This window comes from Acinetobacter sp. DSM 11652, assembly GCF_900109815.1.
Classification (GTDB): Bacteria; Pseudomonadota; Gammaproteobacteria; order Pseudomonadales; family Moraxellaceae; genus Acinetobacter.
On sequence record NZ_FOBK01000001.1, the window covers coordinates 1 to 230,686 of the forward strand.

A 230,686-nucleotide genomic window follows, 5' to 3' on the forward strand; every position below is an offset into this window, starting at 1 on the left:
GCAGATGGCGAATATGACGTAGTTGCAAAAGCGACAGATCAAGCAGGTAACACAGGTGAATCTCAGCCAGAGAGCTTCGAGGTTGACACAGTAGCGCCTGAATTAACCATCGATGAGCTTAAGCCAACAAACGATACCACTCCTGAAATTACTGGTAAAACAGAACCGGGAGCGATAGTTGATGTTGTGATCAAAGACAAAGACGGTGAAATTGTCTCTGAAGGTAAAGCAGAAGTTGATCCAGAAGGTAACTGGACGTATACACCGACTGAAGAATTACCAGAAGGTCATTACGATATAGAAGTAACTCCGACTGATAAGGCGGGTAACAAAGGTGATACTTCTAAAGAACAGTTAGAAGTTGATACAACACCTCCTTCTGACATTACTATTGATCCAATTGGTGGTGATGATTTCGAATCGAATGATCCTCAACCGGAAATTACAGGAACAGGTGAGAAAGGTTCGCTAGTGGATATCGTGATCACTGGTCCAGATGGCTTCGAAGAGAAGGCAACTGTTGAAGTTGGAGAAGATGGTAAATGGTCGTATAAGCCAGAAGCTGAGTTGGAAGAAGGTGACTACAAAATCGAAGCTACTCCTAAGGATGAAGCTGGAAACGTAGGTAATCCAACTGAACAAGATTTTGTAATCGACTTGACACCACCAGATATCGATATTGATCCGTGGGAAGATGATAATGATCCTTGGTTAGATATCGATCCTTGGGATGATGAAGAAGCAGCATGGGACGTGAGTGAAGCTGCATCTGTACAGGCTGTATCATTAGTTGCTGAGCCTCAAATTGCTGCATTCTCTGCTTTCGCTGCACGCTCACTATTTGTAGCTGAACCAGTAGTAACAGCATCTCAAGTAACGGCGGTTGATCCAAGTATTAATTATACTAATGATCCACAACGTACGATTAGTGGTAATACAGTAAATCCTAAAGAGGTAGCTGTAGAGATAAAAGATGCTAACGGTGCTGTGGTATCTAGTGGTTTAGCAGTGTTGTCTGCAGGCCGTTGGAGTTATAAACCAGCAGAACCTTTAGCAGATGGTATATATACACTTGTAGCCACTGCACGTGATGCTGCTGGTAATACTAGCCGTACAGTTTCTTTAAAATTTGGTGTAGATACACTTTCACCTGATTTGTCAGTTGAAGAGTTATATCCTACAAACGATACTACTCCAGCAATTTCTGGTTCAACTGAACAATATTCTAAAGTTCAAGTCGTGATTAAAGATAAGAATGGAAATACTGTTGTAGATGCACCAGCTTCTGTAGATAGCTCAGGCAATTGGACATTTACACCGCCAAGAGATTTAGCGGATGGAAATTACACAGTTGAAGTAACATCTACTGATTTAGCTAAGAACAAAAAAACTGAAACTCAGCAATTAACAGTTGATACTCAAGCTCCTGATGCTGTGATTATTAATCCAATTACAGATCCAAGTGACTTGAAACCAGTATTAACAGGTAAAGCTGAAGCGAATACTACTGTCGAATTAGTGATTAAGGACTCTACAGGTCGAATTATTGATTCTGCACTTGTTCCTGCTGATCAAAATGGTAATTGGACATATCCAATCAACAATAATTTACCAGAAGGTACAATTATCGTTGAAGCTAAAGCGATTGATGAAGCTGGAAATATCGGTCCTTCATCAAGCATCGGCTTCGATTTGGATGTAACTCCTCCAGATGCTCCAACGGCAACATTTAATGCAGATGGTTCATTAGTAACAGGTACTGCACAAGCTTTATCAACTGTTAAAGTAAAAGATGCAAACAACAACGTGATTGGTACAACCACTGCGGATAGCAATGGAAACTACTCAATTAAGTTGATACCAAGTTTGAATGATGGACAAAATGTATCTGTGACCGCTTCTGATGTAGCGGGTGAATCTGCACCACGTCAAGTGACTGCTCCAAACATTCCGTTGGATGCCATTGATAATGTTGCTAAAGCTGGTATTGAATACGAGTATCCTGTTACAGAGAAATTCATTAAAGATGCAATTTCTTATAATTGGTTGATTGGCTTCGCCGGTTTTGCGATTGGTAAAACAAGTGGTGCTACAGAGTTTACAATTGGTGCAAACAAAACTGCAGATGTGCAGCTTCAAGTAAAATCAGCATCATGGGGAACATTATTAGACTCAGTATCAATTGTTCTTTACCAGCAAAATAGTTCTGGTAAGTGGGTACCAATTGCCAATAATAAATCTGCAGGATTATTTGATTTCATCGGCTTATTTGGAGAAGTTGCTCATATCAATTTAGAAGATTTACCTGCAGGTAAATATTGCATAGAAATGAGTAATGGTAACCTTGCTTCTTTACCAGGTTATGTACAGACTAATTTAGTAATTAAAGAAACTAATACAAGTACAACGCCTGTTGTGAAGTCAATCACTGAAGCGAAGGGTAATGTCATTACTGATCTTGATGCTGTACATGGTAAAGATCTTGTAGTTGCCGGTGCTGTTGTGAAAGCTGTAAATGGTGTTGCGATTAATGGTGCAACAACAATTAAAGGCGAGTTTGGTACATTAACTATTGATGCAAACGGTACATATGCTTATAAGCCAAATGCAAACCTTAACGCGATTGGTAAAACGGATGTATTTAAATACACGATTACTGATCCTGTAACTGGTAAGTCTGATACAGCTCAATTAGTACTTCAAATTGATTCTAAATCAGGTTCACCATTGGCTTGGAGCAAATTCACACCAGAAGCAAACGCGAATGATGCTGATGCATTGGCGAATGAAACAGCAGGTAAGTTTAATTCTACTTACTTGAATGAAACAGTTTCTGCTAAAGGTTTGGATAAGTTGATCTTTAATGTGTTAAATGACAACAGCCATAACGGTGGTAACGGCGTTGACACAATCAATGACTTCCAATTAGGCAGCAATGTGAAGATTGATGTTTCTGAGTTGTTATCTGATAGTGCAACTGCTCAAAACATTGATAAATTCATCTTTGTCGAGAAAGACGGAAACAATACGAAGTTAAGTATTGATCGTGATGGCGCAGGTACAACTTATAACAAGGTTGACCTAATTACTTTCAACAATACTGATGTTTCACTTCAAGACTTGTTGAACAAAAACCACTTGTTGTTCTAATAGACTAATGTGAAAAAGAGGAACTTCGGTTCCTCTTTTTTTATTCAAGAATAAAAAAAATGGGACATTTAAAATGTCCCATTCATTGTCTATAACTTATTTGAGTAGATTAAGAAAATTTAAATAATGTTGTACGAGGATTTGTTCTTGTTCCAATATTGGTGTATGACCTACACCTTTTAAGATGATAGGCTCTTGAGCATTTTTCAGTAATCCTTTCAGTTCAGCTGCAGCTTCTACATTAATAATTTGATCACGATCTCCCCAAATGATGAGTGTTGGTTGATCGATTGAACGAGCAGCTAGCGCAAATGTTTCAGGTGTAAATGATTTGGACATGAGAATAAGTTGCTCAACGAGTTTCGTGTTATTCGTAACATTGGATATCATGAGCTTTTCTTGTTCGACTTTCAGTTCGTTCGGTATAAATGGAGGTTGCTGCGTAGCAATTTTAAATAATCGATCAAAATCTCCAGGTTTAGAAACGATAAAATTTTTGAGTAAGTTTGGGTCTTTTAAGTAAGGCGTATTGGCAGATTTAAATACACCTGCACTGTTAATGAGTAGTAATGATTTAGTATCGATTGGATACTGCGCAGCATAAAGTAATGCTACAGCACCGCCCATGGAGTGACCGGCAACATTTAGATTTTGATCAACATGAATGGCTTCCGCAAAGCGACGTAATTTTTCGGTTAGATTTGGAATTGAATAATCAAAATCTGCAGCTACTTTACTATCACCTTGTCCAGGTAAATCAGGGATAATGACGTGATAATGTGGTGTCAGATAGCGAGCGACTCGGTTCCAATTATCCCGACTGCCTGCAAGACCATGAACAAGCATAAGTACTGGTTTGCCTTTGGTTCCACCTTCACTGTAAGCCCAATCGATGTCGGAGACTTTAATGCGCTTGGTATTCAGTCCAGCCCAAGCACGTTCTTGTTGTAAAATATTTTGTATATTTATACTGCTTGGCGCGGCTTGAGTTGTCGATGTAATAGAGATTGTACCGACTGCAATTGAAGCAGCAAGTAAGTGTGAAAATATCCTTTTCATTGTATTTCTCTGTGTATTGTTATTGTGCAAATTTAGATTAAGTGAGTCTGTTATGAAATGCATTTGCTCAAATCAATCATCCGATAAACTATAGGTCAATTATTGATGAATCGATCAGTATCAGCGGAAATGGCACAGTTGATCTTGGCCACAGTATCACAAATTCCTTATGGGAAAGTAGCCAGTTATGGTCAAATTGCTGCGATGTCAGGACTGCCTAAACATGCCCGTTTGGTTGGTCGTGTTTTGAATCAATTAGATGTGAGTAGCGACTTGCCTTGGCATCGTGTCATTAATGTGCAAGGTAAAATTAGTCATCTGCGTTTGGATGATCAAGGTTTTAATTGCCAGCAAGCTAGATTGCTTAAAGAGGGTATTGTGTTTAACAATGGCAAAATAGATTTTAAAGTTTTTGGATGGTTCGAGTAGCTCCGTATGATGGTATACGGAGCTATCAGTTATTATTGCTTTACGACAAAAACAGGTACATTGACTTCAGTGATGAGGCTTTGTGCGACACTGCCCATAATTAATTTCTTGAATCCTGAGCGACCGTGCGAGCTGATAACAATCAGATCAATATTAAGCTCATCAATTGACTTCATTATTGTGCGGTGAATACTTTCTCCTTCGAGTATTTTAGTCTCTACGTCTACTCCATATTCATTAAACTTTGCTTTAGCTTGAGCTAGGTTATCTTCAATAAATTTTCGTGCTCGTTCTATTAAAAGATTCGACTGCCCATCTGAGAGATATTCTGCTGCGATATAGGGATCGAGTGTCATCACTTGAACAACAGTAATGTTGCTGTTAAATGCTTTAGCCAAATCAACAGCATGCTGAACGACGTTGAGTGCTACTTCTGAACCATCCACTGGAACGAGGATATGTTGATAACTCATGTTGTTCTCCTTTTTTAACCGTTTTAATTAAAAGTGTATAAGTTCATCATAGACCTTAATTGTTCAAAATAAAACCAAGTGTAAAACTATGGTTTTTTATATTAAGTTATTGTTTTTGATTTATTATCTTAAATTTTAGAGATATAAGATAGTAACGAACTATGAAGAATGAAATTTGATTAACTGAATCATAAAAAGATCAATTTGAAAGTATTGTAATGAGTAGAGATGTAATTATGGGTGTTTCAGATCTCTATAAACTCTAGAGTTGATATTTAGAATTAAAAAAAGTATTAGCCTTACTTTAGCGACTATATTTTGAAAACCCACTCCGTTTGAGTGGGTTTTTTTATGTCTTTAAGAGTGATAATGATAAGATATTTGGAAAATAAGCAACTGAATTCTATATTTAATGAATAAGAAGTTTTTTGAATGGATTAAAGTAAATATTGGAAGTTGTTTATCATGGGCGATAACTTTTGGTTGGTTAATTTTTATCTATTTAAAAATTCACAACGGTGTAATACCTAAAGATTTAAATGAATTTGGTGATTTTATTGCGGGAGCTTTTGCTCCATTAGCATTTTTTTGGTTGGTTAGAGGTTTTTATCAACAGGGCAAAGGCCTTAAGCAAAATTCAGAAGCTTTAAAACTTCAAGCAACTGAGTTAGGAAAAACGACTCAAGCATTGGAATTGCAAGTAAAAGAAATGCAGGCTTCTGTAGAGCAGCAGTCACGTTTGACTAAGGTGTACGAAGAAGAACTTCAGCAAAAGCATTTTCAAGTGCAACCTTATTTTGAATATGCTTTTAAAGTGACGAAGAATTATTTAATTGATGAGCCTATATTTGATGTAGATGATAATGTCATTGATATTTATGAGGAAAGAAGAATCGAGTTTACTTTAACAATTAAGAACTTTGGTGATAGGGCAAGAAATTTGATAATTAGATCTCGTAAAGGACAACCCTATATTCAAAGAAAACAGTATAAACTTGAGAATTCAGAAAACTTTATTATAGTTTTTGAAGTTGATGGTAAGTTCGCGCAAGAATTAAGTGAGGGAAAACACAATTTGGTAAGGATGTTCAAAGTTCAATACCAAGATATATATGGTAAATCTTACGATGAATACATTAAGTGTACTGTCAACCCAATTACTTTCCATGATGATGACAATATTTATTTACATGAAGAAATTAATTTGGTTGCAAGAGAAGAAGCACTACAATCTTAATATAATTTTACGTAGATGATGTAATGTACTTCACTAAATTTTCAATATTATCGGTCTGCAACTGTTCACGCATTTTTAAAAACTGCTTTTCGTCTAAATCATAAAGTTTTAGAGAAAGCAGTTTTTTAATATCTTGTTCAGAAAAGCGATATTTAATAATTTTCGCAGGTACACCACCTACGACAGCATAAGGTGGCACGTCTTTGGTGACGACAGCACCAGTTGCCACCACTGCGCCTTCACCAAGTTTTACCCCTTGCATAATCATGGCACGACTACCAATCCAACAACCATCACCAATGACAGTATCGCCAGCAGGCACAAAACTACGCGTATCAAAAGGAAATGCTGAAATCCAGTCGGTACGGTGTAACTGATTTCCACCCATCATGATGACACACTCAGCGCCAAAACAGACAAAATTGCCAATATAAAGCTGATCGATGGGTTTTTCTGGTGTCGAAGGTTTGTCATGTAGATAACGCACTACACAACGCTCAAAACCTTGATCCCAATAGGCTGAGTAATAACTATAATTGCCTTTGATATGGATATTCGGATTTTTTACCGTTTTAGAAATAAATTCGAACTCACACCAATGATTGACAGGCGAGTTGATCAACTTTTCAGACATGATGAAATAAAAGGAGAAGATTTTAGGGCATTATATACCAATTAAAACTTACATCCTGAATGAAAACTTTTATATTCATTGAGCATTAGAAGAACGGAAAAGCTATGTTTGTTGAAACAGAATTTAGAGAAGATAGACCTGAAGAAATATATAGAATAATAAAGGAGTATCCTCTTGCATCTTTGGTCGCACAGACCCAAACAGGGTTAATTGCTGAACATATCCCGCTCATATTAGTTGATGAACAAACATTGAGAGGACATGTTTCATTACAGAATGCACTATTCAATCATTCGATTTTGAATAACCAAATACTATGTATCTTTAAAGCAGAAGATGCTTATATTTCACCGAATTATTATCCTTCAAAATTTGAAGATCACAAAAAAGTACCTACTTGGAATTATCAAGTTGTACACATTAATGGTGAAATTCAGTTTTTTCATGATCAGAAAACTAAACTTGCAGTATTAGGTCAACTCACTCAACAACATGAACGTATCACGAATGGTAAAAATGCTTGGAAAATGGCAGATGCACCTAAAGATTACTTGATGGAAATGCTCAACCATTTGGTTGTATTTGAAATTAAAATTGAAAGAATCATCGCTAAATCAAAACTAAGTCAAAATAGAGAGGAAAAAGATTTTCGTAATGTTATTACGAAGATTCATGAAGCTGGAAAAGTGCATCTAGCAAAAACAATGAATCAATTAAAAAGAGTATAAAAAAACCCCTCATCAGAGGGGTTTATAGCCTAAAATATCAAGAATTAGAGATATTCTACGCTCACAATTTCGTATTCAACTTCACCTTGAGGTGTCGTAATTTTAACTTCATCGCCTTCATTTTTACCCAAAAGACCACGAGCGATAGGAGAATTCACAGATATTTTGTTAATTTTAAAATCTGCTTCGTCGTCACCAACAATTTGATACGTTTTACGTTCTTCAGTATCCAAATTTTCAATTGTGACAGTCACGCCAAAAACAACGCGTCCATTTTGCTCAAGTTCTTTAACGTCAATCACTTGTGCAGCACCTAATTTTCCTTCGATATCTTGGATACGGCCTTCACAGAAACCTTGTTGCTCACGTGCAGCGTGGTATTCCGCGTTTTCTTTGAGATCTCCGTGTTCACGCGCTTCAGCAATCGCTGCTGTAATACGAGGACGATCTACAGTTTTAAGTTGGTGTAATTCTTTCTCAAGCGCTTCTTTGCCTTGAGGTGTCATAGGATAACGTTGCATAGTTGTCCCTCAAAAAAGTAAGTATGAAAAATACTAAGTCTATAAATGAAAAAAAGCCCGCCACCAAGAGGTGGCGGGACTTCTTGGTAGTGTATTAACCTACTGTTTGTAAGTCTTGCAAACGATATACATCCATTGGCAATTTGATTGCTAAAGCTTGGCAAACTGCATCTGCACCATTAAGGGTAGTCGTATGATAGACCTTACCTTGAAGTGCAGAACGGCGGATTGAGAACGAATCCTGCTGAGCTTGTTTACCTTCTGTTGTATTGATAATGAGGTGTATTTCGCCATTTTTCAAGCGGTCCACAATATTTGGACGACCTTCAGTCACTTTATTTACACGTTCACATTCAATACCAGCCGCTTTGATGACATCGTAAGTGCCACCAGTAGCAAGTATTTTGAAGCCAAAGTCAGCAAGTTGTTTTGCAATACCAGCTGCACGCGGTTTATCAGAATCACGTACAGAGATGAACGCATGTTTAACTTCACCTTCCGTTGGAAGACCTGGTAAACGCTCATTTGCACCTAATACAGCTTTATAGAACGCTTCACCAAATGTTTTACCAACACCCATTACTTCACCTGTAGATTTCATCTCAGGCCCAAGGATTGGATCAACACCAGGGAACTTGTTGAATGGGAACACTGCTTCTTTAACAGAGAAGTGCTCAGGGATAATCTCTGTAGTGAATCCTTGAGATTCTAAAGATTGACCCGCCATACAACGTGCAGCGACTTTCGCTAAAGACTCACCGATACACTTAGATACAAATGGAACTGTACGTGATGCACGTGGGTTCACTTCTAAGATGTAAACGTCTTCGCCTTTAACAGCAAACTGTACGTTCATTAAACCAACAACACCAAGCTCTTTCGCCATCGCGATAGTTTGACGGCGCATTTCGTCCTGAATCTCTTTAGAAAGAGAGTAAGGAGGGATCGAACATGCAGAGTCACCTGAGTGGATACCTGCTTGTTCGATGTGCTGCATGATACCGCCGATCACCACGTCTTTACCGTCAGATACGCAGTCTACGTCAACTTCGATCGCGTCGTCTAGGAAGCGGTCAAGAAGAACAGGGGCATCGTTAGAAGCTTGAACAGCATCACGTAAATAGCGACGTAACTCTTCATCGTTGTATACGATTTCCATCGCGCGACCACCAAGTACATATGATGGACGTACTACAAGTGGATAGCCAACTTTCGCTGCTTCAGCCATACCTTCTTCAGCAGATTTTACAATGCTGTTGTTTGGTTGACGAAGTTGCAGGCGTTGAATCATTTGTTGGAAACGTTCACGGTCTTCTGCACGGTCAATCGCATCAGGAGATGTACCAATAATTGGTGCACCAGCTTCTTCTAAAGCACGAGCCAATTTAAGTGGTGTTTGACCACCGTACTGTACGATGATGCCTTTTGGCTTCTCAATACGTACGATTTCTAACACATCTTCAAGCGTAATTGGTTCAAAGTACAAACGATCTGAAGTGTCATAGTCAGTTGAAACTGTTTCAGGGTTACAGTTCACCATGATAGTTTCATAACCGTCTTCACGCATTGCAAGCGCCGCGTGTACACAGCAGTAATCGAATTCGATACCTTGACCAATACGGTTAGGACCACCACCGATCACCATGATCTTGTCTTTGTTAGATGGGTTAGATTCACACTCTTCATCGTAAGTTGAATACATATATGCTGTGTCTGATTCAAACTCAGCAGCACATGTATCTACACGTTTGTAAACTGGAGTTACGCCCAAGTTCCAACGGTGTTTACGGAATTGTTTTTGTGAAATACCCATCAAGTTCGCAATGCGAAGGTCAGATAAACCTTTACGTTTAAATGAACGGATGTTGTCCGCATTTAGATCGCCAAAACCTAAAGTTTTGATTTGGTTTTCTGTTTTGATGATGTCTTCGATTTGGATCAAGAACCATTTGTCGATCTTAGTCGCTTGGAATACATCTTCTAATGTAAAGCCGTGACGGAAAGCATCAGCAACATACCAAATACGCTCAGGACCCGGAACACGAAGTTCTTGTAAGATTTTCTCACGCGCGCCTTCAGCACCCACTTCGATTTTTTCATCAAAGCCAGTTGCACCCACTTCAAGGCCACGAAGTGCTTTGTTCATAGACTCTTGGAAGTTACGACCAATCGCCATCACTTCACCAACAGATTTCATCTGTGTGGTTAAAGTTGCGTCAGCTTGTGGGAATTTCTCAAAGTTGAAACGTGGAACTTTAGTTACAACGTAGTCAATCGCAGGTTCGAAAGATGCTGGAGTTGTACCGCCAGTGATGTCGTTTTTAAGCTCATCAAGGGTATAACCAACCGCTAATTTCGCAGCGATTTTCGCAATAGGGAAACCAGTTGCTTTTGAAGCCAATGCAGAAGAACGAGATACACGTGGGTTCATCTCGATCACAACCATACGGCCAGTATTTGGACAAATACCAAACTGTACGTTAGAACCACCTGTTTCTACACCAATCTCACGTAACACTGCTAAAGATGCATTACGCATTAACTGATATTCTTTATCTGTTAATGTTTGTGCAGGTGCAACAGTGATTGAGTCACCTGTGTGTACGCCCATTGGGTCAAAGTTTTCAATCGAACAGACGATGATACAGTTGTCGTTTTTGTCACGAACAACTTCCATCTCATATTCTTTCCAACCAATTAAAGATTCATCGATCAATAATTGTTTGGTTGGAGAAAGATCGAAACCGCGTTCACAGATTTCAAGGAATTCTTCTTTGTTGTATGCGATACCACCGCCTGAACCACCCATGGTGAATGATGGACGGATAATCACTGGGAAGCCGAAACGTGCTTGAATTTCTAAAGCTTCTTCCATTGATTCAGCGATTGCTGCTTTTGGACATTCAAGACCAATTTTACGCATTGCTTGGTCGAAAAGTTTACGGTCTTCCGCTTTTTCGATCGCTTCTTTCGTTGCACCAATCAATTCAACATTGAATTTTTCTAAAATGCCATGCTCATCAAGGGCAAGGGCACAGTTCAATGCAGTCTGACCCCCCATTGTTGGAAGAACTGCGTCTGGGCGTTCTTTCTCAATGATCGCTGCAACAGTTTGCCAAGTGATTGGCTCGATATACGTTGCATCTGCCATTGCAGGGTCAGTCATGATCGTTGCAGGGTTAGAGTTTACCAGAATTACACGGTAACCTTCTTCACGTAATGCTTTACATGCTTGTGCACCTGAGTAGTCAAACTCACACGCCTGACCGATAACAATTGGACCAGCACCAATAATTAAGATGCTTTTAATATCCGTACGCTTTGGCATTATTTGCTCCTCAATTACTTCTTAGATGCTTCAATAAGTTCGATGAAATGATCGAACAATGGTGCGCAGTCATGTGGACCTGGGCTTGCTTCTGGGTGACCTTGGAAACTAAACGCAGGCTTATCTGTACGATGAATCCCTTGAAGAGTTTGATCGAACAATGATTTGTGCGTCGCTTTAAGGTTTGCAGGTAATGTTTCTGCATCCACTGCGAAGCCATGGTTTTGAGAAGTAATCATCACTGTACCATCTTCGATGTTTTGTACAGGATGGTTCGCACCATGGTGACCATGAGGCATTTTCACCGTTTTAGCGCCAGAAGCGAGAGCAAGAATTTGGTGACCCAAGCAAATACCAAATACAGGTACGTTACGAGCGTCTTCAACAATTGTTTTTACAGCTTCAATTGCATAGTCACATGCTGCAGGATCGCCAGGACCATTCGATAAGAATACGCCATCTGGGTTTAGAGCAAGAACTTTTTCAGCAGGAGTTTGTGCAGGCACAACAGTTAATTTACAACCGCGGTCTGCGAGCATACGTAAGATGTTGGTTTTGACACCGTAATCATATGCGACAACATGGAATTTTGCTTCTGGTTGGGAGAAACCTTGACCTAATTTCCAAGAACCTTCAGTCCATTCGAAACCGTTTGGATCACAGCATTCTTTCGCAAGGTCTAAACCATTCAGACCGCCGAATGCACGAGCTTTTTCTAAAGCTTCTTCTTCTGTAATATTTTCACCAGCTAAGATACAACCGTTTTGTGCACCTTTAGCACGTAAAATACGTGTCAGTTTACGTGTATCAATGTCAGCGATAGCGACAACATTGTGAGATTTTAAGTATTCGCCTAAAGATTGCGTAGATCGGAAGTTGCTGTGCAATAAAGGTAGGTCACGAATGATCAATCCGTTTGCCCATACTTTATGAATTCGACCTGACTCAGCGTCTTCATCATTACAACCTGTGTTACCAATGTGTGGATAGGTAAGCGTAACAAGCTGTTGTGCATAACTTGGGTCAGTCAAAATTTCTTGATAGCCAGTCATGGCAGTGTTGAAAACGACTTCACCAGTCGTACTACCCGATGCACCGATTGACGTTCCTTTAAAGATCGTACCATCGGCAAGGGCTAAAATTGCTGGGGTGCTCAAACCAAAGCTCCTGAAATTTAGGCTGTAAAAAAGCGAGTAGACGAAAAAAAAGGAAGGCTACTTTAAAACCCACCCTCCTTACATCTGCTCGCTTGAACTTAACACGGCATTATACGCAAACACCTTGATAAAGTCCACGTAAATAAACCTGAATTCGTCAGATATATACCTTGTAATTTGTTTAAAAGTCTGCTTTTTAAACTTTGGACAAAAGTCTAAGAATGTAAGAATTATTTAATAATTCAAAAGTTAAGTTTTATCACGATTTATCAAAATTTATGTAGACTTACAATTAATAAGCTAAGTTTCTGAAACAGAATAACAAAGCTTCCAAAAAGCTGATTTGTTAAATAGAACAAATGTTGAAGTTGCTCCAAATGTTTCCTAAAAGTTCGAAAAAAGTACTGATTAGGTCAATTTACCAGTATTTTAGAAAGGACTGATTAAATATGGAAAATAGAGGTAAATATTGAATTGCTTGTTAAAAGCGTTGGTTCAATTATTCAAAGATGAAATTGGTAGTTAGCATGCTGGGTTTTAAAAATTAAACCGAGATCGAATTTAAAGAGATTTGACGCTACTTCGGTGTTTGTGAAGAAATATTTAAGAGCAGATTTGGCTGTTCAAGTGATTAAGGACAATTTTGAAATTAGAAATGAATAACAGGAATTACAAATATAACTAGATATAACACGTTGAGATCAGCTGTATAAAACTTAACTCTAAAAGAGGTCGGGAGAGTCTACAACTATAGAACTTAAATATTGGGGTAAAAAAATAGTGAGATTAAATCTCACTATTTTTTTTAAAACTGATGCAACCAATCGCGCTTGTTATGGAAGTCAGCTTCAGGACTACTATGCTGCATCGCATAATAATGTTTAGCTTGCGATGTGTTTAATACAGCGGATAAGCCAATAAAAATATCCTGCCATTTCAATTTATGTTTTAACATAAACTCGGTTAGATCAAGGCTCACATTTAAACCATAGTGCGTCTTTTTGAGTGAATTCAGTTCTATGTCATAAGCTGCTTGAGGTGGCATATCTTCAGGGTAACGATACTCTTCAAATTGATACGCTTGCCAAGCTTGAGAAGGGGAGAGATTGACTTCACGATAAAAGTCCTGATCTTTCACCCCAATGAAAATTTCAAAGCAGGTTTCTTCCCAAAGAAAATCTCGTCGTGGATGTCCAGCTACAATTTCCGGATAGACTAAGTATTGATTTGGGTCACGTAACCAATAGCCCACATTTAGTGTATATGGACTCACTTGTTCAATTGCACCAACCAGGGAGATATCAAAGTAACGGTCAAAAGAATTTAGTTCGTAACTTGCCATTCAATGCAACTCAAATTAATTAGAAAGATGTGCGTGGCGAACAAGATTCGAAAGTTTAGGATTTTGTTTTGCCGCTTTCTTATATAAAAGTGCAATCTTTCCAATGGTTTGAACAACCTCTGCACCAGTGACTTCGGCGATTTCAGTAATGACTGCTGCACGAGCATCACGATCTTCACCACCAATTTTTACTTTAATTAACTCATGATCATTTAAAGCACGTTGAGTTTCTTCAATGACATTTTCAGTTAAACCTTGACCACCTAACATTACCACTGGGTTAAGTGCATGTCCGATTTGACGCAAACGTTTGCGTTCCTGAATTGATAAAGCCGCCATAAAGATAACCTAATTTTAAAAACGACTTAGTATAGCAAATCAAGAGATCAAACGCTTATGTTTCTCAGAAATAATCGATCAACTTAAATCAAAAAAACATAAACGATAATCTTGAATTAGATACAGATGAATACTGCAAGGGGGATAAAATTCACGTACAATAAAAAGTTAGAAGATTACGTGTATTTAAAGAGTTATGGCAACACGCATTACCAATCAGAAGTTATCCAAAAGTAGTCGTGCGTGGATGAGAGAGCATTTAGATGACCCGTTTGTGAAAAAAGCACAAAAGGAAGGTTATCGTGCGCGTGCTGCATATAAATTGCTTGAAATCCAAGAGAAATACAAAATCATTAAACCTGGTATGACTGTCGTGGACCTTGGTGCTGCACCTGGTAGTTGGTCCCAAATCGCCGGAAAATTAGTGGGTGATAAAGGTTTAGTGATTGCATCAGATATTTTGGAAATGGATGCACTTCCAGATGTGACGTTCCTGCAAGGAGACTTTCGAGAAGAGGAAGTTTTCGAAAAATTGTTAAATATTTTAAATGGACGAACTGTAGACGTTGTAATTTCAGATATGGCCCCCAATACATCAGGTAATAAGGCCGTTGATCAACCTCGACAAATTTATTTGTGTGAACTTGCATTAGACTTTGCCAATAAAGTTTTAGGTCCGAAAGGACAGTTTGTTGTCAAAGTTTTCCAAGGAACTGGTTTTGACGAATTCCGTAAGGAAGTTGTAGACAGTTTTGAAGTATTAAAAACTGCAAAGCCTGCTGCCTCGCGTGCTCGTTCGAAGGAAGTTTTTTTAATTGGACAGGGCCGTAAAAAGAAATCGCAATAAAGTGACTTGCCAAGTCGCTAAAAAATGTGCATTTTGTACCTTTTGAATATTTTATTGCGAAATTGATTTACTCGCTTTTTGTTAAAGGTCACCCAATTTTGGGCATGATCAAATTAGATTGATATGGGAATAAAGCTTTGAGCGATCTCTTTAAGAATGCCGTTTTATGGCTTGTTATACTTGGTGTGCTGATATTAATTTTCAGCAACATTAGTGACCGTGATAAGCCTGCTGCATTGAACTATTCAGAATTTGTTGCAGCGGTTAATGCTGGTCAAATTAAACAAGTTACCATTGACGGTGAACGAATTAGTGGCGAAAAAGTAAATGGTTCTCCATTTGAGAGTATTCGTCCTGCGGTTCAAGATCCTGAGTTAATGCCGAATCTCATCAAAAATAATGTCGTTGTTGAGGGCACTGCTCCGCAACGTCAAGGTTTATTGATGCAGCTTTTGATCGCAAGCTTTCCAGTACTTTTAATCATTTTGTTATTCATGTTCTTTATGCGCAACATGGGTGGCGGTGCTGGTGGTAAAAACGGCCCGATGAGTTTTGGTAAGTCAAAAGCAAAAATGCTTTCAGAAGACCAAATCAAAGTCACTTTCACAGATGTTGCGGGTTGTGACGAAGCGAAACAAGAAGTCGTTGAAATTGTTGATTTCTTGAAAGATCCAACAAAGTTTAAGCGTCTTGGTGCGAGCATTCCTCGCGGTGTCCTGATGGTAGGTCCACCGGGTACAGGTAAAACTTTACTTGCGAAAGCGATTGCTGGAGAGGCTAAGGTTCCATTCTTTAGTATCTCAGGTTCAGACTTCGTAGAAATGTTCGTTGGTGTTGGTGCATCACGTGTACGTGATATGTTTGAGCAAGCGAAACGCCATGCGCCGTGTATCATTTTCATTGATGAGATTGATGCGGTGGGTCGTCATCGTGGTTCAGGTACTGGCGGTGGTCATGATGAGCGTGAACAAACCTTGAACCAGATGTTGGTAGAAATGGATGGTTTCGAAGGTAATGAAGGTATCATCGTTATTGCTGCGACTAACCGTGCTGACGTTCTAGATAAAGCTTTGCTTCGTCCGGGACGTTTCGACCGTCAAGTGATGGTTGGACTTCCAGATATTAAAGGTCGTGAGCAAATCCTGAATGTGCATTTGAAAAAATTACCTTCAGTGACTGGTGTGGATGTCAAAGTATTGGCACGTGGTACTCCAGGGTTCTCTGGTGCGCAATTGGCAAACTTAGTCAATGAAGCTGCGTTATTTGCTGCACGTCGTAATAAAAATACGGTCGATATGCATGACTTTGAAGATGCAAAAGATAAGCTTTATATGGGGCCAGAGCGTAAATCAATGGTTCTTCGTGAAGAAGAGCGTCGCGCAACGGCTTATCATGAAGCAGGTCATGCGATTGTAGCTGAAATGCTTCCAGGCACAGACCCAGTACATAAAGTCACGATCATGCCACGTGGTTGGGCATTAGGTGTAACTTGGCAGCTTCCAGAGTTTGATCAAACCAGTCATTACAAAGACAAAATGTTGAATGAGCTTTCTATTCTGTTTGGTGGTCGTATTGCAGAAGAAATTTTCATTAATCAGATGTCGACTGGGGCTTCTAATGACTTTGAACGTGCAACAAAAATGGCGCGTGCAATGGTGACTAAGTACGGTATGTCTGACAAGATGGGTGTTATGGTTTATGAAGAAGATGCTCAACAGTCATTTATGGGTAGTCTAGGTGGTCGTACTATTTCTGAAACGACTCAACTTGAAGTTGATCGTGAAATTCGCCGTATCCTAGATGAGCAGTACAAAGTTGCACGTGATATCTTAGAAAATAATAAAGATATTGCCCATGCGATGGTAAAAGCTTTGCTTGAGTGGGAAACGATTGATCGTGATCAAATCCGTGACATTATGGAAGGTCGTGAACCTCAACCACCTAAGGTATATGTGGCTGAGAATCCAATTGTAGATGTAACCCCTACAGATGGTCCTTCAACGCCTCCACCTTTACCAGCAAGCTAAAATGAAGGAGCCTCTTATGAGGCTCTTTTTTTTGTGTTGAAATTATCCCTCAAGTTTAAATTTTACTTGATATCATGTGAATAGATTTTCTAGGAACATCAATATGCAACTTATCTCTTTACCTAATCAGATTCTTAAATGTGGTGCATTGGAACTTGATTTGTCAAAGCCTCATGTAATGGGTGTGTTAAATGTAACGCCAGATTCGTTTAGTGATGGTGGTAAACACAATAGTGTAGAGGCGGCACTAGAGAGAGCAAAGCAAATGATTGCTGAAGGGGCGAGTGTTATTGATGTAGGTGGTGAGTCAACTCGCCCTGGCGCATCTGCTGTTGATGTTCAAGATGAAGTAGATCGTGTAGTTCCGGTCGTTGAAGCGTTGTCAAAATTGAATGTAGTGATCTCAATCGACACTTCTCAACCAGAAGTGATTAAAAAGGCGGTTAAAGCTGGAGCGCATATTTGGAATGATGTCAGAGCATTAACAAAGCCACATGCTTTAGAAACAGCTGCGGAATTAGATATTCCAGTCATTATCATGCATATGCGTGGTGAGCCAACCACAATGAACCAGTTGGATCAATATAATGATATTACTTTAGATGTGATTTCAGAATTGCAAACTCGATTAGATGCAGCATTAAATGCAGGAATTAAACCTGAAAATATCATGATTGATCCGGGTTTCGGATTTGCAAAAAATGCACATCAAAACCTGAAATTATTAAAAGAGTTGTATAAATTAAATGAGTTGGGCTATCCAATGCTTTCTGCATTATCTCGTAAGCGATTTATTGGTGAAGCTTTAGGTGGTGTACCTGCCCATGAACGTGCAGTGGGTTCGGTGACGGGGCATCTGTTAAGCATACAGCAAGGAGCATGTATGGTCAGAGCACATGATGTAAAAGAAATGGTGCAAGCTATACAAATTTGGGCAGCAATGAATAGTGTTAGTTAAATTAAAGGCAGATTTAAGACGGTTAAAATCATCAATGAAAATATTAGCTTAGTTATACTTTTATTAAAAGTGAGATTTACTCCTCGTTTTTATTGTTGGTTTAATGTCTAGCTTGTGTTATATAAGCTCGGTTTTTGTTAATGCTATTACTTGAGCTTTAATATGTTGAATGATGTACTTCTCCCGATGTTCGACGATGAATATTATCCTGATATTCTCGTGGCTGAAATTCAGCAACTCATTGAAAAATTCTCAAAGAAGGTATCTAAGGTGAATTCCGATGCTGAGATTTATCAAATCGCCAATGATATTGTGGCGGAAATTAATGAGATGAAACCTCAGTTCGAAGATCTTGATTCTTCTCTTGATGATGCAGCAGCAGACTATATTGCTGAGGCAATGATGATGGTCGTTCAGGAAGAGGGATTCTTAGATATCGAAATGGAAGAACTTGTTTCAAATAGAGAGTGGTAAATCGCTCTCTATTTTTTTGTGTTGTTATTGTTGTGGCTAAACGCTAGGCATAAAAAAACCAGCTTACGCTGGGTTCTTTATTTACACCATTATTCTCTATCAGAAGAATGGTGCCCGAGGCCAGACTCGAACTGGCACGCTTTGAGGGCGGGGGATTTTAAATCCCCTGTGTCTACCGATTTCACCACTCGGGCATGTGCGCAATAATAGAGGACACTTTTAAGCTTGGCAAGAGAAAATCGTATTATTTGCTTTCTTTTCAATCAACTTGCATTTATTAGATTAAAAAATATAAATTTTGGGGAGATGGTTTATGATATTTGTACATTAAATCGTCATCTGATTGCAATTTTAGCTTCATAAATACGGTTTAAGTTCGAAGTTAAAATAACTCGCCAATTCGTAAATAAAATGAAAAATAAAATCTCAAGACGCGCATTAATTAAAAATTCATTGGCTGGATTAGGTGCGATTTCACTGCCTGTTTCGATTACAGCATGTAATGGCGATGGTCAAACCAGCAATGAGCATAAAGTTGAATTTTTGCATGGAGTGGCGAGTGGAGATCCATTACAGGATCGAATAATTCTTTGGTCGAGAATAACACCTACAGATGTGACGGCAACATATGAGTTAGATTGGGAAATTGCACTTGATGAGAATTTTTCAAATATTGTTCAGATGGGGAAAATCAAGACTTCTGCTGCTAAAGACTTTTGCTTGAAAGTCGATGTACTTAATTTGAGTGCCGATACTCGTTATTATTACCGATTTAAATATGGGCAGATACATTCTCCAATTGGTCGTACGAAGACCTTAGCAACCAAGACCAATGCGGTTAACTTTGCCGTATGCTCATGTTCAAATTATCCTGCTGGTTATTTTAATGTGTACCGTGAAATTGCGGAGCAGGACGTGGATGTTGTGCTGCATCTGGGCGACTATATTTACGAATATGGCAAAGATGGGTATGCAACTGAACAAGCCGAAAAGCTTGGTAGAACACTCGATGTGGATAATCAAAACGAGATTTATCGCTTGGAAGATTATCGAAAACGTTATGCAAAATATCGAACAGACCCTGATTTACAAGCGGTTCATCAACGTCATCCATTTATTCTGATTTGGGATGATCATGAGCTGACAAATGATGCATGGCGAGCTGGTGCGCAGAATCATCAACCTGATTTAGAGGGAGATTTCGTAGCACGAAGAACAGCAGCTCTAACCGCTTATTTTGAGTGGATGCCAATCCGCGAAAAAAGCAATAACGATATTCTTCATATTTATCGTCAGTTTAATTTTGGTGATTTAGTTCAACTTAATATGCTAGATACACGTATGTTGGCACGAGATGAGCAACTGGCTTTTGCTTCATTTATGAATGGTGAAAATCTAAATGTTGAGCAATTTAGAGCGGCTTTAATGAATGAGCAGCGACAGCTAATAGGGATAGATCAGTTAAATTGGTTGGCGAATAGTCTTCAGAATTCTCGTGCAATATGGAATGTATTGGGTCAGCAAGTATTGATGGCGAAAATGTTGGTACCTGCTGAGGTATTACAAATATTAAATGTCGCCAAAAGTAGAATGGTAGATGGCAACTTTTTAATAGAAGCTCAAAAACGTCTCATGGAGTTGGTTGCGATTAAGTTGCGTTATAAAAATAATGATCCGAGCTTAACTGACGCTGAATTATCAAGAATACTAACCGTGATTCCTTATAATTTAGATGCTTGGGATGGTTATTATGCTGAGCGTGAGCGTGTTTATGCTTTGTATGAACAGTATCATAAGAAAGTTGTTGTGTTGGCTGGAGATACCCATAATGCGTGGGAGTCTGCATTACATCAACAAAATGGTGAGAAGGTGGGGATTGAATTAGCAACAAGTTCAGTTTCTTCACCAGGTATGGAGAAATATCTCAATTTACCTGAGAACTTAATGCAACAATTTGAACAAGTGTTTATCCAATTGATTGATGAATTAAGCTTTTGTAATTTGAATCAACGAGGCTATTTAAAATTGAGCTTTGATTCTACGCAATTGAGTGCAGATTGGTTGTTTTTAACAGATATTCATTCACAGAAGTATCAAGTTGATCAACTCAGATTGCACTCAACAACGTATGATACCAATTTGAATATAATTAAAGTAATGCAGCAAGCAAGTTGATCGTAGCGCTACATGATGCTATCGATATATTTTTCTATATCGGTATGCTTGTAGCGCATACACAATTTGTTTTCATAGTTCATCAAATGAACATAAAGTTGCGCATTTTTTTGTTTTTGTTCAATCAATAATTGATGCTGCTTTGAGTTTTTTGATGAAAAGATTAGTTTTAAGTAAAGCTTAAAATTTTGTTTATAACTCCAGAAAGCCACTCTACGAATTTCTTGAATGTAGTAATAGTTTTCTTTAGAAGTATTTTCTCGGAATAAATTCTCTTTATAAAATTTAACGAAACCAAAATTCATAGCGAAATAAAACAAAATTCCCTGTAAGAACCAACTTTCCATAAAAGCGATATTTAAACTTTGTAAAAGAATGAGGATGGTCAGTTTGAATGGGGTATTTTTAAGTTGCAGGTAAGTTGAGATGCTACTATGCTTGATCTGTTTGAGGATGATTGGCGTAATCAGCATAAAAAATAACATGATACACAACACAGCACTCCCGCCAGATTGAAAGCCTTCTAAAAAAACAATGTGTTGTTTAAGCAAAAGGGTTAACAAATATGAGCAAGGGAGGAAAATCATTAATGCAAGTGCAAGCGGGATCAGTTCTTTACGCTCATCTAGAATCCCTTTGGTCTTTAACTGACTATAGAGCAAGAAGTTTTTTTTAAACGCTTGAGGATATTGTTGTTTTAGTTCTTGAAGATATTGAGCAACTTGCTGATTTTGATTCATTTGAATATGAAATTCTGAAGATGAGTGATTATAGCAGATGAGTTTAAAGAAAATGCAGACATAAAAAAACCAGCTTACGCTGGGTTCTTTATTTACACCATTATTCTCTATTGGAAGAATGGTGCCCGAGGCCAGACTCGAACTGGCACGCTTTGTGGGCGGGGGATTTTAAATCCCCTGTGTCTACCGATTTCACCACTCGGGCTTAACAAGATGGAGGCGGAGGTCGGAATCGAACCGGCGTACACGGAGTTGCAGTCCGCTGCATGACCACTCTGCCACCCCGCCATGTCTTGTTGATGCGTATATTAACAAGCTCTGAAAAAAAAACAATAGTGCTTTTATTCGTATGTGCAGAAAAACAGCATATAACGGAAATTATTTAAAATATTCATGTAGAATGTGCGAAATTGATTCATATCAACACTTGGGAGATGTGCCGTGGCATTAGTTTTAGATGGTCGTGCATTGGCAAAACAAATTGAGGCTGATTTGTTAACTCGCGTAGAAGCGTTAAAAGCAAAATCAGGACGTACTCCAATTCTTGCGACGATTTTAGTAGGTGACGATGGTGCATCTGCAACTTATGTGCGTATGAAGGGTAATGCATGCCGCCGTGTTGGTATGGATTCACTTAAAGTTGAACTACCAAAAGAAACGACGACAGAACAATTGCTTGCTGAAATTGAAAAACTCAATGCAAACCCTGATGTTCACGGCATTCTTTTACAACATCCAGTACCTGCGCAAATTGATGAGCGAGCGTGTTTTGATGCGATCTCACTTGAAAAAGATGTGGATGGTGTTACTTGCCTTGGTTATGGTCGTATGGCAATGGGTGAAGCTGCTTACGGTTCTGCGACACCTGCTGGTATTATGACGATTCTGAAAGAAAACAACATCGAAATCGCAGGTAAGCATGCGGTTGTTGTAGGTCGATCTGCAATTTTGGGTAAACCAATGGCAGCTATGCTTCTCGAGGCGAATGCTACTGTAACGATTTGTCACTCTCGTACACAAGACCTTGCTAGCTTTGTGAAGCAAGCGGATATCATTGTTGGTGCAGTGGGTAAAGCTGAATTGATTCAAAAAGATTGGATTAAACCTGGTGCAGTAGTTGTTGATGCTGGTTTCCATCCACGTGATGGCGGTGGTGTGGGTGATATTCAACTTGTTGGTATTGAAGACATTGCTTCAGCTTACACACCAGTACCGGGTGGTGTAGGTCCAATGACAATCACAACGTTGATTCGTCAAACAGTTGAAGCAGCTGAAAAAGCTTTAGGTTAATATTATCTCCCTCTCTTGCGCCGTATACGGCTCAGGGAGAGGGTTGGGGTGAGGGTATTGAGTTAGATAAATCCTCTCCCTAACCCTCTCCTTTAAAAGGAGAGGGAATTCTCTTTATTAATTTAGGTTTCGTATTTGAAACTCAAATTTTGTATATTTAAAAATAAAATCCAATGAGCTGTACTTTCCAATTTCCTAAAGCGCCTGAACATTTACTCAAAGCCTTACATGATGTGATTCCAGGTTGTGAACTTCATGCACAGCAACTACCTGATACACCAATTTCACTTTGGCTCATTCCACCCGTTTTTCCAACCGATAAGCTAGATGATGAAGTTATTCGTCGTATTTGGAATGATACGCCATATTGGATTTTCTGTTGGGCATCAGGTTTAGCAATGGCACAATGGTTATTGGCTGAACCGCATCATGTGAAAGACAAAGTGGTTTTAGACTTTGGCGCAGGTTCAGGCGTAGTCGCGATTGCAGCGAAAATGGCAGGGGCAAAGCGTGTCATTTGCTGTGATATCGACCAAGTTAGTTTGGATGCGTGTCGTGCCAATGCTGAATTGAATGATGTTGAGCTTGAATATTTGGATGACATATATAAAGCTGAGCAGGTTGATATCTTGTTGGCGGCTGATGTGTTGTATGACCAGTGCAATCGTTTCTTCTTAGATGAGTTTTTAAAATTTGCACCTGAGGTGTGGGTGGCGGATAGTCGTGTAAAAAACTTTAGTCATCCGAAGTATGTAAAGCTTGATGAACGCAGTGCAACGACATGGCCAGACTTGGATGAATCACCTGAATTTAGAAATGTCAGTTTTTATAAGACACTCAATGAAGTACATTGAGTGTCCTAAGTTTAGAGTGTGCAGTTAAAGCGAACCACTTGTAAGAGGCTAGGCTTAGTTTCTAAAGAAAGACGTGTATTGTAGTCTTCATTGCTGTATAGGCTTTGAGTGTTTGAGAGTCCGAATGATGTTCGTGATTGACCAATTTGAACCTGTTGAGTTTCTTGAGTTTTATAATTGGGATTAGCAATTTCATTTATACTCAAAATGGTGGTTTTATATTGTTGAGTGTGCCCTAGAACTTGTTGGCAAGTACGTTGTAATTTGTGTTCATCAATATTTTGGTTGGCGCGTGCAGAGAGGGTATACGAAATAGTGGCAGAATTCTCTGATTTATTTTCAATTTGATATCCTGTAGCTCCATTGTGCTGTCGCGGAACAGATTGACAGGCTGTAAGCATAAGGGCGATTAAACAAGAGCCAATCATTTCTATTTTTTTCATTATTTGATCCTAATAAGCTGTTTAAATCAGTATGCCATAAGTGTGACAACTTATTGGTACTAATAAACGTTACTAAATACACTTTATTCAGTTTGTTTGAAGTAAAAAAAAGGTCACCGAAGTGACCTTTTTTCTCATCATGCTTAAGCAGATTTAACCGCTTCTAAAAGCTCAGCTTGACGTTTTTTCAACGCTTCTGGTAAACGATCACCAAGCTTGTTAAATAATTCAGTATGGCTTTCAAGTTCTTTGATCCATTGCTCTTTGTCTTGAGAAGTCACAAGGTCAAATTGCTCTTTCGTAAAGTCTGAACCAGTCCAGTTCAACTGTTCGTAAGTTGGAACACGACCAATTGGAGTTTCAACAGCGTCAGCACGACCTTCACAGCGATCGATAATCCACTCAAGAACACGCATGTTTTGACCGAAACCAGGCCATACAAAGTTGCCTTCAGCATCACGACGGAACCAGTTCACGTTGTAAATACCAGGAAGCTTGTTACCAGCAGCTGCAGCTTTCTCGCCAACTTTCTCACCCATTTCTAACCAATGTGTGAAGTAGTCAGCCATGTTGTAGCCAGCAAATGGAAGCATCGCAAATGGATCGCGACGAACAATACCTTGTTGACCAACAGCAGCAGCAGTTGTTTCAGAACCCATCGTTGCAGCTTTATAAACACCGTCAACCCAGTCAAATGCTTCTGAAATTAGAGGCACTGTGTCCGCACGGCGACCACCAAAGATGAACGCAGAGATTGGAACACCTGCTGGATTTTCCCAGTCAGCATCAATAGAGGGGCATTGACCAGCTGAAACTGTGAAACGCGCATTTGGATGAGCTGCTTTTTCTTCACCAGTATGTGGTTGACCTTTCCAGTTCGTTAGGTTGGCAGGTGCTTCTTTAGAAAGACCTTCCCACCATACTTCACCGTTGTCAGTCACGGCAACGTTTGTATAGATCACGTCTTTATGAAGCGTAGCCATACAGTTTGGGTTCGTCTTTGTATTTGTGCCAGGAGCTACACCGAAGAAACCTGCTTCAGGATTGATTGCATATAAGCGACCATCTTCACCTGGTTTGATCCAAGCAATATCGTCACCTACAGTTTCAATCTTCCAACCTTCATAACCTGTTGGTGGAATTAACATTGCAAAGTTTGTTTTACCACAAGCAGATGGGAATGCAGCTGCGATGTAGTGTTTTTCACCTTGTGGATTTGTCACACCAAGGATGAGCATGTGTTCAGCTAACCAGCCTTGCTGACGACCCATGAATGATGCGATACGTAATGCTAAGCATTTTTTACCAAGCAATGCGTTACCACCATAACCAGAACCAAATGACCAAATTTCACGAGTTTCTGGATAATGAACGATGTATTTTTCTTTGTTGCAAGGCCAAGCAACGTCTTTTTGACCTTCTTCCAATGGTGCACCTACAGTGTGTACACATGGAACAAATTCGCCATCAGTGCCTAGAACGTCATAAACAGCTTTACCCATGCGAGCCATTTTAGACATGCTGACTGCAACATAAGGAGAGTCAGTAAGTTCGATACCAATGTGAGCAATATGAGAACCTAAAGGTCCCATAGAGAAAGGTACAACGTACAAAGTACGACCTTTCATAGAACCGTCAAATAAACCGTTTAATTTTTCACGCATAACCGCTGGAGCTTCCCAGTTGTTAGTTGCGCCAGCATCTTCTTTGTTTTCAGAGCAGATAAAAGTACGGTCTTCAACACGAGCAACGTCAGAAGGATCAGAGTTTGCAAGATATGAACCAGGGTGCTTTTCTTGGTTAAGCGCTTGCATTGTGCCGTTAGCGATCATCAAGTCGATATAACGTTGATATTCTTCTGCGCTACCGTCACACCATTCAATTTTTGCTGGTTTTGTTAGTTTAGCAATCTCTTCCACCCAAGCAATAAGCTTAGGGTGACGAACGAATTCTGGTGCGTTCACTTGGGTCATGGTGAGGCCTATATCAAAAGTGTACAATGTGGTGTACAAATAATATCTAGATGCTGGTTTGCAGACTCTAGATTCAGTATGAAAAAAAAGTGGCTGTATTAAAGCATATTTTCTTAAAAAAAATAAGACCAAAGGCTTAAATAGTGCTTAAGACTTGTTTGGTGTTAAGTTTATGTAATTATTTGATATTTTTTTAAAAAATGAGTAATTTCTTATTCATTTTTAAATTTTATGTTTGGTATTTGTAGTTAAAATATTTATTTAAAATAAAAACTTAATTAAATTATGAGATCAATTCTCACCATCGAAAAATTAAATGAACATCATTTAAAAATTACATAAATTGGCTTTTAATTGAGTAGTAAATAGACGAAATTTTAAAGTAATTCAATTTTTAAAGCCATAAAATGAATTCAATGCTTAAGCCTTTGTCTATGATTTTTAATGAAAAATCTGGATTCCATGCCACCAATAATGATCAAATTTATGAGCAACTCATGCATTACTGGACAGATCTAGGTTTTGAAATACAAGTTTTTGATATTGCATCAGAAATGAGTGTTCAAGCACTCATTGAAAAAGTTCATCTTCGACATTTAAATCACGATAATCAGGGGGTGATTGTGGTTGCTGGCGGGGATGGAACGTTAAATTCTGTGGCTAATTATTTATTACATCAAACCATCCCTTTGGCAATTTTACCTTTAGGGACGTTCAATTATGTTGCACGGGTTTTGAATATTCCTTTAGATATTCTCGAAGCTGCAAAACTGGTGGTTGAAGGTAAGCCTAAAGCGGTACATGTGGCAAAAATTAATGATGCCATTTATCTAAATAATGCGAGTTTGGGTCTTTATCCATTGTTTATTAAAAAAAGAGAGTTATATAACCAAAAACTAGGGCGTCTACCATTACATGCCTATACTTCTGGCTTAGACGTGTTGATTCGTGATCGTAAAGAATTAAAGTTAGAAATTGAGGTGGATGGTGTAAATTATGCAGTTAAAACCCCTTTATTATTTTTAGGTAATAACCAACTTCAATTAAAAGAAATGAACCTCAATATCGCTAAAACGGCAGAAGAGGGTCGGGTTGCGGGAGTTGTACTTGCTCACACGGATAAGCTGAGTATTTTTAAAACACTCATCCAACTCGTTCGTGGAAAATTAGATCAGGCAGCAGACGTATATAGTTTTAGTGCGGATCATGTGCGCATACGTTCTCATCAAAAAAAGATGACTGTAGCAATCGATGGAGAAATTATTCAACTGGATTCACCATTAGATATTCATGTTGAAAGAAATGCACTGACCTTAATGGTGCCACAATGATTTTACATTTGTCTGATTTGCATTTTGGGACTGAGCAACAAGATTGCTTAGATGCAATTACTCACTTTGTTGCAGAACATTTGATCGAAGCTGTTGTGGTCAGTGGTGATCTCACTCAAAGGGCAAGATTTTCACAGTTTTATCACTGCAAAAAATTTCTAGAAGAACTTAATGTTCCTTATATTGTGATTCCGGGTAATCACGATATTCCTTTGTTTCATTTATGGCGCAGATTTTTAAGTCCGTTTCATCGGTATAAGTTGTTTTTTGGTGAAATGGAACAGACCTTAGAAACTGAGCATTTTTATATTATAGGAATCAATACAATTCATCCTAAGTACCATACGAAAGGTCGTATTACTGAGTTTCAAATTCAGGAAATTGATCAAAAAATGAAATTGGCTCCTCAAGATAAATTAAAAATTCTGCTTACGCATCAACCTTTCTATAGTGGTGATCACGGTATAAATATGTCTAAAGATCGTCCTAAAAATACTGAAAAAGCCCTAAAGACATGGGCAAGCTCAGGGTTGAATGCAATTCTACATGGTCATTTACATGTATCTGCTGTTTATGATCTGAATAAGATTTTCCAACTTAATGCTCAGCATCCAATATTGGATATTCATGCAGGTACCGCTACGTCACATCGTTTACATCATGACTTTTCTAATAGTTTTAATCTAATTGATGAAAAACTGAAGGTGCGTGAATATCGCTTTGATTCGAGATTCAAGAAATTTTATTTAGTTGCAAATCGGAATAAAGGCTAAATTATCGAAATGTCTAAAAAAAATACAAAAAAATAAATTTTTTTTCATTTTCCCCTTGAAGCAATTTTTTCCATCCCCACAAAAGTGACATCAAATAATTTTGGTGGTGATCTAAGGAAATTAAGATCACGACTATTAATCAAAAGACTTAGTCTGATGGAGTATTTTTATGAGCAACATTCGTCCATTACATGACCGTGTAGTAATTCGTCGTGTTGAAGAAGAAACAAAAACAGCTGGCGGCATTTTATTGCCAGGTTCTGCTGCAGAAAAGCCTGCTCAAGGTGAAATTATTGCAGTTGGTAATGGTCAGATCACTGACAATGGCGTTCGCGCTTTAGATGTAAAAGTAGGTGACAAGGTATTGTTTGGTACTTATGCAGGAACAACTGTGAAAGTAGATGGCGAAGAACTATTAATCATGAAAGAGTCAGATATTTTAGCTGTTTTAGAAGGCTAATTGATTCTTTTTAATACTACTCATTTAATCAATCAGATTTAGTAATTTTAATAATATTCGGAGTCAAATATGTCAGCTAAAGACGTTAAGTTTGGTGATTCAGCTCGCACAAAAATGATCGCAGGTGTGAATATCCTTGCAGATGCGGTTAAGGTTACACTTGGTCCTAAAGGCCGTAACGTAGTTATCGATCGTTCATTCGGTGCGCCACACATCACTAAAGATGGTGTTTCTGTAGCGAAAGAAATCACATTAAAAGACAAGTTTGAAAACATGGGTGCTCAACTTGTTCGTGAAGTTTCTTCTAAAACAAATGACATCGCAGGTGACGGTACTACAACGGCAACCGTTTTAGCTCAAGCAATTTTGAACGAAGGGATCAAGTCAGTAACTGCGGGTATGAACCCAATGGACTTGAAACGCGGTATCGATATTGCAGTTAAAGCTGTTGTTGCAGATATTAAAGCAACTGCTAAACCAGCATCTGATTCTAAAGCGATTGAACAAGTTGGTTCGATTTCTGCGAACTCTGATACGACTGTTGGTTCACTGATCGCTCAAGCGATGGAAAAAGTGGGTAAAGAAGGTGTAATCACTGTTGAAGAAGGTTCAGGCTTTGAAGATTCTCTAGATGTTGTAGAGGGTATGCAGTTTGACCGTGGTTATATTTCTCCATACTTCGCAAACAAACAAGATACATTAACTGCTGAATTGGAAAACCCATTTATCCTTCTTGTTGATAAGAAAGTAAGCAATATCCGTGAGTTGATTACTGTTCTTGAGGCAGTTGCGAAAACAGGTAAACCACTTCTTATCATCGCTGAAGATGTTGAAGGTGAAGCACTTGCAACGCTTGTTGTAAACAACATGCGTGGCATCATCAAAGTATGTGCTGTTAAAGCACCAGGCTTCGGTGATCGTCGTAAAGCAATGCTTCAAGATATCGCGATCTTAACTGGTGGTACTGTGATTTCTGAAGAAATCGGTATGCAGTTAGATCAAACAACACTTGAACATTTAGGTACTGCACACAAAGTAACTGTATCTAAAGAAAACACAGTGATTGTTGATGGTGCAGGCGATGCGAATCAAATTGCTGAGCGTGTTCAACAAATTCGTGCGCAAATTGAGGAATCAACTTCAGAATACGACAAAGAAAAACTTCAAGAGCGTGTTGCTAAATTAGCAGGCGGTGTAGCAGTGATCAAAATCGGTGCTGCAACTGAAGTTGAAATGAAAGAGAAGAAAGATCGTGTAGACGATGCTCTTCATGCAACTCGTGCTGCTGTTGAAGAAGGTGTTGTTGCGGGTGGTGGTGTTGCATTAGTACGTGCAGCTAAAGCACTTGACGGTGTAACGGGTATTAACGATGATCAAAACGTAGGTATCAACATCCTTCGTCGTGCGATTGAAGCGCCACTTCGTCAAATCGTATCTAACGCAGGTGATGAACCATCTGTAGTGATTAATGCAGTTAAAAATGGCGAAGGCAACTTCGGTTATAACGCTGCGACTGGTGAATACGGCGATATGCTAGAGATGGGTATCCTTGATCCAGCGAAAGTTACTCGTTCTGCACTTGAGCATGCTGCGTCTGTTGCGGGCTTAATGTTAACAACTGAGTGCATGATTACAGAGATCCCAGAAGATAAACCAGCTATGCCTGACATGGGCGGTATGGGTGGTATGGGCGGTATGATGTAATTCATCCCACAGCCTAAAAAATCCCCGCTTTAAGCGGGGATTTTTTTGTCATCTGTCTGATAAATATTTGAATACTATTGTAAATATTGAATAAAAGCCTAGTAGAGCGCTAATCTAATGGAACATTAACACCATGATTGGGGGTGATGATGTTAACTGTTCAAGAAAATCAAATCATAGAAGAAATTTATGAGGCTGCCTTAAAGCCACATCACTGGGAAAATGTTTTAAAACAGGTCGTGGAATTTACACAGAGTTCAACGGCGATCTTTACTTACTTTGATCAGCTTCGGCCCGAACAAAATTTTATTTACACCATTAATATCCCGATTGATGGAATTCAAAATTATCAAACGTATAACTTAGATGTCGTAGACATGCGTATTCACGGTCAGTTAATGAATACCTATGGATTAGAGCATGCCTATCAAATTGATTGTCGATCATATGCTGAAACAGATAATGAGGATTTGAAGAACTTTTATGAATATTGTTTAGTTCCTTCAAACATCTGTTATCTCAGTGGGGTATTGTTAGAGTATGGAAAATATAAATGGGGTGTGCTTGCGGTACATCGACCATCAGATGAAGCTGCTTATGATACTGCTGAATTACAAAGTTTAGAAAGACTCGCAAAACACTTTAGAAGAGCGATTCAAATTCATCGACAAATTAAGCTTCTTCAAAATGATAGAAGTAATTACACCGAAATTTTAGATAAGTTGAATGTGGGTGTGCTCATCGTTCAATCTAATCTAGAAGTGAGATTTGTGAATCAGTATGCGAAGGATTGTTTGAATGATACGAGTATGATTGAAATAGATTTGCAGAACAGATTAAAAATAATCGAGCCTTATAATGCTCAATTAAAAAAATTGGTGCAGAGCACATTCAAAAAGAATGAGCGTTATTCATTAGAGAGGCATGATCAAGAAGAAGTTGGGGGTGCAATGCAGTTATATAGCGATCGACATCAATCAGCTTACTTAATCACAGTCTCACCACTTAAGGTGCTGTCAGATTCAATGATCTTAGACAATAATCAAGTTGCATTATTCTTATCAAAAATGCAGGATCGAAAACGCTTGTCTAAAATATTACTGAAGTCAACATTCCAACTGACAGCTCGAGAAATTGAAATTTGTCAGCATTTTATGGACGATCAGCATCTTGAAAATATTGCTTTGAAATGTGGGATTACGCTGAGTTCACTGCGGACATATCTGAAAACGATTTATCAGAAGTTAGGATGCTCCTCACAAGCTGAAATGATGCGGATTTTGATCGAATTTATTGATGCTTTTCAGCATATTGAATAATCCCCCTTTAACGAAGATGTTGAAGGGGGATAAAATTAATTCATTCTGGTCAGTGTAAATGTGCCTTCATCTGCTACGGTAAAGCTTAAACTTTGAGTAGAAATTTGTAATGGTAAGCCTAAATGCGCGTCTGTATTGGATAATCCAGCACAACCATTTGTATCAATGCTGAGGGGCGTGGTAACAAAGAGCTTGTTGTCGCGTAATTGATAACGACCATACTCAATACCAGGGCCACCACAAGGTCCGTCATATGGATCTGGTTGATCATCGCCAACAGCATCAACCATAATAAAAGTGTTATTAGAATTAAATACGAAAATTTGTTTACCACTTGAGGACTGCCATGCGCCTACAATTCCACTATTATTTCGAGGAACTCGCGTAAACTCTGCACTTTCATCAGGATTTTCAGCTTCAGAAATCTTAAGTATAGAACCATCAAAAGATAGTTTCATTGAACGCGATTCCCCATGATCGAGAAGTCCCCAATCTTCATTGGTATCAATCACAGGCGTAGTAATATTTATTGAAGAAGCGTATAAACTTCCACTTAGGGCATCTAGATTTATTTTGGCGTATTCCATGCCATTTGAAGAACTATTAGGCTCGTTCGGGATTGGTTCGCCGAGCATATATTCGCCATTCTCTCCAATAAATAACACAATTTCAGACTCATCATTTTTTGCATACCATACGCCTTGAATATCTTTGAGCAGTGAGCTGCTAAAATGTTCTTTAGCTTGCTCTTCACTGACTACTATATTGGAGGCAATTTCAGGAATATTGATAATTTGACCTTGAAGTCGCTCTCTAAAATCACTTGTCGTGTTGCTGAAATCAATCGCTGAAGGCGAGAGAGTTGAAACATCATCTGGGATTTGTATGGTCTCTTTATCCTCATCGATATCCAATGATTGTAAAAAAATCAGTAGATTGATAATTCTCTTGTTACGTTCATCTGCATTTAAATCTTCATCCACGAGTTCATTCGGTGTCACACGAGCTAAGCCTTGTACAGTACCAATTTCGATATCACCAATTTTAAATGTAATGACATCTCCATCTTGATATTCAAATTCCCCATTTGCATTGGTTTTCTTCGTATTGTCATTATTGCCATTCACGATATACGTCGCACCTGCTACTGGGCTGTCAGTCAGTATTCCTATTTTAATCTGATCATCATTTTTTGCGGATTTATCCGAACCACCACAAGCTGCTAAACAGGTACTGAGCGCCAGTGTTAGAAGAGCTTTTTTCATCATTTCCCCCAAATCATTCGTATTTTTGTACCTCGAATATAGTTTTAAAAAATTGAATATGACTATCCTCAAATTGGGAGGGGGTGATGGCATTAATGCTGCGTAATTTTAGAAGTTTTTTACTTTTGAGAAATTGCGCATATTTTTTTTGAAGGATCAGATAAGCGGTTCATAGGTGAGGGCTTCATATTCTCTTCTTAATTCAATCAATGTTGATCGTTTCTGTTATTAGTTCTTGTTTTTTTATTCATAGTCACTGAATATCAATTAAATTTTTATATATTTTAATGAAAACACTTTCTAGAATTCTTTTGACGGCTTAACGACTATGTTATCTAAGTTCTTTATTGAACGACCTATTTTTGCTGGCGTACTTGCGATTATTGTCATGGCAATTGGTATATTTGCGGTGATGAGCTTACCGGTAGAACGCTATCCTGATATTGCTCCGCCAAGAATTACTGTATCAGCAACTTACACAGGAGCTGATGCCGAAACAGTTGAGGAAAGTGTCACACAGGTCATAGAACAACAAATTAAAGGAATTGATAACTTACTTTATTTTAGCTCTACCAGTAATGCATCTGGGAATAGTAGAATTAGTTTAAGTTTTGAAAACGGAACTGATCCAGACACAGCACAAGTCCAAGTTCAAAATAGCATTAATGGGGTGATCAATCGTTTGCCTGAAGACGTGCAGCGTCAAGGGGTCAATGTCTATAAATCCTTAGGTGACACCTTTATGGTGGTGGGGTTATATGACACTACTAACCAAAGTAATAATATTGCGTTGTCAGATTATTTGGCTGATCACATTGAACCAGAAATTGCGCGTGTAGAAGGTGTTGGTGAGGTTGATGTCTTTGGTTCTCAATATGCCATGCGTATTTGGCTAGATCCGAACTTATTGAAACAATATCAGTTGATGCCTAGTGATATTCGTGCCGCAATTGAAGCACAAAATACACAAGTTGCTGCAGGTGGAATCGGAGATTTACCGACAGTAGCAGACCAGTATCTTAATGCAAAAGTTACCGCTGGATCACGACTAAGAACAGTCGATGAATTTAAAAATATCATTGTCAAAGCGACCGCTGATGGAAGTTTTATTTATTTAAAAGATGTGGCGCGCGTTGAGTTAGGTGCTGAAAATTATCAAGCTTTTAATACTATTAATGGATCACCTTCAGCAGGCTTGGCTGTTTCAATGTCATCTGGTGCAAATGCTCTTGCAACCTCAGCTAAAATTAAAGAAGTGCTTGAGGACATTAAGAAAAAACTTCCTGAAGGCTATCAAATTGTATACCCACGAGATAACACGCCGTTTGTTCAAGAGTCCATTAAAGAAGTTGTAAAGACCTTAGTTGAAGCCATTATCTTGGTTGTGTTGGTCATGTTTATCTTTTTACAAAGCTGGCGCGCAACACTTATTCCAACGGTCACGGTTCCTATTGTTATTTTGGGCACTTTCGCCGTCTTATTTGCACTCGGAATGACCATCAATACGTTGACACTTTTTGCATTAGTACTTGCGATTGGATTACTTGTAGATGATGCAATTGTGGTGGTCGAAAATGTCGAACGTTTGATGCATGAAAAGGGGCTATCTGCAAAGCAAGCGTCTATCTTATCTATGCAAGAGATGACGGGGGCTTTAATTGGAATTACAGTGGTGCTAACTGCAGTATTTATTCCGATGGCTTTTTTTACAGGATCGACAGGAGTTATATACCGTCAGTTTTCAATTACCTTGATTGCAGCCATGTCACTGTCATTGTTGGTCGCGTTAATTCTCACACCAGCATTGTGTGCGATTATTCTTAAACCTAAACAACAAGAAGCAAAATGGGCGACATGGTTTAATACAAAAATGGAATCATTACGATTGCATTATCTAAAGTGGGTTGAAAAAAGCCTGTCACTAAAATGGATCGTTTTAACCAGTTTTGCTGGGTTAATTGTGATTTTTGCTTTGTTTTATAAGTCGCTTCCAACCAGCTTTATTCCAAGTGAAGATCAAGGTTTTATCAGTGTCCAATTCAGTTTACCTGAAGGCGCACCTATGACAGAAAGTCAGCTTGTTGGTGAAAGTATTCGAGAGTATTTTCTTGAACAAGAAAAACAGAATGTTAGGTTGGTTCAAATTCGTTATGGACGAAATTTTTCAGGAACGGGTCAAAATTTAGGAACAGGATTTGTAGCATTACATCATTGGGATGATCGTCCAGGTGAGGCAAACTCTGCACAATCCATTCGTGAACGAGCGATGGAGTTCTTTAGAAAAGACAGTCGCGCTCGGATTATGGTGAGTTTGCCAGGTTCTGTAAGTGGTCTTGGCGATACAAACGGCATCGAGTTTTGGCTGCAAGATTTAAATGGACAAGGACGACAGTATTTAGAAGATCAATTTCAAGCGCTAGAACGACAGGCAATCAACTTCACGACTTTTGAAAATTTGGGCAAACGTTCTAATCCAGATAAAGCCAAATTGAAAGTGAATATCAATCAAAAATTAGTGATGGCGAATGGTCTTTCACAATCTGCGATTAATAGCACTTTGGCTGCAGCTTGGGGTGGTTCTTATGTGAACGACTTTATTGATCGCGGACGTATTAAACGCGTCATGATGCAGGGGGATGCCGAGTATCGTTCAAAGCCTGAAGATCTCAATTTATGGTCTGTACGAAATAATCAAAATCAAATGATTTCATTTGGTAATTTTGCCACTGTGGATTGGGATGGAGGCCCTGATGTGGTGACTCGTTTCCAAGGTTATTCCGCGCTACAAATGGAAGCAGACACTGCAAAAAATGTGAGCAGTGGTGCTGCAATGCGTGATATCAAGTCTATGGTTGATCAATTAGATGGGGTTGGGCTAGCATGGAGTGGATTATCGTTTCAAGAGCAACAATCGAGTACACAAGCCATTTGGCTTTATCTCATCTCTGTTGGCTTTATCTTTCTATGTTTGGCTGCCTTATATGAAAGTTGGTCGATACCTTCTGTTGTGATTGCTGCTATTCCATTGGGTATTGGCGGTAATATTATTTTTAGTTGGTTGGTCGGATTTCCAAATGATATTTACTTCCAAATTGCGTTACTTACGACGATTGGATTGTCATGTAAAAATGCCATCTTGATTGTTGAATTTGCGGCAATGGCTCAGGAGCGTGGAGCTAACGCGATTGCTGCTGCTTTAAAAGGTGCAAGTTTACGCTTACGTCCAATTTTAATGACTTCACTTGCTTTTGGTGCAGGGGTCATACCTTTGGTATTTGCTTCAGGTGCGGGTGCTGCCAGTCGTCAAGAAATTGGTGTCAGTGTCCTTGGTGGCGTAATTTTCGGCACAATTTTAGTTCTTGTCTTTATTCCCTTTATGTTTGTTATCGTTCGGAATATTTTCAAATATAAATCAAAATCAGCATCTGAAACTTAATATGGTATCCGCAGTACAGCGAGTACTGTACTGCGGTTGATCTAATCCATTTTTAAATATCAGTTTTTGACAAGATCAATACGCACTAACATTTTCAATTAGTGTTAGCATGCCTTGCGTAATTCTAAACGATAATAAATGAAGCGATTATGGATCAAATTAAACAAGATCATAAAATTGAAGCATTACAACAAGCATTGATCAATTCTGATGTCGCTCAGATTGATCATATTGCGGATACGATTAATCCTGCAGATTTGGCTTTGTTTTTACAGCAATTAGAAATTGATCAACAAATACAACTTATCCACCATTTAGAAAACGCAGCATATGTATTTGAATTTCTGCCACTCAATCATCAAGTACAGTTGGTTAAAAAAATGGACGGTAAAAGTACAGTCCAGTTAATTGGTTCAATGCATTCAGATGCTCGAACTGATTTGTACAAAGCTTTACCGGATCAAATAAAAACATTTGTTTTTGCGAATTTAGATAGAGAAACAAAGCAGCAAGTTCAATCTTTGGCACTGTATGCTGAGGAAACGGCTGGTGCGATCATGACATCTGATTATGTCACTTTGCCATCAGACATCTCAATGCAACAAGCTTTAGAGATTTTGCGTCATTCCGCCAAAGATACTGAAACCTTATATCTGATCTATATTACCAATCAATTTCAGAAACTTGAGGGTGTAATTTCTCTTCGAGAAATTGTGCAAGCACCTTTGGATAAAACAGTCCAAGAAGTCATGACCACTGAGGTCATTTACGGACGGGTAGATGAGGATCAGGAATCAGTGGCAAAAAAATTAAGCCACTATGATTTTATCGCCTTACCCATTTTAGATCATGATGATCATCTACTCGGTATCGTCACTTATGATGATGCTATGGATGTATTCCAAGAAGAATTTACCGAGGACTTTTTGAAAAGTGGGGCGGTAGAGCTTAAAGAAAATATCAGTATTCGTTCAGCACCAATATTATTTTTATTTAGACAACGTGTTTTTTGGCTAGTGTTTCTGGTCTTTGGCAGCCTACTTTCGAGTATTGGGATCGCCCATTATGAAGACATCATTGCTGCGCATATTGTTTTGGTTTTCTTTTTACCGCTATTGGTTGGGAGTGGTGGTAACGCAGGCTCCCAATCTGCAACCTTGATGGTTCGAGCAATCGCAACTGGCGATGTAAAAGCCAAGGATTGGTTTGTGTTGCTTGGTCGTGAAGCGATGGTTGCTCTATGTCTGGGTGCAACGATGGCTGCAGCTGTTTCAATTCTTGGCTATATCCGTGGAGATATGATGGTCGCTTTCGTGCTTGCGATCAGTATGATGGGTATTGTCATGATGGGCTGTCTGATCGGGATGAGTTTACCATTTGTACTCAATAAACTAGGACTCGATCCCGCAAGCGCATCTGCACCCTTGGTCACTTCAATATGTGATGCAACTGGTGTATTGGTCTATTTATTTATTGCTTCACAACTCTTATTCTAAGGCTATGACTGATGGAGAATCTTTGCAGGATGTTGCTTAAATGACAAATAAAAATAAATTAACCCAAGCTGAAGTCATCAAAATGGAACGCGATCTTGCCAAGTTCGCAAACATGATGGATTCCGTCGTAAGAATTCCATTCACTAAACAAGGGGTAGGGGCTGATGCAGCATTGAGTACGATTCCTGTGGCGGGTGACGTAGCTGGATTTGTACTTACGTGTTATGCAGTATTACAAGCTCGAAAAATCGGTGTGCCCCAATCTAAATTGAATGGCGTGCTTAAACTTGCTGTGATGGATGGTGTAGTAGGTTTAATCCCTGTTGCAGGTACACTCTTTGATGTGTTTATTCGACCGAGTCGCAAGGCTTTAGATGTGGTTCATGATCATATTCGTGAAGAGTATCAGATTCATTCAGACCATCATGTGGTACACCCATTTTTACATGAAAACTTAGAGCGTAAACAGCAGAACTCTGCCTTCTGGCGAAATCCTGTCGTGGCATGGATTTGGATTCATATTCCTGATTTACTGGGTCTTCTGTTTTTAATTATTTTTGGTGTTGCCTTATGGTTTGGTGTCACGTTCTTATGGCAATGGTTTCAATCTATTTAAAGTGTTATAGATTTGAGTCCATTAAAAAAGCCTCCCTATGGAGGCCTTTTTTTAGAAGCAGATTAAGGACAATCAAGTTGTTGTAATGCTGCTACACGTTGCTCAATTGTTGGGTGTGTTTGGAAGAGTGCAGCAAGGCTGAATCCTTCTTCACGACCTGATGAAATTGAGAACGCTTTCATTTCTTTAGGCATTTGATCTGGCATTTCAGTTTCTGCTTGCAAGCGAAGTAATGCACTGATCATGGCTTGTTTACCTGCTAAACGCGCGCCAGCCTCATCAGCACGATATTCACGATAGCGAGAGAACCACATCACAATTGCCGAAGCAAGAATACCGAATACGATATCTAACACGATTGTAATGAGGAAATAGCTCCAGCCCGGTGCTTCACCTTCTTCACGACCAAATACATTGCGATCTACAAAGTCGCCGACGATACGCGCGAAGAACATCACAAACGCGTTGACTACACCTTGGACTAAAGCAAGGGTGACCATGTCACCATTTGCAACGTGACCAATTTCATGCGCCAACACTGCACGTAATTCATCTTTATTCATGCGTTCCAATAAGCCTGTTGAAACAGCGACTAAAGCATCGTTTTTGTTCCAACCAGTTGCGAAAGCATTTGATTGATAAGATGGGAAAATACCAACTTCTGGCATTTTAATACCAGCACGTTGAGAAAGTTGTGCCACTTCATTGAGTAACCATGCTTCCGCTTGGTTGCGTGGAGCATTGGGATCAATTAACTCTGTACCTGTGGTTTTCTTTGCAATCCACTTTGACATGAATAGGGAGATTAAAGAACCCACCATACCAAAGACAAAACAGATCACAAGTAAATTGCCAAGATTCAAGCCACCCGCGCCATGGTAACTACCGACACCGAAGAGTGACAAGATTATGCCAGCTACCACCAGTACCGCGAGGTTGGTCAGCAAAAACAAACCAATCCGCATCATCGAGAAAATCCTCTTATAAATAAAATTTAATAAGCTTTTTGAATTAAAAAACCTACGTCAAATATGCTTTCGAATAGGGAAAATTTCAAGAAAAAAATAAAAAATATAACGAAAAAAATTGAGATTAATTCGAAATATAGATCTTCGCTGATGCTGTGGCATTATTTGTAGAATATGAACCAGCTGGTGCGTCAGTAAAACTGCCATCAGCGGCCACAATAATTTGGCGAGGAGGTGACTTTGGTTTAGATGGTGCAGTCACTTGAGCTGATAAATTCTGATTGTTATAGCTCGGTGAACTTAACTTAGAAGATACCGATGCTGAATAACTATTGATTGGATTTGAGCCTACACCATTGGCGTATAAATTATTGTAACGACTGAGTACACGTCTGACATAGTCTTGAGTTTCACGAAAGGGCGGTATTCCACCATATTTAGCAACATTTCCTTCGCCAGCATTATAACCCGCTAATGCCAATTGCGTATTGCCATTAAAGCGTTTCAATAGCCAAGCCAAATATTTTGCACCAGCGAAAATATTTTGTTCAGGATCATATGCATTATTGACATTAAATCGTTGTGCAGTCGCAGGCATCAATTGCATAAGACCCTGAGCACCAACAGGGGAGCGTGCATGTATATTAAAACCAGACTCTGTGTGCATCACCGCTTTAATGAGTCCTTCAGAAATGCCGTGTCGTTGAGCTGCTTGGCGAATATAGCCATCAAAGGCATTTCGATTTTTACTATGGCTTGGGAGAACAGATGCTTCGTTGCTTCCCCAATTGCTGTAACTATGAATATTGCTATCTGGATAGTAGGTTTTCTTTTCAACTTTAAGATGGTTGTATTTGTTTTTGCGGTTGGTCAGTACGGTAGTGCCGTTTGAATCTTTCAGCTGATAGATTGTTTGACCTGCAGAAGCCTGTGGCGAGAATATTAGAAAATTCACACACCCAAATAACGCTATGACTTTTATTTTATTTGTAGTTTTCATCATTCGAACACTATTTTTGTCCCTAAATGATATGTGGGTGATTTTCTGCAATGGAGATGTCTCTCGACTATGTAATGTTTTTTAACAATTCGTTGTAAAAAAATCAAGTCTTAATTGTTGGCTTAATATCCAAAAAAATTATTTATTTTTATTTATAAACAACTGCTTGACACATATAAGTTATTGAATTTTAAGGATATAGAATAGTGGTTAAAAAATGGTCAATCTAAGGGAAAGCACCATCTTATCTTGCCAAAACTTTGTCAACCCCTAAAAAGTCCACAATTTTATCCACAGGTTTTGTGGAAAACTGTGGAAAAGTCCAAAAGATAAGCAATTCGACTAAAAAATGAACCCAAGCGTCCATTTTAGATGTGTGAATAAGACAGTGTTATGAAAAAATAAAAATTAGATGTAAAAAACAGATTCTTTAGATGCGATTAAGCACTGAATCGGCTAAAATTGCGCAGTATTTTTTTTATGGTTAATGTCGTCTATGTACTCGCCAGTTGAATCCAACCAAGGATTTAATTTTAAGCCAGAGCCACCTACAAGTTCTGCATATTATCGTTTATTAAAAAAACTTCGTCGTCAAGTAGGTCATGCAATCCGTGACTACAAAATGATTGAGGATGGCGATAAGGTCATGGTATGTATTTCAGGTGGTAAAGATAGCTATACCATGCTGGACATTCTCCTGCAGTTTAAACGCATAGCACCAATCAATTTTGATGTTGTGGCTGTGAATCTTGATCAGAAACAACCAGGGTTCCCTGAGGATGTATTACCCCGTTATTTAGAAGAAAATAACATTCCGTACTACATCTTAGAAAAAGATACATATAGCATTACCAAAAAGCTTACACCTGAAGGTAAAACCTATTGTGCAGTGTGCTCACGCTTGCGCCGTGGTTCTTTATATGGTTTTGCTCAAGAAATTGGCGCGACCAAAGTTGCTTTAGGTCATCATCGTGATGATATTATGGCAACGTTCTTCTTGAACCTATTCCATGGCGGTAGTTTAAAGGCGATGCCACCAAAACTACTTTCATCGGATAAAAAGAATATTTTGATTCGTCCTTTGGCGTATGTTGAAGAGAAAGACATCATCAAATACGCTGAAATGCGCAAATTCCCAATTATTCCATGTAACTTGTGTGGTTCGCAGGAAAACTTACAGCGCGCAATCATCAATGATATGTTGCGTGAATGGGATAAAGCTCATCCAAAACGTTTACACAGCATTTTTGGCGCGTTACAGAATGTCTCGCCATCGCAATTGGCTGACCGAGATCTTTTCGATTTTGAAGCCTTAGATGGACAACGTGAAGTTGATTTTGATGTGACTTGCTCAACAGCCGAAGGGGACACACCAAATAAGCGTATTAGCATGGTCAATCTCGGTTTTGCTGCTGAGTAATTCGTCTTAATTTAAAAAGCACTTTTCGAAGTGCTTTTTTTATTTCTTAGATTTTTACATTTTAATGAAGGCGTTGAGTCGATTTACAAAATGATGTTTTTTGTCACTTTAGGTCGTAGTACCGATACAAAAAATCATTGACAAACTTGTGAAAAAATAAAGATTTGATGATATTTAGACGATTAGTTTTATTTACAAAAAAAATAGAACGCAGAGTACAAAAAAACGTATCGCATTTGGAAAATATCATGCTATAACTCTCTCAAGCGTAAAGCTTCTACATGTTGTTATCTTGGATAGGTAACGCAATAAATTGAATAAATACATCGAGGAAAGAACATGCCTGCATTTTTAACTGATGATTGGTTTGCAAACGTTGAGAAACTTACAGCTGAAGCTGGTGATTTGAACTTACCACCATCATTAGCAAATCTAGCATTGAATCTTGTAGTAACAGGTAGCGAAGGAACGACTGAATTAGCGCTTGATAGCGGTAAGATCCAAAAAGGCGCTTCTGCGAATGCTAAAACAACTTTAAACTTAGATGCGGATACTTTACGCAAAGTATTCTTAGAGTTTGACATGGCTGCTGCTATGCAAGCATTTATGACTGGTAAAATCAAAGTTCAAGGCGATATGTCTCAATTGATGGCTTTACAAACAGCGAAGCCAAGCCAAGAACAAAAAGATTTGTTCAAAAAAGTTTTAGAGCAAACTACTTAAGACTTTTAAACAAAAAAAAGCTTACCTTTAGGTAAGCTTTTTTTTGTTAAATACTCACCAAACTTGGTGTCGTTTTAATATGTTCTAAATAAGCACGAATACGAGTGACGTATTGGATCGCTTGCTTATAACGCGTATTGTGCGATTGATTACGGTAAAGAAAATCATATACCTGTATCCAATCATTCGGATTTTTTCCTTGGGCTTTTAGGCGCTTCATAATCGCATCTGTGGCACCTGGCCCCATATTGTAAGCCACGAGGGCATACCAATAACGATCATGTTTAGGAATATAATCATATTTCGACATCATCAGATCAAAATACTTCGCACCACCTGCAATACTTTGAGCAGGATCAACACGATTCGACACACCCATTGCTTTTGCTGTGTTGTTGGTGAGCATCATGATGCCACGCACACCTGTAGGAGACACAGAATTCGGTTTTAAGAACGACTCTTGATAGCCTATCGCAGCGAGGAAGTGCCAATCTAAGTCGTATGTTTGGGCTGACTTTTTAAAGCTAGCTTTATAAATTGGCATACGTGTTTTCAGATTGCGCTGAATAGTATCCCAATCATCTTGTTTAACCACGTTGCGGTTGTAGAAAGATGCCATTTGACGGATAGCACCATTTTGCTTGCTTTGACAAACAAAACCGCTGGCAGTATCTGTTAAAGGATCAGCAGCATTTTTAAAAACCCAATTGATTTCTGGATTAAGCCCATTTTTGCGTAAGCTTTCAAGGTCACCACATGATGCGGAAAAACCTGAAAGATTCTTTTGCTCAATGGTCATGATCGATGCTGTGGTCACCGCGAAATGAGCTTTACCTTGCTGCACCATTTTCAAAGCGGCTTCATTACTTTGAACCGTTTTAAAATCGAGTTTTACATTTAAGTTTTGAGCGTAACTGCTCACCAAGTCATAGCCAAAGCCATGTTTGAAGTTACCGTCTTTAAAAACCACGGTGGGATTTGACACGGCCACCACTGTAAGCTTGTTCGAATTTACAATGGAGTTGTATTGGTTGTCGGTCTTTGTTGCATTTAATGCATGAAATGGGATAAATGCTGTAGCGAGGACCATCGCTTTAAACGAGAGAGAAGAAGTTAGTGAATTAAGGCAAAGCCTCGATCCAGTGTTTGAACTACTGCGCATGTTGTCTCCGCTACAAGTAATTTATGCCCAAAAAAAGCAAAAGCAGTACCGCCTTAAACTTTTATTTAAAGTTGATAAATTCAATTAGGGTGGGCGTCATGAACGTCATTCAAAATGACATGTGTGGGTGGATAAAATATTGAAGAAAAGATCTTCGTACAAAAAGTAATCAAGATAAAACATGGGCGCATATTAATGGTCAATTTTACTCATGTCAAATTTTGTACAAAAAAAAATAAAAAACATGGTTTTAAGATATTGATAAATAAAAAGAAAAAACTTTATAAAATTTTTCCATGTAGAAATGCGGTATAAAATGTTGCAATGTGTCGCTATAACGTAAGCAAAATACTCATTTTATCGCCTATGAAATCGAATTTAATTACCCGAAGTGGGCATGACAAATTGGTCGCAGAACTACAATACTTATGGCATGAGGAACGACCTGAAATCACCAAAAAAGTGAATTGGGCTGCCAGTTTAGGTGATCGTTCTGAAAACGCAGATTATCAATACAATAAACAAATTTTACGAAAAATAGACCGTCGTGTTCGTTACCTCGGTAAACGACTTGAAGAGTTGCGAATTATCGATTTTTCTCCTGAACAAGAGGGCAAAGTATATTTTGGAGCTTGGGTAGACATCGAGAACGAGGAAGGACAATTAAAGACGATTCGGATTGTCGGTGTAGATGAAATTTATGATCATCATCCTCAACATATTTCAATAGATTCACCTATGGCACGTGCAATGTTAGGTAAGCAAGTAGATGATGAATTTGAAGTACATACCCCCTTGGGGAAAAAAACATGGTTTATTAATTCAATTCGGTATGAAAAGCTCGAAAATTCAGCAAAATAGTGCTTTTTGATTTAAAAATAGGCAGGCGAGCAAAATTTCTTAGAAAAGTGTTTGCCAATTTTAAAAAATATTTATATGATAGCCGCCATTGGAAGCGTGGCAGAGCGGTTTAATGCACCGGTCTTGAAAACCGACGAGGGTGTGAGTCCTCCGTGAGTTCGAATCTCACCGCTTCCGCCAAATTTAAAAAAAGCCACTAATCATTAGTGGCTTTTTTATTTTCTTCATGTTCGTGCGATACTAAGACAGATATTTACTGTTTTATTTAATTTTTTGAGCAAGTCATAAAAAAACCACCCTAAGGTGGTTTCTCTACAGCGTTTAAGCCACTTTTTCTGGAAGATCGAACCAAATCACACGAGCATCTTCTGATGCTTCAATCTGCGTTGGATCAATAAATGCAATAGCATCTCCAGCATTCACGGTGTGTTCAGCGACTTGAATTGAACCACTAATCACATGTAGATAACTGACATGTTGTGTTGCAACAACTTCAAGTGTATGACCTTTCTCCAAAACAGCTGTTTTAACCTCCGCATTTTGGCGAATATGCATGGGTGCTTGTTCGGTCGGTCCACAAATCAGATGCCATTGGTTCGGTTGTTCAGCAGGATCGAGTTGAATTTGTTGGTAATTCGGCTCTGCATCGCGCTGATTTGGAATAATCCAGATTTGCAGTAAGTGAACTGTTTCATCACCCTGGTTGATTTCACTGTGTTGAATGCCTGTACCTGCACTCATCAGTTGCCATTCACCAGCTTTGATATCACCGTGGTTACCCATACTATCTTTATGTGTAATCGCTCCCTGCAATACACAGGTGAGAATTTCCATATTGTCGTGTGGATGTGTACCGAAGCCTTGATGCCCAGCAATGAGGTCATCATTAATGACACGGAGAGCACTGATGCCCATGTGGTTAGGGTCATACCAGCTCCCAAATGAGAAGCTGTGTTTGGATTCTAACCAACCCATTTTTACATGACCACGTGATTCACTGCGATGTAAATAAGCATTCATGATGATGCTCCTTTCATTATTCTTAAAGATGATGTTATTTTAATAGTTTAAAATGAATAAGATAGTGGATTAGGACAACGTATCGTTCTAATTTTGAAACATAAAAAGGATAAAAAAGCCTGCTTGAAGCAGGCTTTTTATAAATTGGATTATTCTAAGAATTTTACTGTAACGCCAGAACGAACTTTATTACCCAAATCATTCGCATCCCAGTTGGTTAAGCGGATACAACCGTGTGAAGCTGTCTTTGAAATACTTGATGGGTTAGGTGTGCCGTGAATACCGAACGATTTTTTGCTTAAACCGATCCAGATATTACCTACAGGGCCATTAGGACCAGGTGGTAATGAAAGTGGCTTCAAATTTTTACCTTGTACAAAGTTACTTGGTGAATAGCTATACCAAGGGTTTTTCGCTACACCAGTAATTTTGTATGTTCCTGTCGGCGATGGAGTGTCAGCACTACCGATGGTTGCTGGGAATGAGCCAACCATTTGGTTTTGTTGGTTAAACAAATAAAGTTGTTTAGCGCCTTTATGAGCCACGATTAAATGAATATTTTCTGGAAGTTCATTGCGAATGTTGGTCACAATAAGCTTTTCACCCGCTTTCTTAAATGTCGCTTTAGGATTTAGTTTCTTGAGAAACTCTTCATCCATATGGAATTTTTCAGCCAGCATTTCACTTACACGAGTGTAATACAGACCTTTCATTTTCGCTTGTAAAGCATAGTCATGAGGAATTGAGGCTGCATAAGGACCTTTTAGGTCTGCTTCGGTAATCGTATATTCAACATAAGCAGGTTTACCAGCTTGGCGTGCAACTAGAGCATCCCAAGTTTCTTTCGTCAAAACACCTGTAGCCTTTAAACCATTCATTTGCTGGAATGAAGCAATTGCTTTAAGTGTATTTTTTCCACTTGTACCGTCAATAGCACCTGGTGAAGCATGTGAATTATTTAACATTACATGTGCACGGGCATATACAGGGAATTGACCTTTGCCAATATTTTCATACCATTCAGCATTATTCAGACTGTCTAGCGTCCATGAATTTGCTGTAGCAGGTGCTGATGTAGATGGAGCTGAATTTGTCACTGCTGAAGATGCAGGTGCACTGCCAATGTCCGCAGTGCTATCCTCAGTTCTTTCTAGGTTTTGAAGCGTATCTGCAGCTTGATTTAGATCATTTTGCTCTTGCTGGCTAATTTGGGCTTCAGAGCTAGATTCTACCGCGAGAGGATCAATTGGATCTTGAATAGTATCTAAACTCGTTTTTGTAATTGGAGAAAGCGGTTGTTCAGCAGTACCAGAAGCAGCCAATGCAGTTCCAGACATAATACAACTTAAACTCAAAGCAAGAATTGAGCGAACGAACATGTAATTCAACCTTAAGAATTATTCATATTGATTTATAAAAACACGGATAAAGTATTGCAGAAAAAACACGGATATGCAGTATTTGTTTTGTTTAAATCAAATAAATTCCGATAGTCTCAATCTTTATTTTCATTCTAACTAAATACTTTAAAGTGCAGCTTTTTGGTATGATGAATGGAATTTCAATTTTGCATCGAGAATGTAAATGACGACCTTAAAAAATGATCGTTTTCTGCGTGCCTTATTACGTGAACCTGTGGACTGCACGCCAGTTTGGATGATGCGTCAGGCCGGTCGATATTTACCTGAATATCGTGCGACACGCGCAACTGCGGGAGATTTTCTTTCTTTATGCAAAAATAATGACTTTGCTTGTGAAGTGACTTTACAGCCGCTTCGTCGCTATGACTTAGATGCAGCCATTTTATTTTCAGATATTTTGACTGTTCCTGATGCTTTGGGCTTAGGACTTTATTTTGAAGCTGGGGAAGGACCAAAATTTAAGAAAACAGTCCGTACTGAGCAGGATGTAGCCCAATTACCAAAAATTGATGCTAAATCGGACTTAGACTATGTCATGAATGCAGTGTCGACAATCCGATCAGCATTAGGTGGCCAGGTACCGCTAATCGGGTTTTCTGGGAGTCCATGGACACTCGCGACTTATATGATCGAGGGTGGGTCGAGTAAAGATTTCCGTTACACCAAGCAAATGATGTATGCACAACCTGAAGTTTTACATGCCTTGTTAGATCATTTGGCTGATTCAGTCATAGATTATTTGAACGCACAGATTGAGGCAGGTGCGCAGGCGATTCAAATTTTTGACAGTTGGGGTGGTGCACTTGCACATCGAGAATATCAAGAATTTTCCCTCAATTATATGCACAAAATCGTGAAGGGTTTAAAGCGTGAAAATGAAGGCCGCAAAGTACCAGTAATTTTATTTACCAAAGGTGGTGGTCAATGGTTAGAACCTATGATCGCAACTGGCGCAGATGCGTTTGGACTAGATTGGACAACCCCTTTAAATGTTGCACGTCAAACTGTTGCTGGTCGCGCTGCCCTACAAGGTAATTTAGACCCTGCAACATTATACGGCTCTCCTGCGAGTATCGAAAAGTCAGTAAAGTTAATGCTTGATGATGCATATGCTGCTGGTGAAAAAACGGGTTATGTTGCAAACCTTGGACACGGTATCACCCAATGGGTAGATCCTGCGAATCCTAAAGTTTTCATTGATACGGTACATGAGTACAGCGCAAAATATTTAGGCTAAACATTTAGGATGAATGTGTGAGCTTTTTAAAATCATTATTTGAGTTTCATTATAAGGCAGCATCCGCTGCCTTATTTGGTATTTTATTACTGCTAGCCTTTGCTATGACGGTTTCGATGGGGCATCAAGAATATTATGGATTGTACCGATACGACTACCTCTTGATTTATGCAATGGTTATTCAGGTCTGTTTACTGCTTTTAAAGTTAGAGTCTTGGGCTGAAGCCAAAGTTATTGCAATTTTTCATATGGTGGCCATGGTCATGGAGATTTTCCTGACACATCCACAGATTGCATCATGGCAATATCCGCAACCTGCGGTATTTAAGATTATGACCGTACCACTTTTTGCGGGATTTATGTATTCTGCCGTGGGCAGTTTTTTTGCTCGTTCATTCAGGCTCTATCGTGTAGAAATTGAGGACTTACCTAGTTTTTTTAATATGCTGAGTTTAGCGATCTTGTCCTATTTAAACTTTATGACGAAGTTCTTTATCCCAGATATACGATATTTACTGTTTGCATGGAGCGTGTTGATATTTTGGAAAACTAAAATAACGTTCAAGCTTAAATATCATGAGATGACCTTGCCAATGCTTCCTGTGCTTTTGTTGTTGGCATTTATTATTTGGATTGCTGAAAATATCAGTACTTTTTATCAAATTTGGTTGTATCCAACGCAAGTGGAACAGTGGCATATGGTGGGATGGGGGAAACTTGGTTCTTGGTATCTCCTACTAATGCTGAGTTTAGTATTGGTGTTAAAAATCTTAGGTGAACGGAATTCACAGGGTTTGTGGCGATTGAAGGGCGAATAAGTTAATTCATCAAAAAAACTCAATACTTGATGGCATTGGTAAGATTTGTTTTGCGTTCTTGGCTTGATATCGCTATGTTAAAGAAGTTCGTAAAAGAACAAAATTGGAACAATAAAGAACACTTGAGCACATCAAGTTTGGAGTGATGTTATGTATAAAAAATTAGCTTTAGCTGCGGTATTGGCAGTAGGATCAACAGCTGCATTTGCTGACCGTGATGTTGGTTGTGGTATCGGTTCACAAGTTTGGGCAGGTCAGTCTGGTAAAGTTGCAAAAATCTTAGCAGGTACGACCAACGGTTTATTTGCTAACCAATTATTCGGTATTACTTTCGGGACGTTAGGCTGTAGTGGTACAGGTACAGTAACAGCACAAGCAGTAACATTTACAAATGAAAATGCCGAAGCTCTTGCACGTGATATGGCGGTAGGTGAGGGGGAAAGTCTTAACGTCCTTGCAGAGCTTCTGAATATTAAATCTGAAGATAAAGCACGTTTCTTTGCAGTATCAAAAGAAAATTTCTCTGAAATTTATTCAGCGGACAATCAAGATGCATTCCAAGTCCTTGCATCTCTTCAAACTGTTATGTCTCAAGACGAAGTATTAAAAGCTTACGTTTAATTGCGAAAACCCTGTCTTATGGCAGGGTTTTTTTGTTTCATCATTATTAAGTTAATTTTATGAAATTTGCTTTTTTTTCTGCCTTGATTGTCAGTAGCTTTCTGACACATGCATATACTTCTCCAGTTGAACAATATATTGCACAAGCACAACACCATCAGCTTGATAAAAATAAAACTTGGCAAAGATTAATGTATGCACATCAAGCGAAGAGTGAAGTCAGCTATTCAGGATTTTTTTTTAGTGCAAATGGTGCAGATAATTTACAAGATGAGCTGAATGCAAATATTCGTGAATTATTTATAGATCGAGGACAAGATCAATCCATTATATGTCGTTTCCCAGCTCGCTCTGCATGGTTAATTGAACAACTGAAAATAAAACAAGAGGAGCTTCCTAAAGCAGATTGTCCTGCTCTAGAGGAATGGATTGGACAGATTAAACCGTATCAAGCAACATTGATTTATGCGACAGATTTCATGGGAAATCCAAGTTCGATGTTTGGTCATACCTTGCTACGTCTTGATCCTAAAGATCAAAAAGAGCTTAATCTTATTTCTTATGCAGTCAACTACGCTGCGACGGTCGAAAATAGTGATAGTTTTTCTTTTGCTTGGAAAGGCTTAACGGGTCAATATCCAGGTGAATATTCGTTAATGCCCTACTATCGAAAAGTAAAAGAGTATGGTGATTTCGAAAGCCGTGATTTGTGGGAATACGAATTAGCATTAAACCCAGAAGAAACCACACGTTTAGTACAACATATCTGGGAGTTAAAGCATGTCCAATTTCCCTATTATTTTATAAGTGATAATTGTGCCTACCGCTTATTGGGACTCATTGATTTGGTAAAACCCGATGCCAATCTACAAGCACAGTTTAGTCATATTGCAATTCCAGTCGAAACCATCAAAGCGGTGCAGCAGCAAGGCCTCATTAAAGATACTGTTTATCGCCCAGCACTTGAAACGCAGTTACTTCATCAAGCCAAACAACATGGTAATGACTTAGCACATTCGGCACATCAATTAACGCTTGTGCAACCAGCACAAATGCGTGAATTTTTAGCTCAATTTACGGCCAAGGATCAGGCGCGTATTCTTGAGATGGCATATGATCATTTGTATCTACAGCTTATTTCTCAAAAAATCGAAGCGAGTATTGCGCAACCTAAAATACGACAAATTTTGAGTTTAAGAAGCCAACTCCCTGTTGAAAAACAACGTACTGAAGTGGCAAGACCACGAATTGACCCAGTGGATGGGCATCATGCTCGAAAAACATCGATTGAATTTGGACAAGTGCAGGACGATACGTTTGTGCAAATCAACCATCGACAAGCCTATCACGATTTATCTGATCTTCAGGGGGGATACCGACTTGGAACGCAGTTGAAATTTCTTGAGGGGAGTCTTGAGTTTCGGAATGATCAACTCAAGTTTGCTGATTTGGATCTTTTAGAAGTGAATTCTTATAATCCAATTACACCTTTTAAGACGCCGTTGAGTTGGGGATTTGGATTCGGTTGGAAACAACTCTCAATTGATGATTCTGGAAATTTCAGTGATAGCGAGCAACATGGTGTTTTGAATCTATCAACACAGTTTGGATATAGTTGGGCAGATGCAGATCGTGAACACCTGTGTTATGCGCAGATGCAGAATCATATTCAAGCTGGAAAAATTTTAGAAAAGGGCTGGAGATTGGGGCTAGGGCCAACTGTAGGTTGTCAAAACTTATGGTCAGATCGAGTGAATAGCTTAGTGCAAATTGAAATCCCTTTTTGGGAAGATCAGCAGGCTTGGCAGCTCGGACTACGATCCTCAGTTCAGTATGCACTTAACTCGCAAAGTGCTATCTCTATTCACTGGAATTATCAATTACAAGAACAGCATGATTGGCATCAAACTAGTTTAGGATTTACACGCTATTGGTAAATACACAGTACTAGGAAGTACTGTGTTGAAAGGTGAGGCTTGTTTTTAAACGATTACATTCACATAGTACTTTTTCACTTTCTCAACGACTTCGAATGTTCCAATGAATCCTGGTGGTATTACACCTGCTTGACCTGCCGAAACTTCGATAAAGTGATTTTTACTTTGAGTGTGGATGCGAACTTTTCCTTCTATAATTTGAAAGAATTCTTGTTTATTGTCGGCAAATTGAATATTCCAAGCACCAACTTCACATTCCCAAATCCCACATTCCATATGCTCGTGTTCATAAAGACTGTAGGTGTGACGTTCGGGATTGCCTTGGACGAGACGATCAGGACGCGGGAAGTCGACTGATTTTTCTGCGTGTTGTTGACCTTGACCTGCAACATGAAGAGATGTCATATATTCACCTTAAGAAATTGAGCCTTGGAATACGGTCTAAAAAAAAACCTCAACAGGGTTGAGGTTTTTATGAATTAATAACTTTCTGGAACAGCGCTCAGAAACTCGCGACGTTCATCTTTGTTAGTTTTAAAGTCCCCAACAAATGATACTGTACGAGTAGTTGACTCTTGTTTGCCTACACCACGCATCATCATACACATATGTGCTGAATCAATGACAACAGCTACGCCTCTAGCACCAGTCACTTGAGCCACAGCTTCAGCAATCTGTTGAGTTAGATTTTCTTGAATCTGTAGACGACGGGCAAACATTTCAGTAATACGTGCAAATTTAGATAAACCTAAAACTTGACCTTCTGGTAAGTAGGCAATATGCACACGTCCATAGAAAGGCAGTAAATGATGTTCACAAAGCGAATAGAATTCGATGTTCTTGACCAAAACCATTTCACGGTTGTCTGAAGGGAAGACCGCATTGTTGGTCACTTCTTCAAGCGTTTGGCTATAACCTGACGTCAAATACGAAAAAGCTTTAGCAGCACGCATTGGTGTATCTTTAAGACCAGGACGAGTAAGATCTTCGCCAACGGCAGTTAAAATGTTGGCGTAGGATTGCTGCATAGACATAAGACGTGTTCACTTACACAGATGTTGAACAAGGACGGCATTGTATCAGAAAACGATTACAATGCCGTATATTCAGAAAAAATTCCGATTATTGAGTAAATTTTGGATTCTTTTCTGCACGTTTAAGCAGAACTAAGACCGCGCCAGTGCCACCTTGTTTTTCAGGCGCACTGACAAAAGCCAAAACATCACGATGTTGTCTGAGCCAACTATTAACATAGGTTTTTAAAACAGCTTCAGGGCCTTTACCATGAACAATTTTAATGACGTTTTGATTTTGCTCTTTCGCCATCTGAATAATTTGCAATACAGCTGAACGTGCTTCTTCTACGGTACAGCCATGCAAATCAACTGCTTCAAACCAACGTAAATTTCCAGCTTTCAGATCTTCAAATACTTTATGTTGTAAGGTCGCAATTCGATAACTCAGACTAGCCTGACTGCCAACTGGATTGAGCATGGCTTGAGTATCAGACATTACTGTTTCATCAGTATGCATTGGACCTTCAGCAGCAGCACGTTTAGCTAAGGTTTGAGCATCCAATTTCTTTTTTACTGGTTTCTCAATTTTTGCAATATTGCCATGATCAATTTTTTGAACGCCTTGCATCTGCTGACGAAAGAGTTCTAAATCTTCCTCATGCTCTTGTTCAACCGTCTTTTCAATAGGTTTAGGTGCTTCAACACGAGGAGCAGGATTACTGATTTGTTTCTTAAACTGTTTCAGTAAATTAAATTGATCTTTTGATAAAGAAGAATCATGTTTACTCATAACGTGCTTGTAACTTTAAAGTGGAAGAGGAATGAATGTGATTATAATCCGAAAATCCCTTAACTTTGTAGTGAGAAGTATTTAAGTTGATTTTAAGGTGTTGAATTAAGTGGAGATAACTTAAGGGATAAAGCAAAAAAAGAGATTGATTATTAATCTAATTTATTTTGAATTTGTTCTAGCTATTGTTGTTGGCATTAATGGAGGCAAGAATGGATTCGGAAATCCATTCTTATGAGATTGAATTATTTTTAGTCGAACAATTTACCGCAGAATATTAGAGTTAAATATTCTGAGGTTCGCCAAACAATGCGGTAAAGGCATGATCAGGACGAGGCTGTTTCATAAAACTTTCACCCACAAGGAAAGTGTGAATGTCATTTTCTTGCATCATGGTGACATCCGCTGAGGTTGCAATGCCGCTTTCCGTCACTAATAAACGAGATGGTGCAAGTTGTTTTTTTAGACGAATTGATGTGTTCAAATCAACATCGAAAGTTTTTAAATTACGATTATTAACGCCTAATAAACAACGATCTGATAATTTGAGAGCACGTTCTAGTTCATATTCATCATGCACTTCAACCAGTACATCTAAATGATGTTCAAATGCAGTTTTCGACATTTCCTCAAGTTGTTGATCTGAAAGACATGCAACAATGAGAAGGATACAGTCTGCATGCAATGCGCGAGCTTCAATCACACCATAAGGATCGATTAAGAAATCTTTTCTTAGTGCAGGCAAATCACAGTGAGAACGAGCAATATGAATGTTCTCATCGGCACCTTGGAAGAAATCAATATCTGTAAGTACTGATAAACATGCCGCACCTGCTGATTGATACTGTTCAGCTATTTCAGCAGGATGGAAGTTTTCTCGAATAATGCCTTTAGATGGAGATGCTTTTTTGATTTCAGCAATGACAGCAGGACGTTTGTGCTGTAGTGCTTGAGCAAAACCGCGAACAGGGCTAGCGGCTTGAGCGAGTTCTTCGACGTCCTTATAACTACGTTGTTTTAATCGTGCAGCAAACTCTTCTTGTTTACGGTTAACAATTTTGCCAAGAATAGTATTCGCGATATCTAACATAAGAATGTCCTGACTTAATTAAGCTTCATAATGTTTTATTGTTTTTGTGAATTCAGAAAGCACATCCATCTTTTCAAGTGCCTGACCACCATAAATGATGTCATGTGCTAATGCCACACCTTGTTTATAACTCGAAGTTAAACCTGAGACATAAATACCAGCACCAGCATTTAATGCAATCATACTGGCCGCTTTTTCACCTTTCGGTGATTTTTTCTTACCTAGTGCATCTTTGATCAGTGCCAAACTTTCAGCAGAGCTATCAACAGATAAATGCGTCAATGTTTGAGACTCAATCTCTACATCCTCAGGGAGGATTTCCCATTCAGTAATTTCACCATTTTTTAACTCAGCAACATAGGTGGATGAAGCAAGACTGATTTCATCTAGCCCATCTTTAGAGTGAACAACCATGACGTGCTCAGCACCAAGTTGCTTAAGAACTTCAGCAATAGGTCGACATAATTCTGTTGAGAACACGCCAATTACAAAGCGCTTTACACCAGCCGGATTCGTAAGCGGGCCAAGTAAGTTGAAAATGCTTCTGAAGCCCAATTCTTTACGAGGACCTGCTGCATACTTCATTGCTTTATGATGGTTTGGAGCAAAGAGAAAACCCACACCCAAATCGCGGATACAGCGTTCAGTCTGTGCCATATTTAGGTCAAGATTAATACCAGCTTGTTCTAATAGATCTGACGAGCCTGATTTTGATGACACACCTCGGCCACCGTGTTTGGCAATCGTTGCACCTGCAGCTGCAATTACAAAACTTGATGCAGTTGATACATTAAACAGGTTTTGTCCATCACCACCCGTGCCAACAATATCGACTAAGTATGGAAGATCACTGACATCAATCTTGATCGCATATTCACGCATCACGCGTGCAGCAGCAGTAATTTCGTCAATACTTTCGCCTTTTAAACGTAAACCCATCATTAATGCACCGATTTGTGCATCAGTCGCTTCACCATCCATAATGGTGCGCATAACAGCTTCCATTTGAGGCTGTGTTAATTCAATATTTTTCGTAATGTTGTTTAATGCTTGTTGAATATTCATGTCTTGCTCTTACGCATAAATTTCTAAGAAGTTTTGGAAAATTTTGTGGCCATGTTGGCTGAGTATCGATTCTGGATGGAACTGAACACCTTCAACGGGAAGGGTTTTATGTTTCACACCCATAATTTCTTCCATAGAACCATCTTCTTCATTGGTCCAACACGTCACCTCTAAACATTCAGGTAAAGTCGCTTGATCAATGACTAAAGAGTGATAGCGAGTCGCTGAGAATGGAGAGGGTAGATTGCTAAAGATCCCTTGATCAGAGTGATACATGTCAGATAAACGCCCGTGCATTACTTTTTTTGCACGAACAATATCTCCACCAAATGCTTGCCCGATACTTTGGTGACCTAAGCACACCCCAAGCAGTGGAATCTTGCCTGAAAAGTGTTGAATCGCTGGGATTGAAATACCGGCCTCAGAGGGAGAGCAGGGACCAGGTCCAATGACGAGATATTTTGGTTGCCATCGCTCAATATCCTCCAAAGTCACGGCATCATTACGGACCACTTTTACTTCCTGATTTAACTCGCCAAAATATTGGACGATGTTGTAGGTAAAAGAGTCATAGTTGTCGATCATCAGAAGCATTTTAAGCTTAACCTCTTGAAATTTATAATTTAACTTAATTTAGCTTTGTTATTCACATTGATAAGATGCATCACAGGGTGTTGACTGCATCCTTGTCTAGTAACTCAAAGCGATTAAGTGGCAGTTATCATAGCAGATTCTTTTATCAGCGCAGGTTAAATTTTGGGGTTCAAAACATCAGCAATATTGATCACTTAAATCAAATTAATGTGTGAATGAATGGTTCTAGGTGAATAGCGCTAATAAATGAAATATTGATCTGAATCTAAAAGCTCATACGTGTTATTCATAAGTTTTTTTAATCATTGTGTTTGATGAGTGAGATTTGTGTTAAAAACAAACAAACAAAATGCACTCAGTAAATTTATAATTTATAAGATTTAGTCTCGCGGTCGTTCACTTTTACATCATTTATCTAAGATATTTAATTTTACTGAACTAATATGATGCACAAAATTTATATTTATCATGGCTCGATGTGTATTAATAAAGTTATGATTGAGTTGGATTATTTGTCTTTCAAATAAAAATAAAATATTAAAATTTTTTATTTAATGATATATAAAACAATGTGTTAAACGCATGTGTCTGAAAATTTGATCCATTTTTCTAATTTATAAAAATTTATAAAATATATCGTTTGGTAAATTAGGTAATTAAATCCCTGAATAAACTTGACTTTAAGTTTAATAATTAAACGATCATGCTCTGAGATGCACCATTTTGGTACAGGTTGTAAATAAATATTTTTTATTGCGATGAACTGTGCCTGAATATGGTGCATTTAGTTTTAAGCACAGTATAATAGTCGCAAAGCAAAGTGAATAAAGCTGTTAATCTGATAAGGATTTCAAGATTTTAGCTTTGCTTTTAAAAGTTGGTACGGTAATTGCTTTAAAACTACCAACTACTAACACGCACTAAATGTGCAACAAAAAATCATCGGAGCAAAATGAGCATGGCGAACAAGGTCCTACAACTCATCCAAGAAAGTGGCGCAAAATGGGTAGACTTCCGTTTTACGGACACTAAGGGTAAAGAACAACATGTTACTTACCCAGCAGATACTATCGATGAAGATACTTTTGAAGATGGTAAAATGTTCGACGGTTCTTCAATTGCTGGTTGGAAAGGTATCGAAGCGTCTGACATGATCTTACGTCCAGATGCTGAAACAGGTTTTATCGACCCGTTTTTTGCAGAGCCAACTGTAGTGGTGACTTGTGATGTTATTGAGCCATCTACTGGTCAAGGTTATGACCGTGACCCACGTTCAATTGCTCGCCGTGCAGAAGAATATTTAAAATCTACTGGTATTGGTGATACTGCTTTCTTTGGTCCAGAACCAGAATTCTTCGTATTTGACGAAGTTAAATGGGACATCGATATGTCTGGTGCTCGCCATACATTAATCGCTGAAGAAGCTGCTTGGTCTACAGGTAATTCTTACGAATCAGGTAACTCAGGCCACCGTCCACGCGTTAAAGGTGGTTACTTCCCAGTGCCTCCAGTTGATTCTCACCACGATATGCGTGCAGAAATGTGTGCGAAAATTGAAGACATCATGGGGCCAGGTCGTGTAGAAGTACATCACCATGAAGTTGCATCTTGCCAATTAGAAATTGGTGTGAGCTTCAACACAATGGTTCGTAAAGCTGATGAAGTACAACAGTTTAAATATGCTGTTTGGAACGTTGCTCATCAATATGCTAAAACTGCAACGTTTATGCCTAAACCAATGGTTGGTGATAACGGTTCTGGTATGCACGTTCATATGTCAATTTCTAAAGACGGCAAGAACTTGTTTGCTGGTGATGAATATGCAGGCCTTTCAGAAATGGCATTGTATTTCATTGGCGGTATCATCAAGCACGCACGCTCATTAAATGCGATTACTAACCCTTCTACAAACTCGTATAAGCGTTTAGTGCCACATTATGAAGCGCCAATTATGCTTGCTTACTCAGCGCGTAACCGTTCAGCTTCTATCCGTATTCCATACGTTTCTAGCCCGAAAGGTAAACGTATTGAAGCACGTTTCCCAGATCCAATGATGAACCCGTACTTAGGTTTTGCTGCATTGTTAATGGCGGGTATCGACGGTATTCAAAACAAGATTCATCCAGGTGAAGCTTCAGACAAGAATTTGTATGATCTACCTCCTGAAGAAGAAGCAAAAATTCCTACAGTTGCACACAGCTTGGATATGGCTTTAGAAGCTCTTCAAGCGGATCACGATTACCTTCTTAAAGGTGGCGTATTCACTAAAGAAATGCTTGATGCTTACATTGAGCTTAAAACTGAAGAAGTTCGTCGTCTTAATACGACAACTCACCCAGTTGAATTTGATATGTACTACAGCCTGTAATTCGTTCACGAATTTCGCTGTAAAAAACCCGCGCAATGCGCGGGTTTTTTTGTGTTTTGAGTTAAAATAAATGTAGTCAAATATGAGAAATATTTCATGGCAAAGCCACGTAAAAAGCACACGGGATTTTTTCCTTGGAATGATCCAAGTGACCACGAAAAAGGATTTAAGCTCAATTTTTCTGAAGTGACCTATTTGGAAGTTGGCAGAACCATGGAAGGCTATAAACAGGCACAATTTTTTGAACTGAGAAATCCTGATTTGGCTTTACAATTTGATTATCCAAATGAATTTTATATCAGTGCCGAAGGTTTTATTTTAGTAAAAACAGCACAAGGTAAATTTGAAGTGATTGCAAAATCAGACAGTGCTTGAATGTGTGTGTCTGCGCCTAAAAAATAAGATTTATTCCTTGTGATCATCCAAGTCATATTTGAGTAAGTTTTCACGCTCATAAGGTGCATCCTCAGCAGGATATCTTAAATTTTCAATATTTTGGCTCTTGGCGATAGACCATATAATACTCTCTCCAGCGGGGATATTAGAGCTGAAATTCTTATATAGTGGATTAGTATAAGCATCTGTTGCATTGATTATTTTCCAACCTTTGCTTTCTAAGGCTAGAATGATCTCGCCTAGAAACTGTCCATTAATCGCATTCGTATGGAGTAACAATACATGTTGAGGAGAGTGTTGAAGGGTTTGCAATGCGAGTGAGTCATAATATTCAGCTCGATCAAGAAGATGATCAATATAAGCACGCTTCAATCTTTTGATGTGTGACGTTTTTCCTGCTTTTAGATACGCTAGATATTTTTGATTATAAAACCAGTCACTTGCATCAATACTGACACCACCATGCTGGTAATGATTTTGTTTTAACCAGTTTTGGACTTGATCTCTTTTCGCAATATTATTGCCTTCTTTGAGATAGGGATATCTAAAAATTTTCCTATAGTTTTTTAAATCACGAAAAACTAATTCATTAATTCTAATGCTCTTGATGTAGTCTTTCGCCAAAACTTCAGGTTTATTTAAATTTTCGTGAAAAGCACTGTGATTGCCAACAATGTGTCCGTGTTTATCCCATTGACGTATTAAGTCTTTACCCGCATTGTCACCGATTTTGATGTAACTTGGGAAAATGATAGATTGAATATTTTTGTTTTTTAAATGCGCTAGTATTTGTTGATTAATGTGTGGAGCAGTAGGATCGATAGTTGGATTTAATCCATCATCAAAACTCAGTGCTAATTGACGAGCATGAGCTTGGGAAAGAAATAACAGTGATATAAATAAGTACAAGCTAAATTTAAGCATGTTTAATGAAGTTGTTTACGAATGAATGTTTATAGCATTTTTTGGGGGAGTGCAGTATGCAATGTGTGAGGGTGATGTCTTAAACTAAACCATAGGTTTGGTGCATTAGTTCTAAAGCTTGGGTACACTTGAGAGTATAAAATAATGGTAGTCTGAAATATGCTTGAAAGCCGTCAATTTAATCATCAGGAAAAATTAATGTGTCCTGAGTTAAAAAAATGGTTGTACGCCTCAGGCTCACTTACCCAACAACTGACAGATTTAGCTGATGGAATATTTAAAGTTCAACGAATCCAAGAGCGATTTAAACGTTTAAACTTTAATGATGCTAGCTGGATGGGTGTATCACATCAGCATACTTCTTGGGTTAGAGAGACTCATTTATTTGGTTCTGATTGCGAACCTTGGGTAAAAGCGAAATCTATTTTTCCAATTACCAGCCTTCAAAAAAAAGCACGTCTCTTTCAACATATTGGAAATCAGCCTATAGGTCGATTCCTGTTCCAACGCACAGAACCGCAATGCCAACGTCGCGTGATCTTACTTGAGGATGGATGGACCAGACAGAGCTGTTATACTTGGCATGGCTGTAAATTTATTGTCCAAGAAACATTTTTACCAGCATTTGAACGTTTTATAAAAACTCATTGAGCTAGACTTTATGGCAACCGCACAAGCAATCACCTGGCGCGAGCGTTTAAGCGCTTATTACTATTTATGTCGTTTCGATAAGCCAATTGGTACTGAGTTAGTCCTGTGGCCCACCTTATGGGCGCTGTGGATTGCAGCTGGTGGAATACCTGATGTAGTGACACTGCTTGCCATCGTATGTGGCACTATATTTATGCGTGCAGCGGGATGTGCCATTAATGATTTTGCTGATCGTAAAGTGGATGCACACGTAGAAAGAACTAAAAATCGTCCATTAGCCACAGGTGTGATTTCGGCAAAAGAAGCAGTTTGGGTGTTTATCGCACTCGTTGCTGCAAGTGCTTGTACATTGTTTTTCCTGCCTATTGAAACTTTTTATTGTGCTTTAATTGGGCTGGTACTTGCTTTCATCTATCCATTTATGAAGCGCTATACGCATTTACCTCAAGTGGTACTGGGGATGGCATTCTCATGGGGTATACCGATGTCATTTACTGCAATGGGTAAGCCTTTGGATTGGACGTGTTGGCTACTTTATTTCGGTAATTTGGCTTGGACTGTGGCTTATGATACTCAATATGCAATTACGGATCGCGAATATGATTTAAAGATTGGGGTTAAGTCGACGGCTATTTTGTTTGGAAAAAATGATATTAAAATTATCAGTTTATTGCAGGCGATGAGTGTTATTTTAATTGGTACTGCACTATGGCTTGAACACATACTTGTCCCTTTTGGATTAATCGCATTAGTGCTCGTGTTAGGTGATTTCATCTATCAATGGACCAAAACACGTGATAAAGATCCGCAATGGTGCTTCTGGGCATTTAGACATAACCGATGGGTAGGGGTGATGATCTTTATGGGGATTTTTATTGCATTAATTTAATCTTAACATTAAATAAAAATAAACTAATTAAGCATCCTAGTCGGATGCTTTTTTTTATGTTTAATTAAAAGTACTCATGGAGAGTGATAATAATGAATGGAAAGAATTATGAAGAGTACAATTAAAAAAACGGTTATCGCAATGTGCTGTACGGCAGCATTACTCTTAACGGCTTGTAATAGTGATGATGATAAAAATATTTTTCAAGAAAAAGTGTTTGTTGCTGAGAAAGCTTATCAAAAAGATAGTCTAGAGCAAGCTTCCAAAATCCAAATTATGACTTATTTAATGCCGAATGTTCTGGGTCAGAAAACTAAGGCTACAGCAATGGTCATGTTTCCTAAGACTGCTCAGCCAGCAGCAGGATGGCCAGTGGTGGTATGGGCACATGGAACAACTGGTGTTGGAGACGAATGTGCACCAAGCAATAATTTACTTAATTCGAATTTTGAAATTTTAGCGAACAGCCTTCTTAAAGAAGGTTATGTCATTGTAGCCCCTGATTATGAAGGTTTGGGAGTCAAGGGGATTCATCCTTATCTTCATCTATCTAGTGCTGCACAATCAGCGATTCATGCAATAAAGTCAGTTCACCAAGCATATCCATCACGATTAAATAAATCTTGGATGTCTGTCGGCCAATCCCAAGGTGGTCATGCATCATTAGGAATTGCACAATATGCCAATAATGATCCGTATTACAAAGGGGCTGTAGCAACTGCTCCAGCATCCAGTTTGGGTTACATTATTACCCAAGTCGCACCAAAAGCTATTTCAGCGATAGAAATTCAAAATAGAGATTTGGCAATCGCTATTTATTCAGAGCTATTAGCTTATGCTGCTTATACAGGTGTAGGGATTAAAGCATATGAACCTAGATTTTCATTAGCAACGATATTCCAATCTAGGTCTCAAGTTGTGGCAGAGAAAGCTGAGGGGTCGACTGGTGAAAATGGCCTATGCTTGATGCCATTAATTGATGAGTTTAGAAAAGACATTAAGACTTATTTGGAATCAAATTCAACACAAAAATTAATGGACTATCCTGGGTTAAAGGTTGGCTTTGAAAATGATCCAGTGGTGAGTAGTTTTTTAAGTAATAATCAGCCTGGAATTCAAAAACTCATGAAACCGGTTTATGTGGTTCAAGGTGAAAATGACACCGCTGTCCCATATCAAGTAACACAACAATTAGTAAATCAGTTAAATGGATTGGGGACTCAACCTCCAATTGTATTAGATATGGTGGCAGGAGCATCGCATACACAAGCGATTGTTGAGAAAAATGATGAGGTTGTTGATTTTATTAAATCGTATTTACCGGTGCGCTAAACGTGACTATGTCAGCTAGGGTGTTGCATCCTAGTTGACACTTAAAGCTAAAGTTTTTTCTATGACTTTATTCTGTTATATTGCCTCGGACTCAATAACACAGGTTTTGTTGATGACTTCATCAAAAAAGAAATTCACCACTAAATTTATTTTATTGGCAAGTCTTGGTCCCCTTATCCCGTTGCTTATCATTGCGATCGCTTTTTTTGCAGTAAAGAGTGATGCAAAGAACAAAGCAGAGTACGATCGGTTACGTGCAGAACAAGCCGCGCGAATTGAAGCTAGAGAAAAACAAGAGCAGCTTGAGCAGAATGCTTCGTCTGTAGCAGAGCCTTTAAACTAATTATTTTTAGCAAGAATATCTTTTTTGAGGCTTTGAACACTTGGGATATCGTTATAGCGAAATACTCGATATCCTGCTTCATAAAACATTTGATCGCGCTCAGCATCTTCTTGTTCCTTACCAAGATGACTTGGATCATCGAGTTCGATAATGGCAATAACTTTAAGCTGATCATCCAGTAAGACAAAGTCAGTCACTTTTCGATTAAATTTAGCTCGAATCTTTAGACTGGGGTTTGTGATTAAAGCGCTAAAAGCGACTTGAGCAAGCACATGGTATTGCGGAAAACTCTCTTTTAATCTAAAAAACATTTTACTTTCAAATGCGGTAATAATGCGTTTGGGGTAAAAGCGTTGTGGCTTTTTAAATAATTGTTGAAAGATAATGGTGAGCAGGGCAAGGGTTGCAATAACACCAATAATTAAGAAAGTAATTTGACTGGATTGAAGCACAGGAATTCGTAAATAAAAGCACATATAAGAAAAAACCCACTCGATTGAGTGGGTTTTTAGAATCTTGGCTCTCCAACCTGGGCTCGAACCAGGGACCTGCGGATTAACAGTCCGTCGCTCTACCGACTGAGCTATTGGAGAATCTGGTACGCATTCTATGAGTCAAATGAAGAGAGGTCAAGCCTTAACATTGAAAAATATTAGAAATATGAATCAACTGATTTAAATTTAATCTAAGTGAAACGATCTATAGCTTTTTTAATAAATGGACATACTCTGCTTTGCTTTTCAGTGGATTCGCTTTACGACATAAACTCATAAGTTCCATCATGGTTTGTTGTGATGATTCCACATTTACCTCGTTTTGAATTTTTTTAATCAGGAGTATGTGTTCAGAGGATAATTCCGAAGTACAGTGATACAAACGTTCATACATAAGTGTAGGGGCTATTTTATTATGTTCAGATTTTTGAGTGCATTGAAATATAAAGATGAGACTGCCAACAAGTAGAGACCAGAAAATCAGTGATTTAAGCCAAGGTGTATTCATTTTTAGACTTTTTTAGAAATTAGAATAATTCTATAGCAAATCAGAAATTTAGGGATAAAAAAACCCAAGTCATTATGCTTGGGTTTTTAGAATCTTGGCTCTCCCACCTGGGCTCGAACCAGGGACCTGCGGATTAACAGTCCGTCGCTCTACCGACTGAGCTATGGGAGATTAGATTGGCTCTCCAACCTGGGCTCGAACCAGGGACCTGCGGATTAACAGTCCGTCGCTCTACCGACTGAGCTATTGGAGAATCTGATGCGCATTTTAGGGTTGAAATTACTAGTCGTCAACCAATTATTGTAAAGAAATGAATAGTTTGATTTATTAATACTCAAATTGATGTAAATAACAAAAAAACCATCCTAAAAGGATGGTTTTTTAAACGTAATAAGACGGTTAAATCTTATTTTTCTACGCCAGCTTCTTGACCAGCATATTTCGCGTTAGCGTAATCCCAGTTCACTAAGCTTTCTAAGAAAGTAGAAATATACTTAGGACGAGCGTTACGGAAGTCAATGTAGTAAGCATGTTCCCAAACATCGATCGTTAATACAGCTACTTTACCATGAGCAAGTGGAGTATCAGCATTTGAAGTTTTCATGATAGAAAGTTTACCATTTACTTCATCAGCAACTAACCAAGCCCAACCTGAACCGAATTGAGTTGTAGCAGCAGCAGCAAATTCTTCAGCAAATTTTTCGTAAGAACCGAAAGCTTCGTCAATTTTAGCAGCTAAAGCACCAGTCGCTTTACCACCACCGTTTTTAGCCATACAGTTCCAGTAGAATGTGTGGTTCCAAACTTGTGCTGCGTTGTTGAAGATACCCGCTTTAGAAGCATCACCAGCAGAAGCTTTGATGATTTCTTCAAGCGTTTTACCTTCAAGATCAGTACCTGCAATTAGGTTGTTTAAATTAACAACATAAGTATTGTGGTGTTTGTCGTGGTGGTATTCTAAAGTTTCTTTGCTGATGTGTGGAGCAAGATCTTCGTAACCGTACGGAAGAGCTGGTAAAGTAATCGTTGTCATGTTTTAAGTTCCTTGCATTGTGCTGGGTTTTACATCGAAGTGCACTTATTGTAATAGATTCTCACCATATTTTGCGCATTACTTATAAATAAGAATACAGAATAAAGCGTGAATTAATACGTATAAGCTCACTCCAATTTAAAACGCGTGGTTAAATCAATTTAAATAGGATTATTGAGTTCAACGTAATGATATTCAAGACCAAATTGTTCACAAATTGCTTGACCTAGTCGTTGAACACCATAACGTTCAGTCGCATGATGTCCACATGCGTAATAATGCACATCTAATTCTAAAGCTTGATAAAAGGTACGCTCACTAACTTCACCTGAAATATAAGCATCGCAATTTTGTTCGGCAGCTTTAGTGATAAAGTCTTGAGCACCGCCAGTACAAAATCCAACTTTTTGAATACTTGGTTTATCAGCCATCAAATGTATCGCATCATAATTAAGTTGTTGTGACACAAAAGCTTTGAACTCATCTGGTGTCATTGCATTTTTTAAATAGCCGATATTTCCAATGGGATGACGTTCACTCGGATCAAGTGCTTCAATTTGATCAAGATGAAGTAAATCTGCTATCGCAGCATTATTTCCCAAGTTAGGGTGGCTATCGAGAGGTAAATGATAAGCTAATAGTGAAATATCATGTTGAATGAGTGATTTAATTCGCTTGCCACGTATTCCTGTAATCGGAGATGGCTCACCTTTCCAAAAATAGCCATGGTGAACCAATAAAACATCAGCTTGCAGCTCGATTGCAGCATCAATAGCTGATTGAGAAGCCGATACAGCACAAACAATTCGCTTTACTTCTGTTTTACCTTCGATTTGCAGACCATTGGGAGCGTAATCTTTAAATTCATTGGCTTTTAGGGTCTGATCACACCATTGGATAATGTCGTTTAGCTTTGCCATAATGTTCTTAAGTCTGTGAAAATATAAAGATCAAAGCATATTTTTAATCTTAACTAAAGCCGAACAAAACTATTTTCACAATTTTAGGTATATAAATTTTTTTTGATTACAATATGAAGTCATAAAATACTTTTGTCATCAATAAATTAAAATTCTCAGAGGATATTAAAGTGCGCCGGTCCTTTACATGGTTACCATGGGTGTTACTCATCATTGTCATTATTAGTTTTGTCACATGGCAAAAACTAAATCAACCAAAGCCTCAAATAGCAGCTGATGGATATAAAATGCCAGCTGAAAAAGTAGAACCTTTGGTGGATACGACACGTTCTGGGGGAGTAGTGTCATACAATGCTGCGGTAAAGGTCGCAGCACCTGCAGTCGTTAATATTTTTACAACACAAACTGTAAAAAAAGTGGATCATCCGATTTTAAATGATCCTGTTTTTAGAGAATTTTTTGGTGGTCAATTACCTGAACGTTTTGGACAAGAACCAAATGAAAATAGTTTGGGTTCGGGGGTGATTGTTCGACCTGATGGTTATATTCTGACTAATAATCATGTGATTGCACAGGCTGACCAGATTGTTGTGGCTTTGTATGATGGTCGTCGAGCAGAAGCCAAAGTAATTGGAACAGATCCTGATACGGATTTAGCAGTCATTAAAATCGAAATGGACAAACTGCCAGTGCTTCCTTTCAAACTGAGTGGAAATGAAGTTGGAGATGTTGTACTCGCAATTGGTAATCCATTTGGCGTGGGACAAACAGTTACGCAAGGGATCATATCTGCGACAGAACGTTCGGGATTGGGTATAAATTTCTATGAAGATTTTATTCAAACCGATGCTGCTATTAATCCAGGTAATTCTGGGGGAGCACTCATTGATGTTGCAGGTAATTTGATTGGGATTAATACTGCAATTTTCTCGCAATCGGGTGGTTTTTTAGGAATTGGTTTTGCTATTCCTGCTAAAGTCTGCCAGCAAGTTCTGAATTCAATATTAAAAGAAGGCAGAGTAATTCGAGGGTGGCTAGGTATTGGTTTGGCGAATCCGACGCAACCCGATGTATTACAACCTCGTGAGAAGGGTGTAATTGTGAGCAGCGTCTATGAGTCTGGTCCTGCAGATAAAGCTAAGATTAAAGTCGGTGATCGGATCATGAAAGTAAATGATCAGGAGATCAACAATCCATCACAATTGATTAATTATGTTGCAATGCAATCACCGAATACCTCTGCAAAAATTGAGATTTTACGTGAAGGTAAGAGCATCAATACTGAAGTGGTTATTGGTGAACGACCAGCTGAAACCAGCGATCGTAATAGCCAGTATATTCCATTACCTCGTCGTTAAATTAACAAGCCCCAGTAATATGGGGCTTTTTTATAATTCTTAGATTCTATATTGTTTCATACCTTTGAATGAATCTGAATAAATCTGCTATTTAATAATTAAATACGGTCATGCATTCCTAAGTGACGGTGAGATAGAGTTTTAACACATGCAAAATTGAATTCACTCAACAATGATTAAACAGTGTACGAAACAAAAAAAGCCAGTGGTTCACTGGCTTATTTTGAGAATAAAATTAGCTTTCCTGTTGAATACCCGCAACCAACCAATCTTGACTAGAACCTGCTGGTTTAACGAAATGCCAAACTTCAGCAAACGGTTGTGGAAGGCTATTTAAGTCTTCACTTACCGTACCCGTGAAACGAACGCTGACAACGTATTGACCATTTTCAGTCGCAGAATCAACAACCATAGCATTCAGATTTGAAAACTCAGCTACGTCTTGATCTTGGTTACCCATAATATCGTTATACATCGATTGATAAAGATCAGGCGTCAAATAACGTTGAATCTCAGCAATATTACTTGCCGTATTCATTGATTGAATATGGTTGAAGCGTTGGCGTGCAATGCGTAAGAAAGCCGCTGGTTCAGTTCCGTCAGGTAGCTGACTTCCACTAGACATTGTTGCTGCACCAAAAGGAGCTTGTGGTGCTTGACCAAATGGCGCTTGAGATGCAGCTGTGCCACCGCCCACAGATTGACCAAAAATATTGGTATTGTCATTAGACACTGAAGGGCGAGGTGCAGCAGTTTGACCAAACGGTGCAGATTGTGGACCTGAACTGTTTGGTGCATAAGGGTTGTTAGCCGCTAATTTTTTTTTTGCTCCGAATTTACGGAAGATGAAGAACGCAGCAGCAGCAATAATCAACAACCATACCCAACTTGGGATACCACCTTCTTCCTCAGGTTGTGCAGCAACTTCTGCTTGACTTGCTGGAACAGTATCATCATCTGCTAAAGCATTTGCTGCGACTGCACCAATTGCAGCACCAGCAACACCAGCAGCGACCATACCACCCACACCAGGACCAGACTTTTGAGGCGCAGTCGCTGGAGCAGCAGGTTGTTGGGCAGGAGTAGCTTGACGTGGTTGCTGATATGATTGGGTTGGAGCAGCAGAACGGCTCATACCATGGCTTTTACCACCACCAGCACGTTTTGCTTCTGCAAAAGGCGCTACCATGAGTGTCGCCATTAAAATACCCGCAACTAAACTACGCTGTCGAACTTCCATCTAAAATTCCTATTTTAAAAAGTTAATTTCACACTGTATTTATGCAGTCTTTTGGCTTAAATTTCAACTTAAACCTCAATTTTTTTCAGTATTCATACACAGTGTACAGTTAAATAAATTGATCAGCTGAATTAATGTTCATCCGCTAAGCTCATCGCTTCAGTTAAAGCTTCATGTAGACGGGCAACGGCGATAATGCGAACACCAGGAATATCCTTTTGTGGTGCATTCGCTCTAGGGACTATAATATATTTAAACCCGTGCTTAATTGCTTCCTTCAACCGTTCCTGCCCGTTAGGTACGGGACGAATCTCTCCCGATAATCCCACTTCGCCAAATACAGCCAATTGCTGAGGGAGTGCTTTTGCTCTCAAACTTGAAGCACAGGCCAATAAGACGGCGAGATCTGAACCTGTTTCAGTAATTTTTAAGCCACCAACAACATTCACATATACGTCTTGACCAGAAGTTTGAACACCACCATGTCGGTGCATGACGGCGAGTAGCATATTTAAACGGTTTTGCTCAAGACCCAATGCAACACGGCGAGGTTGACCATGCGCGTCATCTACTAGGGCTTGCACTTCAACTAAGAGTGGACGTGTGCCTTCTCGACTAATCATGACGATAGAACCAGGAATCGCTTCATCATATCGGCTAAGAAAGATGGCTGAGGGATTGGCAACCTCTCTAAGCCCTTTATCGGTCATCCCAAAAACACCGAGTTCATTGACTGCACCAAAACGATTTTTAACAGCTCGAATCATTCGATAACGTGAATCAGATTGACCTTCAAAATAAAGTACGCAATCGACCATGTGTTCTAAAACACGAGGGCCAGCTAAAGCACCTTCTTTGGTCACATGACCCACAATAAATAAAGCTGTTCCGCTGTTCTTCGCAAAACGTGTCAGAAGGGCTGCAGATTCTCGAATTTGAGAAACGCCGCCTGGCGCAGACTGTAAGGTTTCAGTGTATAAAGTTTGAATCGAGTCTAAGATCGCGACAGCAGGTCGTTCATGCGCTAATACTTCGCAAATACGCTCTACGCACGTCTCAGCCATCACTTTTAATTGATCAGTTGGAAGATCCAAACGATTGGCACGTAATGCAACTTGAGATAAAGATTCCTCACCAGTGACATATAGGGCGGAACTTTTCGCGGCAGCCATATGGGTTGCCGTCTGCAAAAGAATTGTTGATTTACCAATACCAGGGTCACCACCGATCAGTACAACTGAACCAGTAACAAGCCCTCCGCCTAAAACGCGATCAAATTCTCCAATCCCTGTTGCTAAACGTGTTTCGTGAGAAACTGAAACTTGATTCAATGTAGTGATTGATGCTGCTTGACCAGCATAACCACCTGCAATTTTTGGATTTGCACGATGCGTAATCGCAGGGGCAATGGTGACTTCAACTAAACTGTTCCATTCTCCGCATTCTGAGCATTGACCTGCCCATTTAGGATGATCTGCGCCACATTGTTCACAGCGATATACACTTTTTGCTTTAGCCATAACTTAATATAGGTTTTTTGATTTTCTATATACTGAGCATACTGAGTAAAGGTTACGAAAACAAAAAAATATTGATCAAATTTTAAAACAATAAGACAAGTCATGACGTGTGCTTTAACGAGATATTAAATTAAAGCAATCATGAATTGATTTATACTCATATCAAAAATCGACTGAGTTATTTGATATGCGTTTGTACGCTCAACATATTGATGCCATCGCACGCGAAATACAGCGTGATGTGCTGTTTATTCATTTTGAGAATTACACGGATGATCAGAATGAGGAAGAAAGTATTCGAGATCATGTGATTGCATGGCTTGAACAACATGAAATTGAATTTGTGCCATGTTTAGGTTTGTCTGGTGAGGATGAAATTGACAGCTATCTGGGTGACCTATATCTAGATATTCCTTTTGATGAGCAAAATAACCAGTATCAGCTGGTTAAAAATTATCTTGAAGATGAACAGGGCAATATGAAAATTGAACATGTTCTATTTTTTGTGTTGAGCTTGGAGGTTGCGGAAGAAATTGCAAAGGATCAAGAGGAAAAACAAAATTTGAACGATCAGAAATTTTCGTGAAAAGACAAAAAAAGCCTCATCAATGAGGCTTTTTTGGGGTTTGATTCTATTAATTTGTTTAATAAAGCTCACCAGATTTTCGTCGTTCAATAAAATCTTTAGATTCTTTTGCAATAACTCCAGAAAGTAACAATAAGGCAATTAAGTTGGGTGCTGCCATTAAACCATTGAAGGTGTCTGCGAAAAGCCAAACTAAATCAAGTGTGACGACACAGCCTACAAATACTGAAGCAATATAAATGAGACGATAAATAAATACTGACTTTTCACCCAGTAAATAGGTGCAACATTTTTCGCCGTAATAACTCCAACCTAAAATAGTTGAATAAGCAAAAAAGATGATTCCGAACGTAACAACCCAGCCCCCAAATCCTGGTAGTAATTTGTCAAAAACACTAATGGTCAAAACAGCCCCAGTTTGATCACCGAAACTTTGTCCTGCCATGATGAAACCCATAACAAGAACAATACCCGTAATTGAGCACACAATAATTGTATCAATGAATGTACCTGTCATTGAAACTAAGCCTTGACGGGCAGGGTGGTCAGTTTTAGCTGCTGCCGCTGCAATTGGAGCAGAGCCCATACCAGCTTCGTTTGAAAATACACCACGGGCAACACCGTAACGAATCGCTGCACCAATCGCACCACCTGCTGCCGCTTCACCTGTGAATGCATAGGTAAAGATCATTTTTAAAGCAGGAACAACTAATTCAAGGTTATTGAAAATAATAATTAGCCCGCCAATGACATAGCCTAGAGCCATGACTGGAACAATAATTGAGGATGCTTTGGAAATAGACTTAATACCGCCTAAAATCACCAATGCAGAGAAAATTGTAATAATGATGGCAGTGGTGAGCGTGCTTATACCCAAACTATTTTCTACTGCTAGTGCCACTGTGTTTGATTGAACTGAGCTACCAATACCAAAGGATGCTAATGTACCAAATAATGCGAAGAGGACTGCGAGCCACTTCCATTTCGCGCCAAGTCCTCGTTCAATGTAGTACATTGGACCACCAGACATTTCTCCTTTTTCATTTTTTACACGGTATTTGACCGCCAAAACACCTTCACCGTATTTGGTTGCCATACCGAAAAATGCAGTCATCCACATCCAGAATACAGCACCCGGACCACCCAGTACACAAGCAGTCGCTACCCCTGCGATATTACCTGTACCAATCGTGGCTGAAAGTGCGGTCATGAGTGAGGCAAATTGTGAGATATCTCCCGAGTCTTTTTTTTCTGGGTGTTTCCCGAACACTTGTTTGAATGCCAAAGGAAGCATCCTGAATTGCCAAAAAAGTAGACGGAATGTTAAGAAAACACCTGTCCCAACAATCAGCACCAGCATATAAGGTCCCCAGACTAAGCCGCTGAGTGTTTCCATGATTGATTGTATTTCTTGCATAAATTACCTTCTTATTTTCCTGATTGTTTTTTACATGCATGATCAAGCAAGGGATATGCCATACTTTTGCGCGATCAAACACATCATTCCTTTTGATTATTTTTTGCACTTATATTTTTTACATATAACAACAAGATTTTCAATATTTTACTCAAAATAAGATAAATAAATAAATATGATGAATAATTGATCACTCTAGTGATATATAAGAAAAATGAATTAATACTTTAAACTAATTAGAAAATATTGATCGTGCTAATTTTCTTTTTGAAATCTGATTTTTTTCAGTTAAGTTGTGCCGATTAATATATTTGGTGAATTTGAAAATGTCAGATCAAAATATAAATTCGCCTCAGCAAAATGGTGAATTACAACGAAGTCTATCCAATCGACATTTGCAGTTAATTGCAATTGGAGGCGCAATTGGGACAGGTTTGTTCATGGGCTCTGGGAAAACAATTAGCCTAGCTGGTCCTTCAATCCTTGTAATTTACATGATCATCGGTTTCATGGTTTTTTTAGTGATGCGAGCACTAGGCGAATTGTTGCTTTCAAATTTGCAATATAAGTCGTTTATTGATTTCGCCACGGATTTAATTGGACCATGGGCAGGTTACTTTGTTGGCTGGACCTACTGGTTGTGTTGGATCACCATCGGTATTGCAGATTTATCGGCGATCATTTATTACCTTCAGTTCTTCAATAATGGGATGCCTTTTAGCCCTGAAGAAGGGGTAATGATTAGCATCGCTGCAATCGTATTTATCATGGGATTGAATCTTGTTACGGTGAAACTGTTTGGTGAATTAGAATTCTGGTTTGCTTTAATCAAGATTATCGCAATTGTGGTTTTAATTGGCGTTGGCTTTTGGATGATATTTACAGGTTTCACTTCTACATCAGGTGAAATCGCAGCATTCAGCAATATTTGGTCAAACGGCGGGATCTTCCCAACAGGTGCAATCGGTTTCTTGGCAGGCTTCCAAATCGCAATTTTTGCTTTTGTGGGTGTAGAACTGGTGGGTACAACCGCAGCTGAAACTAAAGATCCTGAAACGAACTTGCCGAAAGCTGTCAACTCGATTCCTATTCGAATCATTATTTTCTATGTTTTGTCGTTGCTGGTGGTGATGTCGGTTACACCATGGAATAATATTGATCCGAATATTTCCCCATTTGTAAACTTGTTTAGTCAAGCAGGTATTGCAGCCGCTGCTATTATTATGAATTTGGTTGTATTGTCTTCAGTGATGTCATCGATGAACAGTGGCGTATTCTCAACCAGCCGCATGCTGTTTGGCTTGTCGCGCGAGACTCAAGCTCCTGAAGCTTTTGGAAGACTGAATAAGCGAGCTGTGCCAGCGAATGCCTTGTATTTCTCAGCAGTATGTTTGTTACTAGGGGCAGCACTGCAATACTTCGTACCGAATACGGTGGAAGCATTTACTTTAGCGACAACACTTTCCACCATTTTATTTATTTGTGTATGGTTGATGATTATTTGGAGTTATGTGGTGTATTACAAAACACGCCCAGAACTTCATGCCAAATCGAAATTTAAACTACCAGGTGGATTGGTGACATGTGCGATTGTTGCTATATTCTTTATTGGCATGATTGGAGTTTTGGCTTTAGAAGATGATACTCGCCGTGCATTGATGGTGAGCCCGATTTGGTTTGTTATTCTGATCATTGGTTATTTTGGTTTTTATAAGAAAAAATAAAAACTTATAAATGATTTGCAATTTAGGTCAAAAGAAACGTCAGTAATTACTGGCGTTTTTTTATTTCTGTTATTAATCTGTTGCGTTAAATACTTTGGTGAATTAGATGATCAAGGTATACTTCTATAAATTTTACTGATAGGTGTGGGTATGCGTATTTTGATCGGAGTTATCAGTGCAGCCGTTGTTTCAATCTTGGCTGGATGTGGTCAGACTGGTGCATTACAACTACCCAGTGATCCAAACTATGACAAGCGAGCACAATATTTAATTTATAAAAACAATGATCGCCCAAGTCAGGATCAAGCTGAACCTAAAGCAGATGCTGCACCTACTCAAGATTAATATTCATTTATTTTTTTCTCCAGCGCAATTTAGAAAGGATACATCCATGAGTTTCCCTCGCATTCAAGGGGTTTTGCACGCAGAACAATGTTCATTGGATCAACTTGCTCAGCAATTTGGTACACCACTTTATGTTTATTCAAAAGCAACTTTTGAAAAACATTATTTGGATATGGATCGTGCTTTTAACTTTATCGATCACCAAATTTGTTTTGCAGTGAAGTCAAACTCAAATATCGCAGTTCTAAATGTGTTGGCGAAACTTGGTTGCGGTTTTGATATCGTGACTGGAGGTGAATTAGCACGTGTTTTACGCGCAGGTGGTGACGCTTCTAAAATTGTTTTCTCTGGTTTAGGCAAGTCTGAAGCTGACATTCGTCAAGCATTAGAAGTGGGTATTGCTTGTTTTAATGTGGAATCATATGCAGAGCTTGACCGTATTCAAAAAGTTGCAGCAGAACTTAATGTAAAAGCTCCAATTTCACTTCGGGTAAATCCAGATGTTGATGCCAAAACACATCCATATATCTCGACTGGTCTTAAAGAAAATAAATTTGGTATTCCTTCTGATTCGGTATATGAAACTTATCAGTATGCAGCAAGTTTAAGTCACTTAGATATCGTAGGAATTGATTGTCATATTGGTTCACAATTGACTGAAACTCAACCTTTTGTTGATGCACTTGATCGTGTCATGAACATGATTGAAGCATTGAAAAAATTAGGGATCAACCTCAAACATATTGATATTGGTGGTGGTCTTGGTGTGACTTATAAAGATGAAGTTCCACCGACAGTTGAAGAATATGCAAATGCTTTACGTCCTGCATTAGAAAAACTTGGTCTTAAAGTGTATATGGAGCCAGGGCGTAGTATTTCGGCGAATGCTGGCGTATTGGTGACGAAAGTTGATCTTTTAAAACCAACCAATCATCGCAATTTTGCAATTGTTGATGCAGCAATGAATGACTTGATTCGTCCTTCTTTGTACGAAGCTTGGATGGATATCCAAGAGGTTAATCAAAATTCGCAAACTGAGAAAAAAGTTTGGGATGTGGTTGGTGCGATCTGTGAAACAGGTGACTTCATCGGTAAAGAGCGTGAACTTGCGATTCAAGCGAACGATCATTTAGCTGTTTTGGGTGCAGGTGCTTATGGTTTTGTGATGAGTTCAAATTACAACAGCCGAGGTCGTGCAGCAGAGGTGATGGTTGACGGTGATCAAGCACACTTAATTCGTCAACGTGAAACGATTGAGTCTCTGTGGGAACGTGAGTCCTTATTGCCTTAAGGAGACAATAGATGTTGCTAGAATTTACTAAAATGCATGGTCTAGGTAATGACTTCATGGTGGTTGATTTAATCAGCCAACGTGCTTATCTAGATCCTGTCATGATTCGCCGGTTGGCTGACCGTAATTTTGGCATCGGTTTTGATCAGTTATTAGTTGTTGAAACACCAGATCATCCAAACGTTGATTTCAAATATCGCATTTTTAATGCGGATGGTTCTGAAGTTGAGCAATGCGGCAATGGCGTTCGTTGTTTTGCCAAATTTGTTCATGATCGTCATTTAACCAATAAAACTAAATTCAAAGTGCAAACAAAGGCGGGGATTGTCGAGCCTGAGTTGGGTGCGAATGGATGGGTTCGTGTGAATATGGGGTATCCGAAGTTCTTACCGAACCAAATCCCATTTTTAGCAGAAGCGCCTGCTGCTTTATATGATTTAGCTTTAGCGGATAATGAGACGATCAGCATCGATGTGGTCAATATGGGAAATCCGCATGCAGTGACCATTGTGCCAGACGTGTTAACTGCTGATGTTGCTAAAATAGGCCCTCAAGTGGAATCTCACGAACGTTTTCCTGAGCGTGTAAATGCTGGATTTATGCAGATCGTTGATGAAAAACATGCTCGATTACGAGTTTTTGAACGTGGTGTGGGAGAAACATTGGCTTGTGGTACAGGTGCATGTGCTGCTGCTGTCTCAGGTATGCGCCGTGGTTTATTGTCTAGCAATGTGGAAATCGAACTTGCCGGCGGTAAATTGCTGATTGAATGGAAAGAGGGAGATGTGGTTTGGATGACTGGTCCAACTGCAACGGTTTATGAAGGTCGTTTGGATCTACGTTATTTTCAATAAAACTTATTTCCTAACTAAAAAGCCCTGAAACTCAGGGCTTTTTACTTTATGATTTGATGGAATGCCCACGAGTATTGATGTTTAGACATCAGATTCAACAGAGAGAAAGCCAAATGCAATATGGCGCAATGCAATTGCTGTCAATGTGGTTGAAAGAGAGAAAGATTCAAAATCAATCTGACCATACGCTTGAGGCGTATTTTCGTGATGTGTCTGGTTTTATTGACTTTTGTTATGAAAAGAAAATTGAATTAAATCAAGTTGAAGCATCTGATTTACGAGAATATATGGCTTATAAGGTTGAACAACATCAACTCAACAGTGCAAGCTTACAACGTCATTTAACAGCCATTCGTCAATTCATGAAATGGGCTGTGGAAGGGAAATATCTATCGAATAATCCCATTCATGATTTTAAGTTAAAAAGACAGCCAAGGCCTTTGCCGGGTATGGTTGATGTCGAAACGATTCAGCAAATTTTGGATCAACCTGCACCTGAATCCTCTCAAGATCATCTCTTGTGGTTAAGAGATAAAGCTATTTTGGAGCTGCTTTATTCAAGTGGTTTACGATTAGCCGAAGTACAAGGATTGAATATTCGAGATATCGATTTTACACGACAATTACTTCGAATTACGGGTAAGGGAAATAAAACTCGGGTTGTTCCTTTTGGTTTGAAAGCGAAAACGAGTTTAATCGAATGGCTTAAAGTCCATCGTATCTGGTGTGGGGAAATTGAGTTAGATTCCCCAGTTTTTATTACTAAAAAAGGGAGTCGATTGACGAATCGACAGATTGAAAATCGAGTCAAATTGCAAGCACAAAGAGCGGGCGTAAATGTGGATTTACATCCTCACTTACTGCGACACTGTTTTGCTAGTCATCTGCTTTCAAACAGTGGTGATTTACGAGCAGTTCAAGAAATGCTAGGTCATAGTAATTTATCTACGACACAAATTTATACTCAGTTAGATTTTGATCGTTTGGCTCAAGTCTATGATAAAGCTCACCCTAGAGCCCAAAAATCTTAATCCTCAGTATTAAGTATATTGAATATACTTAATACTGTACTGAATGATAAAGTTATCTGTTTAAAGTGCTGGTGTGTGTATAGGTATCATACGTGCGGGATTCACTTTTTGGAATGCGACTGCGATTTCAAATAAAGTCGGCTCATCAAATTCACGAGCAATAAACTCGATGTTAACATTCATAGGATAACTACTGCGACTTGAGTTGACTGATTTAGCAGGCATAGATAATGCAGGAAAACCACTAAACGGACTTAGGCGATTATTGGTACCTGTGGTCGGGCTACTTCCTAAATTACCAGCGAACCCAGTAATAGAAGGGTAGGCTAAAGCGTCGTATTGTACGCCTTTACGAGTACCATCTAGTTCAACATTATTTAAAGCGCTGTTCATGCGTAAGCGCACGAATGGACTTCTTTCAGTGGTGTTGCGCTCATAATTCTCAATATATGAAGCACTTGTTGGATCAGAATTATAGCCACTGAAGTTACGGATCATTAGTTCACTAGCGAGTAAATCTTCATACGATTGGAAAATACTTCTTGTGGTCTTTAAATACTCTGTAAGTGATATTTTAAATTCAGCACTTGAAAGACTCGAATAACGTGTCAAAATTGTATTTAGATCGCTTATTGTAACTATTTCTACAGTTGCTCCAGCCTCTTCAAGTTTAGTAATTGCGTTATCCATTGCTTCTTTAACGAGATTGTAGTCTTCTTTCTGTTGAGTGGTTGAACCTTCGGAAGGGTAAAGTGCTTGTAATATACCAATACGCTTTCCTACAAGACTTACAGTGTCATGAGGAACGTAGCTATTCGGTTGATTAATCAATTCGCGGTAAGCAGACTCTGATTTTAGAAGGGGAGAAGTACGCGCAAATTCACTGCGTTGATTTGAACTTAATGAGCTATCGAATCCGATCATTGCATCCATTAATTTTGCACAGTCAATAGCTTGTCTACACATTGGTCCAGCAGTATCTTGAGTTGGTGCCAGTGGAATAATTCCATCTTGGCTCAAAAGACGTAAAGATGGTCGTAAACCGACAAGACCCTGTACTGATGAAGGCACACGAATTGACCCTCCCGTATCAGTTCCTATTCCCACCATTGCAAAACTTGCAGATATGGCAGCGCCAGTTCCTGATGATGAACCACCTGGGCCTTTACTTAAGTCATACACATTTTTAGTTTGATCACCTAGAGTTGATTTTCCACCAAAGCCGAAAGCGAACTCATCAAGATTGGCTTTTCCTAAAATGATTCCGCCATTTTCTTTGATATTTTTTATGATATAGGCATCATCATGTGGAAAATTATCTTTTAATGCTACAGAACCTGCTGTGTTCGCCATATCTACAGCATCAATATTGTCTTTAGCGAGTACAGTGACACAGTGAAGAGGTCCTGAAAGTTTCGAATTTTTTGCAAATTGTTGGTCGAGCACTTCTGCTTCTTTAAGTGCATTTGGGTTTAAAGAAATAATGCTATTGAGCTCTGGACCTTGTCGATCGTAAGCTGATATACGATTTAAATATCCTTGCACAACATCAACACAAGATGAACCTTTGCTTAAAATCGAGTTATGCAAATCACTAATGGTTGCTTCTACAGGATTAAACGGGACAGGAGGCGGCGTGTTAGAATTATTTGTGCTACTTTCATTGTCACCACAGGCTGTTAAGAAAGTTGCTATCGTGACAACAAGCAAAGTTTTTTTAAATGTGATCATGTGCATTCCCCAGATTAAGTTCAAACTGGTTAAGCAATGAATGTGCCACTCTAAAAATGAATGAAATTTACAGTTTTATGCTCCAGAAAATAGCTAATAACCATTGGTATAAATAAAATGCGTTAATTTAATGCGAATAAAATTATTTGAAAAATAATGTATTGTTGGGATTGAGCTTTTGAAAGCTGCGCTTTTAAAAATAATTTTCCCTTAAACTTTAGCTTAAATTTTTCGAATTGATTTTTTTTAATACGATTTTTAAGGTATAACTTTAATAGATGGATTTAAGTTGTATACAAATTAAAAAATATTTTGCAGGAATGATTAGGTCAAGCCATGATTGACAATATTGATCAAAAGTATCAGCAACTCTCTTCAGCACAAAAAGACATTTTTGCAGGTTATGGTTTACGTCAGGTGAAACATTTTGTGGAAATCAATTTACCGTTGATTGAGGCCGCTCTACCTAACAATGCCTATGTGCAGGGTATTAATACTGAAGGAAAAATCCAAGCGATTGATCCAATAGCATCTAAGACTTATTTGTGGATTTCTGATCAGCAATGGCAAGAAAGACCTATTGCAGATCAAGGAGTTGATTTGAAAGAAGACTTTATTGAAGTTTGGAAAATTTTTGAACTAGAACAATACCCTATTATTGAATTGAGTCACGTCCATCGTGATTACTTGGCGGCGCTCAATCAAGTTTGAAAAAAATCATTTAAAAAAACAGAGCTAATAATTTTAGCTCTGTTACTTTATAGAAAATTAAATTTACTCATTTCCAACAACTCAATACATAAAGATAAAATTATTGATTAAATAACGTTCAATTTTGTTTCATATATTTATTCTGCTCATTCGATTCAGTCAAATTCTTTACACTTGTCTAGTAATTTTGAATTTTTTTGGAGAGGGGTAAATGATTAAATTTCATGAAAATAATATCCATGCCGCCATTTTTGATATGGATGGCACAATGTTTGATACGGAGCGACTTCGTTTTCAAACTTTGAAGCAAGCATCATTAGAACTCATTGGTGTCGAATTTACAGACGCCTATTTATTATCTTGTTTGGGTTTAAGTGCTCGTAGTGCCGAAAAACTGGCAAATCAGCAATATGGTCAAGAAGTGCCGTATGCGGAAATTAGAAAGCGAGCAGATCAGCTAGAACTTGAGCATGTAAGAAAATACGGAGTGCCGATTAAATTTGGACTCATGCAAGTTCTTGAACGTTTAAGAAAGTCCAATCTGAAAATGGCAGTAGCAACTTCGAGTCGACGTGAAATAGCTGAAGAGTATTTAATCAATGCCAATGTATATAAGTTTTTCGACATTATCGTATGCGGCGATGAGGTTGATAATGGAAAACCACACCCAGAAATTTTCTTAAAAGCTGCTGAGCAACTGAACATTGATCCAACTTTATGTTTAATGTTTGAAGACTCAGAAAATGGAGTGATGTCGGCGTTTGAAGCGGGTGGATTAACGGTATTACTTCAAGATATCAAAGAACCTAATTCAACCATGCTCGAAAAAGCGAATTTCTTTTACGAAAGCATGCATGATTTTCTGGAAGATTTGAATCAATTTACACCAAAATTAAAAATGCCTGCTCTATTTGACTCTTTTCCTCAGACTTTAAATCAGCATGTCGTGGGGATACATGGTTTTGGGGCAATAGGTGGTGGCTATATTGCCCAAGTATTGTCTCATTGGGATGGATATACTCGACCAAAACAAATCTATGCTTCAACGCGGAATTCACTCTATAGAAATAGTGTGAATACTTTTGGTGGTTACAGTATTCGTTATGGGCAACACTCTCATAACGAGCGAATAGACAATATAACCGTCATAGATGCATCAAATATTGAAATGATGCAGCACATGTATATTGAATCAAGTTTAATTGCACTGTGTTTACCTGAAAAGGCAATCGAGCAAGAGGCTAAAACCATTGCTCAAGGGTTGTATGCGCGTTATATCCATTTTGAAGAACAGTTGAATCCTCTAACAGTTTTAATTGTTTTGAACAAAGTAGGCGCAAAATCATTAATTGAACAACAGATTTGTAGTGCTTTGCATGAAATTACGGATGCGAAGACGGTCAATATCATCATGTCGCAGCACTATTTTTGCGATACAGTAGTCAATCGAATGGTAGCGAAAATTACAGATCAAAAATTATTTAGACAGTTAAAAATCAAATACAACATTTTTAGACATGTGCAGGATGAGCATGATTTAGACGTGACGGATGTGGATGAAGGGACGCGTTTAAATGCTGAACAAGAACAATTGGCTACTCAGTATATTGACGATCTATACGAAAAATTCAAATCGGCGCATATTCTACAGAATCTAGAATTAATCTTATTCCATGCCGAAACAGATATGCCACTTTATGTAGAAAATAATAGTCCTTTATTAGAAAAAATGCGCCAAATGATTCTGGTTGAAGAGATTGAAGAGATACAGTTAATCAAAAATCGCATGTGGAATGGTGTGCATGCAATGACAGCATGGGCTGCAAGTTTTCGACAATATGAAACAATCGGGATTGCACTGTCTGATGAGCAAATTTCTAAATTTATGTTGGCAGTACTCCATGAGGTTAAAGTTGGATTAAAGGATCTACTACCACATCGAAAAGAAAATTTAGAATTGTTGGCGAAGAGTTTTATCGACTCTTGTGAGACGGCTTATAAAGACCCATGTGATCGAGTGGCAAGAGACCCATATCGTAAGTTAGGTTTTGGTGAGCGGGTACTATCTTCATTGGCATACAATTTTCAACGTGGCAAGCCTTATCAGGAAATTTTCAAAGGGCTTGTATTGGGTTATGCATACGTTATACTGAAGCAAAATCAACGATTTGAAGATGTGATTCGGCATTTTGCTCAGCAACTTAGTCAAACTGAATTGGAACTTGAGGATCAATTGTATTTGCAGGAAGAGCTGAAACGGAGACTCAAAATTTGTGATCCTAAATTGAGTGAATCAGTGGATCAGCATGTACTTCTAGAAAAAATTTTGAATGAAAAAATCGAGGTTGAAAAAACTTAAAGCATTGAACATTTAACTTTTTAACTTGATCAAAATGGATAATCGGTCCGATCTGAAAAGTCAGTCGGATCGATTGCTTAATGGTATTAAATTGATTGCAGGGGCAGTTGATAGCTTTGTTTAATGATTTGACTGGGTAAATCCGTTTTCACACTGGTAATCCCATTTTTTTTGGTTAAGTGTTCTGACTGAAATTTACGATAGTTCTCCAAATCAGGTACGACAACTTTTAACATCGCATCACATTCGCCCAAAATAATATAGCACTCCATGACTTGAGGGAGTTCTTTCATCGCTTCAATAAAAGTATCGATGGTTTCAGCGTCTTGTCCCACCAACCAAATACGCGAAAATAGAATAAGTTGTAATCCGATTTTTTGAGGATCAACAATGGTTGTGTATTGCTGGATGACTCCAGCATCTTCGAGAATTTTTACGCGTCTTAAACAAGAGGATGGTGATAAGCCAATCTCTTTGGCTAAATCATTATTTTGAATTCGACCGTTGGTTTGAAGTTCATGAATGATACTTTTATCGATACGATCTAATTTAACTGAAATTGATTTAGATATTATTTTCATATATTAGAATTAAATTCTAAAAATTAAAGAATAAATAGAATATTTGAAATCCTATTTTATGTAAATTCGAAGATACTTTTTTTTCATTTTCATTAATGATGGAAGAAAGAAAATGTCTACCTATTGGTTATTTGCTTTGACAGTTATCCCTCTTATTTTTACGCCTGGTCCGGATATGTTATTTATTCTGTCACAGGTAATGGGTAAAAATGCGAAAGCAGGCGTTATGGCGACTTTAGGGGTGTGTTTGGGTTATTTCGTCCATTCTTTTTTAGTCGTTGTGGGTATTGCGGCTATCATTATTTCTTTCCCTATTATTTTTGAAACGATCAAATGGTTAGGAATCTGTTATTTGCTTTATTTGGCATTTAATTTGATTCGATCTGCGCTTAATCACAAAAATATTGAAATTAAACAAAGTCAGGTCATTAGTCCGATTCGACGCGGTTTTATAACATCCTTACTTAATCCTAAAGGTATGCTTATTTATTTTGCGATTTTGCCTCAATTTATTAACCAGCATACCTCTTCGATTATGGGACAGGGGATTGTCTTATCCCTAATCTTCATTGGATTATGCTTAATTATTTATTCATCATTGAGTTTTGTATTTGCATTTTTGACACAGAAAACAGGGATAAATGAAAAACGTCAAAAATGGATTGATGGTGGTTCGGGAGTGATGCTTTCATTGGCAGCAACATGGCTCATTGTAAATTAACATTAAAAAAGCGCAAACTAATGTTTGCGCTTTCTATTCAAATAGATTTAACTTTGGTTAAATTATACTCAAAAAGAATAGCTGTTATTGTAATTTTTGCTGTCTGTTATGACATTTTTTACCTCAAATTTGGTGACTCACGCCAACGCTTTTCAACGTAAAATAAGAGTCTACAGCATCAATTCCACTGATGTAGTTAATAAATTAAAAAAATATTAAAAATCAAAGTTTAATTTTTTACAAAAAATATTGAAAAGCTGACAAATTTATTAACAAAATAATTTTGTGAACGCTCCGTTCAACGAAAATTACGCTTTTTTACAGCAGTTTTGTGAATTGTGACTTGACCGAAATGCCAAACACATTGCAAGATAGGACACCTAAAAATTTTAAATGAAGAGTTATTATAACTTTTCTGAATATTTACTTCTGTTAAAACAGCCGAGGATTACATGAAGGCTCTTGTTGCTGTAAAACGTGTGGTTGATGCCAACGTTAAAGTTCGCGTAAAGCCGGACAATAGTGGGGTTGACCTTACTAACGTTAAAATGTCAATTAACCCATTCTGTGAAATCGCAGTGGAAGAAGCGGTTCGCTTAAAAGAAAAAGGAACTGTTTCAGAAATCGTTGTTGTTTCTATTGGTCCTAAAGAAGCGCAAGAACAAATCCGTTCTGCAATGGCGCTTGGTGCAGACCGCGGTATCCTAGTTGAAGCTAATGACAGCCAACTTGGTGCTTTAGAAGTTGCGAAGATTCTTAAAGGCGTTGTAGACGCTGAACAGCCACAACTTATCCTTCTTGGTAAACAAGCAATTGATGACGACTCTAACCAAGTTGGTCAGATGCTTGGTGCATTACTTGGTGCTGGTCAAGGTACATTTGCTTCAGAAGTTAAAGTTGAAGGCGATAAAGTACAAGTGACTCGTGAAATCGACGGTGGTTTACAAACTGTTGAACTAGCACTTCCAGCGATCATTACGACTGACTTACGTTTGAATGAGCCACGTTATGCTGCTCTACCAAACATCATGAAAGCACGTAAGAAACCGCTTGATACTAAATCTCCTGCAGATTTTGGTGTTAATCCTGCAACTAAGCTTAAGACTGTTAAAGTTGAAGCGCCTGCTGAACGTAAAGCTGGTGTTCAAGTGAAGTCTGTTGATGAGCTTGTTGAAAAACTAAAAAATGAAGCGAAAGTGATCTAATACAGAAGGATAAAAATCATGAGTATTTTAGTAATCGCTGAGCACGACAACAAAGCACTTAATGGTGCAACTTTAAACGTTGTAGCTGCGGCTCAAAAAATCGGTGGTGATATCACTGTATTAGTTGCTGGTTCAGGCGCTCAAGCAGTTGCTGATGAAGCTGCTAAAGTTGCTGGTGTAAGCAAAGTTCTTTTAGCTGACGATGCTGCATATGCAAACCAATTGGCTGAAAATGTAGCGAAGCTTGTTGCTTCAATTGGTACAGGTTATTCACACATTCTTGCGGCGTCTACAACGACGGGTAAAAACGTACTTCCACGTGCTGCAGCACTTCTTGATGTAAGTATGATTACTGACATTATTGCAGTTGATGGTCCTAAAACTTTCAAGCGTCCAATCTATGCTGGTAACGCGATTGCAACTGTAGAGTCTGGTGAATCAGTTGTTGTTGGTACAGTTCGTGGTACAGCGTTTGATGCAGTTGCTGCTGAAGGTGGATCTGCTGCGGTTGAAGCTGCAACTTCTACTGGTGATGCGGGTATTTCTAAGTTCGTATCTGAAGAAATCGTAAAATCAGAACGTCCAGAATTAACAGCAGCTCGCATTGTTGTATCTGGTGGACGTGGTGTAGGTTCTGGTGAGAACTACCATAAAGTACTTGATCCATTAGCTGATAAGCTTGGTGCAGCTCAAGGTGCATCTCGTGCAGCAGTAGATGCTGGTTTCGTTCCAAACGATATGCAAGTTGGTCAAACGGGTAAAATCGTTGCGCCAGACCTTTATATTGCTGTAGGTATCTCTGGTGCGATTCAGCACTTGGCAGGTATGAAAGATTCTAAGGTGATCGTTGCGATCAACAAAGATGAAGAAGCTCCAATTAATGCAGTAGCTGACTACTGGTTAGTAGGTGACTTAAATACAGTGGTTCCAGAATTAGTTTCTAAAATCTAGTTCAGCATTGCTGTACTAATGCTCTGATCGAGTAATGATTCATTTCATTTTACTTGGTCAGGGCATTTTTATATTTAATCATCAAAAAAATCTCATAAAACAAAATTATAGATTATTCTCATCAAGGGATCAGAATTTACCGTTTTATATGTTTTTTGTAATTGTGATATGATTCGCCATCATTTTTTAAGCTCATTCATACTTTCAATGTATTAATGAGGGAGTTTGTGTTTTGCTGGTCGACACCCGAATAACCTTACCGCTTGTTCTAATCGCGGTCTCATGTTTAATTTTTCCATTATTTAATCAAGTCCATTTCAATGTGTTTGGTATGGAAGACGTGCGTCTGATTGAAAATTTACAGGCTCTTTTATTGTTGTCCTTTGCAGTTATTAGCTATTTTTACATAAAGCCTTTACAGCTTAGAGAAGGTAAGAAAGAGTTTTGGCTTTGGGCTGTTTGCTGGTGGGTTTTATTGTTTGGTCGTAGTACCAGTTGGGGGCGAGATTATTTCCCTGATGTCCCAAAAATCTATTTTCGAGGTATCTCAATTGTATTGATTGGGTCTGTGGTTTTTCCACTATTGAACCAAAAATTACGCACAGAGATTGTGAACAAGTTTAAGACAGCTATTATCCCAGTTTGGGCCTTGGTTTTGGCTGTGATTGGGCTCGTTGTTTCTGATGCGATAGAGCATCATCGCTTTATAGGGATGCTCCTGCTCACAGAAAATAGTAATGAAAGCTTACTCGAAGAGCTGTATGAGTTTCCGTTGATTTTAAGCTTATTTGCAATTTCTTTTAGTTTAATGAAAGCGGACAAGCGCGAACTTCATCATTGAAGAATATTCATGTATTTATAAAGATCCTTACGAGGATCTTTTTTATGTATAAGTAGCAAAAAAGTGATTTTTATCATTCATTTTAGGGCAATACTGTTTAAGAATTTTGTGTTGAAAACTTAGTCATTTTTATGAATAAAATTAAACAGATCATCCATAAAATTTAGGGACAAAAATACGGATTTGTGCTATAATTTTCGGCTGAGTTTTAGAATTTAGCTCCATAGATTTTGGGCTAATTTTTTGCAAGATTGATTATATAAATCGAGCAGTTTCTTCAAGCTGTTTGTAATAAGGAGTATGCATGAGCGTATCGGAAATTCGACCGATTGCCATTGAGGATGAACTGAAGAGCTCATATCTCGACTATGCTATGAGTGTCATTGTCTCTCGTGCACTACCAGACGTTAGAGATGGTTTAAAGCCAGTTCATCGCCGTGTTCTTTATGCGATGCATGAGCTTGGAAATGATTATAACAAAGCTTACAAAAAATCAGCGCGTGTCGTTGGTGATGTAATCGGTAAATACCACCCTCATGGTGACTCTGCTGTATACGAAACAATCGTTCGTATGGCACAAGATTTCAGTTTACGTTATCAGTTGGTTGATGGTCAGGGTAACTTCGGCTCTGTTGATGGTGACAGTGCAGCAGCGATGCGTTATACCGAAGTGCGTATGCGTAAATTAACGCATGAACTGTTAGCTGATTTAGAAAAAGATACAGTAGAGTGGGAAGATAACTACGACGGTTCAGAGCGTATCCCACAAGTTATGCCAACTCGTGTGCCAAATTTACTCATTAATGGTGTCACGGGTATTGCTGTAGGTATGGCAACCAATATGGCGCCGCATAATATGACTGAAGTGGTCAATGCGTGCTTAGCCTATGCCAATAATCCGAATATCAGTATTGAAGGATTGATGGAGCATATTTCGGGTCCAGACTTTCCTACAGGCGGTATCATTTACGGTAAATCGGGTATTGTTGATGCTTACCGTACTGGTAAAGGTCGTTTATTTATTCGTGGTAAGTACCATTTAGAAGAAGACCAAAAAACAGGTCGTACGACGATTGTATTCACTGAAATTCCATATCAAGTGAACAAAGCAAAAACGATTGAACGTATTGCTGAACTTGTGAAAGAGAAGAAGCTCGAAGGTATTTCAGAGTTACGCGACGAATCTGATAAAGAAGGGATGCGTATTGCAATTGACTTAAAGCGTGGCGAAAACGCTGAAGTAATTGTTAATAATTTATTCCAAAATACTCAGCTTCAAAATTCATTCAGTATTAATATGGTTTGCTTGGATAATGGCCAGCCAAAGCTGATGAATTTAAAAGACATCATTGCTGCTTTCATTCGCCATCGTCAAGAAGTTGTAACACGTCGTACGATGTTCGAATTACGTAAAGCGCGTGAACGTGGTCATATCTTGGAAGGTTTAACGGTTGCTTTAGCAAATATTGATGCCATCATCGAAACCATTAAAACCTCTGCGAATCCGCAAGAAGCACGTGAACGTTTGCAAGCAGGGGAATGGTCTGCAGGTGGTGTAGTTGCTTTATTGGAAAAAGCAGGTTCAGTTTCTGTTCGCCCAGATGAGATTGAGGGTGAAGATCCTAATAAACCGTTTGGATTATCTGGCAATATTTATCGTCTCTCGCCGACTCAAGTGGGTGCAATTTTAGAATTACGTTTGCATCGTTTAACTGGTTTAGAACAAGATAAGCTGCATGCAGAATATTCTGAAATTTTGGCACAAATTGCAGAGTTGACAGCAATTCTTAATGATTTTGAATTGTTGATGAACGTGATTCGTGAAGAGCTTGCACTTATTCTTCAGCAATACGGTGATGAGCGTCGTACTGCGATTGTAGAATCTCGTGTAGATTTCTCTCGTGAGGATTTAATTCCAGAAGAACAAGTTGTTTTAACCGTTTCTCAATCAGGCTATGCGAAAACACAGCCACTTTCTGATTATGCTGCGCAACGTCGTGGTGGGCGTGGTAAATCAGCAACGTCTATGAAAGAAGATGATTACATTCAACATTTGATTGTGACATCTAACCATGCAACAGTTTTATGCTTTACCAATGTCGGCAAAGTCTATCGCTTAAAAGTTTTTGAAGTGCCTCAAGCTTCTCGTGGTGCAAAAGGTCGTCCTATGGTGAACTTATTGCCATTAGATGAAAATGAGACAATTACTGCTATTCTGCCAGTGATTGATGCACCGAAGAAATTTAAAGAACGTCTAGCCGATTTCCGTCAGTTTGTTAAATCTCATCAAGCTCAATTACAGCAAAACGAAATCATTGCTGCACACTATGATGCATTAGAAAAATCATTTGCTGATCTAGCAGATGGTGACGATCTATCGGACGAATTGCGTACACATCTGAAAGAGTTAGGAGTTGAATTATCAACTACAGATCTTGATGATGAAGTAGTAGTTGAATTTGCTGAGCTTGCAGAAAACTTACGTAAAAACTTCTATGTCTTTATGGCAACTGAATACGGTACGATCAAGCGAGTTGAACTTGAGCAGTTCTCTAATGTACGTTCAAATGGTTTACGTGCAATCGAGTTAGCTGGAGATGACCGTTTAATTGGTGTTGCGATTACTGACGGTGAACAACAAATTATGTTGTTCTCGAATGAAGGTAAAGCGATTCGATTTGCAGAAACTGATGTACGTGCAATGGGTCGTTCTGCGAAAGGTGTACGTGGTATGCGTGTCACCATTGGATTGGCTCAAGCGGAAGAAATTGAAGACAATGATGTAGATTCAGAAGATGAAGATACGGATTCTAATTTCTTAAGCCGTATTGTTTCATTAGTTGTTGTCCCGGCAACAGGTGAAGTGCTATGTGCTTCAGCGAATGGTTACGGTAAGCGTACGCCAGTGGATGACTTCCCGACCAAGAAACGTGGTGGTAAAGGCGTCATTGCGATCAAGACATCTGATCGTAATGGTGAGCTGGTTGGTGCCGTAGCGATCGATGTCAGTAAAGAAGTCATGCTGATTTCTGATGGTGGTACGCTAGTACGTACTCGTGCATCTGAAATTGCTCAGACGGGTCGTAATGCACAAGGTGTACGTTTAATCCGCTTAGGTGAAAACGAGACATTGGTTGGTGTTGAAGCGATTGAAGCTGTTGAGGAAGATGATTTTATAGAATCAGTTGAAGGTGAAGAGGCTTCAATTGAATCTAATGAATCAGTAGATACTCAAGAAATTGATACGACTGATAGCGATGAAAAATCTACAGATGAATAATTTGTAGGAATTAAAAAAGGACGCTGAAGCGTCCTTTTTTAATTAACAATAGTCTAAAAAGAATTTTAATTAAAAATGAAACTCAAATTTAATTATAGCTTGCTGATTGTAATAGCACTGTTTATAACAGCATGTAGTGAACCCTTTCATTTCAGCTGAATGAAGGAGAGAGGGGAATCTGAGGAATATTGTTCATAAACAAAACATTCAGCTGTAAATACTGATGCGCTTTATGATGCAGTTCGAGATAAAAATAATGAAATGGTTGTTGAAATTGTAGATCAAGATATAAAAGATGGATTTTTATTACACAGTCATTTTAAAAGAGTCAGCTATGAATGGTATGGTGAGATGTTTTAATTGTTCGCATGAAATGAAAGACAATACAACGAAATAGTCATAATAAATTTTGTCAGATTGAGAGCTGTTGTAGTGAGCGATTTAAACTTACTAACTACGGTGTCTCTCAAAATATAGTAAACATAAATCTCTGATAAATGTAGAGCTTATTGAAAAAATAGCTTTAGTGTGAAAACAAGATTGAAATTATTTAAGTTGAATATACTGCAAGCTATGGTTATCTGTGGTTAAATGCCATCATTTTATTGTGTTTCACTCTGAAAGGAAAAATCATGCGCGCGTACAACTTCTGTGCTGGTCCTGCTGCATTACCTACTGCTGTATTAGAAAAAGCTCAAGCTGAGATGCTTGATTGGCAGGGTAAGGGCCTATCAATCATGGAAATGAGTCATCGTAGTGCAGACTACGTCGCTGTTGCTGAAAAAGCAGAAGCAGACTTACGCAAGTTGATGAATATTCCTGAGAACTACAAAGTGCTTTTCTTACAGGGTGGTGCTTCTCTACAATTCTCTGCGATTCCATTGAATCTATTAGGGAAAAATAACAAAGCAGATTATATCCATACTGGCATTTGGTCTGAAAAAGCTTTAAAAGAAGCAAAACGTTATGGCGAAATTAACGTGATCGAAGCTGGTATTAAAGATGCAGATGGTAATCTTGCAATTTCTGATCAAAGTACATGGAATTTATCTGCTGATGCTGCCTATGTTCATTATGCAGATAACGAAACGATTGGTGGTATTCAATTTAAAAATATCCCAACTACGGATAAACCACTGGTTGCAGATTTATCTTCTAGTATTTTGTCGGCACCAATTGATGTTTCAAAATTCGGTCTTATTTACGCGGGTGCGCAAAAAAATATCGGTCCTGCTGGTTTAACATTGGTAATCATTCGCGATGATTTATTAGATCAAGCAAAAGAAGAAATTCCGAGCATCTTGAAGTATTCAGCGCAAGCGAAGAACGATTCTATGGTGAATACACCTTCTACTTATGCTTGGTATTTATCAGGCTTAGTATTTGAATGGTTGCTTGAACAGGGTGGTGTAGAGGCAATTCATCAAGTGAACCAGCAAAAAGCTGAATTATTGTATGGTTATATTGATTCAAGTGACTTCTATGCAAATCCAATTGCGAAAGAATATCGTTCAATTATGAATGTGCCATTTACATTGGCGAAGCCTGAACTTGAAAAGCAATTCCTGAAAGAAGCAGAGGAAAATAATTTATTAAATCTTGCAGGACATCGTTCAGTAGGTGGTATGCGTGCGAGTATTTACAATGCAGTGCCACTTGAAGGTGTACAAGCTCTTGTGAAATTTATGGATGATTTTGCGAAGCGTAACGCTTAAAATCAGTCTGTAAAAAAAGCCTGTCATATGACAGGCTTTTTTTATGCACTAAAACGCAGATGAAAGTAATCAATGCTACTTTATTAAAATGCTGGAATAAGATTGGTAAAGTGGAAAATAAAAGCAGCGAGGAAAACACCTAAGAAAAAGAAACAGTAAGCACCCTTGTCTACACGAATACGAGGGCGTGCTTGTTCCATTAAGCCTGTTGATTGTTCCGGTATAATTTTCATCTAGGAGCCTAAATATTACTTTATAGTTAAATCCTATTTATTTGATGTATTTTTAGCATAAATATTCGCCTGAATCCATATATTTCCACGAATATATTGACCAATTTCGAAATTTTTATAATTCTCATCCTTAGTCGCGATACGAATAAGTGTAGCAGGTTGGTTATCTTCCAAAATAAGTGTTACATCATAAAGTTGATAAAATTGATCGTTGAACTGCATTTGGGTCTTGCCAACCACTTTTCCTTGGAACCAGGCCTCATCTTCCTGACCCATGGTTTCACCGTACAAGTAAGCCACCATTTTCGAAAAATCGACCGTTACAGGTTCTTTATCGGCATCTGATTTAGGTTCCCAAGCATCAATCAGCTGCTGTAAATTATCTGGCGCTACACCATTGTGTTCACTCAAAATTTCATTTAAAGCACGATGGTGTTTAATTGAAGCTGGATCATCCACAACAATTTGTTCTTGATCAGCAACTTTTTCTAGCTCATAAGCCCACGCATTTAATTGGACTTTATAAGATTGATTTTTTTGGTATTGAATTTGGTTAACACTGTATAAGCTATCAAAAGCATAAACCACACTATTATCACTAACTTTTAATTGTAACACTGCTTGCGTGTTGGACTTACATGTAATGATGCGTTCAATCGTCGCGTTCAACGTATAAGGACTATCAAAAGTAGGGAAGGCTGTTTTGACTGATTTAGGTTTATTGTCTTCTACAGCAATGACTTGAACCAATTGGATAGGTTGTTGTTTAGGTCCTTGAATTAGCCAAACATTCGGATCCATATCTTGTTCTTCAGCACAAATCCCCATCGGCATGACAGGTGCATTTAGTGCTTCACTCAACCATTTTGGAACCTGAGCAGTCGGATCATCAGTTAACAGCGCCCAATGTTCTACATGGCTACCAAAGCTTTGATCTTCTATCGTAATAATTTCAGGTTTGTTTTGATTGTTCATATGCTCATTCTAAGATTGAGTGAATTACTCTATGTAATATCGAGGATAATTGATATTTTTCAAGTCTTGAATTGTTTTTTCTTTATGCAATCCAAAAGTTTAACGTGGCATAAATGAAAAAGAGCACCTAAGTGCTCTATGGGAATCATGAGTTAGAACTTAAATGTAACATCTGCAATGAATTGACGACCGATTTCAGGACTTGGTGTTGGTGTCACGGAGGATGTATTGGAAGAAAAGTACTCATTTTTACGGTTAAGTACATTATTAATGGTTAAACCAAAACTAGTTTGCGTATTTTTTGAACTCGGTATTGTGTAGGTAGTACGCATATCCCAATGCAAAGCATTTTTCGTTTTATATGCAGTGTAAGTGTCATATTTCATACCATCGAGTTCATAGACAAATTCAGTTTTACTGGTACTCAGGGTTTTTTTCATACCTGGTGTCCCTGCACGATAGCTAAGATAATGATTAATATTTAAAGGAATATTATTAAAACCAATATTCCAATCTAGTCTAACTGTCCATGGTGTATTAAAATTATCAGTGGGTTTATCTTCAGCATTAATCAGTTTGCCATCATAATAAATTTGTGATGTACCTGTGTAGTAGTTGCTTTCATAGCTATCAAAATTACGATTTGTATCTGTCATATCGGCATTTAGGCTTAAATAATGCACAGAATTTTTTAATACAAGTGGTTTAATATTTTTTAAAGAGAACGTTAATATTTCAGCTTCAGATTTTCCTGAGTTGTTATAAGACTTATTACCTTGCTGCTGGCGTAATTGGTCTTTGTTCTCTCGCTGAACATATTTTAAACCAGTATTGATGTTCCAAATATTGGTGTTAAAAGCAAATACAGATTCATCTGAAAACGGCGTATCCAGCTCTGACCTTGATTTGAAGGATGGCATATACGTCGGATCGAGTTCCCAACCTTCAGAAAGACTATTTCTCTTAAATTTTGTCTGTAATCGACCTCGTTGATCTTGTAATTCGTTGGCGAATGCGTTTAAACCATAATAGCGATTCCAACCAGCCGTGATAAATAATTGATCATTGCCAAATGGCTTCAAAACAAATGAACTACGAGGTGCAATATTTGTATTTTGAGTCAGTGAATCATAATCAGCTCTTAAGCCTAAACTAGATTGAATAAATGGATTAACATAAATTGAATCTTCGAGATATGCATGCCAACGATCTTGGCGTACATTGATTTGTCCTGCATCATATTTAAATCGTTGCGTTAAATATTGCCCGTCAATTGAATTGCCTTCGTCACAAGCATCATAACGACGACCATCAGAAGCGTAACAGTTTAAGTTTTCAATATTTTTGGAAGCGATAGTAGTTGTGTAATAATTATTAGAAACTTCAGGTCTTTCCCAATACGCTTCATAATGACCATAACCTGCACCCACTTTGAATTGGTGTGATGAGTTCGCAGAGTTTATTGGTTCAAATAGGGCTTTGATTGAGTATTCGAGTTTTTTTTCTTCTTGTGATAATGCACCATAGTTTCCATATGATTGCGTACTTAAATTCGGATTCCAATTCTTTGTTGAAGATCGAGCCCACACATACGCATCCTGCTCTGCCTTTCGCGAGCTTTTTTGTGTTTGATAATTAAGTTGTTGTTCTAACCGAACAGTATTTAATTTATTTTTTAAATTGATATAAATACTTTGACTATCAGATATTTGCGTGTTTTCTGAGTTTAAAAATGTAGCATTGAAGTACTCACCTTTATTTTCAAATAGCTGAGTTCCTATTTTTAATGAGGTTTTATCTGAAGGTGTATAGAAGAGTTCGACACCATAATTGCTCGCAGCACGTGTTTGGTCTAATTCTGCTGGCTCAATAAAATTCGTTTTTAATGGAATTAACGAATGTCGAAAAGAGCCAAAAGCATTGAAACCTAATTGGTCTGTGAGATTACCATACAGTGTTGCGCTGACTCCTTGTTTAGTAAAGAAAGGTTGATTTTTTTCACTGTTGGAGGTTTCAAATTCCAGTTGGCTTTCTGGATCAGGCAAGTTGATTTTAGACCAAGAATCAGATGTATAATCATAGGTAATATTACCGTGAATTTTGCCTACCTCAGTTTTTGGTGCGCAGGTTTCTGCACTCACTACACCGCCAGTAAATTCACCATATTCAGCGCTCACATTGCTATCAAGCAGTTTAATATTACAAATCAGGTCTGCATTGACTGCAACAGCTTGACTAGAGCCGAGTAGTTCATTATTTGAGTTCGATGTTGTTGCACCCACAGGGTTAATATTATTGTTGATGCTCATCCCATTGATTAGAAATTTATTTTCATAGGGTAAACCGCCATTGATGCTAATTTCGGCTGGGCTAAGTTCACCTTGTTGTAAGCCACTTTTAAAATTATTACCAAATTGCACATTAGGATTTACTCTTAAAAAATCAGTAATGTTCTTAGAACTATTGGGTGTCTTGTCTAAGTCATCCTTCGTATAAAGGGTTTTTCCAACTTCTTGTTGCTCAGTTGCATTCGTTACAATTGTATTGAGTTTGATTGAATCATCATTAGCTGTTGAATTTATTTCTGTTTCATTTGCACAAACTGTAGTTGAAAGTATCGTAAGAATGGCTAAATTTAATTTTGAGCGTACAAATGACATGATTTAACATTGAGAGAATAAAAACGATAGCGATTATCATTTAATGGTACTTATTTCACAATATTAAAGAGAATAATTATCAATACTATATTCCGATTAACATAATATAAAAAAGCGATAGTTAAAAATTGGAACAAAAAGCCCCAATACTTTTCAATTAAGATCAATCCACAGGATGATCAAGATTTCTAAAATATTGGGGTATTTAAAGATTTTTACTCTGAAACGAGTGTTTCAAGTAAATGGGGCGCTAATTTATTTAAAATATAGCAGAATAATTCAGCTGTTTTCTGTGTGTCATACAAAGCAGAGTGGGCTTCTTTACCATCAAACTCGATGCCAGCTTGAATACATGATTTAGCCAAAACAGTTTGTCCGAACATCACAGCACTCAAAGTCACCGTATCAAAAACCGAGAAACTATGAAATGGATTTTGATTCTTAGTTCCAGTACGTGCAATTGCCGCTTTTAAAAAACCAAGATCAAAATGAGCATTGTGTCCAACTAGCACAGCATGTGTGCATTGTTGTTGTTTGCGTACCTCATTAATTGCTTTAAACATACGTTTAAGTGCAGACTTTTCATCTTCTGCCATCGCTACACGCATTGGATTAAAAGGATCAATGCCAATGAAGTCGAGTGAGCGACGATCTAAATTTGCACCTTCAAATGGATTGATGTGTGCATGATGCGCTTGACCAGGTACAAACTTTCCAGACTCGTCGTAAATGATTGGAATACATGCTATTTCGAGCAATGCATCAGTATCTGCATTAAAACCAGCTGTTTCCACGTCAACAACCACGGGTAGGAACCCGCGGAAGCGTTGACCGATGACAGGTAATGTTTCAGTGGTCACACTTTTCTCCATTGAATTGTTTTACCTGCATAAAGAGGAATGATCTGTTCGCCATCTAAATATTCAAGGCTTTCAGGAATCACTTGATCTTCTTTGATCAATGTAATGGTTTCAGTATTACGAGGTAAACCATAGAAATCCGCACCAAAGAATGAAGCGAAACCTTCAAGACGTTCAATTTTACCGACTTGATCGAATGCTTGAGCATATAATTCAATTGCAGTTGGAGCGCTATAACACCCAGCGCAGCCACATGCATTTTCTTTCGCATTTTTAGAATGCGGAGCGCTGTCAGTACCTAAGAAAAATTTAGGGTTGCCACTTGTTGCGACTTCTAACAAAGTTTGCTGATGTGTCTGGCGTTTTAAAATTGGCAAACAATAGAAATGCGGTTTAACACCACCAACCAACATGTCATTGCGATTGAATAACAAATGTTGTGGTGTAATCGTCGCTGCCACGTTGCGATCTTGCTCAAGTACAAAATGTGCAGCTTCGCTTGTGGTGATATGTTCTAAAACTAATTTCAATTTTGGAAATTGTTTAAGCAGCGGTGCTAAAACTTCATCTAAGAAACGTTTTTCACGATCGAAAATATCAACATGATGATGTGTTACTTCGCCGTGGAGTAAGAGAGGAACCTGATGTTCTTCAAGTTGCTCAATGACGCTATACACTTTACGTATATCACTAACGCCATTATCAGAATTCGTGGTTGCTCCAGCAGGGTAAAGCTTAATTGCATTTACATATGGAGATTTTTTAATTTTTTGTACTTCTTCAGGAGAAGTATGATCCGTAAAGTAGAGCACCATACGAGGATCGAATTTTACATTTTCAGGAACATGCGCCATGATTCTTTCACGATAAGCATGTGCTTCTTCCACAGTTTTTACAGGTGGAACTGTATTTGGCATACAGATTGCGCGATGAAATTGCTTCGCCAAATCAGGAACAGTACGTTGAAGTGCTAAACCATCTCTTAAATGAGCGTGCCAATCATCTGGCTGGATTAAAGTGATCGTATTCAAGGCAAGTCTTACTGAAAAAATAACATAGATGATAATCGATATTGCTTGAAATTGATAACGACAAAAGCCGATAAAAGGGGTTTTACATCTATTTGTGCTGATTAATATAAAAATGAGGCATACGTTGGATGAATGAGTCATTATTCATCTAGGGAACAAGGATAGATTTTTACGTCCAAATAAAAAAACCGCGCTAAAAGCGCGGTTTTTTGTGGACTAAACTAAATCTTAGTTTTTGTCTTTAAGTTGTGGAACAGCAGAACCTGTACCTACAGCAAGTAAACCTGCACCAGTATAGATTCCTAACTTAGCGCGAGTATCTGTAATGTCTAGGTTACGCATGGTTAATTGACCAATACGATCCATTGGAGTAAATACAGAATCACCTTTTTCCATGGTTAAGCGTTCAGCTTCATAGGTAAGGTTTTCAGATTCAGTGTTCATGATCGTATAGTCATTACCACGACGAAGTTCTAAAGTCACAGTACCTGTGATTGCTTTAGCAACCCAACGTTGCGCAGTTTCACGAAGCATAAGCGCTTGTGAGTCGAACCAACGACCTTGGTAAAGTAAACGACCTAAACGTAAACCGTTGATGCGGTACTGTTCAATGGTATCTTCGTTATGAATACCAGTCACAAGACGTTCGTAAGCAATATGCAGAAGCGCCATACCCGGAGCTTCATAAATACCACGAGATTTCGCTTCGATGATACGGTTTTCGATTTGGTCAGACATACCTAGACCATGACGACCACCGATACGGTTCGCTTCAAGAATTAACTCAACTGGATCTTCGATACGTTGACCGTTAAGAGCAACAGGGAAGCCTTCTTCAAATGTGATTGAAACTTCTTCAGGTGCGATTTCAACATCTTCTTTCCAGAATGCAACACCCATAATCGGTTCAACGATTTTGATACCAGCATCAAGATACTCAAGATCTTTCGCTTCGTGAGTTGCACCAAGCATGTTTGAGTCTGTTGAGTATGCTTTTTCTTTTGACATTTTATAGTCAAAACCGTTGTCGATGAGGAACTGTGACATTTCTGCACGGCCACCAAGTTCATCGATAAATGTTTGGTCTAACCAAGGTTTGTAAATTTTAAGTGCTGGGTTCGTTAATAGACCATAACGGTAGAAACGCTCAATGTCGTTACCTTTATAAGTAGATCCGTCACCCCAAATGTTGACGTCATCTTCTTTCATCGCAGTAACAAGCATTGTACCTGTGACTGCACGACCAAGTGGCGTTGTATTGAAGTAAGGTACACCACCTGTAGAGATATGGAATGCGCCACATTGAATTGCTGCAATACCTTCTAATGCAAGTTGTAAACGGCAATCCACTAAGCGTGCTTTAACAGCGCCATAAGCTTCAGCTTTCTTTGGAATAGCATCGTAATCATCTTCATCTGGCTGACCTAAGTTTGCTGTATACGCATAAGGTTCAGCACCTTTTTGTTTCATCCACAATAGAGCTGCAGAAGTATCAAGACCACCAGAGAAGGCAATACCAACTTTTTTGCCTACAGGTACATTCTGTAAGATAGTTGCATTATCAGACATTGTTCATCCTAACGATAGAATATAGGCACCTAGAAAATTGGTAACCTGAAAAATATATTTCTTCAATTGTAGCACTTTTCATTGGTAATTTTTTTTAAAAAAAGATACGTGGTGCAAAAATATTAGAATAAGTAGCAATATTTCGTCGAAACTCAGAAGTAATAGTTAGTGCTTAATCTAATTCATGATTTCTTCTTGAAAATAATACAGCGCATTTATGAAGATTTTTATGCATCAATTTATTTTATTGGAATTTTTCAAAGCGAACTTAGTGAAAAATATTTTTTGTAAGTGATTGAATATTAATATTTAATTTCATAGTTGGTAATTTATTATAGAAAAAGACAAAAAATTGCCATAAACAGTTATGAAAAAAGAAGTATAGTTTTATGCAACAAGTTGCAAAGCCCATAAAATAAGGAATTGCCATGACAACTCGCTATGCAAATATATTAAAACCTCTTGATCTTGGTTTCACTACCCTAAAAAATCGTGTCGTGATGGGATCGATGCATACCGGTCTAGAAGATCGTTTTTATAACTATCCTAAATTAGCAGCATATTTTGGTGAGCGTGCTAAAGGGGGCGTAGGTCTCATCATTACAGGGGGTATTTCCCCTAACCGTCAGGGCTGGCTGCTTCCAGCTGGTGGCACAATGAATACCTTAGGTGATGTTGCCCCACACCGATTAGTGACACATGCAGTTCATAAACATGGTGCAAAAATTTTAATGCAAATTTTGCATTCAGGGCGTTATGGTTATCAACCATTTGTGGTTTCTGCAAGCCCAATAAAATCGCCGATCTCACCATTTAAACCACGTCAGATGTCAGAAAAACAAATTCTGGATACGATTCAAGATTATGCGGCTACAGCAAGTATCGCGAAAAAAGCTGGCTATGATGGTGTCGAAATCATGGGATCAGAAGGCTATTTGCTGAACCAATTTATGAGTCGTCATGTCAATCAGCGTACAGACCAATGGGGCGGGGAAATAGAAAACCGTATGCGCTTTGCAGTTGAAATTGTTAAGGCAATTCGCGCGAAAGTTGGCGAAAAATTTATCATTTGTTTCCGTTTATCTATGCTCGATTTAGTTCACGACGGTAATACAATGAATGAAGTGATCACCGTTGCTAAAGCGCTAGAAGAAGCGGGTATCACATTATTGAATACAGGTATTGGTTGGCATGAAGCTCGTGTGCCAACAATTGTAACCTCTGTTCCTCGTGCGGCATTTGTAGATTATACCGCAGAGGTGAAAAAACATGTGTCTGTGCCTGTGATTGCATCCAACCGAATCAATATGCCTGAAACTGCCGAAGCTATTTTGGCTGAAGGTAAAGCCGACATGATTCAAATGGCTCGACCATTATTGGCAGATGCTTTCTGGGTGAATAAAACGGCAACTAATCGTGTTGATGAAATCAATACGTGTATTGCGTGTAATCAGGCTTGTTTGGATCATACTTTCAAAAATAAACGTGCCACATGTTTAGTGAATCCACGTGCAGCCTATGAAACTGAACTGGTTTATTTAAAAACCAAGAAGCCAAAAAAAGTAGCTGTTGTGGGTGGTGGTGTAGCTGGAATGTCGGCAGCGACCGTTGCTGCCAGTCGTGGTCATCTAGTTACTTTATTTGAAGCCACTAATGATGTAGGGGGACAATTCAACTTAGCGAAAGTTGTTCCTGGGAAAGAAGAGTTTCACGAAACCATTCGCTATTTTAAAGTCCAAATTGAGCGTACTGGGGTTGAACTTCGTTTAAATACTAAAGTTAATCGTGAACAGCTTGAGCGTGAAGGCTTTGATGAAGTGATTGTTGCGACAGGCGTTGTACCACGTGCATTGAAGATTGAAGGAAGTGATGCACCACAAGTTTTATCTTATGCAGAAGTATTAAGAGGTGCGCCTGTGGGTCAAAAGGTAGCAGTAATTGGTGCTGGTGGTATCGGATTTGATGTGTCAGAGTTTTTATTAAAACCTGAACATCAGCCACAGCCACAACCTTTGGCAGAATGGAAACGTGAGTGGGGAGTTGATCCTGATGTTCAGTATGTTTCTGAAGGTGGTTTACAACCTGCTGAAGTGGATCATCCAGTTCGCGAAATATATTTATTGCAACGTAAGACAACGCCTTTGGGTATAGGATTAGGTAAAACCTCTGGTTGGGTTCATCGCGCCCAATTAAAAAAACACCATGTGAAAATGTTGCGTGGCGTTCAATATAAATCAGTGAGTGATGAAGGTCTGTGGATCGAAGTTGGTGGGAATGATCAATTATTACGAGTCGATACTGTCGTTGTTTGTGCAGGGCAAGAATCTGTTAAAGAGATTATGCCATCAGAGACTGAAACAACTTTAGCGAAATATCACATTATTGGTGGTGCAAAGCTTGCTGCTGAGCTTGACGCTAAGCGTGCGATTCGTGAAGGTGCTGAAATTGCAGCCAAAATTTAATAAATTTGAATCATTTGGTGAAACTATATTCACTTGAATGGTTTGATTGTAATTTTTACTTGTCATGATATGAAAAGCTTCGTATTATGGCGCACATGGAAGCGTGGCAGAGCGGTTTAATGCACCGGTCTTGAAAACCGACGAGGGTGTGAGTCCTCCGTGAGTTCGAATCTCACCGCTTCCGCCAAATTCAAAAGCCCTGACAGATGTCAGGGCTTTTTTTTATTCTATATATTCAAGCTTTTTATTCGAGTGTTTAATCACCAAACTTATTTGGGATGACCAGTAACCTTTTTTTGTGTTGATCATCTTCAACCAGTCTGACTTCAGCATCTAAGTTATAGAGTTGATGAACTAATTGCTTTGTTAAAACATCTTCTGATTTTCCTTGTGCAATGATTTGACCATCTTTCATGGCAACTAGAAAATCGGCACAGCGTGCAGCAGTGGCTAATTCATGTAGAACCATCACTATGGTTTTACCTTGTGAGGCTAGAGAGCGGACTAAATTTAAAATATCGGCTTGATGACCGATATCGAGCATACTGATTGGTTCATCTAAAAGAATTAAAGGAGTTTGTTGTGCGAGTACCATTGCGATCCATGCACGTTGACGTTGACCTCCTGATAGATTGCTTAAATTTTGATTTTTTAATTCGCTTAAATGGGTCGCAGACAAAGCGTCATCAATCGCTTTTTGGTCTTCGATGTTCAGTCGTTTAAACCAACCTTGATGTGGAAAACGACCGAAGCGTACTAACTGTTCAACTGTCATGCCGTTGGGTGCAGTTACATGCTGTGGAAGTAATGCAAGTTGTTTAGCGAGCAACTTTTTACTGAGTATATTCAGTTGATTTTTTTCCCAAATGACTTCGCCTTGATCATATGGATGAATTTGAGCAATACATTTTAACAAGGTCGATTTTCCACAGCCATTTGGACCAATGAGGACGATGACTTGACCCTGCTGAAATTCAGCATTGATACCCTTCAAAACTTGATGATGATTATATCCAGCACTTAATTGATTGATGATTAAACTCATGTACGACTCATACTTCTAGAATGACGATATAACAACCACAACAACAGTGGACCACCAACCATGCCGCTAATAATGCCTGCGGGAATTTCGACAGGGGCAAGCAAATTTTTTCCAAGTAAATCGGCACATAAAACCATTAATGCACCAATACACATGGTTGGAAAAATCGGAAATAAATGATGAGGAAATGATTTAAATGCGATGATTGGTGCGGCAATAGCCACGAATCCAATAGGGCCTGCAATACTGACAGCGGTCCCAGCGAGAAAGGAAGCAATAATAATGAGCATCAGTCTAATTTTAGATAAGGGTTCTCCTAGACTATCAATGACAGAATCAGGAAGAACCATTGCACTAAATAGTCGCCGCCACAGCACAATAATACTGACAAGCAGTATGATAAAAATCGAAGTTGGTAGCAAGATGTTGTAGCTTCGACCAATTAAACTACCACTACTAAAAATTAAAATATTACTGGTGTGCATTACTGGCAGTGTCGCAAGGATAAGGTCAAAACTGGCTTTCATGAGTGTTGCAATTCCGACCCCGATGACCAAAATACGATACCCCTGTGTTCCCACGCCGCCTGAAGCAATTAAAATAAAGAAAACACAGAAGATCGCGCCCATCAATGCTTGCCACCATTGACCTAACATACTAGCGCTTGAGAGGAGAATGGTGAATGCCAAAGCAAGCACTGCACTGTCACTGATACCAAAAACATCTGGGCTCGCAAGAGGGTTTTTGGTGATAATTTGAAGAATGAGACCAGATAAGGCGAGTGCAGCGCCAATCAATAAGGCTGCCAAAAGTCGTGGTAATCTAATCTTTTCAACGAGAAGTTGATGTGGAGCTGACGCATTGCCTGTCAATACATTCCATAGCGTATTCAAATTTAATGTGATTTCACCGTACATCAGGCTAAATAAACTGAGTGATATCAGTAGAATCGCAATGATTATCCAAGCCTTTATTACTGATTTTTGTTTTAAACGACTCAACAGAGAAAACATATTATTTCTCCGCTTGAATAATATTTTGTAGGTTATTTTGACGCACCATCCATATTAAAATAGGCGCACCTAATAAGGCTAAAAGAATACTGACAGGGGCTTCGAAAGGTTGAACGACTGCACGTGCAATGATATCCGCGATCAGCAACAACAACATGCCAAATAGTCCGCTATAGATGAGTTGTTTCTGAATACTATGAGCACCAATAGCTCGTGCAAAGTAAGGTGCAATCAAGCCTAAAAAGGCAATTGGTCCTGTTAATGCAACGGCACTTCCAGTTAATAAAACCACAGCTAAAATGCAGAATGCATCAAGTAGTTTCGTATTTAAGCCTAAGCTATTCGCCAGTTGATCACCAACTAAGCTAAGACCCAGGGGGCGTATCACCAATATAGCGATGATGAGTCCGATCGCCATTAAAATTAGTGCAAGACCGAGATATTGAATATCAACGCGATTGAGCGAACCCAAAACCCAAAAACGATAGTCGTCTAAACCATTTTGGAAACTAAGAAGAATGGCAGCCATAAAACCTTGGAATGTACTGGTGATTGCCAGTCCAGCCAAGACTAAACGTGTAAGTGAGCTATGATCTGTCATTTGACGAGGGGTGATTGCAAAGACCAATAATGCACTCACTAAAGCTCCAATCAGCGCCCAAAAAAATAGTCCTAAGGTATCCATTTGAAGAACGATGGCCAAAACAATGGCAAGAGATGCACCACTATTAATTCCGATTAATCCACTATCAGCCAAAGGGTTTTTAAGCAAGTTTTGAAGGATGACGCCTGAGATCGCTAAAGCTAATCCGACACTCACCGCCGCAATAGTACGTGGAATTCTAATTTCCAATAGGGGAGTGATTGGTTCTAAGGACCATTGACTTAATGCCTGAAGAATAAGTTGCAAACTGTCTGTAAAGTAGGGCTGACCAGCGCCGTACGCGATCGACAAAACAGCGCAACATAAAATAATCAAGCTAAGCACGATTCCCATCAGCGGGAATCGGTCAAGTACAGTTGTAGCATTCGTCAGCATGTTAATTATGGAGATGCTTCAATACATCATCAATGGCATGTCGAGCAGCATGTGGTCCACCTATGCCAGTCCACATAGATGCATCAACCACGAAATAATGCTTGTTTTTTGCAGCATTAAGACGTTGGAATTCTGGTAATTTTTCTAGTTCTGCCAGTTGCTTTTCCGAGTTTAGATGACTGCCAATGATGAGCCAGTCTGCATCAATTTGATCAAAACGCTCTCGACTGATTGGAGGCGTATGGCTTGCACCTGGTTGTTGCTGATGTTGAGGTCGTGTTAAGCCAATATCTTTTAAAATTTGGCTCGCAAATGAATCATTTAACATATAAACAGGTCCATTGGCTGTCCAACGAATGACACTGACTGATTGACCTTGTTGAACATGTAATTTCTGTTGAGCTTCTTGCGCATATTGATCGTACGCTTCTAGAGCTTTTTGGGCTTGTTGTTCTTTGTTTAATAAATGAGCTACCTTTTTGAAACTGTCTTTCCATGGCTCTCCGCGTGCAAAACTGACTGCAGTGGGTGCAATCTGCTGCAATTGATTAATCATTTGTGTATCAATCATGCTTCCAGCAATAATTAAGTCAGGTTGTAACGTGAGAATTTGTTCCATGCTCGGTTGTCCAAAGTTACCGACGGAGGCGATCTGTTGTGTTTCATTTTTGAGGTAATCTGGAAAATTACTTTGACCTCGAACATAACTACTGCCTATAGGTTTTATTCCAAGTGCAATAGCACTATCCAAATCAAGCTCACTTAAAACCACAACACGTTGTGGCTGAACAGGAATCGTAACTTGACGACCTAAAGCATCTTCAATTTGTCGTGTCGTATTTATTTGAGATTCAACCGTCGCTTTACTGTCTCGTGAAGAAGGTTCATTCGACTGAGAGCATGCTGTGAAGAGAGTGACAGCACTCAACATAATTGCAATTTTATATTTCATATCTTTCTACATATTTCATTAAAATAATTCTATTCACTTATTCAATGGCATCCATCACTTGATGGCGTTCCTCATGATAAGCCTCTTCGTTGTGACCTTGCTTCCAATAAGGCACAGCATATAAATTGCTCTTGGGTAACTGGAAGTTTTGTATCAGTATTTTACGAAGTTCAACCACCGTTGAATTTTCACCCGCCAGTGATACTGAAATATCTTTATTTTTCCAGTCTAAGTTTTGCAAAGAATGACGGATGTTATTATTCAATTCATGAGTGCTGTTGCACCAATGAAGCTTAATGTGTTCAGGTTTATTCAGATGTATTTGGTCTGAATCATCTTCAATCTCGATCCAAACTTCACCATGGGCGTCTTTTGGTAATTGTTCAAGAGAGGCAGCGATCATCGGGATTGCTGAAAGATCTCCAACAAAAATCCAATATTCTGCATCGATTTTAAAACGTGCTGGTCCTCCTGGACCAGCTAGACCTAATAAGTCCCCTGGACTCGCATGCTTCGCCCAATCAGCCGCTATACCAAAATCTTCATGTCTTACAAAATCGATGACTAAAAGTTGCAGTTCTTCATCGAAATCTCGAACAGTATATGTCCGAGTAATTGGTTTCTTTCCATTTGGCCACGTAATTTTGCCTAAAGAATTTCGAAACGGGAGGTCAGGTGCTTGTTGATCAGGGTTCGGAAAAAACAATTTGATGTGCGCACCACCATCACATTTTGCATAACCTGTGAAATCTTCACTTTTAAACCTAATACGCTGTAAATGAGTGGAAATTTGTTCTGTTGAATGGACAGAAATATGTCGAGCTAGAGGAGGAGATTGTGTCGTCATTATTTAATCTTCTGTACTTATCAATGGAGTGAAGATCGTCGATACAGTAATACGTGCGTCAGTCGACAGATTTGAATGGTTATTAATCTAAATCAAACAAATTAAATTTGCAAATGATAATCATTATATTTAATAATCTTTTTGTGCCAAAGTGTAATCACAAAATATGAAGGTTAAAATATTTTGTAAAGCTTTGATTTTATAATGAAAATTAAATATATGCGGTTGTCTTATGCAAATCAATGAATCCCATGATCTATTAACTCGTGCACAACACAGTATGTGGAAAGGACATCATTATCATGGCAGTTATCCTTTTCATACGGCGGAGTGGTTGGTTATTGAGGGACCATTAGATCGAGAGCTTTTTCAAAAAGCAGTTTATCTCACATTAAAGGAAGCTAAATCGCTTCATTGGCGAGCTTTAGTTCAGGGCGAACACGTCTATCGAGTAGATGATGTCACGATACGGAAACCTAGCTTCGTTGATTTATCTCAGCTTGATGAAGAGGAAATTTTAGCGTGGGCTGAAAAAGAAGTAGAACCAGCATTTAATTTAGAATCGGGTCATTTATATGACAATGTGTTTGCACACTTAGGTGAGCAAAAGTATGGATTATTTTTTAAAGCGCATCACGTTGCATTAGATGGCTACGCTTACGGACTGATGATTAGCCGATTTATTGATTATTATCAATCTCTCAAAAATGGTACTGAATTAAAAATTAAAGGGTTCGATCATTATGAAAAGTTTATTGTAGAAGAACAGCACTACCTTCACTCTGAAAAAGCTAAAAAAGATTTGGACTTTTGGAAGGCTAATTTTTCGTATGAGAAAGCCCCTAAGAAACGACTTAAACGAAAATTAAAAGAACCATTTTCACAAGGGCCACGTTATGAAGAGGTAATTGATTGGCCTACACAGCTACAATTAAATGCATTAGCAACTGAATTAAAATTGCCCAGTGCTCTTATTGTCATGGCAGTGATGATGAGTTATTTAATAAAACAGTCTAAAGATCCTCAACAATGCTTTGGGGTACCTTTTATGTCTCGGTTGGGTACTTCATCTATGCGTATTCCTTGCTTAGTCATGAATATCCTGCCATTAAGGTTGGGCATTACTGGACAAGAAAACTTAAAAGAAATCATTTTATTATTAACGAAAAGGTTTGCCGAAATTCGACCGCATCAGCAAAGCTATTTTGAGCAAATGCGATTTGTATTAGAAGATTTTGATCCCTATGAAAATATCTTGTTTGGACCTATTGTGAATTGGATTCCTTATCCTTTACCTGAACATTTCGAAGGGTGTAAGTTAACAAAAACAACCATATCCGCTGGCCCAATTGAAGACTTTGATACCGCGATTACCAATAAGTTTGTTGATGGTATTGAACGATTGTATCTCGCTGTTGACGGACATAAAGAACTTTATGATGTGCCGAGTCTCAAAGCTTATTGGTATGATTTTATGGAGATGATGAAAACTTGGTTAGCTCAACCAGAACTTGTTTTTGAACAACTTCAAATTCACAAACCACTGCCAGAATAGTCTGGCAGTTTATCCTTTGAATGGGCAATAGGGCTGTTACACGCCTAAAGTTGCTCCACCATCAACCACCAATTCGTGCATTGTGATTTGGCGTGCTTGATCTGAAAGTAAGAATATCACTGCATTGGCAATATCTTCAGCCTCAGCAATCTTTTGTAATGGAATACCATTTCGGAATTGTTCTAGATTTCCGTTGACAATGCCTGCTGGAGGGCGATCCTCAGTCCATAGTTGTTTTTGCATTTGTGTAAGGGTTGAGCCAGGTAAAACTAAGTTACAGCGAATATTGTGAGGCGCGAGTTCCAGCGCGAGATTTTTAAAATAGTGACTCACTGTAGCTTTGGTCGTTGCATACAGACCCATATTCATTCTTGGAATGAGGGCTGCATTTGAACTGATGCTCACAATCGCACCTTCTCTTTGAGGAATCATTTGGTGAGCGACCCAACGACTAAGTTCGGCAGGGCCAATGAAATTTATCGACAAATTTTCATGCCATTGTTCAACAGATGTATTTAATAAAGATCCCATTTCTAAGACCCCCACAGCATTCACTAACCCCGTGATCGTGCCTTTAAAAAGTATAGAATTTTCAATGTGCTGAATAATCTCATTGGTCTTACGAATGTCACAGCTGATGTGGTCAAGATGGTTGAGTGATGCTTCAGGAATTAATTTAAAAAGTTCCCATTGATTGATGTCATCGATCCGATCAATTGCAATGACTTGATGATCCTTCTGCAATAGTTGACGACAAATTTCAGCGCCAATTCCTCTGGCTGCACCCGTCACGATATATAAACTCATTTAAGTATCCTTTAATTTTATTAACAAATTGAAACGATAATCATTTTCAATTGGGAATAATAATTATTATATTAGTTGCGTTCAACTCCTAGAGGTTGTCCTTTTGTGAATGTTGAAAGTTTGATGCACGCAGTGCGAACAGATAATCGTGAGAACAAATATGTTGCCAATAGAACCGTCAGTTTTTCAAAATATGATAGGCATAAAAAAGGAAGAGTTAATTGAGGAAGATCAACCTGGCTTCGTGTTCGCAACGCCAACGGGGACCATTTCAAGTAAAAAGTTAATTGAACATATCGAATTTGATCGAGCTTCTCATTTAAATTTTAATCAGCAGCAAGCACAGTGGCTCGAACAAGCAAAATTTACACTACAAAAAAAAATCGAATTAACAGCGAATAAAGATCTTATTTTGGTCGGGAGCTTGCCTTTTGATCATCGAGATTTACCAGAAATATCGATTGCGGAAGCAAAAAACACATTTGTAAATGAGCGCATTGATCATTCGACTCAGTCTTTTCTTGATGATCAAGTGCAAGCGACTCTCATCCCAGCACAAGAGGAATACATTGCTGGAGTCGTCAAATTGGTTGAATTGATGAGGTCATCACCGCTAGAAAAAGCAGTATTGGCTCGGGCAATTGATCTTAAAACCCAACACAAAATTAATATTATTGATTTATTTTACCAGTTGTTGGCCTCTAATCCTGATGGCTACACATTTGCATTGGCCCAAAACCCCAAACAATCTGGTTGGTTTATGGGGGCAAGTCCAGAGCTTCTCGTTGCGAAGCAAAATGAATATTTGTTTAGCCATCCAGTTGCAGGAACATTAGCACGTCATTCAGATCCAACACTGGATCATCAACAAGCTGAAAAATTGCTTGCTTCGCAAAAAGATCAGCATGAACACGCCGTGGTCATCGAAGCCATTGCAGATCAACTCTCTCCCTTGTGCAAAACGCTCAATATCCCAAAATCACCTTCACTGATTAAAACAGAGGCGGTTTGGCACTTGGCGACCAAAATTCAGGGAACGTTGAAAGATCCAGAGCAACATATCTTTGATGTGGTCTCAATTTTACATCCAACGCCAGCAGTCTGTGGACAACCAGCCCCTATGGCTCGCCAGTTGATTTCGGAACTAGAGCCTTTTAACCGTAACCTTTTTGCTGGAACCATGGGGTGGTGTGATGCCCGAGGGAATGGTGCTTGGGCAGTGAATGTACGTTGTGGGCGTATCTTTGACCATTATGCGCGTCTTTATGCGGGTGCAGGAATTGTTGAAGCTTCACAGCCGAACAGTGAACTGTCAGAAACCATCGTGAAATTTAAAACGATGTTAAATGCATTGGGTTTAGATTCTCAGCACTTAAATCATGGGGAATAAAATGAATGCAAATGTAAATGACGAGTCTTTGCTCTGGGATGGCATCGTGCCATACCCAGAAGATTTCGTAGAACGGTACATTCAAAAGGGATATTGGAAAGGTCAAACCATTTCTGAATTTTTTCAAGAATCAGCCCAGAAATTTGCCAATCAGGTGGCATTGATTTGTGGTGATCGCCAGTATTCTTATCAAGAGCTGAATCAAAATATTGAACAATTTGCAGTCTTCTTGACTAAACAAGGCTATGGGCTGGCAGATGCTGTTGTGATTCAAATGCCAAATATAGCAGAGTTTTTTATTGCTTATTTTGCAGCTTTGCGGATAGGGATGCGACCAGTGATGAGTTTACCAGCACACCGTCATGCCGAAATAAGTCATTTTATTCAGCAAACAGATGCCAAATTGTATATCTGTGCAGATAAGCATCTAGGCTTTGATTACAGATCCTTAGCGCAAGAGTGCCAGCGCAGATGTCCGACTTTACAGCAAGTGATTGTCGTTGGTGATGCAGGCGATTTTGATCCTTGGCCGAATCTTGCATCGTTTAAAAATCATATGGTTTCAAAGCCCAAATTAACGGCTCGCCATGTGGCTTTTTTTCAACTTTCAGGGGGCAGTACTGGCACACCGAAACTTATACCACGAACACATGATGACTATTTGTATAGTGTTCGTGCCAGTGCAGATATTTGTGAACTTGATACAGAAAGCCGTATGCTTATGGTGCTTCCAGTAGCACATAATTTCAGTATGAGTTCGGCTGGTTCATTGGGGCTATTTTATGCAGGTGGAACACTTATTTTAGCGAAAGATCCTTCTCCCCAAACTGTATTTCCACTCATTGAATCGCACAATATCACGCATGTTGCTCTTGTACCTGCATTAGCAGCAACATGGGCTGAAGCTGTTCAAAATGGCGCAACAAATATTTTTAAAAAATTAACGGCCTTACAGGTCGGTGGAGCAAGGTTGCCAGATGCTTTAGCTGAAAAGTTGATTGATCAATACCAATGCCGATTACAACAAGTATTTGGTATGGCAGAAGGCTTGGTGAATTACACGCGTTACGATGATCCGAAAGAAGTCATTATAGGTACCCAAGGTTCCCGTATAAGTCCAGATGATGAAATAAAAATCGTCGATGAGGAGGATCACGAGCTGCCATTGGGTGAGGTGGGGCATCTTTTAACTCGCGGCCCTTATACCATTAGAGGTTATTATCGGGCTTCAGAACATAATCGAAGTGCTTTTACCTTAGATGGATTTTATCGCACTGGTGATTTAGTACAATTAACGCCAGAAGGCAATATTATTGTTGAAGGACGAAGTAAGGAACAAATTAATCGTGGCGGTGAAAAAATCGCGACGGAAGAAGTCGAACAGGTTTTAAATCAACACCAACAAATCATCTTGTCCGCCTTGGTTGCACAACCAGATCCAAAGTTAGGAGAAAAAAGTTGTGCATTTATTCAATGGCGACCTAACGATCAAGATGCATCAGAAACAAGGCTCAAACTGCAAATTAGACAATTCGTTCAAGCATACGGTCTGGCGACCTATAAGATCCCAGATCGCATCGAATTTATTGAAGAAATGCCTTATACGGCATTGGGCAAAATCGACAAGAAACAACTTAGAAAACGCCTCACCGAAGACACGATTTAACGAAGGAAATAAAATATGGCAATCCCACGTATTGCAAGTTACCCCATGCCATCTGCTCAAGATTTTCCAGTTAACAAAGTTGATTGGACTTTAGATGCATCACGGTCGGTTTTATTGGCACATGATGTTCAGCAATATTTTTTAGATTTTTACGATCAGACCCAAGCGCCCATTCCCACATTAATCCGAAATTGTAAAGCCCTTATTGATCAGGCACATGCACTAGGAATTCCAGTCTATTACACCGCACAACCTGGAGATCAGACGCAAGAACATCGTCAACTATTAACGGATTTTTGGGGTAAAGGTTTGTCAGCTGATCCAGCATTGACCAAAATTATTGATCCACTTCAACCAAAAAGTGAAGACACCGTGCTGACAAAATGGCGCTATAGCGCATTTAAAAAAAGTGATTTTGAGCAGCAAATCAAACAAGCCAATCGCGATCAATTAGTGATTTGTGGAGTATATGCCCATATTGGTTGCTTATTAACAGCTGCGGAAGCATTTATGTTGGATATTCAAGCATTTATGGTGGGTGATGCCTTGGCGGATTTTAGCCGAGAAGAACATGATCTTGCACTAAAGTATGCGACTGGGCGCTGTGCAAAAGTCATGGATACTCAGACTGTGATTAACGCCTTAGGTCAGGGGCAAAGATCATGAATGAATTAAGCATGCTTGAGTTAAAAAATATGGTCGCTCATCAATTGAATTTACCTGTAGATGAAATTCAGCAGGAGGATAATTTATTTATGTTAGGACTTGATTCAGTCAGTCTTATGACGCTGGTTGGATTGCTACGTGAAAAAGGCTTTCAAATTGAATTTCAAGATCTGGTGGAGGAGCCAACGTTGAATGAATGGAGTGATCGTCTTAAATTGGATAGAGATTGATGTAAGACTAATGTGCATACCTTGAAAATCAACACATGCACAATCAACGGCCCTAGCCAAAGTACTTATAGCCAAAGGCCATTTTCGTTAAATTATTCGCTAACGTGAGTGGATCTTACATGCAATTAGAAAAATACTATTCTGATCAACAATGGAAAAAAATCCAAAATTTTGCCGAAACAAAGCAAAGCCCTTTTTTAGTTGTTGATTTAAATCAAGTGCAAACTCAATTTATTGAGTTGCAAAATAGCTTTCCAAAAGCCCATATTTATTATGCAGTGAAAGCAAATCCTGGTCGTGAAATTATTCATAAACTTGATCAACTTGGCTCATGTTTTGATGTTGCATCAATTTATGAGCTAGACAAAGCGCTTGAATGCGGAATTCATCCAGATCGTATTTCATACGGTAATACTATTAAAAAAGCTTCAGACGTTGAGTATGCTTACCAAAAAGGAATCCGTTTATTTGTCACCGATGCGGAAGCAGATCTCGCACAAATTGCCGAATTAGCACCGAACTCTAAAGTCTTTGTCAGGGCAATGGTAGAGTCGGGAGGTACAGCAGATTGGCCACTTTCACGTAAATTTGGATGCCATCCAGATATGGCGGTTGATTTGATGGTGAAAGCTAAACAATTGGGTTTAATACCCTTTGGCGTGTCATTCCATGTCGGTAGTCAGCAACGTGATGTCACTGTATGGCGTTCAGCTTTAACGGTAGTGAAGCAAATATTTAATACGTTGAAAGACCAATACGGTATCAGTTTAGAATTAATCAATTTGGGTGGTGGTTTCCCAGCACATTACTTAGCTGATGTTGACAGTATCCAAAGTTATGCGCACGAGATTCAACGCTATCTTGATGAACACTTTGATGATCAGGTGATATTATTTTTGGAGCCCGGCAGATCGTTGGTGGGTAAGGCTGGAGTGATTGTTTCAGAGATTGTTCTTATCGCTAATAAATCAGCACATGATGATAAACGATGGGTCTACACGGATGTGGGCGTCTTCAATGGACTAATTGAAACTTTAGGTGAGATGATCAAATATCCTATATACACACCTAAAATGCATTCAGCACCTGAGCATTCAAGTGTTGTGCTTGCAGGCCCGACCTGTGATTCAACTGATATCATGTATGAAAAAGTGCCTTATCAGTTACCTAAAAACTTGAGCATTGGAGATCGACTCTATTGGTTAAGTACCGGAGCTTATACAACCTCTTATGCTTCGGTCGAATTTAATGGTTATCCACCTTTAAAAACGTTCTATTTAGATTGATTCAAGGAATGGTCCTATGTGGTTGGTAGTCAGTCGCTCAAGCTGCGAGCCACATAGCCTAACACTCCCAGAAGCGTTATCATAATGCTAAAATCTTGATGGGTAGGCTCATGAAAATCGTTGCAGATGAAAATCTCGCATTCACAGATTATTTCTTTTCAGAATTTGGCGATATTGATAATAAAGCTGGTCGTACCTTAAAGCATGAAGATGTGGTCGATGCTGAAGCCTTATTAGTACGTTCTGTGACGAAAGTGAATTCTGCGCTCATTCAAAATACTTCATTAAGCTTTGTTGGTAGTGCAACGATCGGAACAGATCACTTGGACATTCCAGCAATTGAACAGCAAAATATTCAATGGTCAAATGCTGCAGGATGTAATGCCCAAGCTGTTTCTGAATATGTTATTACGGCGTTATTAGCTCTAAATCCTCATTTGCTAGATGCAGAACAAGATTTCACATTAGCTATTATTGGACTGGGTAATGTCGGTTCTCGACTCGCACATATGGCGAAACTATTGGGATGGAACGTCATCGGGGTTGATCCTTTTGTACAAAGAGAAAATATTCAGCAAGTCACTTTAGATGAAGTTTTTTCGAAAGCAGATGCAATTTCTATCCATGTGCCATTAACCACTTCAGGGATGCATGCAACCCGACATATGTTTAATGCTGAGACCTTAAAAAAGCTTAAACCATCTACAATTTTAATTAATTCTGCTCGTGGTCCAGTCATTGAAGAACAAGCTTTGATTGCAGATATTCGAGCAACGGGTCGTAAAGTTGTACTAGATGTCTTTGAGCATGAACCAGTCATTACGGAAGAGTTACTGAATCTTGTGCAATTGGTGACACCTCATATTGCGGGTTATAGTCTTGAGGGTAAAGCGCGTGGTACCCAGATGATTTATGATGCTTTTTGTCAGCATTTCGGCCATCAACCTTCCAAACAATTCGAAACCCAATTGCCTACATGTGAACAATATTTTAACAATAGTGATCTCAAGCACACGCTGAAAACTCAATTAAACCATATCTACGATATCTTTAGAGATGATCAGAATTTAAGAGCATGCCTCAAAGATGGGAAAGTAGATCAAGCTTCATTTGACCAATTACGCAAAACTTATCCATTACGTCGTGAATGGGCTGCTCATGGAGGGCCTCAGGCATGACTGACTCTCTGAGCTATCTACCAACTTGCGATTTTGCTGCCATGAAAGCCAGAGCGAAGATGTATCAACAGATTCGCCAATTTTTTTTAGAACGTGATGTTTTGGAAGTGGAAACTCCAATTTTATCTCATGCTGGAGTAACCGATGTCCACTTGGCATCAGTTGAGGCAAGCCGTCATGTGCATGGTCATTTGAAAAAGCACTATCTTCAAACTTCACCAGAATTTGCTATGAAACGACTGTTGGCAGCAGGAGTAGGGCCAATTTATCAAATCTGTAAAGTTTTTCGCGATGATGAACATGGACGTAAACATAACAGTGAATTTACCATGCTTGAATGGTATAGACCTGATTTAAGTCTCAAAGAGTTAATGTTTGAAGTTACAGATTTACTCAATGTCACTTTGGCACATCGTTTTGGCGAAGTGCGACCTACGATTTTAAGTTACAAATATGCATTTATAGATCGCTTAGATCTCAACCCACTTAAATCCACATTAAAGGAATTAAAGGATTGTTGTAATCGTGTTGGGTTAAATCTAGATCTGGGTGATGATCGTCTAGGTTATATCGACTTGTTATTTTCGCATATGGTGGAACCGAGCTTAGGTTGTGATACGCCTGTATTTTTAACAGATTTTCCACCAGAACTTGCATCTCTTGCAAAAACTCGAGTTGATGAAGATGGGGAATTGGTTGCAGCACGTTTTGAGCTATATATTGAGGGCTTGGAGTTAGCAAATGCTTATGATGAGTTGATTGATGCAGATGTATTGCGTTCCCGTTTTGAAGCCGATAATGCTGAACGTGAAAAATTAGGCTTAGATGTTATGCCAATAGATGAAAATCTCTTAGCAGCATTGCCTAAAATGCCAGAATGCTCAGGTATCGCATTGGGGATCGATCGTTTACTGATGGTGGCAACAGAGAAAATGAAACTAGAGCAAGTGATTACATTTCCTGCTGATCGCTCATAAGATTTTTCTCTTCAGGATAAAGGACGATCTTGAGGAGCTAATATTTTGACAAATGTCGTGCTATACGCTTTAAAACCGTGATTTACATAAAACTGATGTGTAGGTAATCGTTCAGCACGATTACCACTACTGACCACAATTTTTTGAATACCTTGTTGACTGGCTATATGTTCAACGTGAGCCAACAGTTTTTGACCAATCCCTTTATCGCGATGCGCCTGATCTACAATGAGTACTAGAATGCGAAAATACGGATCAGTACATTCCCATGATATTTCTTCAACAAAACCAATATATGCGACAACTTGTCCATGATCGATAAATACTAGGGTTGTATAACGCTCCTGAGCTTGCAACCTCATTAAACGTTCTTTCATAACTTCTGTTCGAGTTGGATAGCCGAGTTGGGTAGTCAATTCAGCGATCGCTGCAACATCATGGTTTAAATTTACAGGTTTAATCAGCATTGTCGTGGCTCTTGAAACATGGTTTATAAGTATGAATTGAAGTATGTTTAAATAATTTAATCTTTCATGTATTTTGTTTAGATAAATTTAATATTTTATCTTTTAATATTGGATTTAATTCATCTTTCCGATTTGAAGATTTAAAACAATAATCATAGGCGACTATATGTCTTTTTCTATATTTTTATCTTTTGTAATGTATACAATTGTGACATCCATAACACCTGGACCTAACAATTTGATGGTCGCAACCTCAGGAGTGAACTTTGGACTCCGTGCGACTTATGGACACATTTTAGGTGTAGCGATCGGTTTTGGGGTCATGGTGATTTTGGTTGGTTTAGGAATTGGTACATTACTGAGTCAAAATCAATTGGTTTACGAAATTCTAAAGTTGATCGGTATTGCTTATTTAATCTATTTAGCTATTAAGATTGCTCAATCAGGCTCAGTTGAATTAGATAAAACTCAAGCGAAACCCATTACTTTTTTGCAAGCTGCATTATTTCAATGGGTCAATCCAAAAGCTTGGATTATGGCAATGGGCGCGGTGACGACTTATTTAGCTGCAGGCAGTGAATTTTATTGGTATATCATTTTGGGTGTTGTGTTTGGGTTAGTCTGTATTCCATGCACGGGAGCTTGGGGAATACTCGGAGAAAAATTACAAACTTTGGTGCGTACGCCACAGCATCTAAAAATTTTCAATTACAGTATGGCGCTACTATTAGTGGCTTCAATCATTAAACCAATGATTGATTCTTTTAAATATTTTCAACAATCATTTTTTTAAAATACGATTACCTCCTGAGTTTCAGGAGGTAAATATTATGCGTTTACCAAGGATTGATGTTTTTCTCGGTGCGTTGCCAAAGCCTCGATTCTTTTTTGTATCAGCATTTCACCAATATCAGGGCCTTTGATCTCAGGCGGTAAATCAGATGCTTTAATTGAACGAACAATCTGTACCGCATCTAATACATATTTTGCTTGAGGATATTCACGGTCTTCGAGACCTAAGCGACCTTTGGCATCACATTCACATGTTTGTACAAAAGCCTCAACACGTTCAGGACGGCGTAATACATCTAAACGTTGTAATAGACGCCAAAGTGTTCCTGGTTTTAATGTAAACGCCTGATGGCATTTAAGATGTTCTTTGCACACCGCAATTGCCAATTGTTTGGTTTGGGTCGGAACTTTAAGACGTTCACATAAATCAGTCACGGGCTGAACACCACGTTCCTCATGCATGATATGGCGAGGTAACTCATCTTTAGGCGTGAGTGCTTTACCCAGATCATGCACTAATACTGCGAAGCGTACATCCATCGAGTAGTCTGCTTTACAAGCTTGTTGTAATGACATCAAGGTATGAATACCACAGTCAATTTCAGGATGGTATTCAGGACGTTGTGGTACACCAAATAATGCTTCGATTTCTGGAAAGAGGATTTTGAGAGAATCACACTGACGAAGGACTTCAAAGTAAATATCAGCATCACGTTCCATTAAGGCGCGAGAAGTTTCTTTCCAAACACGTTCAGGCGTAAGCGCTTGCAATTCACCAGAATCAGCCAAATTTTTCATTAAGGCTATGGTTTCTTCAGCTACTTTAAAACCATACTGATGATAGCGAGCTGCAAAACGGGCAACACGCAATACTCGTAGTGGATCCTCTGCAAATGCATCAGAAACGTGACGTAAAATGCGTTGATTCAAATCTTGATAACCATGATAAGGGTCGAACAACTCACCATCTTCATTCATGGCCATTGCATTTATGGTCAAATCACGACGAATTAAATCATCTTCAAGGGTTACCGAGGGATCGGTAAAAAATTCAAAGCCATGATAACCATGCCCAGATTTACGCTCAGTACGAGCGAGGGCGTATTCATCTTTAGTTTCGGGATGTAGAAATACAGGAAAATCTTTACCAACAGGTTGGAACCCTTGGTTTAAAAGTTGTTCTGGTGTTGCACCGACAACGACATAATCTTTTTCGTGATAGGGGTGTCCGAGCAACTGATCTCGCACTGCGCCGCCTACTAAATAAACTTGCATAAAAAACCTCTATTCTTAGCACCATCATGCATCAGAATAGAGGTTTTCTCAAGTCACAAAACGTGCCCTAAATGAAGGATTAGAGCGCGTTTTTTTCCTCTTCTTGAATTTCTGCAACAGTTAATGCAGTCATATTCACAACACGGCGCGTAGTTGCTGTCGGTGTTAAGATATGAACTGGCTTAGCCGCACCTAATAAGATTGGACCAATCGTTACATTATTGCCTGAAGTTGATTTCAACAGGTTGAATGAAATATTTGCAGCATCTAAATTCGGCATAATCAATAGATTCGCAGAACCTTTGAAGCGCGAATTCGGGAATGCAAAGCTACGGATATTTTCATCAAGCGCTGCATCTGCATGCATTTCACCTTCAACTTCAAGCTCAGGTGCAATTTCAGAAAGGATTTCATACACTTTACGCATTTTTTGAGCGCTAGGATCAGTCTGGTCAGAACCAAAACTTGAGTGCGACAACAATGCTACACGTGGAGTAATACCGAAACGACGGACTTCTTCTGCTGCTAATATAGTCATTTCAGCAAGCTGTTCAGCTGTAGGATTACGATTGATATATGTATCTGCAATGAACAAGTTACGATCTTCGAGCATCAACGCATTTAACGTAAAGAAAGTGTTATGACCTTCTTTTAAACCAATGACATTGCTCACGAAATCTAAATGAATATCGTAGCTAGAATACGTACCACATAGCATACCATCTGCTAAGCCGTGACGTACTAACATCGCTGCGATCAGGGTCGAACGACGACGTGATTCACGTTGTGCATACTCAGGTGTTACCCCTTTACGCATCATCAGATTATAGTAATCATCAGCAAACTTTTCGTAATCAGGATTTGTTTCTTGATCAACGATAGTGATATTCACACCATTTTCTAAACGTAAACCTAATTTCTTAATATTCGCTTCGATGACAGCAGTACGACCCACCAAGATCGGTTTTGCCAAGCCTTCGTCTACTGCAATTTGAACAGCACGAAGAACACGAAGATCTTCACCTTCCGCATAAGCAATACGTTTAGGATCAGTTTTCGCTTGAGCAAAAATTGGTTTCATCATAAATGCTGAGTTGTAAACGAACTCAGAAAGACGCTGATGATACACGGAGAAATCTTGGATTGGTCGAGTCGCTACACCAGAATCCATCGCAGCTTTTGCAACAGCAGGAGCAATTTCAAGAATCAAGCGTTGATCTAGTGGGCGTGGAATTAGGTAATCACGTCCAAATGATGCAGACTTTTCACCATAAGATGCAGCGTCAGCTTCTACATGCGCCATACGAGCAATTGCGTGTACACATGCAATCTTCATTTCTTCGTTAATGGTTGTTGCACCTACATCAAGTGCACCACGGAAGATATATGGGAAGCAAAGCGCATTATTCACTTGGTTCGGATAGTCTGAACGACCCGTCGCCATGATCACATCATCACGAACTTCATGTGCATGCTCAGGCAGAATTTCAGGATCTGGATTAGCAAGCGCGAAGATGATTGGATCCTTCGCCATGACTTTGACCATTTCTTTAGTCAAAATACCCGCAGCTGATAGACCAAGGAACATATCTGCACCAGCAATCACATCAACAAGCTGAGAACCTTCAATATCTTGAACATAGCGTTTTTTAGAGTCGTCTAAGCCTTCACGTTTAGTGGTGATCAAACCGCGAGAGTCAGCAACAATGATATTTTCTTTTTTAGCACCTAATGCACAAAGAAGATCTAGACATGACAATGCAGCTGCACCAGCACCTGATGCAATGATTTTGATGTCTTCAATCTTTTTGCCATTTAATTGCAAAGCATTTAAAAGTGCTGAGCCTACAATGATTGACGTACCGTGTTGGTCATCATGAAAGACTGGAATATTCATGCGCTCACGAAGTTTCTGTTCAATATAGAAACATTCTGGAGCTTTGATATCTTCGAGGTTAATCCCCCCGAAAGTCGGTTCAAGAGCAGCAACGATATCTACGATTTTATCTGGATCGTTTTCTGCAATTTCGATATCGAAAACGTCAACGCCTGCAAACTTTTTGAACAGGACGCCTTTACCTTCCATCACTGGTTTTGAAGCGAGGGGACCAATATTACCCAAACCGAGTACTGCAGTACCATTACTGACGACTGCAACTAGGTTACCACGTGCAGTATAAAGCGCTGCTTTAGAAGGGTCTTTTTCAATTTCCAAACATGGCACTGCAACACCTGGGGAATATGCTAATGCTAGATCATGTTGGTTGACGAGTTGCTTACTCGGAGTAACGCTGATTTTTCCTGGCGTTGGAAATTCGTGGTAATAGAGTGCTTGCTGTTTTAAAGATTGATCGTCCATCTGAATCCCAGTTATTACAATGTTCCAGCCTTGCTGGTTTTTTGGTTATATCGGTTCGAATATACCACTAGTTGCACATTGATCACAGTTAAAAGTCGAAATTTCATACATATTTAGGACTTTGGTCTAGCCTTTATTTGATTTTTGAGAATTGATATTCATTTTGCAGAAATTGAGTGCTATCAGCGCTATTTAATGGTCTCGAAAAATAATAACCTTGGAAATAATCACAACCTTGTTTTTTTAAATATTCAATTTGCTCGATATCCTCAACACCTTCAGCAACTAATTTCATCCCCATCGTTTTACCCATTGAAATAATTGCATCGACAATAGCATTATTTTTACGAGTGCCAATCTTTGAAATAAAGGCGCGATCAATCTTGAGTGTATCAATAGGATAGTCGGCAAGATATGCAAGTGAAGAATAGCCTGTTCCAAAGTCATCTAAGGCGATTGAGAAATTTTTATCCTTAATTTGGTCTAACAAATCAAAAACATGAGATGATTTATCTAACAATGATGACTCGGTAAGTTCAAACTCTATAAACTCGGGTTTGAGTGAGTATTTGAGCACGGCTTGATCAATAAAATTGAGAAATTCCCCACGATGGATCTGTTGCGCCACGACATTAATAGAAATTTGTAACTTATCAAATCCTAATTCATGCCATATTTTAAGTTGCTTACATGTCTGGAAAATAACAAATTTTCCGATATCTGAGATCAGACTAGTCATTTCAGCAATCGGTATAAAACGATCTGGCATGATGATGCCATACTTTGGATGATTCCAGCGGATTAATGCTTCAAAGCCGCTCACTTGCATCGTTTTACTTTCTATCTTAGGTTGATAGTAAATTTCTAAGTCCTGATTTTTTATAGCAAGTCGTAAATCTCTTTCGAGCTCAATGTCACTGCCAAAAATGGATTCAGGCTTGTTGTCATAATAATAGGCTGTGCTGCCCCCTAGTTTTTTTGCTTCTGTTAAAGCGCTTTCCGCGTGACTATTTAAGCTACCAATTTGTCTACCATGATTGGGGTAAATTGCGATACCCAGTGAGACATGAATCATGTGTTCTTGCCCATCGATGATAAAGGGTATTTCAAAGGCCTCAAGGATCTGATCGACGACTTGTTGGATCGTGTAATGACTATGATTTAAGTTGTAAATCATAGCAAAGTCATCATTATTTAAATATGAAATCAGAACAGCTTTAGAACAGGTATATTTCAGTCTTCGGGAAACTTCTTTGAGAACTTCATCTCCAGTTTGATGATTAATAAACTCATTAAAATGTCTAAATCGATCAATGTTAAGACGAATAATAGAAAAATGGCTCAGAATTTTAGATTTACTAATTAGATACTGGTGTAACTGTAAATTAAAATAAACACGGTTAGGTAAATCTGTAAGTAGATCGTAATTCTCTAAGTAGGCCATTCTTTCAAGATTTTGTTTCCGTTCAGTCAAATCTGAAATGATGCCTACATAATTTAAAATTCTATTTTTATCATCACGAACCGCATTGATATGCAGCCACAAAGTTAATATTTTTCCTGAAATAAATTCTTCTGTGACCTCAGCATCATATTGACCGGTGAGTAACACCGTTTGAGTTATATCGGCGTGATGTTGGCTGAGTTGGGATGTAGAAGATTTGGTAATATCAAAGATGTGTTTTGAGATAATATCTTGCGGTGGGATGTTGACCAATTCACTAAAATAAGGATTAACTTCTAAAAAACACAAGTTATTGTCTAAAACGAAAACTCCTTGGGCCACTTGATTAAATACATTCGAAGCTAATTTCAATTTTTCTTGTGCTTTTTTTTCACTCTCAATGTCTTGGAAAATACCCACCATTTTAAGAGGTTTATTATTTTTAGGATCACGTGTAATAACTCGACCAATATCTTTAATCCAGAACCACTGATCTTTTACTTTAGTTCTATAATGTGCTTCAAAACGTTCAGTATTTCCTCTTAAATGTTTACGAAGCTCTTTACGATAATTTTCTTGATCTTCTGGGTGAATAAACTCGTTAATTTGATCAGTTGCACTTTGGTAATGTAAAACCTGATTACCATATTTAATGCCTGAAATTTCAATGGTTCTTTTCTCAATATTCCATAGCCAAGATGAAATTCCAGCAGTTTCATGCGCAAAATCGAGGTTAGCTTGATGGTGCTGCAGTCGATCGTTGATCTTATTAATATCGTAGGTTCGTTCAATTACTTTTTGTTCGAGTAATTGATTATGCATTTGTAATTGGCTTTCAATTTCTTTGGATTTTTCAATCTCATTTTTTAGCTTTTCTTGGAGAAGTGATGACTCCATAAGATGTTTTCTAGATTCAGATAAATAGAATTTATTGTGACTATTTAATATTCCAAGACGGCGGTACATCTTATGGGTAAGGAGAGCGCAAATAAGTAATACACCAAACCAAATATTAAAGATTAAACTAAAAACATCAGGAGTATTATCTAAAAAAAGGAAATTGGAGAGGACTATGGCCGAAGCTGAAGGCAAAAAAACATAAAGGAAGTATCGTAACCGCTGTGATAAAAATACAATAGCAAAAGTATAAACAATAGATAACATTAACCCAGCTAAAGTCAACATATGTATATCTTTGACTTCTGGATTATGTTCGGGGATAAGCTGTAATACGGTATAAATACCAATAGCTAGACCAGCTCCAGTAATTAAGCAAACCAATTGCGCCCACATGTCTAAGTTAAAAATACTAATTTGATTAGATTTTTTAAAAAAGAGGGTAAAGCAAAAACAGATTAAAAGAATGGCGGTAAATATAATGAGCCAAATGGTATAAGGTATTGAAAAGCTTTTGAAATAAAAGAAGTAAATAAGTTGATTATAGATGCAGGCAAAGAGCACCCACGCTAAAAAAAAATGCAAATTAGAAGTCGCACTTTTGATCTGGCTATCGAGTACAGAGTTGGAAACATGCTCTCCCTGAACTTCACTCATAACTGGCAATACCTTAATTTTCTTTCTACTTTATTTGTATTATTTTTGAGTACGAACTTAAAAAAATATAAATTTAGCGCGACAACTCTTTTCTCATTAAAGTACTGTCTAATTGGAAGAAAATCAATTCTATTGTGAGTTAAATCACGGAATTTTGAGAAAATATTTATTAAAATTTGTAATTTAAGATCGATAAAGCAACCACTGGTGCAGTTTCTGTACGTAAAACACGTTCACCAATACACCAATTGATAAATCCATGCTGATTTGCAGATTGGATTTCAGCTTCACTTAATCCACCTTCTGGACCAATGAGTAGCGTTATATTTGAGGAGGCATCATTTAACACATCGACCTCATCTTTATTGGGGGCTAAGACTAATTTCGTTTCAGGGAGTGTGCTATTTAACCATTGTGCCAAAGGGAGTGGAGCTAATATTTTTGGAACAATATTCATTCCACACTGCTCGCAAGCTGCAATTGCTACACCTTGCCAATGATCAAGTTTTTTCTGATCACGGTCGTACTTTAAACGCATTTCGCAACGTTCAGAGGTGAGAAGTTGAATTTCAGATACGCCTAACTCAACCGCTTTTTGAATAGCATAATCCATGCGGTCACCTTTACTCATTACTTGACCAAGTAAGGCATTAAAGTTTGGTGTGCGATTGGTTGGGTTAAATTCTTGAACTAGAACCGAGCCTGTTTTTTTATTGGCTTCAGTTAATTCAACTTGATATTCGCCACCTTGACCATTAAACAAGGTCGCTTTTTCACCGACTTGTGCACGTAAAACTTTGACCCAATGATGAAATACAGTTTCAGTCAGTTCAACTGTTGTATTTACATTAAGGTCTGCTTCAATAAAAAAACGAGGCATCTGCATTACTCTAAAATCGGTAAAATAAAAACTTCTTTTATCTTCAGTCCCTACATCAAATAAGGTGAACCTAAGCTGTCGATAAAAGAAGTCAGGAGACTTATGCCAGACCGAGGTCTTTTACAAGTTGACGAGTTGGATCAGTGGTGTTCATCGTATAAAAGTGTAAGCTTGGCGCACCACCAGCAATGAGGCGTTCACATAGCTTCACAATCACTTCATGACCAAAGGCTTTAATTGAAGCAGTGTCATCACCATAAGCCGCAAGTTGCTTACGAATCCAACGAGGGATTTCGGCACCGGTACCATCCGCAAAACGAATGAGATTGCTTGCATTGGTAATTGGCATAATGCCCGGCGCAACAGGAATATTCACACCTTCTTTTTGAATGCGCTCTACAAAGTAAAAATACGCATCTGGATTAAAGAAGAATTGAGTTAAGGCTGCATTTGCACCTGCATTGGCTTTCTCACAAAAGCGTTTGATGTCTAAATCAAAGCTATCTGCTTGTGGATGCATTTCAGGGTAAGCTGCAACTTCAATTTGGAAGTGGTCACCCGAATGTTCACGGATAAAGCGTACTAAATCCTGAGCATACGGTAATTCACCTAAGCCAACTTGACCGGAAGGTAAGTCACCACGTAGTGCAACAATACGGTCAATCCCTTGAGATTTATATAAATCCAGTAATTCTGCAATACGTTCTTTGCTATCACCAATACAAGAGAGGTGGGGAGCAACAGGCGTGCCTTTGCCATTAAAATCAGCTAAAGTCGAAAGTGTACGTTCACGTGTAGAACCACCTGCACCATAAGTCACAGAGAAAAACTCTGGATTCAGCAACTGCAGTTCTTGGTGAACAACCTTAAGTTTTTCCGCACCTGCATCAGTTTTGGTTGGGAAAAACTCAAAAGAAATTGGAATCTGTTTAGACATGTTCAAATCCTTTGTACTTATTTCAGCAAAATAGAATTCAAAGAAAAGCAGGCTGTTCAGCCTGCTTGTTCAAAGATTAGTATTTATAAGCGTCAGATTTGAATGGACCTTCAACAGCAACCCCAAGGTAGTCCGCTTGTTCTTGAGTTAATTGAGTCAGAACACCACCGAAACCTGCAACCATTGCTGCAGCAACTTCTTCATCTAATTTCTTAGGAAGAAGTTCAACACGAATCGCTGCTTGTTTTTGATCTTCAGGAAGATCAGCAAATTTCTCTGCGAACAAGTGCATTTGACCTAAAACTTGGTTCGCAAAAGAACCGTCCATCACGCGTGATGGGTGACCAGTTGCATTGCCAAGATTTACTAAGCGACCTTCAGAAAGAAGAATGAGGTAATCATTTTCATTTTCTGAACGATATACTTGGTGAACTTGTGGTTTAACTTCAACCCATTTATAACCACGTAAGTAGTTGGTATCGATTTCAGTGTCAAAGTGACCGATATTACAAACTACTGCACCTGCTTTTAATGTATCAAGCATTGCAGCGTCACAAACGTGGTAGTTACCAGTCGTTGTTACGATTAAGTCAGTATTTTGAAGAAGGTCAGCGTTAACGTCTTCTTTGTTACCTGTTTGTACGCCATTCTTGTATGGAGAAACTACTTCATAACCGTCCATGCATGCTTGCATTGCACAGATTGGATCGATTTCAGAAACACGTACGATCATGCCTTCTTGACGAAGGGATTGCGCAGAACCTTTACCTACATCACCGTAACCAATTACAAGTGCACGACGACCAGATAACAGCATGTCAGTTGCACGTTTGATGGCATCGTTTAGAGAGTGACGGCAACCGTATTTGTTGTCATTTTTAGATTTAGTGACTGAATCGTTAACGTTGATCGCAGGTACTTTCAATGAACCGTCTTTCCACATTTCGAGAAGACGTTGAACACCTGTCGTGGTTTCTTCAGTAATACCGTGGATTTTTGCGAGTACTTCTGGGTATTTTTCATGAACAAGCGCAGTTAAGTCACCGCCGTCGTCCAAAATCATGTTGGCATCCCAAGGCGTACCATTTACATTAATTTGTTGTTCAAGACACCACATATATTCTTCTTCAGTTTCGCCTTTCCAAGCAAATACTGGAACACCAGAAGCTGCAATAGCTGCAGCAGCGTGGTCTTGAGTTGAGAAAATGTTGCAAGATGTCCAACGAACTTCAGCACCAAGCTCTACCAAAGTTTCGATAAGAACAGCTGTTTGGATTGTCATGTGGATACAACCCAAAATTTTAGCACCAGCAAGTGGTTTAGCCGCAGAGTAACGCTTACGCAGACCCATAAGGGCTGGCATTTCAGCTTCTGCAAGTTTGATTTCTTTACGGCCGTAGTCAGCAAGTGAAATATCGGCAACTTTATAATCTGTAAATGAAGCATTAACCGCGTTCATCACGATCTCCTTATAAAAAACAAAAATTGATCATTATGTTCGCGGATGCCGTTGTTGGTCTGTCTAGAAAAAGACTAACCGATCGTCGAGCCTGGCGCTTTTACATCTTGTACTTGTAAAACGTCGCAGCATCCCTCGACTAGCGGAGTATTGTACTTCTAAACTTGCGAATTTCCAATGTTAAGTTGGTTATTGGTGATTCAAAGTATTTCAATTAAATCGCGTCAACTTCAGATTCCGATGATATTAGAGATTTTATTTTCTGTGCTTTTTCAAAGTGGTCAAGTTTATGTTTCATGATCCACCAATGAGCTACTTCCATGAGTGCATCGGGGTCATTATTTTTATTTGAAAAGAAAGCATAAAATGACAAACCTACAGATTCTCCCTTCCGATCGATTTTTTCATCACAAATTCGAATAATTTTGTCTTTGATTGATTTATTCATTTTGGCAACGTATTAGAAATTTAATTTAAAATTTTTATCATTCAATTTATCAAGCTTTCATTAGTGTAATGTTGAGAAAATGTAGGATTGAATAATTTGGGCTATAAATAAACCGATTCCGAAGTTTAAGTGTGCCACTAAGCTATTTTTTATGCTGATCCATTGATTGGGCGTTTTACTCGCAAAGAAACCAAATCCAAGAATAGGTTGCATCACCAAAAATGGGATAATAGCAGTTGAAAGTCCAAATAAAATAGAAGATATAAAAGCTTCCAAAGTAGTATGTGAATTATCGATATAAGTATAAATTAAAGCGAAAAAAATACCGGTTATATAATGAAATACCCAACCCGTAATGTATTCAAATTTGTGTACAGGGGCTTCGGTAATATTTCTGTATACGTTTTTTTTATTTTTAACTAAAAAGAAAAACCTACCCAAATAAGCATAGTTAAATGAGGGGATTTTAAAAATCATCGCTCTTGCCCAACCAAAAAAATCCATAATTAAAGTAGCGCTTAGGCCTAAGGCTAAAATGTAAATTAAAATATTCATGAAAGGATGACTCTCTAATTTAAGTCATGCTAGTGTGCAACTTAAAGCTAACTTGAAGTCAAGGTGCATTAATGGAAATAGATATAGGTGATCTAGCTGATCGGACAAATACTTCAACTGCCACGATTAGGTTTTATGAATCAAAAGGACTTATTCGATCTATTGGAAGGAAAGGGCTTAGAAGACAGTATTCATCCCGAGCAATACAGAATATCTCATTAATCAAGATCTTCCAAAATGGTGGTATGACGCTGAGCCAAATTAAAAATATGGCAATTGATCATGAAAAAATTAAAATTAAAAGAGATCAAGTTAGGGAAGCAAAAAACGAAATCAAAGATAAAATTGAGACTTTAAATAACTTACTATTAATTTTGACACACGTTGAAAAATGTCCATACGATGACCATTTACAATGTCCAGACTTTTTGAAACTTTTAGATGAGTGAGCTTGAATTTTGTATTTAATTTCTTAAATTTTGAAGAAGATTATTTGTTATAATTGATAGCTCAATAAATAATATATATTTTTGATGGAAATTCCCGAAGAACTCGCTAACCTCGAAGCTAATGCTGGCATTTACGCCGTATGGATGCTCTTTCAACATCTTGGGTTAGACCCAGATATTGAACAACTAAAAGAAGTCTGTGGTTATGTAGAAGGTGATGGAACGACCACGATCGGTCTAGCGTTGGGACTTAAAAAATTTGGCTTAGATGTGGAATTTACCACAGATGAAGACAATGCACTTCAAGAGCAAGAAAAGCAAAGCTATTTAGAAGCTGAAAAACTTGCGCTAAAAATATCCCCCGCAATCAGCTATCAAGATATTCAAATCGCATTTGATTCGAATAAGTTCGTGATCGTGTATTACGATACTTTAGAAGGCATTGGTAATCATTCATTGGTATATGACATTAATGAAGAAGAAATCTGCTTTTTTGATAGCTTTGAAGCAATGCCGAAAAAAATATTTGAACAGCAAAGGGCAGTAGATGGGATTTGTAGACAAGCCATCATCGCTGAAGTTAATTAATATCAAAAGTATGTAACTATCTTAAAGTGGGTTGCTATTTTAAGGTGTGTTATAGTTTAAAAAGATCTAGAGTAGCTCAATAAAAAGCCTTCAATCATGAAGGCTTTTGAGGCAAAAAAACGAGATTTATTTTAAGTGCTTGATTGAGCCTTTTCCTGCCAATAATCAGCTTTTTCCTCGTTTACATCCACACCTAAACCATGTGCATAAATGGCGGATAAATCACGCATTGCTTGAGTATCACCAAGTTCAGCGGCTTGAGTCACCAATTTAACAGATTTTTGTACATCTTTTTCGACCACATTACCACGACGGTAATAACCTGCGAGCTCTAAAATCGCAGCAGCATGTTGATGTTTACTTGCTTGTGTGAGCCAGTTAAAACCGTACTCAAAGTTTAGTTTTGCATCCTCAGGATCTTCTTCTAAAACCTCTTTCGCATAATGTGTATAACCTTCCCCTAACCAGTACATCGCTTCGACATGACCCAATTGACCAGCACGTAAAGCCCATTCTTCTGCAAGCGCAATGTCTTCATCGTGTTCACTCGTCATATAAAGTTCGGCAAGTTCAAATTGAGCAGCGGCATTACCTGCATGAGCACGATTTTCGAGAGCAATCGGGACGGTAACACGTTTCGTCATAGTGGGATTCCATGGCTTCAAAGCGAAGCAAAAAATATTAAAGTTGTTCCCTGATTATACTGCAAAACTGATTCAAAGCTTGAGTAGTATGGTTCGAGCCTATTTACTAAGATATTTTGTAGATGAATTACAAATTCAACTATAGGTAAAAGCTATAGATGAGCGACATAAATTAAGGTTTTTTGATGGAATTGAAGTAAAAGTGACAATTTCTTAAATTTCATAAGACCTTAGCATAACTTTTTCCTATGCTGAAAATCCTCTCTAATGCGAATATTAGAGGAGATTGACCATGTCACAGACCAACACTTATTCAGCAGATGTGATCGTACTTGGTGCAGGCCCAGTCGGTTTAACGATGGCGAACGGCCTTGGCCTTGCGGGCTTAAAAGTAAAAGTGATTGAACAGCTCGATCAATTGATTGATTATCCTCGTGCAATTGGTATTGATGATGAATCTCTAAGAACAATGCAATCGATTGGTTTGATCAACAAAGTATTGCCGCATACCACTCCCGATCATGCGATGCGTTTTCTTACGCCTTCAGGCCGTTGTTTTGCAGATATTCAACCTAAAACACGTGAGTTTGGTTTCCCTCGTCGTAACGCATTCGTACAACCTTATGTTGATGCAGAATTATTGGAAGGTTTAGAACGTTTTGATGATGTGGAAGTACTTTTTTCTCGTCAACTTCAAAGTTTTAAGCAGACTGAAGATCAAGTTGAAGTTCAAATCCAAAATAAAGATAAAACAATTGAATATATAACTGCAAAGTATCTAGTGGCATGTGATGGTGGTAATAGCTACGTTCGCCGTATGTTGAATATTCCTTTTGAAGGTAAAACTGCACCAAACCAATGGATTGTTGTCGATATTGCAAACGATCCATTGGCGACACCACATATTTACTTATGTTGCGATCCAGTACGTCCATATGTGTCAGCGGCTTTACCACATGGTATCCGTCGTTTTGAATTTATGGTGATGCCAGGGGAGACGCAAGAGCAACTTAGCCAACCTGAAAACATGGCTAAACTTTTATCCAAAGTATTACCAAACACTGAAAATATCGATGTGATCCGAAATCGTGTTTATACCCATAATGCACGTATTGCCAGTAGATTTAAAGAAGGGCGTATCTTACTTGCGGGAGATGCAGCGCACATTATGCCAGTATGGCAGGGACAGGGTTATAACAGTGGAATGCGTGATGCGTTCAATTTATCTTGGAAACTTGCTATGGTCGTACAAGGTAAAGTAGATGCTAAAGTTCTAGATTCTTATCAAGAAGAGCGTCATGATCATGCCAAAGCGATGATTGATTTATCTGTTACAGCAGGCCATGTGCTAGCACCGCCTAAAAAATGGCAAGGTACTGCGCGTGATGCTATTTCATATGTTCTAAATTACATTAAACCAGTTAAACAATATTTGTTGGAAATGCGCTTTAAGCCAATGCCACAATATAAATCTGGTATTTTAATTGGACAGGTCAATAAGACATCACCAATCGGTAAAATGTTTATTCAACCTAAAATGCAAGACAGCACAAGTCAGGTGAAATTACTGGATGATTTTATTGGTCAAGGCTTTGCTATTATTGCTTGGGGAGTAGATCCGACTTGGGGACTCACACCAACAAGTATTCAAAAATGGAAAGCCTTAGGTGTGAAATTTATTAAAGTCGTTCCACCTGAACAATTGAATACTGATGCTCATGATGATGAAATATTGACACTTGGGGATACGGAGCATGCGATTCGTGCGTGGTTTGGTCGCACTCAATATTCGATGGCATTTTTAAGACCAGATAAATTTGTCGCGGGCTTAAGTATTCCTCAGACGAGCGAAGAGCTCAGCCAAAAACTATTTGATAAACTTGGCGTTTAATCAAAAAGTTTAAGACTAATCTAAAAAAAACCTGCAAATTTGCAGGTTTTTTATTTTTAAAATAGCGTTCAAATTTTTAAAAAATATGACAATGAAAGTGTTGGCTAAGAATATTTTTGACAGTTTGCAAATGCTTACTTTGATCTTGCTTTCTGAAACTCAAATATAAGCTGATATTCGGTAAATCGATTTCAGTTGATTTAATTAAGACATTTTCACTGAGCAAGCTTTCAACATATTTTGGAACAATGGTCCAACCGACTTGCATCGCTACAAGATTAATATTCATTAAAATGTTACTCGAGTATTGAGCAACTTGAATAGATGTATTTAGAGCTTCAAAAATGTTTTGAATTTTTTGGAATAAGATCGGTGAGGCAGTTTCCTCGCTCATGATAAATTTTTGGGCAATTAAATCCTGTTTTGAAATACAGTCTAAATGCGCATGGGCTGAATGACGAGGAATCAGCAAGATCAGGGGCTCACTGAACAATTCGATAGAGGCAATATGTTCATCATCGATACATTGGCGAGTGAATGCGACATCAATTTTTTGATCACGAAGTGCTTGGATTTGATGTAAACAGCTCAAACTATGAAATTGAATATCTAAATCAGGCTGTTGTGCACGAATAATAGGCATGACATAGGGAAAAATTTTCATTTCTGCCACAGGTAAAAAGCCAATATTTAATTTATTTTTCTTGGTATTCGCCATAATTTGAATCTTGTGTTTGGCGTCTTGAGCAAGTTTCAATATATGTCGAGCATCTTTTAAAAAAGTTTCTCCTTCCTCTGTGAGCGATAAGCTTCTGCTTTTACGAATCAGCAGGGATGTACCTAATTCCGTTTCAAGATCTTTAATTTGCTGACTTAAAGAGGGCTGCGCTATAAAAAGTTTTTCTGCAGCACGCGTAAAATTAAGTTCTTCGGCAACTGAGACGAAATATTTCAAATGTCGAAGTTCCATGCGTACCGATCCTTAATCGCCATAATAAATGAGGTTGATTATACGTTTGAATTGCTAGAACTTCAGCGTGATTCACGTTTAAAGCTAATTTAAGAAGAAAAAAACCGACCCATATTGAAATGAAATATTGGTCGGTTTTTATCAAGTAAAGTATTAAATGATTGAGAAGATCAAGCTAATGAATCCAATAAAGGATACGCCCAAAATGATTTTTTTTATTTGTGACTCAAAATAGGTCAGACAAAGTGCAACAAAAAGCGCAGCGAATGTCAGTACACCAACCCAATAACTCATCATATTACTGACTTGTCCTTTGCTCATGCAGAGGATAAGCCCTAACGACAGGAATCCCCATCCAACCATTGAGGCTATTTTCTGGTGTTTAATACTCAATGTTTGACCAAAAATTTGTTTTTGATGCTTTTGCATTGCACTGGCTAAACCTATAAAACCTAAAGTACAAACTGCCCAAATGAGGAGAAAAAAGCTCATGGTGATTACCCCTCTACCTTAGGTAAAACTTGACTCTTTTTTAATGGAGTTCCTTGATGATTTTGAACTTTGTAAAGTGCAAAATAAAAAACCACTGCTAAAACTAGCATCGCCAGATCGAACGAAGCGATAACCCATTGACCGTGAGCTATAGAACACCATAAAGGTTGACCACCTGTGATAAAGTTTACAAGCGGAAGTAAAGCGAAAAGCAGGGTAGCGAGACCCAGTAATTCAAGCCAAGCTTGGCGATGGGTGCGAAAAACAGCATAAACCAGTGTGAAGAGCCACACAATAAAGAATGTACGGATTTCCCAGTTTAAACGCATTTCCATGTCGGCAGGGATAAAACGGTTTGCATAAAAATAAGCTGCACAAGCAATAGGTAAGCCGATAATCGCAGCGATGTTGGTAATCTCGACCGTACGATACCCAAAGGATTTATAACCTTGTTTCGCTTGTTGAGGTGCACGTTTGACGCACCATAAAATTAATCCTGTTGCGACCATTAGCGTGCCAACGATACCAGAAAAAAAGAGTATCCAACGTAAGGCTAAATCAACTCCTCGTGCTTCATGTAGAACAGTGGCAACATTGTAAATGCCATTGGGAATAGAAGGATTTTTGAGTTGAGTGGAATCATCTGTAATGTTTTGACCTGTCACACCATTGAAGTCTAAAGTTTCATATACGCCACGATGAGCGATACTTGCGCCGTGTAAAGCACGTAACTCAATGGTCGCCTTCGATGTATTTGGTGCTTTAATTGTGATCGAACCAATCGGATTGTTTTTCCACTTCGCTTCAGCTTGAGTGAGGATCGGAGCAATATCTGTAAGTGGTGCAGGTTCAGCTTTTCGATCTTGGTTGCGCGTACGTCGACTTTCACCTCGATTCTTTCTCTCACCATCCATTTTGTTAGTATGTTCATTTGATGCTGACTGCGTACCACGAGCCTCAATTTCTGTACGCGCATTCATCATCGAGCGCTGATTTCCTTGCGGTTGATCAGTACGAGTCTGCCCTTGTGGTTCTGCTGGATTTTGAATTAAGGATTTTCGTTGGTCTTGTAGAAAGGCGCCACGATTGTCATAAATTTGCTGTACCCCCCACGGCATGATGGTAAACAATAATAAAAGTAAACCACTAAAAGTGATCATGATATGAAAGGGAAGTGCGAATACAGCTGTTGCATTATGTGCGTCTAACCAAGAACGCTGTCCTTTACCTGTTCTAAAGGTAAAGAAATCTTTAAAGATTTTCTTATGGGTGATGATGCCACTAATAATTGCAACAAGCATAAACATGGTTGCTATGCCCACAATCCAACGTGACCATATACGTGGCATTCCGTATAATTCAAAATGGAAACGATACAGAAAACTACCACCACGGGTTTCACGGGCTTCTAATACTTCACCTGTGGCACTGTCAATCGTCACACGTTTACCACCGCGACGAGCATTGGGATCTTCTCCGACATTCCGGATATTCAGTGTGGTGTAATTTTGACGAGCATTGGGTAATTGAATTCCCCAGCTCCCTGCATCATCATGATTATTCTGCAAATATTGCAGAGCGACTTGCGTCTGCTCGAGTTGAGATTGGCTTGGAATCGATTGGTGATACTCGGGCTTCATCCATGTACTGATTTCTGCTTGGAAAAAACTCAAAGTACCAGTTACAAAGATGGCATACAGCAACCATCCTAGTATCAAACTAGCCCAAGTATGTAACCATGACATAGACTGGCGTGGGCCTTCAGCTTTGGCATCACTTCTCATGAATTAGTTCCCCATGATTTTATAGATGAGAAATAAAGCAAGGCTAGGTAAGACGATGCCCAATGTAGCTTTTCTGGTTTTGTGAACCATAAAAACCCAAATAAACGCTGCACACTGTAAACAGAAAGCAATGAGCGTTGCTGACATCGCTGCGCTAGATTGATATGTGCTAAATGTTTGTGCAATCACGATAGCAGAGAGGGATGCAAGCAAATAACCTCCAATACCCGCCAATAAAAAACGATAGAGCACCATCAGGCGATAACTGATAGAAACTGATTTAGTAGTCTTACGAGTTTTTTTTACTTGATTCCCAAGTGTTAACTCGCCTGGTAGTTCGAATTCTGTACTGTTCATAAAAGTAAGAAAGTGTGAGTGTATGTAACTATTGTAAATGATAACAATTATTGTTTATCTTTAGAATTATAAATTTAGCATTTTAGAAATAAATTTTTAATTGAATTAGCTTGGGCATGTTAATTGCAGAGTTGTAGTTATTTTTTATCGATAGGTAAAATTTATGACGTATCAAGTTTTTTACTGCAAAGCTAATCCTGATGCTCAATTTGTGTTGTTATCTTCAGGGTTAGGAGGGCATGGACATTTTTGGCATCCTCAATTAGATATATTGACTCGATTTTTTCATGTCATTACATATGATCAACAAGGATGTCATGCAGATGCTGCATTACTAGCACCAACTTATTCAATGACCGATATGGCAATACAAGTGATACAGATTTTAGAGGATCTAAAGATCGATGAATTCCATTTTATCGGTCATGCTTTAGGTGGGCATATTGGAGCGGAGTTAGCCGTTTTAATTCAAAATACAAAATTGGAAATGTTGAGTTTGACCAGTATTAATGCGTGGGACTCACTAGATCCACATACGCTCAAATGTTTTGAAGCTCGAGAATCGTTATTACAAAATGCTGGTGCAGAGGCATATGTTAGAGCTCAAGCATTATTTCTTTATCCACCTGTATGGATCTCGGTTAATATCGATCAAATACAACAAGCAGAAAATAATCAACTCCGAAACTTTCCACCAAAAGAGAATGTACTGAGACGTCTGAAGGCTTTAAAGGAATTTAAAATAACGAATGAACATATCACCGCACTTCAACGAACTCCAATTCACTTGATTGCAAATCGTGATGATTTCTTGGTTCCAGTACATAAGACTCTTGATCTTCAGAAAAATTTTGTACATGCACAATGCTCAATTTTTGATGTAGGTGCACATGCTTCTACTGTGACTGAGCCAAATATCACTAATCAGGCACTTATTCAATTTCTTCGATCACTCTAGCATTTGAAACTTTTCAATTGCATATAAAAAACCACGATTGAGATCGTGGTTTTTTTAATTATTTTACCAAATGGTATTTTTTGGAACATCTTATGCACTTTTTTATGACGTTGTTTAGGAGTAATGGGTATTGGGATTATGTGATTAATTTATCATAAGGTAAAATATAAAATTATTAAGCTATTGTAATATATAATAAAATAATAGTTGGCACATCATTTGCTAAATATCTAATACAAGCTCGAAAGCTTAATCCTACTAAATCGAATTTAACTGATCGTTAAATTAGGAGTGTTAGATATGAAAATTGGTGTCTTTTGTCCGATCGGAAATAATGGCTGGTTACTCTCAGAAAATGCTCCTCAATACAAACCAAGTTTTGAGTTAAATAAAAAAATTGTCCAACGCGCAGAGCATTACGGTTTTGACTTTGCATTGTCTATGATCAAGCTGCGTGGTTTCGGGGGTAAAACTGAGTTTTGGGATCACAACTTAGAAACTTTTACGCTTATGGCGGGTCTTGCTGCAGTCACCAGCAAAATAAAAATTTATGCAACAGCTGCGACGCTAGTGATGCCGCCTGCCATAGTTGCACGCATGGCATCTACGATTGATTCAATTTCGAATGGTCGTTTCGGTCTAAATGTCGTCACAGGTTGGCAAGCGCCAGAATATACCCAAATGGGCATGTGGCCCGGTGATGAATATTTCGGAAAGCGTTACGAATACTTATCTGAATACGTACAAATTCTGCGTGAATTATGGGCAACAGGTAAATCTGATTTTAAAGGTGACCATTTCCAAATGGATGATTGCCGAGTTAGCCCACGCCCGCAAGCAGAGATGAAAATTATCTGCGCTGGTCAATCGGATACAGGTTTGGAATTTTCTGCTCAACACGCTGATTACAATTTTGTTTTTGGTAAAGGGCTAAATACACCAACAGCATATGCAGAAATCAATGATCGTTTAAAAGCAAAAACAGATATTACGGGTCGTGATGTTCAAACCTACGTTTTGTTCATGATTATCGCTGCTGAAACAGACGAAGAAGCGATGGCGAAGTGGCAACATTACAAAGATGGTGCTGATATTGAAGCGATCAACTGGTTAATGAATCAAGGCGGAAAAGATACTAAATCTGGTGCAGATACTAATATTCGTCAAATGGCTTCATCAGTATCACCAGTCAACATCAATATGGGGACGTTAGTGGGTTCTTACGAAACTATCGCAAAAATGCTAGATGAGATTAGCGAGGTAAAAGGAACTGAAGGCATTTTACTGACATTTGATGATTTTGTTAAAGGTGTTGAAAGTTTTGGACAACGGATTCAGCCGCTTATGAAATGTCGTGAACATGTTGTGGTTGAAGGAATGAGTTCAGAACCTGTGTTGGAGAAAATCGCATGAGTCATTTAGAAAATACCGTTGAAGCTGGATTTACTGCACAAGCGGGTACGGGTGTAAAACTCAAAGCCGAACCGGAAAATATTGTGCTTGCACCTGAGCAAACAGCATTAATCGTGATTGATATGCAAAATGCGTATACGTCAAAAGGTGGTTATTTAGATCTTGCTGGGTTTGATGTGTCGACGACAAAACCTGTGGTTGAAAATATTAAAAAGGCAGTTTCTGCAGCACATGATGCTGGTATTCAAGTGATCTATTTCAAAAACGGTTGGGATAATCAATATCGTGAAGCAGGTGGTATTGATTCACCAAACTTTCATAAATCAAATGCACTGAAGACCATGCGTAAGCGTCCTGAGTTACAAGGCAAATTGTTAGCAAAAGGGGATTGGGATTTTGAGTTGATTGATGAGTTGGTGCCAGCTCCTCAAGATATTGTGATTGAAAAGCCTCGTTATAGTGGATTCTTTAACACAGCGCTAGACAGCATGCTTAGAGTTCGTGGAATTCGTAATTTGGTTTTTGTCGGTATCGCGACTAATGTATGTGTTGAATCGACGCTCAGAGATGGCTTCTTTCTAGAATATTTTGGCGTGGCTTTAGACGATGCCTGTCATCAAGCAGGGCCAAAAGAAGCCCATGTCGCAAGTATGTACAATATAAAAATCTTCTTTGGATGGGTGTCGAATACAGAAAGTTTTATCAGTAGTTTTGCAGATCAACCAACACTCGCTGAAAGCGCATAAATATTTATAGATTCTAAAATTAGGAAATAAGTCATGTCAAAAGAAGTCATTATTCCAGTGGGTTCAGGTAAGCCACTCGCACCGTATTCACCAGCAACTAAAGCAGACAACATTGTCTATGTTTCAGGCACTTTGCCTTTTGATGAAAACAACAATGTAGTTCATGTTGGAGACGTAGCAGCACAGACACGCCATGTCCTTGAAACAATAAAGAAGGTCATCGAAACTGCTGGCGGAACAATGTCGGACATTACTTTCAACCATATTTTTCTGACAGATTGGGCAAACTACGCTGCAATGAATGAAGTATATGCCGAATATTTTCCGAATGCAGAACCAGCTCGTTACTGTGTTCAAACAGGATTAGTCAAACCTGATGCACTCATCGAAATTGCTTCGATTGCTCATGTTTAATTTGAAAGCTTTCATCACCCTATTATGAGTCCCTCACTGACTGTTTAGGCGATGAGGGATGGAGAACACTATGAATGCAAATGTGCAATCAATCAATTTACCCGAGGCAGTGAGTGCCACACTCAACATTGACCAACAGGTTTTTAGACAAGGAATGTCGAATTTAGGTGCAGCTGTCAATGTCATTACTACAGCTGGTCTAGCAGGAAAAGCTGGCTTCACAGCTTCAGCTGTATGTAGTGTGACAGATACGCCACCAACATTGCTGGTATGTCTAAATCGATCAGCATCAGTATTTGAAACATTTAAAAGTAATCAGGTTTTGTGTGTCAATACTTTAAGTAGTAGTCAAAAGCATTTATCAAATGTGTTTGGGGGTAAAACTCCAATGGCAGAACGTTTTGAAAAGGGGGACTGGTCAACATTAGTCACAGGTGCACCTATTTTAGAAGGTGCGCTAGTGAGTTTTGATTGTGAAGTCGTACAAAGTTTATCGGTGGGCAGTCATGATGTTTTGTTCTGCCAAGTAAAGGGGATGAAACAGCAAGCGGGTGAAAAAGCCCTCATGTATTTTAACCGCGCATATTGCGAGCCAGTTCCAATGGTCTAAAACAGCATGCTTGATCAGGAGAAGGTCGATGAGCACAAAAGAAACATGGTTTCCAAAATTTAAACCTTTCCAAGGAAATCTAGACACGACCGCAGTTCAAGTAGATGAGTACTTGCCGCCAGGTAAAAGTATGGTATTGGGGCTGCAGCATGCATTTGCAATGTTTGGAGCAACAGTACTTGCCCCTTTACTAATGGGTTTCGATCCGAATCTTACAATGTTTATTACGGGTATTGGGACAATATTATTTTTCCTAATGACTGGGGGGCGTATGCCGAGCTATTTAGGCTCGAGCTTCGCTTTCATTGGAGCAGTCATTGCAGTCACTGGTTATACCGGTGTTGGCTTAAATCCAAACTTAGGCTTAGCACTTGGCGGTACCATTGCATGCGGTATTTTGTACGCCTTGATCGGTTTGATCGTGATGAAAACTGGCACAGCATGGATTGAAAAATTGATGCCACCAATTGTGACTGGAGCAATTGTGATGATCATTGGTTTGCATTTAGCGCCAGTGGCGATCAAAAGTGTCTCTGCTAATCAGTTTGATTCATGGATGGCTCTAATCACGATTATTTGTATTAGTGTAATCGCCGTATTTACTAAGGGCATGATCCGTAGATTGTTATTGCTCATTGGCTTAGTGGCTTCTTACTTTATTTATTTTTTACTCACCAATGTTTTGGGTTTTGGTACAGCGATTGATTTTACTAAAGTCAGTGAGGCAGCTTGGTTCGGTTTACCTACTTTTCATGCGCCAGTGTTTGAATTTAATGCCATGCTGCTTATTGCTCCCGTAGCGATCATCTTAGTCGCAGAGAATCTAGGACATTTCAAAGCGGTATTGCAATGACTGGACGTAATCTTTCACCATATATGGGACGAGGTTTCTTTGCTGATGGTGTATGTACGACCTTGTCTGCATCAGTCGGTGGAACAGGAATGACAACATATGCTGAGAACATTGGTGTGATGGCGGTAACCAAAATTTATGCGACCACCATATTTTTATTTGCTGGCGTATTTGCAATTTTGCTAGGTCTATCACCAAAATTTGGCGCGGTTATTAGTACGATTCCTGTCGCATTATTAGGGGGAGCTTCGATTGTTGTTTTCGGTCTGATTACAGTGGCCGGTGCTAAAATTTGGGTGGACAACCGCGTAGATTTTACCAAAAACAGTACTCTGTTGATTGCTGCTGTCACCTTAATTATGGGGACAGGCAATTATAGTTTACAAATTGGCAATTTTGATTTGGATGGAATAGGGACTGCAACATTAGCGGCTATTTTATTGAATCTTTTCTTAAATCGAGAAGATAAGAATGCGCAAACAGTAGAGCTCGAAAACAAACCGCATTCAGCAGAAGCAACGGCACTCCCTAACACTCAAATTTAAGGTGAAATTAAAAATGAAAATTGCATTTATCGGTTTAGGTGCTATGGGATGGCACATGGCGAGCCATTTACCAAAACTAGGATTTGAAGTTTTAGTTTGGAACCGTAATTTTGAAAAAGCAGAAGCACATGCACAAACATTTGGTACTAAAGCGACCTCTGTCGATCAAGCAGTGAAAGCAGATTTTATTTTCAGTTGCTTACCCACCAGTGCAGATGTCGAACAGCTTATTGCTCAAAATCCTCCGGTCAAGGGGAGCGTATGGATCGACTGTACCAGTGGTGTACCTATAAGTGCTTTAAAACTTGCAAATCAGTTGAAATTTAATGGTGTTGAATATTTAGATGCCCCCGTTTCTGGGCAAACTATAGGTGCTGAAAAAGGGACACTGACGGTAATGGTTGGGGGTGATGTCGATGCTTATAAGCGTGCAAAACCGATTATTCAGGCATTTGCAGGATTAATTGAATATGTCGGGGAGAGTGGTTCTGGATTTGCTGTTAAAGCGGTGAATAATACGTTGATGGCAACCCATCTATGGGCACTTGCAGAAGGATTGACGGTATTAAAATCAAAAGGAGTAGATTTGAATAGTGCATTGAATTGTATTAATCATTCTAGTGGTAAAAGTTCAATGTCTGAAAATATTATGGCGCAACGTGTCTTGAGTCGTGCATTTCCAAAAACCTTCGCCTTAGATCTTTTACAAAAGGATATTGGAATTGCGACCGATCTAATTCAAGAGCAAGCGTTGAATTTGCCAACGATGCAACTTATACAAAATCAGTATAAGCAAATTGAAAAAGTGAAAGCCCAAGATTCTGATTTTTCAGCTGTGGTTCAGGTGCTTGAACATCAATCTAAAATTGAATTAAGTTAAATCTAGCGTCGAAATACCTTATAAAACCGCTTAATGTAGATTAAGCGGTTTATCTATGAATGCTCAATGAGATTAGCTTTGTTGATATTCATTAATGACTTCTAACGCGGCTCTAAATGCTTCTTGGGTAGCTGGAGCACCACAGTATGGCAAGCTGTGCAAAAGAACCTCTTGGATTTCTTCAACAGTTGCGCCGTTGTTTAAAGCGCCACGTACATGACCTTTAAGTTCTGTTGGGCTTTTTTGGGCTGTTAAAAATGCAATCGTGATTAACGAACGATACTTGCGCGGTAAAACACCTTCACGTTGCCAAGTTGAACCCCATGCATGCTCATTAATCCAATCTTGAAGTGGTTGAGTAAATGGAACTGTATTGTCTTGTGTACGTTTGACAAAAGTTTCTCCCATCACTTCGGTACGAACTTTTAAACCATTTTCATAATCTTGTTTTGACATTTTTTTCCTCATAAAAAAGCGCATCTTAAGATGCGCTATAGCATAAATATTAAGCTGGGATTTCAATCGCAATCGCAGTTGCTTCTCCACCACCAATGCAAAGCGCGGCAACACCTTTGGTTTTACCTAAGCGTTTTAATGCATGGATGAGAGTCAAAATAATACGTGAGCCTGATGACCCCAATGGATGTCCGAGTGCACAAGCTCCACCATGAATATTGACTTTTTCAGGATCTAAATGAAAAGCATCAATCGCTGCCATAGTTACCATCGCAAACGCTTCATTAATTTCCCATAAATCTACGTCTTCAACAGTCCAGCCCGCTTTGTTTAAAACTTTTTCTATTGCACCAACAGGTGCGATGGTAAATTCTGATGGGTGTTGAGAATGAGTTGCGTAAGCTTTAATCGTTGCTAAAGTTGAAAGCCCTTTTGATGTTGCGTGTTCAGCAGAAGTGACTAAAAATGCTGATGCACCATCACTAATTGAACTGGCATTGGCTGCAGTAATTGTACCGTCTTTAGCAAATGCTGGGCGTAGCGTAGGAATTTTATCAATTTTTGCTGTAAATGGATTTTCATCTTGTGCAACGATGACATCGCCTTTACGTGAACTTACTGTAACGGGTGTGATTTCATCTTTAAAATAATTATTTTGAATCGCATTCTGAGCACGAGTTAAGGAGCGAATCGCGAAATCGTCTTGTTGTTCACGTGTGTAGTTTTTCTTATCTGCCATTTCTTGAGCAAGAATACCCATTGAATAGCCAGTTTCAGCATCTTCCAAACCTTCTTGGAACATGTGATCAATCACTTTGCCATGTCCCATACGGTAACCTGCGCGTGCTTTGTCCATGAGATAAGGTGCATTCGACATGGATTCCATTCCGCCAGCGACAATAATATTTGCCGAGCCAGCTTTAATGGTATCTGCAGCTTGCATCACGGCTTTCATGCCAGACCCACAGATTTTATTGATCGTTGTTGCACCTACATGATCTGGTACACCTGCAATTCGCATCGCTTGACGAGCAGGACCTTGTTTTAATCCCGCAGGTAAAACACACCCCATAATCACTTCATCTAATTGATCCGCAGCAAGCTTAGATTGGTCAAGTACGGCTTTGATGACTTCAGCACCAAGTTGCGGGGCTGTTAAGCTTGAAAGTCCTCCCTGAAAGCTACCCATAGCGGTACGGCTACCTGCAACTAATACGATTTCTTGACTCATAGCGTTGATCCTTGTCCTGTAGTTTATATGATTCAAATGCGTGTCAATTTCATATGTTCAAAATTTAATGACAGCTATTTATTAGTTGTAATCACATTATCATAAAAAATGAATAAAGATTCATTATTTTGTTTTCATTTAATTTCGCTTATTTTGATGTTGTTTTCTATAACACCATAGTGGAATGAAATATAAAAAGTGGAATGAAAAATAAAAAACGACCCTTTAGGATCGTTTTTTCAGAAGCAATTGGGTGACTAGTATTGTGTAGAATTTGACAAAGCCTGAGCGTGAGGGTTCTCAAGTTCTAAACTCTGGTTAAGTTCAGTATCGAAAACATCAGTCAACATACTGTCAAAACGTTTAGCGTTATACGTAAGCAACTGATCTGCTTCAGCTTGAGTGATGAAATTCTCCTTAAGAGCAGATTCAATATGCTCTTCGAAAGTCAGACCTGTAAATTGGCCTTTGGATTCAGCCTTTTTAAACTTATTCCATAAATCCTCAATTTGAAGCAACATTTGGAATGTAGACTCCATGCGTCCATTGACATCATCGGGATCAGTACTATAGAAGACATGTTTTTTTAATTCATCGCGGAAAGCATTTTCCTGAAGAATTAGTTCACCTAATTTAAGTTTCAAGGCATCCGATGGTTGAGTAATAGGACGACCAAAAGGGAAACAAATAAGTTTGACTAAACTTGCGGCAATTTTTACAGGGAAGTTATCAAACAGACCATAGAACGCTTCTTGAGATGCATATAATGCTTTCTCAAGTGCGAGTTTAGCATGCAGTTGTTCAGCTTCAGTACGTTGACCATTTTCATAAAATTTAAGAATTGCAGTCGCAATAAATAAGTGTGAATGCATATCTGCCAATCGTCCAGACAGCATTTCTTTGCGTTTGATATCACCTGCAAGGAGGCCTAAGCACATATCTGCGACTAAGGCAAAATTAGCACTCAAACGATTAATGGTTTTGTAGTAAGGGCGACTGAAATCATCAGCCTTTACTGAGCCTTCTGTTGATCCGCCTATAAAACCATAAGCAAATGATTTAGCGGTTCGATTAAATGTATAACCCAAATGCTTATAAAGAATGTCATTAAACTCTTTTAATGCTGCATCTTTATTTTCGGCTTGTAAAAGTTGTAATTCTTCAAATAAATAGGGATGACAACGCATCGAACCTTGACCAAAAATCATCAGTGAACGACTCAGAATATTGGCACCCTCAACAGTAATCGAAACAGGGATCGCTTGGTACATGAGCGCCAAGAAGTTACGAGGACCCATTTGGATAGCACGGCCGCCCACAATGTCCATACTATGATTAACAATCTTACGCATGGTCTCAGTTGCGTAGTATTTTGCCATTGCGGTCATAACTGCGGGCTTACCCCCTTGGTTTAAACCACAAGTGACTAAGTAACGGAAAGCTTCGAGCATATAGGTATCGCTAGCGATATCACTTGAAACCTCTTGAACACCTTCGAATTTACCGACTGAAATTTTGAATTGTTGACGGACACGAGCAAAGGCGCCGACATTTAAATAACACATTTCACCTGCAGCTGTTGATAGTGCTGGAAGAGAAATACCGCGGCCAACTGCCAGACATTCCATCAGCATACGCCAGCCTTTACCTGCATTTTCTACACCACCAATAATCCAATCCAGCGGAATGAAGACATCTTTACCATCCACGGTACCATTCATAAATGGCGAACCTGGATTATGGCGTGCTCCTACAATCACACCTTCATGATCAGCTGGTAATAGGGCACATGTGATTCCGTATTCAGTTTTGTTTTTATCACCTAGTAAACCTTCAGGGTCATATAATTTGAAAGCTAAACCGACCACCGTAGCAACAGGGGCAAGTGTAATCCAACGTTTGGAAAAATTCATTTTTAGGCCAAGAACTTCTTGTCCTTCAAATTGACCATAACAAACCACACCTGTGTCAGGAATTGCACCTGCATCTGAACCTGCTTCAGGGCTTGTTAAACCAAAACATGGAATTTCTTCACCTTTTGCTAAACCTGGTAAATAACGATTCTTTTGATCTTCAGTACCGTAGTGTAAGAGTAATTCTCCTGGACCTAAAGAGTTAGGCACCATACAACTGACAGCAGTGGTAAGTGAGCGCGAGGCAATCTTACTCATGATACGGCTTTGCGCAAATGAGCTGAATTGTTTACCGCCGTATTCTTTAGGGATAATTAAACCCAGAAAACCTTTGGATTTAATAAATGACCAGACTTCTTCAGGGAGGTCTTTACGATGATGGTGAATATCCCATTCATCCAGCATCTGGCAGAGCTGTTCGACTTCATGATCGATAAATGATTGTTCTTCTTCAGACAGCGTGGGGTACGGATACTGATCAAATTTCTTCCAGTCTGGTGCCCCCATAAATAATTCTTTTTCCCACCAACTGGTTCCTGCATCCAATGCTTCACGCTCGGTACTACTCATTGTTGGCATTGCATTGGCTAGAGCTTTATAGGCAGGTTGTGTAATAAATTTCATCCTTAACGTATCAATACTGACAATCAATGAAATTAGGATAAAAGGAATACCGAGTATCAGCGACCAAGGGCTGATCAACGCGACTAAAATAGATACGACTGTGAGTATGATAGCCCCAGAAGTTCTTGAGAATTCGAAATAAAAAATAGCCCAGAGTGTTATAAATAGAATAATTAAACTGAGTATAAAAAACATTATGAACTGCTCCATTTATGATTTGGTCATGGAGCCAATACCCACAGTAAATTTAATCAAAGCACAAACATCAGATCTACAGAGATATTGGATCATGAAATGTGAAACGAAAGCGTTGAGTTCTAAAACGGACGCATATTAATACTTATATTGGATAAGATTGTTTGAAAAATATTCAAAATTCAAGCTGAAGAGAGATAAGAAATGTGTCAATAAGTAATTGAGAATTATAAAAACCACAAACAAAAAAGCCCTCATACGAGGGCTTTAAAGTAAGAAGAATTATGCTTCGATTGTTTGAACAGTAATTTTCTTTGCAGGATCAGCTTTACGACGAACTGCTGGTACTGGTTCGCCATAGTATTGACGATCAGCAAAATAACTTGAACGTACCATTGGTGCAGCCCAAATATTTTTAAAGCCTAATTTTTGCCCATGTGCTGTATAGCGTTCGAACTCTTCAGGTGTGACGAAGCGATCAATTGGTGCATGTTCTTTTGATGGTTGTAAATATTGACCAATCGTTACGTAGTCAACATCGTGTGCTTTAAGGTCATCAAGAAGTGCGAGAACTTCTTCTTCAGTTTCGCCAATACCTACCATCAAGCCACATTTAGTTGGAATATCTGGGCAGTATTCTTTAAACATTTTAAGAAGGTTTAAGGAATGTTGATAGTCTGAACCTGGACGCATTGCTTTGTATAAACGTGGTACGGTTTCAATGTTGTGGTTAAACACATCTGGAGGACATTCCGTCATGATGCGTAATGCAACATCCATACGACCACGGAAATCAGGTACTAAAATTTCCAATAATGTATTAGGACTTAAAGCACGCGCTTCTTTAATACAATCAACAAAGTGTTGCGCTCCACCATCGAGTAGATCATCACGGTCTACAGATGTTATAACAGCGTATTTCAAACCTAAGTTTGCAATTGTCTCAGCCATGTGGCGTGGTTCATCTGGGTCTAATGCATTCGGACGACCATGTGCCACATCACAAAATGGGCAACGACGTGTACAAATGTCACCCATAATCATGAAAGTTGCTGTACCACCACCAAAACATTCAGGAAGATTTGGACATGCAGCTTCTTCACACACTGTATGTAATTTTTGTTCACGTAAAGTTGATTTAATGCGTTGAACCTCTTCTGGTGCAGCCATTTTGACGCGAATCCAGTCTGGTTTACGAGGTGCTTCAACCGTAGGAATCACTTTTACAGGAATACGTGCAACTTTCTCAGCGCCACGAAGTTTTTCACCCTGTACTGGTTTACGGTTTTCTGACATATTCAACGATTCCACTAATGTGTGACGGGAGGAAATATTAAAAATAGGTCTCTTATTATAGCGAATTTATGCATAAATTGGGCAAAAACGATATTCATAAAATAAATGTGGCTATCAAGCAATATATGGTATTGAAATACAGCAAATGTGTGCATTTTCAGTCATAATATAAGTTAGATAAATGAAGAGATAATTGTATAGGAGCATTGAATGCCGCGTAAGAAAGAGGTCGTGAGTGGAACCTTTGTCAAATATGATGCAGTCGTTTTAGGTTCAGGCCCTGCTGGTGAAGGTGCGGCAATGAAACTTGCCAAATCAGGCAAGCGCGTTGCAGTAGTTGATATGCGTGAACAACTTGGTGGTAACTGTACGCATGTAGGAACCATTCCAAGTAAAGCTTTACGTCAAACGGTTTCTAGCATTATCCGTTATCAACGTGATCCAATGTTCCAAAAAGTGGGTGATTGGAAACAATTCACCATGAAGCAAGTGCTTCGTAATGCGCATAAAGTGATCCAACAGCAAGTGGATACACACTCGCGTTTTTACGACCGTAACCGCATTGATATTTTCCACGGTCGTGCATATATCCAAGATCAAAATACGGTGGTGATTTTCACGCCTGAAGGTGTGAAAGAAACGATTATTTTTAAACAGTTGGTGATTGCGACAGGTAGTCGTCCATATCGTCCTTCAATTTTAGATTTCAATCACCCACGTGTGTTTGATTCTGACAAAATTTTAGATCTAGATTTTTCAATTCAAAAAATCATTATTTATGGCGCTGGTGTCATTGGCTGTGAATATGCATCTATCTTTATTGGCTTAGATCACAAAGTTGATTTGATTAATACTCAGCATAAATTACTGAGCTATTTAGATGACGAAATTGCTGATGCATTGTCATATCACTTACGTGAACAAGGTGTATTGATTCGCCACAATGAGCAGATTGATCACTTAGAAACATTTGATGATCATGTGGTGTTGCATCTTGAAAGTGGCAAGAAAATTAAAGCTGATGCAATTCTATGGTGTAATGGTCGATCTGGTAATACAGATGGTCTTGGCTTGGAAAATGTTGGCATCAAACCAAACAGTCGCGGACAACTATCAGTGAACGAGCAGTATCAAACTGAGGTTGAAAATATTTATGCTGCGGGTGACGTAATTGGTTGGCCGTCTCTAGCTTCAGCTGCATATGACCAAGGTCGTTGTGCTGGCGCGATTATGAGTGGTGAACAAGGTATCCAACCTGTGGTTGATATTCCTACTGGTATTTATACCATTCCAGAGATTTCATCAATTGGTAAAACTGAGCAGGAATTAACTGAAGAAAAAATTCCTTATGAAGTTGGTCAGGCGTCTTTCCGTCACCTTGCTCGTGCACAAATCACGGGTGATACAGTGGGTGAGTTAAAGATTTTATTCCATCGCGAAACCCTAGAAATTTTAGGTGTGCATTGCTTCGGTAATAATGCTTCTGAAATTATTCATATTGGTCAAGCCGTGATGAATAGTCCGAACAACACCATCAAGTATTTTGTTGAGACAACGTTTAACTACCCAACGATGGCTGAAGCTTATCGCGTAGCAACGTTAAACGGGATGAATCGCTTGTTCTAAGGCAACGTGATGACAAAAAACTCGCAAGTTCAGGCTTGCGAGTTTTTTTATTTTTGCATTTAAGTTTGATCTTTAAATTACAAAATACAATAAAGCTCCATAGCTAACAAAGCTCGCTACTAAAGAGATGATGACAGGAATTTTTGATCTCAGTAAAAGAATGACAATGCCGATAAAAATAAAATCATAAATTGAATGTAGATGTTTTTCAGCCATTTGAGCAATTAAACAGAGTAGTAATCCGATGACCGCTGCATTAATAGCAGCGACAGCTGCTGCAATCTTTTTGTTTTTGACCCATTTTGACCAGTAAGGGAGCGTGCCGAAAATAAGCAGAAATGAGGGCAGGAAAATTATACTGGTTGCAATTGCAGCGTTAAGTAAAGGCGATGCGGTAAATCCTAAATATGTGCCAACGTATCCTGCAAAGCTAAATAAAGGGCCTGGAATAACTTGAGCAAATGCATAGCCTAAGTCAAATTGTTCCGCAGTGATGTGTTGAGTAAGCACAAAATCTTCATACATGAGTGGCAGGATGATATGACCGCCCCCAAAAACCATTGAAGCAGTGTGATAAAAGCTTTCTAGATTTCTAAGCAAGCTTGATGAATAGATAAATTGCAGCGCAGGAAAAATAATAAATAAAGTGACAAACAGGATGAGCCAGAGATAATGATACTTTTGATATGCCTGAGTGGTTTTGATGTGCGGTGATGGCTGAGATTTTCCTTTTTTTGTAAATGCTAAGCCAATGAATCCAGCCACTAAAATTAAGAAAATTTGACTATAGCTCCACTGCGCAAAATAAATAAAAAAAGCAGAACTCAGCATCAGGACATACTGCCAAATTTCAGTACAGAAGCTTTTAAACATTTGTAAAAAAGCCCAAATGACGACGGCTATTACAATCAAATGGATGACGTGAAAGAGTTCAAGAGGTATATCGGAAAAAAAATATTGACCAAAAATAGCAAATGAGGTCATTAGAATGAAGGCAGGTAATGTAAATCCTAACCAAGCAATAAAGCCTCCCCAATATCCTTTGGATAAATATCCTATCGATAGCCCCACTTGACTACTGGTCGGACCTGGCAACAATTGTGCTAATGCGACCAATTGTCCATATTCATGAGAGCTTAGCCATTTGAGCCGATCAACAAAAGTGCGATTAAATAATACCAAATGCGCTGCAGGACCACCAAATGAAATACATCCTAATTTAAGAAAAATAAAAAATAGTGCTGATAAGCTAACTTTAGTAAAATTATCTGATTTCATTTAGTAATCGTACGTTGTTTTTGAACTAAGTCTAATAGGCGATTATGACAAGTATTTGAAAGGAATGAAGGAGTGATGAGGGGTAAGCCTTATCTTGAAAATGATAAGGCTTGTGGATGTTAAATTAAGCAAAATTTCCATTTCTGAAATCATCAAATGCTTGCACGATTTCTTCCTGAGTATTCATGACGAAAGGACCGTGGGCAACAATGGGTTCATTCAATGGTTCACCACTTAAGCAAAGAATTTTCGCCGTACGATGAGCAAATATTTCGACCTGTGTTGATTTTGGGTCAAGATAAAGCGTTTGTATGGCTGTATAGATCTGACCATCAATCTCAACCTCTCCATCAAGGATGAAAATCAGATGATTCCAGTTTGGCATAAGATTTAATGGAAGGCGTGCTCCATGATTAAGTCTAATGTCATAAACATTCATGTTGCTAAATGTTTGAGCTGGTCCTTGATAAACAGTTGAGCCGATTTGATATTGACCAGCAATAACACGAATCTTGGTTTGCTCATCGTGAGATAAAACTTCAGGAATATTTTGCTCAGTCAATTCCTGATATCTCGGCTCAGTCATCTTGGCATGCTCTGGTAGATTTACCCAAAGTTGAACCATATCCAAAACTCCGCCAGTTTTTGCAAAAGCTTCCGAATGGTGTTCTTCATGCAGAATACCTTTACCTGCGGTCATCCATTGCACTTCGTTTGGACCAATTTTGCCATGATTGCCTTTTGAGTCACGATGCTCTAATTCGCCGTCATAGACAATCGTCACCGTTTCAAAACCACGGTGGGGGTGTAAACCAACACCGCGTTGGTGGTGACTTGGAGAAAATCGATATTGACCTGTATAACCCATTACCAAGAATGGGCTGGTATGATTTCCTATTTCATGCATGGGTAACATGGAGTTTGTTGGAAAACCATCACCCACCCATGTGCTTCGATCGCTGGTATAGACTTTCTGAACTTGTGTCATTTGTATTCCTCTATATATCGTTCTAATCATGATATTGAGGTATATTGATGAGATTACAGGGCGATTCTCTCAACAGATAATTCCAAAAATGAAACAATTATGCAAAATTTAAATGATTACTACTATTTTGTGCAAGTCGTTAAATATCAAGGTTTTACTAAGGCAAGTGAAGCTTTAGGTATTACAAAATCTAAGTTGTCTCGTCATATTTCAGATTTGGAAAACCGTTTACACGTAAGATTATTGCAACGAAATACACGAAAGTTAGCCGTAACCGCAGTTGGTCAAGAATTTTTTGAATATTGTATTAAGATTTTGGATCAAGTGGAGGCGGCAGAAAATTTTGTAGAGCAAAGTTTGTCGAGCGAGCCTTCAGGTTTAATTCGAATCTCGTGTCCAATTGGTTTGGTTGAGTTTCCGTTGGGTAATATGATTGCTAAATTCATGCAACATTACCCACGTGTTCAAGTTCATTTGGTCGCAACAAATCGTAAAATTGATCTCATAGAAGAGGGGATTGATTTGGCTGTGAGGGTGAGAAATTTACCACTTGAAGATAGCGACTTGATTGTACGAGAGCTTGATGCTTGGCAACATGTGTTAGTGGCAACGCCTGAATTAATTCAACAGATTCATGAGCCTATCCATTTGGATAACCTTGCACAACTTCCGAGTATAGGTTTTCATGTCCCGAAATCGATTTGGAGATTTCAATCTAAAGTTGACACAGTTAATCAGTTTCAAGAAATAGAATTCTTTCCAAGACTCAAAACTGATAATTTTGCCGCCATGAAATCTGCAGTGTTGAACAGTGTTGGAATAGCATCATTACCTAGAGTGTTTGTATATGAAGAGCTTAATCAAGGCACTCTTGTAGAATTAGTCCCTGAATGGGAGTTGCCACGTGGCGTTATTCATGTTGCCTATACATCACGACAAGGCATGATGCCTGCCGTGAGATGTTTATTAGATTATTTGATTGAGGAATTTAAAAAACTGAGCTGTCAAAACCATGAAATTATATGAATTAATGTGCGCAAAAAGCTTGATTAAAATATGTAAATAAATCAGGAGTGTTCATCCACAAAGTAATCGATAGACTAAGCAGAAGGATGACTCCGATGAATATGCTGATGTTGAGCAGATTGAAGCGATTAGTCATTGACGACATTCTCCTCATTAACAAATAAATGAATGAATACACCGAAGATACTGAGCGCAATACACATCATCCAAATAATATTGTAATTGCCTGTCATATCATGATTTAAGCCACCCAACCATCCTCCAAAAAATGAACCAACTTGGTGAGTGAAAAATACAATTCCACTTAGCATGGTGAGATATTTAACGCCAAACATATTGGCAACAATACCATTGGTAAGGGGGACGGTTGATAACCATAATAAACCCATAATGATGGCAAAACTATAAATCGTAAAGATCGAGAGTGGCAATGCGAGGAATAAAATGATGGCGATGCCACGTAGTCCATATAACCACATGAGCAATTTAGGTTTGGAATATTTATCACCCAGCCAACCAGCAGTGTAAGTTCCAACAATATTAAATAGCCCAACCAAGGCTAAAAACATAGTACCAGTGGTGGTGCTAAAACCATGGTCAGTTAAATAACCCGGCAAATGAATGCCCAAAAATACGACCTGAAATCCACAAACTAAAAATCCTAATGCCAACCAGATAAAAGGTTTGTGGTTTTTGGCAACTATGAGTATTTGTTTAAAACTTAAAGAAGGTTTAGTGATTGCATCAACTGCTTGAGGCGCTTGATACATTGGAGCTTTTAGCATCCAAGCCAAGGGTACAATTAATGCAATTAAAATCGCTGTGATGAGTAGCGCAGATGACCAACCAAAATTTTGTAAGAGTAAAAGTGTGGTTGGCAACATAATAAATTGACCAAAAGAGCCTGCTGCGCTGGCAATGCCCATAGCCATACTACGTCGACTTGGATGCGCTGCACGTCCGACAGCAGAGAGCAAAACAGAAAATGAAGTAGCTGATAAAGCCAGACCAATGATTAAACCTAGACTAAGATTGATGAGAAGCCCTGTTGAGCTAAATGCCATCATCACAAGTCCAATCGCATATAAAGCGCCGCCTACGGCAACGACTTTTTTACTCCCATATTTATCTGCTAGCGCTCCCGTAAAGGGTTGAACAGCACCCCATAATAAATTTTGAAAGGCAATTGCTAAACTGAAAACTTGATGATTCCAATTAAACTCATGACTCATTGGAACTAAATACAAGCCAAATCCATGTCTGACACCTAAGGAGAGTGCCAAAATAAAAGCACTCCCAATGAGCATAAAGATGAGGGGTTTTGAAAATTTGGTTTCTGACATGGTCAATCCGCTTAGCATTTTTTGTAATTTTAAAAGATCAGTAGCATCATGACGACAGAATAAAAATTTATCAATCAATAAAATTTAGTTATTAGAATGAATAAAGCGGCACTTGGCCGCTTTATGAAGACTGATGGAAATTAGAATCGATAACCAATACCGGCATATCCCAGAATCGGATTAATTTCGATATCTGATTTTGCATTGATTAATTCACCAAGTTCAGCATCGTTTACGGTAATTGTTGTTTCACCTTTAAGATGCGCATAGGAAATTGATCCGACTGCAAACCAACGATCATTGAAATCATAAGTAAAACCAGCAGTAGCTACAGGGGCGAAAGCATCTTTAGCTTCGAGTTTAACTTTAGGATTCGCAGTACTTTCAATTCCATCAAGTGCTTTCCCAGCTTCACCTAATTTGATGTTCGCAATTTTATGACCTGCAGCGACTAGATCAGCTTCAAGGTTGGAGTTCATTTCCAATTCATTGAAGTATGCATACATCAAACCAAGCCCTACATAAGGTCTAAATTTATTTACGCCTGTTTTACCAAAATGGTATTGGAATTCGAATGCTGGCGTCCATGCGCGAGCTTCTGCGACTTTACCGTGGGCTCCAAGATTTGTTACTTGGATATCTTGTTTGAGTGGAATATTGCCGCCAATAATACTCCCAGCATCTATATCTGCAATAATGATATTGACGTTTCCAGGATCTACTGAGCCTGTGAGAGGTGCTGATATATTCCCTTTACCTTTAATATCAACCTTAGGTGGAATTCCTGCTTTGACTTCTAAAGAAATATTATCTGTAAAGAAGTAATTAGTCATGATTCCGAGGGTAGTGACATCATCAGCTTCTAATCCTGTCCCTTGAGCAGTCCATGATGATAATCCATCAATTTCGGCAGTGCCACCAACTGATGGCTTAAGATATTTTACGCCATCGATTTCATCAAGGATTAATGGGCTAACAAGACCTGAGTTTATAAGTGTCTCTAATTTACGTTTTTTATCAACACCATCTGCTGTCGAAGTATCAATAGCACCTAGTACAGAAGATGTTGAAATTCGTCCAACTTCAGACTTGGTACCCTCTGGTACAGCGGTGTTAATATTAATCGGTTGAGCTTTACCCTGAGGCATTACATGTAATGCACCCACTGAAACCGAAAAACGTTTAAAGCCATCGCCATCTTTTAAACTAAAATAAGGTGAATCTGCATAACTGAAGACTGGAAAACTTAACGCGCTGATAGATGCAACTAAGTAAGCTAGTTTTTTTTTCATTATGGAACTCCATGTCCAAAACTGTAAATAAAGAGTGATTATTTTTGTATTTTTATTATCAAATTTATTTTTAGACACATTGTAGTAATAATTTGCCAATTATGTTTGGTTTTTGTTTGATTACAAAAAAAAGAGGCAATTGCCTCTTTTCTTACTCTATGCGTTAGAAACGCATGCCAACCCCAGCATAGCCCAATATCGGGTTAATCTCGATATCAGCTTTTGAGTTGATTAACTCTTGTCCAGTATTTTCATTGACGACTGTGATCTTCGTTTCATTCTGCAAGTGAGCGTAACTAATAGATGCTACTGCATACCATGTATCATTAAAGTCGTAGGTGAATCCAACTGTAGCTATAGGTGCAAAAACATCAGTTGCTTCTAAATTAACTTTCATTTTTCCATTGGTATCTTTCTTATCGAGTGCTGCACCAGCATTTTGATTAATAATATTTTGGATCATATGCCCAGCGGCGACTAAATCTTTTTCAATACCTGGATCCATTTTTAGCTCATTAAAATAAGCGTACATTAATCCAACGCCAATGTAAGGGCGGAATTTATTAATCCCGGTCTCACCAAAACGATATTGTAATTCAAAAGCAGGGGTCCATGCTCTAGCTTCAGCAGCTTTTGAAGATTGTTCTAGATTAGTAATATGAATATTATTTTTGAGGTCTAAGTTCCCCGCAATTCCACCTAACGGTGCTGCAGTAGCTGAGAAGGGGGCTTTAATATTTCCAATACCTTTGATATCCACTTTAGGTGGAATTCCACCTTTTATTTCCACAGACAAATTATCTGTAAAGTGATAACTACTCATGATGCCAACTGTTGTAACTTTATCAGCCTCCAAGCCAGTATTCGGATTATCCCATTCAGCTAATCCATTAATATAGGATTTTCCACTAATAGCCCCTGAGACATTGCCTTGAAAAGCAGAAATTAATTTAACAATACCTTCTACTAAATAATTTGGTTTACGATCTGGGTCAAGGTTATCGATTACCGTTGAAGCATTAATATCCCCAACTTTTGATTCATAATTGTCATTTATGACTGTTTTGACATTAAAAGGTTGGGCCTTACCTTGCGGCATTACATGTAATGCACCCACTGAAATTGAAAAACGCTTAAACCCCTCATCAGAAAGGCTGAAATATCCTGACTCCGCATAACTCAGAGTAGATAAGAATGAACTTGCGAATAATGTAGGAACTAAAAACTTCTTCATTGTTTGAAGGACTCCATGTCCAATTTTTAGTTCATTTTATATTCATTAAATCATCTAAATGCAAAGCAGTTTGTTCACTTGAAATCAAATTTATTATCCTAATTTACAATTGTTAAATTATTGAAAAATATGATATAAGTTAGATTTTAAAATGTATACTAATTGTCTTATTTTTCCTTTGTTAGTGATGGATTGGGCATATTGGGGTGTGGCTTCAATATGCCTCAAGTGTTTTAGAAGCGATAGCCTACACCAGCATAACCAATAATCGGGTTTACTTCTAAATCAACTTCCGATGAAAATAATGTTCCAAGTTTATCATCGTTGACTTCAATCGTGGTTTTACCTGTTAGGTGTGCATAACTAATAGAGGCTACTGCAAACCAGTTTTGATTGAAGTCGTAAGTAAACCCAAGCGTGGCTATTGGCGCAAAACTCAATTCGGACTCAAGTTTAACCTTGGGATTTGCTGTACTTTTTTTACCTTTAATTAATGCATCGCCACCGCGTCCATTTTTCATATTGGCAATCATGTGACCTGAATCAATTAAGTCTTTTTCAAGGCTTGGATTCAATTCTAATTCATTGAAGTATGCGACCATAAGTCCAAGCCCAACATAGGGTCTAAATTTATTGATCCCAGTCTGTCCAAAATGGTACTGCAATTCCCACATTGGAGTCCATGCACGTGCTGTCGCAATAGAATTTCCATGACTTTCAAGATCTGTAATTGGCAGATCATTCTTAAGATAGATTGTTGGTAAAGGTATACCTAAAAGTGTTGAATTTGCTTCGGCTGTAAATGGTGCTGTAATCTTACCTTTACCTTGAATATCTACTTTTGGGGGGAACCCAGCTTTACTCTCGAATGAGATCTTATCGTTGAAATGGTAATTGATCATGATGCCAAGTGTTGTAACATCATCTGCAGTCATTCCAGAACCATCCATACTCCAACTTTCAATGCCGCTTACAGTTGAAGTTCCACTTTGACTGGCTGGATAAGTATCACTAAAAGCATCAACGATCTTCAAAAGCGCTTGCATACTTTGATTTTCTTTTTCTTTATCAGGATCTAAGTTCTCAAAAACTGTAGAAAGCGTAATATCACCATTTTTTGCAACTTCACCATTTTTTACTGCTGTACGAATTTTAGGTGCCTTGGCTTTACCTTGAGGCATAACATGTAATGGTCCGACTGAAATTGAATATCGTTTAAACCCTTCAGTTTCATCCAGATTAAAAAATGATGATTCTGCATAAATAGTTGTAGATGCAAAAACAATAGGTACGACCATGCACCAGAATGCTTTTTTCGTCATTTTGGACTCCCTGTCCGATTTTGTTGCTAGTTGTTGTTTTACATTCTTTAAGCGTTATATAAACATAAAATGAATCAGTTTGAAAAGCGTTTTTACTCATTTTTGTGATAAAAAATTTTTAAAAATCATGAATTTAAATTTTAAAAATCCAACATTTGTTAGGTTTGTTTGTTAATTTATTTCTTATTGAGAGACTTAGCAAAATAAAAAGTCAGATCAATTTAAATTGGTCTGACTTTTTTAACTTTATTAATTAACTAAAATTATTGAAATCGGGATAAATCCTCTTCAGGGCGAGCAGTTAATACCTCGACACCTGTTTTAGTGACTAAAACAGTATGTTCATATTGCGCAGATAATTTATGATCTTTCGTTACAACTGTCCATTTATCACCAAGAAGTTTAGTTTGCCATACACCAGCATTGACCATTGGTTCAATTGTAAATGTCATACCTTCTTCTAAAACCATGCCTGAATTTGGTTGACCGTAATGAAGCACTTGAGGTTCATCATGGAAAACAGTGCCAATACCATGACCACAATATTCACGAACGACACTGAAACGCTCTGACTCAACATATTTTTGAATCGCATGACCAATATCACCGATCGTCGAACCAGGTTTTACCGTAGCAATACCACGATACATTGCTTCTTGTGCAACTTTGCATAAGCGATCTGCAAGAATAGAAGTCTCGCCACCCACGAGGTACATCATGTTGGTATCACCATGAAATCCATCTTTAATCACTGTGACATCAATATTCAAGATGTCACCTTTCTTTAAGATTTTGTTTTCAGAGGGAATACCGTGGCAAACCACATGGTTTACTGATGTGCAAATCGTATGCTGGAATGCAGGACGGCCAGGCGCAGCACCATAGCCTAGGCAAGCAGGAATGGCATCTTGTTTATTCACAATATAATCATGACAAATCGTATCCAATTCTAGTGTACTCACACCAGGCTTGATATGCGGTTTGATCATATCCAAAACTTCTGCCGCTAGTCGTCCCGCCACACGCATCTTTTCGATATCTTCAGCAGATTTAATTAAACGACGTGGTGCTTCATAAGTACTGTTCATGATCTTTAAAAACTTTTGGAAATTTGTGTGTGACTATGGTATAAATAGCCGCCCAATTTATCAAATGCTTTTCGTGAATAGATTCACTTAATTGGATGATATGTTGGTTAATAAAATCCGCACATATGTCGACACATTACTCTGGGTGCCCGTAAGGGTGGAGAATGCGGACATATGGAGGCCTAACCCAAACTTTTAAGGTAAAGAAAATGGCAGATTACAACGTAAGCATGCGCGACCTTCTTCAAGCTGGTGCGCACTTCGGTCACCAAACTCGCTTCTGGAACCCAAAAATGCGTCAATACATTTTTGGTGCGCGTAACAAAATTCACATCATCAACCTTGAGCACACTGTTCCTGCGTTAAATGATGCATTGAACTTTGTTAACAACCTAGCAAGCAAAAAGAACAAAGTATTGTTCGTTGGTACTAAACGTGCTGCTTCTAACATCATCCGTGAACAAGCTCAACGTGCTGGTCAACCATATGTAGATCACCGTTGGTTAGGTGGTATGTTGACGAACTGGAAAACTCTTCGTCAATCAATCAACCGTCTTAAAGATCTTCAAACTCAGTCTACTGACGGTACTTTCGCTAAGCTTACTAAACGTGAAGCTTTAGAGCGTACTCGTGAAATGGAAAAACTTGAACGTGCTCTTGGCGGTGTTAAGAACATGGGTGGTTTACCTGACGCATTGTTCATCATCGACGTTGACCACGAAGCGATTGCAATCAAAGAAGCTAAGAACCTTGGTATTCCAGTAATCGGTATCGTTGATACTAACTCTAACCCAGATAACGTTGATTTCGTTATTCCTGGTAACGATGATGCGATCCGCGCTGTAACTCTTTACGCTACTGCGATGGCTGATGCGATTATTGCTGGTAAAGAATACGCTCAAACTCAAGCTAATGCGCAAGCTAAAGGCGAAGAAGCTGCTAAAGAAGCTCCTGAGGCTTAATGCGATTTGATGCGGATTTGTCATTTTTGCGACACGTAATCGTGGCATCTTAAGCATCAATCAAGCAAAACGGCCCAGATGATTAATTTGGGCCGTTTTTGTTAACAGATACATATCTCGACCGAATTTAGGAGAATAACATGACTGCTATTACTGCAAGCATGGTTAAAGAGTTGCGTGATCGTACTGGTCTAGCAATGATGGAATGTAAAAAAGCGTTGACAGAAGCTGGTGGCGATATCGAGTTAGCGATCGACAACCTTCGTAAATCTGGTCAAGCAAAAGCTGCTAAAAAAGCAGGTAACATTGCTGCTGATGGCGCGATTACAATTGCTCAAGAAGGCAATAAAGCAATTCTTTTAGAAGTAAACTGTCAGACTGACTTCGTTGCTAAAGACGAAAACTTTGCTGGTTTCTCTGCGAAAGTTGCTGCTGCTGCGCTTGCTGCGAATGTAACTGATGCTGCTCAAATTGCTGAATTGAAACTTGAAGATGGTGCAACTGTAGAAGAAGCTCGTATTGCGCTTGTTCAAAAAATCGGTGAAAACATTCAAGTTCGTCGTGCTCAAATCGTTGAAGGTGAAAACCTTGCAGTTTACAAACACGGTTTAAAAATCGGTGTTGTAGTTTCATTTGCTGGTGATGCTGCTACTGGTAAAGGTATCGCAATGCACGTTGCTGCGTTCAACCCAGTTGCTGTAAATGCTGAAGGTGTTTCTGCTGAGTTAATCGCTAAAGAGAAAGAAATTGCTGAAGCAAAAGCAATTGAATCTGGTAAACCAGCGAATATCGTTGAAAAAATGGTAACTGGTTCAGTTGAAAAATACTTAAATGAAGTTGTTCTTGAGCGTCAAATGTACGTTATCGACAACGACAAGAAAGTTGCTGATGTTCTTAAGTCTACAGGTACAACTGTTGCTCAATTCGTACGTTTCGAAGTGGGTGAAGGTATTGAGAAAAAAGCTGAACTTTCTTTCGCTGAAGAAGTTGCTGCTGCTCAAGCTGCTGCAAAATAATTGAATCAATTATTTTGAAAAAGAAAAAGCCCTTTAAGGGCTTTTTCTTTTTTTTGATGAGTCTAAATGATATAAACTTTAGGATGAAATAAAAATATAACTTAGAGATCAATATGTCTCAGAAATCAAAAATGAGTATTGTTGCGTTAATTGCAGTGTTGGTCGCAGCATATTTCGGTGTCGATTTAAAACAGGATTTAAAACAGAGTAATGAGCACGCACTAAATCCTACAGATGCAAGTACTCAATATAATGATGCTAACGAACGAGAACTATCCTCTGCGGATAATGATGATGCCGCAAAAATAGCGACACTTTTTCAAAAAAAGATGAGTGATGTGCAAGTTAGGGCTTCTGGAGAAGTTGTTGCAATATTAAATGATGATAATGAAGGATCTAGACATCAGAAATTTATTTTAAAACTTAATCATGGTCAGACAGTTTTGGTAGCTCATAATATAGATTTGGCACCACGTGTTGAGAATATTCAAAAAGGGGATATCGTCGAGTTCTATGGTGAATATGAATATACCGACAAGGGTGGTGTAATTCATTGGACTCACCATGATCCTAAAAAACTGCATATTGATGGTTGGTTAAAGCATCAGGGTCGAAGTTATCAATAATTTTTATAAAAATAAATATATGAGATGAGCAATTTCATTCTAGATTTAAAATGCAGGCGTGATAGTTTTTATGCAATTTTATAGGCGTAATATCCAGAAAAAAGATGCAAGAGTCTGCTAATTATCTTCATTTCAAAGAATTGGGCGGATTGGAATTATTAAAAGCTCAATTTCAACGTAAGCAATTTTCAAAACATGCTCATGAGGGCTATTGTATTGGTGTCATTGAAGATGGGGCACAAAGTTTTTACCGCTCTGGAAAGCTTCATATCGCACCTAAAGGCGATATTATTCTGGTGAATGCTGATGAAATACATACTGGTTCATCCGCTGTGGAAACTGGTTGGAAATATCGAGCAATTTACCCAACACCTGAAATGATATTAGATCTGAGTCGAGATTTTTTTACAACCAAGAATGCAGTCCCATGGTTCTCGGATGCAGTGATTCATGATTTGGGTTTGGCGAGGCAACTAGTATTTTTATTCGATTTATTTGAGCAGGGCGAGGATACTTTGCTTAAAGAAAGCCTCTATTTGACGACATTGGCCAGATTGATCTATTGCTATGGGCGGGCGAAATTGAGTCCAATCAACACACCAGAAATGAGAAAAAAGTTGAACTAATAAAAGAACTTATGAGTAGTTTTCCTGAACATGATTATTCTCTACACGAGTTGTCTGCATATGTAGATACAAGCCCATGGCATTTATTACGTGAATTTAAAAAACATACGGGATTGCCTCCACATAGTTGGCTTGTTCAAAGAAGAATTCAAAAAGCTAAACAATTGCTTAAGCAGGGGGTGCGAATAACTGAGGTTGCACAACTCACTGGATTTTCTGATCAGAGTCATTTAAATCGACATTTTAAAAGTGCAATAGGTGTAACGCCTAGACAATATCTTTTGAACTATTAATTTTCCTTAAATTTGCGCCGCAATATTATTCAAGATCAATCATTACTCATCAGATGATAATAATCGATAAGTGAATCAGATTAAGATGTATTGATGAAAAAGATGAGTGATACAAAAAAGAATTTTATACATGGTATGCTGAGTATTATGCCGTTGGCAATTGCAGTCATGCCATGGGGGGTATTGGCTGGCTCTTTGGCGATACAGACTGGATTGAATGCGATACAAGCTTTTGCAATGTCATTGTTTATGTTTGCTGGTGCTGCACAATTAGTGAGCTTAGGATTGGTTTCGGGGCAGGCTTCGCTGATGACAATCTATCTGACGATATTTTTTCTGACGAGTCAGCATTTAATTTACGCGCTTAATTTTCGAAATGATGTTAGTAAATTTCCACTATTTAAACGTATTGTATTTGGCTTTCTGCTGACGGATGAATTATTTGCGGTTGGAGTAAAAAATAAATCACAACGATCATTCGCATATTTATTTGGAGCAGGACTTTGTTTTTATATTTTTTGGCTGATATTTAGTTTATTTGGGATTGTGCTTGCTCACTTCATTCCTAATTTATCAAATTTGCATCTTGATTTCTCAGTCGTTGCACTGCTTATATTAATTATAGTGCCAATGATAAAAAATCTTACAATACTTGTTGGTGTTGTGATTACCATAATTTTTTCTTTAATTTTAGAAGCTTACCAAGTAAATGCAGCGTTAATTATTTCTGGTCTATGTGGAATGTTTGCCAGTGTGATAGTTGAAAAATGGCAAACAACAGAAGGGGATTAAAAATGAGCTGGATGCTTTTGCTGGGGTTGTCGATCATGATCTTTATTAATCGATATTTATTCTTGGAGCCAAGGGTAAATGTGCCACTTCCTAGAATTTTGAAAAAGATGTTGAAATATTCTGCGCCATGTTTGTTGACTGCAATATGTGTACCGATTGTGTTTTATGAAGCAGCAGAATTAAGGGTTATGTCGAGTAATCACTATTTATGGGCAGCAATATTTTGTGTACTGCTTGCGCTAATAAGTCAAAAAGTTATCAGTAATTTAGTTTTTACTTTACTGTTTTTCTATCTCATAAATTACTTAATTAGAGCATGAACATCGGGCTAAATTAAATTCTAATTTAACCCGTGCTGTATTTGCTAATTTAAGCACTGATTTGGCGTGATTTCCAATTGGGTAGTATCTTATCTAGGTAAGCATCCATACACCATAGAGGGCCAATCAGAAGGAATTGGAGGTCTTTAAAGAAAGATGGCTTTTTCCCTTCAATTTTGTGCCCGTAAAATTGACCTATCCAAGCTAAAACGAACAGAGCAATATAGAATCCTTTCCCGAATGGAAGAATAATAATAAGCCAAGACATGACCAATAATAACGCTGCCATTGCAACCGAGAGTACAAGATCTAATCTTGCATAAAAAATGAGTGTTAACACCAGTAAAAGGGTAGTCAGTAATGCGCTGAAATGAGCGAGTATGCCAATGATCGAGAATAGAATCGTGGGTACGCAAATCCAGTGTAATGTTTTATTGGTTGGGTTTTGATGGCTATCACTATATTCATCTAACCATTCTGTAATTGTCTTCATCCTATTTCCTTCACTGATTATTTGAATTTTATTTATTCTATAAACTACAGTATGACATAAGATGATAAATCAAGATTCTTTTTTGTATATTGGTCACATCAAAAAAAATTAAAAATAATAAAGCCACTCAATGAGTGGCTTGTCGTTAAATGCTTCGCTGAATCATGAGAACCTAAGAATTTGGACCATCCACACGTTCGATGCTTACACGCGCAGTACCAGCATTGGTAATACCAAGAGATTTCGCAGCACCGTAAGATAAATCTACAACACGATTACCATGAAATGGGCCGCGATCATTTACTTTAACAACGACGCTTTTACCATTAGATTTATTCGTTACACGAATATAGCAATTAAGAGGTAGGCTACGATGCGCTGCAGTAAGTGCATTCATATCAAATGTTTCGCCACTTGCAGTTTTACGACCGTGAAATTGACGACCGTACCAAGAAGCAACACCAGTTTGGCTAAAACGACGAACAGTGTTTGAAGCAACATTATTAAGTTTGTCAATCACTGAAGGCTCTTCAACAGGTACTTGAATTTTCGCTGCGATTGTTTCACGACGAATTTTATCACCTGAACTTTCAGTAATTGCTAAACTGTTTAAATTCGAGAAGTGCGAATTGAAACTTGTAGAGTCTTTGCTAATCACACGTGAAGCAAGACTTGATTGGTCAACATCATTATTTAGATAAGATGATTGAACCAGTTCGGCATGAGTTTGAGACAAAGCTAAACTTATACCTAATATTGATAACATTTTCAGCGAAGCATGCATCGTTTAACTCCTTGGAACCCTAATTTAATTATCTAAGTTGCTGATAATTAAATTAAATGGTCTGTAAATTTACTTATGCAACTGCATTTAACGGTAGTGGATGATATTCATCCTGATACAAAAGTGTCTAGCTTTATTTTCACTTTAGTTACAAAAACGACAAATTATCACAAAATATGGTTAATAATTAATCAATAATGTAACAAAATATGTAAAATGTGCAAATAGTGAACTTAATCACAAAAATATTTATTGACTTTTGTGAAAACAAGTAGATTTATCTTTATCTACTCGCGATTTCAGTCCCTAAAAGCCACAGTGCTGTTGCATACATTCGACTACGGTTATAGGTCGTAATGACTTGAAAATTAGGATATGTAAGGTAATAAGCTGGTCCATAATTTTCTTGTAGTTGAATCACATTGACCATGTCTAAGTCATCTATTTTAACAATGGGATTGAGTGGGCTAATGCCTTGAACTTTTAATGCACCATATGGGGTAGGTTGTGTTAAGTCTTTGGCTATGATGGCATCCGCATTATTTCCTTGGTAGCGTGCGGCAAAAGCAATCGGTTGATCTCGTTGCCAACCATGTTGAGCAAGATAATTTGCAATAGAACCAATTGCATCTACAGCAGAGTTTCTGAGATCGATATGACCATTACCGTCATAATCCACACCAAATTTCGGAATATTGCTTGGCATAAATTGAGGATAGCCCACAGCACCAGCATAAGAGCCAACGACTGAATTAGCTGGAATGCCGTCCTTATAAGACCATGCAATCAAAGCGCTTAATTCGTCTTGAAAGTATTGTGCACGTCGTTCATATCCAAACCCTAAAGTGGCTAGTGCATCACGTGTGATGAATGAACCTTTATTTGCTCCAAAACCTGTCTCTACGCCGAGAATACCGAGAATGATGGACTGGGGAACACCGAACTGCTGTTCTGCTCGATTTAAAGTGTCTGCATATTGATTTTTAAAACGCACACCACGTTGAATTGTACTTTCTGCTAAAAAATTCTTTTTATATTCGTACCAAGGCTTGCTTTCTCCTGGGCGATTCATAATGTTGATAATATTTGGTAGGTTTTTTGATCCATTCATGGCCCAGTCAACTTGCTCAGCACTCAAACCATAGGTCTGCATCGTTTTTAGTTTAAAATTTTGATATTGAGGATGTTGAGCGAAGTCATTGGCTTGAACAAAACTTGTGATCATAAACGCACTGAGTGCTAAACCAATACGTTGTAATTTAACATTAAAATTTTCAAATAACATAACAGCAGAAGATCCAATTATTATCGGTGGTAGACGCAAAGGTATAAGTGTTGATAAGGATTAAAAGTTCAACATCATTTGATTAATCGCAATGTTTATTAAGATAACATTAGGTCGTGATGGATTCACAAAAACCTACATAAAAAGTGTAAAAATGGATGAATTATGTCTTTTATTTATTCAATATTGATGAACTATTTTTAAAACATAAAAAAACCTAGCAGAAGCTAGGTTTTTGATTAGTCTGATTTATTCTTGAATAAATAGCGTGTCATGATATTCAGCTGTAGCTAACAATTCTTCTTTAGTAAAGTTAGGAATGAGCTTATCGATCGCAATATGAACTGCTTTGATGACCGCTGAAGAAGCGATATCAGACGCCTTACGTTTAATCATACCCAAATCTAGGGTCTTATTAAAATCATTCATAAAGTGACGAACTGCAGCTTCACCGAATTGTTTGTATTGTTCAGACAGAACTGCACGATTGACATCATTGCCTGCACGTACTTCTGCAAAGCTATTTTTTAAGTTTGTTACTAAATCAGCGGGTAATGGAGCACCGACACGATAATTACCCTCTGGATCTTTGAATAAACTCTTTTCGGAGAATTCGATCGATTGTCTCACGACGTCATTTGGTGCTTTACCCAATAACTGTTTAAGCAGTACCGATACAGTCGATTTAATATAGCCAGCTAGCTTTTCAGCTGTTTCTCGTTTGTCACTTGCAGGGAAACGACGTACAAGTTCAACTAAAATAGCATCGATAATTTCATCATTAATAGCGAGTGCAGTTTGATCACGCAAAGGGTAAAGTGGTTCGTTTGAATTTTTTTTCTCAATTCCAGTTTGAATATTCTTTAACAAAGATTCAGATGGAATAAAACCAAAATAGGACATCGTATAACCTCAACTATTCTTCAATTTATTGTCGCGCCAATCGAATTGGGCTTGGCATCCATGCAAAGTCCGATACACGACAAGGGTTAATGTCTAAACCACCACGGCGTGTATAAGTCGCATATACCATCAACTTTTCAGGATTAAAGTTTTCCCAAATGTCTGCGTAGATTTGTTCAACGCATTGTTCGTGAAAGCCATTATGCTGACGATAGGAGATAATATAAGCTAAAATTGAACGATAACAAGGTTTTTTGCCACGATATCTTAAAAAAACTGTGCCCCAATCAGGCTGTCCTGTGACTGGGCAGTTACTTCTTAACAAATGCGAATATAATTGAATTTCAACGATTTCTTCGGAAGACGCTGCATCGAGTTTGAGTAAGCTCGCATCAGGGTGGTTTTCAAGACGTTCAGGCTCATAATGGTCGATGCATATTCCTTCAGGCTGGGCAATATTCAACTGATCAACATCGAATAATTCAAGTCTGACTTCTGCATTAGCAGCTTTAGCAAGATCACGCTCGACTGTCTCAATAAACTGATTTTGAGATTCAAATTGAGCAAAATTCAGACTATTGAAATATAGCTTAAGAGATTTTGACTCGATGAGATAAGGTGATGAAGCAGGAAGATGCATTCGACCAATCGCAACTTGAGGAATCCCTGACAGATTCAACCAAGAAATTTCAAAAATATGCCACCAATCTATTCCTTGTTGAATACCGTCTACATGTGCGTACTTCGCTCGTGCTTCTGCGCGAGCAATTGGAAATAGCACCTCAGGTTGGTATTCAGTTGGATAGTTGGTGTCTTTGCCTAAAAGAGATTGTTCAACGCTCATTATTCACGCATTCCTGAACCACGGGAGAGTAAGTGATAAGCGACCGCATATAGCACGGCGCAACACGCTGTGATTACTAATAAAGAAATAGATACATTTACATCGCTATGGCCAAGAATTCCATAACGGAATGCATTGACCATATATACGACAGGGTTAATCAAAGATAGATTTTGCCAAAATGGACTTAATGCAGAAATTGCATAGAACACCCCACCTAAATAGGTCAACGGAGTTAAAACAAAAGTGGGAATAATCGAAATATCATCAAATGACTTTGCATAGACCGCATTAATAAATCCACCTAATGCAAACAGTAGTGACGTAATCAGGACGGTATAAATTGTGACGAACCAGTTGGTAATATATAAGTCAGTAAAAAATAAACTCATCGCAGTCACAATGATAGCAACCAATAAGCCTCGAGCAACACCGCCAAGCACATAACCCCAAAGTACGGCATGTAAAGGCACTGGACTCATGATCAGTTCTTCAATACTTTTTTGAAATTTAGAACTAAAAAAGCTTGATGAAACGTTGGCATAACTATTAGTAATGACAGCCATCATAATTAGACCAGGTACAATGAACTGCATGTAGGTAAAGCCACCCATTTCCCCAATTCTTGAACCGACTAGATTTCCAAAAATCACAAAATACAGTGACATGGTAATTGCTGGTGGTAACAATGTTTGTGGCCAAATGCGCATAAATCTACGAATTTCCTTATGGATAATCGTATATAAAGCTACAGCGAGTTGGTTAAAATTCATTGCGCAGCTCCATCAAGATTCTTTTCGACCATTTTGACGAATAACTCTTCTAAACGATTTGATTTATTACGCATACTTCGAACTTGAATATTTTGTGATTCTAGAAGTTGGAAAAGATCATTCAAGCTGTGTGCTTTATCAAGCGTAATTTCTAGAGTCAGCGGATCAACCAAATTAAATTTCACACCAATAATGTCGAGTTGAATCGGTTCTATAGGTTCAGCCAAGTCAAAAATGAAAGATTCTTCATTTAATTGATTTAAGAAATTCTTCATGGTGGTGTCTTCTTTAATGACGCCACGATCAATAATTGCAATTTTGCGACACAGTACTTCTGCTTCTTCTAAATAATGTGTTGTGAGAATGATAGATGTACCTTTCTGATTCATTTCTGTTAAGAAGTCCCACATCGAGCGACGTAGTTCAATATCAACACCAGCAGTCGGTTCATCGAGAATTAACAGTTTCGGATCATGCATCATTGCTCGGGCAATCATAAGGCGGCGTTTCATTCCCCCAGATAGCATACGTGCTTGAGTAGAACGTTTTTCCCATAAACCTAATTTGGTCAGATGCTCCTCTGCACGAGTTTCAGCAACTTTTTTTGGAATGCCGTAATAACCTGCTTGTGTGACTAAAATATCGAAAGTCTTTTCAAATTGCGCAAAGTTAAACTCTTGAGGGACTACACCCAAGCATTGTTTAGCTTGTGAAGGATGTGTATCGAGGTTATGACCAAAAATTTCGACAGTTCCTGCAGTTTTTTTTGTAAGAGAGCTGATGATGCCAATAGTGGTTGATTTACCTGCACCATTAGGGCCTAGAAGTGCATAAAATTCACCTTCTGGAACATCTAAATTAATTCCTTTTAATGCTTGAAAACCATTTCGATAGGTCTTCGACAAATCCCTTAAGGTCAATGCATCAGTCATGAATATCTCGAATGGTGAAAAGTTGAGATATTGTGAGTGATCTTGAAAAATAAACCAAGCTTTGTAATCAGAATTCTCTGTTTTGATGTTGAAACGCTGTATAAAGCATGAGCACTAAAAATTGGAAAGATATATAGTTGCTTTACCTTAGAGTTTTTTTTGTTATGATGTGCGCACTTCCTAAAATGCGCTCATAGCTCAACTGGATAGAGTACAGGTCTCCGAAGCCTGTGGCGTGGGTTCGAGTCCCGCTGAGCGCACCATTTCACTGTTTTACCTCATCCGAATAAATACGAAAATCATTAAAAATAAACAACTTATGTTTTTATCTTGTCCGATACAGTCCGAGCATGTTTTAGGTTATTTAAGTTTTTTGCGGTAATTTTTGCGGTAATTTCAAAATTATTGCAAAGGCTTACCGTAAAAATGCCAAAAATAATTGTAAATCTGACAGATACACAGATTCGTTCAGCTGTAAATGCACATAAAAAGTTATCAACCAATGTTCAAATCAAACTAGCCGATGGTAAAGGATTGTTTTTTATCATTGATAAGAATGGTAACTCATATTGGAGGTGGGACTATGCTCGCCCAATCACTAAAAAACGTAATAGCATTTCTTTTGGAACATACCCAGAGGTATCGTTGCTAAATGCACGAGCAAAAAGAACTGAATGTCGAGAATTACTCGCCCAAAATATAGATCCAGCGGTTGTGAAGAAAAATGAAGAAGAAGCTAAATTAGGCCAAAATACTTTCGGTTTAATCGCAGATGAATATAGAAAGACAGAGGAGTTAGAGCCTAGTACTCAACGACGGAATCAATTTGTTTGGGGTAAGTTGTATTCTGCAATTGGGGATTATCCAATAGATAGTATTACTCCATCACAAATTTTAGAAGTTTGTCGTATTTACGAAAAGCAGGGTAAGACAGATTCAGCAAAGCGCATGAGAAGCAAAGCATCCCAAGTCTTCCGTTATGCGATTGCTTTAGGCTTGTGTCAATTTAACGTGGCAGATCAAATTAGTGGGATCTTAAAAGTTGGTAAAACCAAGCATAGATCAGCGATCACAGATGAGCAAAAGCTAGGACAGTTATTGAGGAATATTAATAATAGTGTTGGCCGTGGTGATATCGCGATAGATTATGCCGTGAAAATATTACCTCATGTTTTTGTGCGTCCAGGAGAATTAAGAGGAGCGAAGTGGGCAGACATTGATTTTGAAAATCGAGTTTGGAAATACACCCCTTCAAAGACAAAGAATCAAACGGCATTACAGCATATTGTTCCTTTGTCAGATCAAGTTATGACCTTGTTCAAAGAATTGCACCAGATAACAGGTTATACGGAGTATTGCTTTGTGTCGATGCGAGATCAGTCTAAAACGATTAGCGAGTCAACTATTAACAAACGATTAAAGCAATATGGTTTTGAAAATGGTGAAACGACAGGTCATGGCTTTAGAGCGACTGCCAGAACTCTATTAGATGAAGTATTAAAGTTTCCTATCGAACGGATTGAACAGCAACTTGCTCATCAGGTTCGTGATATGCATGGAAGAGCATACAACCGTACAAAATACTTAGAAGAACGTACGGTTATGATGCAAGCATGGTCTGATTATTTAGATAAGTTAATGTATAAGACTGTGGACTGATCAGTAAGCTTAAATGTAGCAAGCGAATTCAGTTTCCGCCATCTCCGCCAAATATTCAAATAAGCCCCTGTTTTTACAGGGGCTTATTTTTTGTCTATGTGCTTACCCCTCAATATGCTCCACATCAAAATGTAGATTTTTGCCTCGACGTATTTCAATGCTTCTAAGCCATGTATATGTTGCCACTTTGATAGCATTTCTTGTACTAGTAGAGCCACCGTATGTATTGAGCTTAGACATAAGTTCTCTTTTTTCAGATTCAGTCAAGGGTCTGGCATGAGTTACTTCTGGCTGCTTTATGTAGCTTCTAAGGATGTAGGTAGGGTCAATAGAAATACGTTTTGTGATAATGGCATATTCCATGACTTCACCTATTATTTGCCTAACAAAAATTCCCTTAACTTCCCCTGTACCTCTTCCTGATTTTTTGATTCTTGCCATAGTGCTATCAAGAACATTTTTAATATCAATCGAGTCGATCTCATGAATAGGTTTATTACCGATAAGAGGATAAACATCCTTCTCAAAATAACTGCTGCGGCGTTGTTCCCATTCCTTTGATTGTTGAGTTTTTCGAGAATTCATAAATTCGTTGGCGACTAAAAGGAATGTACCATTATTTGCTTTGATTGCTTCAAGGCGTTCTTTTTTCTGGTGGCTTATTGGGTCTACTCCTTTAGCGAGTTGTTCTCGATATTCCATTGTTTTCAAGCGAGCGTATGCTAAAGTAATTTCGGGATATTGACCGATTGTGAGCATTTTGGCTTTAGTAAGAAATCGGTAGCGATAACGCCAGAATTTGCTACCAGACGGGCGGATTTCTATACAGAGTCCTGAGTGATCAGCCACGCGGTATAATTCTTCACGTGGCTTTAAGCTTTTGATTTTAAGATCGTTTAGCATGTGATGTGAGTAACGGTATTTTAGAAAGTGCTTACTCACAAAAATTGGTAATTGCATGTATCACATTGTTATGGAAAGTTAGAATAAAAATATATTTAAATCAATTGGATAGGTTGTAATGTAATTTGTATTTAGTGAAGGTTAGATTATTAATTGGCATGATGTAAGGCATTACATCTCGTCTAAATTAAAAAAGTCCGTATCCAATGCCAGTCAGTTTAATTGACTGGCATTTATATTTGATTAGAAAAAATGCAGTGATATCTCCATTTGGTGATGTAGAATCTTAAATACAGATGATAAATTGAATTTTTTCTAAATTTAGATGATCGGGGAGTTATATGAGATATCTTTCAAGGGTTTTAGTTGTATTGGTGGGGATTGCTTTAACAGCCTGTCAAGCAACATTAGGTGTTCATGAGCGGAAAGCTCCTACAATATCGCAATCACTTAATTTGAATATTACTAAAGAACAGCCTTTAGAAATCTATTTTCAAAAATTATCCAGTCACAGTTATGTAAATGCTGACATTAGAGCATGGGAAGCCACACAATTATTTTCTTCAGTCAAACGTACAAACTTAGATCAGCCATCTACTCATGGATACTTTTTAAGAGTGGCTTGTCAACAAGATCGTTGGAGTGAGGATTCTGGATTTCTTACAGGTTTTTTATGGTTAATCACCGCAGGAACATTCCCTGCAAATGATGAAACTTCGGAAGAAAGCTGTAAGCTCACGATGTATGAAAATGGGATGCAGATTGCATCAACAACTGCTTATTTGGATTATCGAATCGTGAGCAATGGTTGGCTCGTTATACCGTATCTTTTTGCAAGTAAAAGTATGAATGAAACCCATGCGCAGACCTCAGCTAATATCCGGGTCCGTAAAGTAATGTCTGTTTTAACGCAGGGAGCTCCATAATGTCTCGTCATTTGATGATAATGATCATATTTATGGGACTTGTGGGATGTACAAGTAATACATCTCCGCCTCCCATTCCTCAATTTACTTTACAAAATAAGCAAAAAGATGTAGATGGCTATTATAAATACGCAACGTATTGGTTTAGGGGGCAACTCAAAGATGGTATTCCCCATGGTAAAGGAAGCTGTCGTACGCTCTATTTAACAGAATTGGGTAAATCTGAATGGATCAATAGTTCTTGTGAATTTAAAGCTGGTCAACGTGTAGATGACTGGCATAAGCAACGTCTAGAGCGCAGCTTAGCGTTGACGAATGCAGAGCGACAAAATGAGTTACGTGTAGAAAGTGAAAGAAAAGCACGTGAAATACAACAGCGACGCGAAGCAGCGGCTGAAAGACAAGCAAATCAACAGATGTGGGCAAATGCTGCACTTCATGGTTTAAATACTTTGAATAGTACAATGCAACAAGCTGAAAATGACCGTATTCGTTTTAATGCTCGTATCTCTAAGACGATAAGTAATGCTCAGCAACAACGACAGCATATGGAGCAAGTAAATCAAACAAGGAGTACTTCGTCTAATGCATTTTCTTCACAAAAAAGTAGCAGTATTGATAAATCAAAAGAAGGTGTGAAAAAAGATGAACAAGAGCTTTTGAAGAAACAAGAACAACAGCGCAAACAAGAGGCTGAACAGAAACAGCAGGCTTTAGTCAAAAAACAGGAGGAAGAAAAACGCCAAAAAGAGCTTGAGCGTAAAAAACAGGAAGACTTAAGATTAGCCGCAGAAGCTCAGAAAAAACAGCAGGCGGAAAATTATAATCGTGCTATTCGAGCAGGAACACGAGTTGGGGCAATCAGTTGTCACGGTGGAAAAAGTACACGTATTGTAGGAGTACTTGGCAAAGCACAACGCCCTAAACATGTCTATAATGCTTGTAGGTTACAGGAAGTACGCTATCGTTGTCCTTCCGAGTCAAATTGGCGACATACCTCTAGGTCTGATTGGTTATTGAACAATGCCTGTATCGGCGTAGGGGATGATGTGACTGTCAATGTCAGTTGTCCAGCTGAGCAATTGATTGTTCAGGCAACACGCTTTAGTTGTGATGTAAAATAATTATACTAATTTTCACCTAAACCAGAATATCTACAAATGATAAATCATGGTTTTAATTTTGTTTTAAATGACATTTTATGTCAGATTCTTCCTCTCTCATCAGCCACCTTATTATTATCTAGATAGTATGGTGGCTTTATTTATTGGATTTTTATTTTAAACACTCTTAGAGTTGTGTTGTGTATTCCACATTTTTTTGACTTTCCACCAAATATCCCACATTCTCTAAAATAACAAAAAGTAATAATCTTATTGAAAAGATAAGAGATTTAATTTTTATGGTGGGGATATGGTAGAACAGGAAAGTAAACTGATCGGTATGATCTATGATGCCGCATTGGATGAAACACGATGGTCGGATGTGTTAGCGGAGCTTGTGGTGTATACGGAAAGCAAGACAGCGATTTTTGTATCTCTTGATCAACTTAATCCTGAGTATGATTTTGTTTATAGCCATCAAATTCCAGAAGTGGGTTTAGCCGCTTATCAGGATGAGCGTGTCAAAGTGATTGATATGCGACTGCATACACCATTATGGCAAGAAGTCGGGGTGGGTGGAGTTATTAATATGGATTTAAGTGGCTATGCCTCGATGCCACAAAGTTCAGATGAGTTTATTTTCTATGATAAATGTTTAAAACCTACTGAGGTTTACTATATTACAGCAGTTTTATTTGATCTTTATTAATACTTTATTAGACAGATATAGAAATGAGTATGCTCTTCATAGAATGATCTTAAACTCTTAGCCTGTGTCAAACTTTCTTCTAAACACACTTTTCTTAATTAGGTTGCGTGGCGCTCTTAAAGCTAGTTGGGGATAAAACATATCATTGATCTAAATTCTTTTGGGGCTTAAGCCATTTTAAGAAGTCGCTGTATTGAATCATACGCACATTTTTAACTTACTCTGAGTGATCACTCGCATCATCCACAAAAGGGTATTGTTGCATATCATGATGTAGAAGGTCGGGGGCAACTAGTCTGTCATTACAAATCTATTCCTATAAAACTATAATTTATTACTTGGAATTTAAATAGACATAAATTGGATTTGATGAATTATTCTATTGGAATTAATGTATTAATATATTGGAATTTTAATCTTTATAAGAAGGTGGTGTAAGTTTATACCTCTTTAAATACCACGATTTTAGTATTATATTGGCTTTTCATATCTATTTATTTGACTTGGTGTATTTTATTTTTAAGATAATTAATCAATTGTATTGAATGAAGAGGTGTCTGAAGTGCATACGAACAAGCTAAAAAATGATGATAATAAAGTTGTGAGTCGCGATTCAGATGTGGATTTGATTAGTAATGAAGATCTTTTTCTTCTCCTAAAAAAAAGATACAACCAAAAATGGATAAACTATAAAGAACATGGCAAAGAGATTTCAGAGGGCATTTTTTACGAAACAATATGTCTGTTAGAAAATCTAGAACGTCAACTTGGCTTAGTTTATGAGCGAGCTTATCCGACAAGGGATGAGTTTTTATCTGCTCAAGAACATGGTGATCAGCAAAGACTAAATCAGATTATAACGTTTTATGAGGATTTACGTGTTGAGCGTGATTTAATCAAATATGCACAGCCAACGCACAATTTTAGTAAGAATGTAGCATCCTATATCGCGTACCTTGAGAGGTATCCTGATACTCTTTTTTGGAAAAGGGGACAAAGATGGCAAGTTGAAACATTTCCCTATGAAGCTATTTTTGATTTCTTCGAAAAGTATTTGAGTGTTTTACATGTAGGGCAGACTGAGCCAAAAGAACTTGCTGAATCAGAAAATATTGATTCCGAGGTAGCCACCTGTCTTACCGAAGAACTAACTTTGGGTGTTTATAAGCAATTTGATGAGGGGGTAAGACAATTTAACGAGTTTCTAGCAATCCATAAGTCTTCAAGGGTGATGTGTTTTGAGATCACCTTGACGCCACAGGAACATACAATTGGTAGAAAGTGGCAGGCTTTAAGTAGAAAGCGAATCGAATTACGAGGTTGTTTTCGTCTACTGGTTGAAAGGTATGGGTTGCTTGCTGAATATTCTCGTATTGAGATAGGGATAAATTCAAGTCTTGTGTTGCAGTGGATATTATTATTTAAAAATCAAAAGCTGGATTCAAGAAAGATACGAGCCGTTATACAGAAAGATTTAGAATTACAGATGGATGCAGATGAGCATTTGGGTAATAAGCCGTTTAAAGTTGATATACAAGATTTAGGCCGTTTAATTCAATCATTGGATCCTAGATATAAAGAGGTTATTAAGGCACGTTCTAGGTTTGAAAGAAAGGCATTTGAATATTGGGTGCTTGGCTACTTCTACCGTGTCGATTCTTTCCTTAAACCTGATTTGGTGCGGGTAGCGGATAGTATTTACGTAGATAAATATCTAGAACATCCAGTTTCACTCATGGCAATTAAAAGATCTTCAAGTAATGACCACAATGTCAATCTTCTGCAGGATCGGGAGAAGATCGAAGCGTGTGTTGAAAAAATTGATGATTTTATTGATTTGGACTTCAGTGTAGAAGCTAAGCAGATTTGGAAAAATAATAACTTACCGAAACAAGCCAAAGATGATTTAAAGCTGTTAGCATTAGTTTATTCACAATACAAAAACATGTTGCCTTTTGGGTGGAGAGAGCAAGAGAATTGTGTACAGTTATTTGTGTCTATTGAGCACTTCATGCGGTTGGTTCAGTACAACCCAGTTCAGATATTGATTGAAGAATACTTGCCACAAAGTCAGATTGAAAAAGCTCCATTGAAATGTTTATCTCAATTGGCAAAGCAGTATTTGCATATTGCACAGCAGTTAAAGCAACTGGGTCTTAACTTAATAGAAAAATTAGAAAAATTAGAAAAATTAGAAAAATTAGAAAAATTAGAAAAATTAGAAAAATTAGATTTTATTGGATGGCGGGTAAGAATATTTCTGCGACTATTCATTAGGAATCGATGGAATTTTAAAATCAATAGGGATGGCATAGCAGATTTGAAGTTTTGCCTAGATAGTTTTAAAAATCTAGACAATTATATTGCAGGCGATTTAAAAGGAGGGCCTTCTTTTTTTGATATTGAAAAACAAGAGATCGTGAGTGTTAAACGAAATAAAGCTAAAGCAAAAGACTATTTAAATCAAACAATCAGGCAAGATGTATTCGCTTTTCGATTGAAATTTTCTTATCAACCGAATAACGATTTTACTACAGAGGACAACATTACTGCATTCAATGCATTGCTTACAGACTTCTTAAAAAACCTGAAGCGAACTAGAAAAATAAGTGGTGAGAGTCTAGTTGCTTATGTTGGTACACGTATGTTTATAGACGGAGTACTGAATACTGATATTACATTGATTTTTAATGCTCAGACATTGTCCGATTATGATGAACAGAAAAATGAAGAATGCATTAAGCAATCCAGAACAAAAGTAATTGAGTACTGGGGCAAGTACATCTCTATAAAAAAGGAGAAGATTTCTAAAAGAAAAAAAGGATCATTAGACACTAGCCCCAATTACTTAAAACTTTTCATAAATGAAAATCTCAAAATTAGCCAAAGCGCTATGATTACCTCCTTACCCCGATCGCTAGATTTTTTACACATCAAGCATTATGACAGTAAAAAATTACAAACTTTCAAATCTGAGCTTGCTGATTGTTATTCAGCACATGGACTGTTGTGTAGATGGGAATTTAACTTACTAGAAAATCTGGATTCGACTGATAAAGGTTATAGGAGTAGAAGCTTGGATCAGTTTTTGAAAGGGCATGTAGTTTCAGAAAAGCCCAAACAACCAAAAACTAAACAGGGGGATATTTTGACTCAGTCGAAGATGAAAGAAACTGTGGGGCTTGATGAAGAATATGTTGATCATGAGGCGCAAGTGGTCTCTATGGAAGAATTGAGCTCTAAATTTATTCAACGGGCTATAGATGCATTTGATAGCATTAAATAATGACACCTAGTTAACAATGCATTAGAAAAATAGTATTGAGTCTGAAAATGGAATCTTATTATTAGTTTACAGAACTCTCTGATTATTTGAGCGAAATCAGCTCAGTCTAATCATTGAGGTGCATTCATAATGAATACATTTGTTGGTGAAACCTTTACCATGCATCAGATTATCAACCTAAAGCAAGTTGTGTTCTTTACTGGTATTAGTCGTGCCACAATTTACAAGCTTATAAACGTTAAGATGGAGTGTTATGATACAACATTTCCAAAGCCTGTACATTTAACAACTGGTCGAGTTGGTTGGTCAGCATTAGAAGGACATCAGTGGATTGAAAGCAAGTTGAATAGCCGTTGAGTACGAGTATATGGGAGCTTTGGCTCCCTTCATTCTATTTATAAGTTTCTGGCAGGAGATAACTTCCGCTTCCATATTGTTAAGGGAATAGTTTCAAAACAGGATTTATAGCACCTACTGCGCTGTTCCTATGGGAGTATATTTCAATGGACGAGATGAAATGCAGGCTAAGTGCCTATTCTTATATTTGGTCCATGTGCGTTTGCTTAGTAGGTTATTAATATTATTGTATTTAATTGTATTTATAATACATGTACTTAATTAAGTTAATAGTACTTATAGTTATATTTATAACATATACAAAATTAATAGAGTTTATATAAGTATGATTGATTAAGTTTATTGTTTGAACAGTGCTATGACTGTTCTTATGGAGATTAGTAAATCTTCTGCATTCATTAGCAATGGCTAGTATTTAGTAAAAAGCGTATAAACAATTTTAAGAAACATAATTATCTAGAAATACTAATAGCGGTAAACATTCTAGGACTCTCTGTAATATAAAACATATTTCACTTCTCTTATGTAGCGTCATATCACATAGGAGATTTTACCATGGCAAACTTTTCAACTTGTAATCATTCAAAGCTATTCATTGACATAGAAGATTTTGTTGAGAAAACCATTTATCACTCTGGCAACATAGGCTGGGAAGGTTTTAAGCAAGAACTCGAATTTCTTATAAACGAAATAGATTTTGAATATGATGATAACCTTTGGTATTCCGCCTATATCCAAGCCATTCTTCAGCTAAAGAAGCAAAACACCATTAATGGAAAAGTTGACTATGAACAACTTTATCAGATGAAGTTTGAAGATGTTCAGGCATTTTTTACTACATTCGTAAGACAGCGTGAGGTTGAGAGAAAAAACTTCTATCAGGCTGAAGAACGTAATCGTGAACAGTTACTTAAGCATATTGATAATTTAACTCAACATTATAGCAAGCTCTTGTTTGTTAGGGTTGATTTAGCCTATATAAAAGAAAAACATGCTGACATTGATATTCGCCTATTTAGGGATGATGTACAAAAATTAATAGGATATATTCAGGATGGGGATAGGTGTTTTAGTGATCTAGAGGGTTATGCATGGGCATTAGAGCAAGGAGAGGAAAAGGGCTACCATTGCCATCTCTTGATGATTTATAACGGTGCAGTGAAAAAGCAAGATTATTACTATGCAAATGAAGTCATTGAGCGCTGGAAGCAGATAACGAAACAGGATGGCTATGGCTTTAATTGCAATAGTACGGAGCATAAAGAGCAGTTCAGAAAGTCGGGGAAGCTAGGCATTGGGATGATTTACCGAAATGATCTAAGATCGGTTGAGAATGCGAAGCATGTATGTTCCTACTTGGTAAATCCTGAAAAGGACAAACAGTATTTACGGGTTAAACCCTTGAGAATGCGTACCTTTGGTATGAGTAAATATCGTCGTAGTGATCGTAGATATCGAGAACGTACATCATTTAGAAATAATTTTGAATATATATCATCTAGATGAGAAACATCTTCTCTTTCAAGGCTTATCCAGTGATAAGCCTTTTTTCTTTTATAGAGGTATATCTAATGCAAATTAACTGTCCATACTGCCATTCAGAGCATGTTGTCCGTGCCATGCCACAACCTTCAAATTATCCTTCGCAAAATATTTTCTCATCCAATGCATCATTTGCCACAATCGGAGCGACCCTCTCCAAAAGCTTACCGATCTCACCATTAGTCGGAGGTATTGCAGGCATTGTTGTTGGTGGGTTGTTAGATAATGTATTGGGGAGTCAATCTACAGCAGTGACACAGTCTTATTTTCATTGCCAAGATTGTGGACAAAAGTTTTACTAAACTAAAAAACATGGGAGCAATACCACTCCCATGTTGCTAACGTGACTTTGGTTTTTTTAAGGCTTAAAGATCCAGTCACCTTGATCTGTTGAAATGGTCACTTCAATAATTTTATTTTTATTGCAATTGGCATCCACTGAAATCCAGTTGCCAAAAGTGACTTTGCGAGGACTATTCATTTTTGCGTAAAGCGGACAGTTTCCACGATTTAAATGAACGTCTTGTACCGTTACTTCATCCACCACAGATTGAATTTTGAGAATCGACATAAAGTTATGAGCAGGATTGGGCTCAAGGCTAATTTTAATAGGTGATTCTTTGGGAATAGTTTGTGATGAATGATCTCCTGAATATTCAGTCTGATCATCTACAGCATTAAAGCAACTACCTTGAAGTCCGATACCAATGTCATTGGTGTCAATATTCCACGATATTTCAGATTGATCACAGCCCAGAATTTGCCCTGAACTATTTTCTTTAAATCTTAAACTGCTTGAATAGAGATAAAGACCTTGATCATCTCGACGAAGATATTGCACATTGAGAAGAGGTAAAGCGGTATAAGTATTGGCAAATTCAGAATCAAGCAATGTTTGTAGCTCAGCTTGAGCATAGCTTTCGATTGCCATTATTCCTAATTTAGAATGTTTGATTCCCGATGGTGGTGTAGGCTCACTATTTTGTTGTGCCTGTGTGTCTACTTGATCATTCGTTGTATCTTTTTGTTGGCAACCGAATAATGCCAAACAGACGATCAAACTAGGGAATAGAATTCTTTTTTTCATGCTGAAATCCTTGAATTAGTAATATAAAGAATCGTGTTTTAGTTTTTAGGTGATTCACCATATTGATTTGAATCTGTAGTGCCTTCTTGAGTCGCCCAAAACAAAAGCCACAAGATGCCAATGATGGGAATAAAGACCAAGAGCATCCACCAGCCTGAACGACCGATGTCATGCAAACGTCTTACACTGACAGCAAGGTTTGGAATGAAAGTAATGAGCATTGCCAAAGTGGCTAAGCTATCGCTAAACAGACTAAGCAAAAGACTGAGCAATACACAAAAGAGTTCGAAATACCAAAACTCACGACGACGTGCACGGCCTTTGAAATCAGCAAACTTTTTAAAGCAGGTGATGATGGCTTGACGATAATGATGTTCAGACTGTTCAAATTTAGCCAACAACGATGGGTTTGATTGACTAGATTCATGTTGTTGAAGCGTATTATTTGAGTTGGATGCAAGGGGGTGAGATGCATGGCTCGGTTGTTGCTGATGGAGATCCAGATAAATGGCAGTTGCTTGATGTTCTGAGTTGATTTCAAAATCTACCGATAGTCCACGTACTGGAGCAAGAGAATCCTTCCATTCATGAATATCGAATGTATAGCGTTGTTGATTGTCGCCAAGAATTAGACCTGTTTGATCTTGTACTGAAAAATCTAAAATCTTACCTTTCATTATTGTGTCCTCATTATTTATAAATATTGATGTAAAAGCGTGTTAAAAATTAAAAGTAAATTCACCTTGATTAGTCTTAACGGTGACTTCTCTGACTTGCTCAATGTTGCAATCGATCACACTTTGAAAGCTTTGCCCAAACTTCAGTGTGGACATGCGTTTTCTCCACGAAGATAAAGGACATTGCCCACGATTAATGACAATGTTTTCTACAGTGACTTGATCTGTAGTTGCTTGAATAATCACGGAATTGAAATAAGCAGGGGTATAGGGGTTGTTGGGGATATGGAATTGATTCGGCATGAGGTCAAGACGTACAGATACAGGTAAAGATGAATCTGAATGACATGCACTTATCCCAACGAAGATGAGCAGTAAAAAGCAAAATTTTTTCATGACAAAACACTCATACCTTACTGAAAAGAAGGCTAAGTTAAAAAGTAATCACCAAAAAATGTGGGTGAATGTAATTATTTTGATTTGCGTGAATAGACACCCATACAAAAGCGTTGGGTATTCATTCGTTGCAATGAAGGCGAGGGATATAAATAAGAAAAATTGGTCATGGTTGACTCCTTGGAATTAAGAAGTTCTACCGAATCACTGTCAATTGATTATGGTGGCAGAACGAAAGAGGGTTGACAGACTGGGATCCAAGGAACCAGCACACCCGTAGGTGTCCCCCTTCCGTCCTACCATTAAGAAAAAAGGGAGACGAGAGGATTCCCAAAAAATAACAAGGGTTATTTCTTGCCTGGATCTACGGTCTGTCAAAACCGACTGGCAATGTAGGCCAGCGCTAGAATCATAATCGTTGAAAGGGTTTAGGTCAATTTGACCGAGCTAAACTTTAAGCTGAATTTTAAACAAATGTATCCATCAATTATAAAAAAATAGAGATATATAACATCTAAATGAATCTTTTGTAGATTTCACAGTGATTGAATATCTACATGTCCAAATTTGGTCTGCTTCCCCAGCAGGCCTTTTTTTATGCAGCTGAAGATTGCACAAATATAGAGGTTAAAATCATGGCACATCAATTAGAACAAATGGCCTATGTGGGCGAAACCCCTTGGCATGGCTTAGGAAATCAACTCAGTCCAAATCAGCCACTCGAGGTTTGGGCTCAACAAGCAGGCATGGAGTGGCGCATCGAATCATCCAATGTCAGTTACATGGCTCAGAATGAACGTGGTCAAAGCATCATCATGCCCTTTGAAGAACAACGTGTGCTGTATCGCTCAGATACTCATGCACCGTTATCTGTGGTCAGTCAGCGTTATCAGGAAGTACAACCTAAAGAAATTCTGGAGTTCTACCGTGATCTGACTGAACAATCTGGCTTTGAGTTAGAAACAGCAGGCGTGCTGAAAGGTGGTAAGAAGTTCTGGGCTTTAGCACGTACTGGTCAAAGCACAGCGTTGAAAGGAAAGGATGTTAGTAATGGCTATGTGCTCCTTGCCTCTGCATGTGATGGTACGCTAGCAACTACAGCACAATTCACCAGTATTCGAGTCGTGTGTAATAACACTTTGGCAATTGCCCTTAAAGGAGCATCAGCCAGTGCTGGTGTGATTAAAGTCCCGCACAGTACTAAGTTTGATGCTGAGAAGGTCAAACAGCAATTGGGTATTTCAGTGCGTGCATGGGATGAGCACATGTATGAAATGAAACAACTCACACAACGTAAGGTTAGTCAGCAAGAAGCGAAGGCTTATTTTGATGCTGTGTTCAACAATAGCACTATGTCAATTGCTGATCCTGAAGAGAACATCATTCAGTTCTATCGTCAGGTGGCTCAAAATGCCGAAGCGCAAAACAAAGCTGAACCAAATGGTAAAGCTATGGCGAAAGCTTTGGAGATGTTCAATGGTCAAGGTCGAGGTGCTGAGCTATCTTCTGCTAAAGGGACGGCTTATGGTTTGTTGTGTTCAATGACAGAATTTGTTGATCATGAACGTCGTGCCATGAGTAACGATCATCGTTTGAATTCTGCATGGTTTGGCGCAGGCGCAGGTCTTAAACAACGTGGACTAGAACAAGCTCTGTGCTTGATAGCCTAAGCTCATGTAATCGTAACCCCGCAAGTCTCAACAATCGCTGAGTACAGCACACACTTAACTTTCCCTACTTTCAACTCACAATCAACAATCTGAATCAGCATACATATCGCCATACCTGACCTCGTGTCAGGTATGGCTTTTTTATGCGTTTCTTTTTTACAAAAACTGAAATTTATAAGGATAGAACTATGAACCAAATCGCACCGATTTCAAATCAGCCTGTACAGGTAGGTGTTCAAACAGCATTAAAACCATTAACCACAACCAAGCGAGCTAACACTGCAAAACGCTTGGTCAATACCAAAGATATGGCGTATCAAGATTGGCTTGAAGTCCGTAAGCAAGGGATTGGCAGTAGTGATGCAGCGACAGCCTGTGGCTTAAATCCTTATATGTCGATGCTAGAACTGTGGCTGATTAAAACAGGTCGTCAAACTCAGTCCATTGAAGATGAAAGCTCAGGTGTTGCACCACTGTACTGGGGCAAACAGCTTGAACCATTGGTGGCTGAGTATTACAGCATGCACACCAACAATAAGGTACGTCGAGTCAATGCAGTTTTACAGCACCCTGATCCTGATAAGCACTTTATGCAGGCAAACTTGGATTACTCCGTTGTCGGAAGTGATGAAATCCAAATCCTTGAATGTAAAACAGCAGGGGAACATGGGGCAAAGCTGTGGCGTGATGGTGTACCACTCTATGTGCTTTGTCAGGTGCAGCACCAATTGGCTGTGACAGGAAAACAGGCAGCCCATGTTTGCGTGTTGCTCTGTGGGCATGAAACTAAAATCTTTAAAGTGACACGTTCTGAGTCTGTGATTCAGCACATCATCAACGCGGAACGTTACTTCTGGGAATGTGTGGAAAAGGACACGCCACCTTCAGTGGATGCAAGTGCGTCGGCAGCCAAGGCATTATTACAGCTTTATCCACAACATATCCCTTTAAGCGTTGAAGATTTATCTCAGAATGAAGAGGCGAATCAAATCTTTGAAAGTCTGCTCAAAGAAAAGCAATGCCTTGAAAAACATCAAAACATCTTTGATGAACTGAAACATCAAATTCAGATGCTGATGAAGGAAGCAGAGCGTGCAACCTTTAAACGTGGCTCTGTGGTCTGGAAGAAAGCCAAAGATTCCACAAGTTTAGATTTAAAAGCATTGCTGAAACATCAGCCTGATTTGATTCAACAATATCCACTGCAAAAGTTTGGCAGTCGTCGCTTCAACATCTATATCGATTAAGCCTACCTTATTCATCTCATTAAAAATGCACAAAAATCGCTCCCCGCTCTCTACAACATGTGTAGAGAGCAAATCGGTCGCGATTTTTGCAGTCAACACTCGCTTTTTAGTAATTATGTCTACTTTCTAGCAGTCGTTGAAACTTACATATAAGAACCCAACGCCTTAAAGATTTAATTGGAGTATTAAAATGATTAAAGGTCTAGTAATTACACCGCCTACACTTGGGCGTATCAGTATTGGGAGAGTCGTGGAAAAGAATGGCAAACGACTACCTGAGAAAGATGACCAGTTCACTATTACCTCTCAAATCCAAAATAAAGACGGATGGATAAAGCATCCACTAGATGAGCAGCTACGAGCCAATGTACCAAATCAAAAGCTTCGCTCTATCCCAGTCCGTATGATCTTTAATGATCCTGATCTGAACTTACGTGCAGAGTACACCTTGTTTGACCGTCAGACTAGACGACCTGTTTGTGTGGGTGATGGGCAGACTTGTCAGAGGTTGACCAATCAAGGTGTGGAACAGCATCCATGTCCATCTCCTGATTTATGTCCATTGGCTCAAGGTGGGCACTGTAAGCCCTATGGGCGTTTGCATGTGAACTTAGATGAGTCGGATGAATTTGGCACCTTCATCTTTAGAACCACAGGCTTTAACAGCATTCGGACTTTGGCAGCTCGCTTGAGCTACTACCATGCAGCATCGAACGGCTTGCTTTCATGCTTGCCACTGCAACTGACGTTACGAGGTAAGAGTACAACACAAAGTTATCGTCAGCCTGTGTATTACGTGGATTTAACATTAAGAGAGGGTGTTGATTTACAGTCTGCGATTCACACAGCACGTGAGATTGATAAGCAAACTAAGCAGTCGGGATTTAATCAAGAGGCACTCGATCAGATGGCACGACAGGGCTTTGCTAATGCGAAGTTTGAAATGGATATAGAGGAAGGATTGGATGTAGTAGAGGAGTTTCATCAAAGAGAAGAGCAACAGCAGTCCGTTGTTCAAAATGAGTCTTTTGATATTCAACAGAGTTTAAAAGGTTCCGTGACTGCGTTGAATTGAATCGGACAGGGTAAATCCTTACGGGATTGCCGTATCTCATGAGCGAGTTGCTCGACATCATGAGATCGGAGTAAACACCATGAGTACATTTGTAGGACAAACATTCCAAATGAACCAACTGATTAGTATCAAGCAGGTCGTAGAGCTAGTTGGCGTTGGACGTTCCACCATCTATGAAATGATGGATGAGAATTCACCCTACTACGATCCGACTTTTCCAAAGAAAGTCAAAATTACCCAAAACCGTATCGGTTGGTCAGCTTATGAGATCCATCAATGGATTGAGAATAAGTTGGCGAGCCGTGAATAGAAAGGGGGCAAAGCTCCCTTATTTTTTTGTTTTTTAGTAGACTGAGGTCATTCTTTAGCCTAGGCCCTAAATATGAAAACAATAGATTATTACAACCAATATGCGGATGAATTTACATAAGCAACATTAAGCGTAGATATGGAAAGCTTGTACCAGCCTTTTTTAGCTGAGTTGTCTGAGTGTGGTTACATACTTGATGTTGGTTGTGAATCTGGGCGTGATACTTTAGCTTTTAAAATTAAAGCCTATAAAGTCGATGCAATCGATTACTCAGTAGAGCTTGTGGAAAGAGCAACCTTACTGACGGGTATTAAGGTGGGGTTGCAGAGCTTTTATGAGATTGATGAGCATGATGTATATGGAGGTGTATGGGCATGTGCCTCATTATTACATTGTGAGCATGGTCGATTAGCTAAGTAAATATGCTATTAAGCATGTTATCTCTTGATCGATGTACTCATCGGAAAAGGGCATAACTTTGTATTGGTAGATTCAAGCTGTAATTCTAAAAAAATTAATTTATTTGCATCAGATGAGTTTTTTGCATAAGTGTAAAGAACGAAATGAAGAACGGAATTTGATCATTGTGGAGCGGATTTCAGTCCTGATGTTTCTGACAGCCCAAGAGCGGTCACATAACGTGGCTGAGTGGGCTTATATTCAGGGTAAAGAGAGCAACTATTTAATGTGGAAAGGTTGAAAACAGGTTGATTGAGCAAAACAGTCTGGCTCCGACTAATTACTATTATCAAAGATATTTCGCTATAATGTTCAACCCATTAAATACAATCCATTATTTAATGGGTTTTGTGTTTTAAAATTTTGATTTTTAAAGGAAGCATTAATGACTAGTACCCAACAACGAGCAGCTCTTCAGCGCCAAATTTGGCAAATTGCCAACAAAGTTCGTGGGGCAGTGGATGGTTGGGACTTTAAGCAATATGTTCTAGGTGCGTTATTCTATCGTTTTATTTCTGAAAACTTTGCTCATTATATTTCGGGGGGGGATAAAGAGATTAGATATCATGAAATGCCTGATAGTGTTATTACCCTTGAAATTAAAGATGATGCAATAAAGACTAAAGGCTATTTTATTTTACCTAGTCAACTCTTTAGCAATGTCGTAAAGAGCGCCAATAATAATGAAAGCTTGAATACTGACTTGGCCAAAATTTTTTCAGCAATTGAAAGTTCTGCGAATGGTTATCCATCTGAGAAAGATATTAAAGGTTTATTTGCTGATTTCGATACTACTAGTAATCGTTTGGGTAATTCTGTTCCTGAGAAAAACAAACGATTAGCTGCTGTCCTGAAAGGTGTAGCAGAGTTAGATTTTGGTGATGATTTCCAAGATAGCCAAATTGATTTGTTTGGTGATGCTTATGAATTTTTGATCTCTAATTATGCTGCAAATGCAGGTAAATCAGGTGGTGAGTTCTTTACCCCTCAACATGTTTCAAAACTAATTGCACAGTTGGCAATGCATAATCAAACACATGTTAATAAAATTTATGACCCTGCATGTGGTTCAGGTTCTTTGCTTCTGCAAGCCAAGAAGCATTTTGATGCGCACATTATTGAAGATGGATTTTTTGGACAAGAGATCAATCATACGACATATAACTTAGCGCGTATGAATATGTTTTTGCACAATATTAATTACGATAAATTTAATATTCAACTTGGTGATACGCTACATCATCCACATTTTATTGATGACAAGCCATTTGATGCAATTGTATCGAATCCACCATATTCAGTGAAATGGATTGGTTCAGATGATCCAACCCTCATTAATGATGATCGTTTTGCAGCAGCTGGTGTGCTTGCACCAAAGTCTAAAGCTGACTTTGCATTTGTGTTACATGCATTAAGTTATCTATCTGCCAAAGGACGTGCAGCAATTGTTTGTTTCCCCGGTATTTTTTACCGTGGTGGTGCTGAGCAGAAAATTCGTCAATATTTGGTCGATAATAACTATGTTGAAACAGTAATTTCACTTGCACCGAACCTGTTTTATGGAACGACCATCGCTGTAAATATTTTGGTGTTGTCTAAGCATAAAACTGATATGTCTACTCAGTTTATAGATGCGAGTGGTTTATTTAAAAAAGAAACCAATAACAATATATTGACCGAAAAGCATATTGAACAAATCATGCAGGTATTTGATCGTAAAAATAATGTAGATCATTTTGCCCAGTCTGTTCCTTTTGAGAAGATCAAAGAAAATGACTATAACTTATCAGTTAGTAGTTATGTTGAAGCCAAAAATACTCGAGAAATTATCGATATTGTGCGACTTAATGCAGACCTTAAAACCACTGTAGCTAAAATTGATCAGTTTCGTAAGGATATTGATGCAATTGTGGAAGAGATTAAGGGTAAGGCATGAATTTTTTAGAAAAGCTATTGGGCGGTGCTGGCGTAGAGTGGAAGCCTTTAGGTGATGTTCTAGTGCGGACTAAGGGAACTAAAATCACAGCTGGACAAATGAAAGAGCTTAATAAACAAGATGCACCAATAAAAATTTTTGCAGGTGGGAGGACTATTGCATTTATTAATTATGATGATATCCCTGCTAAAGATATAAATACTGAGCCATCAATTATTGTTAAATCAAGAGGGAATATTGAATTTGAGTATTATGAGCAACCATTTTCACATAAAAATGAAATGTGGTCGTACCATTCGAATAAAGATGAGATTAGCGTAAAATACATTTATCACTTTCTGAAATTAAACGAAGCTTATTTTCAGAATATTGGTAGCAAGATGCAAATGCCACAAATAGCGATACCTGATACTGACAAGTTTTTGGTACCCATCCCATGCCCAGAAAGCCCCGAAAAATCTCTAAAAATTCAATCAGAAATTGTAAGAATTTTAGACGCATTTAGTGCCATGACCGCCGAGCTGACCGCCGAGCTGACCGCCGAGCTTAGCATGAGAAAAAAACAATACAACTATTATCGTGATCAGTTGTTGAGTTTTAAAAAGGATGATGTGGAATGGTTGACTTTAGAAGAAGTAGCTCTTGAATTTGGACGTGGGAAATCTAAACATCGTCCAAGAAATGATCCTAAATTGTATGGCGGAGATATACCATTTATTCAAACTGGTGATATTAGAAATGCATCACATATTATTGTTGATTACACTCAAACTTATAGTGATTTTGGACTGAAGCAGAGCAAACTTTGGCCAAAAGGAACTTTATGTATAACAATTGCTGCTAATATCGCTGAAACTTCCATATTAGGCTTTGATGCATGTTTTCCAGATAGCATTATCGGGTTTGTTGCAAATCCTAAGAAAACTAGCTCAAGCTATGTTGAGTACCTTCTATCGTCACTTAAAAGTAGTTTTGAAAAGAAAGGTAAGGAGAAAAGTAGCGCACAAAGTAATATTAATTTAGCTACATTTGAAAATTTAAAATTACCATTTCCTTCCCTTGATGAACAAACTCGTATTGTTTCAATTCTTGATAAGTTTGATGCATTAACAAATTCTATTACTGAAGGTTTACCTCGTGAAATAGAACTGCGTCAACAGCAGTATGAATATTATCGTGATTTGTTATTTAGTTTTCAGAAGCCTGAGGTGGGAGAAGTGTAAATGGTAAAGACACTACAACAAATCGCACAGCAGCTGAGTACACCTAAGACGGTTCAGAAAACTATCTCTGAAAAAACAAAGGTGGTACAAGAAACTAAGCCTGTTCCGAAGGTACAGCTGATATACGCTTTTAACGGTACAGGAAAAACACGCCTTTCGCGAGAATTCAAAGAGCTGCTCCCACCAACTATTAAAGATGAAGAAGCACAGCACTCGGGCTTAGCAAGTAAGAAAGTTCTTTATTACAGTGCATTTACAGAAGATTTGTTCTATTGGGATAATGATTTGGCATATGGTACTGAACCAAAACCCAAATTGTTAATCCACCCTAATTCATTCACTCGATGGGTATTGGAAGAGCAAGGTCAGGATCAGAACATCGCTACAAATTTTCAGCGTTATACTAACGACAAACTTACGCCCAGATTCAATGAAGAATACGAAATTGAACTCAAAGATGGTAAAAAGAAAACAATAAAAGCATTTACGCAGGTGACTTTTTCGCTAGAGAGTGGCGATGATGGACATACTGGAAATTTGAAAATTTCCAAAGGTGAGGAAAGTAACTTTATTTGGAGTGTATTTTACACGATGCTTGAACAGGCGATTTTCACACTAAACGATATTCAGCCTGACTACCCTGAACCAACTCCATTTGATAACCTTGAGTATGTATTCATTGATGATCCTGTTAGCTCTCTGGACGATAATCATTTGATCCAGTTGGCGGTGGACTTAGCGCAACTGATTAAATTAAATAAATCCGATGTCAAGTTCATTATTACAACTCATAACCCTCTATTCTTCAATGTACTTTGTAATGAATTTGGTAGTGATGATAAAACTGAGCAATATACATGGAAATCAAAATGGTTTAGCAAATTTCGATTGGAAAGAAACGGAGATGGCAGTTTTCAATTGGCAGAGCAACTAAATGACTCTCCGTTTTCATATCACTTGCACCTAATCTCACAGCTTGAGGAGGTCGTAAAAAGTGGACAAGTTGAAAAATATCACTTTAATTTACTAAGAAATATTCTAGAAAAGACAGCAACATTTCTTGGGTATAAAAGGTGGGAGCATCTTTTACCTGAAACGAGTGATGGCTTACCCAATCCATATGCAAAACGAATTGTGAACTTTTCAAGTCATTCAAAACATGCAGCTGAAGAAGTAGCTCCATTGAAGCCTGAAGAAAAGAAAATTTTGGAAGAGCTGATTAAACATATTGTCGAGCACTATCGATTTAGGCAGGAAAAAACACATGACTGAATACAGTCCTATCGCTGAATCAAACAACTTTATTATTTTAGATAAATACAGCCAAGATTGGCAGGTTGCAGACAGCTATCAAAGCGAAAGTGATTTAGAACGTGAACTCATTCAAGATTTGACTAATCAGGGCTATGATTTTTTATCTAATATAAAAAACGCCAAAGCTATGTTGAATAATGTACGAGAGCAGTTACAGTTACTCAATAATGTGCAATTTTTAGAGAGTGAATGGTCGCGTTTTGTTGAAACATATTTGGATAAACCAAGCGATAGTATCGTAGATAAAACTAGAAAAATTCATGATGACTATATTCATGATTTTGTTTTTGATGATGGTCGTATTCAAAACATCTATTTACTTGATAAAAAAAACATTGCTCGTAATAAAGTTCAAGTCATTAAACAGTTTGAGCAAAAAGGTAATCATGCCAACCGTTATGATGTCACCATTTTGGTTAATGGTTTGCCATTGGTACAAGTTGAATTGAAAAAGCGTGGCATGGCGATCCGTGAAGCATTTAATCAAGTGCATCGTTACAGCAAAGAGAGTTTCAATAGTGAAAACTCACTGTATAAATACTTACAGCTATTCGTTATTTCCAATGGGACAGATACTCGGTATTTTGCGAATACCACAGCACGTAATAAGAACAGTTTTGATTTTACGATGAACTGGGCGAAGTCAGATAACAGTCTCATTAAAGACCTAAAAGACTTTACTGCAACGTTTTTCCAAAAAAATACCTTACTCAATGTGTTGTTGAATTACTCCGTATTTGATGTAAGTGATACTTTGCTGGTCATGCGTCCTTATCAAATTGCGGCAACAGAACGTATTTTGTGGAAAGTTAAAAGCTCATTTGAAGCTAAGAGTTGGAGTCAAGCCTCAAGCGGTGGATTTATTTGGCATACCACTGGTTCAGGTAAAACCTTAACGAGTTTTAAAGCGGCTCGTTTAGCAACAGAACTTGATTTTATTGATAAGGTTTTTTTTGTAGTCGATCGTAAAGACCTTGATTATCAAACTATGAAGGAGTACCAACGTTTTTCTCCTGATAGTGTAAACGGGTCTGAAAGTACGGCTGGATTAAAGCGAAACTTGGATAAAGATGATAATAAAATTATCGTAACAACCATCCAAAAGCTAAATATCTTGATGAAAACTGAAAATGATTTGCCGATATACAATAAGCAAGTCATGTTTATATTTGATGAATGTCATCGTAGTCAGTTTGGTGAAGCACAGAAAAATTTAAAGAAAAAATTTAAAAAATTTTACCAATTTGGTTTTACTGGCACTCCGATTTTTCCAGAAAATACATTAGGTAATGAAACCACTGCTAGTGTATTTGGTACATACGACAAGGACAAGAATAGAGGAGCTTTGCATGCTTATGTCATCACTGATGCAATTCGTGATGAAAAAGTCCTCAAATTTAAAGTGGATTATAATGATGTACGTCCACAATTTAAAAATATAGAAAAAGAACAAGATGTCAAAAAACTAAGTGCTTATGAAAATAAACAAGCTTTATTGCATCCAGATCGCATACGTGAAATTAGTCACTACATCCTGACTAATTTCCGTCAGAAAACGCATCGTTTACAAATAGCCAGTAAAGGCTTTAATGCCATGTTTGCAGTGAGTAGCGTAGATGCTGCTAAGTTGTATTATGAATGCTTAAAAGAGTTACAAAAAAATAGTGATAAGCCTTTAAAGATAGCGACAATTTTTTCATTTTCAGCCAATGAAGAACAGGATGCCGTGGGGGATATTCAAGATGAAAGTTTTGATGTATCAGCTATGAATAGTAGTGCTAAAGAGTTTTTAAGTTCAGCAATTGCAGATTATAACTCAATATTTAAAACGAACTTTAGTGTTGAAACTAAGAGCTTCCAAAATTATTATCGTGATTTAGCAAAACAAGTCAAAGCTCGAGAAATTGATTTGCTGATTGTCGTTGGTATGTTCTTAACAGGTTTTGATGCACCAACTTTAAACACTTTATTTGTTGATAAAAATTTACGTTATCATGGTCTTATACAAGCATACTCACGAACTAACCGTATTTTTGATGCGACTAAAACATTTGGCAATATTGTAACTTTCCGTGATTTAGAACAGCCAACGATTGATGCTATACGATTATTTGGTGATCCAAATACGCAGAATATTGTTTTAGAGAAAAGCTATGAAGAATATATGGAAGGCTTCACCGATGTATTAACTGGAGAAGCAAGAAGAGGCTTTATAGAAGTAGTCAAAGAGTTGGAACAACGTTTCCCTAACCCCGATGAAATTTTTAAAGAGTCAGATAAAAAGGCGTTCGCTAAATTATTTGGTGAATACTTGCGAGTAGAAAACGTACTGCAAAACTATGATGAATATGCGAGTCTAAAAGAATTACAAACTGTTGATTTGAATGATGCTAGTGCCGTCGAAGAATTTAAAAATAAGCATTATTTAAGTGATGACGAGTTAGCACAGCTCACAGCGATTGATATGCCAGCTGAACGCAAAATCCAGGACTATCGCTCTAGTTATAATGATATACGTGATTGGTTGCGTAGGGAGAGATTAGCGGAGCAAAAAGAAGAGTCTACGATTGACTGGAACGATGTGGTTTTTGAAGTTGATCTATTAAAATCACAAGAAATCAATCTAGACTATATTTTAGAACTTATCTTTGAAAGTAATAAAAAGATCAGGGATAAAGTTGCTTTGGTTGATGATATGCGACGTGTGATTCGTTCAAGCTTGGAGAGCCGACCTAAAGAAGGTTTGATCGTTGATTTTATTAATCATACTGATTTAGATAAGATTGAAGATAAAGCTAGTGTTATGGATTCTTTTTACACTTTCGCTCAAATAGAACAACAGCGTGAGGTTCAGGAACTGATTCAGGATGAAAACTTGAATGAGGATGCCACTAAGCGATACATCATGGCTTCATTGAAGAGGGAATTTGCAAGTGAAAATGGTACTGAACTTAATGCCATTTTGCCTAAAATGAGTCCATTAAACCCACAATATTTAACTAAAAAACAAAATGTTTTCCAGAAAATTTCGATTCTAGTTGAGAAGTTTAAAGGTGTTGGCGGTAATTTAAAATAAAAATAAGATCTTTTAGCTAACTACCTTTGGCAACACAGGTAGTTAGCCTTATGGGTTAAATTGGGTAAAACAAGAAGTATTCAATATAGAAATATCAGACTAGTATATGTTGAGTTAAACTGCCACCACCCCACCAAAATTCTTTCCGAAGTAATCCGTCGGAATCTAAAAAAGCCTTTAAACTCAATGTTTAAAGGCTTTTTTATTGGCTGTATTGTCCGACCCTGTCCTAAGCTATTTGACCCCATATTTGCTCTTTGTGGGTAAATGTTGAGACAATTTGACCCACTAAATAAGTTTAATTATGTGGGACAAAGATATGTCGCTTACCGATGTGCTGTGTACAAAAGCACTACCGCAGGAAAAACAGTACCGCCTTTCTGATATTAATGGTCTGTCTTTACGAATCAATCCGAATGGCAAAAAAATATTGGTCTATCAGATACACGGAAAATGGACAAAGGAAGTCCAAAGCATTAGGTATCTATCCTGAGCTAAGTTTAAAGCGTGCAAGGGAGATCGCGCTTGATCTGAGATATAAACTCAAAAATACAACTGAGGTCGAGCAGGAGCAGCCTTATTTTAAGGAAGTCGCAGAGGATTGGTTCAATAATCAAAAAGAAACCTGGTCATCCAAACATATTAGTAATGTTCGAGCTTCCTTGGATGAGCTTTATATTGCTCTTGCTAATAAGTGTATTAATCAAATTCAGGCACCTGAGATTCTGCAGATTATTAAGAAGATTGAAGCTAGAGGCTCGCTTGAAATTGCAAAACGTACCTTATATCGTTGCGGCGTGGCCATGAAATATGCCATTGCGCATGGCTATCGTTATGATAATCCAGCAGGTGATCTGGTCTATGCCCTCAAGAACAAAAGAGTCAAAAACCTGGCTTCGCTTACAGCCTCTGAAATGCCTGAATTTTTAAGAAAGGTAAGAGCATACTCAAGTGATGCTCAAACACATCATGCCATTATTCTGATCATGCTGACAGGCGTTCGGGTTAGTAAGTTGCTACAAGCACGCTGGGAAGAATTTGATCTGGAAGAACGTAAGTGGGATATCCCTGAAGAGCGGATGAAGAACCGTCTTCCGCATCGTGTACCGTTGATGGACATGATGATTGCTGAGCTAAAGGCTTTGAGGCTTACTCATAATCAGGAACTGTTATTTCCACATCGTTTGAATAACAAAGAATCAATTTTTTAAACAGATTTCATTGTGGATTTTCTATCAGTTAACCCCCCACCATCTCTGTAGTTATAGCAGAGAAAATCAATAGTTTATCTATTCTTAGTTTGAGTTGAGGTAGAGAGGATCACTTTTAATCCTGTAGGCTGATGATGTTCGAATATAAGTGCATAACCATATTTACTCAGGATCATTTTCACCAAAGATAAGCCCAGCCCATGACCTTTTTCTTGTGCTGATTTACGCCAAAAACGTTGTCCTAAATATTGAATATCTTCTGCTAGCAGTTTGCTTCCATTGTCGCAGATCACCAAAGTCTGTCCTTGTAAGGCAAGCTGAATCTGATCGGCATCCGCATGCAGTAAGGCATTTTCCAGAATATTTTTGATCACGGTATACAGCGCAAATTCAGGTAAAGCCAGTTCGGTTAAACTGTGCCAATCGACCTGAACTTTGTTTTTGGCTTCAGGGTAAAGCGTGTCTAAATCGTGCAGAACTTTTTCCACCACAGGTTGCAGTGCAACCGATTCGGCAAAATCCTCAAGCGATTGATCGGTATTGGACAGCATCAGCAATTGTTCGAGTAACTCAGCATAACGACGAATACTTTGATTGGCGTGATCTAAATTCTGTTGCAGTTTTGCACTGCCATCGGCTTGTGCCATGAGCTGTGCCAATTGCACATGGGTTTTAATCGCAGTCAATGGACTACGCAATTCATGCGCAGCATAGGCACTAAACACTTTTTCATTTTCCAAACTTTGATGCAGTTTGTGTACCAACAATTTCGAGTTTTGCGCAAAGGGCTGTACCTCAGAGGGCATGGCTTTGGCATCTAAGTTTTTTAAATAATGCGTAGCATGATTGAGCGATAAATTCGGCTGACTTAAATAAGTCGAGATGTCATCTAAAGATTTAAATTCACGACGAATAATTAAAATAATTAAGCCGATACACAGCAATAAAGATAACATCAGCGGAATAAGCACAGATTGCAAAATTTGTTTCAGTAAGGATTCACGCAAGAACATTCGCTCTGCCGCCACCACTTGAATCTCACCGCGACGTAACACATAACTGCGCCACTGCGTTTCACCTTGTTGCCATGTGCTAAACCCTACGGCTTGTTGGCTTAAATTCGTCGGAGCACCTCGGGTTTTTGCCACCACATGCTGACCAACACTGACATCAGAGCTAAACAAAGACACTTCACAGGCAATCAATTGTTCTTGATCGGTGGGTTGCAGTTGTTGGCTGAGGGCACGCTCATCCAAACTTTGCATCGGTAATTGTTGGATCAGGCGAGCGACCATTTGTGCCGATGCCAATAAACGCTGATCCAAAGTATCTTGCAGGCGTTTTTGTAAGTCGATATACAGCCAAATAAACACCAAACTCCATAAACAGATCATCACAGCCAGTAAACTGCTGACTAAGCGCCATTTTAAGCTGTTCGGTTTTTGCATATGTTTACTCAGCAACTTTAAACAAATAGCCAACACCCCGTACCGTCTGAATATATTCAGCCCCGAGTTTTTGGCGTAAATGGTAAATATGCACATTCAGCGCATTGCTTTCGATACTGTCTTGATAGCCGTATAACTTATCCAGCAACACTTCATTTTTCAGCACTTGGTTGGGATGGCTCATCAGGGTTTCAAGCAGGCTATATTCGCGTCGTGCCAGTTGAATCAGTTGATTTTGATAGTGAACTTCTTGGGTGTCTTTATTCAGTTGGAGCGGACCAAATTGAATCAGATTGGATGAAAAACCACGATGACGGCGGGTTAGTGCATGAACTCGTGCAATCAGTTCATCCAGTTCAAAGGGTTTAGTCAAGTAATCATCTGCACCAACATTTAAAGCTTCAACACATTGATGAGTGTGTAAACGTGCGGTCAGCACCAACACAGGCAAATGGATGTGATCACTGCGCCATTTTCTGAGTAAGTCCAAACCATCTTGATCGGGGAGTCCTAAATCCAGCAAACACAAATCTACCGCACTGTGACGAATAAAATAATCTGCATCACGTGCATTGCTGACATGCTCCACCGAAATATTTAAAAAATCCAGGGTGGCACAAATACTTTCGGCAATATACGGATCATCTTCGACCAAAACGACAAACATAGCAGTTTCCTATCCTGAAGCTTGTATTTTATAAATGATTTACCCTGTTAATGCTCTCTTAATTTTAGCTTTCCTATCATAGGCGCAGATTTGAATATTTTAACTAGGACTATAATGCGAACTTGGTTATCTGGACTTTGTGGGGTGCTGACTGCATTGGCAGTACAAAATGCATCGGCTGAGTTTTTACCGCCCGATCAAGCCTTTGCGTTTCAGGCGGTCTCGACGGCTCAAGACCAAGCCACACTGACATGGAAAATTGCCGATGGGTACTATCTATACCACGATCAACTTAAAGTCATTGAAGGCGCAAAAAACCTGTCTTTAAATCTACCCAACCCACAACAAAAAGATGACCCAAATTTTGGCATCACTGCTGTGCATTATGGGCAGGTGCAAGCGACTGTGCCGATGCAACCGAATCAAAGTTATAAAATTGAATGGCAGGGCTGTGCCGAAAGTGGCTTGTGTTACCCGGTTCAGCGCACCACCATTCAAACTGATGCCGATGGTTTATTGCCTGCAAGCAACCTGAGTGCGCAGGGTGCAACGCAAAAGAAATTATTAGATGCAGTCACATCTGCACCCTTGTTAAATGCGCCAGCCCCTGTTGAGGCGCAAGCGAAAAAAGCCGAAACGGTCACGGTTGAATCTAAAGCCACTCAAGCAGACGCTGAAAATGATGCAAAAGATATCAATCCATCATCTGAACCGACTGCATTAACAGAACCTAGCGAAGCCAGTGCACCAGAGCAAGATGATGCCTTGATGATGCAGGCGAGTTCAGAACCCAATGCTACAACGAATGTTGAACAGCGCACGAATGCAACCGATTGGAACAATGACCAATACTTTTTTAATCTGCTCTCAACTGAAAATATTGCACTGAATCTCATCATCTTTTTAGGTTTGGGTGTATTGCTTGCGTTCCTACCGTGTTCCTTACCCTTGATTCCGATTTTATCTAGCATTTTGGTGCAACGTCATCGTGGCTATCGTGCGGGCATCGTTGCAGGCGTATTTGTTTTAGGTATGGCATTAGTCTACGCTTTAATGGGCTTGGCGGTAGCAGGACTGGGCTATAACTTCCAGCGTTGGTTGCAAAGTCCAGTCTTTATTGGGTTGTTTGCGGTGATGTTTGTGCTGTTTGCACTCAACTTATTTGGTGCATTCCAACTGTCTTTGCCGCAGGGTTTATTACAGCGTTTAGACCAATGGCAACAACGACAAAAAGGTGGAACCCTGTTCGGTTCGTTCATTATGGGGATTATCTCTGCGTTGATTGTCGGGCCATGTATGAGTGCGCCATTGGCAGGGGCATTGCTGTTTGTGGCGCAATTGCCTGAACCGTGGATGGGCGCAATTTACCTGTTTGTCCTTGGTTTGGGTGTGGGTTTACCGTTGTTGATTGCCTGTGTATTTGGTGCGCAGTACTTGCCAAAACCTGGCGTGTGGATGGATCGTCTGAAATTCACTTTTGGTTTTGTCATGCTGTTATTGGCGGTGTATTTCCTACGTCCCTTATTGCCAAGCGTGGTGTATCTGACGCTGATGGGATTTTTGTTCATCAGTATCACGCTTTATATTTTATGGAAGATTCGTCCGCATGTATCGCAAATGCCGACCCAATTGTTATTAATTGCCATGAGCTTAGGCACAGCAATCTCTGGTGGATGGCATTTTACTCAAGCATGGTCGCAACTGAATACCGCACAAGCCACAGCATTAGTGCCATGGCAAAAGGTGCGTACCCAAGCCGAGCTTGAACAAGCATTGGAGCAAATCAAAGGACAAGCGGTATTAATTGATGTGTATGCCGATTGGTGTGTGGCCTGTCAGCCGATTGAAAAAGAGGTGATTCCACGTGCCGATGTACAGGCAGGTTTAGCACATGTTGCTCGGATCAAGCTGGACTTAACCGAATATGAAGCCAGTCAGGATGTCGTGCTCAAAGAATGGCAAATTTTAGGGCCACCGACCATGATTTTCTTAGATGAACAGCATCAAGAACAGCGAAACATGCGTTTGACAGGCACCTTTAGCGCAGAACAATTGCTTAGCCGATTAAACCGAGGAGTACAGCCATGATCTCCAGTGAAGCACTGCATCTCGGGCCTTTGATGTTGCCGTGGAGACTGTTATTTTTATTCGTGGCTTTAATCATCACCGCCATGATTGGGCGCAAAGTCGGGCAACAGGCACAGTGGTCATCCGAGATTCAACAACGTTTCCAAGATTCGATCTGGAGCAGTGTCTGGATTGGCTTAGTGGGCGCACGTTTGGTCTTTATTGGGCTGAACTTGGAGTCTTATCTCGCATCGCCAATTGATATGCTGAAAATTCAAGACAAAGGTTTTGATTTGATTGGCGGTGTAGTAACAGGCGGTGCATGGTTTTGGTGGCGAAATTCAGCCATTGCAACAAAAGCCAAAGCAATTTTATTGCTGATCTTTGTCATGCTGTTGGGTACGGGATTCATCACGCAAAAATTACTGCATAAAGACACCCATTATCCGAGTTTAAGTTTTCCAAGTCTAAACCTTTCCAATCAAGATCAGTTGAACATTGTTCCTCTACAACAATTTCAAGGTCAGCCCACTGTTGTGAATTTATGGGCAAGTTGGTGTCCGCCGTGTCATCGTGAAATGCCGGTGTTACAACGTGCGCATGATCAGCATCCTAAGGTGCATTTTGTCATGCTCAATCAAGGCGAAGAGGTCGAAACCGTACGTGCTTATCTAACCAAAAATCAGTTCAGTTTTAAACATGTTCTGCTGGATGCGCAGGGTGAAATGCCACAAGCACTGAACAGTTTTGGTTTACCGACCACCTTATTTTTTAATGCACAAGGGCAGTTGGTTGAGCGTCATCAAGGCGAACTCAGTCAAGCCATGTTGCAACAATATCTCAAGAAAATTAACCCATAAATTCATCATAGGATATGCGTCATGAAGACTTTACTCAAAGCAAGTTTATTACTCGGGACCATGTTGACGGTGGCATGTAGTGTCAGTGCCAATCCCAATGCCATTAAAAAACAACTAGAAAAAGAAGGCTTTGAATTTGTGAAACAAATTCCTGCACCTGAAGGTTTAACTGGGTGGGTCGGGCATGAAGATCAATATTCCAATACCGTTTTTATTTCCAATGATGGCAAGTATTACATTAAGGGTGAACTGTTTGATGCCAAAGGGAATAATCTGTCGAGTACACAAATTGAAACCCATATGAAAAAAGCCATTTTGGATGATGTCTGGAAAACACTGGAAAGCTCAACGTGGATTCAGGACGGTAAAAAGGATGCGCCACGTATTGTTTATGTGTTCTCTGATCCGAACTGTCCATATTGTTATAAGTTTTGGCAAAGTGCCCGTCCTTGGGTCGAGGCAGGCAAGGTGCAACTACGCCATATTCAAGTCGGCATTATTCGTGAAGAAAGTCGAGGACAAGTGGCAACACTGTTAATGTCTAAAAATCCTGAAGCGGTATTTAATGATATTAATGTCAATCGGGGTAAAAAACGTTTGAAACAAGCGGAAAAAATTCCTGCTGAAATTGCAGAGAAAATTGATTTTAACCAAAGTTTGATGGGCAAATATGGCTTCTTCTCGACCCCGTCGATGGCTTGGCGTGACAGCAAAGGTAATTTCCAATCGGCTCAAGGCATGCCAGGGGACTTAAAAGAAGTCTTTGAGAAATAAGCGTGATCGACAATCACAAAGCCAACACAAAAGTGGCATAACGGCCATGCTAAGCTGTTGATCATCAAGGTGAAACAAGGAAGATGAATGTCAAACTTACAAGATCCACGTGTTTTGTTTGCGCTTGAGCGTACGGCACTGGCATGGAACCGCAGTGGTTTGGCACTCATTGCATTTGGCTTTGTGATTGAAAAATCGAATTTATTGGTGCAGTTGGTCAATCCTGAGCAATATCACAACAAAATTGTCTATGGTCAGTGGCTTGGAATTGCTGTGATTGTGTTTGGGATGTTGGTGAATTTTGCTTCGATTTTGCAATATCGGCGTGGACTTCGCTCATTAACCGAACAGGAATTTATAGACGGTTATCAGACCCAACATCCAGTTTGGCTGAATTTATTTACCATGCTGACGGGTATTCTATTGATGATTTCGTTCTGGATTCATTAAATCTTTCAAGCAAGATGAGATGCGGACTTATTGTTGACAGTACAGTTGATACAGGGTCTGCATAAGCGTAAGAACTTTAGGATCAGCAACCTGATAGAAAATCTGTTTACCTTCACGACGGGTACTCACCATATTGCTTTTACGCAGTACGGTCAGTTGTTGCGAGAGGGTGGGTTGATGAATATCAGTGCAATCCTCAATTTGTTGCACATTGAGTTCACCATCCACTAAAACACAGAGAATTTTTAGACGGTCAGGATTGGACAAGACTTTTAAACAGTCAGTCACTCGGTCTACTTCTGAAAAATCAATTTGAGCCTGACTAACTACAGTATTCATTACAGTATCCTTCAATCCGATATATTGAAAATCAGTTACAGAATAATATCACAGAGGGCTTGATTAATATTTATTATTATATATTATAAAAAAATATATTGTAAAGAAGTAAACTCGCTATGCATGACTTTCTGATTGCTTTTCTAGGCGGCTTGATGCTCGGCATTTCGGTCGTAGGTTATCTTTATGTGCATGGTCGCATTGCAGGCATCAGTGGATTGATCGGACAAGTACTGAATCCACATACGGTGTTTAAAACACCTGCGATCTGGTTTTTATCGGGGCTAATTATCACGCCATTTATTTATGGTCTGTTTATACAGCCTGAAATTGAACTGAATGCAAGCCCACTCATGATGATTATTGCAGGTTTGCTGGTTGGTTTTGGTACTCGACTGGGTTCAGGTTGTACTAGTGGTCATGGGATCTGCGGAATGAGCCGCTTATCAAAACGCTCTATTTTCGCAACTATCACCTTCATGTTTGCAGGTTTTGTTACTGTTTATCTTGTTCGTCACGTAACCGGAGCATTTTAAAATGAAAAATATTCTAGCTTTTATTTTTGGTGCTCTTTTTTCTGTCGGATTGATGGTTTCAGGCATGTCGAATCCTGAAAAAGTTCTCGACTTCCTGGATCTGTTTGGTGATTGGGATGCCAGTCTGGCTTTTGTCATGATGGGTGCAATTGCCGTGGCATTTATTCCATTTCAAAAAGCGGTACGCAGCCCAGCGCCTAAAACCATTTTTAATGAACCGATTGATTTGCCTCTTAATCAGAAAATTGATCCGAAACTGATTTCCGGCAGTCTATTGTTTGGTATCGGATGGGGGATTGCCGGTGTATGTCCAGCACCTAGTTTCACTCTGATCGGTTTGGGTCATTATCAGATCCTGTATTTCATAATAGCAATGTTTGTGGGTGTGTGGATTCACCGTAAATGGGCAGGAGCTTAAATATGTCAAATGTACCTGTAGTAAAAGATTTCTTTCACGAAGATACCAATACTTTTAGTTATGTTGTGCGTGATCCTGCAACTACAGCCTGTGCCATTATCGACAGTGTTTTAGATTTTGATGCAGCATCAGCCAGCACATCAACCATTCATGCCGATAAAATCATTGCCTATATCAAAGAGCAAGGTTTAACTGTCGAATGGATTCTGGAAACACATGTCCATGCCGATCACTTGACGGCTGCACAGTATCTTAAAGCCGAGTTGGGTGGCAAGATTGCCATGAGCCATAAAATTGGCATTGTCCAAGAAACTTTTGGTGCTATTTATCATCTGGATATCAAACAATGGAATGCCCAGCAGTTGTTTGATTATTTATTTGAAGATCATGAGTCGTTCCAGATTGGAACCCTGAAAGCCTACAATATTCCTACTCCTGGACATACACCGGCCTGTCTAAGCTATGTCATTGGGAATGCTGTTTTTGTGGGGGATACGCTGTTTATGCCAGATTATGGGACAGCACGTTGTGATTTTCCGCGTGGCAGTGCAGAAGTACTTTTTGATTCAGTACAAAGTCTGTATCAGTTACCAGAAGATACCCGAGTCTTTTTATGTCATGACTATTTGCCTGAAACACGTGAGTCATATGTATGTGAAACTGATATCCAGACTCAGAAAACACAGAATATTCATATTCATGAGGGAGTCAGTAAAACTGAATTTGCGCAGATGCGAAATCAGCGGGATTCAGGACTCAATATGCCTAAACTGATTCTGCCCTCGATTCAGATCAATATGAAAGCAGGACAGTTTCCTGAGCCAGAACAAAATGGGGTTTCTTACCTCAAGCTTCCTCTTAACTACTTCAAATAAGCTTGCATCGTGATTAAGCAAAAAGTTTAACTTTTATTTAATCACTTTTATGTATAAGGGAGAGGGCGATGTGGGCATTAATACTTGAAGGGCTGGTCATCGGAGGGCTATTGGGTTTAACCGGTGCTGGTGGCGGCATCCTGGCTGTACCTGCACTAATGACAACCCAGGGTTGGACCGTGGCCCAGGCTGCGCCTATAGGATTGCTTGCAGTCACGCTGTCAGCCTTGGTCGGAACGTTCGAGGGTTTATTCAAGCGCATAGTGCGATATCGCGCTGCACTCTGGATCGCTCTTATCAGTATTCCTTCAGCACGTTACGGGGTGCAGCTGGCTGATATTGTTTCTCCAGTCTGGCTGAGCTTGGCTTTTAGTCTGGTGATGCTGATCGTGGCTTACCGGATATTTTTTAATAAAGTGACTGATCATGGCAATCCACCCTGCAAGGTCAATCAAACCACCGGTCGTCTGATCTGGAATGTGAAAACTGCCTCCTTTCTGGCTGGTATTGGTGTAGTGGCAGGTTTATTAACGGGTCTGCTTGGCGTTGGGGGTGGTTTTGTCATTGTTCCAGCCCTGCGTAAATTCACCGATCTCGATATGCGCAGTATCGTGGCGACCTCTCTCATGATTATTTTCCTGATTGGTGGGGTCAGTATTTCTGCACACGTACTGGATGGCTTTCAATATCCTGTTCCGGTCACACTGGCCTTTGTCCTGGCCTGTATTGTCGGAATGTTAATTGGACGCAGTCTGATGCATCGGATTGACAGTAACAAGGTACAGAAAATATTTGCCACAACCGTAGTTGGGGTAGCCATGTATTTAATCTATTCAGCGCTCATGGGCTAAAACAGCCGATTGAGTACTTAAACTAAAGCGCTTTAATCTACCTGAGTATGGCCGAGGAAGAATGAAAATGATGAAAACTGCAGAGCAATTAATCCGGAATGCAAAAAGCCGGATTCAGGAAGTCAGCGTAAATGAATTGTTTGAGGCGATGCAAAACCATAAAACCATACTGATCGATGTTCGGGAACCGGATGAATTTCAGGCAGCAGCGATAGACCGGGCGGTGAATTATCCTCGTGGTGTTTTGGAAATGCGAATTCACCAGCATCCCTTAGCGAGTCATTATTGTGATACCCAGCAGGCACTGGAACATCTTAAAGATCAGCCGATTTATTTGATCTGTGGTACGGGTGGACGTTCAGCATTGGCAACCGATACCTTACAGAATATGGGTTTTAGCCAGGTCAAGTCGGTTCAGGGTGGTTATCAGGCCTGGCTGGAACAGGGCTATCCGGTAGAAAAATAAGCTATTGAATATATAAATTAATGCTGATTTCTTTATTTGAGGTGAAGCAATGAAATACAAAGAATTAACCCAGAACATTTCGGGCAGTTTAAGAACCTTAAGTCAGGATTCGCCTGATTTAATGAAAAGTTTTAACCAATTGTCACAGACTGCTATGCGTGATGGCGTGATTGATCCGAAAACCAAGGAGTTAATTGCCTTGGCGATTGGTGTGGCGGCACGTTGTGATGGTTGTATCAGTTTTCATGTCAGAACCTTAGTCAAAATGGGCATGACCCTACAGGAACTGGAAGAAGTTTTAGGCGTTGCCGTCTATATGGGTGGTGGACCTTCATTGATGTATGCCGCAAATGCCCTAGAGGCATTTAAAGAATTTTCCAGCTGATTGAATCGTTTAGCAAATGGAGGCTGAAATGAGTCAGCATTGGAATGAATTGTATGCCCAGACGCAAGATCTGTATGGCACAGCAGCAAATCTTTTCATTCAGGAAATTTCGGACAAAATCCGAATAGAGGGTAAAACACTGGCAATTGCTGAAGGTGAAGGACGGAATATCTTATACCTGGCTGAGCGGGCAAGACAGCAGGGTTACCCTTTTTCAGCGGAAGCCTGGGATTATTCTGATGTTGCTTTGAAGCATCTGTCCAGCAAGGCCGAAGCCCAAGGGATAAACATTGAACTTAAACATGTTGATTTAACAGCAGCTCAATGGCCATCCCAATGTTATCAAAATGTGATCTGTGTATTTGGTCATTTCGATACGGAAACACAAAAACAGGTTTTAGAAGGCATAAGAAAATCCTTGCTCAACGGTGGATGGTTTATCGGTGAGCTATATTCAAAGGAACAGATCGACTATAAAACCGGTGGTCCTTCAAATATCGAATATTTATACGATCCTCGTTGCATTCTAGAAGTCTTTGGACAGGACCACATCCATCACTTTTATGTCGGGGAGCAAGAAAGGCAGGAGGGAAAATTACATTGTGGTAAATGCCATGTTATTCAATTTGCGATACAAGTGAGGAAGTAGAGAATAAGTGAATTGTTAAATGTGAGAGGACGTTCAAAATTCTGTGTCTGAACTAATACATTTTAGATGCAATTGTGGGTGGCATCGAGTGCTAGGGATCAAGACACCGATCAAGCCGATTAAATGTCCAATACAACTTGATAAGGTTTAAATCCCTCCAGTACAGCTTCAGAAACCAACTGAATAAAAGCTTCTGTTTTTCCGTAAGCCATCCATTGATCCAAAGCCTCATAATAAGCCAATCGATTTTCAACTGTGATGACACAAGGTGGATAACCAGCTTTAAGCAATTCGAGGTTCATCAATAGACGTGATGTACGGCCATTGCCATCAATGAATGGATGGATACCTACAAAATCAGCATGTACTTTAGCTGCACGTTCAATGGGGTGAAGCTTATGTGCCTCTGAATTGTACCAATCAACTAACTGAGCCATCTTGTCATTTAATAATGTGTAATCAGGCGGGGTAGATGTAGCACCCGAGATCAATACATTTTGCTGGCGATAGCGTCCAGCATTGTCATCATCGATGTTTTTTAGAATGAGTTGATGGATATTGCGAATTTGCCATTCAGAAAATGGTTCTTCTTTTCGAATAATATCTTCAACGTAATAAATAGCGTTTCTATGGTTAATTGCCTCGAAGTGTTCTCTTAATGCCTTCCCACCGACAGTTATGCCTTCTAACACGACTTTTGTTTCTAGCAATGTAAGTGTATTGCCTTCAATTGCATTCGAATGATAGGTCCATCGTACAATAAGATCTTCTTGTAAATTTTTTACTATAGCTGGTGATAGGGGGCGATGCTGATCTAATTTATTTTTTAAATCATCAATAATTTCAAACATTACCTTGTCCCTGAATGTGTCTAAAAGAATGATACATCAAAAAAGAATATTGAAGAAATGATATGTTATATCATTCCTATTTATGGTGCTTTTAATATTGATATAATCAGTACATCATTTCAAATCCTGAATTAGGATTTGAACAAGATTTCTAAGTGATTCAATACACTAAATCTGATTTGGATCAAAATTTGGTCAATAAATTTCAAATTAGCAATATGAAAAAAGTAAATAATATTTATACGGTATTTTTTACGGTAAAGCTCAATGGACTTTTGTTTTTATCAATATAAAACAATATGATAGCAGCAGATTTCGGTGCGCGCTGAGCGCACCATTTCTTTTATGTTTTTCAAACAAAACATAGTCTGTCAATTAAAATATTTTTAGTAAATTTTTATCAAAATTTAATGATTAATCTGAATTGTTAATCTGAGTCGATTGCATCGTGAGATGCACCAATATTGACAAATTATAATATAATAATTCTCAAAATAAACATTAAAATGATAAATAAGTCACATAAAATTCCCATGACCTATCTTAAGTTTGAATTGCGGCATTGGTGTATAAATCACATAAATTATGAATAATTCAAATAAGAGGTACAACAATGTACGAAGAAAAAGTTCTGATCCAAAATCGAATTTCGTGGGCGAGTATTTTCACTGGCGTTATTGTTGTATTAGCTATTTCAATTTTATTCTCATTACTTGGTGTTGCATTAGGTTTTGCACTCCTAGATCCACAATCTACCACTGATATTACAAATGGCTCAGGGATAGCAGTAAGCGTTTTGACAATTATTTCATTGTTAGTATCGTTGGCTATTGGTGGATTTGTTGAAGGTTAATTGGCTCAAGCTGATGGTGCAATCCATGGCTTTATTGTCTGGTCACTTTCATTGCTGTTAGGTATCTGGTTTGGTGCAATGACCATTAGCGGCGCGGCAAAAATTACTGGTAGTGCGATTAGTTCAGTCAGTAGTGCTGCGGGTAGTGTAGTAACAGGAATTGGTCAAGGTGGCATTAATTTAACTCAGATCGGAGTTCAAGCATTTGAGGAGTTAGTTCCTTTACCAAAGCTCGAAAATAGTGATGAAAAGATGTCTGAAGCATTGCACAAAACTGGGATTGAGGAATTGCAACCCGAATTCTTAAAAGCGCAGGGTGAATGGGCAAAGGAGCAAATTAAGGTTGCCGCAAAAGAGTTGATGATTCATCCAGATAACAGTGATGCTATTATTCAAAAGTTATCAGAACAATTAAAAACTCGTGCACAATCTGTGACTGCTTCAATTAATAAGAATGAAGTCAGTGCTGCTTTAGCGAAAAATTCATCTCTAACTCCGCAAGAAGCGAATCAAGCTGTCAATAATTTCCTTATACAGCTGGATAAATTCTTTAATGATTTTGAGGCGAATATTCAATCTGCTAAATTAAAATATGCTGAATTAAAAGATCAAGCACGTGAAAAAGCAGCTAATGCGACTAAAGCTGCAAAAGCTGCTTTATGGTCATTCATTGGTTTATTGATTGGATTGATTGTGACGATTTTTGCTGGACGTTTCGGTGTAAATCATTCAAATAATCGTTCACGTTATTTGGCTTAATTCTGAGCTTAAATTTAGAAATAAAAGTTGACCCATTAGGGTCGACTTTTTTAATAAGGTTTTGTCTGTATTCGCGAAACCTATTCTTATCTATAAATAAAAAAGTTCAATTGTATTTTTTTAATACATTTGTTGAAAAGTGTTAAAGTGACTTCACAACACATATTGAAAGTATTAAATTAAAAATCACAGTAGGTTGTAAATATTCTACGCTACTGACGAGTTGGACGGATCAATGACAGTTAGTTGAGTTCAGTTGAACAATAAATCTAACACTAGCCTTCCAACATAAAGCCCGCGTAAAGAGGGCTTTTTCATATCGGAATTATGCTTTAAACATGACCTCAACATCATATTTTCGAAATTCACTGAGCAGTTCTTGAATGATCGATCCACCCGTTTGTTCTGAAGCATTGAGCAGGACTTCTTTATTTTCAAGGCTATCAAAGCATTCTATATGATTGATTTGCCATTGATGTTCTTGACCAGCTTGCTCAATGATAATACGTCGAGGCTGCAACGAGCCATCTGCTTGACGCGGAATAACATTGGTAATGGCGAGCTGGATTTTCTCCACCTGGTCATGGGCATGCAAGAAGGTGAGTACCCAATTTCCGACTTTTTTAAGATACATAGGATTATCTAAAGGATCAAATTCTAGAATTTGGCTGAGTTTAGACATAAGGCACCTATTTATACCGTTGTTGTATGATCGTATTAATATATTTATGACAAAGATGTTCTACTTCGCCTTAGTCTAATAGCGGATGAGGTGGGCAGTGTTGAATGAATAAAAATAATAAAAAATATTTGATTATCATGTGATTATATTATTTTAATTATTGGTGTAAATTTTAGTTTAATCGTTTAAAAGTATTAAAAAAAATAGTTAATTTCTCACTTTGAGCTTTAGGTTCAAAGTGAGAGTCTTGAAATATTGCTTAAAGCGTATCAATTAAAGTTTTTTCTAAGGCTTTTTTCAAATAGGGATCCAAGTCTTCTTGTCTTAGTAACCATGAAACATAATCACTTGGAAGATCTACAATGGCTGTCCCACGATGTTTACCGAAGTTAATTGTACGTGGAATACGTGCATCTTCAGATACTTCATAGAGTTCTTCAATGTTTTGAATACCCAAATGATGAATAATGTGCATTAAGATATTTGCAGTCAAAATAATATCTGCGTCAGCTCGATGGGCACCTTTTAACATCTCTCTGGCTTTGCTACTGCCTTTACTAATCATATAAATTAAAGCAGAAATGTTGTGTGCTTCTGCATGAGGCCAAACTAGTCGAGAAAGAGCGAGTGTACAGATGGCTTTAATATGACTTGTTTCAACGCCGCATTGCTGAATAGCTCGAATATCATAATCAATATTATGACCAATAATATACGTCGTTTCTTGAGGTAACTCGAAAGTTCCGAAGTTGGGTTGATCTACTAAATCGCTTTCAAGAATATGATGAACCGCCATTGCAGCATAGGAAATTTTTTCGTCACCAATGCTATATAGTTGGTCAAAGATTTGTTCGCGATCAAGACTTAATTTGCCTTGTTCAATCTGAATAGGAGCATATGCAATTTCTATGGGCAAACCATTTAATGTATGGGTTTCAGTATCCAAGATAATGACTTGCATGCAAATGTCCAAGTAAATGATAAAGATGTAATTAATTTAACATTTTCAAATCTGAGCTCACAGTAATAAAGTCAATGAATTGTATAAATTATGCTGAATTGAACGAATTATGGGAATTATTTAGATAAGGTGCTCATTTAAAGAAATTTCATTTTCTATGATATTGACGCTGCAAGTTTAGACTGTAGATTGTTAAAAATAATTTTCAAAAATGAATAAATTTAAAAAGAATAGTCATAATTCAGATATTTGTTTTTAATAGTAATAGATTGAACACACAAGAATTAATCAAATTTAATTGCAAACTGTTTAAACTTCATTCTCGAAATTTAACAAGTTCATGTTACAATACGCGCCAATCTTAGCACGGCTTAAAAGCCCTACATTAATAGGACCTCGCTAATGTTTGCCAATATCTCTATTGCTGACTTTGATCCAGAATTAGCTCAAGCTATTACGAGTGAAGATGCTCGTCAGGAAGCTCATATTGAGTTAATCGCTTCAGAAAACTATTGCTCTCCAGCAGTAATGGAAGCTCAAGGTTCAAAACTCACTAACAAATATGCAGAAGGCTACCCAGGCAAACGCTACTATGGCGGTTGTGAATATGTAGACGTGATTGAACAATTGGCAATTGACCGTGCTAAAGAACTCTTTGGTGCTGATTACGCGAACGTTCAGCCTCATGCTGGTTCTCAAGCAAACTCTGCAGTTTATCTAGCGCTTCTTAACCCAGGCGATACTGTTTTAGGTATGAGCTTAGCTCACGGTGGTCATTTGACTCACGGTGCTAAAGTTAGCTTCTCTGGTAAAACATATAATGCGATCCAATACGGTTTAAATCCAGAAACGGGTGAAATCGATTACGATGAAGTAGAGCGTTTAGCTGTAGAACACAAGCCACGTATGATTGTTGCAGGTTTCTCTGCTTATAGCCAAATCGTTGATTGGCAGCGTTTCCGTGAAATCGCGGACAAAGTAGGCGCTTATCTATTCGTTGATATGGCTCACGTTGCTGGTCTTGTTGCTGCTGGTGTTTATCCAAGCCCAGTTCAAATTGCTGACGTAACTACTACGACGACTCACAAAACACTTCGTGGCCCACGTTCTGGTTTAATCCTTGCGAAAGCAAACGAAGAGATTGAGAAAAAACTTCAATCTGCTGTATTCCCAGGTAACCAAGGTGGTCCTTTAGTTCATGCTGTAGCGGCTAAAGCAATCTGCTTCAAAGAAGCAATGGCTCCTGAATACAAAGCATATCAACAACAAGTTGTGAAAAACGCGCAAGCAATGGCTGAAGTGTTAATCGAACGCGGTTATGATGTTGTTTCAGGTGGAACTAAAAACCACTTGTTCTTGTTGTCTCTCATCAAACAAGACATTACTGGTAAAGATGCTGATGCTTGGTTAGGTGCGGCTCACATCACTGTGAACAAAAACTCTGTGCCAAACGATCCACGTTCTCCATTCGTAACTTCTGGTATCCGTATCGGTACTCCAGCTGTAACAACTCGTGGTTTCGGTGAAGCAGAAGTACGTGAACTTGCAGGTTGGATCGCGGATATCTTAGATTCTAAAGGTGATGAAACTGTCATCAACGCTGTGAAAGCTAAAGTTGAGACTGTATGCGCTAAATTCCCAGTTTACGCAAAATAATCTTCGACTTGAGAAAAGCCCCCTCAAGGGGGCTTTTTTATTGAATGTTGGAATGTCAAATCTGTCATTTTTGGATAGTTCTGATATAACTGATGTATCTATTAATTATTCAATTGTCTCTATACATTTGAATTGGAGCAGAAAATGAGCCATCCAAATATTATTATTTCTGAGCAAGATTTAAATCGTTTAGAAACCATGTTGGAACATCAGAAGCAGGTAACTCCAACGATGGAGCATTTAGAAAATGAGTTGGCTCGTGCTGAAGTCGTACAGCCTAAAGATATCCCTGCCAATGTAGTGACGATGAATGCTAGAGTACTGATAACGGTTGCACCGTCCACTGAATCTACAGAGATAGTGCTGGTATATCCCCATGACTTTAAAGGTGAAAGGGGGCAGGTTAATGTGATTGCACCTATTGGTGCAGCAATCCTAGGTTTGGCGGAAGGACAAGAAATTGAATGGCCTCAGCCTGATGGGCAAACAATGAAAGTGAAAATTGATAAAGTGCTCTATCAGCCTGAACGAGAGGGCATATATCTTTAACTAAAAAATAAAGCCTCTTGTGGAGGCTTTAAAGTTTATTGTTTCATCGTGGTTTGTTGCATATATTTATTTAAATAAGTTTCGCGTATTTCTTTGCGCTGCTCGGCAGTCGTCGCGTTCATCATTTTTTTACGCAAATCATTTCGTTCACTTGAGCTCATCTGTTGCCAAGTTTCGCGCATTTGTATTTTTTCTTGTTCAGGCAGTTTAGTAAACCAATCCATTCTTTGTTGTAGAACAACACTTTGCTCTTCAGGAATTTCTTTCAAATTTTGATAGCGTTTAATCAGTGCTTTTTGTTCATCTTCAGAAAGCGATTCCCAAGATTCATTAAGTTCAGAATTATTGTCTTTCGAGAAGATCCAAAAACGTTCATAGCCTGCAAAACTGGTTTGTAAAAAACCTAATGTGCAGAGTGCAATCGCTAAGCCTTTAGCTGCCATGAGCTGATTTATCCTCACCAAAAACAGATAACATTTCTAGATCTTCCATCATTTGCGGAGAAAGTTTAGGGGTGACAATCACTTGTTGTGGGCTTGGAGCTTCTTCCAAATCAAATGCATTTGGAAGTACCACAAATCCTGTGATCGCGGCTGCTAATGCAAAACCAGTAACTTTCCAAGTCATCAACTGAGAAAATAACGGTTTGTCTTTAATCTCATCGAGTACATGCTCCATCACGACCGCTTTATTGCGATGTTGTGATGCCAGTACATTCAATTTTTCAGTCACTTGTTTCGTAAATTCATCATGATTCATCCGATGATCCCCCGTCATTTGGGTTTAAGTGAGACAAAGCAGATCTTAAGCCCTGTATAGCTCGATGGTAATGGGTCTTTACACTGCCTTCTGAACAATTCATGATTTCGGCTGTGGTTTGTGTATCAAACCCTTCCCATGCTCTCAACATAAATGCTTGTTGTTGGCGAACAGGTAACTTAGAAATTGCATTTTGAATCTCCTCAACAGCCATCTCTTGTGCAAGAAATTGCAGCGGATTAGGTGTTGATTCATCCACAATATTGATGGTTTCGTCATCATCTTCATCGTGGTTATTTTTTTTAAATAACGAGAATGGAAAAGCCCGTCGAGATTCTTTACGACGCCAATCCTGAAGTTTGTTATTTAAAATGGTATAGAAAAGGGGATACCACTCTGCAGTGGATTTATCAGCATATGATTTATGCAAAGATATAAAAGCTTCTTGGACTAAATCCATAGCAATGCCATTGTGTCCTTGAGTTGCGCTTTCCATCATCACCAATGCACGCCCAGTGACGTCTTGCATAAAATATTTAAGACGTTGTTCAGCCGTATTCAAAAGAACACTCGAATCTTCAGGCTTGACTTTTTTTGGTGCTAAATCCATAGAGATGGAAAATCCCGTCATTGGGTACCCACCATTATTTTCTAATCGTTACTTATATAACGTCAAAACATAATGGTAGGTTGACAATCTAAGCAACTATTTTTTAGCAGTTTAATAGATTTTTTTATTTTCAGTGATTCCGTTAATATATTTTAACGAATCATATCCGTTGGCGTACCATTTCAAAGAAACAAATCGATCCGGCAACTGCAACGTTTAATGATTCTTGACCACCCGGTTGGGGAATGGTAATTGCTGAAGCATGCGCTAGGGCATATTCCGAAACGCCTTGACCTTCATTGCCCAGTACCCATACGCAAGCTTGAGTTAAGTCTTTTGCATATAAACTTTCTGATTCATGTGAGCTCGTGACATACACGGGAATTTTGAATTGATACAGCACATCTTCAAGCGCAACGTTTTCATAGGTTTTTAATGAAAAGTGCGCACCCATTCCTGCTCGTAATACGCGAGGAGACCACAAAGATGCTGAACCTTTGGTGCAAACAATTTGTTCAATACCTGCAGCCGCAGCTGAACGAAGTAATGTACCCACATTGCCTGGATCTTGAACATTTTCAAGAATTAAAGTGTCTTGAGTATAATCTAGAGCATCACGTTGAGTTGGTAAATCTACAATCGCTAAACATGCTAAGGTGGTTCCTAGCGTGCTAATGTCTTTATAGAGTGATTCACTAATAACAAACACTGAACCTGTATAGTGTTGTGCGATTTCGTCAAAATCGGCGTGTTCCATTGCTTTTTCAGTGGTAAAAATCGAATTCAATTTACGATTTTTTTCTAACCAAGCTAAGCACAAATGTGTGCCTTCTAGAACAGTTTGGCCTTGCTTTTTACGGTAACTATTTTGATCAATTAAACCACGTAAATGTTTAATTTTCGGGTTGTCTTTAGATTCTAAAAAGATAATGGCCATTCAGTTTGACTTCCATGAGAGCCTAAATCAATAGGCTCTCAATTGTAAATTATTGATGATAAGCAGTAACAAGCTCAACTTCATTTTTTGAACCAATGACGACTGGTACACGTTGGTGAAGTTCAGTTGGTTGGATTTCCATAATACGCACGCGACCTGTTGTCGAAGCACCGCCTGCTTGTTCCATGAGCATACTCATTGGATTTGCTTCATACATAAGACGTAAACGACCAGCTTTTTTAGGATCTTTGGTATCGTAAGGATATAAGAAGATCCCACTACGGCAAAGAATACGGTGGATATCACCGACCATGCAGGCAACCCAACGCATGTTAAAATCTTTTTCACGTACAGATGTTTTACCCGCTTGTAGCTCACCAATATAGCGTTGAATAGGTTCTTCCCAATGACGTTGGTTTGAAGCATTAATGGCGTATTCTTTTGTATCGACATCCACTTGGATATTTTCAGTCGTCAACAGGAATGTTTTTGACTCTGGATCAAATGTAAAGAAAACAGTACCTGCACCAACGGTTAATGCCATCATAGTTGATGGGCCATATAACACATAACCAGCTGCGACTTGTTCAGTGCCTGCTTGAAGGAAATCTTCTGCTTGTGTTACTGAATTTTTGGCAGGCAAGATAGAGAAGATGGTGCCAACACACATATTGATATCGATATTACTTGAGCCATCTAGTGGATCGAATAAAACTAAATACTTACCGTTCTCTTGTGCTGGGGTAAACTCATCGAGTTCTTCAGAAGCTAAACCGCCTACATTTTCGTTGTTTTTTAGCGCATCAATTAAATAGTCATTTGAAATAACATCTAATTTTTTTTGCGCTTCACCTTGTACGTTTTCATTACCAGCACTACCTAACACACCCGCTAAGGCACCCTTTTGCAATGCTGAATCGATGGTTTTACACGTTTCAGCAATTGTTTCAATCACATTAGAGAGTTCAGGCGTTAGATTTCCTTGTTGTTGTGCAAGATATTGTGACAAGGTGAGGTATGACATTACAAGGACGCTCCTAAAAGCTTTAAAAGAATAAAATTTGGATCTTGGGCTATTTTAGATGAGTTCAGTGCAAAATAGAAATTATCATGCGTTATTTGTGGTGATTTTGCACTTGCCAGAGTTTTAGAACATGGTATGTTGATAGGAGAATGATTTTAAAAGGAGCTTTAAAATGAGCATTCAAAAGTTTGAAGCAACTCCAACGCCAGGTGAGGCAATCGACTTAAACGAAATTAGTTCAGAGAGTTCCAAGGAAGCATGGAAACAGTACGAAGCTAAACCTGAATATAAAGAGTTTAATAAGCATGACATGATTGAGTCTATGCAAGTGCCCATGCCAGACTCGCAAAGGTCTTAAACCTGATATAAAAAAAGCGCTCGAATTGAGCGCTTTTTTTGCATTCATTAGCGAAGAAGTGGTGGCACTGCTTCATAATTGAGTTCTACACGACGGTTTTCTTTCCATGCAGCTTCATTGTTACCTGTATTAATTGGCATTTCTTTACCATAACTCACAGCTTCGAGTTGGTTTGGATTTACACCATTTGTAACCAAATAACTTTCAACTGCTTTGGCGCGTCGCTCACCCAAAGCCATATTATATTCACGCGTTCCACGTTCATCGGTATGACCAGTTAATGCGATTTTAGAGTTTGCATTTGCCAATAAAAATTGTGCATGTGCTTGGAGGGTTTGATAGTCCTCAGTAGATAGCTCACTGCTGTCATAATCAAAGTGAACAACACGTTTAGCCAAGAAAGCTTTATTGGCTTCAGTTACCCCTTTAGCAGAAGCACCCGTTAAGTTTTGAGCATTTAATGCTGCATCTTCACTGAGACCAGTCGTATTTACAGAGGTGGACGTTGATGGTGGTGTCATCGTAGTGGTATCTGTAGTTGCTGGTTTACGGCTTGCGCAACCCGTCATTACTAAACTTACAGCAATGAGTGGAAGAGCAAACGTTTTAATCGCGTTCATGTTCATCTCCTTGAAAGATTAAATTCGATTATTTAGGTGCCCAAGCAGGTTCACGAACTTCACCTTGCTCGCTAGGTAAATTCATGCGGAAGCGGCCGTCTGTAGACATAATCGATAACAATCCACGGCTGCCTTCACGTGTCGCATATACGACCATTTGACCATTTGGTGAAAAGCTTGGTGATTCATCTAAACTGGTTGGCGTTAATATGTTCGTGATCCCAGTGGAGATTTCCTGAATTGCTACCTTATAGTTGCTACCTGAAGGGCGATGTACTAAAGCAACATATTTACCATCGGCACTTAAACTTCCACGTGCGTTGAATGCTCCGCGGAAAGTCAAACGTTTTGTTGAACCATCAGCAAACGTGTAATGATAGATCTGTGCTGAACCACCACGGTCTGAGGTAAAGATAAAACCTTTACCATCTGGGGTATAGCGAGCTTCTGTATCAATTGCTGTATTATTTGTCATACGCTTCACTTGGCGCGTATTTAAATCCATTTGATAAATTTCAGGGTTGTCATGCATTGAAGCAGTGAACAACATGCTTTTACCATCAGGGGAAAAACTTGGCGCACCGTTTAAGCCACGGAAGCCAGCTAATTTTTCACGTTGTCCAGTCGCTAAATCTTGAACATAGATCGCTGGACGTTTGGTTTCGAATGAAACATAAGCGATTTTTTTGCCATCAGGCGTCCAAGCAGGGGATAAAATTGGATCGCGCGAACTCAATACAGTGCGTGGTTGTTCGCCGTCCGTATCTGCGATTTGTAAAGTGTAGCGATTATCAGGAGTCGCAGGATTTCGCAAAACATAAGCGATGCGACCACTAAAGTCACCAGGAATACCTGTTAATGCTTGGTAAATCGCATCACTGATCATATGTGCTGCAGATCGAATGCGCGATGGTGGTACAGTTAATAGTTCATTGAGCAAATATTGTTGTTTTTGGACATCATAGAGTTGGTAATGAACAGCCAATGAACCATCAGGATTGGTTTTAACTTCACCATTCACAACATAAGGTACGCCTGCAGATTGCCAAGCAGCACCATTGGCTTGATTGATGGTTGCTGTTGCAGGTAAATTTTTAGATGAACTGGTAAAGCGACCTGAACGGTTTAAATCTTGCTCTACAACAGGGTATAAGCGTTGATCACCTACGAATGGCACGATAGAAATTTTTGGTGCTTCTTCAGGTGCTTTAGCAATTTCAAGATGAAGCTGTGCATAAGAGGTCGTAATAAGAGCAGGGCTAAATGCTGCCAAAATTGCTAAACCGAGAAGATGTTTTGAGATCATTTTCATGAGAGGTCACGTACTCAAGATACTAATTTTTCGAATATTCTAGCTTTTTAGCATATAGCTCCGTACCGAATCTATATAAAGCGTGTAATTATCCGCAATTCATGAAAAAACCTTTCGACGAATCGAAAGGTTTTTTATTATTTCACGGTGAATGAAGAAGTGAAACTACGAGCTTCACGCCTTGCATCAGGATCGGATGGCATCGGATATGGTGCTGCTGCACGAACAGCCTGTTCGACACTGGCTTTGACATCTGGATCTGATGCATTGACGATGACTGAAGTCACAGAACCACTGTCAGATAATGTCACGCGTGCTGTCGCTTTTTGACCTGAAGAGCCTATTGGCATTCTCCAAGCACCTTTAATTTTTTGCTCAAAGTCTCTTTTTGCTGAAGAAGCGATGCGTTTAGATTCAGCTTTTTTGTTGGCTGCTTCTTGTCTAGCTTTTTCAGCGGCAGATTCTCGAGCTTCAGCTTCGGCACGTTCTTTGGCTTCAGCATCTGCTTTTCTTTGTGCTTCCTGACGAGCTTTCGCATCAGCCTCTTGTTTAGCTTTGGCATCAGCTGCAGCCTTAGCTTTACGATCAGCATCTTGTTTTGCTTTGACTTCAGCAGCAGCTTTAGCTTTCCGGTCGGCTTCTTGTTTGGCTTTAGCATCGGCCTCCGCCTTAGCTTTACGATCAGCATCTTGTTTTGCTTTGACTTCAGCAGCAGCTTTAGCTTTCCGGTCGGCTTCTTGTTTGGCTTTAGCATCGGCCTCCGCCTTAGCTTTCCGATCAGCTTCTTGCTTAGCTTTGGCTTGAGTTGCCTCAGCTTTAGCTTTACGATTCGCTTCTTGAGTTGCTTGATGTTGTGCTTCAGCCGCTGCTTTACGTTCGGCTTCTTGTTGAGCTTTAACCGCAGCCGCTTGCTCAGCTTTAAGGTCGGATTTTGGCTCTTCAACTTTTGGTTGAGCTGGAGGAGGTACAGCAGGTGCAACAGGAATCACTGGTGCATTTTGAATCGGCTCATTGGTCTGTTGAACATTTTCTTGAACGTTCTGGTGCGCTGTATCTGAATGATCAGATTCAACCAATGGCGTGGGTTCAGGTGGTACTAGATCCTCAGGTTTCACTAAAACTGTTTTAACAGTTTTAGTTGGCTCAGGAGGTTGAGTCAATCCAAGAAACAATAAGCCTGTGATCGCAATCACATGGACCGCAACAGTGAATCCGATTGCAATTTTCTTTTCTTTTGAAAAGCGAGAGTTAGATTCTTTCATAGCTTATTGAATCGGTTTGGTCAGCAAGCCAACTTGATTGATCCCTGCATCTTGTAAGTTAGACATGAGCGTCATCACCTCACCATAAGGTCGAGTGTTATGACCATTAATGACGACACTAAATTGTTTATTCTCACGTTCAGCAGTTTGTTGTGCATCACGGAGTGTCTGTTGTAATTCCTGCAAGCTCAGTGGACTTGGTTGGCTACCCTTGTATTCTAAAAAGTATTGTCCTTGTTGATCTAAAGTCACCATAGCTGGTGCATCCTTAGATTCAATCGGTACACTGTTTGCTTCAGGTAAATCAACTTTTATGCCACTTGTGATCATTGGTGCAGTCACCATAAAAATCACCAAAAGTACTAACATGACGTCAATATAAGGAACTACATTCATGTCACTGTTAAGTGGCTTTTTAATGCGTTGGAAACGCCCTGAGCGACGAACGGCCATTTATTCAGCTTCCTGTGTAGAACCCACAGAACGACGTTGTAAAAGCGCCACCATTTCTTCAGCAAACAAGGAACGATCTGAGTAAATTTCTTCACTTTTGGCCGTATAGTGGTTGAATGCAAGTACTGCAGGAATCGCAGCAAATAAACCAATAGCAGTCGCAATGAGGGCTTCCGCGATACCTGGTGCGACAGTTGCTAGCGTCACTTGATCGACTTGGGCTAAGCCGATAAAAGCATTCATAATGCCCCAAACTGTACCAAATAAACCAACATAGGGCGCAACTGAACCAATACTGGCAAGTGCACTGAGGCCTTGTTCCATACGGCTCTGATCTCGGCTTAAACCCACCCCAAGAATACGCTCTGTGCCATCAATGACTTGTGCTGTTTCAGCTTTGGTTTTTTTAAGTTTGAGAAACTCTGCAAAACCAAGATAAAAAACATCTTCCAAGCCTTCACGCTTAGAGTTGAGTTGAGCATTGTTATATAAAGTGTTGAGTTCTGCACCAGACCAAAAAATCTTCTGAAAATGATCATCACCTTGGCGAGCTTTCTTAAACGTCATATGTAACTTGGCAATAAGGTACCAGCTAAAGAGTGAAGCTAGTACCAACACCAGCATGACCAGTTGTACGACTGGACTCGCTTGAAGAATTAAATCTGTGACGTGAAGTGAAGATTCGAGTTGTGTTGCCATAGTTACATGTGCCAATCATATTTTTATGCGTGGGCTAATTCTTTTTCGATTAGATCACGGATTTCATTTGGAATTCTCAGCGGTTTCATTTCAGCGCTAATACACGCCAATTCTACTTCCCCTGAAGCTAGCATGATTTCACCACGATAAATATTTTGTTGCAATACAAAAGACGTTGCTTTACACGAAACTACACTTGCTGTAACAGTAATTAAGTCATCCATTAATATTGGACGTGAATATTTAAGCGCTAATTTATGCACGACAAAGTTGTAATCTTTTTGATGCCAGTAATGTGAAATCCCTGAAGCACGTAACCATTCTGTACGTGCGCGTTCCATAAAGCGAATATGATTGGCATGATAAACAATGCCTCCTGCATCTGTATCTTCAATATACACTCGGATTTGAAATTCAAATTTGTTCGCCATACAGGTGTTCCATTACTTTAAATAGTCCAGTGTTTTGCAACATTCTTGACAAAGAATGCGAAACGCTGATTTATACAATGTTTGAAAGGCTTGAAGTTTAGCACTCCATTTTTACAGACCAATGGCACAAGATTTCAAAAATAGCTGTAGATTGGGCGAAATATTTTAAAATGAAAATGTAGATCTAATTGAATTTTAATCATGTTTGGCATAGGGATTGCTTAAATAAATTCACATGAAATTTATAGTTGGATTTGAGTGCATGTTAAAAAAGTTAGCTTTATCGATTTCGATTGCTACATCAATATTAAGTTTTTCGACTTTTAGTTCGGCTGAAGATTTTAAAATTTTAAAACAGATTTAAAGCAAGCTAACTTTACTAAAAAAAAGGGAATATACTGGACACTATTATATTCCAAGTACACTCAATACTATTCAATGGGGTTATCTACCGATAAAGATGCTAAGCCAGTTTTAACGGTTCCATCGGGGAGTCATGTGACTTTTGATACAGTGTCACATGAAGGTTTATTAGAGGATCAAGGGCGTGATGCTGAAAAATACTTTACATCTAAAGGTGTTAAAAAAGAGCACATTTTAGATGAAGCGAAATTGATCACTCGCTCTAATTTAAAGCATGATTTCCATAAAGATGACCCACACATTATCACTGGTCCGATCTACGTTGAAGGTGCAATGCTGGGAGACGTGCTTAAAGTTGAAATATTGAAAATAGAACCACGTGTTCCTTATGGTGTTATTTCGAACCGCCATGGTAAAGGTACATTGCCTGAATTCCCTAAACGACAAAAACATGATCATGCTTCGCCAGAAAATCCAGATACTTATGGCAATGTTTCAGTATTTACACCCATTGCTCAAAATAAAGAGGGTGTATGGGAGGGGGTGATTCAAACAGAATCTGGTAAAGCGATTCGTTTTCCATTAAATCCGTTTATGGAAACAATGGGTGTTGCACCAAATACCAGCGAACCTGTTCACTCAGTTCCACCCTCTTTTTATGGTGGAAATATTGATATTAATGATTTAACTGCTGGGGCAACCGCTTATTATCCTGTTCAAGTTCCAGGTGCATTATTCTACGCAGGTGATAGTCATTTCGTTCAAGGCGATGGTGAGGTTGCATTAACTGCTTTAGAAGGTTCAGCGCGTGCAACGTTTAAAATTAGTGTGTTAAAAGCGGGTAAAGATCATATTCCAGGTAATCAACTTTCTCAGCCATTAGGTGAAAATGATCAATTTTGGATTACACCTGGCTTAGATGAAGATTTGGATGAAGCAATGCGTAAATCTACGCGTGAAGCAATCAATTTCTTAGTAAATGAATATGGCATAAGTGAAGAAATTGCATATGCTTATCTCAGCGCTGCGACTGATTTTGAAGTTTCTCAAGTTGTAGATAAAACAAAAGGCATCCATGCGATGATTCGTAAAGCAGATTTCAAAGAATTCATCGAGCAGAAATAAATTTTTCAAATAAAAAATCCTCCATCAAGGAGGATTTTTTTATGATGCTTAAGATTTGTTATTCCAATCTTGTTGAACTTGTTGTGCAATAGTCGGATAGTCCATCACAAAACGAATGTGGCTTTCAACGCCAGTTTTTTAATGTCGCATCATCTACAATAAATTGAGGGTTATGATTGGGTGTAGCCTTACTCATCTCTTGATCTTGAGGTGTTGCACCAATGAAAATGAACAATGAAGGCATAAGTTGACCATAATAGGCAAAGTCTTCACTTGCACTCGCATTGTTCTCGAGCACATGTAATTTATCTTCACCGTGAACTTTCGCAAGTGATGGCGCGATGAGTTGAGTTAGCGTTTTGTCGTTCGTGGTGACGGGGGCATAAGCGGCAATTTCTACTTTGGCTTTTACGTCATTTGCATGAGCATTATGTTCGATCAATTTCGGTAAATCCTTGAGAATATTCTGGCGGACCTCTTCATTATTTGATCGAATCGTGCCAACCATATTGACTTGCTCTGGTATCACATTTCCTACCGTTCCACCTTGGATACTACCAATACTGATTGCCCCCATACCTTTGGTTAAATCTGCACGACGGCTGATCAAACTCTGCATATTACTAATCATTTTGGGATCGCGTCCAAGCCATGGCATAGAACCATGAACTTGTTTTCCACTGACCTGAATGCGCAAATGATCTGCACTGTTTAAAATAGTGCCATCTTTATAAAAAATATGACCACTTGGCATACCCGCCATAACATGCATACCGAAGATCACTTCAGGCTTAGGATTTTTTAAAGCCCCATCTGCAATCATCTTACGTGAACCAATTTGATCGCCATGGCTAAAGTTATCAATATCTGCTCCACCTTCTTCAGCTGGTTGGAAGACAAACACAACAGTACCTGCAATTTTATCTTTATTTTCCGAAAGCACTTTTGCAGCGCCGAGTAACATTGCTGTGTGAGCATCATGTCCACAGGCATGCATCACTGGCGTTTCTTTACCTTGATAGGTTGCCTTTGCTTTACTCGCAAAAGAAAGTCCTGTTTTTTCCTCGATAGGTAATGCATCCATATCTGCACGTAATGCCATCACTGGGCCAGGTTTTGCACCTTTAAGAATTCCGATTACACCTGTTTTGGCATAGCCTGTGCGGACTTCAATTCCATATTTTTTTAATTCTTTTTGAACCAGAGCCGAGGTTTTAAATTCCATATTGCCGAGTTCGGGATGTTGGTGAATGTGCTGTCTTAATTTGATGGTATGTTGTTCAACCGCGTTCACACCGTCATCAACCCAATCTGCAAAACTCAAGGTTGAAGAAAGGGACAAGATAGTACAAGCAGAAATTAGCCTAAGTGATATCATGAACTCAATGTCCTAAAAATCCTAAAGTTTTATGAGCTTCTCATTCACTTCTGATGGTTGCAAAACTTAACAGGTATATCGAAATACATGAAAAGTATAGTGACCATGAAGCATTGATTTTTAATGCTTTATCCATAGATTTAAAGTTGTTATTATTTGTAAACTATTCATTTTAAATAATTATTTTAATAGTTGTGGGGGAGTTAATGAGTGTTGAAGAAGAACTAAAGCATAATCAAGATGTCATGATTCAACTGCCGTGGACTGTTCCACAGCAGCCGTTATTAATGACACAAATTCAGGTTGACCCTGAAACAAAGAAAATTCCACTCGATATAAAACATTCAACTGATACGACAGCGATTTGGATTACTGGATTATCATTTATCGTGACAGCATTCATTGTATATATGTCCACAAAGCAACAGATAAAAGCGAACAGAGAGTTAATAGAGAGTCAAAAAGATCATTTTGAAAAAGAATTAGTATTTAAAAACAAACAAGTTATAACTCAAAATTTTATTCAATATGCTTCGAAATTCATTAGTGGACAAGCAAATCTTATTATAAAACTAAGAGACTTTGGGGTATTTTACGGTTCTATTAGTGAAAAGGAAAAATTGGATCGAACTACACATGTGGGGCAGATATATCAAGAGTTAAGAGATATCTCAAATCAAGTTTTACAAGATTATCATGTCTTAGAGTTATTTTTATTGAATAAAGGACGTTCAATCACCAATTTAGAAGTAAAAAATAGACTGTTTTTTAACTTATTATGGAGATATTTAGAAATTTTATTAGATGAGCCTAAATCAGAGTCATGGTTGAAAAAAGAGGACATAACACTTAGTGATCTGTTAGAACATAGGGAATTTCAAAATATAGGAAGTGAGCTTAAAAAGAATTTAGGTGAAGATAATATTACAATTTACTTGCTGCTAAATGAGTTAAGTAGACAGATTAGCAAATTAATTAAAGCCGAATTAAAAAAAGCAGCCTAAGCTGCTTTTTATAAATCACTTCTCTTTCGGTTCAGGTGGTGTCATCCCAAACTGCAAATACGCCTGATTTGTTGCAATACGACCACGTGCGGTACGCATCACATAACCTTGCTGAATCAAGTAAGGTTCAATCACATCTTCCAGCGTGCCTGAATCTTCTGCCATTGCCGCTGCTAGAGCTTCAACACCTGCAGGACCACCATCAAAACGTTCTAATAACATGGATAAATAACGGCGGTCGAGTGTATCTAAACCATCCTTGTCCACATTCAACATATCAAGCGCACGTTGCGCCATTTCTTGTGTGACCTCACCTGTACCTTTCACTTGAGCATAGTCACGTACACGACGCAGTAAACGGTTTGCGATACGAGGCGTACCACGAGAACGACGAGCCACTTCCTTCGAACCAGCTTCAGTGATTGGAACATCCATCAGATTTGCAGAACGAGTCACGATATGGGTCAAATCTTCAACTGAATAAAACTCTAATCGCTGGACGATACCAAAACGATCTCGAAGCGGAGAGGTCAATAAACCGGCACGAGTAGTCGCAGCGACTAAAGTGAATGGCGGTAAATCTAACTTAATTGAACGCGCAGCAGGGCCTTCACCAATCATAATATCCAGTTGGTAATCTTCCATTGCAGGATAAAGGATTTCCTCGATCACTGGAGAGAGACGGTGAATCTCATCAATAAATAAAACGTCACCTTCTTCTAAGTTAGTGAGCATTGCTGCCAAATCACCAGCGCGCTCTAACACAGGACCTGAGGTGGATTTGAGATTGCCACCCATTTCACGCGCGATAATATTGGCAAGTGTGGTTTTACCTAAACCCGGAGGACCAAAAATCAAGGTATGGTCTAAAGCTTCACCACGTCCACGAGCTGCACCAATGAAAATTTCCATCTGCTCACGCACAACAGGCTGACCAATATAATCATCTAATGATGTTGGTCGAATGGCACGATCAAAATGATCTTCTGGTTTTTCAGAACCACTGATAATACGGTCTTGCATAATATGAGATCTTATTTATTCATCGATTTTAAAGCAGCACGGATAATATCGGATGCCTCAGTGAAGTCACTTTTAACGGTATTGACTAACTTTTGTGCTTCTAGTGGCTTGTAACCTAATGACTGTAAAGCAGCTTCAGCCTCAGCGACAGCAGAGTTACCCGTAAACTGAATTTGCGCTGTTGTAGAGTTTGATGTAGATGGCTGAGCTGCAAGCGCTTTAAAGCGATCTCGAAGTTCAATCATCAAACGCTCTGCAGTCTTTTTACCAACACCTGGAACTTTGACTAAAGTGTTTACATCTTCATGTTCAACGGTATGAATGAGCATGTCTACGCTGAGTGTTGAGAGAATACCCAATGCCATTTTGGGACCAACGCCGTTCACTTTAAGTAAAGTGCGGAAAATACTTTTTTCTTGTGCGTTGGAAAATCCATACAGTAATTGGGCATCTTCACGTACAGCCAAATGCGTCCACAATGTGACTTTTTGTCCTTTCTGTAATTGGCAAAATGTTGAAAGAGGTGTATCAACCTCATAGCCAACACCATTTACATTCAATAAAACTGTTGGTGCTTCTAAAGCAAGCACTTCACCAATAAGACATCCAATCATTCAATTATTTCACTTATTTGTCGATGTTAAATTCACTATGTCAGCATAGTAGTGTTCATTGCTTCAGAACGCAAAATCAAAAAACACTTTATGCTCTTTTCCTGAACACTAAATTTAAGTTTTATAAAAATCCAACTTTATTCCCTTGAAGTTCCTGTGCCAAATGATAAGCCTGATGATCTGAAAATTTTGAGATCACATCTAAGACTTGCATGATATTGTCATAGTGATCATCACTAAAACGAACACCTAAGCCTGAGATAATAGACAGTAAACGTCCTTCCTTAAAGTTATGAATTTTATTGGGTGTCGTAAGCGGAATAAATGCATCTAGTATGTGCTGTAAGCTTTGATGTGCAATGATTTCTAAACCAGATTTTTGAGGGTGCTCAAAGATTTTCTCCCGCGCTAAATTCTTTGCACAATCAATTCCTGCTTCGATATCGGGCGAGCAATATTGGAGCAAACTACCTTTAAGCTGTCCTGACAAAATTTCAAAATGATGTTTAGCAAAAGCGGAAGTGACTTCATCAACCAAGCGTTTCATCACACGACCACGTAATGCTGCAATCTTTTGTTGCCACGTGGTGTATGGCATTGCAAGTTCAGCAGGTGTGCCATAGTCACCGAGCAGATTTAAAAAAATAGGTTCGACTTGCTCATAGCTGAGCATGTTAAGAATAATGCCATCTTCTAAATCGATCAGGGCATAACAAATATCATCCGCAGCTTCGAGTAAATAGGTGAGTGGATGGCGACAGAAATGATATTCATCATATTGTATAAGACCTAATTGGTGACCAATTTGTTGCAAAATTTCTTTTTCAGATTGATAGCAACCAAATTTAGCTCGTTTACTGGCAGGCGTATTTCCCTGAGAGTCGATGGTTTTAGAAAGCCATGGGTACTTTAAGTAAGCTCCTAAGGTTGCGTAAGTGAGGCGCATTCCACCGTCATTAGGGTGATAGTCAATTTTCGTGAGTAGACGAAGACCTTGAGCATTGCCCTCAAACTGGCGAACATCGGCCTGCTGTTCAGGGGTTAAACTCGATAAAAAATCGCCATGTGATGCATCATCAAACCATTCTCGAATCGCATATTCACCTGCATGACCAAAAGGGGGATTACCAATATCGTGTGCAAGACAAGCTGCTTGAATAATTGCACCGACATCTGCAGGAGAGATCCACATAGGTAACACATCACGAATTTTTTCAGCTGCCAGCATTCCCAAAGAGCGTCCGATGCAAGAAACTTCAAGGGAATGTGTTAGACGCGTGTGAATGCCATCATGTTGAGTCAGGGGGTGAACTTGAGTTTTACGGTTAAGTTGCCTAAAACTCTGAGAAAAAATAATACGATCGTAATCTTTATGGAAGGGGCTACGTGCTTGTTCTGTATTTTGTTTTGAACTACCAAATCGAACTGTTGATAACAGTTCCAGCCAACGCATTTGAGTCATTTATCATTATTCATCATTACTGTATGGAACCATCATGCCAAAAAAATAGTGAAAAATATATGCTGACACGACATAATTTGGCGCATTGAAAATGCATTTCAGAAAAGTTTAAGAAGTAAAATAATTATTATTAAAGCATTGATTTTTAATATTATTTTTTAGTATATTTCAAGTTTTTTCAATCTCAAATCATTATAAGACTCTCTAATTGATTATAAAGATAGATATCAAGCATGAGATGATGCGTGGATGCTCATCGGTTCGATAATTTTTTATCGAGATAGTATGCATAATGTATCTACTTTTTATGCTGATTGTTGATCAAATTGATCCTATGATTGGCAGAACATTTCAATAAAGCTATTGAAATTTGTCTATTTTGACCTCATGTTATCCTCATAAAGATGAATTATAGAGATGTGAATTTATATGTTATTTCATTTGCCGAAACTTCCTGCCGAAATTCGAGTCACTCACTTAAATGCGCGTATTAATGAACAACGAAAAAAAATTGCGCAAAGTACTGCATCTAAACTTGAACTTCTGCAGTTGTCTCAGCAGTTTTCAAAAGAAGCACGTACGCGTAAAAAGAATAATCAGAAAGTATATGTAATTGATTTTAAAGGTGACATGGCAGCTTCAGCTGTAGAGAATCTTCGTGAAGAAATTACTTTAATTTTGGCGACTGCTAAAGCAGGGCGTGATCGTGTCGTAGTTCGTTTGGAAAGTCCAGGTGGGATGGTACATGGTTATGGACTTGCGGCTGCTCAACTGGTGCGTCTGCGCGATGCTGGTTTTCATCTAACCATTTGTGTTGATAAAGTCGCAGCAAGTGGTGGATACATGATGGCATGTATCGGTAACGAAATTATTTCTGCTCCATTTGCAGTGATTGGTTCAATTGGCGTTGTTGCTCAAGTGCCTAATTTTAATCGTTTACTCAAAGAACATAATGTTGATTTTGAGCTTTATACTGCGGGTCAATATAAACGTACCGTGACCATGTTTGGCGAAAATACGGAAGAGGGTAAAGCAAAGTTTGAAGAAGAGTTGCAACAAACGCATGCATTGTTCAAGCATTTTGTTGAAAAATATCGTCCACAGTTAAATGTTGAAAAAGTAGCAACAGGTGAACATTGGTACGGTCAAGATTCATTAGATTTGAATTTGGTTGATAAGCTTCAAACCTCGGATGAGTATTTATTAAGTTTATTGACAGTACATGATGTTTACTTAATTCAAACTCGCCGTAAACCTACCTTAGGTGAGAAATTAGGACTGCAAGCGGCACAAATCGCGGACAGTTTGATTCCTGCTGTGATGAATAAAGTTATGGACACTTTAGTCAAAACTAATGCGAACTTAGTGCAACTACGTGATCCTAAACTTTAAATTTGATGAAATAAAAAAAGCCAATCTAATGATTGGTTTTTTTTTATGATTTATCATTTGTATGTTCGAGAGTCTAATTTTCGATATAACATCACTATTCCTGTGATCATGGACCCAAGTGTTGCGAACAACATATCTTTATGGGCATCCCAAATATCACCTTGTTGACCATTATAATTTTCTGCTGCCTCAGGGGAAAGATTAATTGCAATCAACCATTCAATCCATTCGTAAATGAGACTGGTGACCATGACAAACTGAACAACAATAAGAAAAAGTACTCGTTCAGATAACTGGGGTAAATAGAATTGAATGATCCTATGGAAAAAAGGATAGAGAAGTAGACCATAGGTAAAATGGACCAAGCGATCATACATATTTCGCTCCCAACCCATCTGTGCATTTAAATCTATGCCGAAGTTGTGCATCAACCATTCATTATAGGGAACATACGAATATAAATAGTGTGCCCCAAGAATATGAATGATCAGAAATCCAATATAGAGAGAAAATGCGATAAAACTCAAACCAACTTTCTTTTGTATATAGATCAAAAACACCAGCATTAAAGCTGTGCCAAGTTGATGTAAGCTATAAGAAGCATATTCAAGAGGCTTTATACTTGCCAAGATCAGCACCATTATGAAAATGAAGAATACGAGGTGGTGTTTAGGAGTAAATTTTTTGTAGTGCATTTTGTTATATGTTGATTTGATTAATTTCTTCATATGATTGTAATGGATCAATCCTGAGAATAAGCTGCAGATCGCATTATTTTTATAAATAGTTGTTTATATCAATAGCTCATTGCAATCAGGATGATCAGTTAGAATATGATTTAGTTTGAGTTTTTATTATGACGGTTTCAGCTGCTTTTCTTGCACAGCAAAATGCATATTTTCATTATGAGTTTGAAGAGCTTACTTTGGATGACTTTCCTGAAGAGATCTCAGTATCACTCCGAGGAATGATGTTTAGGCATGACATTCAATATGCTCAAGTGACTCATTATATTTACTATAGCGATGTTTTAACTGGTGATGAATTAGAAAAGCTCAGAACTGACTTTATACGTTACTGTCCTGATGAAGCATGATTTTTATTGAAACATTTGATGAGTCTCATACAAAAAAAGCGAAGCCTAAGCTTCGCTTTTTTATTCAATACTATTTAGATTTTAGCAATCAAATCT

The 230,686-nt window shown here is 38.6% G+C and carries 209 protein-coding genes, 9 tRNA genes and 8 pseudogenes (1 of these 226 cut by a window edge); 117 read left to right on the plus strand and 109 right to left on the minus strand.

Features of this window, described 5'->3' with window-relative positions:
• On the plus strand, positions 1-3,150 hold a 3,150-nt coding region (locus BMW42_RS00005; RefSeq protein ID WP_143047384.1), incomplete at its 5' end, for a BapA/Bap/LapF family large adhesin.
• 96 nt (positions 3,151-3,246) lie between these two features.
• On the opposite strand, the gene BMW42_RS00010 is transcribed toward BMW42_RS00005, so the two are convergent.
• A complete protein-coding gene (locus BMW42_RS00010) occupies positions 3,247-4,209 on the minus strand; it encodes an alpha/beta fold hydrolase (RefSeq protein ID WP_092765922.1) in 963 nt (320 codons plus the stop codon).
• A 105-nt stretch (positions 4,210-4,314) separates the two neighbouring features.
• Between BMW42_RS00010 and BMW42_RS00015 the strand changes: the two genes are divergently transcribed.
• Complete coding sequence (locus tag BMW42_RS00015; protein WP_171260656.1) at positions 4,315-4,638, plus strand: MGMT family protein; 324 nt, start codon at positions 4,315-4,317, stop codon at positions 4,636-4,638.
• A gap of 32 nt (positions 4,639-4,670) precedes the next feature.
• On the opposite strand, the gene BMW42_RS00020 is transcribed toward BMW42_RS00015, so the two are convergent.
• Entirely contained in the window at positions 4,671-5,111 is a 441-nt protein-coding gene (locus BMW42_RS00020; protein WP_092765923.1) for a universal stress protein, read from the minus strand.
• A gap of 412 nt (positions 5,112-5,523) precedes the next feature.
• Between BMW42_RS00020 and BMW42_RS14810 the strand changes: the two genes are divergently transcribed.
• Entirely contained in the window at positions 5,524-6,348 is an 825-nt protein-coding gene (locus BMW42_RS14810; RefSeq protein ID WP_228143061.1) for a hypothetical protein, read from the plus strand.
• A gap of 7 nt (positions 6,349-6,355) precedes the next feature.
• On the opposite strand, the gene BMW42_RS00030 is transcribed toward BMW42_RS14810, so the two are convergent.
• A complete protein-coding gene (locus BMW42_RS00030) occupies positions 6,356-6,982 on the minus strand; it encodes a CatB-related O-acetyltransferase (protein ID WP_092765924.1) in 627 nt (208 codons plus the stop codon).
• A gap of 104 nt (positions 6,983-7,086) precedes the next feature.
• On the opposite strand from BMW42_RS00030, the gene BMW42_RS00035 reads away from it, so the two are divergent.
• The gene (locus tag BMW42_RS00035) at positions 7,087-7,710 is read left to right on the plus strand and encodes an FMN-binding negative transcriptional regulator (RefSeq protein ID WP_092765925.1); all 624 of its coding nucleotides are present in this window, start codon (positions 7,087-7,089) and stop codon (positions 7,708-7,710) included.
• Between the two features lie 44 nt (positions 7,711-7,754).
• Here BMW42_RS00035 and greA read toward each other — a convergent pair whose 3' ends face one another.
• From greA to yhbY, 5 genes are all read right to left on the minus strand, one after another.
• Positions 7,755-8,231, minus strand: coding sequence for a transcription elongation factor GreA (gene greA, locus BMW42_RS00040; RefSeq protein WP_035266896.1), 477 nt, complete (start codon positions 8,229-8,231; stop codon positions 7,755-7,757).
• A 94-nt stretch (positions 8,232-8,325) separates the two neighbouring features.
• Complete coding sequence (carB, locus tag BMW42_RS00045; protein ID WP_092765926.1) at positions 8,326-11,559, minus strand: carbamoyl-phosphate synthase large subunit; 3,234 nt, start codon at positions 11,557-11,559, stop codon at positions 8,326-8,328.
• A gap of 14 nt (positions 11,560-11,573) precedes the next feature.
• Complete coding sequence (gene carA / locus BMW42_RS00050; RefSeq protein WP_035266900.1) at positions 11,574-12,716, minus strand: glutamine-hydrolyzing carbamoyl-phosphate synthase small subunit; 1,143 nt, start codon at positions 12,714-12,716, stop codon at positions 11,574-11,576.
• 805 nt (positions 12,717-13,521) lie between these two features.
• Positions 13,522-14,058: a DOMON-like domain-containing protein gene (locus tag BMW42_RS00055; protein ID WP_092765927.1), complete on the minus strand. Its 537-nt coding sequence runs from the start codon at positions 14,056-14,058 to the stop codon at positions 13,522-13,524.
• 15 nt (positions 14,059-14,073) lie between these two features.
• A complete protein-coding gene (yhbY, locus tag BMW42_RS00060; RefSeq protein WP_035266903.1) occupies positions 14,074-14,397 on the minus strand; it encodes a ribosome assembly RNA-binding protein YhbY in 324 nt (107 codons plus the stop codon).
• 196 nt (positions 14,398-14,593) lie between these two features.
• On the opposite strand from yhbY, the gene rlmE reads away from it, so the two are divergent.
• From rlmE to BMW42_RS00080, 4 genes are all read left to right on the plus strand, one after another.
• Complete coding sequence (gene rlmE / locus BMW42_RS00065) at positions 14,594-15,244, plus strand: 23S rRNA (uridine(2552)-2'-O)-methyltransferase RlmE (RefSeq protein ID WP_035266905.1); 651 nt, start codon at positions 14,594-14,596, stop codon at positions 15,242-15,244.
• A gap of 137 nt (positions 15,245-15,381) precedes the next feature.
• Positions 15,382-17,271: an ATP-dependent zinc metalloprotease FtsH gene (ftsH, locus tag BMW42_RS00070; RefSeq protein WP_035266907.1), complete on the plus strand. Its 1,890-nt coding sequence runs from the start codon at positions 15,382-15,384 to the stop codon at positions 17,269-17,271.
• A gap of 103 nt (positions 17,272-17,374) precedes the next feature.
• A complete protein-coding gene (gene folP / locus BMW42_RS00075) occupies positions 17,375-18,229 on the plus strand; it encodes a dihydropteroate synthase (protein ID WP_092765928.1) in 855 nt (284 codons plus the stop codon).
• Positions 18,230-18,391: 162 nt separating this feature from the next.
• Positions 18,392-18,703 carry a DUF5713 family protein gene (locus tag BMW42_RS00080; protein WP_035266912.1) on the plus strand — a complete coding sequence of 104 codons (312 nt, stop codon included), beginning with the start codon at positions 18,392-18,394 and terminating at the stop codon, positions 18,701-18,703.
• A 108-nt stretch (positions 18,704-18,811) separates the two neighbouring features.
• Here BMW42_RS00080 and BMW42_RS00085 read toward each other — a convergent pair.
• Positions 18,812-18,897 (minus strand) — tRNA-Leu (locus tag BMW42_RS00085).
• Positions 18,898-19,114: 217 nt separating this feature from the next.
• Here BMW42_RS00085 and BMW42_RS00090 point away from each other — a divergent pair.
• Complete coding sequence (locus BMW42_RS00090; RefSeq protein ID WP_092765929.1) at positions 19,115-20,878, plus strand: alkaline phosphatase D family protein; 1,764 nt, start codon at positions 19,115-19,117, stop codon at positions 20,876-20,878.
• Positions 20,879-20,886: 8 nt separating this feature from the next.
• Here BMW42_RS00090 and BMW42_RS00095 read toward each other — a convergent pair whose 3' ends face one another.
• The 3 genes from BMW42_RS00095 to BMW42_RS00105 form a co-directional block, all read right to left on the minus strand.
• Positions 20,887-21,618, minus strand: coding sequence for a hypothetical protein (locus BMW42_RS00095; RefSeq protein ID WP_092765930.1), 732 nt, complete (start codon positions 21,616-21,618; stop codon positions 20,887-20,889).
• Positions 21,619-21,737: 119 nt separating this feature from the next.
• Positions 21,738-21,823: transfer RNA gene (locus BMW42_RS00100), tRNA-Leu, on the minus strand.
• A 9-nt stretch (positions 21,824-21,832) separates the two neighbouring features.
• Positions 21,833-21,906: transfer RNA gene (locus BMW42_RS00105), tRNA-Cys, on the minus strand.
• 153 nt (positions 21,907-22,059) lie between these two features.
• On the opposite strand from BMW42_RS00105, the gene folD reads away from it, so the two are divergent.
• Positions 22,060-22,908, plus strand: coding sequence for a bifunctional methylenetetrahydrofolate dehydrogenase/methenyltetrahydrofolate cyclohydrolase FolD (gene folD / locus BMW42_RS00110; RefSeq protein ID WP_092765931.1), 849 nt, complete (start codon positions 22,060-22,062; stop codon positions 22,906-22,908).
• Positions 22,909-23,081: 173 nt separating this feature from the next.
• On the plus strand, positions 23,082-23,762 hold the full coding sequence (locus tag BMW42_RS00115) for a class I SAM-dependent methyltransferase (protein ID WP_092765932.1): 681 nt from the start codon (positions 23,082-23,084) through the stop codon (positions 23,760-23,762).
• Between the two features lie 11 nt (positions 23,763-23,773).
• Here BMW42_RS00115 and BMW42_RS00120 read toward each other — a convergent pair whose 3' ends face one another.
• Both BMW42_RS00120 and BMW42_RS00125 read right to left on the minus strand, forming a co-directional pair.
• Complete coding sequence (locus tag BMW42_RS00120) at positions 23,774-24,205, minus strand: hypothetical protein (protein WP_092765933.1); 432 nt, start codon at positions 24,203-24,205, stop codon at positions 23,774-23,776.
• 143 nt (positions 24,206-24,348) lie between these two features.
• The gene (locus BMW42_RS00125; RefSeq protein WP_092765934.1) at positions 24,349-26,178 is read right to left on the minus strand and encodes a phosphoenolpyruvate carboxykinase (GTP); all 1,830 of its coding nucleotides are present in this window, start codon (positions 26,176-26,178) and stop codon (positions 24,349-24,351) included.
• A 407-nt stretch (positions 26,179-26,585) separates the two neighbouring features.
• Between BMW42_RS00125 and BMW42_RS00130 the strand changes: the two genes are divergently transcribed.
• The 5 genes from BMW42_RS00130 (at position 26,586) to BMW42_RS00150 (ending at position 31,765) form a co-directional block, all read left to right on the plus strand.
• Complete coding sequence (locus BMW42_RS00130; protein WP_092765935.1) at positions 26,586-27,509, plus strand: diacylglycerol/lipid kinase family protein; 924 nt, start codon at positions 26,586-26,588, stop codon at positions 27,507-27,509.
• A complete protein-coding gene (locus BMW42_RS00135; RefSeq protein ID WP_092765936.1) occupies positions 27,506-28,282 on the plus strand; it encodes a metallophosphoesterase family protein in 777 nt (258 codons plus the stop codon). The genes BMW42_RS00130 and BMW42_RS00135 overlap by 4 nt, the downstream gene beginning before the upstream one ends.
• 169 nt (positions 28,283-28,451) lie before the next feature.
• The gene (locus BMW42_RS00140; RefSeq protein WP_004810787.1) at positions 28,452-28,742 is read left to right on the plus strand and encodes a co-chaperone GroES; all 291 of its coding nucleotides are present in this window, start codon (positions 28,452-28,454) and stop codon (positions 28,740-28,742) included.
• Between the two features lie 69 nt (positions 28,743-28,811).
• Positions 28,812-30,446 (plus strand): chaperonin GroEL, encoded by a 1,635-nt coding sequence (groL, locus tag BMW42_RS00145; protein ID WP_035266940.1) that lies wholly within the window; start codon positions 28,812-28,814, stop codon positions 30,444-30,446.
• A gap of 149 nt (positions 30,447-30,595) precedes the next feature.
• The gene (locus BMW42_RS00150; RefSeq protein WP_171260657.1) at positions 30,596-31,765 is read left to right on the plus strand and encodes a LuxR C-terminal-related transcriptional regulator; all 1,170 of its coding nucleotides are present in this window, start codon (positions 30,596-30,598) and stop codon (positions 31,763-31,765) included.
• Between the two features lie 35 nt (positions 31,766-31,800).
• On the opposite strand, the gene BMW42_RS00155 is transcribed toward BMW42_RS00150, so the two are convergent.
• Positions 31,801-33,030: a hypothetical protein gene (locus tag BMW42_RS00155; protein WP_092765938.1), complete on the minus strand. Its 1,230-nt coding sequence runs from the start codon at positions 33,028-33,030 to the stop codon at positions 31,801-31,803.
• 328 nt (positions 33,031-33,358) lie between these two features.
• Here BMW42_RS00155 and BMW42_RS00160 point away from each other — a divergent pair, with 328 nt between their 5' ends.
• The 3 genes from BMW42_RS00160 (at position 33,359) to BMW42_RS00170 (ending at position 38,578) form a co-directional block, all read left to right on the plus strand.
• Positions 33,359-36,466: a multidrug efflux RND transporter permease subunit gene (locus BMW42_RS00160; RefSeq protein WP_092765939.1), complete on the plus strand. Its 3,108-nt coding sequence runs from the start codon at positions 33,359-33,361 to the stop codon at positions 36,464-36,466.
• Between the two features lie 158 nt (positions 36,467-36,624).
• The gene (mgtE, locus tag BMW42_RS00165; RefSeq protein WP_416224307.1) at positions 36,625-37,962 is read left to right on the plus strand and encodes a magnesium transporter; all 1,338 of its coding nucleotides are present in this window, start codon (positions 36,625-36,627) and stop codon (positions 37,960-37,962) included.
• Between the two features lie 40 nt (positions 37,963-38,002).
• Complete coding sequence (locus BMW42_RS00170) at positions 38,003-38,578, plus strand: DUF4112 domain-containing protein (protein WP_035266953.1); 576 nt, start codon at positions 38,003-38,005, stop codon at positions 38,576-38,578.
• Positions 38,579-38,640: 62 nt separating this feature from the next.
• On the opposite strand, the gene htpX is transcribed toward BMW42_RS00170, so the two are convergent.
• Together htpX and BMW42_RS00180 are read right to left on the minus strand one after the other, a co-directional pair.
• On the minus strand, positions 38,641-39,546 hold the full coding sequence (htpX, locus tag BMW42_RS00175; RefSeq protein WP_035266954.1) for a protease HtpX: 906 nt from the start codon (positions 39,544-39,546) through the stop codon (positions 38,641-38,643).
• Between the two features lie 124 nt (positions 39,547-39,670).
• Positions 39,671-40,528, minus strand: coding sequence for a lytic transglycosylase domain-containing protein (locus BMW42_RS00180; protein ID WP_416224308.1), 858 nt, complete (start codon positions 40,526-40,528; stop codon positions 39,671-39,673).
• Positions 40,529-41,042: 514 nt separating this feature from the next.
• Here BMW42_RS00180 and ttcA point away from each other — a divergent pair.
• Positions 41,043-41,966, plus strand: a complete 924-nt coding sequence (gene ttcA / locus BMW42_RS00185) for a tRNA 2-thiocytidine(32) synthetase TtcA (protein WP_035266955.1) — start codon at positions 41,043-41,045, stop codon at positions 41,964-41,966.
• 339 nt (positions 41,967-42,305) lie between these two features.
• Positions 42,306-42,689 carry an SCP2 sterol-binding domain-containing protein gene (locus BMW42_RS00190; RefSeq protein WP_092765941.1) on the plus strand — a complete coding sequence of 128 codons (384 nt, stop codon included), beginning with the start codon at positions 42,306-42,308 and terminating at the stop codon, positions 42,687-42,689.
• 46 nt (positions 42,690-42,735) lie between these two features.
• Here BMW42_RS00190 and BMW42_RS00195 read toward each other — a convergent pair whose 3' ends face one another.
• On the minus strand, positions 42,736-43,851 hold the full coding sequence (locus BMW42_RS00195; protein WP_035266964.1) for a transglycosylase SLT domain-containing protein: 1,116 nt from the start codon (positions 43,849-43,851) through the stop codon (positions 42,736-42,738).
• Between the two features lie 366 nt (positions 43,852-44,217).
• Between BMW42_RS00195 and greB the strand changes: the two genes are divergently transcribed.
• Together greB and BMW42_RS00210 are read left to right on the plus strand one after the other, a co-directional pair.
• Positions 44,218-44,712, plus strand: coding sequence for a transcription elongation factor GreB (greB, locus tag BMW42_RS00205; protein WP_092765943.1), 495 nt, complete (start codon positions 44,218-44,220; stop codon positions 44,710-44,712).
• Between the two features lie 90 nt (positions 44,713-44,802).
• A tRNA-Ser gene (locus BMW42_RS00210) sits at positions 44,803-44,892 on the plus strand.
• A 141-nt stretch (positions 44,893-45,033) separates the two neighbouring features.
• Here the strand turns inward: BMW42_RS00210 and BMW42_RS00215 are convergent.
• Both BMW42_RS00215 and BMW42_RS00220 read right to left on the minus strand, forming a co-directional pair.
• Positions 45,034-45,732 carry a pirin family protein gene (locus BMW42_RS00215; protein WP_092765944.1) on the minus strand — a complete coding sequence of 233 codons (699 nt, stop codon included), beginning with the start codon at positions 45,730-45,732 and terminating at the stop codon, positions 45,034-45,036.
• A gap of 149 nt (positions 45,733-45,881) precedes the next feature.
• Complete coding sequence (locus tag BMW42_RS00220; RefSeq protein WP_092765945.1) at positions 45,882-47,111, minus strand: L,D-transpeptidase family protein; 1,230 nt, start codon at positions 47,109-47,111, stop codon at positions 45,882-45,884.
• A 205-nt stretch (positions 47,112-47,316) separates the two neighbouring features.
• Between BMW42_RS00220 and hemE the strand changes: the two genes are divergently transcribed.
• The 4 genes from hemE to BMW42_RS00240 all read left to right on the plus strand — a co-directional run bounded on the left by hemE (position 47,317) and on the right by BMW42_RS00240 (position 51,766).
• A complete protein-coding gene (hemE, locus tag BMW42_RS00225; RefSeq protein ID WP_092765946.1) occupies positions 47,317-48,390 on the plus strand; it encodes a uroporphyrinogen decarboxylase in 1,074 nt (357 codons plus the stop codon).
• Between the two features lie 17 nt (positions 48,391-48,407).
• Positions 48,408-49,208: a DUF817 family protein gene (locus BMW42_RS00230; protein ID WP_092765947.1), complete on the plus strand. Its 801-nt coding sequence runs from the start codon at positions 48,408-48,410 to the stop codon at positions 49,206-49,208.
• A gap of 150 nt (positions 49,209-49,358) precedes the next feature.
• Entirely contained in the window at positions 49,359-49,829 is a 471-nt protein-coding gene (locus BMW42_RS00235; protein WP_035266978.1) for a DUF3015 family protein, read from the plus strand.
• 59 nt (positions 49,830-49,888) lie between these two features.
• Positions 49,889-51,766, plus strand: coding sequence for an Lnb N-terminal periplasmic domain-containing protein (locus BMW42_RS00240; RefSeq protein WP_092765948.1), 1,878 nt, complete (start codon positions 49,889-49,891; stop codon positions 51,764-51,766).
• Positions 51,767-51,811: 45 nt separating this feature from the next.
• Here the strand turns inward: BMW42_RS00240 and BMW42_RS00245 are convergent, their stop codons facing one another.
• The 6 genes from BMW42_RS00245 to BMW42_RS00270 form a co-directional block, all read right to left on the minus strand.
• On the minus strand, positions 51,812-52,171 hold the full coding sequence (locus tag BMW42_RS00245; protein WP_092765949.1) for a cupin domain-containing protein: 360 nt from the start codon (positions 52,169-52,171) through the stop codon (positions 51,812-51,814).
• Between the two features lie 74 nt (positions 52,172-52,245).
• Complete coding sequence (gene folE, locus BMW42_RS00250) at positions 52,246-52,794, minus strand: GTP cyclohydrolase I FolE (protein WP_171076769.1); 549 nt, start codon at positions 52,792-52,794, stop codon at positions 52,246-52,248.
• A 94-nt stretch (positions 52,795-52,888) separates the two neighbouring features.
• Entirely contained in the window at positions 52,889-53,572 is a 684-nt protein-coding gene (locus BMW42_RS00255) for a Smr/MutS family protein (protein ID WP_092765950.1), read from the minus strand.
• A gap of 283 nt (positions 53,573-53,855) precedes the next feature.
• A complete protein-coding gene (gene trpC, locus BMW42_RS00260; protein WP_092765951.1) occupies positions 53,856-54,662 on the minus strand; it encodes an indole-3-glycerol phosphate synthase TrpC in 807 nt (268 codons plus the stop codon).
• Positions 54,663-54,680: 18 nt separating this feature from the next.
• A complete protein-coding gene (gene trpD / locus BMW42_RS00265; protein ID WP_035266991.1) occupies positions 54,681-55,727 on the minus strand; it encodes an anthranilate phosphoribosyltransferase in 1,047 nt (348 codons plus the stop codon).
• Between the two features lie 9 nt (positions 55,728-55,736).
• A complete protein-coding gene (locus BMW42_RS00270; RefSeq protein WP_092765952.1) occupies positions 55,737-56,321 on the minus strand; it encodes an anthranilate synthase component II in 585 nt (194 codons plus the stop codon).
• A 952-nt stretch (positions 56,322-57,273) separates the two neighbouring features.
• Here BMW42_RS00270 and glnA point away from each other — a divergent pair.
• On the plus strand, positions 57,274-58,689 hold the full coding sequence (glnA, locus tag BMW42_RS00275; RefSeq protein ID WP_171076768.1) for a type I glutamate--ammonia ligase: 1,416 nt from the start codon (positions 57,274-57,276) through the stop codon (positions 58,687-58,689).
• Positions 58,690-58,785: 96 nt separating this feature from the next.
• Positions 58,786-59,064: a hypothetical protein gene (locus BMW42_RS00280; protein ID WP_092765953.1), complete on the plus strand. Its 279-nt coding sequence runs from the start codon at positions 58,786-58,788 to the stop codon at positions 59,062-59,064.
• 30 nt (positions 59,065-59,094) lie between these two features.
• On the opposite strand, the gene BMW42_RS00285 is transcribed toward BMW42_RS00280, so the two are convergent.
• Positions 59,095-60,009: a polysaccharide deacetylase family protein gene (locus tag BMW42_RS00285; RefSeq protein ID WP_092765954.1), complete on the minus strand. Its 915-nt coding sequence runs from the start codon at positions 60,007-60,009 to the stop codon at positions 59,095-59,097.
• A gap of 159 nt (positions 60,010-60,168) precedes the next feature.
• On the opposite strand from BMW42_RS00285, the gene BMW42_RS00290 reads away from it, so the two are divergent.
• The 4 genes from BMW42_RS00290 (at position 60,169) to BMW42_RS00305 (ending at position 63,224) form a co-directional block, all read left to right on the plus strand.
• The gene (locus BMW42_RS00290; RefSeq protein WP_092765955.1) at positions 60,169-60,660 is read left to right on the plus strand and encodes a chorismate--pyruvate lyase family protein; all 492 of its coding nucleotides are present in this window, start codon (positions 60,169-60,171) and stop codon (positions 60,658-60,660) included.
• Positions 60,661-60,670: 10 nt separating this feature from the next.
• On the plus strand, positions 60,671-61,549 hold the full coding sequence (ubiA, locus tag BMW42_RS00295; protein ID WP_092765956.1) for a 4-hydroxybenzoate octaprenyltransferase: 879 nt from the start codon (positions 60,671-60,673) through the stop codon (positions 61,547-61,549).
• Positions 61,550-61,657: 108 nt separating this feature from the next.
• Complete coding sequence (locus BMW42_RS00300) at positions 61,658-62,881, plus strand: alpha/beta hydrolase family protein (RefSeq protein WP_171260658.1); 1,224 nt, start codon at positions 61,658-61,660, stop codon at positions 62,879-62,881.
• Positions 62,882-62,993: 112 nt separating this feature from the next.
• Positions 62,994-63,224, plus strand: coding sequence for a hypothetical protein (locus BMW42_RS00305; RefSeq protein WP_051586562.1), 231 nt, complete (start codon positions 62,994-62,996; stop codon positions 63,222-63,224).
• Here BMW42_RS00305 and BMW42_RS00310 read toward each other — a convergent pair.
• The 6 genes from BMW42_RS00310 to BMW42_RS00340 form a co-directional block, all read right to left on the minus strand.
• On the minus strand, positions 63,221-63,700 hold the full coding sequence (locus tag BMW42_RS00310) for a DUF2726 domain-containing protein (protein ID WP_092765958.1): 480 nt from the start codon (positions 63,698-63,700) through the stop codon (positions 63,221-63,223). The genes BMW42_RS00305 and BMW42_RS00310 overlap by 4 nt on opposite strands.
• 41 nt (positions 63,701-63,741) lie before the next feature.
• Positions 63,742-63,817, minus strand: a tRNA-Asn gene (locus BMW42_RS00315).
• Between the two features lie 504 nt (positions 63,818-64,321).
• Positions 64,322-64,397 (minus strand) — tRNA-Asn (locus BMW42_RS00325).
• 6 nt (positions 64,398-64,403) lie between these two features.
• Positions 64,404-64,479, minus strand: a tRNA-Asn gene (locus BMW42_RS00330).
• A 153-nt stretch (positions 64,480-64,632) separates the two neighbouring features.
• A complete protein-coding gene (locus tag BMW42_RS00335; protein WP_092765960.1) occupies positions 64,633-65,259 on the minus strand; it encodes a superoxide dismutase in 627 nt (208 codons plus the stop codon).
• 161 nt (positions 65,260-65,420) lie between these two features.
• Entirely contained in the window at positions 65,421-66,179 is a 759-nt protein-coding gene (locus BMW42_RS00340; RefSeq protein ID WP_092765961.1) for a Nif3-like dinuclear metal center hexameric protein, read from the minus strand.
• 170 nt (positions 66,180-66,349) lie between these two features.
• Here BMW42_RS00340 and BMW42_RS00345 point away from each other — a divergent pair, with 170 nt between their 5' ends.
• Complete coding sequence (locus BMW42_RS00345; RefSeq protein ID WP_092765962.1) at positions 66,350-67,537, plus strand: trypsin-like peptidase domain-containing protein; 1,188 nt, start codon at positions 66,350-66,352, stop codon at positions 67,535-67,537.
• 235 nt (positions 67,538-67,772) lie between these two features.
• On the opposite strand, the gene BMW42_RS00350 is transcribed toward BMW42_RS00345, so the two are convergent.
• Both BMW42_RS00350 and radA read right to left on the minus strand, forming a co-directional pair.
• Positions 67,773-68,777 (minus strand): Tim44 domain-containing protein, encoded by a 1,005-nt coding sequence (locus tag BMW42_RS00350; protein ID WP_092765963.1) that lies wholly within the window; start codon positions 68,775-68,777, stop codon positions 67,773-67,775.
• 131 nt (positions 68,778-68,908) lie between these two features.
• Positions 68,909-70,297, minus strand: coding sequence for a DNA repair protein RadA (gene radA, locus BMW42_RS00355; protein WP_035267023.1), 1,389 nt, complete (start codon positions 70,295-70,297; stop codon positions 68,909-68,911).
• Between the two features lie 187 nt (positions 70,298-70,484).
• Between radA and BMW42_RS00360 the strand changes: the two genes are divergently transcribed.
• On the plus strand, positions 70,485-70,883 hold the full coding sequence (locus BMW42_RS00360) for a hypothetical protein (RefSeq protein WP_092765964.1): 399 nt from the start codon (positions 70,485-70,487) through the stop codon (positions 70,881-70,883).
• Positions 70,884-70,941: 58 nt separating this feature from the next.
• Here the strand turns inward: BMW42_RS00360 and BMW42_RS00365 are convergent, their stop codons facing one another.
• On the minus strand, positions 70,942-72,300 hold the full coding sequence (locus BMW42_RS00365) for an alanine/glycine:cation symporter family protein (protein ID WP_092765965.1): 1,359 nt from the start codon (positions 72,298-72,300) through the stop codon (positions 70,942-70,944).
• A 326-nt stretch (positions 72,301-72,626) separates the two neighbouring features.
• Here BMW42_RS00365 and BMW42_RS00370 point away from each other — a divergent pair, with 326 nt between their 5' ends.
• The 5 genes from BMW42_RS00370 (at position 72,627) to BMW42_RS00390 (ending at position 77,545) form a co-directional block, all read left to right on the plus strand.
• Entirely contained in the window at positions 72,627-74,024 is a 1,398-nt protein-coding gene (locus tag BMW42_RS00370; RefSeq protein WP_092765966.1) for an amino acid permease, read from the plus strand.
• A gap of 150 nt (positions 74,025-74,174) precedes the next feature.
• Positions 74,175-74,369, plus strand: a complete 195-nt coding sequence (lptM, locus tag BMW42_RS00375; RefSeq protein WP_092765967.1) for an LPS translocon maturation chaperone LptM — start codon at positions 74,175-74,177, stop codon at positions 74,367-74,369.
• A gap of 46 nt (positions 74,370-74,415) precedes the next feature.
• Positions 74,416-75,660, plus strand: a complete 1,245-nt coding sequence (lysA, locus tag BMW42_RS00380; RefSeq protein WP_092765968.1) for a diaminopimelate decarboxylase — start codon at positions 74,416-74,418, stop codon at positions 75,658-75,660.
• Between the two features lie 11 nt (positions 75,661-75,671).
• A complete protein-coding gene (gene dapF / locus BMW42_RS00385) occupies positions 75,672-76,514 on the plus strand; it encodes a diaminopimelate epimerase (protein WP_092765969.1) in 843 nt (280 codons plus the stop codon).
• A 113-nt stretch (positions 76,515-76,627) separates the two neighbouring features.
• Complete coding sequence (locus BMW42_RS00390) at positions 76,628-77,545, plus strand: tyrosine recombinase XerC (RefSeq protein ID WP_092766253.1); 918 nt, start codon at positions 76,628-76,630, stop codon at positions 77,543-77,545.
• 60 nt (positions 77,546-77,605) lie between these two features.
• Here BMW42_RS00390 and BMW42_RS00395 read toward each other — a convergent pair whose 3' ends face one another.
• Positions 77,606-79,276 (minus strand): amidase, encoded by a 1,671-nt coding sequence (locus tag BMW42_RS00395; protein WP_092765970.1) that lies wholly within the window; start codon positions 79,274-79,276, stop codon positions 77,606-77,608.
• A 336-nt stretch (positions 79,277-79,612) separates the two neighbouring features.
• Here BMW42_RS00395 and BMW42_RS00400 point away from each other — a divergent pair, with 336 nt between their 5' ends.
• Together BMW42_RS00400 and mtlD are read left to right on the plus strand one after the other, a co-directional pair.
• Positions 79,613-79,987, plus strand: coding sequence for a hypothetical protein (locus tag BMW42_RS00400; protein ID WP_092765971.1), 375 nt, complete (start codon positions 79,613-79,615; stop codon positions 79,985-79,987).
• Between the two features lie 211 nt (positions 79,988-80,198).
• Positions 80,199-82,346, plus strand: a complete 2,148-nt coding sequence (gene mtlD / locus BMW42_RS00405) for a bifunctional mannitol-1-phosphate dehydrogenase/phosphatase (RefSeq protein ID WP_092765972.1) — start codon at positions 80,199-80,201, stop codon at positions 82,344-82,346.
• Positions 82,347-82,432: 86 nt separating this feature from the next.
• On the opposite strand, the gene BMW42_RS00410 is transcribed toward mtlD, so the two are convergent.
• On the minus strand, positions 82,433-82,927 hold the full coding sequence (locus tag BMW42_RS00410; protein ID WP_092765973.1) for an Lrp/AsnC family transcriptional regulator: 495 nt from the start codon (positions 82,925-82,927) through the stop codon (positions 82,433-82,435).
• 112 nt (positions 82,928-83,039) lie between these two features.
• On the opposite strand from BMW42_RS00410, the gene BMW42_RS00415 reads away from it, so the two are divergent.
• From BMW42_RS00415 to serC, 6 genes are all read left to right on the plus strand, one after another.
• On the plus strand, positions 83,040-83,648 hold the full coding sequence (locus tag BMW42_RS00415) for a LysE family translocator (protein ID WP_035266421.1): 609 nt from the start codon (positions 83,040-83,042) through the stop codon (positions 83,646-83,648).
• 452 nt (positions 83,649-84,100) lie between these two features.
• Positions 84,101-84,853 (plus strand): electron transfer flavoprotein subunit beta/FixA family protein, encoded by a 753-nt coding sequence (locus BMW42_RS00425; RefSeq protein WP_092765975.1) that lies wholly within the window; start codon positions 84,101-84,103, stop codon positions 84,851-84,853.
• Between the two features lie 18 nt (positions 84,854-84,871).
• Complete coding sequence (locus tag BMW42_RS00430) at positions 84,872-85,804, plus strand: FAD-binding protein (RefSeq protein ID WP_092765976.1); 933 nt, start codon at positions 84,872-84,874, stop codon at positions 85,802-85,804.
• Between the two features lie 232 nt (positions 85,805-86,036).
• A complete protein-coding gene (locus tag BMW42_RS00435) occupies positions 86,037-86,645 on the plus strand; it encodes a hypothetical protein (protein WP_035266431.1) in 609 nt (202 codons plus the stop codon).
• Between the two features lie 304 nt (positions 86,646-86,949).
• Positions 86,950-89,925, plus strand: coding sequence for a DNA gyrase subunit A (gyrA, locus tag BMW42_RS00440; RefSeq protein WP_092765977.1), 2,976 nt, complete (start codon positions 86,950-86,952; stop codon positions 89,923-89,925).
• A gap of 632 nt (positions 89,926-90,557) precedes the next feature.
• The gene (gene serC / locus BMW42_RS00445) at positions 90,558-91,640 is read left to right on the plus strand and encodes a 3-phosphoserine/phosphohydroxythreonine transaminase (protein WP_092765978.1); all 1,083 of its coding nucleotides are present in this window, start codon (positions 90,558-90,560) and stop codon (positions 91,638-91,640) included.
• An 83-nt stretch (positions 91,641-91,723) separates the two neighbouring features.
• On the opposite strand, the gene BMW42_RS14680 is transcribed toward serC, so the two are convergent.
• The 6 genes from BMW42_RS14680 to argG all read right to left on the minus strand — a co-directional run bounded on the left by BMW42_RS14680 (position 91,724) and on the right by argG (position 98,968).
• Positions 91,724-91,873 (minus strand): hypothetical protein, encoded by a 150-nt coding sequence (locus BMW42_RS14680; protein ID WP_171076764.1) that lies wholly within the window; start codon positions 91,871-91,873, stop codon positions 91,724-91,726.
• Positions 91,874-91,906: 33 nt separating this feature from the next.
• Positions 91,907-92,848 carry a hypothetical protein gene (locus BMW42_RS00450; RefSeq protein WP_092765979.1) on the minus strand — a complete coding sequence of 314 codons (942 nt, stop codon included), beginning with the start codon at positions 92,846-92,848 and terminating at the stop codon, positions 91,907-91,909.
• 152 nt (positions 92,849-93,000) lie between these two features.
• On the minus strand, positions 93,001-95,508 hold the full coding sequence (locus tag BMW42_RS00455; RefSeq protein WP_092765980.1) for a TonB-dependent receptor plug domain-containing protein: 2,508 nt from the start codon (positions 95,506-95,508) through the stop codon (positions 93,001-93,003).
• Between the two features lie 215 nt (positions 95,509-95,723).
• On the minus strand, positions 95,724-96,380 hold the full coding sequence (gene rnt / locus BMW42_RS00460) for a ribonuclease T (RefSeq protein WP_035266446.1): 657 nt from the start codon (positions 96,378-96,380) through the stop codon (positions 95,724-95,726).
• The gene (gene pyrC / locus BMW42_RS00465) at positions 96,365-97,399 is read right to left on the minus strand and encodes a dihydroorotase (RefSeq protein WP_092766254.1); all 1,035 of its coding nucleotides are present in this window, start codon (positions 97,397-97,399) and stop codon (positions 96,365-96,367) included. Before pyrC ends, rnt begins: the two co-directional genes overlap by 16 nt.
• Positions 97,400-97,627: 228 nt before the next feature.
• Positions 97,628-98,968, minus strand: coding sequence for an argininosuccinate synthase (gene argG / locus BMW42_RS00470; RefSeq protein WP_092765981.1), 1,341 nt, complete (start codon positions 98,966-98,968; stop codon positions 97,628-97,630).
• Between the two features lie 428 nt (positions 98,969-99,396).
• On the opposite strand from argG, the gene BMW42_RS00475 reads away from it, so the two are divergent.
• Positions 99,397-101,430, plus strand: coding sequence for an NADPH-dependent 2,4-dienoyl-CoA reductase (locus BMW42_RS00475; protein WP_092765982.1), 2,034 nt, complete (start codon positions 99,397-99,399; stop codon positions 101,428-101,430).
• A gap of 97 nt (positions 101,431-101,527) precedes the next feature.
• Positions 101,528-101,617: transfer RNA gene (locus tag BMW42_RS00480), tRNA-Ser, on the plus strand.
• 69 nt (positions 101,618-101,686) lie between these two features.
• Here BMW42_RS00480 and BMW42_RS00485 read toward each other — a convergent pair.
• Genes BMW42_RS00485 through BMW42_RS00505 form a run of 5 tightly spaced genes read right to left on the minus strand, consistent with a single transcriptional unit; the run spans position 101,687 to position 106,326 of the window.
• Entirely contained in the window at positions 101,687-102,475 is a 789-nt protein-coding gene (locus BMW42_RS00485) for an ABC transporter ATP-binding protein (RefSeq protein WP_092765983.1), read from the minus strand.
• The gene (locus tag BMW42_RS00490; RefSeq protein WP_092765984.1) at positions 102,472-103,488 is read right to left on the minus strand and encodes a FecCD family ABC transporter permease; all 1,017 of its coding nucleotides are present in this window, start codon (positions 103,486-103,488) and stop codon (positions 102,472-102,474) included. The genes BMW42_RS00485 and BMW42_RS00490 overlap by 4 nt, the downstream gene beginning before the upstream one ends.
• A gap of 1 nt (position 103,489) precedes the next feature.
• Positions 103,490-104,527, minus strand: a complete 1,038-nt coding sequence (locus BMW42_RS00495; RefSeq protein WP_092765985.1) for a FecCD family ABC transporter permease — start codon at positions 104,525-104,527, stop codon at positions 103,490-103,492.
• 1 nt (position 104,528) lies between these two features.
• The gene (locus BMW42_RS00500; RefSeq protein ID WP_092765986.1) at positions 104,529-105,479 is read right to left on the minus strand and encodes an ABC transporter substrate-binding protein; all 951 of its coding nucleotides are present in this window, start codon (positions 105,477-105,479) and stop codon (positions 104,529-104,531) included.
• Positions 105,480-105,516: 37 nt separating this feature from the next.
• Entirely contained in the window at positions 105,517-106,326 is an 810-nt protein-coding gene (locus BMW42_RS00505) for a siderophore-interacting protein (protein ID WP_092765987.1), read from the minus strand.
• A gap of 232 nt (positions 106,327-106,558) precedes the next feature.
• Between BMW42_RS00505 and BMW42_RS00510 the strand changes: the two genes are divergently transcribed.
• Positions 106,559-107,881 carry a condensation domain-containing protein gene (locus tag BMW42_RS00510; RefSeq protein WP_092765988.1) on the plus strand — a complete coding sequence of 441 codons (1,323 nt, stop codon included), beginning with the start codon at positions 106,559-106,561 and terminating at the stop codon, positions 107,879-107,881.
• A gap of 36 nt (positions 107,882-107,917) precedes the next feature.
• On the opposite strand, the gene BMW42_RS00515 is transcribed toward BMW42_RS00510, so the two are convergent.
• Positions 107,918-108,688: an SDR family oxidoreductase gene (locus BMW42_RS00515; RefSeq protein ID WP_092765989.1), complete on the minus strand. Its 771-nt coding sequence runs from the start codon at positions 108,686-108,688 to the stop codon at positions 107,918-107,920.
• Positions 108,689-108,848: 160 nt separating this feature from the next.
• Between BMW42_RS00515 and BMW42_RS00520 the strand changes: the two genes are divergently transcribed.
• The 7 genes from BMW42_RS00520 to epmA all read left to right on the plus strand — a co-directional run bounded on the left by BMW42_RS00520 (position 108,849) and on the right by epmA (position 116,081).
• The gene (locus BMW42_RS00520; protein WP_092765990.1) at positions 108,849-110,078 is read left to right on the plus strand and encodes an isochorismate synthase; all 1,230 of its coding nucleotides are present in this window, start codon (positions 108,849-108,851) and stop codon (positions 110,076-110,078) included.
• A gap of 1 nt (position 110,079) precedes the next feature.
• On the plus strand, positions 110,080-111,744 hold the full coding sequence (locus BMW42_RS00525) for a (2,3-dihydroxybenzoyl)adenylate synthase (RefSeq protein ID WP_092765991.1): 1,665 nt from the start codon (positions 110,080-110,082) through the stop codon (positions 111,742-111,744).
• A gap of 15 nt (positions 111,745-111,759) precedes the next feature.
• Positions 111,760-112,410 carry an isochorismatase family protein gene (locus tag BMW42_RS00530; RefSeq protein ID WP_092765992.1) on the plus strand — a complete coding sequence of 217 codons (651 nt, stop codon included), beginning with the start codon at positions 111,760-111,762 and terminating at the stop codon, positions 112,408-112,410.
• A complete protein-coding gene (locus tag BMW42_RS00535; protein ID WP_092765993.1) occupies positions 112,407-112,640 on the plus strand; it encodes a phosphopantetheine-binding protein in 234 nt (77 codons plus the stop codon). Before BMW42_RS00530 ends, BMW42_RS00535 begins: the two co-directional genes overlap by 4 nt.
• 119 nt (positions 112,641-112,759) lie before the next feature.
• The gene (locus BMW42_RS00540) at positions 112,760-113,926 is read left to right on the plus strand and encodes a type III PLP-dependent enzyme (RefSeq protein ID WP_092765994.1); all 1,167 of its coding nucleotides are present in this window, start codon (positions 112,760-112,762) and stop codon (positions 113,924-113,926) included.
• A gap of 110 nt (positions 113,927-114,036) precedes the next feature.
• Positions 114,037-115,104, plus strand: coding sequence for a 4-phosphoerythronate dehydrogenase (locus tag BMW42_RS00545; RefSeq protein WP_092765995.1), 1,068 nt, complete (start codon positions 114,037-114,039; stop codon positions 115,102-115,104).
• Positions 115,101-116,081: an EF-P lysine aminoacylase EpmA gene (gene epmA / locus BMW42_RS00550; RefSeq protein ID WP_092765996.1), complete on the plus strand. Its 981-nt coding sequence runs from the start codon at positions 115,101-115,103 to the stop codon at positions 116,079-116,081. The genes BMW42_RS00545 and epmA overlap by 4 nt, the downstream gene beginning before the upstream one ends.
• 11 nt (positions 116,082-116,092) lie before the next feature.
• Here epmA and BMW42_RS00555 read toward each other — a convergent pair whose 3' ends face one another.
• Positions 116,093-116,548 carry a GNAT family N-acetyltransferase gene (locus BMW42_RS00555; protein ID WP_092765997.1) on the minus strand — a complete coding sequence of 152 codons (456 nt, stop codon included), beginning with the start codon at positions 116,546-116,548 and terminating at the stop codon, positions 116,093-116,095.
• A gap of 166 nt (positions 116,549-116,714) precedes the next feature.
• On the opposite strand from BMW42_RS00555, the gene BMW42_RS00560 reads away from it, so the two are divergent.
• Positions 116,715-117,341, plus strand: a complete 627-nt coding sequence (locus tag BMW42_RS00560; RefSeq protein ID WP_092765998.1) for a LysE family translocator — start codon at positions 116,715-116,717, stop codon at positions 117,339-117,341.
• 35 nt (positions 117,342-117,376) lie between these two features.
• Here BMW42_RS00560 and BMW42_RS00565 read toward each other — a convergent pair whose 3' ends face one another.
• The 8 genes from BMW42_RS00565 to BMW42_RS00600 all read right to left on the minus strand — a co-directional run bounded on the left by BMW42_RS00565 (position 117,377) and on the right by BMW42_RS00600 (position 128,251).
• Positions 117,377-118,615: a multifunctional CCA addition/repair protein gene (locus BMW42_RS00565; protein WP_092765999.1), complete on the minus strand. Its 1,239-nt coding sequence runs from the start codon at positions 118,613-118,615 to the stop codon at positions 117,377-117,379.
• 79 nt (positions 118,616-118,694) lie between these two features.
• Positions 118,695-120,974, minus strand: a complete 2,280-nt coding sequence (locus tag BMW42_RS00570; RefSeq protein ID WP_092766000.1) for an NADP-dependent malic enzyme — start codon at positions 120,972-120,974, stop codon at positions 118,695-118,697.
• Positions 120,975-121,107: 133 nt separating this feature from the next.
• Positions 121,108-123,972 carry an EAL domain-containing protein gene (locus BMW42_RS00575; protein ID WP_092766001.1) on the minus strand — a complete coding sequence of 955 codons (2,865 nt, stop codon included), beginning with the start codon at positions 123,970-123,972 and terminating at the stop codon, positions 121,108-121,110.
• Positions 123,973-124,141: 169 nt separating this feature from the next.
• Positions 124,142-124,852: a 16S rRNA (uracil(1498)-N(3))-methyltransferase gene (locus tag BMW42_RS00580; RefSeq protein ID WP_092766002.1), complete on the minus strand. Its 711-nt coding sequence runs from the start codon at positions 124,850-124,852 to the stop codon at positions 124,142-124,144.
• 100 nt (positions 124,853-124,952) lie between these two features.
• Complete coding sequence (gene metF, locus BMW42_RS00585) at positions 124,953-125,789, minus strand: methylenetetrahydrofolate reductase [NAD(P)H] (protein WP_035266512.1); 837 nt, start codon at positions 125,787-125,789, stop codon at positions 124,953-124,955.
• A gap of 76 nt (positions 125,790-125,865) precedes the next feature.
• Positions 125,866-127,248: an adenosylhomocysteinase gene (gene ahcY / locus BMW42_RS00590; RefSeq protein WP_092766003.1), complete on the minus strand. Its 1,383-nt coding sequence runs from the start codon at positions 127,246-127,248 to the stop codon at positions 125,866-125,868.
• Positions 127,249-127,462: 214 nt separating this feature from the next.
• Positions 127,463-127,696, minus strand: a complete 234-nt coding sequence (locus BMW42_RS00595) for a DUF6500 family protein (protein ID WP_092766004.1) — start codon at positions 127,694-127,696, stop codon at positions 127,463-127,465.
• Between the two features lie 60 nt (positions 127,697-127,756).
• Positions 127,757-128,251, minus strand: a complete 495-nt coding sequence (locus BMW42_RS00600) for a DUF2938 family protein (RefSeq protein ID WP_092766005.1) — start codon at positions 128,249-128,251, stop codon at positions 127,757-127,759.
• Positions 128,252-128,322: 71 nt separating this feature from the next.
• Here BMW42_RS00600 and BMW42_RS00605 point away from each other — a divergent pair, with 71 nt between their 5' ends.
• Both BMW42_RS00605 and BMW42_RS00610 read left to right on the plus strand, forming a co-directional pair.
• Positions 128,323-128,700, plus strand: a complete 378-nt coding sequence (locus tag BMW42_RS00605) for a MerR family transcriptional regulator (RefSeq protein WP_092766006.1) — start codon at positions 128,323-128,325, stop codon at positions 128,698-128,700.
• A gap of 84 nt (positions 128,701-128,784) precedes the next feature.
• On the plus strand, positions 128,785-129,288 hold the full coding sequence (locus tag BMW42_RS00610) for a cysteine peptidase family C39 domain-containing protein (protein WP_092766007.1): 504 nt from the start codon (positions 128,785-128,787) through the stop codon (positions 129,286-129,288).
• A gap of 131 nt (positions 129,289-129,419) precedes the next feature.
• Here BMW42_RS00610 and BMW42_RS00615 read toward each other — a convergent pair whose 3' ends face one another.
• Positions 129,420-129,932 carry a tetratricopeptide repeat protein gene (locus tag BMW42_RS00615; RefSeq protein WP_092766008.1) on the minus strand — a complete coding sequence of 171 codons (513 nt, stop codon included), beginning with the start codon at positions 129,930-129,932 and terminating at the stop codon, positions 129,420-129,422.
• Between the two features lie 292 nt (positions 129,933-130,224).
• Here BMW42_RS00615 and BMW42_RS00620 point away from each other — a divergent pair, with 292 nt between their 5' ends.
• Entirely contained in the window at positions 130,225-131,823 is a 1,599-nt protein-coding gene (locus BMW42_RS00620) for a bifunctional 3-(3-hydroxy-phenyl)propionate/3-hydroxycinnamic acid hydroxylase (RefSeq protein ID WP_092766009.1), read from the plus strand.
• A 76-nt stretch (positions 131,824-131,899) separates the two neighbouring features.
• Here BMW42_RS00620 and BMW42_RS00625 read toward each other — a convergent pair whose 3' ends face one another.
• The 4 genes from BMW42_RS00625 to BMW42_RS00640 all read right to left on the minus strand — a co-directional run bounded on the left by BMW42_RS00625 (position 131,900) and on the right by BMW42_RS00640 (position 135,426).
• Complete coding sequence (locus BMW42_RS00625; RefSeq protein ID WP_092766010.1) at positions 131,900-132,793, minus strand: LysR substrate-binding domain-containing protein; 894 nt, start codon at positions 132,791-132,793, stop codon at positions 131,900-131,902.
• 153 nt (positions 132,794-132,946) lie between these two features.
• On the minus strand, positions 132,947-133,285 hold the full coding sequence (locus BMW42_RS00630) for a DUF3325 domain-containing protein (protein WP_092766011.1): 339 nt from the start codon (positions 133,283-133,285) through the stop codon (positions 132,947-132,949).
• 5 nt (positions 133,286-133,290) lie between these two features.
• Positions 133,291-135,069 carry a PepSY-associated TM helix domain-containing protein gene (locus tag BMW42_RS00635; protein ID WP_092766012.1) on the minus strand — a complete coding sequence of 593 codons (1,779 nt, stop codon included), beginning with the start codon at positions 135,067-135,069 and terminating at the stop codon, positions 133,291-133,293.
• A 3-nt stretch (positions 135,070-135,072) separates the two neighbouring features.
• Complete coding sequence (locus BMW42_RS00640) at positions 135,073-135,426, minus strand: hypothetical protein (protein ID WP_035265656.1); 354 nt, start codon at positions 135,424-135,426, stop codon at positions 135,073-135,075.
• A gap of 163 nt (positions 135,427-135,589) precedes the next feature.
• Between BMW42_RS00640 and rutD the strand changes: the two genes are divergently transcribed.
• The 7 genes and pseudogenes from rutD to BMW42_RS00675 all read left to right on the plus strand — a co-directional run bounded on the left by rutD (position 135,590) and on the right by BMW42_RS00675 (position 141,845).
• Positions 135,590-136,384 (plus strand): pyrimidine utilization protein D, encoded by a 795-nt coding sequence (rutD, locus tag BMW42_RS00645; RefSeq protein ID WP_092766013.1) that lies wholly within the window; start codon positions 135,590-135,592, stop codon positions 136,382-136,384.
• A 300-nt stretch (positions 136,385-136,684) separates the two neighbouring features.
• Complete coding sequence (gene rutA / locus BMW42_RS00650; protein WP_092766014.1) at positions 136,685-137,797, plus strand: pyrimidine utilization protein A; 1,113 nt, start codon at positions 136,685-136,687, stop codon at positions 137,795-137,797.
• Positions 137,794-138,543 carry a pyrimidine utilization protein B gene (gene rutB, locus BMW42_RS00655; RefSeq protein ID WP_092766015.1) on the plus strand — a complete coding sequence of 250 codons (750 nt, stop codon included), beginning with the start codon at positions 137,794-137,796 and terminating at the stop codon, positions 138,541-138,543. Before rutA ends, rutB begins: the two co-directional genes overlap by 4 nt.
• A gap of 33 nt (positions 138,544-138,576) precedes the next feature.
• Entirely contained in the window at positions 138,577-138,957 is a 381-nt protein-coding gene (rutC, locus tag BMW42_RS00660; protein WP_035265663.1) for a pyrimidine utilization protein C, read from the plus strand.
• A 70-nt stretch (positions 138,958-139,027) separates the two neighbouring features.
• Positions 139,028-139,567 (plus strand): NADH-dependent FMN reductase RutF, encoded by a 540-nt coding sequence (rutF, locus tag BMW42_RS00665; protein ID WP_228143063.1) that lies wholly within the window; start codon positions 139,028-139,030, stop codon positions 139,565-139,567.
• Between the two features lie 28 nt (positions 139,568-139,595).
• Positions 139,596-140,965 (plus strand): annotated as a pseudogene (gene rutG / locus BMW42_RS00670) (pyrimidine utilization transport protein G).
• A 13-nt stretch (positions 140,966-140,978) separates the two neighbouring features.
• On the plus strand, positions 140,979-141,845 hold the full coding sequence (locus tag BMW42_RS00675; RefSeq protein WP_092766017.1) for an NAD(P)-dependent oxidoreductase: 867 nt from the start codon (positions 140,979-140,981) through the stop codon (positions 141,843-141,845).
• A 72-nt stretch (positions 141,846-141,917) separates the two neighbouring features.
• Here BMW42_RS00675 and BMW42_RS00680 read toward each other — a convergent pair whose 3' ends face one another.
• The 4 genes from BMW42_RS00680 to lipA form a co-directional block, all read right to left on the minus strand.
• Positions 141,918-142,301: a carboxymuconolactone decarboxylase family protein gene (locus BMW42_RS00680; RefSeq protein WP_092766018.1), complete on the minus strand. Its 384-nt coding sequence runs from the start codon at positions 142,299-142,301 to the stop codon at positions 141,918-141,920.
• A 49-nt stretch (positions 142,302-142,350) separates the two neighbouring features.
• Positions 142,351-143,532: a thiolase family protein gene (locus tag BMW42_RS00685; protein WP_092766019.1), complete on the minus strand. Its 1,182-nt coding sequence runs from the start codon at positions 143,530-143,532 to the stop codon at positions 142,351-142,353.
• Between the two features lie 257 nt (positions 143,533-143,789).
• Positions 143,790-146,264 (minus strand): acyl-CoA dehydrogenase, encoded by a 2,475-nt coding sequence (locus tag BMW42_RS00690; protein WP_092766020.1) that lies wholly within the window; start codon positions 146,262-146,264, stop codon positions 143,790-143,792.
• Between the two features lie 282 nt (positions 146,265-146,546).
• Positions 146,547-147,560 carry a lipoyl synthase gene (gene lipA / locus BMW42_RS00695; RefSeq protein WP_035265671.1) on the minus strand — a complete coding sequence of 338 codons (1,014 nt, stop codon included), beginning with the start codon at positions 147,558-147,560 and terminating at the stop codon, positions 146,547-146,549.
• A gap of 210 nt (positions 147,561-147,770) precedes the next feature.
• Between lipA and sthA the strand changes: the two genes are divergently transcribed.
• Positions 147,771-149,186 carry a Si-specific NAD(P)(+) transhydrogenase gene (gene sthA, locus BMW42_RS00700; protein ID WP_035265673.1) on the plus strand — a complete coding sequence of 472 codons (1,416 nt, stop codon included), beginning with the start codon at positions 147,771-147,773 and terminating at the stop codon, positions 149,184-149,186.
• Positions 149,187-149,258: 72 nt separating this feature from the next.
• Here the strand turns inward: sthA and chrA are convergent, their stop codons facing one another.
• Together chrA and BMW42_RS00710 are read right to left on the minus strand one after the other, a co-directional pair.
• Positions 149,259-150,464, minus strand: a complete 1,206-nt coding sequence (chrA, locus tag BMW42_RS00705; protein WP_092766021.1) for a chromate efflux transporter — start codon at positions 150,462-150,464, stop codon at positions 149,259-149,261.
• Positions 150,465-150,588: 124 nt separating this feature from the next.
• A complete protein-coding gene (locus BMW42_RS00710; protein WP_092766022.1) occupies positions 150,589-151,452 on the minus strand; it encodes a pirin family protein in 864 nt (287 codons plus the stop codon).
• A 99-nt stretch (positions 151,453-151,551) separates the two neighbouring features.
• On the opposite strand from BMW42_RS00710, the gene BMW42_RS00715 reads away from it, so the two are divergent.
• Positions 151,552-152,478, plus strand: coding sequence for a LysR substrate-binding domain-containing protein (locus tag BMW42_RS00715; RefSeq protein ID WP_092766023.1), 927 nt, complete (start codon positions 151,552-151,554; stop codon positions 152,476-152,478).
• A 128-nt stretch (positions 152,479-152,606) separates the two neighbouring features.
• Here the strand turns inward: BMW42_RS00715 and BMW42_RS00720 are convergent, their stop codons facing one another.
• From BMW42_RS00720 to map, 5 genes are all read right to left on the minus strand, one after another.
• Positions 152,607-153,821: an MFS transporter gene (locus tag BMW42_RS00720; protein WP_092766255.1), complete on the minus strand. Its 1,215-nt coding sequence runs from the start codon at positions 153,819-153,821 to the stop codon at positions 152,607-152,609.
• 140 nt (positions 153,822-153,961) lie between these two features.
• Positions 153,962-155,113, minus strand: a complete 1,152-nt coding sequence (locus tag BMW42_RS00725; RefSeq protein WP_092766024.1) for an OmpW/AlkL family protein — start codon at positions 155,111-155,113, stop codon at positions 153,962-153,964.
• A gap of 163 nt (positions 155,114-155,276) precedes the next feature.
• Positions 155,277-156,347: an OmpW/AlkL family protein gene (locus BMW42_RS00730; RefSeq protein ID WP_092766025.1), complete on the minus strand. Its 1,071-nt coding sequence runs from the start codon at positions 156,345-156,347 to the stop codon at positions 155,277-155,279.
• A 233-nt stretch (positions 156,348-156,580) separates the two neighbouring features.
• Positions 156,581-157,669, minus strand: a complete 1,089-nt coding sequence (locus BMW42_RS00735; RefSeq protein ID WP_081403241.1) for an OmpW/AlkL family protein — start codon at positions 157,667-157,669, stop codon at positions 156,581-156,583.
• Between the two features lie 263 nt (positions 157,670-157,932).
• Positions 157,933-158,757 (minus strand): type I methionyl aminopeptidase, encoded by an 825-nt coding sequence (map, locus tag BMW42_RS00740; RefSeq protein WP_092766026.1) that lies wholly within the window; start codon positions 158,755-158,757, stop codon positions 157,933-157,935.
• A 209-nt stretch (positions 158,758-158,966) separates the two neighbouring features.
• On the opposite strand from map, the gene rpsB reads away from it, so the two are divergent.
• From rpsB to BMW42_RS00770, 6 genes and pseudogenes are all read left to right on the plus strand, one after another.
• Positions 158,967-159,719 carry a 30S ribosomal protein S2 gene (gene rpsB, locus BMW42_RS00745; protein WP_035265684.1) on the plus strand — a complete coding sequence of 251 codons (753 nt, stop codon included), beginning with the start codon at positions 158,967-158,969 and terminating at the stop codon, positions 159,717-159,719.
• Between the two features lie 140 nt (positions 159,720-159,859).
• Positions 159,860-160,735, plus strand: a complete 876-nt coding sequence (tsf, locus tag BMW42_RS00750; protein ID WP_035265686.1) for a translation elongation factor Ts — start codon at positions 159,860-159,862, stop codon at positions 160,733-160,735.
• A gap of 113 nt (positions 160,736-160,848) precedes the next feature.
• Positions 160,849-161,361: a DUF3465 domain-containing protein gene (locus BMW42_RS00755; RefSeq protein WP_092766027.1), complete on the plus strand. Its 513-nt coding sequence runs from the start codon at positions 160,849-160,851 to the stop codon at positions 161,359-161,361.
• Positions 161,362-161,465: 104 nt separating this feature from the next.
• Positions 161,466-162,280, plus strand: a pseudogene (locus tag BMW42_RS00760) (AraC family transcriptional regulator).
• Positions 162,281-162,373: 93 nt separating this feature from the next.
• Positions 162,374-163,072: an AzlC family ABC transporter permease gene (locus BMW42_RS00765; RefSeq protein ID WP_213032597.1), complete on the plus strand. Its 699-nt coding sequence runs from the start codon at positions 162,374-162,376 to the stop codon at positions 163,070-163,072.
• Between the two features lie 2 nt (positions 163,073-163,074).
• On the plus strand, positions 163,075-163,392 hold the full coding sequence (locus tag BMW42_RS00770; RefSeq protein WP_092766028.1) for an AzlD domain-containing protein: 318 nt from the start codon (positions 163,075-163,077) through the stop codon (positions 163,390-163,392).
• 49 nt (positions 163,393-163,441) lie between these two features.
• On the opposite strand, the gene BMW42_RS00775 is transcribed toward BMW42_RS00770, so the two are convergent.
• From BMW42_RS00775 to BMW42_RS00805, 7 genes are all read right to left on the minus strand, one after another.
• Complete coding sequence (locus BMW42_RS00775; protein WP_092766029.1) at positions 163,442-163,885, minus strand: Mpo1 family 2-hydroxy fatty acid dioxygenase; 444 nt, start codon at positions 163,883-163,885, stop codon at positions 163,442-163,444.
• 172 nt (positions 163,886-164,057) lie between these two features.
• Entirely contained in the window at positions 164,058-164,669 is a 612-nt protein-coding gene (locus tag BMW42_RS00780; RefSeq protein WP_035265690.1) for a septal ring lytic transglycosylase RlpA family protein, read from the minus strand.
• 283 nt (positions 164,670-164,952) lie between these two features.
• The gene (gene mltB / locus BMW42_RS00785; RefSeq protein ID WP_416224309.1) at positions 164,953-165,894 is read right to left on the minus strand and encodes a lytic murein transglycosylase B; all 942 of its coding nucleotides are present in this window, start codon (positions 165,892-165,894) and stop codon (positions 164,953-164,955) included.
• Positions 165,895-166,203: 309 nt separating this feature from the next.
• Entirely contained in the window at positions 166,204-166,857 is a 654-nt protein-coding gene (locus BMW42_RS00790; RefSeq protein WP_092766031.1) for a hypothetical protein, read from the minus strand.
• A gap of 25 nt (positions 166,858-166,882) precedes the next feature.
• The gene (gene queF, locus BMW42_RS00795; protein WP_092766032.1) at positions 166,883-167,701 is read right to left on the minus strand and encodes an NADPH-dependent 7-cyano-7-deazaguanine reductase QueF; all 819 of its coding nucleotides are present in this window, start codon (positions 167,699-167,701) and stop codon (positions 166,883-166,885) included.
• On the minus strand, positions 167,701-168,474 hold the full coding sequence (locus BMW42_RS00800) for an ABC transporter permease (protein ID WP_092766033.1): 774 nt from the start codon (positions 168,472-168,474) through the stop codon (positions 167,701-167,703). Before BMW42_RS00800 ends, queF begins: the two co-directional genes overlap by 1 nt.
• Positions 168,471-169,406 carry an ABC transporter ATP-binding protein gene (locus BMW42_RS00805; protein WP_092766034.1) on the minus strand — a complete coding sequence of 312 codons (936 nt, stop codon included), beginning with the start codon at positions 169,404-169,406 and terminating at the stop codon, positions 168,471-168,473. Before BMW42_RS00805 ends, BMW42_RS00800 begins: the two co-directional genes overlap by 4 nt.
• A gap of 187 nt (positions 169,407-169,593) precedes the next feature.
• Here BMW42_RS00805 and BMW42_RS00810 point away from each other — a divergent pair.
• Positions 169,594-169,669 (plus strand) — tRNA-Arg (locus BMW42_RS00810).
• Between the two features lie 163 nt (positions 169,670-169,832).
• Complete coding sequence (locus tag BMW42_RS00815) at positions 169,833-171,065, plus strand: tyrosine-type recombinase/integrase (protein WP_092766035.1); 1,233 nt, start codon at positions 169,833-169,835, stop codon at positions 171,063-171,065.
• A 117-nt stretch (positions 171,066-171,182) separates the two neighbouring features.
• Here BMW42_RS00815 and BMW42_RS00820 read toward each other — a convergent pair.
• Positions 171,183-171,968: pseudogene (locus BMW42_RS00820) on the minus strand (tyrosine-type recombinase/integrase); the annotation flags it as partial.
• 341 nt (positions 171,969-172,309) lie between these two features.
• Between BMW42_RS00820 and BMW42_RS00825 the strand changes: the two are divergent.
• The 7 genes from BMW42_RS00825 (at position 172,310) to BMW42_RS00855 (ending at position 180,193) form a co-directional block, all read left to right on the plus strand.
• A complete protein-coding gene (locus BMW42_RS00825; protein WP_143047385.1) occupies positions 172,310-172,894 on the plus strand; it encodes a hypothetical protein in 585 nt (194 codons plus the stop codon).
• Positions 172,894-174,018 carry a hypothetical protein gene (locus BMW42_RS00830; RefSeq protein WP_051586599.1) on the plus strand — a complete coding sequence of 375 codons (1,125 nt, stop codon included), beginning with the start codon at positions 172,894-172,896 and terminating at the stop codon, positions 174,016-174,018. Before BMW42_RS00825 ends, BMW42_RS00830 begins: the two co-directional genes overlap by 1 nt.
• Before the next feature lie 289 nt (positions 174,019-174,307).
• Entirely contained in the window at positions 174,308-174,706 is a 399-nt protein-coding gene (locus BMW42_RS00835) for a hypothetical protein (RefSeq protein WP_092766036.1), read from the plus strand.
• A gap of 553 nt (positions 174,707-175,259) precedes the next feature.
• Positions 175,260-177,992 (plus strand): hypothetical protein, encoded by a 2,733-nt coding sequence (locus tag BMW42_RS00840; RefSeq protein ID WP_092766037.1) that lies wholly within the window; start codon positions 175,260-175,262, stop codon positions 177,990-177,992.
• A 129-nt stretch (positions 177,993-178,121) separates the two neighbouring features.
• Positions 178,122-178,349, plus strand: coding sequence for an AlpA family phage regulatory protein (locus BMW42_RS00845; protein ID WP_092766038.1), 228 nt, complete (start codon positions 178,122-178,124; stop codon positions 178,347-178,349).
• 555 nt (positions 178,350-178,904) lie between these two features.
• Positions 178,905-179,855, plus strand: a complete 951-nt coding sequence (locus BMW42_RS00850) for a YagK/YfjJ domain-containing protein (protein ID WP_092766039.1) — start codon at positions 178,905-178,907, stop codon at positions 179,853-179,855.
• Between the two features lie 65 nt (positions 179,856-179,920).
• Positions 179,921-180,193: a hypothetical protein gene (locus tag BMW42_RS00855; protein WP_092766040.1), complete on the plus strand. Its 273-nt coding sequence runs from the start codon at positions 179,921-179,923 to the stop codon at positions 180,191-180,193.
• A 56-nt stretch (positions 180,194-180,249) separates the two neighbouring features.
• On the opposite strand, the gene BMW42_RS00860 is transcribed toward BMW42_RS00855, so the two are convergent.
• The 3 genes from BMW42_RS00860 to BMW42_RS00870 are packed head-to-tail and all read right to left on the minus strand — an operon-like array spanning position 180,250 to position 182,051.
• Positions 180,250-180,978 carry a hypothetical protein gene (locus BMW42_RS00860; RefSeq protein WP_092766041.1) on the minus strand — a complete coding sequence of 243 codons (729 nt, stop codon included), beginning with the start codon at positions 180,976-180,978 and terminating at the stop codon, positions 180,250-180,252.
• 38 nt (positions 180,979-181,016) lie between these two features.
• On the minus strand, positions 181,017-181,655 hold the full coding sequence (locus BMW42_RS00865; protein WP_092766042.1) for a DUF805 domain-containing protein: 639 nt from the start codon (positions 181,653-181,655) through the stop codon (positions 181,017-181,019).
• Between the two features lie 42 nt (positions 181,656-181,697).
• On the minus strand, positions 181,698-182,051 hold the full coding sequence (locus BMW42_RS00870) for a hypothetical protein (RefSeq protein ID WP_092766043.1): 354 nt from the start codon (positions 182,049-182,051) through the stop codon (positions 181,698-181,700).
• A gap of 635 nt (positions 182,052-182,686) precedes the next feature.
• On the opposite strand from BMW42_RS00870, the gene BMW42_RS00880 reads away from it, so the two are divergent.
• The 11 genes and pseudogenes from BMW42_RS00880 to BMW42_RS00930 all read left to right on the plus strand — a co-directional run.
• Complete coding sequence (locus BMW42_RS00880; RefSeq protein ID WP_092766257.1) at positions 182,687-183,721, plus strand: DUF932 domain-containing protein; 1,035 nt, start codon at positions 182,687-182,689, stop codon at positions 183,719-183,721.
• 188 nt (positions 183,722-183,909) lie between these two features.
• A complete protein-coding gene (locus BMW42_RS00885; RefSeq protein WP_092766045.1) occupies positions 183,910-184,968 on the plus strand; it encodes a YqaJ viral recombinase family nuclease in 1,059 nt (352 codons plus the stop codon).
• A 190-nt stretch (positions 184,969-185,158) separates the two neighbouring features.
• A complete protein-coding gene (locus BMW42_RS00890; protein ID WP_092766046.1) occupies positions 185,159-186,043 on the plus strand; it encodes a recombination directionality factor in 885 nt (294 codons plus the stop codon).
• 79 nt (positions 186,044-186,122) lie between these two features.
• On the plus strand, positions 186,123-186,353 hold the full coding sequence (locus tag BMW42_RS00895) for a helix-turn-helix transcriptional regulator (protein WP_092766047.1): 231 nt from the start codon (positions 186,123-186,125) through the stop codon (positions 186,351-186,353).
• A 72-nt stretch (positions 186,354-186,425) separates the two neighbouring features.
• Positions 186,426-186,770 (plus strand): annotated as a pseudogene (locus BMW42_RS00900) (SAM-dependent methyltransferase); the annotation flags it as partial.
• A gap of 51 nt (positions 186,771-186,821) precedes the next feature.
• Positions 186,822-187,053: pseudogene (locus tag BMW42_RS14815) on the plus strand (HNH endonuclease); the annotation flags it as partial.
• Positions 187,054-187,197: 144 nt separating this feature from the next.
• Positions 187,198-188,748 carry a type I restriction-modification system subunit M gene (locus tag BMW42_RS00910; protein WP_092766048.1) on the plus strand — a complete coding sequence of 517 codons (1,551 nt, stop codon included), beginning with the start codon at positions 187,198-187,200 and terminating at the stop codon, positions 188,746-188,748.
• Positions 188,745-189,971, plus strand: coding sequence for a restriction endonuclease subunit S (locus BMW42_RS00915; protein WP_092766049.1), 1,227 nt, complete (start codon positions 188,745-188,747; stop codon positions 189,969-189,971). The genes BMW42_RS00910 and BMW42_RS00915 overlap by 4 nt, the downstream gene beginning before the upstream one ends.
• Positions 189,972-191,243 carry an AAA family ATPase gene (locus tag BMW42_RS00920; protein WP_092766050.1) on the plus strand — a complete coding sequence of 424 codons (1,272 nt, stop codon included), beginning with the start codon at positions 189,972-189,974 and terminating at the stop codon, positions 191,241-191,243.
• Positions 191,236-194,361 carry an HsdR family type I site-specific deoxyribonuclease gene (locus BMW42_RS00925; protein ID WP_092766051.1) on the plus strand — a complete coding sequence of 1,042 codons (3,126 nt, stop codon included), beginning with the start codon at positions 191,236-191,238 and terminating at the stop codon, positions 194,359-194,361. Before BMW42_RS00920 ends, BMW42_RS00925 begins: the two co-directional genes overlap by 8 nt.
• 319 nt (positions 194,362-194,680) lie before the next feature.
• Positions 194,681-195,560: pseudogene (locus BMW42_RS00930) on the plus strand (tyrosine-type recombinase/integrase); the annotation flags it as partial.
• 86 nt (positions 195,561-195,646) lie between these two features.
• Here the strand turns inward: BMW42_RS00930 and BMW42_RS00935 are convergent.
• Both BMW42_RS00935 and BMW42_RS00940 read right to left on the minus strand, forming a co-directional pair.
• The gene (locus tag BMW42_RS00935; RefSeq protein ID WP_092766052.1) at positions 195,647-197,020 is read right to left on the minus strand and encodes a sensor histidine kinase; all 1,374 of its coding nucleotides are present in this window, start codon (positions 197,018-197,020) and stop codon (positions 195,647-195,649) included.
• A 4-nt stretch (positions 197,021-197,024) separates the two neighbouring features.
• Positions 197,025-197,687 (minus strand): response regulator, encoded by a 663-nt coding sequence (locus tag BMW42_RS00940; RefSeq protein ID WP_092766053.1) that lies wholly within the window; start codon positions 197,685-197,687, stop codon positions 197,025-197,027.
• 114 nt (positions 197,688-197,801) lie between these two features.
• Here BMW42_RS00940 and dsbD point away from each other — a divergent pair, with 114 nt between their 5' ends.
• From dsbD to BMW42_RS00960, 4 genes are all read left to right on the plus strand, one after another.
• On the plus strand, positions 197,802-199,775 hold the full coding sequence (gene dsbD, locus BMW42_RS00945; RefSeq protein WP_092766054.1) for a protein-disulfide reductase DsbD: 1,974 nt from the start codon (positions 197,802-197,804) through the stop codon (positions 199,773-199,775).
• Entirely contained in the window at positions 199,772-200,614 is an 843-nt protein-coding gene (locus tag BMW42_RS00950) for a prolipoprotein diacylglyceryl transferase family protein (protein ID WP_092766055.1), read from the plus strand. Before dsbD ends, BMW42_RS00950 begins: the two co-directional genes overlap by 4 nt.
• 21 nt (positions 200,615-200,635) lie before the next feature.
• On the plus strand, positions 200,636-201,388 hold the full coding sequence (gene dsbG / locus BMW42_RS00955) for a thiol:disulfide interchange protein DsbG (protein WP_092766056.1): 753 nt from the start codon (positions 200,636-200,638) through the stop codon (positions 201,386-201,388).
• 87 nt (positions 201,389-201,475) lie between these two features.
• Positions 201,476-201,838, plus strand: a complete 363-nt coding sequence (locus BMW42_RS00960) for a YidH family protein (protein ID WP_092766057.1) — start codon at positions 201,476-201,478, stop codon at positions 201,836-201,838.
• A gap of 27 nt (positions 201,839-201,865) precedes the next feature.
• On the opposite strand, the gene BMW42_RS00965 is transcribed toward BMW42_RS00960, so the two are convergent.
• The gene (locus BMW42_RS00965) at positions 201,866-202,177 is read right to left on the minus strand and encodes an ArsR/SmtB family transcription factor (protein WP_092766058.1); all 312 of its coding nucleotides are present in this window, start codon (positions 202,175-202,177) and stop codon (positions 201,866-201,868) included.
• Positions 202,178-202,296: 119 nt separating this feature from the next.
• On the opposite strand from BMW42_RS00965, the gene BMW42_RS00970 reads away from it, so the two are divergent.
• The 7 genes from BMW42_RS00970 (at position 202,297) to BMW42_RS01000 (ending at position 206,357) form a co-directional block, all read left to right on the plus strand.
• Positions 202,297-202,713, plus strand: coding sequence for a YeeE/YedE family protein (locus tag BMW42_RS00970; protein WP_092766059.1), 417 nt, complete (start codon positions 202,297-202,299; stop codon positions 202,711-202,713).
• Between the two features lies 1 nt (position 202,714).
• Positions 202,715-203,131, plus strand: coding sequence for a DUF6691 family protein (locus BMW42_RS00975; RefSeq protein WP_092766060.1), 417 nt, complete (start codon positions 202,715-202,717; stop codon positions 203,129-203,131).
• Between the two features lie 2 nt (positions 203,132-203,133).
• Entirely contained in the window at positions 203,134-204,006 is an 873-nt protein-coding gene (locus BMW42_RS00980) for an MBL fold metallo-hydrolase (protein ID WP_092766061.1), read from the plus strand.
• A gap of 68 nt (positions 204,007-204,074) precedes the next feature.
• Positions 204,075-204,857, plus strand: a complete 783-nt coding sequence (locus BMW42_RS00985; RefSeq protein ID WP_092766062.1) for a sulfite exporter TauE/SafE family protein — start codon at positions 204,075-204,077, stop codon at positions 204,855-204,857.
• Positions 204,858-204,927: 70 nt separating this feature from the next.
• Complete coding sequence (locus BMW42_RS00990) at positions 204,928-205,323, plus strand: rhodanese-like domain-containing protein (protein ID WP_092766258.1); 396 nt, start codon at positions 204,928-204,930, stop codon at positions 205,321-205,323.
• Positions 205,324-205,372: 49 nt separating this feature from the next.
• Positions 205,373-205,708, plus strand: a complete 336-nt coding sequence (locus tag BMW42_RS00995; RefSeq protein WP_092766063.1) for a carboxymuconolactone decarboxylase family protein — start codon at positions 205,373-205,375, stop codon at positions 205,706-205,708.
• Positions 205,709-205,736: 28 nt separating this feature from the next.
• Entirely contained in the window at positions 205,737-206,357 is a 621-nt protein-coding gene (locus BMW42_RS01000; RefSeq protein ID WP_092766064.1) for a class I SAM-dependent methyltransferase, read from the plus strand.
• A gap of 119 nt (positions 206,358-206,476) precedes the next feature.
• Here BMW42_RS01000 and BMW42_RS01005 read toward each other — a convergent pair whose 3' ends face one another.
• Complete coding sequence (locus BMW42_RS01005) at positions 206,477-207,208, minus strand: Fic family protein (protein ID WP_092766065.1); 732 nt, start codon at positions 207,206-207,208, stop codon at positions 206,477-206,479.
• A 613-nt stretch (positions 207,209-207,821) separates the two neighbouring features.
• Between BMW42_RS01005 and BMW42_RS14820 the strand changes: the two genes are divergently transcribed.
• Together BMW42_RS14820 and BMW42_RS01010 are read left to right on the plus strand one after the other, a co-directional pair.
• Complete coding sequence (locus BMW42_RS14820) at positions 207,822-208,061, plus strand: hypothetical protein (RefSeq protein WP_228143064.1); 240 nt, start codon at positions 207,822-207,824, stop codon at positions 208,059-208,061.
• Entirely contained in the window at positions 208,062-208,820 is a 759-nt protein-coding gene (locus BMW42_RS01010; protein ID WP_228143065.1) for a hypothetical protein, read from the plus strand. It abuts the gene before it with no gap.
• Positions 208,821-209,145: 325 nt separating this feature from the next.
• On the opposite strand, the gene BMW42_RS01015 is transcribed toward BMW42_RS01010, so the two are convergent.
• Together BMW42_RS01015 and BMW42_RS01020 are read right to left on the minus strand one after the other, a co-directional pair.
• Entirely contained in the window at positions 209,146-209,502 is a 357-nt protein-coding gene (locus BMW42_RS01015; RefSeq protein ID WP_092766066.1) for a hypothetical protein, read from the minus strand.
• 259 nt (positions 209,503-209,761) lie between these two features.
• Positions 209,762-210,463: a putative quorum-sensing-regulated virulence factor gene (locus tag BMW42_RS01020; protein ID WP_092766067.1), complete on the minus strand. Its 702-nt coding sequence runs from the start codon at positions 210,461-210,463 to the stop codon at positions 209,762-209,764.
• Between the two features lie 402 nt (positions 210,464-210,865).
• Here BMW42_RS01020 and glyA point away from each other — a divergent pair, with 402 nt between their 5' ends.
• Together glyA and rnk are read left to right on the plus strand one after the other, a co-directional pair.
• A complete protein-coding gene (gene glyA / locus BMW42_RS01025; RefSeq protein ID WP_092766068.1) occupies positions 210,866-212,119 on the plus strand; it encodes a serine hydroxymethyltransferase in 1,254 nt (417 codons plus the stop codon).
• Positions 212,120-212,263: 144 nt separating this feature from the next.
• On the plus strand, positions 212,264-212,668 hold the full coding sequence (gene rnk, locus BMW42_RS01030; RefSeq protein WP_035265705.1) for a nucleoside diphosphate kinase regulator: 405 nt from the start codon (positions 212,264-212,266) through the stop codon (positions 212,666-212,668).
• 35 nt (positions 212,669-212,703) lie between these two features.
• Here the strand turns inward: rnk and BMW42_RS01035 are convergent, their stop codons facing one another.
• From BMW42_RS01035 to BMW42_RS01055, 5 genes are all read right to left on the minus strand, one after another.
• Positions 212,704-213,111, minus strand: coding sequence for a DUF3106 domain-containing protein (locus BMW42_RS01035; protein WP_092766069.1), 408 nt, complete (start codon positions 213,109-213,111; stop codon positions 212,704-212,706).
• Positions 213,101-213,427 (minus strand): hypothetical protein, encoded by a 327-nt coding sequence (locus BMW42_RS01040; protein WP_092766070.1) that lies wholly within the window; start codon positions 213,425-213,427, stop codon positions 213,101-213,103. Before BMW42_RS01040 ends, BMW42_RS01035 begins: the two co-directional genes overlap by 11 nt.
• Positions 213,417-214,037: an RNA polymerase sigma factor gene (locus BMW42_RS01045; protein WP_171260669.1), complete on the minus strand. Its 621-nt coding sequence runs from the start codon at positions 214,035-214,037 to the stop codon at positions 213,417-213,419. The genes BMW42_RS01040 and BMW42_RS01045 overlap by 11 nt, the downstream gene beginning before the upstream one ends.
• 160 nt (positions 214,038-214,197) lie before the next feature.
• Entirely contained in the window at positions 214,198-214,974 is a 777-nt protein-coding gene (locus BMW42_RS01050) for a TrmH family RNA methyltransferase (RefSeq protein WP_092766072.1), read from the minus strand.
• A gap of 49 nt (positions 214,975-215,023) precedes the next feature.
• Positions 215,024-215,998 (minus strand): class 1 fructose-bisphosphatase, encoded by a 975-nt coding sequence (locus tag BMW42_RS01055; protein WP_092766073.1) that lies wholly within the window; start codon positions 215,996-215,998, stop codon positions 215,024-215,026.
• A 172-nt stretch (positions 215,999-216,170) separates the two neighbouring features.
• Here BMW42_RS01055 and BMW42_RS01060 point away from each other — a divergent pair, with 172 nt between their 5' ends.
• The gene (locus tag BMW42_RS01060; RefSeq protein ID WP_035265716.1) at positions 216,171-216,356 is read left to right on the plus strand and encodes an NF038105 family protein; all 186 of its coding nucleotides are present in this window, start codon (positions 216,171-216,173) and stop codon (positions 216,354-216,356) included.
• A 47-nt stretch (positions 216,357-216,403) separates the two neighbouring features.
• Here BMW42_RS01060 and pal read toward each other — a convergent pair whose 3' ends face one another.
• From pal to ybgC, 6 genes are all read right to left on the minus strand, one after another.
• Complete coding sequence (gene pal / locus BMW42_RS01065; RefSeq protein WP_035265718.1) at positions 216,404-216,976, minus strand: peptidoglycan-associated lipoprotein Pal; 573 nt, start codon at positions 216,974-216,976, stop codon at positions 216,404-216,406.
• 28 nt (positions 216,977-217,004) lie between these two features.
• On the minus strand, positions 217,005-218,288 hold the full coding sequence (gene tolB / locus BMW42_RS01070) for a Tol-Pal system beta propeller repeat protein TolB (protein WP_092766074.1): 1,284 nt from the start codon (positions 218,286-218,288) through the stop codon (positions 217,005-217,007).
• 137 nt (positions 218,289-218,425) lie between these two features.
• Complete coding sequence (tolA, locus tag BMW42_RS01075) at positions 218,426-219,550, minus strand: cell envelope integrity protein TolA (protein WP_092766075.1); 1,125 nt, start codon at positions 219,548-219,550, stop codon at positions 218,426-218,428.
• Between the two features lie 3 nt (positions 219,551-219,553).
• Entirely contained in the window at positions 219,554-220,003 is a 450-nt protein-coding gene (tolR, locus tag BMW42_RS01080) for a protein TolR (RefSeq protein WP_092766076.1), read from the minus strand.
• The gene (gene tolQ, locus BMW42_RS01085; RefSeq protein ID WP_092766077.1) at positions 220,004-220,702 is read right to left on the minus strand and encodes a protein TolQ; all 699 of its coding nucleotides are present in this window, start codon (positions 220,700-220,702) and stop codon (positions 220,004-220,006) included.
• A 23-nt stretch (positions 220,703-220,725) separates the two neighbouring features.
• Positions 220,726-221,133 (minus strand): tol-pal system-associated acyl-CoA thioesterase, encoded by a 408-nt coding sequence (gene ybgC, locus BMW42_RS01090; RefSeq protein ID WP_035265725.1) that lies wholly within the window; start codon positions 221,131-221,133, stop codon positions 220,726-220,728.
• A 262-nt stretch (positions 221,134-221,395) separates the two neighbouring features.
• On the opposite strand from ybgC, the pseudogene BMW42_RS01095 reads away from it, so the two are divergent.
• Positions 221,396-222,621: pseudogene (locus BMW42_RS01095) on the plus strand (acetamidase/formamidase family protein).
• A 48-nt stretch (positions 222,622-222,669) separates the two neighbouring features.
• Here the strand turns inward: BMW42_RS01095 and BMW42_RS01100 are convergent.
• A pseudogene (locus BMW42_RS01100) lies at positions 222,670-223,999 on the minus strand (amidohydrolase).
• 206 nt (positions 224,000-224,205) lie between these two features.
• Between BMW42_RS01100 and BMW42_RS01105 the strand changes: the two are divergent.
• Complete coding sequence (locus tag BMW42_RS01105) at positions 224,206-225,003, plus strand: hypothetical protein (RefSeq protein ID WP_092766078.1); 798 nt, start codon at positions 224,206-224,208, stop codon at positions 225,001-225,003.
• A gap of 15 nt (positions 225,004-225,018) precedes the next feature.
• Here the strand turns inward: BMW42_RS01105 and ruvB are convergent, their stop codons facing one another.
• The 3 genes from ruvB to BMW42_RS01120 form a co-directional block, all read right to left on the minus strand.
• Entirely contained in the window at positions 225,019-226,026 is a 1,008-nt protein-coding gene (gene ruvB / locus BMW42_RS01110) for a Holliday junction branch migration DNA helicase RuvB (protein ID WP_035265728.1), read from the minus strand.
• An 11-nt stretch (positions 226,027-226,037) separates the two neighbouring features.
• Entirely contained in the window at positions 226,038-226,640 is a 603-nt protein-coding gene (gene ruvA / locus BMW42_RS01115; protein ID WP_092766079.1) for a Holliday junction branch migration protein RuvA, read from the minus strand.
• A gap of 121 nt (positions 226,641-226,761) precedes the next feature.
• On the minus strand, positions 226,762-228,102 hold the full coding sequence (locus BMW42_RS01120; RefSeq protein WP_092766080.1) for a deoxyguanosinetriphosphate triphosphohydrolase: 1,341 nt from the start codon (positions 228,100-228,102) through the stop codon (positions 226,762-226,764).
• Between the two features lie 429 nt (positions 228,103-228,531).
• Here BMW42_RS01120 and sohB point away from each other — a divergent pair, with 429 nt between their 5' ends.
• Positions 228,532-229,494 carry a protease SohB gene (sohB, locus tag BMW42_RS01125; protein WP_092766081.1) on the plus strand — a complete coding sequence of 321 codons (963 nt, stop codon included), beginning with the start codon at positions 228,532-228,534 and terminating at the stop codon, positions 229,492-229,494.
• A gap of 53 nt (positions 229,495-229,547) precedes the next feature.
• Here sohB and BMW42_RS01130 read toward each other — a convergent pair whose 3' ends face one another.
• Positions 229,548-230,189, minus strand: coding sequence for a DUF2238 domain-containing protein (locus tag BMW42_RS01130; RefSeq protein WP_092766259.1), 642 nt, complete (start codon positions 230,187-230,189; stop codon positions 229,548-229,550).
• A 161-nt stretch (positions 230,190-230,350) separates the two neighbouring features.
• Here BMW42_RS01130 and BMW42_RS01135 point away from each other — a divergent pair, with 161 nt between their 5' ends.
• On the plus strand, positions 230,351-230,590 hold the full coding sequence (locus BMW42_RS01135; protein ID WP_092766082.1) for a hypothetical protein: 240 nt from the start codon (positions 230,351-230,353) through the stop codon (positions 230,588-230,590).
• Between the two features lie 74 nt (positions 230,591-230,664).
• On the opposite strand, the gene purB is transcribed toward BMW42_RS01135, so the two are convergent.
• On the minus strand, positions 230,665-230,686 hold the end of the coding sequence (gene purB, locus BMW42_RS01140) for an adenylosuccinate lyase (RefSeq protein ID WP_092766083.1). The gene runs 1,367 nt beyond the window's last position; the window shows 22 of its 1,389 coding nt (coding positions 1,368-1,389); its start codon lies beyond the right edge, outside the window; the stop codon is at positions 230,665-230,667.

Bases quoted from the DNA above. Each gene is read 5' to 3' on its own strand.
- BMW42_RS00010 (WP_092765922.1), bottom strand. From the start codon at position 4,209: ATGAAAAGGATATTTTCACACTTACTTGCTGCTTCAATTGCAGTCGGT.
- BMW42_RS00015 (WP_171260656.1), top strand. From the start codon at position 4,315: ATGAATCGATCAGTATCAGCGGAAATGGCACAGTTGATCTTGGCCACA.
- BMW42_RS00020 (WP_092765923.1), bottom strand. From the start codon at position 5,111: ATGAGTTATCAACATATCCTCGTTCCAGTGGATGGTTCAGAAGTAGCA.
- BMW42_RS14810 (WP_228143061.1), top strand. From the start codon at position 5,524: ATGAATAAGAAGTTTTTTGAATGGATTAAAGTAAATATTGGAAGTTGT.
- BMW42_RS00030 (WP_092765924.1), bottom strand. From the start codon at position 6,982: ATGTCTGAAAAGTTGATCAACTCGCCTGTCAATCATTGGTGTGAGTTC.
- BMW42_RS00035 (WP_092765925.1), top strand. From the start codon at position 7,087: ATGTTTGTTGAAACAGAATTTAGAGAAGATAGACCTGAAGAAATATAT.
- greA (WP_035266896.1), bottom strand. From the start codon at position 8,231: ATGCAACGTTATCCTATGACACCTCAAGGCAAAGAAGCGCTTGAGAAA.
- carB (WP_092765926.1), bottom strand. From the start codon at position 11,559: ATGCCAAAGCGTACGGATATTAAAAGCATCTTAATTATTGGTGCTGGT.
- BMW42_RS00055 (WP_092765927.1), bottom strand. From the start codon at position 14,058: ATGGCAAGTTACGAACTAAATTCTTTTGACCGTTACTTTGATATCTCC.
- yhbY (WP_035266903.1), bottom strand. From the start codon at position 14,397: ATGGCGGCTTTATCAATTCAGGAACGCAAACGTTTGCGTCAAATCGGA.
- rlmE (WP_035266905.1), top strand. From the start codon at position 14,594: ATGGCAACACGCATTACCAATCAGAAGTTATCCAAAAGTAGTCGTGCG.
- folP (WP_092765928.1), top strand. From the start codon at position 17,375: ATGCAACTTATCTCTTTACCTAATCAGATTCTTAAATGTGGTGCATTG.
- BMW42_RS00080 (WP_035266912.1), top strand. From the start codon at position 18,392: ATGTTGAATGATGTACTTCTCCCGATGTTCGACGATGAATATTATCCT.
- BMW42_RS00090 (WP_092765929.1), top strand. From the start codon at position 19,115: ATGAAAAATAAAATCTCAAGACGCGCATTAATTAAAAATTCATTGGCT.
- BMW42_RS00095 (WP_092765930.1), bottom strand. From the start codon at position 21,618: ATGAATCAAAATCAGCAAGTTGCTCAATATCTTCAAGAACTAAAACAA.
- BMW42_RS00115 (WP_092765932.1), top strand. From the start codon at position 23,082: ATGAGCTGTACTTTCCAATTTCCTAAAGCGCCTGAACATTTACTCAAA.
- BMW42_RS00120 (WP_092765933.1), bottom strand. From the start codon at position 24,205: ATGAAAAAAATAGAAATGATTGGCTCTTGTTTAATCGCCCTTATGCTT.
- BMW42_RS00125 (WP_092765934.1), bottom strand. From the start codon at position 26,178: ATGACCCAAGTGAACGCACCAGAATTCGTTCGTCACCCTAAGCTTATT.
- BMW42_RS00130 (WP_092765935.1), top strand. From the start codon at position 26,586: ATGAATTCAATGCTTAAGCCTTTGTCTATGATTTTTAATGAAAAATCT.
- BMW42_RS00135 (WP_092765936.1), top strand. From the start codon at position 27,506: ATGATTTTACATTTGTCTGATTTGCATTTTGGGACTGAGCAACAAGAT.
- BMW42_RS00140 (WP_004810787.1), top strand. From the start codon at position 28,452: ATGAGCAACATTCGTCCATTACATGACCGTGTAGTAATTCGTCGTGTT.
- groL (WP_035266940.1), top strand. From the start codon at position 28,812: ATGTCAGCTAAAGACGTTAAGTTTGGTGATTCAGCTCGCACAAAAATG.
- BMW42_RS00150 (WP_171260657.1), top strand. From the start codon at position 30,596: ATGTTAACTGTTCAAGAAAATCAAATCATAGAAGAAATTTATGAGGCT.
- BMW42_RS00155 (WP_092765938.1), bottom strand. From the start codon at position 33,030: ATGAAAAAAGCTCTTCTAACACTGGCGCTCAGTACCTGTTTAGCAGCT.
- BMW42_RS00160 (WP_092765939.1), top strand. From the start codon at position 33,359: ATGTTATCTAAGTTCTTTATTGAACGACCTATTTTTGCTGGCGTACTT.
- BMW42_RS00170 (WP_035266953.1), top strand. From the start codon at position 38,003: ATGACAAATAAAAATAAATTAACCCAAGCTGAAGTCATCAAAATGGAA.
- htpX (WP_035266954.1), bottom strand. From the start codon at position 39,546: ATGATGCGGATTGGTTTGTTTTTGCTGACCAACCTCGCGGTACTGGTG.
- ttcA (WP_035266955.1), top strand. From the start codon at position 41,043: ATGTACTCGCCAGTTGAATCCAACCAAGGATTTAATTTTAAGCCAGAG.
- BMW42_RS00190 (WP_092765941.1), top strand. From the start codon at position 42,306: ATGCCTGCATTTTTAACTGATGATTGGTTTGCAAACGTTGAGAAACTT.
- BMW42_RS00195 (WP_035266964.1), bottom strand. From the start codon at position 43,851: ATGCGCAGTAGTTCAAACACTGGATCGAGGCTTTGCCTTAATTCACTA.
- greB (WP_092765943.1), top strand. From the start codon at position 44,218: ATGAAATCGAATTTAATTACCCGAAGTGGGCATGACAAATTGGTCGCA.
- BMW42_RS00215 (WP_092765944.1), bottom strand. From the start codon at position 45,732: ATGAATGCTTATTTACATCGCAGTGAATCACGTGGTCATGTAAAAATG.
- BMW42_RS00220 (WP_092765945.1), bottom strand. From the start codon at position 47,111: ATGTTCGTTCGCTCAATTCTTGCTTTGAGTTTAAGTTGTATTATGTCT.
- hemE (WP_092765946.1), top strand. From the start codon at position 47,317: ATGACGACCTTAAAAAATGATCGTTTTCTGCGTGCCTTATTACGTGAA.
- BMW42_RS00235 (WP_035266978.1), top strand. From the start codon at position 49,359: ATGTATAAAAAATTAGCTTTAGCTGCGGTATTGGCAGTAGGATCAACA.
- BMW42_RS00240 (WP_092765948.1), top strand. From the start codon at position 49,889: ATGAAATTTGCTTTTTTTTCTGCCTTGATTGTCAGTAGCTTTCTGACA.
- BMW42_RS00245 (WP_092765949.1), bottom strand. From the start codon at position 52,171: ATGACATCTCTTCATGTTGCAGGTCAAGGTCAACAACACGCAGAAAAA.
- folE (WP_171076769.1), bottom strand. From the start codon at position 52,794: ATGCAGCAATCCTACGCCAACATTTTAACTGCCGTTGGCGAAGATCTT.
- BMW42_RS00255 (WP_092765950.1), bottom strand. From the start codon at position 53,572: ATGAGTAAACATGATTCTTCTTTATCAAAAGATCAATTTAATTTACTG.
- trpC (WP_092765951.1), bottom strand. From the start codon at position 54,662: ATGTTAGATATCGCGAATACTATTCTTGGCAAAATTGTTAACCGTAAA.
- trpD (WP_035266991.1), bottom strand. From the start codon at position 55,727: ATGAATATTCAACAAGCATTAAACAACATTACGAAAAATATTGAATTA.
- BMW42_RS00270 (WP_092765952.1), bottom strand. From the start codon at position 56,321: ATGCTTCTGATGATCGACAACTATGACTCTTTTACCTACAACATCGTC.
- glnA (WP_171076768.1), top strand. From the start codon at position 57,274: ATGAGCATGGCGAACAAGGTCCTACAACTCATCCAAGAAAGTGGCGCA.
- BMW42_RS00280 (WP_092765953.1), top strand. From the start codon at position 58,786: ATGGCAAAGCCACGTAAAAAGCACACGGGATTTTTTCCTTGGAATGAT.
- BMW42_RS00285 (WP_092765954.1), bottom strand. From the start codon at position 60,009: ATGCTTAAATTTAGCTTGTACTTATTTATATCACTGTTATTTCTTTCC.
- BMW42_RS00290 (WP_092765955.1), top strand. From the start codon at position 60,169: ATGCTTGAAAGCCGTCAATTTAATCATCAGGAAAAATTAATGTGTCCT.
- ubiA (WP_092765956.1), top strand. From the start codon at position 60,671: ATGGCAACCGCACAAGCAATCACCTGGCGCGAGCGTTTAAGCGCTTAT.
- BMW42_RS00300 (WP_171260658.1), top strand. From the start codon at position 61,658: ATGAAGAGTACAATTAAAAAAACGGTTATCGCAATGTGCTGTACGGCA.
- BMW42_RS00305 (WP_051586562.1), top strand. From the start codon at position 62,994: ATGACTTCATCAAAAAAGAAATTCACCACTAAATTTATTTTATTGGCA.
- BMW42_RS00310 (WP_092765958.1), bottom strand. From the start codon at position 63,700: ATGTGCTTTTATTTACGAATTCCTGTGCTTCAATCCAGTCAAATTACT.
- BMW42_RS00335 (WP_092765960.1), bottom strand. From the start codon at position 65,259: ATGACAACGATTACTTTACCAGCTCTTCCGTACGGTTACGAAGATCTT.
- BMW42_RS00340 (WP_092765961.1), bottom strand. From the start codon at position 66,179: ATGGCAAAGCTAAACGACATTATCCAATGGTGTGATCAGACCCTAAAA.
- BMW42_RS00350 (WP_092765963.1), bottom strand. From the start codon at position 68,777: ATGGAAGTTCGACAGCGTAGTTTAGTTGCGGGTATTTTAATGGCGACA.
- radA (WP_035267023.1), bottom strand. From the start codon at position 70,297: ATGGCTAAAGCAAAAAGTGTATATCGCTGTGAACAATGTGGCGCAGAT.
- BMW42_RS00360 (WP_092765964.1), top strand. From the start codon at position 70,485: ATGCGTTTGTACGCTCAACATATTGATGCCATCGCACGCGAAATACAG.
- BMW42_RS00365 (WP_092765965.1), bottom strand. From the start codon at position 72,300: ATGCAAGAAATACAATCAATCATGGAAACACTCAGCGGCTTAGTCTGG.
- BMW42_RS00370 (WP_092765966.1), top strand. From the start codon at position 72,627: ATGTCAGATCAAAATATAAATTCGCCTCAGCAAAATGGTGAATTACAA.
- lptM (WP_092765967.1), top strand. From the start codon at position 74,175: ATGCGTATTTTGATCGGAGTTATCAGTGCAGCCGTTGTTTCAATCTTG.
- lysA (WP_092765968.1), top strand. From the start codon at position 74,416: ATGAGTTTCCCTCGCATTCAAGGGGTTTTGCACGCAGAACAATGTTCA.
- dapF (WP_092765969.1), top strand. From the start codon at position 75,672: ATGTTGCTAGAATTTACTAAAATGCATGGTCTAGGTAATGACTTCATG.
- BMW42_RS00390 (WP_092766253.1), top strand. From the start codon at position 76,628: ATGCAATATGGCGCAATGCAATTGCTGTCAATGTGGTTGAAAGAGAGA.
- BMW42_RS00395 (WP_092765970.1), bottom strand. From the start codon at position 79,276: ATGATCACATTTAAAAAAACTTTGCTTGTTGTCACGATAGCAACTTTC.
- BMW42_RS00400 (WP_092765971.1), top strand. From the start codon at position 79,613: ATGATTGACAATATTGATCAAAAGTATCAGCAACTCTCTTCAGCACAA.
- mtlD (WP_092765972.1), top strand. From the start codon at position 80,199: ATGATTAAATTTCATGAAAATAATATCCATGCCGCCATTTTTGATATG.
- BMW42_RS00410 (WP_092765973.1), bottom strand. From the start codon at position 82,927: ATGAAAATAATATCTAAATCAATTTCAGTTAAATTAGATCGTATCGAT.
- BMW42_RS00415 (WP_035266421.1), top strand. From the start codon at position 83,040: ATGTCTACCTATTGGTTATTTGCTTTGACAGTTATCCCTCTTATTTTT.
- BMW42_RS00425 (WP_092765975.1), top strand. From the start codon at position 84,101: ATGAAGGCTCTTGTTGCTGTAAAACGTGTGGTTGATGCCAACGTTAAA.
- BMW42_RS00430 (WP_092765976.1), top strand. From the start codon at position 84,872: ATGAGTATTTTAGTAATCGCTGAGCACGACAACAAAGCACTTAATGGT.
- gyrA (WP_092765977.1), top strand. From the start codon at position 86,950: ATGAGCGTATCGGAAATTCGACCGATTGCCATTGAGGATGAACTGAAG.
- serC (WP_092765978.1), top strand. From the start codon at position 90,558: ATGCGCGCGTACAACTTCTGTGCTGGTCCTGCTGCATTACCTACTGCT.
- BMW42_RS14680 (WP_171076764.1), bottom strand. From the start codon at position 91,873: ATGAAAATTATACCGGAACAATCAACAGGCTTAATGGAACAAGCACGC.
- BMW42_RS00450 (WP_092765979.1), bottom strand. From the start codon at position 92,848: ATGAACAATCAAAACAAACCTGAAATTATTACGATAGAAGATCAAAGC.
- BMW42_RS00455 (WP_092765980.1), bottom strand. From the start codon at position 95,508: ATGTCATTTGTACGCTCAAAATTAAATTTAGCCATTCTTACGATACTT.
- rnt (WP_035266446.1), bottom strand. From the start codon at position 96,380: ATGGAGAAAAGTGTGACCACTGAAACATTACCTGTCATCGGTCAACGC.
- argG (WP_092765981.1), bottom strand. From the start codon at position 98,968: ATGTCTGATAATGCAACTATCTTACAGAATGTACCTGTAGGCAAAAAA.
- BMW42_RS00475 (WP_092765982.1), top strand. From the start codon at position 99,397: ATGACAACTCGCTATGCAAATATATTAAAACCTCTTGATCTTGGTTTC.
- BMW42_RS00485 (WP_092765983.1), bottom strand. From the start codon at position 102,475: ATGAGTTTAATCATCAATCAATTAAGTGCTGGATATAATCATCATCAA.
- BMW42_RS00490 (WP_092765984.1), bottom strand. From the start codon at position 103,488: ATGTTTTCTCTGTTGAGTCGTTTAAAACAAAAATCAGTAATAAAGGCT.
- BMW42_RS00495 (WP_092765985.1), bottom strand. From the start codon at position 104,527: ATGCTGACGAATGCTACAACTGTACTTGACCGATTCCCGCTGATGGGA.
- BMW42_RS00500 (WP_092765986.1), bottom strand. From the start codon at position 105,479: ATGAAATATAAAATTGCAATTATGTTGAGTGCTGTCACTCTCTTCACA.
- BMW42_RS00505 (WP_092765987.1), bottom strand. From the start codon at position 106,326: ATGACGACACAATCTCCTCCTCTAGCTCGACATATTTCTGTCCATTCA.
- BMW42_RS00510 (WP_092765988.1), top strand. From the start codon at position 106,559: ATGCAAATCAATGAATCCCATGATCTATTAACTCGTGCACAACACAGT.
- BMW42_RS00515 (WP_092765989.1), bottom strand. From the start codon at position 108,688: ATGAGTTTATATATCGTGACGGGTGCAGCCAGAGGAATTGGCGCTGAA.
- BMW42_RS00520 (WP_092765990.1), top strand. From the start codon at position 108,849: ATGTTGCCAATAGAACCGTCAGTTTTTCAAAATATGATAGGCATAAAA.
- BMW42_RS00525 (WP_092765991.1), top strand. From the start codon at position 110,080: ATGAATGCAAATGTAAATGACGAGTCTTTGCTCTGGGATGGCATCGTG.
- BMW42_RS00530 (WP_092765992.1), top strand. From the start codon at position 111,760: ATGGCAATCCCACGTATTGCAAGTTACCCCATGCCATCTGCTCAAGAT.
- BMW42_RS00535 (WP_092765993.1), top strand. From the start codon at position 112,407: ATGAATGAATTAAGCATGCTTGAGTTAAAAAATATGGTCGCTCATCAA.
- BMW42_RS00540 (WP_092765994.1), top strand. From the start codon at position 112,760: ATGCAATTAGAAAAATACTATTCTGATCAACAATGGAAAAAAATCCAA.
- BMW42_RS00545 (WP_092765995.1), top strand. From the start codon at position 114,037: ATGAAAATCGTTGCAGATGAAAATCTCGCATTCACAGATTATTTCTTT.
- epmA (WP_092765996.1), top strand. From the start codon at position 115,101: ATGACTGACTCTCTGAGCTATCTACCAACTTGCGATTTTGCTGCCATG.
- BMW42_RS00555 (WP_092765997.1), bottom strand. From the start codon at position 116,548: ATGCTGATTAAACCTGTAAATTTAAACCATGATGTTGCAGCGATCGCT.
- BMW42_RS00560 (WP_092765998.1), top strand. From the start codon at position 116,715: ATGTCTTTTTCTATATTTTTATCTTTTGTAATGTATACAATTGTGACA.
- BMW42_RS00565 (WP_092765999.1), bottom strand. From the start codon at position 118,615: ATGCAAGTTTATTTAGTAGGCGGCGCAGTGCGAGATCAGTTGCTCGGA.
- BMW42_RS00570 (WP_092766000.1), bottom strand. From the start codon at position 120,974: ATGGACGATCAATCTTTAAAACAGCAAGCACTCTATTACCACGAATTT.
- BMW42_RS00575 (WP_092766001.1), bottom strand. From the start codon at position 123,972: ATGAGTGAAGTTCAGGGAGAGCATGTTTCCAACTCTGTACTCGATAGC.
- BMW42_RS00580 (WP_092766002.1), bottom strand. From the start codon at position 124,852: ATGCCTCGTTTTTTTATTGAAGCAGACCTTAATGTAAATACAACAGTT.
- metF (WP_035266512.1), bottom strand. From the start codon at position 125,789: ATGTCTAAACAGATTCCAATTTCTTTTGAGTTTTTCCCAACCAAAACT.
- ahcY (WP_092766003.1), bottom strand. From the start codon at position 127,248: ATGAACGCGGTTAATGCTTCATTTACAGATTATAAAGTTGCCGATATT.
- BMW42_RS00595 (WP_092766004.1), bottom strand. From the start codon at position 127,696: ATGAATAAATCAATCAAAGACAAAATTATTCGAATTTGTGATGAAAAA.
- BMW42_RS00600 (WP_092766005.1), bottom strand. From the start codon at position 128,251: ATGAATATTTTAATTTACATTTTAGCCTTAGGCCTAAGCGCTACTTTA.
- BMW42_RS00605 (WP_092766006.1), top strand. From the start codon at position 128,323: ATGGAAATAGATATAGGTGATCTAGCTGATCGGACAAATACTTCAACT.
- BMW42_RS00610 (WP_092766007.1), top strand. From the start codon at position 128,785: ATGGAAATTCCCGAAGAACTCGCTAACCTCGAAGCTAATGCTGGCATT.
- BMW42_RS00615 (WP_092766008.1), bottom strand. From the start codon at position 129,932: ATGACGAAACGTGTTACCGTCCCGATTGCTCTCGAAAATCGTGCTCAT.
- BMW42_RS00620 (WP_092766009.1), top strand. From the start codon at position 130,225: ATGTCACAGACCAACACTTATTCAGCAGATGTGATCGTACTTGGTGCA.
- BMW42_RS00625 (WP_092766010.1), bottom strand. From the start codon at position 132,793: ATGGAACTTCGACATTTGAAATATTTCGTCTCAGTTGCCGAAGAACTT.
- BMW42_RS00630 (WP_092766011.1), bottom strand. From the start codon at position 133,285: ATGAGCTTTTTTCTCCTCATTTGGGCAGTTTGTACTTTAGGTTTTATA.
- BMW42_RS00635 (WP_092766012.1), bottom strand. From the start codon at position 135,069: ATGAGAAGTGATGCCAAAGCTGAAGGCCCACGCCAGTCTATGTCATGG.
- BMW42_RS00640 (WP_035265656.1), bottom strand. From the start codon at position 135,426: ATGAACAGTACAGAATTCGAACTACCAGGCGAGTTAACACTTGGGAAT.
- rutD (WP_092766013.1), top strand. From the start codon at position 135,590: ATGACGTATCAAGTTTTTTACTGCAAAGCTAATCCTGATGCTCAATTT.
- rutA (WP_092766014.1), top strand. From the start codon at position 136,685: ATGAAAATTGGTGTCTTTTGTCCGATCGGAAATAATGGCTGGTTACTC.
- rutB (WP_092766015.1), top strand. From the start codon at position 137,794: ATGAGTCATTTAGAAAATACCGTTGAAGCTGGATTTACTGCACAAGCG.
- rutC (WP_035265663.1), top strand. From the start codon at position 138,577: ATGTCAAAAGAAGTCATTATTCCAGTGGGTTCAGGTAAGCCACTCGCA.
- rutF (WP_228143063.1), top strand. From the start codon at position 139,028: ATGAATGCAAATGTGCAATCAATCAATTTACCCGAGGCAGTGAGTGCC.
- BMW42_RS00675 (WP_092766017.1), top strand. From the start codon at position 140,979: ATGAAAATTGCATTTATCGGTTTAGGTGCTATGGGATGGCACATGGCG.
- BMW42_RS00680 (WP_092766018.1), bottom strand. From the start codon at position 142,301: ATGTCAAAACAAGATTATGAAAATGGTTTAAAAGTTCGTACCGAAGTG.
- BMW42_RS00685 (WP_092766019.1), bottom strand. From the start codon at position 143,532: ATGAGTCAAGAAATCGTATTAGTTGCAGGTAGCCGTACCGCTATGGGT.
- BMW42_RS00690 (WP_092766020.1), bottom strand. From the start codon at position 146,264: ATGTTTTTTATACTCAGTTTAATTATTCTATTTATAACACTCTGGGCT.
- lipA (WP_035265671.1), bottom strand. From the start codon at position 147,560: ATGTCAGAAAACCGTAAACCAGTACAGGGTGAAAAACTTCGTGGCGCT.
- sthA (WP_035265673.1), top strand. From the start codon at position 147,771: ATGCCGCGTAAGAAAGAGGTCGTGAGTGGAACCTTTGTCAAATATGAT.
- chrA (WP_092766021.1), bottom strand. From the start codon at position 150,464: ATGAAATCAGATAATTTTACTAAAGTTAGCTTATCAGCACTATTTTTT.
- BMW42_RS00710 (WP_092766022.1), bottom strand. From the start codon at position 151,452: ATGACACAAGTTCAGAAAGTCTATACCAGCGATCGAAGCACATGGGTG.
- BMW42_RS00715 (WP_092766023.1), top strand. From the start codon at position 151,552: ATGCAAAATTTAAATGATTACTACTATTTTGTGCAAGTCGTTAAATAT.
- BMW42_RS00720 (WP_092766255.1), bottom strand. From the start codon at position 153,821: ATGTCAGAAACCAAATTTTCAAAACCCCTCATCTTTATGCTCATTGGG.
- BMW42_RS00725 (WP_092766024.1), bottom strand. From the start codon at position 155,113: ATGAAAAAAAAACTAGCTTACTTAGTTGCATCTATCAGCGCGTTAAGT.
- BMW42_RS00730 (WP_092766025.1), bottom strand. From the start codon at position 156,347: ATGAAGAAGTTTTTAGTTCCTACATTATTCGCAAGTTCATTCTTATCT.
- BMW42_RS00735 (WP_081403241.1), bottom strand. From the start codon at position 157,669: ATGACGAAAAAAGCATTCTGGTGCATGGTCGTACCTATTGTTTTTGCA.
- map (WP_092766026.1), bottom strand. From the start codon at position 158,757: ATGAACAGTACTTATGAAGCACCACGTCGTTTAATTAAATCTGCTGAA.
- rpsB (WP_035265684.1), top strand. From the start codon at position 158,967: ATGGCAGATTACAACGTAAGCATGCGCGACCTTCTTCAAGCTGGTGCG.
- tsf (WP_035265686.1), top strand. From the start codon at position 159,860: ATGACTGCTATTACTGCAAGCATGGTTAAAGAGTTGCGTGATCGTACT.
- BMW42_RS00755 (WP_092766027.1), top strand. From the start codon at position 160,849: ATGTCTCAGAAATCAAAAATGAGTATTGTTGCGTTAATTGCAGTGTTG.
- BMW42_RS00765 (WP_213032597.1), top strand. From the start codon at position 162,374: ATGAAAAAGATGAGTGATACAAAAAAGAATTTTATACATGGTATGCTG.
- BMW42_RS00770 (WP_092766028.1), top strand. From the start codon at position 163,075: ATGAGCTGGATGCTTTTGCTGGGGTTGTCGATCATGATCTTTATTAAT.
- BMW42_RS00775 (WP_092766029.1), bottom strand. From the start codon at position 163,885: ATGAAGACAATTACAGAATGGTTAGATGAATATAGTGATAGCCATCAA.
- BMW42_RS00780 (WP_035265690.1), bottom strand. From the start codon at position 164,669: ATGCATGCTTCGCTGAAAATGTTATCAATATTAGGTATAAGTTTAGCT.
- mltB (WP_416224309.1), bottom strand. From the start codon at position 165,894: ATGATCACAAGTTTTGTTCAAGCCAATGACTTCGCTCAACATCCTCAA.
- BMW42_RS00790 (WP_092766031.1), bottom strand. From the start codon at position 166,857: ATGTCCTATTTTGGTTTTATTCCATCTGAATCTTTGTTAAAGAATATT.
- queF (WP_092766032.1), bottom strand. From the start codon at position 167,701: ATGAGCGTTGAACAATCTCTTTTAGGCAAAGACACCAACTATCCAACT.
- BMW42_RS00800 (WP_092766033.1), bottom strand. From the start codon at position 168,474: ATGAATTTTAACCAACTCGCTGTAGCTTTATATACGATTATCCATAAG.
- BMW42_RS00805 (WP_092766034.1), bottom strand. From the start codon at position 169,406: ATGACTGATGCATTGACCTTAAGGGATTTGTCGAAGACCTATCGAAAT.
- BMW42_RS00815 (WP_092766035.1), top strand. From the start codon at position 169,833: ATGCCAAAAATAATTGTAAATCTGACAGATACACAGATTCGTTCAGCT.
- BMW42_RS00825 (WP_143047385.1), top strand. From the start codon at position 172,310: ATGAGATATCTTTCAAGGGTTTTAGTTGTATTGGTGGGGATTGCTTTA.
- BMW42_RS00830 (WP_051586599.1), top strand. From the start codon at position 172,894: ATGTCTCGTCATTTGATGATAATGATCATATTTATGGGACTTGTGGGA.
- BMW42_RS00835 (WP_092766036.1), top strand. From the start codon at position 174,308: ATGGTAGAACAGGAAAGTAAACTGATCGGTATGATCTATGATGCCGCA.
- BMW42_RS00845 (WP_092766038.1), top strand. From the start codon at position 178,122: ATGAATACATTTGTTGGTGAAACCTTTACCATGCATCAGATTATCAAC.
- BMW42_RS00850 (WP_092766039.1), top strand. From the start codon at position 178,905: ATGGCAAACTTTTCAACTTGTAATCATTCAAAGCTATTCATTGACATA.
- BMW42_RS00855 (WP_092766040.1), top strand. From the start codon at position 179,921: ATGCAAATTAACTGTCCATACTGCCATTCAGAGCATGTTGTCCGTGCC.
- BMW42_RS00860 (WP_092766041.1), bottom strand. From the start codon at position 180,978: ATGAAAAAAAGAATTCTATTCCCTAGTTTGATCGTCTGTTTGGCATTA.
- BMW42_RS00865 (WP_092766042.1), bottom strand. From the start codon at position 181,655: ATGAAAGGTAAGATTTTAGATTTTTCAGTACAAGATCAAACAGGTCTA.
- BMW42_RS00870 (WP_092766043.1), bottom strand. From the start codon at position 182,051: ATGAAAAAATTTTGCTTTTTACTGCTCATCTTCGTTGGGATAAGTGCA.
- BMW42_RS00880 (WP_092766257.1), top strand. From the start codon at position 182,687: ATGGCACATCAATTAGAACAAATGGCCTATGTGGGCGAAACCCCTTGG.
- BMW42_RS00885 (WP_092766045.1), top strand. From the start codon at position 183,910: ATGAACCAAATCGCACCGATTTCAAATCAGCCTGTACAGGTAGGTGTT.
- BMW42_RS00890 (WP_092766046.1), top strand. From the start codon at position 185,159: ATGATTAAAGGTCTAGTAATTACACCGCCTACACTTGGGCGTATCAGT.
- BMW42_RS00895 (WP_092766047.1), top strand. From the start codon at position 186,123: ATGAGTACATTTGTAGGACAAACATTCCAAATGAACCAACTGATTAGT.
- BMW42_RS00910 (WP_092766048.1), top strand. From the start codon at position 187,198: ATGACTAGTACCCAACAACGAGCAGCTCTTCAGCGCCAAATTTGGCAA.
- BMW42_RS00915 (WP_092766049.1), top strand. From the start codon at position 188,745: ATGAATTTTTTAGAAAAGCTATTGGGCGGTGCTGGCGTAGAGTGGAAG.
- BMW42_RS00920 (WP_092766050.1), top strand. From the start codon at position 189,972: ATGGTAAAGACACTACAACAAATCGCACAGCAGCTGAGTACACCTAAG.
- BMW42_RS00925 (WP_092766051.1), top strand. From the start codon at position 191,236: ATGACTGAATACAGTCCTATCGCTGAATCAAACAACTTTATTATTTTA.
- BMW42_RS00935 (WP_092766052.1), bottom strand. From the start codon at position 197,020: ATGCAAAAACCGAACAGCTTAAAATGGCGCTTAGTCAGCAGTTTACTG.
- BMW42_RS00940 (WP_092766053.1), bottom strand. From the start codon at position 197,687: ATGTTTGTCGTTTTGGTCGAAGATGATCCGTATATTGCCGAAAGTATT.
- dsbD (WP_092766054.1), top strand. From the start codon at position 197,802: ATGCGAACTTGGTTATCTGGACTTTGTGGGGTGCTGACTGCATTGGCA.
- BMW42_RS00950 (WP_092766055.1), top strand. From the start codon at position 199,772: ATGATCTCCAGTGAAGCACTGCATCTCGGGCCTTTGATGTTGCCGTGG.
- dsbG (WP_092766056.1), top strand. From the start codon at position 200,636: ATGAAGACTTTACTCAAAGCAAGTTTATTACTCGGGACCATGTTGACG.
- BMW42_RS00960 (WP_092766057.1), top strand. From the start codon at position 201,476: ATGTCAAACTTACAAGATCCACGTGTTTTGTTTGCGCTTGAGCGTACG.
- BMW42_RS00965 (WP_092766058.1), bottom strand. From the start codon at position 202,177: ATGAATACTGTAGTTAGTCAGGCTCAAATTGATTTTTCAGAAGTAGAC.
- BMW42_RS00970 (WP_092766059.1), top strand. From the start codon at position 202,297: ATGCATGACTTTCTGATTGCTTTTCTAGGCGGCTTGATGCTCGGCATT.
- BMW42_RS00975 (WP_092766060.1), top strand. From the start codon at position 202,715: ATGAAAAATATTCTAGCTTTTATTTTTGGTGCTCTTTTTTCTGTCGGA.
- BMW42_RS00980 (WP_092766061.1), top strand. From the start codon at position 203,134: ATGTCAAATGTACCTGTAGTAAAAGATTTCTTTCACGAAGATACCAAT.
- BMW42_RS00985 (WP_092766062.1), top strand. From the start codon at position 204,075: ATGTGGGCATTAATACTTGAAGGGCTGGTCATCGGAGGGCTATTGGGT.
- BMW42_RS00990 (WP_092766258.1), top strand. From the start codon at position 204,928: ATGAAAACTGCAGAGCAATTAATCCGGAATGCAAAAAGCCGGATTCAG.
- BMW42_RS00995 (WP_092766063.1), top strand. From the start codon at position 205,373: ATGAAATACAAAGAATTAACCCAGAACATTTCGGGCAGTTTAAGAACC.
- BMW42_RS01000 (WP_092766064.1), top strand. From the start codon at position 205,737: ATGAGTCAGCATTGGAATGAATTGTATGCCCAGACGCAAGATCTGTAT.
- BMW42_RS01005 (WP_092766065.1), bottom strand. From the start codon at position 207,208: ATGTTTGAAATTATTGATGATTTAAAAAATAAATTAGATCAGCATCGC.
- BMW42_RS14820 (WP_228143064.1), top strand. From the start codon at position 207,822: ATGTACGAAGAAAAAGTTCTGATCCAAAATCGAATTTCGTGGGCGAGT.
- BMW42_RS01015 (WP_092766066.1), bottom strand. From the start codon at position 209,502: ATGTCTAAACTCAGCCAAATTCTAGAATTTGATCCTTTAGATAATCCT.
- BMW42_RS01020 (WP_092766067.1), bottom strand. From the start codon at position 210,463: ATGCAAGTCATTATCTTGGATACTGAAACCCATACATTAAATGGTTTG.
- glyA (WP_092766068.1), top strand. From the start codon at position 210,866: ATGTTTGCCAATATCTCTATTGCTGACTTTGATCCAGAATTAGCTCAA.
- rnk (WP_035265705.1), top strand. From the start codon at position 212,264: ATGAGCCATCCAAATATTATTATTTCTGAGCAAGATTTAAATCGTTTA.
- BMW42_RS01035 (WP_092766069.1), bottom strand. From the start codon at position 213,111: ATGGCAGCTAAAGGCTTAGCGATTGCACTCTGCACATTAGGTTTTTTA.
- BMW42_RS01040 (WP_092766070.1), bottom strand. From the start codon at position 213,427: ATGAATCATGATGAATTTACGAAACAAGTGACTGAAAAATTGAATGTA.
- BMW42_RS01045 (WP_171260669.1), bottom strand. From the start codon at position 214,037: ATGGATTTAGCACCAAAAAAAGTCAAGCCTGAAGATTCGAGTGTTCTT.
- BMW42_RS01050 (WP_092766072.1), bottom strand. From the start codon at position 214,974: ATGGCCATTATCTTTTTAGAATCTAAAGACAACCCGAAAATTAAACAT.
- BMW42_RS01055 (WP_092766073.1), bottom strand. From the start codon at position 215,998: ATGTCATACCTCACCTTGTCACAATATCTTGCACAACAACAAGGAAAT.
- BMW42_RS01060 (WP_035265716.1), top strand. From the start codon at position 216,171: ATGAGCATTCAAAAGTTTGAAGCAACTCCAACGCCAGGTGAGGCAATC.
- pal (WP_035265718.1), bottom strand. From the start codon at position 216,976: ATGAACGCGATTAAAACGTTTGCTCTTCCACTCATTGCTGTAAGTTTA.
- tolB (WP_092766074.1), bottom strand. From the start codon at position 218,288: ATGAAAATGATCTCAAAACATCTTCTCGGTTTAGCAATTTTGGCAGCA.
- tolA (WP_092766075.1), bottom strand. From the start codon at position 219,550: ATGAAAGAATCTAACTCTCGCTTTTCAAAAGAAAAGAAAATTGCAATC.
- tolR (WP_092766076.1), bottom strand. From the start codon at position 220,003: ATGGCCGTTCGTCGCTCAGGGCGTTTCCAACGCATTAAAAAGCCACTT.
- tolQ (WP_092766077.1), bottom strand. From the start codon at position 220,702: ATGGCAACACAACTCGAATCTTCACTTCACGTCACAGATTTAATTCTT.
- ybgC (WP_035265725.1), bottom strand. From the start codon at position 221,133: ATGGCGAACAAATTTGAATTTCAAATCCGAGTGTATATTGAAGATACA.
- BMW42_RS01105 (WP_092766078.1), top strand. From the start codon at position 224,206: ATGAGTGTTGAAGAAGAACTAAAGCATAATCAAGATGTCATGATTCAA.
- ruvB (WP_035265728.1), bottom strand. From the start codon at position 226,026: ATGCAAGACCGTATTATCAGTGGTTCTGAAAAACCAGAAGATCATTTT.
- ruvA (WP_092766079.1), bottom strand. From the start codon at position 226,640: ATGATTGGATGTCTTATTGGTGAAGTGCTTGCTTTAGAAGCACCAACA.
- BMW42_RS01120 (WP_092766080.1), bottom strand. From the start codon at position 228,102: ATGACTCAAATGCGTTGGCTGGAACTGTTATCAACAGTTCGATTTGGT.
- sohB (WP_092766081.1), top strand. From the start codon at position 228,532: ATGTTATTTCATTTGCCGAAACTTCCTGCCGAAATTCGAGTCACTCAC.
- BMW42_RS01130 (WP_092766259.1), bottom strand. From the start codon at position 230,189: ATGCACTACAAAAAATTTACTCCTAAACACCACCTCGTATTCTTCATT.
- BMW42_RS01135 (WP_092766082.1), top strand. From the start codon at position 230,351: ATGACGGTTTCAGCTGCTTTTCTTGCACAGCAAAATGCATATTTTCAT.